The organism is Aeromonas sp. MTB, from assembly GCF_056632455.1.
The window spans coordinates 1,048,186-1,278,871 of sequence record NZ_CP147026.1 but is presented as its reverse complement, the minus strand read 5'-3'; the positions used below and the strand labels follow the sequence as shown (position 1 = coordinate 1,278,871).

Below are 230,686 nucleotides of genomic sequence, written 5' to 3'. Positions count from 1 at the left end.
TGCTGTAACGCCAGCCATTCATCCAGCCCTCAGCACCCTGTGGTACACTCGCTGCCATCGTCTGTCTGAAGTGTGTATCCGATGAAATCTCCCCGCTCCCGTCTCTCTGTCAACCGTACGCCGCGCGATAACGCCCCGCGCACGACTACCAAACCAGCCGCACCCCGCCATGTTTCCCCCCGCAAACCGGAGCTGGCCCCAGAGGATCGCAAATTGCTCCTGCTGAACAAGCCCTATATGGTGCTCTGCCAGTTCACCGACGAGGCGGGCCGGGAGACCCTCAAGGATTACATCAAAGAGCCCGGCATCTACGCCGCAGGGCGGCTCGATCGCGACAGCGAGGGGCTGCTGCTGCTCACCAACGATGGCAAGCTGCAGGCGCGCCTCACCCAACCGGGGGAGAAGACCCCCAAGACCTACTGGGTGCAGGTGGAAGGGATCCCGAGCGAAGAGAAACTGGCCGCCCTGCGCGCCGGCGTGGAGCTCAACGACGGCATGACCCTGCCCGCCGGAGCGCGCATCATGGATGAACCTGCGGTGTGGCCGCGCAATCCGCCCATTCGCGAGCGCAAGGAGATCCCCACCAGCTGGCTGGAGATCAAGATCATCGAGGGGCGCAACCGGCAGGTGCGGCGAATGACCGCCCATATCGGCCACCCCACCCTGCGCCTTATTCGCTACGCCATCGGTGACTGGACCCTCGATGGTCTGGCACCCGGCGAGAGCCGCAGCCTGCCCGCCCCCGAGCTGGTGCCGAGCTCCAGCAGCCGCCCGCGTCCCTCCTCATCCCGTTCAGGCGCTCATACCGCCAAACCGGCCAAACCGGCAGGGGAGGCGCCACGGCGGGCCAGCCAGCCGAGACGGGACGAGCGCCCCCGCAGCACTCACCCAACCGAGCGCGCAGCCACGAACCCGACCGGCGGCAAACCCCGCAGCAGCGGGCGAGGAACGGCACGCCGACCCGCCCGTGCGGGCAATCCCAATAGCAGCGACAAGGAGTCATGATGAACAATCAGGCAGAGCAATCGGCCACCAGCCACGCCCGCATGGAGGCGCGCCTGACTGTCGCCGCCCTGGTGCAGTGGCAGGGGCGCTTTCTGGTGGTGGAAGAGGAGATAAAAGGCCAGCGCCGTTTCAACCAACCCGCCGGCCATGTGGAGCCGGGGGAAAACCTGCTTGAAGCGGCCTGTCGTGAGCTGAAAGAGGAGACGGGGCTGACCGCCATGCCGACCGCCTGGCTTGGTACCTATCTGTTCAAACCGGCCGACAGCGAGGCCACCTATGTGCGTACCGCCATCATCTTCGACCTTGAAAAAGCGCCGGGTCAGCACCATCCAGAGGATCCTGACGGCGATGTGCTGGCTTGCCACTGGCTCACTCTGGAAGAAATAGCGGAATGCAAACCGGCCCTGCGCAGCCCCTTGGTGTGGCAGTGCATTCAGGATTATCTGGCGGGGACACGGCTGCCACTGTCGGCACTCAAGGCCTTTATCTGAGGCCATTTGACACTCTTTTTCGGTGACAAAGACCAACAACAGAAAAACGATTTCCTGCTATCAGGCTCCTGATGGGAACTGCGGCATGGATATGTGACCGGGGGCGCAAAACTCTGGTAGAATACGCCCCGTTTAAACGAACTGGTAACTTCGACTAATGACAGACAACAGCCAAATCAAGGTGATCGTCGGCATGTCCGGCGGCGTGGATTCTTCCGTCTCGGCCTACCTGCTCCAGCAGCAGGGCTATCAGGTCGAAGGCTTGTTCATGAAGAACTGGGAAGAAGACGACACGGACGAGTACTGCTCTGCCGCCCAGGATTTGGCTGATGCCAAGGCCGTCTGCGACAAGCTGGGGATGAAACTCCACACTATCAACTTCGCGGCCGAGTACTGGGACAATGTGTTCGAGCACTTCCTCGAAGAGTACAAGGCTGGCCGCACGCCAAACCCCGATATCCTGTGCAACAAGGAGATCAAGTTCAAGGCGTTCCTCGAATTTGCCGCCGAAGAGCTGGGTGCCACCTACATCGCCACCGGCCACTATGTGCGCCGTGACGACAGCACCGGCCGCCCGCGCCTGCTGCGCGGTCTCGATACCAACAAGGATCAGAGCTACTTCCTCTATACCCTGAGCGAGAAGCAAGTGGGTCAGAGCCTGTTCCCGGTTGGCGACCTGGAAAAGCCCGAGGTGCGCCGCATCGCCGAGCAGCTCGATCTCATCACCGCCAAGAAGAAAGACTCCACCGGCATCTGCTTTATCGGTGAGCGCAAGTTCAAGGACTTCCTGGCCAAGTTCCTGCCCGCCCAGCCCGGTAAAATCGAGACCGTGGATGGCAAGGTGATCGGCGAGCATCAGGGTCTGATGTATCACACCCTGGGCCAGCGCAAGGGGCTCGGCATCGGTGGTCGCAAAGATGCCACCGAAGAGGCCTGGTATGTGGTCGACAAAGAGGTCGAGCGCAACGTGCTGGTGGTGGCGCAGGGCGAACATCCCCGCCTCTACTCCGATGGCCTGATTGCCAGCCAGTTGCACTGGGTGGATCGCACCCCCATTCGCGAGCCGCATCGCTGCACCGTCAAGACCCGCTACCGCCAGCAGGATATCCCCTGCCTGATCCAGCCCATCGACGATCTGACCATCCGGGTCATCTTCGACGAGAAACAGGCTGCGGTAACCCCGGGCCAGTCCGCCGTCTTCTACGACGGGGAAGTGTGTCTGGGCGGCGGCATCATCGAACAGCGTTTCAGCCATCCGGTTTGAATCCTTAACAGAAGGCAGCAGACGTGAGCGATAAATTCCAAGACAGAACAATGGCCTTTGCCGGCATCTGCCAGGCCGCGTATCTGGTGCAAAAGGTGGCCCGAGACGGCAGCTGTGACGAGGCCGCCCTGCGCGAGAGCCTCTCCAGCATTCTGGTGACCAACCCGAGCCACCCGCTCGAGGTGTTCAACAACACCCATCTGGCCATTCGCGACGGCTACCGCGCGCTGGTCGAGCAGCTGGGAGCCGATGGCAGCCAGAAGAATGCCGAGTTGACCCGCTACGTGGTGAGCCTGATTGCGCTGGAGCGCAAGCTGGCCAAGCGCAAGGACATTCTCAATATGCTGGGTGAGCGGATCAGCCAGATCGGTCGCCAGCAACAGCATTTCGACCTGCTCGACGAGCAGATCCTGGCCAACATGGCGAGCATCTACAGCGATCTTATCAGCCCCATCGGGCCGCGCATTCAGGTGGCAGGCACCCCGCTGTTCCTGCAGCAGCCGCTGGTGCAGCACAAGGTGCGCGCCCTGCTGCTGGCAGGCATCCGCGCCGTGGTGCTGTGGCGCCAGCTCGGTGGCAGCCGCACCCAGATCATCTTCGCTCGCAAGAAGATGGTGGAACTGGCCAAGCGTTACTAATCATTGGCTTGCGCGCAGGGAGAGGGAGACAAGGTGAACAGCCGCACATCAGCCTTGATACACCCCGACCGGCGCGCAAGTGAATACGGATCCCCCACACCAATCATCAGGAGTTCACCCCATGGAGCTGTCCGCGCTGACTGCTGTTTCCCCGATTGACGGTCGTTATGGCGACAAGGCCGATGCCCTGCGCCCTATCTTCTCCGAATTCGGCCTGCTGCGTTTTCGCGTTGAAGTCGAGGTTCGCTGGTTGCAGAAACTGGCCAGCCACGCCGGGATCCCGGAAGTCCCTGCCCTGAGCGCGGCCGCCAACGCCCTGCTCGACGGCATCGTCAGCAACTTCAACGAGAGTGACGCCGCCCGTATCAAACAGATCGAGCGCACCACCAACCATGATGTGAAAGCGGTGGAGTACTTCCTCAAAGAGAAAGTCGAAGTGAACCCGGAGCTGGCGGCTGTCAGCGAGTTCATCCACTTCGCCTGCACCTCGGAAGACATCAACAACAACTCCCACGGTCTGATGCTGAAAACCGCCCGCGAAGAGGTCATCAAGCCTTATTGCGAGAAGCTGATCGGCGAGCTCAAGCGTCTGGCTCACGAGTACCGTGACATGCCGCTGCTCTCCCGCACCCACGGCCAGCCGGCGACCCCGAGCACCATGGGCAAGGAGATGGCCAACGTCGCCTACCGTCTGGAGCGCCAGTTCAAGCAGATCATGGCGGTGGAGATCCTCGGCAAGATCAACGGTGCGGTCGGCAACTACAACGCCCACCTCAGCGCCTACCCGGATGTGGACTGGCACCAGTTCTCCGAGGAGTTTGTTACCTCCTTGGGCCTGACCTGGAACCCCTACACCACCCAGATCGAGCCGCACGACTATATCGCCGAGCTGTTCGACGCCATGGCCCGCTTCAACACTATCCTGATCGACTTCGACCGCGATGTGTGGGGTTACATCTCCCTGGGCCACTTCAAGCAGCGCACCATCGCCGGTGAAATCGGCTCCTCCACCATGCCGCACAAGGTCAACCCCATCGACTTCGAGAACTCCGAAGGCAATCTGGGTCTGGCCAACGCCGTGTTCCAGCATCTGGCGAGCAAGCTGCCTATCTCCCGCTGGCAGCGTGATCTGACCGACTCTACCGTGCTGCGCAACCTGGGTGTGGCAGTGGGTTACTCCCTGATTGCCTATCAGGCGACCCTCAAGGGCATCTCCAAGCTGGAAGCCAACGACGCCGCCATGGCTGCCGATCTGGATGCCAACTGGGAAGTGCTGGCCGAGCCGATCCAGACCGTGATGCGCCGCTACGGTATCGAGAAGCCTTACGAGAAGCTCAAGGAGCTGACCCGTGGTCGCCGCGTCGATGCTGAAGGGATGCGCACCTTTATCGACACCCTGGAGTTGCCGGAAGCGGTCAAGGTCGAGCTGAAGAAGCTGACCCCGGCCAACTACATCGGTGACGCCCAGCGTCTGGTTGATCTGCTGAAGTAAGCCAACCGGCAGTGACGAAGGGGCCCTGTGCACGATACGCCACAGGGCCCCTGTTATTTTCCCTGCCACGGCAGGATCCCGAGTGGCTTTTCCCAAGCCCGCCTTGGGCAAAACCTCTTTGCGAGACACGAGAAACAGCATGTACGAACTCAATCTGGATATCGCTCACTTCCTTGAGCACTACTGGCAGAAGCGCCCGCTCCTTATCAAGGGTGGCTTCAAGGACTTTCAGGATCCCATCAGCCCGGACGAGCTGGCGGGTCTGGCCATGGAAGAGGTGGTAGAGTCCCGCCTCGTCACCCGTTTCGACGGCAGGTGGGATGCTGCCCACGGCCCCTTCGAATCCTACGACCATCTGGGCGAAGAGAACTGGACCATTCTGGTACAGGCTTGCAACCACTGGGCTCCCGAGGTGAACGAGCTGGCGGTGCCGTTCCAGTTCATTCCGGGCTGGCGCTTTGACGATGTAATGGTGAGCTTCTCCACCCCCCATGCGGGTGTCGGCCCCCACATCGACAATTACGATGTGTTTATCACCCAGGGTCTGGGCAAACGCCACTGGCGGGTTGGCGATGCCAAGCCGCTCAACGAGTTCGCCGCCCACGCCGCCCTGCTGCACTGCGAGCCGTTCGAGGCGATCATCGACGTCATCATGGAGCCGGGCGACATCCTCTACATTCCGCCAGGATTCCCCCACGAAGGCTACGCCATCGAGCCCTCCATGAACTTCTCGGTGGGTTTCCGCGCACCAGATGCCAAGGCGCTTATCTCCTCCTTTGCCGATCATCTGATCGACAACGAGGTGCGTACCGAGCGTTACGGCGATGCCGATCTCAAGCCCCGCGCCCGTCACGGCGAGATCCAGCCCCACGAGCTGCACCGTCTGCGCGAGCTGATGCAGCAGGCCCTCGATGACGAGACCCTGTTCAAGGAGTGGTTCGGCACCATGATCTCCGAGGCCAAGCACGATCTGGACGTCAATCCGGTCGAGCCGGACTACAGCGCCGAGGAGGTAGCCGACCTGCTGACCCAGGGCGAACCTGCCATCAAGGTGCCGGGTCTGCGCACCGTCTGGTTCAGCGGCGAGAGCCAGCAGTGCTTCATCGACGGCGAAGCCTGGACTCTGCAAAGCGAAGACGCGGCAGCCATTTCGCTCTTGTGTGACAAAGACATCATCACTCAAGCCGACATGGTGGAGCTGGCCGATCAGGCTGGCTTCCTGCAACTGCTGACCCGTCTGGTCAACCGTGGTTACTGGTTCTTCAACTGATCCTGCAGTAGCGAAAGATTAAAGGGCGCCTTATGGCGCCTTTTTTGTCACTCAGAGGCGGTTCAATTAACAGTTGATGCGCGAAGCTGAACCTATTCTTGATGAACCGACAAGCGGTCATTTATTGAACTAAAATGGATCAGTATCATGCGCCCGTCCCTGTTCAAAAGAGAAGCACCACCATGCAAATCACCTCCCGGCCCATGCCGCTGCCCGATTACGGCAAATACCCCTCCTCTCCGGCTGTCACGCCCGAACAGGTCAATCAGGCCCGTAACGAAGCGCTGATCAAGAAGGATGAATTACAGGCACAGAGCGAAGAGAAAGCAACGGCTCGCAGAACCCTGGCGGTCTCTTATACGGCTAACCAGCAGGAGAAAGCCGTGGTGGAGCGCTACCTGGAAGCCAGCGGTCAGGAGAGCGACAGCAAATCGGGCCCGAACACGGCTGATATGTATCAGGCTGCGAATCGCTACCAGCGCCAGCAGAATCTGAGCGACTATATTCAGTTCCAGCAGAGCCCGCTCGCCCAGCAGATGGGTGACATGGTGGGCGAAGATAATCGCAAGGGCACCCAGCTCGACATCATTGCCTGAGCCTATTTGCTCGAATAAGCCCGGCAGGGACTGATATAAACTGAAAAAGCCCTCGATGAGGGCTTTTTCGTTATAGCTTGTCGCTGCAACTTCTCGCTAGAAATGGGGCTCTTCTGCCTGCGCGTCCGGCAGCTCGTCGGGAAGTTCATCAAACAGGGGGTGATAGAGCACCTCACCCTGCACACCCGCAAAACCGCGCTCCTGCAACTCCATCGCCATAAAGCAGTCGGCAGGCACCTCATAGATGCAGTGCAGGCCAAACTCGCTGGCCGGGCGGAAACCGAAACGGCTGTAATAGGCCGGATCCCCGAGTACCACCACCCCTTTCCAGTCCATCTCGAGCGCCGTGTCAAGCCCTTCACGGATAAGATCAGAGCCAATACCCTGACCTTGCCAGTCGGGATGAACCGCGACCGGCGCCAGACCGAGCCAGGGCCCTTCCATGCCATTAATGGTGATCGGGCTTAGCATCAGGTGCCCCATGAACTCGTACTCTTCCTCTTCGACCATGGTCACCACGGCAGCACCACATTCGCGCAGGCGGTTGACCAGTTCGGCCTCATCGGAACGACCGAAGGCGGCACTCAGCAGCTCATAAACCGGCAGCATGTCACCGGGGCGCTCGGTTCTCAACATCAGGTATTACTCCTCGTACAGCAGAGCGGGCATTATTCCACACAACGGCTGGTCATTCTGAGTACCTTTGTCCAAAAATGGGAGGGTGCACTCAGGAAAACGAGCGGCAAACTGCTGCTGCAAGGCGGTTAGCGTAGCCGGGGTGACCCTGTTCATCGCCTCACGGTAGGCAAACCAGAGGGCAGGAGCCTCCCGCGCCAACCGATCAAAGGTCAGTTCGGGCGTTTGATGCCAACAGCCATCCAGCTCATCGACCAGCTCCGGCAGCTCCACCAGCAGCCGTAACTGCTGATAGCGTATCTGCGAAGAGTCACCCTGATCACCCAGCGCCTGCGCCATCAATTGGTTGAACCAGTGGCGCCGTGATGCGCGCTCCTCGCGGCTGAGCAGCTCGGGCCCCTGACGCTGCAGCGCGGCCAGTTGCAGCAACCACGCCAGCCCCTGTTCATCCCTGTCTTTCAGCAAGACGCCGCCAAGATGGGACAACTGCTCCGGTTCGGCCTGCTCCAGCAGTTCGACGGGGTAACAGTGCAGCTCCAGAGACCTCTCAAGATGCGGCGGGCAGCGCAGAAAACAGGGCTTCTCCCCCGCGCCCCTCTCATCCACAAAGAGCGAGATGGCCAGCTTGCCGTTGGCACTCTGCCGATCCAACGTTACAGGATCCCACAGGATCACCACGGCGATCCGCTCATCAGCAAGCCAGCAGGCAATCTCCTCGGCCAAGGGATTGGGTAAGGAGGGAGCGCGATCCAGCCGCCAGTAACTCACCTCACACGGCTGGCGACCACTGATATGGCGCCGCCCGCGATAGTGCATGCCCACTTTTGCCATCACCCGGCCGGAGGCTAAATTGTCTGGCATATGGCGAGCCGTCAGCGCAGGCAGTTGCAGTTGGTCAAAGGCGAACCCCTTGACCAAACCAGCGGCCCGGGTCGCCAGACCGCGATTTTGCCAGGGCACGCCCACCCACCAGGCGAGCTCGCCATTCCATTGCAGGGAGATCACCCCAAGCAACGCCGCACCGTGCTCCTCTGGCAAGGTGATGGCCCAGCTCCAGCCAAGGCCAAGCGCCGCTTTGCGCCAGCTGAGCGCCAACCAGTCGCGGGCCCCCTCCGGCGGATAGGGGTGAGGAATATTGAGGGTGTAGCGCGCCAGCGCCTCGTCGCTGCAGTAGCGCACTATCTCACGCTCATCGTCGGCCTGCAGTGGTCGCAATACGACACCTGATAGCGAATGCCCCTCAGCCAGGGTCGACACCGTCACGCGGCACGCCAGCAGGCGATTGAGCACGGCGCCCAAATCGGCCTCAGGGGTGAGCGGCAGATCGGCCCCCACAGGGCCAAGGGTGAGCAGTCCCTGCTCCCTGGCGAGGGTCAATAGGGAGGTAGAGGCACTGATCAGGATCTGGCGGCTGGGATCAACATGAAAATCCGTCAGCAGATCCCCATCGAGCCAGGCAGCCAGCAGGGCCCCCGGGCAGAGCACCCCATCAGGAGGACTGCTCGCCCAGGGGGCATCGGTTTGATCGAGGGCAGCGGCCGCCTCTTTGCCCAGTAGCAGCTGCCAGCGATGCCCCTGCAGCTGCCAGACCTGCAACAGCGCAGTCCACTGCGGTTGCCACAGACTGGCCTCGATCAGCAGTTCCATCAGCTGGCCTGACAGGCCGCTGGCAGCGTCTGATGGCGGGGATGGGCTTCGATACGGGCGATCCAGCTACGGATAGCGGGCCACCCCTGCAGGGAGAAGATCCCCTCCTCTGCCACATGGGTGTAGGCATAAAGGGCGATATCGGCGATGGTCGGCGCATCACCGCACAGGTAGAGGCTCTGTTTCAGCTGCTGCTCCATTACCGCCAGCGCCTTCTCGCCACCGGCTTTCAGCCCGTCGAGCCGCGCCTCCTGCGACTCGGGTCGGCCGAGATAGTGAACGATAAAGCGGGCCACCGCGATGTAGGGCTCATGGCTGTACTGCTCAAAGAACATCCATTTGAGCACCTCGGCCTGCTGGCGCGGATCGGTTGGCCACAAAGACGAGCCCTGCGCCAGATAGAAGAGGATGGCGTTGGATTCCGCCAGCGTATCGCCCTGGCCAATCTCCAGCACCGGGATCTTGCCGTTGGGGTTCATGGCCAGAAATGCGGGGGTACGGGTATCCCCCGCCTGAATATCCATCTCAACCCACTCAAGGGGCAACTCCAGCCAGCGGGCCAACAGCCACACCTTGTAACAGTTGCCGGAACGCAGATCACCATACAGACGCATACACACTCCTTGTGAAAACAGATTTGAATAGCGCGCTCAGGGAGCCAGACGCTCGATATGCCAGCCATCCCCGTCGCGGGTGTAGTAGAAGCGGTCGTGCAGCCGGTGCTCGCCCCCCTGCCAGAACTCCACCGTCTCGATCACCACCCGGAATCCACCCCAGAAGCTCGGCAGCGGCACTTCGCCATTGGCAAACTTCTGCTTTAGCTCGAGGAACTTGGCCTCCAGCACGCCGCGGGCCGAGATGCGGGTCGACTGCTTGGAGACCCAGGCGGCGATCTGGCTATCCTTGGGACGGCTGTGGAAATACTTCATCACCTCGAAGGTGCTCATCTTCTCCACCCGACCGGTCACATGCACCTGACGGTCGAGCGTGTGCCAGGGGAAGAGCAGGCTGATACGGGGGTTGCCTTCCAGCTGCTGCGCCTTGCGGCTGCCCATGTTGGTGTAAAAGACCATCCCCTGGGCGTCGTAGTGCTTGAGCAGCACGGTACGCTGCCAGGGCTGACCATCGGCATCCACCGTCGCCACCACCATGGCGGTGGGATCGGTCAGTTTGGCCTCACAAGCCTGCGCCAACCACTTCTCGAACAGCGCCAGCGGCTCGGCCGGCAGATCGGCCCGGTGCAGCCCGCCACGGGAGTATTCACGGCGCAGATCAGCAACATCCATCATCTTGATTTTCCTTCAAATAAATAATGGTTCCACGACCATCAAGAGAGTGACGCAGGCATTGTGCGCTCGATAAAGCGACCTTGTAAACCATACAAAAAAAGCGAAGAGGCTAACGCCTCTTCGCTTGGTTTATCAATTTACCAAAGATGGGTAATCTCACCCTTGGGTTATCTGGTTTAGTAGCTCACGATCTCACGACGACGCAGCAGCGCAGCGATACCAAGGCCCAGCAGCGCGAACAGACCGGTCGAACCGCCACCACCGCCGCCATTGCTTTCAGGCTGGGGAGCCGGTGTATCACTGCTCTTGGTCGCCAGTTTTGGCGTAATGGCATAGAAGATATTGTCGCTACAGGCCAGCTTGAGGCGAACAGCGCTGCCAGCATTGGCCGGAATGGTCACCTCATGGGCGCCATTGTTGCTCACGCCATTGACCAGCGGCTGCCAACTCTTGCCTTCATCATTGCTATAACTGATATCGACCCGCTGACAGTTGACAGGATGACGGTCCGTGCCAGCTACTTGCCAGTTCACTGTGGTCGGGCTGCCAACCAGAATACGCTGGTCAGGGGCTGGCAATATCTTGAAGGTTTGTGAACCTGTATCGACCACTTCGACCGAGGTCTCACCATAGGCACCACCGCCTTTGCCATCACGGGCGACCAGACGGAAGTTAAGGGTGCGCGGCACATTGACCCAGACATCACCTTTCTCAGCTTCCCCTTTTAACTGGGTAGCCAGCGAAGGAAAGTGGCGAACCGGGGATGTTGTCGGCGCGGCGTAACGATACAGGGGGCCGGTTGCAAGGCGACCTGAACTCAATTGATCGCCACTCGTCGTTGCATCCCCCAGATCAACCTGCTCCCAGGTATAGGTAAGGGTATCGCCGTCAATATCATTACCCTTGCCACTCAGACTAAATGCCACCCCTTTAGGGATCACATGTTCTGCTGGCACATCGGTAATTTCTGGCGCCTGATTATCACCATTTTGGTTCGGGATAGCAGTGCCACAACGCGAGGAAAAAATAGGAGCAAGCACTAATGGCGCACCAACAAATAGGATCTCACTCTTCTTTGCTTGAGCTTCACGGTTGTTGATATGCTTGCGCATCATATCAATCGACTTGCTATGAAAATAGGCATCGCTGTTGAGCTGTACGTTTTGCTCCCCCATCAGCCCTGCATAAGCCATGATGGAGCTACCACTGCCAGGCTCCCATGCCATGGAGGACTCTCTCTGTCCCTGATCAGCGTTATAGGTATGGTCAGCGCCAAATTGATGACCAATCTCATGCGCCACAAAATCAATAAAAAATGCATCGCCAACAGGATTTTTGTTTCCTGTAACAGCGTTAGACCTATATGATGCATATGAATCTATTTTATCACACAATGACCCAAGGATTGCACTCCCTGCATTTTTTTCCGTTTGCGTTACTACATGACCAATATCGAAATAGCCAAGCTCATTACTATTCAGTTTCTCTCTCTGAACTACAGCATTTATAGTGCTGATGCTTTTAAACTTTGGATATTTACCGTTCACAAAAGGGTCGTCAACAGGATTTTCGAATATAACATTGTCATTCCCATCTGCCAATTCGAAACGAACCCCTAAATCCCTTTCATATACCTCGTTTAAACGGTTAACCAAGTTTGCCAGTGATGCCAATGCTTGCACCTTTCCGCCAAAGTGCGCGGTATATTGGCTAGTTGTAGAGAATGCAATTTTATACTTGGTAAGCTCTGGCTTGCTATAGCTAGTCTCGTTACGAGCCGCTTCAGTTTTGTGTGCTAACTTTTTTTTTAGCTCGGATTTTTCAATGATCTCCTTGATATTCTTGCCATTCATTGAATGTGCATCTTTTTTGTAATAGACAGCGTAGGTACCGTTACGCTGAATATCGACAAATATCTGCTCTCCGGCATGCATAAACATGCCGTTAAAACCACGCGAAGAAATATCAAAGCGACCGGTATTGCTGGGTGTGCCCACTTCATGTCCTTTATAGGTCATGATATCTGGGTATTTTGCTGCCAACGCAGGCGGCAATACGGAATAGGCTTCCAACTCATATTGCACCATCTTGCCATCAGGCAATGGTAGCGTAATCACGGTTTGGCCCAAGCGCAGATTTTCTAAAAAATCCGGTTCTACCTCGAAGATATTGTATGCACGAGCCCTTACAGGTTCATCGGCCTGCTTGCTGCGTTTTTCGACCATATGCCATGGGGATGCCAGCGCGATATTGGCTGACATTGCGATGACAACTGAGATTGCATTTATTGTGAACTTCATCATTATTAATCACCTGACTGAACAGCCGGCGAGAATAACGTGACACAAGTCACAATTCAACTTTTTCAATAAAAATTAAATGAATTTTATTTCATTTAAAATCATAAGGTTAGTGAGTTAAATTTTATAAGCAGCTCATTTTGTTAGCATTTTAAGCAGTTCTTTTAATAGAGTTAAAACTCCAAAAAAATTATATGGAGGCTCATATGTGAGTCATCGAATCATTCCCATGAGGCTATCACTATGTTTGGAATATTAGAGTTATAACTCCAATCATGCCGATTTACACGCCGTTGTTGAACAGCCACTACGGCCTTGAAATCGCCTCCGGCATGCACCTTTCCAGCATCTGTCGGTTATATCGGGTGGCATAGTCAATCCGCTGCTCAAACTCCGACTCCTTACCCATCTCAATCACATCACCGAACCCTTTCAGATAACGGACTCCGCACCGGGTTCTCGCTTCTGCTTGCAATGACTCCACAACCCCCGGAGCCATACCACCGCGTCCGCCACGCACGATGAGCCGATAATCCTGAGCAGCAAGACTTTCATCTATTGCCTCGGTCAGTGATGCGGCCACAACAGGCGCTGCGCAGATATATAGAAACAGCAAACTGACGGCTAACCGTAATACCTGCGCCATCCGGCTGCCCCTCCCATCAGGAGGATCACGATAAGATTCACTGCACCACCACCACCGCCGCCACCCGCATTGTTGTCGGTAATGACAGTTGCACTTTCCGTAGTGGCAGACGCATTACCTCTTATCCCATTGATAGAGAAAAAAATATTATTGCTGCATGCCAGCTTCAGCCTGGCCGTGCTGGTCAACGGTGCAGGCAACACCACACTGGCCGAACCGTTATTGGCAAGCCCGCTTGCCAGCGTAGTCCAAGTAGAACCACCATTCTGTGTCAGTGCCAAATCCACGCTGGGACAATTGATAGGAGGCTGATTGGTCCCGGCAACATTCCATGTCACTAGCTGAGTACTACCCGCCACCATGGCGCCGATCTGCGGAGCTGTGATGGCAAATGCCGCGCCGGTATTGATCACCTGAACCACCATTTCATCACTGCTCACCGCCCCCTGACCATCACGTACGGTAAGGCGGAACTGGAGATTGCGATTGGTCGCAGGCCACGCTTCTCCTTTGGCCAAGACACCCGATATCAGAGAGCTCATGGCAGGCAATGTTCTACGGGGATCCGATGTTGGTGAAACAAAGCGAAACAGCGGGCGGGTTCCATCATCCACCATGGTTGCCACGCTGTAGGATGCATTGCCAAGATCAACCTGCTCCCAGGTGTAACTGAGGGGATGACCATCCAGATCCAGCGCACTACCGACAAGAGTGAAAGGCGTATTGGCGGGGATCACCCTATCGCCCCCCGCATCCACAACCGGCGCGTTATTGGCAAGCGCCAGGTCGGTGCCGCAGGAGGGCAGAGAGGCCATCAGAGCCCGCATCTGCTCGATCGACTTGCTGTGAAAGAAAGGTGTGCTGTTAACCTGCAGATTCTCCTCACCACAGATCCCGGCATAGGCCATGATGGTCGAGCCACTGCCCGGTTCCCAAGCTGAGCTAGCCTTGCGACCCGTGGCACAACTGTCGGCCATGCCATTGAAGGAGTGCTCGGCCCCCAGCTGGTGCCCCAATTCGTGAGCCACATAATCAATAAAGAATGCATCGCCGATAGGCTGTGACCCTCCGGTCATGCCCCGTGAACGGCTAAACGGGTTACAGAGGGATCTCAGGGTCGCCACCCCGCCGCCTGATGTCGCCAGCAGATGGCCCAGATCAAAAGAAGGATTGAGCAACACCCCCTGTTGGGTCTGGTTGATTGCGATATCCTGAGTCGAGTTGGTGAAAGGATCCGTCGCAGGATCGGTGAAAATCACATTGTCCGTATCAGCTGCAAGCTGAAACTCGGCCCCCACATCACGGCGATAGACTTCATTGACCCGATTAAGCAGTGTTGCAATGGCCGAGAGTGCTGCAACCTTGGTACCACCGTGATACTGGGTATATTCCCCGGTTGCCGAGATGGCGATAGTGTAGCGCTTGCGCAAATTGCCATCGACCAGCACAGCTCGCTCACGCTCGATACCATGAGGATCAATCACCTGATCCACATCCTGTCGCCGCCAGGCATCTTGCTGTTCATAAACGGCATAAGAGAAACCGTCCTGAAGCGGATCGACATAAAAGGTACGCCCCTGATGGGTAAACATACCGTGAAAACCATGTATGGTGACATCAAATCGGCCTGTATCCGCCGCCCGATCAATAGCCTTCCCACTGTAAGTATTGATAGAAGGGTAGCGCTGGGCCAAAGGCTCCGGTAGCAAGGCATTGGGATGAACATCAAACTGCACCGTAGTGCCATCCGGCAATGGCAAGGTCAATACACTGGCTAGATGCCCGGGTTCAAAAGGCTTGTCAGGAACCACCACTCTGACCTTTTCAGCTCGCACATCATAGACCCCTCCCCTTTCCAAGTTTTCATCCATGAAGGTCCACTGTGGTTCTGCCGCAACCTGAACAGACAAACTGGTGATAATCACCGCAATGCCATGCTTCATAGAGCCTCCTTGCCCTACCTTGGTGACAACAAGTATGGTGCAGCGTCAATTGACGATCTGCGTGACAGACAGAAAAGAAAATTCGCACAAAACTTCTGTCACGCTGAAAAATCGTGCTACACCCGCGCTCCCCATCTCAGGCAATACAGATTGGCCCCATTCAACAACGGAAAAAAGTGAAGGCGCCATTGGCGCCTTCACGGATAGATAGGGGGATGAGTATCCCCTCCATTTGGATTGGTTCGTTGGTGTATTACTGCTTGCCAGCGCCCGATGCTATTGGGCAATGAATCACCATACGCTGGTTATACTCGCTGGCGTAAGCACTCAACTTGGCATGTATCTCTTGCTGACCGGGCCTTATCACATCGCCCAATCCATCCAGATAACGCTTGCCACAGCGCGCCTTGGCCTCTGCCTGCTGCTCGGCTGCAATACCGGGGGCGAACTCTCCCCGCCCGGCTATCACTATCAGGCGGTAATCCTGCCTGGCGAGGTTTGCACTCAGCTCCTGTTCCAGCGTGCTGGCATCGGCCTGACAACCGCCGAGCATGACAAGCAGCAACAGAGGGACTCCCTTCATGTGCGCCTCCGTTGCCAGCCGAGCAGCGCCAGAGCGAGCGTCCACAATCCGAGCGCCCCACCACCACCGCCGCCACCTGAAGTCGAGCCACCTTGCACCAGAGGCAATTTGAGGGGACTGATGGCAAAGAAGATATTGTCGCTGCATGCCACTTTCAGCCTGACGCTGCTGGTGAGATCGGCAGGCAACGTTACCGTTGCTGCGCCGTTATTGGGTTGTCCGGCGGCGAGCATTGTCCAGCTTGCGCCCTCATCCTGGGTCACCGAGATGTCCACCTTGCTGCAACTGATCGGCGCCACAGTTGTGCCCGCCACATCCCATGCTATGGCCTGACTGGCCCCCGGAGTGAGAGTCACCCCGTAAAACGGGTTGGTGATGCGAAATGCCGCACCGGTATTGATCACTTGCACTTTCATGTCATCACTGGCAACGCCACCCTGACCATCACGCACCGTCAGTCTGAAATTGAGATCCCGGTTGGTAGTCGGCCAGGCCTCTCCTTTGGCAAGCGTGCCGGAGAGCAGGGATGGCAAACTCGGCAGGATCCGCTCCGACGATGCCGTGGGAGAGACAAAACGAAACAGCGGCCGGGAGCCATCGTCAATCATGGTGGCGGCACTGCTCGATTCAGTGCCCAGATCGATCTGCTCCCAGTTGTAGAGCAGAGAGTCATTATCCAGATCTCCACCAGCCCCTTTTAACATAAAGGCCGTATTGGCAGGGATCACATAGTCCCCCCCTGCAGCTGCCTGCGGGGCATTATTGCTCAACGCGAGTGTGGTTCCACAAGTCGATACGGTCGCCATGTGCGCACGCATCTGCTCGATGGACTTGCTATGAAAATAGGGGTCGCTGTGAGTCTGGATATTCTCATCACCACAAATACCGGCATAGGCCATGATGGAGCTGCCACTACCTGGCTCATAGGCTTGATTGGCAACCCGGGTACCTGCACCGCAACTCCCGGTAGTGCCGTTGAAGGTATGATCGGCACCAAACTGGTGGCCAATTTCATGAGCCACATAGTCAACGAAGAAGGCATCTCCTACCGGTGTGGGTGAACCCGACATCCCGCCCGATTTATCGTTGGTACAAAGCACTGCCAAACCGGCCAGACCACCGCTACCGGTATTGAGTACATGGCCGATATCAAAGTTGCCAAGCTGCATATTGGTAAAGTAATAAGCCTGTACCCCGATATTGGTCTGCGCATCCGAATTATCATTGGCAAACAAGTCGCTGGCCGGATCGGTAAAGATCAGGTTGTCATTGCCACTGGCCAGCACGAATTCGGCGCCCACATCCCGTTGATAGACCTGATTGACGCGGTTGAGCAAGGTCGCAATCGCCGCCATGGTAAGCGCTTTGGAGCCACCGTGGTATTGGGTAAATTCTCCTGTCGCCGAAATGGCAATGACGTAGCGCTTGCGAACATTGCCATCCACTTGCACCTTGCGCACCAGTTTGCTGAGCTTGGGCCCTATCACCTCATCTGCAGCCTCTTCCAATCGACTATGGGCATCCTGCTGGTAATAGACGGCGTAGCCTTCGGCATTGCGCAGCGGATCGACAAATACCATCTTGCCCTGATGGCTGAACATGGCGTGGAAACCTTGCGGCCCCAGATCGAAACGCCCCGTCTCTATCGGATGCGCCGGGTTGTGACCCTTGAAGGTGCGGATCTGCGGATACTTGGCGGCAAGATCTGCAGGCAGCAAGTCGTAGGCTTCCAGAGCAAAGGTGACCTCCCCCCCATCGGGCAGCGGCAGGGTCAGCTCACTCGCCCCGGCTTGCAGCCCGGCAAAATAGTCGAGCGGCACCTTGGCCACCCGAAACTGATTGGCCCGCACCTCATAACCTTGCTCCGCAGTCGCTCTGGCGGCTACCGTACTCCACTCGCTGGCCATCAGGCTGGTTGACCCTAACAAACTGGCCACCAACAGGGCCAACGAACACTTACTGGTCACATGCATCTTTGTCATCCTTGTAGTCATGCACTTTTTTGAACCATTACCGGCATCATTATCCCGCCGAATCAAAAAGCCCGGCGCCACTGTTTCAGCCACTCACCCATGGGGAGTGTTGCGCCAACCCCGTCTAACCCCTATCATTGCGCGGATTTGTCAATTTTAGAACTGCCCCTCTTCACAAAGGTGCGGTTCATCTTTATCTGGCCAAGGTTAATCTCATGCTCAAATCCCCACTGTTGCCCCGTTTCGGGGATCTGGTCGTTGCCATTGTTGACGATGTGCTCGGTCAGGGTCTTACCCTCGACCGCGCTTATGCCCGTCACTTCTCCGGCATCGAACTCAAACCGCAAGAACAGGCAAGGATTGCCCTGGTCACCGGCGACCTGCTGCGCCGTCTCAGCCTCTATTGCTTCCTCACCGGCATTCAGGTGCGTCAGGCCGAAAAGAATGTCTGGCCGCTGCTGCACAGCTGGCATGCCTTCCACAAAATTGCCCAGCCCAACCACCCGACCCTGGATCGCTTCAATGAAGAGGCATTCCGCCGCCGTCTGACCGAGGCGAAGAAGAACCCGGTATTGATGGATGGTTGCCCGAGCTGGCTGGAGAAACTGGGTAGCGAGCAGTTGGGTGAAGCCTGGCCTGCCGAGCGTGCAGCCCTAGCCTGGATGCCCAAGCGTTACCTGCGGGTCAACACCCTCAAGTGCACCCGTGATGAGCTGCAAGCCATGCTGGCCAAAGAGCAGGTCACCACCATTCCGGTTGAAGGTGTGGAGACTGCACTGCAGGTCACCTCCGACGCCGCCCTGTTCCGCACCAAGGCCTTTGCCGATGGTTGCTTCGAACAGCAGGACGCAGGCTCCCAGCTGGTTGCTGCCGCTTTGGAAGTTGCCCCAGGCATGCGCGTTATCGACGCCTGTGCCGGTGCTGGTGGCAAGACCCTGCATATCGCCGCCATGATGCAGGGCAAAGGCCGTCTGCTGGCAATGGATGTGGAAGAGTGGAAGCTGGAGAACCTCAAGCAACGCGCTCGTCGCGCCGGTGCCCACAACGTGGAGACCCGGGTCATCACCAGCAGCAAGACCGTCAAGCGCCTCAAAGAGAGCGCCGACCGCGTACTGCTGGACGTGCCCTGCTCCGGTCTGGGCGTACTCAAGCGCAATCCGGATGCCAAGTGGCGTGATACCGCCGAGCGTCTGCCGGTGCTGGTCGCGCTGCAAGAAGAGATCCTGCAGCGTTACAGCCAGATGGTGAAAGTGGGCGGCCTGCTGGTCTATGCAACCTGCTCCATCCTGCCCGAGGAGAACCGCCAGCAGGTGGACAAGTTCCTCGCCGCCAACGAAAACTTCCGTCTGCGTGACGATCACACCGTGAGCCCGTCCGAGACCGGCTTCGACGGCTTCTACATGGCTCGTATCGAACGGATCGCCTGATCTGCCCGATGACCATATAGACAAAAGCGGCTGCCATTGGCAGCCGCTTTGTTTTGGCTTGCTGACACACTCCCGATGGGGTTACAGCGCAGCAATCGCCTCTATCTCGATCTTCACATCCTTCGGTAACCGAGCCACTTCTACGCAGGAGCGAGCCGGATACATGGCATCGTGCTCGGTGAAGAAGTCGTTGTAGACCTGATTCACCGCAGCAAAGTCGTTCAAATCCGAGACAAACACCGTGGTCTTGAAGATGTTGCGCACCTCGCCGCCTGCCGCCTCGACAATCGCCTGTACGTTTTGCAGGGAGCGCAGGGTCTGCGCTTCGATCCCCTCCGCAACGTCGCCGCTCACCGGGTCCAGCGGGATCTGACCGGAGGTGTATAGGATGTTGCCAATCCGGGTGGCCTGCACATAGGGGCCGATGGCGCTCGGCGCCGCCTTGGTAGTGATAACCTGTCGCATCTGTTACTTCCTCGTGCTGACAAACAAAAAGTAGGCCCGGAGCAAGCCTGCTCACCCCGGGCATGAGAGTTACATCATGTTGGTGAAGGTTCTGGAGATGACGTCCTGCTGCTGCTCGCGGGTCAGGGCGTTGAAGCGCACCGCATAACCGGAGACCCGGATGGTCAGGCTGGGGTACTTGTCCGGATTGTCGATGGCATCCAGCAGCATCTCGCGATTCATCACATTGACGTTGAGGTGCTGACCCCCTTCCACATCCCGCTCATGATGGAAGTAGCCATCCATCAGCCCCACCAGATTGCTCTCGCGATTGGCCGGCTCCTTGCCGAGCGCCCCCGGCACGATGGAGAAGGTGTAGGAGATCCCGTCCTTGGCGTATTTGAACGGCAGCTTGGCCACCGAGGCCAGCGAAGCGACCGCTCCCTTGCGATCCCGACCGTGCATCGGGTTTGCCCCCGGTGCAAACGGCGCACCGGCACGGCGGCCATCCGGGGTGTTGCCGGTCTTCTGGCCATAGACCACGTTGGAGGTGATGGTCAGGATCGACTGGGTCGGTACCGCATTGCGGTAGGTCGGCAGCGCCTGGATCTTCTTCATGAAGCGCTCGACCAGATCGCAGGCGATGGAGTCGGCCCGCTCGTCATTGTTGCCGTACTGGGGATACTCCCCCTCAATCACGAAATCGACCGCCAGCCCGTCGGCATCGCGCACCGGCTTGACCCTGGCGTACTTGATGGCCGCCAGCGAATCGACCGCCACCGACAGACCGGCAATGCCGCAGGCCATGGTGCGATAGACGTCGCGATCGTGCAGCGCCATCAGCGAGGCTTCGTAGCTGTACTTGTCGTGCATGTAGTGAATAAGGTTGAGCGCGCTGATGTACTGCACCGCCAGCCAATCCATAAAGCTGTCGAGGCTCGCCATGACGGTCTCGTAATCCAGCACCTCGTCCATGATGGGCGCCACTTTCGGGCCAACCTGGATCTTAAGCTTCTCGTCCACCCCGCCGTTGATGCAGTAGAGCAGGGTCTTGGCCAGGTTGGCACGGGCACCGAAGAACTGCATCTGCTTGCCGATCACCATGGGGCTCACACAGCAGGCGATGGCATAGTCATCGCTCTCGAAGTCGGTGCGCATCAGGTCATCGTTTTCATACTGCAGGGATGAGGTATCGATGGAGACGCGGGCCGCATAGGTCTTGAAGGCCCGCGGCAGCCCTTCCGCCCAAAGGATGGTGAGGTTGGGCTCGGGCGCCGGCCCCATGGTCTTGAGGGTGTGGAGGTAACGGAAAGAGTTCTTGGTCACCAGAGTACGACCATCCAGCCCCATGCCACCAATCACCTCGGTGGCCCAAATGGGGTCGCCGGAGAAGAGGGAGTCAAACTCGGGGGTACGCAGGAAACGTACCATGCGGATCTTCATGATGAAGTGATCAACCAGCTCCTGGGCATCCTGCTCGCTGATAAGCCCCGCCTTAAGATCCCGCTCGATATAGATGTCGAGGAAGGTGGCAGTACGACCGAGGGACATGGCCCCGCCATTTTGCGACTTCACCGCAGCCAGATAGGCAAAGTAGAGCCACTGCACCGCCTGCTGCGCCGTGCGTGCTGGCCCGGAGATGTCAAAGCCGTAGTTGGCCGCCATCTGCTTGATCTGCACCAGTGCCCGCTTGTGCTCGGCCAGCTCCTCGCGCTGGCGGATCACCTGCTCCAGCTGCTCTCCCCGCTCAAGCGCCGGTTGCAGATCGGCAAACTGCAGCTCCCGCTCACGGATTAGATAATCTATGCCATAGAGCGCGACCCGACGATAATCTCCGATAATGCGACCACGGCCGTAACCATCCGGCAAACCGGTCAAAATCCCCGACTTTCGGCAGCGCAACATCTCGGGAGAGTAGACGTCGAACACTCCCTGGTTATGGGTTTTGCGCAATTCGCTGAAGGTATATTCAAATTCGGGATCCATCTCCCGGCCATATGCTTCAAAAGAGCTGCGGATCATATTTACACCGCCAAACGGGTGCAGCGCTCTTTTAAGGGGCTTGTCGGTTTGCAGGCCAACAATCTTTTCCAGCCCCTGCTCGATATAGCCCGGCCCGTGGGCGGTGATTGTGGTGGCAATATTGGTATCAAAATCGACCGGTGCGTGGGTGGCGTTCTCGATACGGATCCCCTCCATCACCTTGTTCCACAAAGTGGTGGTCGCTTCTGTGGCATCCGCTAAAAACTGTTCGTCACCTTCATAGGGGGTGTAGTTCTGCTGGATAAAATCACGGACGTTGATCTCGTGCTTCCAGTTTTCACCGGCAAACCCTTGCCATGCCTGACGGAATTTATCCTGATCCAATTGCATATCAACTTTCATCAAATAAACCTCATTCACTACTCATGACACTACAGTGGAAAATGTCAGACGCCCTCGGCCTGACGAACCTGCTGCCCCAGACGAATGGCATCCAGCGCGATCATTTTCTCTTCATTGGTGGGAATAACCGCCGCCAGCACCATGGACTCTGCCGCCGAAATAACCCGACAACCCTCGCTATTGGGACGCTGGTTAAACGGCTCGCTGATCGCTACGCCAAATACCTGAAGCCGTTCGCATACCAGCTTTCTGATAAAGGCCGAGTTCTCGCCGATCCCGCCGGTGAAAATAACGGCATCCAGCCGGCGCAATGAGGTGGCATGGCCGCCGATATGGCGGGCAATTCGATGGACAAAAGCGTGAATAGCCAATTTTGCCCCGGGATGTCCTTCGTGGTAGGCTGCTTCCAATACCCGCATATCGGAGGAGAGCCCCGAAATACCCAGCAGGCCGGACTGCTTGTTCAATATCCGCTCGATATCCTCGATGGATTGCCCGGTCTTGCTGGCGATATAGGCCAGCGCACCAAAGTCGATATCACCGCTGCGACTGCCCATAATCAGCCCCTCCAGCGGGGTCATCCCCATCGAGGTATCGACACTCTTGCCATCCTGCACCGCGCAAATAGAGGCACCATTACCCAGATGAGCAATGACGAGACCGGCATCTTTGCCATTCAACTCAAGGAAGGAGACCGCCTGCTCGGCGACATAGCGATGAGAGGTGCCATGGAAGCCATAACGGCGCACACCGTAATCCTGCAAATATTGATAAGGCAGCCCATAGATATAGGCTTCCGGCTTCAGGGTCTGGTGAAAACCGGTATCAAATACCGCAATTTGTGGCCGGTTGGGAAATAGCTGGCGGGCGGCCATCACGCCGCTTAAATTGGCGTGATTGTGCAGGGGAGCCAAGGGTGACACCTGCTTTATTTTGGCCAAGACATGTTCATCAATGATCACGGCTTCGCTAAATTCACTACCACCATGCGCAATCCGATGACCAATCAGCACAATGGCATCCAGAAGATCCCGTTTTTTCAATTCAGCTGCAATGGCAGCCAATGCACAGGTGTGGTTATTTTCAGCTAATGACATTGCGGGCTCTTTACCCACTTGCAATTGTGGATGGGCCGTCTCAATACCATCCGCCATACCGGATATCACCACCTCACAGGATTGACTCTCCAGTACCGAGAATTTGACCGATGAGGAGCCGCAATTGATAACCAGAAACAACGAATCAAACTTCATTACATCGCCTCGAGATTAATAGTGTCGAGTCACTGCAGTCAGGGCATTTCGCCATAAACAGAAAGTCAAAAAACGGCAAGCCTTACCCGGGGCCCACATAATTGTGGCCAACGAAGAACCGGTTATTGCTCATGTCTGACTGCACCATCCAGACCCCACCAGGGGGGCCTGAATGGTTGATGACTTGCAGAAAAGGTTTTCAGAACAGCTTGGAAACTATATTCAGGATGGTCAGCACACCGATGATGGTGACAAACAGGTTGCTGGCCTGACCTTTATATTTTGCCAGTGCCGGTGTCTTGCTCACCGCATACATCGGCAGCAGACAGAGCAGGGAAGCGATGATTGGCGCCCCCATTGCCTCAATCAGGTCGAGGATGTTGGGGTTCACATAAGCGACCAGCCAGGTGGATCCCATGATGAACAACATACTGACCATATTGAGTTTTTTACTGGAAACCTTGCTCTTGTCGCCCTGGTAGCCAAAGCGGAGGATAAGGCCATTCAACCCTTCCAACGTCCCCAGATAGTGACCGAAGAAGGATTTGAAGATAGCAACCAGCGCGATAATGGACGCCGCATACTCCAGGGTGGTGGCAAACGCAGACTTGCTGCCCGTCATTGAGGAGAAGTGGTTGGCCAGATAGGAGAGCACCGGAATATTCTGGGCTTTGGCTTCCGCCATATTTTGCGGTGACAGGGTAAAGAGGCAGCTGAAGGCAAAGAACATCACCACGGCCACCATCAGCATGCTGGCACCGGAGATAATCTTCGAGCAGCGCTTCTCGGTAAAATCACGACCGAACTCCTGCTCATACTCTTCCCGTTTGGAGACGATGAAAGAGGAGACAATCGGCGAGAAGTTAAAGGAGAAGACCATGATGGAGATCCCCAGCCAGACGGTAACCAGAATACCATCGTGACCAAACATCGATATCTCGCTCAGATTGACCTGATCAAAGACGGCACTGTTCCAGTACGGGACGAGGGAGAGAGAGATAACGATCAGACTGGCAATAAAGGGAAAGACCAGATAGCTCATCACCTTGACCATCAGATCTTTACCGAAGTAGATCACGAATGCCATCAACATCAACAATGCCAGTGCAACCACACCTCGATTAAGCGGAACCAACTGTAGTTGATGCTCCCAAAATGCCATAAAGGTATTGGTGATCGTCACACCATATATCCACAGCAGTGGGCAGATGGCAAAGAAATAGAGGAAGGTAATTACTACTCCACCCATTTTGCCAAAATGCTCTTCAACGGTCTCGGTAATATTTGCCGATGGATTACTGCCAGAAAGACATAATCTGGCTAACGCTCTGTGGCAATAAAATGCAATGGGATAAGCCAGCACCAGCATGATTAATATCGGGATCAGGCCACCATATCCGGCCCGGATTGGAAAGAACAAGACACCCGCCCCGATAGCAGTACCGAACAGACCTAATCCCCATGTGGTATCCGATTTACGCCATGCACGCGTATTCTCTTTACTGCCGGTGACAACACTGTCTAATATCATGACTGCATTCCTTACAGGCTAAATTGACGAATATTGTTCTGTTCGATAATTTCGGCGATCCGGGTCAGATCAATATTGCCACCCGAAATAATGCTGACGGTCTTTTTACCTTCGACATAATGTTTCAGCTTGCCACTGAGCAGCGCTGCCGAGGCCAGAGCTCCCGCCCCTTCGGTAATCACCTTGTTGCGCTGAATAAGGTCAACCATGCTATGACGAATATCATCCTCGGTGACCAGTACAATATCATCCACCAATTGTTTGACGATTTCGAAGGTCAGTGAACCGGGTCTTGCCACATCACAGCCATCGGCCAGCGTGCTGCTGGTTCTGTGATTGGTCATGGTACCGGCATAGAAAGAAGCCGCCATACCGTGCACATTCTCGGATTGCACACCAATCACCTTGATGGTCGGATTAATAGATTTGATAGCCATGGCAACACCGGCAATCAAACCACCACCACCGATCGGCACTATGATGTTATCGACATCATACAAATCTTCGATAATTTCCAGGCCGATGGTGCCCTGGCCGGCAATCACTTTTGCATCGTCGAAGGGGGGAATAAATACGCGATCTTCCATCTCCACGATTTCGCTGACTTTGGCAATGGTGTCATTGAAGCTATTTCCATGGAGGATCACTTTGGCTGAATAGTCACTGGTTGCAGCAATTTTGGATTTGGGGGCACAGCAAGGCATGACCACCTTGGCATCAATTCCCAGCATAGCACTGGAGAGTGATACACCTTGGGCATGATTGCCCGCCGAGCAGGCGACAACTCCTTTTTGTCGGTCTTCCAGACTTAATGAACTGAGTTTGTTGAAGGCACCACGAATTTTAAAAGAGCCTGTACGTTGCATGTTTTCAAGCTTGAGATAAACCTCGCCATGGCAACGTTCGCTGATGTAGTTAGAGGGTAGTTGCGCGGTCTTGTATATATGATTGGTCAGTCTTTTTTTGGCTTCAGTAATATCATGAAGACCAATGGGCAGATTGCTATACATCTTCATCGCAAATCTCTTTTTATTTATTAATTTGTAGGGTTTTATTTCACAGGGCGAAGCGATACTAGGTTCTATCACTTGCAATTAATGTGAGCATAAACACAAAAAAATCTACAAAGAGACTGCGTTACGGTGAAATTATCAAAAAATGTGATGGCAGCAACACTTGAATCCAAATGGATTAAAAAAAGTAATCAGATATTGGCAAGCAATATAATTAACAACTCCAAAACAAAGCCGTAAAGATTAGATTTTTCAGGGCAATTGCGTTGCTTTTTGCAACCGGCAATCAGTTGCTTTCCTGCCAGAACCGGGACAATAAAAAAGGGAGCCTATAAGGCTCCCTCTCGACAACACAGAACCGATTACTCGGCTGCAGCATCATCTTTCTTGTACTTGGCAGCAGTCTCTTTGATCAGAGCCTGCAACTCGCCAGCCTGGAACATCTCGATCATGATGTCACAGCCACCGATCAGCTCACCCTCAACCCACAGTTGGGGGAAGGTCGGCCAGTTGGCGAATTTTGGCAATTCGGCGCGGATATCCGGATTTTGCAGGATATCAACGTAGGCAAACGGCTCGCCGCAGGACATCAGAGCCTGGGAGGCCTGGGCAGAGAAGCCACAGCTGGGTAGCTTGGGGGAGCCCTTCATGTAGATGATGATGGGGTTGTCAGCCAGCTGCTGCTTAATCTTTTCAATAGTTTCCATAGGTGCCTCACTAGAGCGATTTCGGCGGCCATTCTACTGCAATCTTGCCCGAGCACAAACTGACAAAGGGGTGACCCGGCTCGAATTGTGCAAAGAACCCACACAGGATTGATCGCGATCATGGCGCCAATCAAGAGTTGTTAGGCCATCTTTGATACTGCTACAATCCCTTGGCTTTGGGCTACCCAGCCCCATCATTTTAAAAACAACTCTTTTCACATATAGAAAAGAGTACGCAATGTCTTGCAACCGTCGCCTTCGCACGGTCCAGCCAATGGAGAGTAGAAAATGGCATTCGAACTTCCCGCTCTGCCCTATGCAATCAACGCTCTGGAACCGCACATCTCCCAGGAAACTCTGGAATATCACCACGGCAAGCACCACAACACCTACGTGGTCAACCTGAACAATCTGGTGCCGGGTACCGAGTTTGAAGGCAAGTCTCTGGAAGAGATCATCAAGACCTCCAACGGCGGCATCTTCAACAACGCCGCCCAGATCTGGAACCACACCTTCTACTGGCACTGCCTCTCCCCGAATGGCGGTGGCGAGCCGACTGGCGCCCTGGCTGAGGCCATCAACAAGGCATTCGGCTCCTTCGCCGAGTTCAAAGATGCCTTCACCAAATCAGCCATCGGCAACTTCGGTTCCAGCTGGACTTGGCTGGTGAAGAAAGCTGACGGCTCTCTGGCTATCGTCAACACCTCCAACGCCGGTTGCCCGCTGACTGAAGCCGGTACCACCCCGCTGCTGACCGTTGACCTGTGGGAGCACGCCTACTACATCGACTTCCGCAACCTGCGTCCGAAGTACATGGAAACCTTCTGGGCTCTGGTTAACTGGGAATTCGTGGCCAAGAATCTGGCTGCCTAATCAGCCTCGCTTGCCAAAACGCCCCGCACTGCGGGGCGTTTTTTTATCTCGAGATGGCTGCGTAAATGAATAAGGCGCCCGCGGGCGCCTTTTACATATCGAGATGACCCGCTTACTGGTCCAGCTCGTCCATGTATTCATCCAGATTGGCGTCGTCAGCCTGCTCTTGCTGAGACGCTTTCAGCTCGGTCTGCTTGCCCGTCACCTTGCCCTGGTTATATTGCAGGTAGAAGTCCTTGGTCAGCGCATAAGGATCGAGGGAGTTGTCGATGATCCGCTCCTGATCGATCAGCTTGGCACGTGTGCCCAAGCCATCCAGTGCCCAGTGTGCAACCTTCATCGGGAAGGTTAACAGGGCATAGGGGAAGTAGAAGCTGTCAATCGCATCACCAACCAGCTCCCGGGTGGTAGTCGGGCCGTAGACAGGCACCATGATGTAGGCACCATTACCGATATCGGCCCTGCCCAGCACGGTATCCATCTCCAGCTTGTTGCGCTCGAGGCCGGCATGTTTGGCCACATCGAAGATACCCAGCAGACCGACCGTGGTGTTGAGGGTAAAGCGCCCCAGGTTGGTGCCTGCCCCTTTCAAATCACCGGTGATCAGATGGTTCACCATGCTGCTTGGCTCATCAAAGTTGGCAACAAAGTTGGCAATGCCATCCTTCACCCCTACCGGAATGTAGCGGGCATAGGCATGTACCACAGGACGTGCCACATAGGGCTCCAGCACATCATAGTTGACCGCCCACATGGCCCGGTTGGCCCCTTGGAAGGGATCGCGCGGATCGGCCGCCGTACTGGTGGCTCCCGGATTATTCATGCCGGGATTGAGATCCAGACTCTCTGGGCCAGGCTTGGGTGGGCCACCGGCACAGCCAGCCAGCAAGAGGGCTGCCAGTATGGCCCCTGAACGAAGATACATATGATTGTCCTGACGTTTTATTTTGATTTATCAGAAGTATAGATAACCCGGCTCCTATCCAGGAGCCGGGTTATCCAAAGGCATATTAGAGGGCGTGATCGATGCGGATGTCAATCGGAGCAGCAGGGATCTCGGCCGTCTTGACCGGCACGGATACCCCTTCGAAGGCTCCTTCCTTGTTCATCACATTGCCACCGCGCGAGAGACGTGCCTTGAACTGCAGCTCCGGATAGGCCGCCAGTTTGCTACCTTCCATCATGGCATCGCCATCCCCGAGTGACAGGGTAACAGGCAAGGTTGGCCCTGCGATACGCTTCACGGCGATGGGCATGGGCGGCCCGTTGGGCACCACGGCAAAGACGAAGAGATGGGCATCTTCCGGCATCTGAATGCCCGCCGCCAACGTGACGTGGATGGGGAATTCCCCCTCCTTCACCGCGAGCGGTTTTCCCTCAGCTTCGCCCGCGTTGGCTGCGCCTGAATTCGTCACCTCGATGCCGCGCTGTTTAAGCTGCGCGCGGGCATACTCCATGGAGCGCTCGACCATCACGTAACGGGGAGTGCCTTTCTCCATCAGTGGCAACATCGCCTGCCAGCGAGACAGCGCGGTCTGGAAGTCCTCTTTTTGCAGCGCCATAAAGGCATAGACGGAACGCGCCTCGATATTGTCCGGATCCTGCGCGATAGCAGCCTGCAACAGGGCATCCGCTTGCGCCTCATCCCCCGTCATCATCAGCGCCTGCGCATAGGGCACCGCCACCAGCGATTTCTGGGGAGCCAGCGTGTAGGCCCGCTCCAGCGCCTCGCTGGCCATTTCAGGATCATTGCCATCCAGCGCCAAACGTCCCAGCAACAGCCAACCGCGGTAGTCGTTCGGTTCATCCTTGAGGCGGGTACGCAGTGCCAGCGTGAAATCCAGCAGATCCTGCTCGGTCACCTGAGCATCCCGCTCCACCAAAATACGGTTACTAAACTCGCCAAGACGGCTGCTGGCATCTTGCCAGCGACTCACCTCTTGCCAGGAGCCCAACTTGTAGTAGAGCCCCAGACTCACCACCAACAGCACCAGTACACCCGGGATCCAGATCAGACTCTTGCCACTGCGGGCAGTCTGCTCCACATCGGGGATATCATCCAAGAGGCTTCGTTGCAGCTCGACCAGCGAGTCGGACTCCTCAGCCAGGACACCCTGCTCGCGCTCTTCGCCAATCTCCAGCAGCCGCTGGCGATAGAGCTGTTTGTTGAGTGCCGAGCGACTGATGCTCTGTTTGCCTTCACCACGCCACAGCGGCACGACGAGCGCCAGACTCACCAGCACCAGCAAGCCCGCAATAACTATCCAAAAAGCGGTCATTGTTTCTCTTCCTCTTTGAGCAGCTCGGCCAGTCGGCGCTGCTCCTCCTCGCTCAAGGCGTTATCCAGTTGTTTTTTCACCGCAGGTGGCCGGCGGCTGCGCATCACGACCACGGCGCCACCGATCAGGATCACCAGCAGCGGGCCGAGCCAGAGGATCAGGGTGGAGGCCATCAGGGGCGGGTTATAGAGGATAAAGTTGCCGTAGCGGGCCACCATGTAATCCACGATCTCCTCTTTATCCTTACCCTCGCGCACCATCTGGTAGGTCTTGTCGCGCAAGTCCTTGGCCAGCCCAGCATTGGAGTCGGCGATATCCTGGTTCTGACACTTGGGGCAACGCAGCTCCTTGGTCAGTTCACGGAAGACCTGCTCCTGATTGTCGTTGTCGAAGGTGTAGACATCGATAGCGGCCATGGCGGGCGCTTGCACCACCCATCCCAGCAACAGCAGCAGGGAAGCAATAAATACTCTCATCAGGACTCCCCTCACTTCATGGCATCAAAGATGGGTTTGAGGGTCGACGCCCAGTTCTCGGGGTTGATATCCCCCACATGGCGATACCGGATGATCCCCTTGCTGTCGATAAAGAAGGTCTCCGGTGCGCCATATACCCCGAGATCCAGCCCCAGCATGCCGTCCGGATCATAGAGGTTGACCTGATAGGGGTTGCCCAGCTCCGCCAGCCATTTGATCGCCTTGTCACGCTCATCCTTGTAGTTCATGCCGATGATGGGAATGCCCTGCCCTGCCAGCTGTTTGAGGTAGGTGTGCTCGCCATAGCAGGTGGGGCACCAGGTAGCCCAGACGTTGAGCAGCATGGGGCGACCAGTCAGGATACTGCGATCGTGCTGCTTTTTCAGATCGTAAATGTCCTGCAGAGTGAACACCGGCACCTCTTTACCCACCATCACGGACTCAAGCTTGGTGGGATCGGAGTAGAGCCCTTTGAACAGGAACACCGCCCCCAGCAAAAAGACGATAAAGGGGATTAAAAACAACCAGGTCTTTTTGTTCATGCCTTGGCCTCCTCCTCACGACGGCCGAAACGGTAACGCTTGTCCAGCATCGCCAGCACGCCACCAATGGCCATAAAGACGCCGCCGAACCAGATCCAGCGCACGAACGGCTTGTAGTAGATCCGCACCGCCCAGGCGCCGTTGTCGAGCTGTTCCCCCAGCGCCGCATAGAGATCGCGGGTGATACCGGCATCGATGGCCGCTTCGGTCATCGGCATCCGGCTCACCTTGTACATCCGCTTCTCGGGCTTGAGCAGGGCGACCTGCTTGCCATTCTTGTGCACTTCCAGCACGCCCTTGAAACCATCGTAGTTGGGGCCGTTCTTCTCTTTTATCCCGGCAAAGACGAACTCGTAATCGGCAAAGTGCACTCGATCACCCGCCTGCATTCGCAGATCCTTTTCGATGCTGTAGTTCTGGGTGCAGGCGATACCTATGATGCTGACTGCCAGCCCCACATGGCCAAGAATCATGGCCCAGTGGCTGTTGCCAAGCTTGCGCACACCGACTGCAAAGCTGTGCTTGTGGGTAGCACGCGCCCAGGTCTCCTGCACGCTGGTGACGATGATCCAGGCGCCCAGACCAATCCCTACCGCCGCCCACGGCTTGAAGGTTTCAGCAAAGAGCAGCGGCAACAGCAAGGCTGCGGCCAGACTCAGCACCAGTGCCACGACCACCTTGCTTTTGAGTTCCCCCAGCTCCTGACGACGCCAGCGAAACAGCGGGCCAACCCCCAGCAGCAGGGCAAACGGGATGATCAGCCAGCTGTAGATGTGGTTGAAGAAGGGAGTACCGATAGAGATGCTCCCCAGCCCCAGCTCCTTGTGCACCAGCGGCAGCAAGGTACCGAGCAGCACGGTCAGCAGACCCGCCACCAGCATGATGTTGTTGCAAAGCAGCAGGGTCTCGCGGCTCCACAGCTCGTGTTTGCCGTGGCTCTTCACCTGCGAGCCTTTGAAGGCAAACAGCAGCAAGGATGAACCGATCACCGCCAGCAGGAAGCCGAGAATAAACAGGCCGCGGGTCGGATCGGAGGCAAACGCATGGACCGACACCAGCACGCCGGAGCGCACCAGGAAGGTACCCAGCAGGCTCAACGAGAAGGCGGAGAGGGCCAGCAGCACGGTCCACGCCTTGAAGGTGGCGCGCTTCTCGCTCACCGCCAGCGAGTGCAGCAGAGCGGTACCCGCCAGCCAGGGCATAAACGAGGCGTTTTCTACCGGATCCCAGAACCACCAGCCGCCCCAACCGAGTTCGTAATAGGCCCACCAGGAGCCGAGCACTATGCCGAGGGTCAGGAATACCCAGGCAGCCATGGTCCAGGGACGAGACCAGCGGGCCCAAGTCGCATCGAGACGACCGGTCATCAGCGAAGCAATGGCAAAGGCAAACGCTACCGAGAAGCCCACATAACCCATGTAGAGCATCGGCGGATGGAAGATAAGACCCGGATCCTGCAGCAGCGGATTGAGGTCACGACCATCTACCGGGAAATAGGGCAAGGTGCGGGTGAAGGGATCGGAGGTGAACAACACGAAGGCAGTGAAGCCGACCGAGATCAGCCCCAACACGCCGAGTACCCGCGCGACAGCATCGAGCGGCAGACGGCGGCTGAACATGGCTACCGCCGCGGTCCAGCCACCCAGGGTCAGTACCCACAGCAGCAGGGAGCCTTCGTGGGCGCCCCATACGGCGGAAATGCGATATGCTAGCGGCAGCAGGCTGTTGGAGTTAGTGGCCACATACTGCACGGTGAAGTCGTTATCGATAAAGGCCCAGGTCAGGCAGAGAAACGACAGCAGCAGCAGCAAGAACTGGGCATAGGCGAGCGGACGGGCCGCCGACATCATGCCAAGACGCCCCCAACTGGCGCCCAGCAGCGGGTAGCTACCCAGCAGCAGGGCGGTGGCAAAGGCCAGGATCAGCGCAAACTGACCTAATTCCGGGATCATGAAGGCATTCCTTTCAATTGAACGGTGACAACAGCCGCACCACGCACGGCAGGCAAAGCGGAAAAGGCAAACACCACAGGGATCACTGCTTGGCTCCCTTCAACTGCGCCTCGGTATACTCCGGCTTGAAGTGCATGCCGTTGGTGGCATCGGCCACTTCCGGCGGCATGTAGTTCTCATCGTGCTTGGCCAGCACCTCGAACGCCTCTACGGTCGTGGCATCCTTGAGAGTGCCCTGGGCAACAATCCCCTGCCCTTCACGGAACAGATCCGGCAGGATGCCGTCAAACTCGACCTTCACCAGATGACCGCCGTTATCCACCAGCTTGAAGGCAACCTTGAGGCTCTGGGGATCCCGCTGCACCGACCCCGGCACGACCAACCCACCGATGCGCAGGCGCTGCCCCTCTTCCGGCTTGATCTTGTCCGGCCCCTTCCCCTCCACCAGCTCGCTCGGGGTATAGAAGAGGTCGATATTCTGACTGAGGGCGTAGAGCACCAGCCCGCTGACGGTCGCCAGACCCAGGGTAATGGCCAGAATGATGGTGAGGCGTTTTTTGCGTCTCGGGTTCATAGGGTGTTCTCCATCTGCTGGGCCGCCTTGCGACGGGCCTCACGCGCCTGTTTGCTGCGCAACTCGGCGAGCAGGCTGCGGGTTTTCATGCGGGTAGAAATGATGATGCCGACCAGACACACCAGCGTCAGGCCAAATGAGAGCCAGACATAGAAGGCGTAACCGCCCATCGCCATAAAATCACTGAAAGAGGCAAAGTGCATGCTTACTTCTCCTGCTCTGCAATCTCTTTGACCCAGGGGCGATGCCACTCCCGCATCAGGAGTTCATTGCGAAAACGCATCAGGGTCAGAGCCCCGAGAAATGCGGCAAACGCCAGGATCATGATCAGCAGCGGCCAGAGCATCTCGGGTGAAATGGAGGGTTTGTCAAATTTGGTGATGGTGGCCCCTTGATGCAGGGTGTTCCACCACTCCACCGAGTAGTGAATGATGGGCAGGTTGATCACCCCGACCAGCGCCAGAATGCCGGCCGCACGGCCAGCGACCACCTTGTCGCTGAAGGCGTTGTAGAGAGCAATCACGCCGAGGTAGAGAAACAGCAGGATCAGTTCAGAGGTGAGCCGCGCATCCCACACCCACCAGGTACCCCACATGGGTTTGCCCCAGGCGGCACCGGTAAAGAGGGCAATAAAGGTAAATACGGCGCCGACCGGCGCAATGGCTGCAACCGTCATGTCCGCCATCCGCAGTTGCCACACCAGGCCGATAAAGGCGGCCACCGCCATGGTGGAGTAGGCTCCCATGGAGAGAATGGCGGAAGGCACGTGGATATAGATGATCCGGAACGAATCTCCCTGCTGGTAATCCGCTGGCGCAAACGCGAGGCCCCAGACAGTACCGATCACAAACGAGAGCAGACTAATCACCGCAAACCAGGGCAACAGCGTGCCTGCCAGCTGATAGGCACGCTCCGGTTTGGCATAAGGGTGCAACCATTTCCACATAGCTCACAAAACCTTTTTGTTATTAATCGTTTGGCGAGGCCTACCATACCGACCACGGGGCAGCATCAAATACCCCGAAAGCAATAAGCGGCACTCTCCTTGATCCATCGCAACATTATTTTTTGCAGAAAGACCCCATTCGGAGCCAAATTCGGTTCAACTCACAGCCATCAGTTGAGACTGACCCGCAACGCCGCCGACACAGCCAGCGGCGTCAGTGTCAAAGCCCCCACCAGCATGGCGGCCAGAATGGCAAGCTGCCCGCCATAGGGCAAGCTCATCCCCGCGGCATCGATGGCTGAGGTGGCAAAAATCAGTACCGGAATATAGAGCGGCAGGATCAGCAGACTGAGCAGCACCCCGCCTTTGCGCAATCCCACCGTCAACGCGACCCCGACCGCGCCGAGCAGGCTCAATACAGGAGTGCCCAGTGCCAGCGTCGCGACGACGGCTAGATAGGTGTTCATATCCAGCGACAGCAAAATCGCCAGCAAGGGAGAGATAAGCAGCAGCGGCAAGCCGGTCAGCAGCCAGTGAGCAACCACTTTCGCCAGCGCCAGCAAGCCCAGCGGGTGCGGCATCAGCATCATCTGCTCCAGCGCGCCATCGGCAAAGTCGTCGCGAAACAGTCGCTCCAGCGACAGCATGGCCGCCAATAGCGCCGCTACCCAGATGATCCCCGGGGCAATACGGGCCAGCAGTTTGGGCTCCGGGCCAATGCCTAACGGAAACAGGGTGATGACGATGAGGAAAAACCAGAGCGGATTGAGAATATCGGAACGCTGGCGCAGAGCCATCAGCAGTTCACGGTGAATAAGGTGCATAACAGCGCGCAACATGGCGTTACTCCTGCAATGTCGATGCGAAGGGGGTCAACGAGATAGTCTTCAGCCGTCCCTGCATCAGGGTCAGATCCTGATGAGTGGTGAGGATCACCATGCCGCCCCGCTCGGCGTGGGCCAGAAAGAGCTGCTCGAGCACCTTGACCCCTTGCTTGTCGATGGCGGTAAAGGGTTCATCGAGGATCCAGAGTGCCGGTTTCTGTGACAGCCAGAGTCTGGCCAGAGCCACCCGGCGTTGCTGGCCGGCAGAGAGTTGCCCGGTCGGGTTCTCTTCAAACCCGGCCAGCCCTACCCGGGCCAATATCTGCCACAAGTCGATCTCTGTTTGCTGCGGGTGATGTAACTGCTGGTAGAACTTCAGGTTTTCAAAAGGGGTCAGCGCCGCTTTGACACCGGGCTGGTGACCGAGATAGAGCAGATTGGCATGATACTCATCGCGACAGTGACGAATATTCTCCCCATTCCAGCACACTTCACCGGCAAACGGCTGCGACAGCCCGGTCAACAATCGCAACAGGCTGGTCTTGCCGACCCCGTTGGGCCCTTCAATTTGCACCAGATCGCCGGGCGCAACAGAGAAAGAGAGGTGTTCAAACAGAGTGCGATCTTCGCGCACGCAGCTCAGATTGTTAACTTGAAGCAGCATGGGGATTTTTTCAGAGAAAATGAAGCGGTCTGCATCTTAACACAGTATTGGAATACGTCTTTTCAAAGATGCAACAATTGAACTGACTGGCGACCGGGATCACAAAGAAAATACGGTAGAAACCGCCTGCTCAACGCAGCTGGGGGACAAGCGGCTGCACGCCATAAAATTCAGGAAGGCAATTGCCTTCCTGAATCATCAAGAGCGACCTTTTCGCAACGATATCAAGAGCTCGGCCTCTGCCTTTGGCAACTCGCACTCACTCATGACTTCATCAAGATCGGCGCCCAGTTCGACCATCTTTGCCGCTCGGCTGTAGAGCCTGCGTTCGGGATCCTGCATGGTCAGCTCTTGCTGGCGCTCGTTGACCTGCTGCATAGCCCCTTCCACCGACTGCAGACGCTGCCCCATGCCAATGGCGCCGGTATGGAGTTCCATCATCTGCTTGCGCAAGCTTTCCAACTGACCTTGCAGGGTTGCCACACTGGCCTCGGACTCCTGCTTGCTGCGCTTGCTCTTGAACCAGATATAAGAGGCAAACGCCAAGGCAATCAGGGACACCCCCAAGGCAACCATCTCGATTATCAAAACATCACCTTACTTATCAGAGGGAACCGATATCTTCCCACTCTTCATCGGAGAGCAGCTTGTTCAAGTCAACCAGGATCAGCAGTTGCCCATCGCGGTTGCTCACCCCCTGAATAAACTTGGCGCTCTCTTCAGTACCGACCGCAGGTGCCGCATCGATTTCAGAAGAACGCAGATAAACCACTTCCGCCACGCTGTCGACCATGATGCCGATCACCTGCTTCTCTGCCTCGATGATCACGATCCGGGAGTTTTCACTCACATCACCGGAAGGCAGACCGAAACGGGAACGGGTATCGATGACAGTCACCACATTGCCACGCAGGTTGATGATCCCCAGTACGTACTCAGGCGCACCCGGCACCGGTGCAATTTCGGTGTAGCGCAACACCTCCTGAACCTGCATCACATTGATGCCGTAGGTTTCGTTTTCCAGTTGGAAGGTTACCCATTGCAGCACTTCATCTTCGGCCAGATTCTGTGCAATATTGCGCTTTTCTGTCATGTTTTTATTCCTTTTATGAAAACGTCTACTGCTAAAACTAGCAATAAAACAGCTCGATTGCAGAAGTTATCAGCGACCTTCTATGTTAACCCCACGCTCCAGCAACAGGAGCAGTTCGCGGACATGTAACAGGGCACACATTTTTTCTTTGACCATGCCCGCCAACCAGGGGCGCTTGCCCTCCTGATGGCGCCATTTCACCTGGTCACGGTGTAACAATTCAGTCCCTTTGAGATGATGGCAGGCTAATCCCCACGGCGATTCACCAAGCATAATCAGATACTTGTAATCATCCATCTCGAGATGCTGACCCGGCATGACCCACTGGGCAGTATCGACCACATTCATCTTCTGCTCGCGAGAGGTCATGATCCCCTTGTACCAGCCAGGCTGGCCAAACAGGGAGGTGATCTCGCCCAGTTGATGAATACCACCCAGCTCGGTCAACGGCACCGCAAACGTCACGCCCGCGACTTCAAAGAAAAGGGCCTGAAACTCTTTACCGGTATCGATATTTTCCCAGGCGACCGGTTCACTGGCCTCTACCGGAGCAACCTCCAGCGCCGTTTCGGTCAGGATAGTAGTATGGGGTTCCGCAACCTCGGGAAGCAGCACCTCCGCAGGCCACTCAGGCTCCACCGGCAACAGTGACTCCTCCGCCACAATCTCCAGCGGTGCGGTGAGTGTTATCTCCTGGGTGAAGGCATCATTTTCGAACTGGACTTGTCCCACCTGAGCCAATAGCTCACCGAGCTGGGCAAGCCGTGGATCGCTTTCGAGGTATGGTGCGGCGACTACCTCGGGGACGCTTTGGGGCTGACGTTGCAACTGTAAAACAGGGGCAGATTGAACCTCTTCCACTTCATCCAGCACCAGTGGCTCATCGAGCAACAGGGAGTGGAAATAGTCATCCATCGCCCGAACTTGAATGGTATCTCTCATGCCGTCACCTCATGAACCCGTTGCCGCTCAAGGGCATCAAGATGGTTGAGCAGCGTTTCATATGCATAGGTTCCACGACTCCCGGGAGAATAGATAGACGGGGGAATATGCAGCAAGCTGGCATCCCGAAACTTGGTATCAATAGGGATCACCGCATTCCACACTGAATCTCCATATTGATCCTTGATCGACTTCAAGGTCATCAGAGAGGCACGGGTGCGCTTGTCGAACATGGTCGGGATCACGGTATAACGGAACTTGTCACGCTTGGAACGCTGCATGATCTCGAATGTTTTCATCATCCGCTCCAACCCCTTGAGGGCCAGAAATTCGGTCTGGACAGGCACCAGAATGCGATCGCAGGCAGCCAGCGCGTTGACCATCATCACCCCCAGTACTGGCGGGCAATCGATCAGCACGTAATCATATTGATCCTGAATGCGCAGCAGTGCCCGCTTCAGTACCAGTCCCATCCCCTCACGATTGCCCATCACCCTATCAAGGGTCGCCAAGGTAATAGATGCTGGCAGTAAGTTGATATTTTCGAACTTGGTCTTGAGTGTCAGTTTATTGACAAGCTCGGCTGTCGGTTTGACAGCTTGAAACAACTCATAGAGGGTTCCATCCAGGCGATCTGAATCAAAATCAAGATATGCAGTCAGCGAAGCATGGGGGTCGGTATCAATCAACAGCACCCGCTGGCCACGCTGGGCCAGGATCCCCGCAAGCGAGACCACTGTGGTGGTTTTACCCACACCACCTTTCTGGTTGGCAACCGTCCAAACAATCACTGTATCAATCCTGCCTTGTTGTTATGCGTATGCCACCACCGGGCAAGGTGATCACCTTTATCTCTCCTGCATCCACCGCCTGTTGTACAGCAGGAACCGGTTCAGCAACTACAGTAGGCGTTGCAACCACAGGTGCCGGCGGCACCCAGGCAAATTTGGAGATAGCGACCACAACCTTGCGATTCTGCAGTCTGCCCTGCTCGCTGCCGTTGTCAGCAAAGGGGGAAAACTCGCCATATGCCTCGAACGCCAGACGCTGAGGGGCGATCCCATCGGCAATCAAGCCATTGAGTACCGCCTCGGCCCGAGCAGCAGAAAGCGCCCAGTTAGAACGATAAATTTCATTATTTATCTGTTGGTTATCGGTATAACCCCGAACCCTTACATAGTTATCGACCGGTTTGAGAATACTTGAAAGAGTATTAATGACCGGTGCAGCGTTTGGTCCCAAAAAGGCACTGCCGCTGCCAAACAACAAGCCGGAACTGAGTTCAACCGTCAGCCAGTTCTCATCTTGCGTCAGTTTGACGATACCGGCATCCACCAGCGAACCCATGCTCTGTTGCAACTGCATATCGAGTTTTGCAAGTGTCGCGCCATCTTGCAGCACTGGCACACCAGAAATAGGAGCAAGTGAAGGAGAGGGGGATGCAGGGCTTTCCAGCAACGATGGAGAGGCAGATACCGCGTTATCCAGCAGGGAATTCCCCTGCCCTTCAAGCAAGCCATTGCCGCCAGACTGCATGACACTGAACGCCTGGCTCATACCATCAATCACCGCGCGATACTTGTCCTTGTTCACCAGCGCAACAGAGTAGAGCACCACGAACAAGGCAAAGATCAGCGTCATATAATCGGCATAGGAGACCAGCCAACGGTCAAGATGCTCGCGCCCCTGCAAGTGCAACCGATAGCGCTTGCGCATGGCTACTCTCCTTTCAAATAGGCTCTGAGCCGGCGTTCAACCTGCAAGCCGTTTTCACCATGGGCAATAGCCAGCAGCCCTTCCAGAGTCATCTCCTGAAAGAGTGCATAGTGATAGTGAAACGCGCGTAGCCGGTTAGCGATAGGCAGGTAGATGAGGTTGGCAAACCCCACTCCATAGATGGTTGCCACAAATGCCACTGCGATCCCCGCCCCAAGTGCTGACGGGTCTTCGAGATGAAACATGGCCTGGATCAGGCCCAGCACGGCACCGATGATCCCGATGGTCGGACTGTATCCCCCCATGGCTTCAAATACTCTGGCGGCATGTTCATTACGCTCCTGCTCGATATCGATGTCCGCTTCCAGCAGCATACGGATATCCTCTGTGGAGACCCCATCGACAATCATACCAAGCCCTTGGCGGGTAAAGTTGTCTTCCTCCTGCTCGGCCTGATTTTCAAGGGCAAGCAGCCCTTGCTGGCGCGCAAAGACTGCCCATGACTGCAACAGTTCGGCCTGCGTCGCAAGATCTTGGCGGGGAGGGATAAAAATCCATAACAGCTGGCGCAACGCCAGCAGGATGTACTTGGCTGGAGTCTGCAACGTGACGGCGCCGACGGTACCACCCAGCACGATCAAAAAAGCGGGGCCGTCCACCAGCGTCAACAGGGAGCCGCCATGCCACAGTTGGGCAATGGCAATAGCCCCCAATGCCAGGAGCAGACCGAGCAAGCCCATGATTAGCGCCCCAACTCAACCAGAATACGCTGGGCCACCTTGTCCAGAGGGAGTGATTCGCTGGCAATCCCCGCTTTGGCTACTGCTTGGGGCATACCATATACCACGCAGGAAGCCTCATCCTGAGCCCAGATGGTTGATCCCTGCTCTTTCAGCAGTCTGGCGCCATCACGGCCATCTGCGCCCATACCTGTCAGCACAATCGCCAATACCTTGTCGGCATAGGTCTTGGCCGCAGAGGCAAAGGTAATATCCACACAAGGCTTGTAATTGACCTTGTCGTTGCCATCCACGATGCGAATGCGAGCCCCTGCACCACGACCTTCCAGCAGCATCTGTTTGCCACCGGGAGCAAGATAGGCATGCCCTGGTTTAAGCACATCGCCATCTTCCGCTTCCTTGACGCCAATCTGACATAACCCGTTGAGACGGGCAGCAAACGCGGCAGTAAAAGTGGCTGGCATATGCTGGATAAGCAAGATGGGATGGGGAAAATCCCCCGGCAACTTGGTCAGCACATTTTGCAAAGCAACTGGTCCGCCGGTAGAAGTGCCGATCGCCACCAACTGATAACTCTTGCCACTGCGCTTGAATGAGGCACTTGGCACCGTACGTTGCAGGTCAAGCTGACGATCAGGAGTTCTGGGCGCTGTGCTGCCCAGAGGAGCACGAGCAACCGGTTCAGGTGCTTTGGGACGAACAGCGGATGTCATCAGGAAGCGCTTGCGGGAGATCTCCTTCACCCGTTGTTGCAACAGTCTGACCGCTTCATCTTTGTCTCTGGCAATGTCCTCAAACTTCTTGGGCAAGAAGTCGAGTGCACCGGCGTCCAGCGCATCAAGCGTAGCCTTGGCCCCTTCATGGGTCAGGGAGGAGAACATCAGAATGGGGGTTGGGCACTTGGCCATGATCTCCCGCACCGCACTGATACCATCCATCACGGGCATTTCGATGTCCATGGTGATCACATCAGGGCGCAGCGACATCGCCTTGTCCACCGCCTCACGTCCATTCTGGGCCGTATCAATCACCGTCAGCATGGGATCCTGATTGATGATCTCGCTCACCCGACGGCGAAAGAAGCTCGAATCGTCGACAACTAATACCTTGACTGCCATTGTTGTTTTTCTAACTCCTTGGGCCTGAGCTATTAATGTCTACGCGCATATGCTTTGAGCAGACTCGGCACATCCAAAATAAGAGCAATTCCGCCATCACTGGTAATCGTCGCCCCGGCCATGCCAGGGGTGCCTTGCAGCAGATTATCGAGTGGCTTGATCACCACCTCTTCCTGACCAATCAGGCTGTCTACCACAAACCCGATTTGCTGAGTGCCAATCTGCACAATCACCACATGTCCGGTATCCTGACGTGAACGCTTGTTGGCGCCACGAATCAACCACTTGTGCAGATAGAAGAGCGGTATCGCCTTCTCGCGCACAATGATGGTGAGCTGGCCATCAACCATGTTGGCCTTTTTCAGATCCAGATGGAAAATCTCATTCACACAACCAAGGGGAAGTGCGAAAGTCTGCTCACCCACTTCCACCATCAGAGTTGGCAGAATGGCCAGCGTCAACGGAACCTTGATTTCGAGACGGGTACCTTTCCCCCAGGTGGAATCGATGTGCACCGATCCATTGAGGCTGACAATGCTGGTTTTAACCACATCCATTCCGACACCACGGCCAGAGATATCGGAGATCTCGGCCTTGGTTGAAAAGCCCGGAGCAAAGATCAGGTTATAGGCATCGTTGTCGCTCATGCGAGCGGCAGTATCTGCATCCAGAACACCGCGACTGATTGCGATGGACTTGAGTTTCTCAGGATCCATCCCTGCCCCATCATCCTCGATGCAAAGCAGAATATGGTCACCTTGCTGGGAGGCGCTAAGGGTAATTGTCCCTTGCCGCGGCTTGCCCGCTTTCTCCCGCACATCCGGCATTTCGACCCCGTGATCGCAGGAGTTGCGAACGAGGTGAACCAGAGGATCTGCGAGCGCCTCTACCAGGTTTTTATCAAGATCGGTCTCTTCCCCCACCATCACCAGCTCAATCTCTTTTTTGAGGGTTCTGGCCAGATCACGCACCACGCGCGGGAAACGACCAAATACCTTCTTGATTGGCTGCATGCGGGTTTTCATCACCGCCCCTTGCAGGTCAGCCGTTACCACATCCAGATTGGCAACCGCCTTTGACATCTCTTCATCATTGCTGGCAATACCCAAGCTCACCAGCCGGTTACGAACCAGTACCAACTCACCTACCATGTTCATGATGACATCGAGGGTCTTGGTATCCACCCGCACCGTCGTATCGCTTTGCACGGCACTATTTTCTGCTGGCGCAGGCGCCGCCTTGGCGGCAGGCGCTGGTGCCTTGACCGCTTCAGCGGGTTTTGCGGTAGCTGCCGGTGCTGGTTTGGCAACAGGAGTGGCCGGTTTGGGCGGAGTCACCGCAGCAGGTGCGGCAGGTGCGGCAGGTGCGGCAGGTGCGGCAGGTGCGGCAGGTGCCAGAGTACTCTGAGGCCCTTGGCCACGGCCATGCAATTCATCAAGCAGACGCTCAAACTCATCATCATCGATAAGCTCGTCCACCTCTTTTTGCACCGACTTCAGAGGATTCACCTCTGGCGCCCCCATGTGCTGTCCCTGGCCATGGAGCTGGTCCAGCAAGGCCTCAAACTCATCATCGGTGATATCGCCAGAGCCACCCGCTATCGGGGCTGCTGCTGCAGTCTTGGTAGGAGCCCCACCCACGCCGTGGAGCTCGTCCAGCAGACGTTCAAATTCGTCTGCAGAAATTTCATCGATCGAGCCGCCGCCATTGACAGGTGCAGGCTCGCTGCTGATGGCTGCGGGTTCAACAACTTCTGGAGCAACTTCTTCAACAACTACCGGTGCTGCAGGTTCAGATTCTACAGCCGCAGCCGCACTGGTAGCAGTGCGCAGTTGCTCTTCCCCTTCTGGCTTGCACAACTCATGGAGGTCATGAAGCAAATCATCTGACGCAGGGCTGGGTGCTTCGCGATTTTGAACCTGGGCGAACATGACATTGATGGCATCCAGCGCTTGCAGGATCACATCCATCAGCTCCGCAGTAACGGTTCGCTTGCCATTACGCAAGATATCGAACACGTTTTCCGCACCATGGCATACATCAACCAGTTCACCGAGCGACAGAAAACCTGCCCCCCCTTTCACGGTATGGAAACCGCGAAAGATGGCATTCAACAGGTTCTTGTCATCGGGCCGCTTTTCCAAGTCGACCAGTTGTTCAGACAACTGTTCCAATATTTCGGATGCTTCGACCAGAAAGTCTTGCAGTATGTCTTCATCAACTTCGAAGGCCATGCGTCACTCCATTAGAATCCCAAGCTAGACAGCAGATCGTCCACATCATCCTGACCATTGACCACATCGGCACGAGCCTCGGGGTTCATGATAGGGCCCTCTGCTTCAATCCCGTTGACAGGAATACTACGAGTTGAATGCTCAGCAGAAGCCTCACCAAACATGGTCAGCATTTCTATTAATTTTGTTTCAACTTCCTGAACAAGCTTGATGACCTTGCGGATCATCTGACCTGTCAAATCCTGAAAATCTTGTGCCATCAGGATTTCTGTCAGCAGTTGCCGTAATTTATCGGCATCAGACTCTGAAGCCTTAATAAAATCATCAAGTTGGTGACATAAGGATTTGAACTGCCCCACGCTCATGTCACGAGACATCAGGGCATTCCAGTTCGGCATCACCAGCTGGATATTGTCATTCAGGCGATCCGCTATCGGCAAACTGGCTTCCACCGCATCCATTGTGCGATTGGCCGCTTTGTCGGTCATATCGATAACGTAGCTCAAACGCTCCCGAGCATCGGGAATGTCATGGGTAGCCAAATCGGGAATACGGGGATCAAGGCGAAATTCTTGAAGTGAATCATGCAGTTGTCGGGTCAGCTGACCTACTTTTTCAAACAGATCGGCTGCGTTGGGGGCACATACTTCGGCAAGCAGTTCATCGGCCAGCTCAAATTCGCCTTGCTCCAGATGAGCAACAAGCATCCTTGCCTGGTCGAGCGAAATCATTGCTCTCGTTTTGGCCATCATCCCTGCAGCTCCTTAGCCAATTCGTTCGAAAATTTTGTCGAGTTTTTCTTTGAGCGTTGCTGCGGTGAAGGGCTTGACGATGTAACCGTTGACGCCAGCTTGGGCGGCTTCAATGATCTGCTCACGTTTGGCTTCAGCGGTTACCATCAGTACCGGCAGATGCTTGAGCTTCTCATCGACACGGATGGCTTTAAGCAGGTCAATACCTTGCATGCCAGGCATGTTCCAGTCGGTAACTACAAACTGAAAATCACCATTTTTCAGCATCGGCAGCGCTGTATTGCCGTCATCCGCCTCATGGGTATTGTTGAATCCCAAGTCGCGCAGCAAGTTCTTGATAATCCGGCGCATCGTTGAAAAATCGTCAACAATGAGGATTTTCATGTTCTTGTCCAAAATTCCCTCCTAAATAGCCACTAGAGTGGCTCACTTACATGATGCTAAAAACGGGTTGTGTCGTGCGGATTATGCCTTAGAGTTTCATCTCAGTGTAGCCAGTACAAACACTTATAGATGCCAATCTCTCAAACGAGCACGCAATCTGTGCATTGCTTGACTGTGGATCTGGCTCACACGCGACTCGCTGACATTCAAAACCTCGCCAATTTCACGCAAATTCAGCTCTTCATCGTAGTAAAGAGAGAGAACCAAAGCTTCTCTCTCTGGTAGACGACCAATTTGCTCGGATAATTGAATCTGAAATCGCTCGGCAGCCAATTCATCGAATCCCGAGCCGGAAGGGGCGTCATCGGGGTTGCCGATCACATCCTCGCTGACTCCCAAATCTTCGATGCCGATAATTTTGCCGCAGGAGACGTCTTGCAGCATCGCATGGTAATCAGCGATGGAGACCCCCATCTCGGCAGCAACCTCGGTATCTCGCGCGTCACGCCCGTGAGTCTGCTCGACATTCTCGATCGCTTCTGCGATAGCGCGACTGTTGCGATGCACTGAACGGGGCACCCAGTCACCACGCCGGATCTCATCCAGCATGGCGCCACGGATGCGGATCCCGGCATACGTCTCGAAGCTTGCTCCCTTGCTACCGTCAAAGTTGCGGGAAGCTTCAAGCAGCCCAATCATACCTGCCTGGATCAGGTCATCCAGCAAGACACTGCTGGGCAGGCGAGCCAACAAATGCTGGGCAATTCGCTTGACCAGGGGAGCATGACGCTCCACCAGCACATAGGAATCCTGATGACGCAAGTACGCTTGGGCTTTATTCACGGGAACCTTCCTGTGTTGTGGCCGGTTTCTGCAACAAATTTTCCAGGAAAAACTCCAGATGGCCGCCCGGCTGGTTGGGAACCGGCCAGCTCGCAGCCTTGTTGGCAAGGGCCCGGAACGCCAGTGCGGCCGGCGACTTGGGAAACGCCTCGACAATCAGCTTCTGCTTGCGCACAGCGGCACGCAGATTGGTGTCATAGGGTACACAGGCGACCAGTTCCAGCGAGGTATCGAGGAAACGATCCGTTACCCGGGTCAGTTTGGCAAAGAGCTCCTGCCCTTCGCGCAGACTGCGCACCATATTGGCCACAACCTTGAAACGAAACACACCGTGATCCTTGGAGAGGATCTTGATGAGGGCGTAGGCATCGGTGATGGAGGTCGGCTCATCACAGACCACCACCATGATGTCCTGAGCTGCGCGGGTGAAGCTCAGCACCATGTCGGAGATCCCCGCAGCCGTATCCACCAGCAGGATGTCGACCTGGGTCTTCATCTCGCTGAAGGCACGGATAAGCTCGGCATGCTGCACCGGAGAAAGCTCGACCATGGACTGGGTGCCCGAGGTCGCAGGTACGATCATCATGCCGTAGGGGCCTTCGACGATGATATCGTCGATGGTGCATTCACCCGCCAGGACATGAGATAGGTTGCGATGAACCCGCAGCCCCAGCATGACGTCGACGTTGGCCAGACCCAGGTCGGCATCCAGCACCATCACCCGCTTGCCTTGGGCGGCCATGGCTCCGGCCACGTTCAGGGTCACGTTGGTCTTGCCCACGCCACCTTTACCACCGGAAACGGCGATTACTTTTACTCGATTGTTTTGACGCATTTTGCGCAGACCACTCGCCTGATCCATATACATGTTACTCATAAAACTCCGAATCTTCGGCCTCGCCAAAGCCTGCGCCCCAGAAATAGGGCTCCTCTGTTTCTCGCTCCAGCGAGCCCATGGCAGCCCCGACGAGCTGCGCCGCATTGGCAACCTGAATATCTTCCGGAACCCTTTGTCCGTCAGTGATATAGCTGATGGGCAATGAATTCTGGATACACACGTTAATCACTTCGCCAAGATTCAGACTTTCATCCAATTTGGTAAGTATGCAGCCGCTTAATGGAATACGCCGGAAATGGTCAACCGCTTCCTGCATCACCCGACGCTGGGAAGTTGCCGACATCACCAGATAACTGCGGATCCGCACCTTGGCATTCTTGACCAAGGTATCGAGCTGCTCGGTCAACCGGATATCCCGTTGGCCAACCCCGGCCGTATCGATAAGTACCAGCCGACGATGGCGGAACTGATAAAGGGCATTGGCCAACTCTTCGGCATCACGCACCTGACGTACCGGGCAACCCATGATGCGGCCATAGGTCTGCAGCTGTTCATGGGCACCGATCCGGTAGTTATCGGTGGTGATCAGCGCCACCTGTTCGGCGCCATACTTCATGGCGAAACGGGCCGCCAGCTTGGCGATGGTGGTGGTTTTGCCCACCCCGGTCGGACCAAGCAGCGCCACCGCGCCGCCCTGACGCATGATCTCGTCCTCACTGATCTTGAGCTGGGCCGTCAGCACTTCGGCCAACTGGGCCATCGCCTGATGGATGGACATATCTTCGGGGATCAGTCCCGCCAATTGATCGGCAAAGGCATCATCAAAGCCCAGTTTCTTGAGCTCCTTGATCAACAGGGCCCGCATCGGTTCGCGGCGCTCCACCTCTTGCCACATCAGCCCGGAGATCTGGTGCTCCAACAATTTGCGGATGCTGGCCATCTCCTTGCGCATCCCTTCCATCTCCTGATCCCGCTGGGCAGGTTGAGGGGGGCGCTGGCCGGACGCAACCCGAGCTTTGGGCTTGGCAGGTTCGGGAGCTGCTCCCCACTGCCCCTGCTCGGCCAATGTTCTGGGCGCTGCATTGGCAGCGGCCAGACCGGCTGATTGGGTATTACCCAGTGGCGCCCCATTGCCCGGCTTGAGCTTCTGCTGGCGCGCCAGCAAGGCGGCCAGGGTATCGGCATAATGTTCGTTCTGCTCCTTCGCCGGCGCCGGCTCGGGGCGGATCATCTGCCGTGCAGCAGACGAAATATTGACGCTCTCATCGTTCAGCTGACGGCGAACCGGCGCATCTTTGGGCCCCGGGACCTGGGATTGATAATCGACTGCGGCGACTATCTCTACCCCTCCGGTAACCTTCTTGTTGGACATGATGACGGCGTCAGGCCCGAGAGTCTCCTTGACCTCGGCCAGAGCCGTTCGCATATCCTTGGCAAAAAACCGCTTAATCTTCACCCGTCGTCTCCGCTAACTAGTTCTGCCCTACCGCACTGACGATGCGGATCTGCTTGTCGTCGGGCACTTCCTGATAAGACAGAACGCGCAATCCAGGAATGGCATTCTTGACAAATTTTGCCAGGGTATTGCGCAAGATCCCCGATGTCAGAAGCACGGCCGGTTGGCCTTCCAATTCTTGTCGTTGAGTGGCTTCCACCAGCGAACGCTGCATCCGCTCTGCCAGACCCGGTTCAATACCGGCACCATCACCACCACCTGCCTGCAGGGATTGATGCAATATACGTTCCAATTCCGGCGCCAAGGTAATCACCGGCAGCTCGGGATCGGGGCCTGCAATCTCCTGCACAATCAGGCGACGCAGGGCAATCCGGCAAGCGGCCGTGAGCACTTCCGGATCCGGACTGCGCGGCGCGTATTCAACCAGGGTCTGCAGGATAGTGCGCATATCGCGGATTGGCACGCCTTCATTGAGCAAATTCTGCAATACCTTCACAAGGTTACCCATGCTGATTACTTCCGGCACCAGCCCTTCGACCAGCTTGCTCTGATGTTTGCCAATCATGTCGAGCAGTTGTTGTACCTCGTCATGGCCCAGCAGCAGAGCCGCATGGTTGGTCAGGATCTGGCTCAGATGGGTAGCCACCACGGTCGCGGTATCCACCACCGTATACCCCAGTGTCTGTGCCTGAGAGACCATCTCCTTGGCAACCCAGACCGCTTCAAGTCCGAAGGCGGGATCCCGGGTCGCTATCCCCTGGATCTGGCCGAACACCTGCCCCGGATTGATGGCCATCTCCTTATCATTGTAGACATTGGCCTCGCCGGTACTGACCCCCATCAAGGTGATGCGGTATTGGTTTGGCGCCAGATCCAGGTTGTCGCGAATGTGGACGGCCGGGACCAGAAAACCCAGCTCTTGCGAGAGTTTCTTGCGCACCCCTTTGATCCGGTTGAGCAGTTCGCCACCCTGATTGCGATCCACCAGCGGGATCAGTTGATAACCCACTTCCAGCCCGATGATGTCCACCGGCATCACATCGTCCCAGCTCAGCTCTTTCTGCTCATGGGGTTGTTCGGCAGTGGCAGGCAGCAGCTCACCCTTGGCCGCTTTGGCGGCCGCCAGTTTCTCTCGGCGCAGCAACCACCAGGCGCCAGCGGCGGCAAGAGCCCCCAGACTCAGGAAGGCGAAATGCGGCATCCCCGGCACCAGTCCCATCATCAGCAGAATACCGGCAGAGATGATCAGAGCTTTGGGATTGTCAAACAGCTGACCCAGCACCGCGGTTCCCATATCCTGATCGGTATTCTGACGGGTCACTATGATGGCGGCTGCAATTGAGAGCAGCAGGGAGGGGATCTGCGCCACCAGACCGTCACCGATGGCCAACAGTGTATAGATCTCGGCAGATTCGCTGAAGGTCAGCTGGTGCTGCATCATCCCGATGATGAAGCCGCCGATGATGTTGATAAAGAGGATCATGATGCCCGCAATGGCATCCCCTTTGACAAACTTGGAGGCACCATCCATGGAGCCGTAGAAGTCAGCTTCCTGGGTTACATCCTGACGACGCTTCTTCGCCTCTTCCTGATTGATGAGACCGGCGTTCAAATCGGCATCGATGGCCATCTGTTTGCCCGGCATCGCATCAAGGGTAAAACGGGCACTCACTTCCGCGATCCGCCCGGCACCCTTGGTAATGACCACAAAGTTGATGATCATCAGGATGGTGAAAACGATGATGCCGACCGCATAGTTGCCGCCGATCACCACGTTACCGAACGCCTCGATCACATGGCCGGCCGCCGCACTACCATTATGACCTTCCAGCAACACCACCCGGGTCGAGGCGACGTTCAACGCCAACCGCAGCAGGGTAGCGAGCAGCAGTACGGTCGGGAAGGCAGCAAATTCGAGGGGGCGGCGGGTATAGACGGATACCAGCAGCACCACGATGGAGAGGGCAATGTTGAAGGAGAAGAGCACATCCAGCATCAACGGCGGGATGGGCAACACCACCATGCCGAGCGCGGCCAATACCAGCAGAGGGGTGCCAAGGCCTTTGCCCAAAACCCCCCGGTACTCTTTGAACTGGCCCAATACTGCCTTGAATTCCATCGCGCTTCTCAATTTCAACCTGCTGGTGCCAGATTAAAGCAAACATCAAGCCAACAATACAAGGTATTGAAATGCAATGGATTTATTTTGACTACGTCAGAACTTTGTCATTTTCGATATTCGGTCGGAATGGGCAGATCTTTAGCCAGCGGCTGGGGACGGCGACCCTGACCACGACGGAATTTCTTGAGCTGGAAGACATAGGCGAGCACCTGGGCAACCGCAGCAAACAGCCCTTCCGGGATCTCGTGGCCCAGCTCGGTTGAGTGGTAAATCGCACGGGTCAAGGCTGGTGACGGCATGATGGGGATCTCGTACTCTCTGGCGATCTCCCTGATCTTCATTGCAATTTCATCAGTGCCCTTGGCCACGACCTTGGGCGCGGCACCGGGTTTGCCCGCATCATACTTGAGCGCTACCGAGTAGTGGGTCGGGTTGGTGATCACCACATCAGCCTTGGGTACATCCCCCATCATTCGACGCATCGCCATCTGCATCTGCAACTGGCGGATCTTGCCCTTTACCTCGGGCTTGCCTTCGCTGTCCTTGAACTCGTCCTTGACCTCCTGCTTGGTCATCTTGAGCTGACGCATGTGGTTCCACTGCTGGAACGGCACGTCGATGGCAACGATGGGAAGCAGGGCGCAGCAGAGGATGATCAACATCCAGAGAAACAACTCCAGCGCATCGATAATACCGCCGGGGAAACCCTCCATGGAGAGATTGAGCAGATGATTAAACTGACTGGATAGCATCCACCAGGCAAACAGGGTGATGAACACCACTTTGGCGATGGATTTGACCAGCTCGATCAGCGACTGCACCCCGAACATTCGCTTGAGGCCACTGAGCGGACTCAACTTGCTCATCTTGGGCATCATGGCTTCGGTGGAGAAGTTCATCCCCCCCATCAGGGTGTTGCCGATAAAGGCGGCAATCGCCACCAGCGCGAACAACAGCCCCAGCGGAAGAACCAGTTCCCCCAGCAGCGCCGGCAGCATGGCGATCATGGCGTTGGGATCGAAAGCCTGCTCCCTGTCCAGAGTAAAGCCCATGGTGACGACCTTGATCATGGCGGTCGCCAGCGAGCCCTTTAGCATCAGCAGGCCAAATACCGCCGAGAGCAAAACGCTGGCGGTTCCCAACTCTTTTGAACGTGCAATCTGCCCTTTTTCACGGGCCTGTTGCAGTCGTTTGCCCGTGGGTTGTTCGGTACGTTCCTGGTCGGTATCAGCCATGAGCGCCCCCGAAGCACTGGGTGTTGATCAGCTCGCAGCTGACCTCCTGCACCCGCTCCCACATGATGTCGAAGTGGCCGAGGAACCCGCCGATAGTGAGCCAGAGGATCAGCAGACCCGACATCATGCTGACCGCAAAACCGATACTGAAAATGTTGAGTTGCGGCGCCGCCCGGGTCATGACACCAAAGGCGAAGTTGATTAAGAGCAAGGCGACGATGGCTGAGAGCGACATCACCAAAGCAGCCTGATACATCACACCCAGAAACGCACTCAGGGTTTTCATGGATGAAACCGAGAGGCCGTGCTCGGAGACAGGCAGTGTCTCGAAACTAAGAATGACCAGCCGCAGCATCACCAGATGACCATCCAATGCCAGAAACACCAGGGTCGCCAGCATCAGATAAAACTGACCCACCACTGGGGCCGACTGGCCATTCATCGGGTCCACCAAGGTGGCAAAGCCGAGGCTGGTCTGCATGGCGATGACCTGGCCGGCCATCACGAAGCTCTCCATCAGAAACTGGGTCATCAGGCCGAGAGCAATACCGATCAGCAGTTGCTGGCCCAATACCAGAAAACTGCCGGCAGAGAATAGCTCGATAGGAGGCATTTTCGGGAGCAGCGGGGCAATGAGAAAGGTGATGGCAAGCGCCAGCCCCATCCGTACCCGCGCAGGAGCAAGACGGCTGCCAAACACCGCCATCACCATCAGCAGACTGCTCACCCGCGCCAGCGGCCAGAGGATCGAAGACAACCACTCCATGATCAGAGCGGTTGTGTAGGTCATCCCACCACCTCGGGGATTTGATTGACCATCAGTATGAAGAAGTCCATCAGACTCTGCATTCCCCAGTGAGCACCAATTCCCAAGGCTAGCAGGGTCACGATAAGACGGGGCAGAAAGCTCAGGGTCTGTTCGTTGATGGAGGTGGCCGCCTGAAAAATGGCTACCACCAGGCCGATAGCGAGGCTGGGCAGGATCACGGCGCTGACCATGATATTGACCAGCCAGAGCGCCTCGCGAAAGACGTCGACAAAGGTTTCAGGACTCATGTTCGGGCTCCTTGCGCTCGACCGGCTAACCGGCACCCAGTCCGAAACTGTTGGCCAGTGACCCCAGAATGAGGTTCCAGCCATCCACCATCACGAACAGCATCAACTTGAAGGGCAGCGAGACGATCATCGGCGAGAGCATCATCATCCCCATCGCCATCAGAATACTGGCGACCACCAGATCGATGACCAGGAACGGTAGGAACAGCATAAAACCAATCTGGAAGGCGGTTTTCAGCTCGCTGGTGACAAATGCAGGAATCAGCACTCGTAGCGGCACATCGGCAGGTTTCTCCACCTGCACGTTGGCGATCTCCATAAAGGTGTTGAGATCCTTGATCCGGGTCTGGGCCAGCATGAACTGATGGATGGGCAACTCGGCCCGCTCCAGCGCCTCCTTTGCCTGAATGGTCTCGGCCAGATAGGGCTGCAACGCCTCATCATTGATGCGATCCAGCACCGGCGACATGATGAAGAACGACATAAACAGGGCGATGCCGATCAACACCTGGTTGGAGGGACTCTGTTGCAGACCGATCGCTTGGCGCAAGATACCCAACACCACAATGATGCGGGTAAACGAGGTCATCATGATCACCATGGCCGGCAAGAAGGAGAGCGCGGTCATCAGCGCCAGTACTTGCAGGGTCAGGCTGTACTCCTGAGAGCCATCCCCCATGGTCTTGACGGTCACCGCCGACATGGCATCCTGTGCCAACGCAGGCCAAGAGCAAAACAGTGGTATCAGCAGGCTGACCAGCAGCCCCGTTTTCAGCCACAAGCCGTTAGCTTTTTTCATGCTTGCCCATCAATTTGCCAAGCTGCTGGGAAAACGCCTGAGGCTGGTTTTCGTCCAGCGGCTCCTCCAGCCGGTAGAGAAAGTTGACCTGCTGCGGTGTTACGCCGACCAGCAGTTGCTGTTCGCCCACCTTGACCACCAGCAGCTTCTCTTTGTAACCCACCGGCAACGAGGCGATGACCCGCATCTGGCCGCCCCCCATGGCGGTCGCCAGCTTGCTCTTCTTGAGCAGAAAGCCCAGCACCAGAATGAGACCAATCACCATCAGACTGGAGAGCAACCAGGAGCTCAGACTAGGCACGTTGGCAGATGCCGCTGTCTCGGCAAAGGCCGGAACAGGCAGCAATAACAACAGGAGGCGCATCATTTGAGCTTCTTGATCCGTTCAATCTGGCTGATGACGTCAGTCAGGCGGATACCGAACTTGTCGTTCACCACCACCACCTCGCCATGAGCGATCAGGGTACCGTTGACCAATACATCCAGCGGCTCGCCTGCAACCCGATCCAGCTCCACCACCGAGCCCTGGTTCAGCTGCAACAGGTTGCGGATGCTGATCTGGCTGCGGCCCACCTCCATGGCGATAGTGACCGGAATATCGAGAATGGTGTCGAGCTTGCGACGCTCCTCGGCACTGATGGGGGCATCATCTTTCAACTCTTCCAGCGGGGCTGGCTTGGCTTCCGCCGTCACCTGCTCCTCCAGAGCCGCAGCCCAGGCATCAGCCATCAGATCCTCTTCCTCAGTTCCGCTCATCTTGTTTCCTTATGCTACTTCGTGACCGTTTACCGTAATAAACCGTCAATTATCGCTGTTGATCTTCGATACTGCGTTCGAGCTCTTCCAGCTCGGCCTCGCCATCAATTCGTACCCCGCCCCGGGTCACCAGATGCATCTCCGTCTTGACCCCTTCCGGACGTTTGAGCTTGTCGGTGATCTTGAGCGCCACATTATCCTTGGTGCGGCCCATCTTGGCGTGGAAAGTGGGCAAGTCCTCCACAAAAACCAGCAAATTTTCCGGCATATCGACCGGAATGATATCGCCGGGTCGCAGCTCCATCAGTTCACGCAGGGTGAGTTCGGTCTCCAGCAGCTTGGCCCGCAGCTCCACCTTGACGTCCATGATCTCGTCACGCAGCGCCTTGCTCCAACGTACGTCGGTATCCCCCTTGTCACTCTGCACACCGGCATCCAGCAGCTCGCGGATCGGTTCCAGCATGGAATAAGGCATCGCCACGTGGAAGTCGCCGCCGCCACCATCGAGCTCGATGTGGAACGAGCTGACCACGATCACTTCGGTCGGGCTGACGATGTTGGCCATTGCCGGGTTCACTTCGGAGTCGAGATACTCGAACCCCACATCCATCACCGGCGCCCAGGCATCCTTGTAATCCTCAAACACCAGTTTGAGCAGCATCTGGATAATACGCCGTTCGGTCGGGGTAAATTCGCGCCCTTCAATTTTGGCGTGATAACGGCCATCGCCACCGAAGAAGTTCTCCACCAGAATGAAGACCAGTCGAGCCTCCATGGTGATGAGCGCCGTCCCCTTGAGCGGGCGGAAGCGCACCATGTTGAGACTGGTCGGCACAAACAGGGTATGAACATACTCGCCAAACTTGAGCATCTGCACGCCGTTGATGGAGACCTCGGCGGTACGACGCATCATGTTGAACAGGCTGATCCGCATATGGCGGGCGAAACGTTCATTCACCAGCTCCAGCGTCGGCATGCGACCACGGACGATGCGGTCTTGGGAGGAGAAGTCAAACTGGGCTACGCCGGGGTCTCCAGCGCCGCCTATCTCTTCCTCTTCGACATCATCGACACCGTGCAAGAGGGCATCAATTTCGTCCTGACTTAACAGATCGCTCACGCTTCACCTACTGCATTACAAAGCCGGTAAACAGCACTTGTTCGATAACGGGGGAAGAGACTAGGTCCTTGAGCACCCGACGGCACTCTTCCAGTGAATCCTTGCGCAGCTTCTCCTTGCCTTCAAAGGTCATCAGCTGTTCGGCACTGGCTGCACTGAATACCCGCAGCAAGGTGCCTTCAATCAGGGGAATATTCTGTTTGGCCAGCGTCTCGTCGGCGGTACCGCGCACCATCAGCTGGATCTTGATCTGCACCAGTCGATCTCGCTGGGCACCTGCGACGTTGAAAACAAAGGGACGCGGCATACCGACATAGAGGGAAGGTTTAGGCGCTTCCTCCTTGGGTGTGGCCTCGGCTCCTTCCGCCGCTTCAGCGGGCGGTTTATCGGAGCCGGAGAGCATCAGGAAGGCGCCAGCACCACCACCGCCCAGCAAAATTACCGCCAGGGCAATGATAATGATCAGCTTCTTTTTCTTGCCCGCAGCCGGGTCTTTTAGCGTCAACTCGTTATCGTCAGCCATCCCTTGTCCACCCTAGTCTCAAACTTGTTCGATATCATAAACTTACTCGGGATTGCATCAAGCATAGAAATCAATTCCGGAACCGTTTGTCGATTCCACCAGCAAACTGGGGTTGGATGTGGTGAGTTCCCCTTCAACCAGCCCGTTACCGGACCTCGGCTGACCACTACTCTGCCCCTGCTGACCCTGCCCGTTAAAGGTGGGCTGGCCCTGTTGCTGCTGTTGTTGCGACTGCTGCTGCACCTGCGTCTGACCAAGCTGGATCCCCTGCCCTGCCAGCATGTCACGCAGCCGGGGCATCGCCTGCTCCAGCATCTCGCGGGTCTGTCCATGTTGTACCACAAAATGGACGTTGGCCTGGCTGTCGGCTCCCATCTGGATCTGGATCTTCATCTTGCCAAGGCCGAGGGGGTCGAGCTGAATTTCCGCCTGTTGCAGTTTTTCGGCCAGCATCACATTGACCTTCTGGTGCAATTCGGCAGGCGCCTCCTGACTGGCCAGTTTCAAATGGGGTAAATTCTGCGGCTCACGGCGCAGCGTCGTCTCAGCGGCGGGCGCCCGGCTATCGGCCACCTGTGGCTGAGTCTGGCTGTTCTGGCCATGCTGAACAGTCTGGTTCTGGCTGCTCTCACCGCTCGATGTCGCCGCAACCAGGCTCTTCTCCGCCTCACCGGCCTTCGGTTTTACCTCAAGCGAAACCGCTTTGCGTACCTCGTCGGTGCCCGTCACTTCCATCTGTTTGATGCCGGCTGAAATGGTCGACAACGGCGCTTGCGGCCCCTGAGATTCAGCCTGTGCCAACACCTGCTGCGGCGCCACCATCACGGGAGCGGCAGCGCTATCGCTCTGAGTCGTCGCATTTGTCGTTACGCTGCTCTGGGCTGCGGCACTTTGCGCCGTCGTCACGGGCGCCGAACTTTGATTGGCGGCGGTGGCTGGCTGCTGGCTTCCCTCGGCGGCCCCCTTTTCTGCCCCCTTGCTAGTTGCACCACTGCCCTCAGCAGTGGCTGTAGCTGTGCCAGCCTCAGGCGGCTTGAGCCCCTCGCTGAACGCCTTGAGCGCAGCCCCCTGAGTCGCGGCTTGCGTCGCCTGCCCCTTGTTAGTCAAAGCATTGCTGACGGCGAGATCGGATTTGCTGTCGCCAGCCTCTTTTGCAGCGAGTGACTCAGCGGATTTGGCGGTGTTTGCCGACTCATCGACCGGCAGCACCTTGGCCAGCTGGGCCATTCGCTCTGCCCCTGTGAGGGGCTTGGTGTGCTTGCCATCAGCCCCGAGGGTTTCGCCCTTGGCAGAGGCTTTCTCCCCGGCCTGCCCATCCGCAGTAGTGGCGGCATCTTCACCTTCAGAGGAGAGAACGGCAGAAGAGGCATCGCCCTTCGCCACCACTCGCGCCACTGAGGAGGATACGGTGGTTTCTGAAGTCGAATTGGCGGTCGTCGCCAGCGGCGACTGCGCCCCGGTCTGACCGGCAAGCTGGCTGGCAATTCTGGCAGCGGCAGGAGTCTGCTCGCCTTCATCAAGTGCAATCCCCTCCTGCTCACCCTCTTGCGGCAACGGATTGCCGTCTACCGCAGTGGCGCTCTGTTGGGCCGCCACCGCCAGCTGGGGAGTCACTAGCGAGGTATCAAGCTTGAGGGAGTCTTGCAGGCGCAGCAGAAAGTCGGTAGCAGGGACCTCCTCCACCTTGTTGTCGGCGTCTGGATCCTCCTCCTTGCCGGTCTCCTCTTTGAGAGAGGCGCTCTCGGTCGCCAAAGATTTGGCTGATCGGACATGGTTACCGCCCTGAGTGGCCTCGGCGGCGCCCTGTTCGCTGTTCCGGGCCTTGGCAATCAGGGTGGCGAAATCACCCTTGCTGTCGCTGCCGGTTCCCCCATCGATACTTTTGCTCTCGACGGAACCGCTCAGAGGCGCTTTGTCCAACCCGTTGGCCGGAGCCGAAGGCGTTTGTGTCAACAGTGTCTGCATCATGATGGGATCCCTGAATTCTGGTGGCCCCCAAAGAGATGGCCGCCGACAATGTCCATATCAAAGCAAGTTACAGGCCAGATTGATGAAAGCGTCGCAACATGGCGTACTCATCCAGCATCTTCTGCTCCTGACGCTGGGCTTTCTGCTGCTCGCGGCTCGCCTGCTTCTCCAGCAACAGCTCCACCGCCTTGCGCCGCTGCTGGGCCGCCAGCCACTCTTCACGGCGCTGTTCCAGCGCCTGACGCACCTGCAACACCCCTTCGTACTGCTGGGTCGCTGCCTGTTCGAGCTTGTTGATAAAGGCGTGATACTGGGTATTTTGCTGGGGCGAAATCCCCTGCAGGCCGCGATCGGTCCACTGCTGGTGATAGATCTGGCGGTACTGGTTGAGGGCATTTTGCTGATCCATGAACAGCTTGAGATCCTGCTGCGCCTTCACCAGCGCCAGCGCACACTGCTGCTCCGCCTCCACCAGCCGATCGGCCAACAGTACCAACCCTTTACTCATCGTCGACCTCTCTGTTACCGACCATCATCAGCGCATCAATGGCATCGCCACCATCTGCAAGGCTTGCAGGCCATCATCGTAGTGAATGACCTCACGCATCCCCTGCTGCAAGAACTGATCCAGATAGGGTTTTTGAATGATGGCGCGGTCGATGCGCGGATCGGAACCCTGACTGTAGGCGCCGATGGTAATGAGATCCCGGTTCTGCTGATAGAGGGAGTAGAACTGCTTGAGGGTGCGCGCCAGATCCATATGTTCCGGCGAAGTCACCATGGGCATGACCCGGCTGATGGACTTCTCGATATCGATAGCCGGATAGTGGCCCGCATCGGCCAGCTCGCGCGACAGAACTATGTGGCCATCGAGGATCGCCCGCGCCGCATCGGCAATGGGATCTTGCAGGTCATCCCCCTCGGTCAGGACAGTGAAGAAGGCGGTGATGGAGCCCTGGCCGTCACTGCCGTTGCCCGCCCGCTCCACCAGCGCCGGTAATTTGGCAAATACCGAGGGCGGATAACCCTTGGTCGCCGGCGGCTCGCCCACCGCCAGCGCGATTTCACGCTGGGCCTGGGCATAACGGGTGAGGGAGTCCATCAAGAGCAGCACATTAAGCCCCTGATCGCGAAAATACTCGGCGATGGCCAGCGCCGTTTCACACCCCTTTAGCCGCATCAGCGGCGAGGCATCGGCGGGAGCCGCCACCACCACGGAGCGGGCTCTCCCCTCCTCTCCCAGAATGTCTTCGATAAACTCTTTCACTTCCCGGCCCCGTTCACCGATGAGGCCGACCACCACCACATCCGCCACCGAGCCGCGAGTCATCATGCCCAGCAGCACCGATTTACCGACACCGGAACCGGCAAACAGCCCCATCCGCTGGCCCTGACCCACCGTCAGCACGGCGTTGATGGCGCGCACCCCCACGTCCATCGGCTGATGGATCGGGCGGCGAGAGAGCGGGTTGATGCGGTGCTGGGCAAACTGCACGGTCTGGGAGGAGAGAATGGGGCCGAGGCCATCGAGTGGCTGACCAATGCCGTCGATGACCCGACCAAGCAGGTTCATCCCAACCGGAATGCCGTGCTCTTCGGTGATGGGCACCACCCGGGCACCGGGGATCACCCCCTTGAGCTGCTCGCTCGGCATCAGATAGAGGCGATCGCCAGAAAAACCGACCACTTCAGCCTCCAGCGTCCCATCAAGGGTATCGATGCGGCAGAGGGCACCGATGGCGGCGCGGCAGCCGATGGCTTCGAGGGTCAGCCCCACCACCCGGGTCAATTTGCCGGCGACCGGCGGTTTGGGGGCGCTGTCGCGTACCTTGTACCCTTGCAACCGGTTCAGTAGCGAGCCGCTCATCTGGCCTCCTGAGAGCTAAAAAGTGCAGCCGGACGGCAACGTCCGGCATCGGTTATGGGCGTGAGTCCTGCGAAGCCGGTTTCTGCGACGCATTGTCCCGCAAGAAGTTGCGCAGCAACTGATCGATGCGCCCGGAGAGGGTCAAATCGATGCTGGAGAGCTCGGTCGCCAGTTGCAGATCGCCGGGGAGAGGGTGGGATCGCTCTGCAATCGCCAGTGGCGCTTGGCGCACTCGTCGGCGCCAAATGCCTGCTCGATTCGCGCTATATCGTCGGGATGCAACATCAGAGTCACCCCCTGTTCGGCGGCAGGCAGCAAGGCCAGCCCCTCTTTAAGCGCCTCCAGCAGAATGCGGGGGAGGTCTCCGCTTCGTGACGAATGAGCGCGCGGCCAGTTGCATCACCAGCGAGACCAACTGCTGCTCCACCGCCTGATCCAGCTCGTTAAGCGGATTGGCAAGGCGGGCGGCGAGCCCCTGCCAGTGGGCGATCTCCTGCTCCACCAGCTCGCGCCCCATAGCCAGCCCCTCCTCACGCCCCTGTTCGAGACCGGCAGAGTGGCCCTGTTGCAATCCTTCCAGCTTGCCCTCTTCCATCCCCTTGGCATAACCGGACTCGCGTCCCTCGGCCATCCCCTCTTCCCAGGCGGCTTGACGGATCGCTTCAAGCTCTTCGGCGGTGATGCTGGGGGTCGGCTCCTGTTCGGGCTCCGGCTCCACCACCTCCTCTTCCTGCTGATACCAGTCAGGGGCCAGGCCAAGAGCATTGGTAGGCGCCCCCGCCTCTACCTCGACCTCCATCTCGGGCCAGCCCCAGGTCTCAACCCGGGCATCATCGCCCTCGGGGCGCACATACCCACGCAGTTTGTTGTTCATGCTTTGCGCGGCTCCTCACCACTGCCTGATGCGGGTTTGGCATCGCAATTCGGTTTATGGGCCATGGCTTAGAGGAACTCCTCGCCGCCACCGGCACCCAGCATGATTTCGCCAGCATCCGCCAGACGACGGGCGATGGAGAGGATCTCTTTCTGGGCCGCTTCCACTTCGGAGACCCGGATCGGCCCCATGGCCTCCAGATCGTCTGCCAGCATTTCGGCCGCCCGTTTGGACATGTTCTTGAAGATCTTCTCGCGCATCTGATCGTCGGAGCCCTTGAGGGCGCGTTGCAGCAGATCCCCCGGCACTTCCCGCAGCATGGTCTGGATGCCGCGATCGTCCACATCGATGAGGTTCTCGAACACGAACATCAAATCCTGGATCTGCTGGCTCATCTCTTCGTCCGACTCGCGGATGGAGTCCATCAGCTGGCCTTCGATATTGGTATCCAGATAGTTCATGATGTTGGCGGCTGCCTTCAGGCCGCCCATCTTGGCTGCCTGGGCACCGGCCGCACCGGCGAACTGTTTCTCCATGATGTCGTTCAGCTCTTGCAATGCCGCCGGTTGTACCTCTTCGAGGTTAGCGATACGCATCACCAGATCGAGGCGCACCTGCTCCGGGAACTGGCTCAGGATCTCGGCGGATTGCTCCGGCTCCAGATAGGAGAGCACGATAGTCTGGATCTGCGGGTGTTCGTTCTGGATGATGCTGGCCACCTGACGGGCATCCATCCACTTGAGCGAATCGAGGCCACGGGCGCCGGAACCGAGAATGATCTGGTCCACCAGATTGCTCGCCTTGTCCTCGCCAAGGGCCGCCACCAACGCCTTGCGCACGAAGTCTTCGCTGCCGATACCGATGTTGGTGTACTTCTGGATATCGTCGATGAATTGACGGTGCACCGCCGCCACCCGATCGTGACTGAAGTCAGACATGGAGGCCATCGACATACCGAGCCGCTGCACCTGCTTGGGCTCGAGATGACGGAAGATCTGGGCGGCATCCTCTTCATTGAGGCTCAGCATCAGCACCGCAGCCATCTCCATCCCCGACATCTGGTCGAGGATCTGGCGCTGACTGTCGGTGATGTCATTGCCGGTGACTTGACTCTTCTTTTCTTCAGGCATCTTTGTTCGTTACCCATTCTTTAATGACCTGAGCGGCCAGATCCGGCTCGTTCGCCACCAGCGCACGTACCGCCTTGAGCAAGTCTTCATCACGGTGCAGATCCGGCAGTTTCAGCTGGCCATCGCGTACACCAAATACCTGATCGTTCTCGACTTGTGCTGACAGCAGGCTCAACTCGTCGTCGCCACCCAGTACGGTGTGGTTGTCGAAATCCACTTCCCCTTCCGGTTTGGCATCCGGATAGAGCAGTCGCTTGAGCATGGGGCGAACCACGGTGACGATCAAGACGATGATCACCAGTACCGAGGCGGCAATCCGCACCGCACGCCAGAACCAGGGCTGATCGTAGAGCGGCACTTCAGCCACGGTATCCAGCTCTGGGCGATTGAACGGAATCGCGACCACCTCAAGGGTATCACCACGGGTCACATCAAAGCCAAGGCCACCACTCAGCAAACGACGCAATGTATCGAGTTCTGCCTGGGTGCGCGCCTCACGAGTCACGGCCCCGTCGGCACCGGGTACCGCTTTGTAATCCACGGCAACCGAGACGGTCATGCGGCGAATGCCACCCATCTGGCGACGGGTATGGCTGACGGTGGTATCCAGCTCGAAGTTGCGGGTCGCCTCTTTGCGGGAACGGCCCGAAGCAGCAGCGCTGGCACCATCACCACCGGTCGCCTCCTCGGGAATATTGGAGGCGGCAGGGGGCTGGTTGGAGAGGGCGCCGGGCACACCACCGTTGCTGCCGCTGGCGCTATTCTCTTCCATGGTCATCTCGGAGCGCACTGCAGGCAGATCCGGGTTGTAAGTCTTGCGGGTCTGCTCCTGCTGGGAGAAGTCGAGGGAGAGATCCACTTCCGCCGTATAGTTGTCGGCCCCCAGCACCGGGATCAGGATGGCGTCAATTTTTTGTTTGTACTCCAGCTCCTGCTTCTGCTGCATGGCAAACTCTTTGCGAGTCTGGGCCGAGATCGGGTCTTGCGAGCCGGAGTTGAGCAGACGGCCATTCTGGTCAGTGACGGTGACGCGGGTCGGCTCAAGGCCATGTACGGCGGAGGCCACCATATCGACGATGGAGTCCACCTCCCCCTGCCCCAGCGCAGCCCCTTTCAGGTTGAGCACCACTGTGGCACTGGGTTTGCGTTCGTTGCGGGCAAACACGTTGTCTTTCGGGATAGCCAGCAGCACCTGGGCCTTGGCCACATTCTGGAACTGCTCGATGGCGCTCGCCAGCTGGCGCTCGCGGCTCAGCTTCAGACGTTCACTCTCCATCCGCTGGCTGACGCCGAAACTGGAATCTTTGAGCAGGATATCTTCACCACCGATGCTGCTATCGGTGGCATTGGCAAGACCGGCACGGGTCAGGGCCAGCTGGATAGTGGGGTAGCTTTCGGCGTTGACCAGCACGCTCTTGCCATCCACCTCGTAGGGGATCTTCTGCTGATCGAGGAAGTCGAGAGTCTTCACCAGCTCCTGGGTGGTGTAGGTGCCGAGGGGACGCATGTCCGGCTCCTTGCCCCACAGCAGGATAAACACCGCAATGGCCAGACAGATGGCAAGCCCCAGGATCAGGGTGATTTGCCGCAGCACATCGGTGTTGGACAGGAAGCCCAGCGCCGAACTCTTCTGCTCATTTTCATCGAGGGCGGCGGTGCCCTCATCGTTTATCAGCAGATCGCCGTTTTGGTCAGTAGCCACGATTTATGTCCTTATTGCTGACATGTTCATGATGTTCAGTCGTCATGGTTTATTGGCGTCGCTTATACCGGCATGTTCATGATGGTCTTGTAGGCATCGACCATCTTGTTGCGCACCTGTACCGTGGCTTCAAAGGCGATGGAGGATTTTTGGCCCGCGATCATCACTTCGGCCAGATCCACCGACTTGTCGCCCATATCGAAACGGGTGCGCAGATCATTGGCGGCGCCTTGCAGTTCGTTGACGTTGCCAAGCGCCTGTTGCAGCAGCTGACCAAAGTCGGAGGTTACCTGACGACCGGGTTGTGCCAGCGGCGTTGCGCCTGCTTCGATCTTGAGCGCCTGCATCTCTTGCATCAGGCTGCTTGCACTAATTTCCATTTTCCATCCCCAGACAAATCATTGACGCTGGCATGCAACAAGCAATTAGAGTGCCAATGCGTTAAAAGCGCGATGCGGATGAGTGGCCTGACCAGGCCGGACGGGTTCGACAACGGCAGGTGGCTCTGATTAAATCCGACTCTGACGCCCACTTTTGCTGGCTGGCAAGGAGTCCGCTCTGGATTATCGCAAACCCGTGTTCAAGGCGATGGACTACATCAGCCACCATCTGGATGACAATCCGAGCCTGGATGAGGTCGCAGCGGCGGCAGCCATCTCCACCTTCCACTTCCACCGTATTTTCAAGACGATGGTCGGCGAGACCATTGCCGGATTTACCCGGCGCCTGCGTATGGAGCGCGCTGCCCGTCGCTTGCTCGCCTCCCCCCAGAGCGACATCACCACCCTCGCACTGGCCGCCGGGTTCTCCAGCTCGCAGAATTTCGCCAAAGCCTTTCGCCTGCACTTCGCCATGAGCCCCTCGGAATACCGCCTGCAGCAGGGGGGAAACTGGAAAAGCAAGATTGGAAACGATCCCCTTCCCTTTGACACCTATGATGGCCTGGTCATGCACCCGGTCACCGAACACCCGGGTCTGTTGCAGGGGGCTAGCATCAGGCAGATGCCCGCCCGGCGCGTGGCGTACATGCGCCGCCTGGGCCCCTATGGCAAAGAGACCTGCGAGCAAGCCCATCGGGATTTGCTCGCGCTGTTCGCCTCAGACGAGGCGATGACACCGGCGGGTACCCTGAGTCTCTATTGGGATATCCCCGATATCACCGATGAGACCCGTTGCCGTACTGACGTCTGCATCGAGCTGGGGCCAGAGATCCCCGCTGGGCGCCAGTTAACCACCCAGACCATCGCCGCGGGACCCTATGCGGTTTGTCAGTTTATCGCTCGCGGCGATCAACTGGTCGCTTGCTGGGAGACGGCGTTTCGCTGGGTAGTGGGCCAAGGGCTGAACTGCGACGATCGCCCGTGTTACGAGCAATACCACGCAGGCACGGACTCCGACCGGGATCATTACGTGTTTGATATCTGTATCCCGCTGATCAACCGATAAGCCGATACCTCATTTCCTTTACCCACTTCGGTGCCTTCGGGCACCGAAGCGACGGAGTCATGCCCATGAATATCAAAACGCTGTTTCTAGCCAGCCTGCTGGTAACGCTTCCCGCAGCCGCCAATGCCCAGTCACAGAGCCAGACGCTGATCTTTGGCGGCACCATCTACAGTGGTGATCCGGCGAACCCTCACCCGGAAGCGGTCGGCATTGAAGGTAAAAAGATAGTGGCAGTCGGCAGCTATCAGGAGGTCAGCGCCCGCCTTGGCAGCCATGCCAAGCGTCTTGATCTGAAAGGAAAGTACCTGATGCCAGGCCTCATCGACAGCCATGTTCATGCGGCATTTGCCGGTTTTCAGGGGATGACGGTTAACTTTCCCGATGCCATGAATGAGGTTGAGCAGGTGCAGCAATTTCTGACCCGCAGCAAGGATGATCCCCGCCTGACACTGGGCGATGTAGAGCTATACAGCAATGTCTCCCTCGACTACTGGCATCAGCTTCCCCTGCTCGATCAGGTGTTCAATGGCCCGCAATACCGGCAGATCCCAGTAGTGCTTGCCGGTTCGGATGCCCACACCGGTTGGGCAAATCAGGCCATGCTGCGCAAGGCTGGCATTGATGCCGACACCCTTGCCGGTCGTTATGCTCCGCTGAAAGGCAATTTTGGCCTCACCCCATCCGGCATGCTCAATGGCTTTGCCTCGGAAGGCGGCTGGGATGCCATCCTCAAGGCGCTGCCCCCCGTCAGCGACGAGACGATTGCCAGTGCCATCATGACTGCCGCCAAACAACTCAATCAGGTGGGCATTACCGCCTGGATGGACCCTATCAGCAACATTCGCCCCCTCGCCCCCATCTTCAACGCCGAGCCGGATCGCCGCGATACCGGCCTGCTGCCGGCGTACCGCATGCTCTCCCGGGAAGGCAAGCTGACCGGACATGTGTCCGCACTGGCACTGGTGGGGATCCACGCCTCGCCCGCCATCATTGATGACGTATTGGCGCTGCAACAGCAGTTTCAAGATGCCCCGGACGTGAAACTGGTGGGGATAAAGATCCTGCAAGATGGTGTCATCGAGTATCCATCCCAGACCGCCAAGTTGAGCGAGCCCTACCTCAACCGTCCCAGTTACAGCGGCAAGGACGATCTGGACAAGCAGCGCTTCAACGAGCTGATCCGCACCGCGGATGCCCATCAACTTATCGCTCACTTTCATGCTATCGGCGATCGGGCCGTCCGTGAATCCCTCGATGCCATCGCCTATGCCCGGGCCCACAATCGGGATCACCGCTTGCTGCACAGCATCACCCATCTGGAGGTGGTGAGCCCGGCCAGCATTGCCCGTTTCAAACCACTCAATGTGGCCGCATCGATGCAACTGTTGTGGGCCGGGAAAAACGTGGCGACCACCCTGCTGCTTGAAGGAAAAGTGCCCCCGGCACTGCTAGCCCGCCTCTATCCGGCAGGCAGCTTACTGCAAAGCGGCGCCATTATCGCCGGCGCCAGTGACTGGCCGGTCTCCAGCCCCAACCCTTTCCTCGCCATGTATACCGCGATCACCCGCCAAGGGGAGCTTGGCTTGCTGCCCCCCGCCAGCGAGCAGATCAGCCGTCAGGCCATCTTGCAGGCCTATACCCTCAACGCCGCCAAGGTAATTGGACGGGAGAAAGAGATTGGCTCCATCAGCGCGGGCAAGAGTGCTGACCTGATCTTGCTGGATCGCAATCTGGAACAGATAGCAAGCGAAGAGCTCAAGGAGACCAAGGTGCTCTGGACCATGTTCAAGGGCAAGCAGGTCTATTCAGCCCACTGACACCGAGAGAACAAACAGGCCCGCATTGCGGGCCTGTTTGCGAGATCACGACAAGCGCATGGCGTGCAGTGAGCAACCGATAACGGCGGGATTAGCGGCTCGTTTCAGTCAAGTCCTTGTCAATCCAGTACTTGGAGCCGGAGATATTGGCATCGAGCAGCAGGCCCTTCTCACCAATCTGGTAGATGGCCATGCCGCCATTGTATTTGGCGGTAAGCTCGGCGCTCTCCTTGCCGGCCACCACGCCCACTTCGGAGGTAGCCTCCCACCCCTGGGTCACGAAGGCATCGAATCTGGCCTTGTCTTCAAACAGGATCACCTGCTGATAGAACTTGCCGCCAATCCCGGCCGCCAGACCCGCACCAAACATCTTCATATAGGTGTGCTTGCCGGTTTTGCGATTGACTGCCACCCCGGCCCCCTGATTGGTATGCAGCATCAGGGAGAACTTGCGCGAATCGAACACCGCATAACCATAAGCCTTGTCAAACAACAACTTGGCTGATGGTTGCTCGTTGAACAACCGGATCAGCGCAGTGTCGGCCATGGTATTGAGCGCGATCCTCGCCTCTTTAGCCGTCTTGGGGTTGAGCATCTCGTTGAGCTCCTTGTCGGCCGCCTTCAGCCACTCCTTGCCGGTGGCGATGCTCTTGTCGGTCCAGACCCCGGCGGTATTGAAGGCATCCTCTCCCCAGGCCGAGATAGAAGCCCAGCTCTTTTTGGAAAAATCACTGACATCCTGCCACACCTCCTTGCTGGTCTCGCTCACTGCCGCTCCCAGATCGGACGCTGCGGCCTTGAGCTTGGCCCAGTCGGCATAACAGGGTGAGAAGGCCAGACTCAGTGACAGGGCCAGCAACCAGTTACGCTTGTTCATTTTTTCACTCCCGTATTGTCGAGTGTCTGGGTTACCTGGGGCGATCACCTACAACAGGCTACCCGCTGAAAATCACTCCCGCATTATCGGAAGGGGAATCCGGTTAAGCAATCATTGAGTCCTGTTTATCTCGCCACAGCCCGACAGCGGTTAACAAAAAGGCTGCTCATCAAAGAGGAGCAGCCTTGTTAAGCACAGTAAAACCGGACGGGCTTATTCGACCATCATCACCTTGCAGGTGTTGGTACTACCCACGGTTTCCATCTTGTCACCGTGAGTCAGCAGCACCATGTCACCGCTTTGCAGCAGCCCCTTCTCCTTGAGCACGGCCAGCGCGTCGCGGCACACTTCGTAGACCGGTTTGGTCTCGTCACCGTCAAACATCACCGGAGTGACGCCACGATAGAGATTGGTCCAGGCCAGGGTCTTGTTGTGGGGAGACATGGCGAAGATCGGCAGACCGGAGCTGATACGGGACATCAGCAGCGGAGTGGTGCCGGACTCGGTCAGTGCAACGATCGCCTTCACCCCTTCCAGGTGGTTGGCCGCATACATGGTGGACATGGCTACAGCTTCTTCAACGGAAGTGAAGGTGTAGCTCATGCGGTGGTTGGAGACGTTCAGGCTCGGGTGCTTCTCGGCACCGACACAAACGCTCGCCATGGAGGTCACGGTCTCGATGGGGAACTGACCGGCGGCAGTCTCGGCGGATAGCATCACCGCATCGGTACCATCCAGCACAGCGTTAGCCACGTCCATGACCTCTGCACGAGTCGGCAGCGGCGCGTTGATCATCGACTCCATCATCTGGGTCGCGGTGATCACCACACGGTTCAGACGACGGGAGTGGCGGATCAACTTCTTCTGTACACCAACCAGCTCGGGGTCACCGATCTCGACACCCAGATCGCCACGAGCGACCATCACAGCATCGGAACCAAGGATGATGTCTTCCATCGCCTCATCGGTGGCGACTGTTTCGGCGCGCTCAACCTTGGCCACGATCTTGGCATTGGAACCGGCTTCGCGGGCCAGCTCGCGGGCGTAGCGCAGATCATCGCCACAGCGCGGGAAGGAGACAGCCAGATAGTCCACATTCATGCGGGCAGCGGTCTTGATGTCTTCCTTGTCTTTCTCGGTAAGGGCCGGAGCGGAGAGACCGCCCCCTTTCTTGTTGATGCCCTTGTTGTTGGAGAGCGGCCCGGCCACGGTCACCGTGGTGTGAATGCGAGTGCCTTCAACCTGCTCGACCTTCAGCTGTACACGGCCATCGTCCAGCAGCAGGATGTCGCCCTGTACCACATCGTCTGGCAAGCTCTTGTAGTCGATACCGACCTGCTCCTGGCACCCTTCACCCTTGCCGAGTGCAGCGTCGAGAATAAACTTGTCACCGATGGCCAGATAGATTTTGCCATCCTTGAAAGTGGAAACACGGATTTTCGGGCCTTGCAGATCACCCATGATGGCGACGTGACGACCGAGCTTGGCAGCAATGTCACGCACCTGATTGGCGCGCAGGATATGGTCTTCAGCAGTGCCGTGAGAGAAGTTCATCCGCACCATGTCGGCCCCGGCGCGGATGATCCCTTCGAGGATCCCTTCGCGGTCGGTAGCCGGACCGAGTGTGGTTACAATCTTTGTACGTCTAGGCATGAAAGACTCCAATATGAAGTTGATATGACTTGAGATTCTGCCCCATCAAGCCCATGGCTCGATGCACCCGTTTACAAACCATCTGGGTGGTTTTTGTTATTAAATTACAATACTACACCAAGGCGGGTGGCATAGACAGTCGGGGGCCGGAGCCCCCGACGGTTCAGGAAGAGTGCGGGGTTTCGAAGCGGGATTCGCGCAATCCCTCTTTTACTTTCTTCAGATTTTCGCGAAATTTCATCCCCCGGCGCAGGGTAAAACCGGTCGCCAGCACATCCACCAGCGCCAGCTGGGCGATGCGGGATGCCATCGGCATATAGACATCGGTATCTTCCGGCACATCCATGGAGAGCACCAGATTGCACTCGCGGGCCAGCGGGGAGTCCTTGGCGGTCATGCCGATCACGGTGGCGTCGTTCTCGCGGGCCAGCGCAGCGATTTCTACCAGCGCCTTGGTGCGACCGGTGTGGGAGATCAGCACCACTACATCCCCTTCGCTGCTGTTGATGCAGCTCATGCGCATCATGACGATATCGTCAAAGCTCACTACCGGAATGTTGAAGCGAAAGAATTTGTTCTGGGCATCGCGGGCAACGGCGGAGGAGGCGCCAAGGCCGAAGAAGCTGATCTTCTTGGACTGGGTCAGGATATCGACGCAGCGGTTGATGGCAGAGATATCCAGGCTGTTTTTGGCGGCATCCAGACAAGCCATGGTGGATTCGAAAATCTTGGCGGTGTAGGTATCCGGCCCATCTTCCGCTTCCACATGACGATTAACGTAAGGGGTGCCATTGGCCAGGCTCTGGGCCAGATGGAGTTTGAAATCAGGAAAGCCCTTGGTATCGAGACGGCGGCAAAAGCGGTTGACGGTCGGTTCACTGACATCGGCCATCTTGGCCAGAGCGGCGATGCTGGAGTGGATGGCGGTCTGGGGAGACGCCAGGATCACCTCGGCAACCTTGCGTTCTGATTTACTGAAACTTTCCAAGTTGTTCGTAATTTTATCAAGGGTATTCATCATCACCACCAGGCGTTTTTGTAATTTAGCTTCAGTGTCTTTGCACTCAATCTACGGCTAAGCAAGTTTCCATTCAAGCTAAGGACTATACAAGACAAGCGGTTATCGCAACTAATGCCTGCCATACAAAGTATGACTCATCTCTAATTATTTCGTACTTTTCGTTACAAAACGTCACCTTGCCATGAAAGCGCTTACAAATGTTGCAAAGCAACAACACTGTGAGCAGGCGCACGTTTGTATCGATCCGGCGGGTGAGCAAGCCTGAGCTCGGATAGAATGGGCCGTCATAATCCAACAATAATCTCGGGACACCAGAGTCGTCCCCATCCTGTAACGAAGGAGTTGTTATGCAGCATACCCATGCGCTGGTCGGCGATGTCGGCGGCACCAATGCGCGTCTGGCCCTGTGTGAGCTGGCCACCGGTACTATCTCTCAGGCAAAGACCTACTCAGGTCTGGCTCATCCCAGCCTTGAAGCCGTGGTACGCCTCTATCTGGAAGAACACAAGGTACAGGTGGCTGAAGCCTGCATCGCCATCGCCTGCCCCATCAACGGTGACTGGGTTGCCATGACCAACCACAGCTGGGAGTTCTCCATCAGCGAGATGCAGAGCAATCTCGGGCTGGCACGCCTGCAAGTGATCAACGACTTTACTGCGGTCTCGATGGCTGTGCCGGTATTGGCTGAATCGGATCGCATCCAGCTTGGCGGCGCCGCGCCGGTAGCGGGTAAGCCCATCGCCATCTATGGTGCAGGCACCGGCCTTGGGGTCGCCCATCTGGTCAAGGCGGGTGAGCAGTGGCTGAGCCTGCCGGGTGAAGGTGGTCATGTGGATTTTGCTGCCAACACCGAAGAGGAAGATGCAGTGCTGCAAGTAATGCGAGGCGAATTGGGCCATGTCTCGGCAGAGCGTTTCCTCTCCGGCCCGGGTCTGGTCAATCTCTATCGCGGGCTGGTGAAATCCGATGGCCGTGAGCCTGAGCCATTCGCCCCCAAAGACATTACCGAGCGCGCACTGGTCGGGGAATGCCTCGATTGCCGCCGCACCCTGAGCCTGTTTTGCGTGCTGATGGGCCGCTTTGCCGGCAATCTGGCCCTCAATATGGGCACCTTTGGCGGCGTCTATATCGCAGGTGGCATAGTGCCGCGCTTCCAGGAGTTCTTTACCGGTTCCGGTTTCCGGGTCGCCTTTGAAGACAAGGGGCGCTTCAAGTCCTACCTCAAGGAGATCCCCGTGTTCCTGATCACCCATGAAGGGCCGGGGCTGCTCGGTGCGGGCGCTTACTTGCGCCAGTCGATGGGGATCACTATCTGATGAAGAGGGGAACGAGGCGGGATCATCCATGGTTCAGCCTCGATTCAGTGTGAATGGCATAAAGTAGCCGCACGTAACCAAGAGTGTTGTGCTTCACAAGGAGTGGAAAGCGACTCTCATCCGCTGGATACGTTTGTCACCTGACAAGCCTGAACTGTTTCAACCGGCCTTTTGGCCGGTTTTTTTTATGTCTGATATCCGGGATTACTGAGCCAGCGCCTTCAACTGCACCTTGTCTGGCGGATTGTTCCAGTCGATGGGACCGTGGGTAAAACGGTACTGCAACCGTGGCAGGCTGGTCTCCAGCCACTCTTCCCGAAAATAGGCATAACCCTGATCCCAATCCGGATCATTGGCCCAACCGCTCTGCAGGAAGTAGAGGCGAGTGCCCTGCCCTTCCGGCACAAAGCGCAGGCAAACCTGGGTCTTTTGCTGGCGGATATGGGGCAGGCTGGGCGGGAAATTCCAGCTGAAACTGAGCAAGTCATAGGGCATGACGGCCATGACCCGGCACCCTTCGCTGCCACGTTCACCCAGCGGGGCATCAGGCCTGAAGTAGATCTCGAAAGGACCATTCGGTTCGGCCACCATCAAACATTCGGGAGCCAGAAAACTGCGCAGACCGCTTTCGGTAGTCCAGGCGTGCCAGACATCGTCTATGTGCGCCGGAACAAAAATGTTGCCTTCAATCAGTTTATTGTCCATAAATCAGCGATCCTCAAGCCATCCATACAAGGGACTCCGGCAGTATAGCCCCATGGCAAATACAATGGACAGAGCTTAATCACACCCTTGTCATTTGCATCAGATTAAGCTGCCGCCACGCGGTTGCCTCAGCGAACAGTGACTTGACCCGGGAGGTCATCATGATCCGGCTCATGGAAGAGAAAGACATTCCCCAACTGGCCCGGCTGTTTTTAAAGAGCCGCCGCCACACCTTTCACTGGGTCGATCCCGCCCGCTTCCAGCTCGAAGATTTCGAGGAGCAGACCAAAGGTGAACAGGTGTGGGTGGCCGAGCAGGGGGGCAATATTTGCGGCTTTATCGCCATCTGGCAGCCCGATCACTTCGTCCATCACCTCTATGTGTCAAGCGACTGGCATGGTCAGGGGATCGGGCGCGCCCTGCTGGAGCGGGGCCTCGCTGATTCGCCGCACGGCTCGCTCAAGGTTGCGACCCGCAACACGGCGGCAGTAGCCTTCTACCATCGGCTGGGCTGGCAAAACAGTGATGAGACAGGCCACTGCGAAGTCACCGGCCCCTGGTGCAAGTTGCTTAGAAGCTAGCGGGACGCCCGGCACCTGCGCTTTGCGGCTGAACAGGCACCAGCGGTGCTGGGGGGAAGAACCAGCGGTAGAGATCGAACCAGCCATCTCGCTGGGCAATCACAACCTCATGCACCGGATCGCGCTGGAAGATCGCCACCTTGTTTTCGGTCAGCGGCACCCAGGCATAGTTGACCAGCGCATATTGCGACTGGATCAGGTTGTACTCATTGAGATAGGAGTCATCGTTACCCGATTCGTGCAGTTGGGTACGACTGTCGATGAGGTAAACAAGCTGGTTGAAGAAGGTCAGTTGAAAACCGGTCACTCGCCACTTCTCCCTGGTCGCCTCCTCCTCTTCGATCACGGTGATTTTGCCCCAGCGGCACACACCGTGATAGTTGACTCCATTGGCCGACATTTTCAGGTCGTAATGGCAGCCCAGACTGTTGATAAACATCCCGACCACAAACAGCAGCACGACAAGCAGTGGCAACAGCAGCAAGGTATTTTTCAGCGTTCGTTTCATCAGAGATCCCTTACAGCGTTTTTTCGAGCTCTTTATAGGAAAGCACGCGAACCTGGTGGCCGGAGACCAGCACCAGCGATGCCGGCTTGACTGGTGGCACATCGCTCCGTGCCTCCATCTGGCAAACAACGCCGGTCGGCGAGTCGGTGCAGTGCACATGGAGCCACTCGAAATGGAGATAGCTGGCGACAAACGCCACCAGCACAACCAGTAGCAGATTGACGTATATCAGGACCCTTGCCAGCATTGGCCGCCCGATACCGCTGAGAAAGGCAAGTTTGGCGCGCTCACCAAAAGAACGGGGAGCAGCAGGCTCTTTGATGACCTCGTGGTCGGAGCTTGGTGATGTCGACGGTGGCTGCGCAGCCGCTGCAGGCGTGGGTTCGCTCATCGGCTCGGGCAAGGGCTCACTCTCTGTTGGCAGTGCCTTGCCGTAATAGCTCTTCATCTTGCAGTTCAGATGCAGAGAGTACCCTTTTTTCGGGGTACTTCTGATATCCAGCGTCTGGGGGGATGAGGCGAAGTGGCGACGAATATTGGCGATGGCCACGTTCAGTGAGTTGGGGCTGATGGGGCGACCCAACCAGCCGATATCAAGCAACAGATCCTTGTCGCACACCTCGTCATGGTGATCGAGCAGATAGCTGAAAATGAGGCTCTCTGCCGATGACAAGCGCACCACCCGGGCGCTTTGCAAGTTGTCCTTGTCGGCACAGAAGATCAGCTCTCGCCTTTTGACATCAAAGACATAATCACCGAAGTGATAGGCTGATATGTTATTGCCTGGCGCAACCCCCGTCATACCAACCACCTGTTATTTGCATTCATCATGAAGAAGATGGGATTCCACACCTGATAAAGCCAGATGGCGGCTCAGGACTCGCTGTAATTAAACGAAATTCTAAAGGGTCGGGATCAGCGGCACAATAGATGCAGGCAGGCACGAGCGGGGAAAATGAAAATATGCGTCCAGCGCTGTCGGACTGCGTATCGGGCAGAGCATGATGCTGCGAGTTTCGCCTATCGCGGCAACGCCAATCTCAGCTGAACAGTGACATGGGCATGACGAAAAGCTCTGCTGGACAAGGCCCCTTGCCCCTCACAACATCTCGCCGCACTTCACAATAAAGGGAACCTTACCTGCCCCGCAGGATGATCCAACGGGGCGAAGTGAACTGACTAGACCCGAAACTGCTTGAGCAGGGTGTCGAGCTGGGCCGACAGCTGCCGCAGATCACTGCTGGCCTCGGCAACCTGTGCCACTCTGGCTGCACTCTCGCTGTTGAGCGTCGCAATCCGGTTGACGCTGTGGCTGACCGCCTCCGCCACCGAGTGTTGTTCTTCCGATGCCTGGGCGATATACATGTTCATCTCGCGGATCAGGCTGACCTGATTTTTAATCTTCTCCACCGATGTCTGCACATCTGCCGCCTCGATTCCGGCGCGGGATGCCTTCTCCTGACTCTGTTGCATGCCGGCCCCGACATTCTGGGTCGCTTGCTGCAACCGCTTGATACTGGCGCTGATCTCCTCCGTCGACTGGCGAGTACGGCCCGACAAGGTGCGCACCTCATCCGCCACCACCGCAAAACCGCGCCCCTGATCACCCGCCCGCGCCGCCTCGATGGCCGCGTTGAGGGCAAGCAAATTGGTCTGCTCGGCAATGCCGTTGATCACCTCAATGATGGTGCCAATGCTGCTGCTTTCGGTCGAAAGGGTGCGCATCAGGGTGGCGACTCGCTCCACCTCCCCCACCAGTTGATGGATGGCCTCATTGGCATGGCCCGCCAGATTGTAACCCTGCTCCACATAGAGGTTGGCCTCATCGGTGGCGCCAGAGGTTTTCACCGCGTTACCAGCCACTTCCTGCACAGCCTGACTCATTTCGGTGATGGCGGTGGCGACTTGATCCAGCTCGGATTGCTGGGCGTCACTGCCTACCCGGGTATCTGCCGAGAGGGAGTCACAGAGTTCGGCGGTTTGCAACACACCGGCAGAGAGCTCGTTGATCTCCGCCACCATCTCCTGCAACTTGGCAATAAAGTGGTTGATGTTGGTGGCCAGCGCGCCCATCTCATCCTGGCGGCTGATCTTCAGACGCCGGGTCAGATCCCCCTCTCCTTTGGCCAGATCGAACACCGCCTGATTCATCTGGTGAAGCGGCCTGAGCACATTGCGATGAATCAGCACCATCAGCAGCGCGATGATGCAGAGATCGAGCACCAGGATCTGCCAGACGGTGGTGATCAACTGCTGGCGCAGTTGGGCCTGAATGGCGGCATCACTGGTTTGCACCAGCAATCGGGCCACGGTGTTTTTCTGGCCGCTGTCGTCATAGACCAGATCATACCCCCCGTAGGCAGACACATCGGCAGGCATGGCTGTCACGGGGGCAATGCTCCCCGCCGTGTCACGGGCAAACCCGGCCACCAGCTTGTCCTTGTTGACCACCAGCAAAGCACTCAGGATATCGGCCGCCAGCTCGGACTTGAGCGATGCCTCGATGAAGGCCGATTCATAATTCCACAGCGGGCCGGGCAGAGAGAGCTGCAGCCGGCCGATGGCCTGTTCGACCAGCGCACTCTGTTTGCTGTAGCTCTCCGCCTTGACGGCGTGGTAGTTGTAACCGCCAAACAACACCAGTAGCAGACTCACCGACAGGGAGGTCAACACGGCAATCCTGAACGTCAGACTTTTCCAATCCATGGTTTCCTCCCGGTTTTACGGCAGCCGGCGCAGTGCCATTGAGCGGCACTTGCTATTGGTACTGTTACTGGTACTTGGCATTGATCTTGTCGATGGTGCCATCCGCCTTCATGGCAGCGAGGATCTCGTTAAGCTTGGTGATGAGCTCATCGGGCGTGTCCTTGTTAAACGCCAAGCTCATCTGGGTTTCCTTGAACACGAAGACCGGCTTGGGTGAAGCTACTTTCTCCTTGCTGGCCAGATAAGGTGCCAGATACTGGCCGGTTGCCCAAAGATCGATGCGGCCCGCCTCCAGTTTTTTCACGTTGGCGGTATCGTTGGCAGCAAGCTGCAACTTGGCAAATCCCTGGGCCTTGAGATATTCGGCGGCTGCATCGCCGTTATAGCCACCCACCGAATACTGCTTGGCATCTTCCAGCGACTTGACCGTGATATTGGTGGTCGAGCTGGAGAAAAACACCCAGTTGTTATTGACCAGCGGCCCTACCCACTTGAACAGTGCTTCCCGCTCCGGAGTGCGGGTCGTGGAGTAGAGGGCGGTATTGGGAGTACCGAGGGTATCTTCGTACGCCCGTTTCCAGGGCATCAGGGTCAGCTTGTATTCGACCCCTGCACGCTTGAACAGCTCTTCGACCACCTCGGTCGACAGCCCGACAATCTTGCCCCCCTCTCCCTGCATGTTGAATGGCGGGTAATCCTCGGTCATCACGTTCAGTGGCGCAGCCTGAACAGCGTTTATCGCCATCATGGAAGAGACTGAAAAAATTGCACTTTTCCACAGCAGTTGATAGTTCATTGCAACCTCGCTTTGCTTGCCATTCATCCCTGAACATCCGCCGTTACCGATGGCGGTGCACGTCTGACCCGCTGGGGTCATGCCGGCTTTCACGGCTCGCCGCCCACTCATGTGCAGCAGCAAACAGATCCGGATTTTGCCTGTGCGCAACGAAACGCAACCGGCGAGGCAGGCTCACAACAAATCGAGGTGGAAAAATGCCAGGGCAGCATAAGGGGAGTGCGGAGTGGGGCGGATAAGCCTCTGCCATACAACAGCGCCGTGGCAAAGAAAAAGCGCATCGTTTTATGACAGGGGTCTGGGAGAGAAATGATAGAAAACGCCAACATCCATTTTCCCATACTGCTCGAGGAGACCTCAGAGCCAAACCTGTCCTTTAGCTAAGGTCACGAAAAGAGATACGTCAAATGAGAATGCTAACCCCCTCATCTGCTTCCAAATTAGATTCCAGATGAGCTCCGCCGAGCCACAAAGTGGCGCGAGATACCCGAAAAACAGAAGGCCACCGCGAGGTGGCCTTCTCCAAATCAACAATGAACGTCTGGTGAAACTCAGTCCTTGGCCGCCTCCATCACACCTTCTTCGGAGTGCGCAGGCAGGATCAGGTTGAGCAGGATGGCGGCAACAGAGGCCAGGCCAACGCCGGCCAGCGCGAAGTCGCCAATCTTCATCTCCAGCGCACCGACACCGACGGTCAGCGTCACGGCGACGATGGCGATATTGCGTGACAGCCCCAGATCCACCTTGGATTCCACCAGCGTCTTGAGACCGATGGCAGCGATGGATCCGAACAGCAGCAGCATGATACCGCCCATCACCGGCATCGGGATGGAGGTGAGCAGTGCATTGAACTTGCCGAAGAAGGCCAGAATGATGGCAAACACGGCTGCCCAGGTCATGGTGACCGGATTGAAGTTGCGAGTGATCATCACGGCACCGGTCACTTCGGCGTAGGTGGTCACGGGAGGGCCACCGATGAAACCGGCGAAGCAGACGCCGATGCCGTCACCGGCCAGCGTACGGTGCAAACCCGGCTCCTTGGTGTAATCCTTACCAGTCACGCCACCAATCGCCAACACGCCACCGATATGCTCGATACAGGGGGCGATGGCTACCGGCAACATGAACAACGCAGCAGCCCAGTTGATCTCCGGGGTTTCGAAGTGGGGCAGCGCCAGCCAGGGGGCGTTCACCATGCCATCGAAACTCACCTGGCCCATGAAGACCGCCGAGACATAACCGGCAATCACGCCGCACAGGATGGGGATCAGCTTGATCCACCCCTTGCAAAACACAGCTGCAATCAGGGTGACAGCCAGCGAGATACCGGCCAGTGTCAGCGCAGTTCCCGCAGGAACCACCTGCTCACTACCGGCGCGGCCCATCGCCATGTTGCAGGCAACCTGCGCCACAGAAAGACCGATCACCATGATCACCGGGCCAATCACCACGGGCGGCAGCAATTTGTGCACAAAGCCCATCCCTTTTGCCCGGATCAGCGCAGCCAGAATGAAATACATGAAACCGGCGGCAAACAGGCCAAACATGGTGGATGGCAATCCCCAGGTCTGGGTGGCGTAGATGATGGGAGCGATGAAGGCAAAGCTGGAACCGAGGAAAATTGGGACCTGGCGGCGGGTGCAGAGCTGGAACAACAGGGTGCCCACACCGGCGCCAAGCAGGGCCATGGAGGGGTTCAATCCGGTGAGCAGAGGCACCAGAACCATGGCACCGAAGGCGACAAACAGGATTTGCAGCCCGGCGACACTTTGCTTGACTAAGGAAAACATGGATGTCCTTAATTTTTTGATAACTGATGGGGATATTTATCACTTTTCAGTTATCACAAGACTTTTTCAAGGCGCAAAATGAACACAAATGCGTCACTTGTTACCTTTTACTGCTTGGGAAGGGCATGAAACTGGCTTTTTAGGCGGGATTCGTTGCTACAAGCATCGAGTATGCGATTTTACGCATTATTGTGACGAACGCCAATCGTTTTTCTGACCGGTTTATTGAAACGCCATTCAACAGGGTGATGTTTTGTACGCTAAATGAAGAAAACGGCGGGTACTTGACCCATATGCTAACACGCTCACTATCTGGCTACCCACTCTAGCAACCAAAACCAGAACACTGCGATAAAAAAGGGGGGATAGCCATGCCATCCCCCTCTGCGGTCAATGTGTTAGTTAAACCCGTGCGTAACCTATACCCGACGATAGGGCAGGTAAACCGGCTCCCACATGTGGTTGAGGATATGCTGCTGCAGATCCTGACCGATCAGCGGGTGGGAGGGATCCCGGCGCACTATATCCTTGAGCACGGCGGTCGCCACATGCACCGAGATGCTGCGAAGCTCGCGAATGCGGGGATAAACGGCCCCTTTCGCCAGATCCACCTCACTCACGCACTCGGCCAGCGCAAAGGCGGCGGTAGTGAATACATCGGGCGTAATCTCGCGGAGCTGGCTGACGATGGCCGCCAGACCTACACCGGGGAAGATAAAGACGTTATTGCCCTGCCCGACCCGAAACTCCTGCCCCTCGTAGCTCACATCCTTGAACGGGCTGCCTGTCGCGACAATGGCTTTGCCCTTGCTCCAGCGGTAGATATCCTCCGGCAGCGCTTCACAGTTGGCGGTCGGGTTGGAGAGCGGGAACACCATGGGGCGCTCGCAATGCTGCAGCATCAGCTGGATATGCTCTTCCTGGAAGGCACCGCCCGAGCCGCTGGTACCCAACAACACGGTAATGGGCACATGACGCAGCACATCGGCCAGATTGGCCTTGCCGGGCACCTCGGTATCCCAACCCGCCAGCAGCAGCCCCGGCTTGGCGTAGCGACGCTTGTACTCGTCGAGCCCGTCCCGGTTGTCGCACACCAGCCCCTGGGTATCCAGAATGTAGATGCGATCGCGGGCCGCCTGCGGATCCATCCCCTCGCGGATCATTCCCGCGCAGATCTGATCCGCGACGCCAACCCCGCCGGCGCCAGCGCCATAGACCAGATAGTTCTGCTGGCCCAGGGTCTCCCCCTTGACCTTGACCGCGCCTATGATACCGGCCAGCACCACGGCACCGGTGCCCTGAATGTCATCGTTGAATGACGGCAGTGCCTGCTGGTAGCGGGCCAGATTGTTGAAGGCGTTGGATTTGCTGAAGTCTTCCCACTGCAGCACGGCATTGGGGAAGTGGCGCTTGACCCCCTGCACAAACTTGTCGATGAACTCTTCATACTCCTTGCCGCGAATGCGCTTGTGGGGGCGGCCCAGATACATGGGGTCATCGAGCAGTTTCTGGTTGTCGGTGCCCACATCCAGCGCGATGGGCATGCAGCAGGCGGGGTGAATACCGGCACCCAGGGTATAAAGCGCCAGCTTGCCGATGGGGATGCCCATGCCGCCAACACCCTGGTCGCCGATCCCCAGAATGCCCTGGCTGTCGGTGACGACTATGATGCGGATCGATTTGGCATCGAAGTGACGGGCCTGACTGCCCATGTCATCCACGTTGTCCGGAGTGATGTAGAGGCCGCGCGGCTTCTGGAAGCGGTGGCTGAACTCCTGGCACGCCTTGCCCACAGTCGGGGTATAGATGTAGGGAGTCATCTCCTCCACATGGCGTGACAACAGGGCATAGAAGAGAGTCTCGTTGCGATCCTGCAGGGCACGCAGGTTCTGGTACTTCTCGATATCGCTGCAAGCGCTTTTGAACCCCTCATACACTCGCTCGAGCTGGGCTTCAAAAGTTTGCACCTGAGGCGGCAGCAAACCATCGAGATCAAAATCGGTCCGCTCCTGTTCGGTAAAGGCCGTGCCCTTGTTGAGGTATCGATTGTTAAGCAGATCAGTGCCGGTCAGTGCAACGGGGCGAAAATCTTGTCCCTGTGCATCTTTCCACAGCAGATATTGTCCGGTAGCCATAGTCATTCTCTTTGATTTACGTGAAATTGCCGTTCGGCAGGAGAGCAAGACTCATAATGAAATCAATCATATGACGTTTACTCGATCGGTTTTGTGAGCTTGGGCATACCCTGCGGCCAAAATAGGCGCCCGGCGACCCCGGCGAGACAAATATCCACGGCAAGGAATGAGACTCATGTTAGCATTGCGGGCAACCCAGCCCCTTTCACCGCATCACAGCCGGGAGTGATCTGATGCCCTCGCCTCTGCCAGCCTGCGTCCCCTTCTTTCAGCCATGCGCCTGATCCCGCTGCTTGCTCTGTGGTTGTTTCTGACCTGCCAGTCGGCTCTCGCCGCACCGGGCCGGGTACTCAACATCATCGTGGGTGAATGGCCCCCTTTCGTCTCCGAGCAGTCAAAACAGCACGGGCCAGTGGCCCACCTCATCAGCGATCTTTTCAAGGAGGCGGGCTATGAGGTGAAGTTCCACTTCGCCCCCTGGGGTCGGGTCTATTCGCTGGCGGCTAACAGCCAACTCTACGATGCCACCGCCGTCTGGATGCACAAACCGGAGCGGGAGCTGGATTTTCTGTTCAGCGAAGCGGTGCTGCAGGAGCAGTTTGTCTTCTTCTCCCTCAAATCACGGCAGCTGCAAGCCGAGCGCCTTGAGCAGATCATCGGCATGCGGTTGGGGGGCGATATCGCCTATAGCTACGGGCCCGAGCTGGACAAGATGGTGGCCGATGGCAAGGTAACCCAACAGAAAGTCACCGACGTGAAGCAGAATTTCGGCAAGCTGCTGCGCGGGCGGATCGACCTCTATCCACAAGAGCTGCGAGTCGGTCTGGCCCAGTTGCAGAGCCAGCTCGACCCCGCCAGCGCGGCACTCATCACCCACAGTCAGACCCCTTTTCTGCGCAACGACAGCTTCGTGATGTTCCCGCGCAAAATGCCGGATTCAGCCAAACTGCGGGATCAGTTCAATCAGCAGTTGCAGCAGGCCATCGCCAGCGGACGTTATAAGCGCTACTTCGAACAGCTTTCCCGGGGGGAATATTGACCTTGGCGAGGCAAAAACAGAGAGGATAAAACAACGGTGGCGGCCCTTTGTGGCCGCCACCTCTGTGATGCTTGTCAGCGGCTGGCATTAGCCGCTGATGCCCACCTCCAGCTTGAACGGCGTCTTGGCCTTGCTGCTCTCGGCCGCCCCCATCTGGTAGACCCGAATGGTATAAGTGCCCTTGGCGGGCAGGGTCGCCTCAAAGTTGTTCCCTTCCGTAGAGCCGATAAACATCGCCTCCCCCTTGCTGCCTGGCGGCAAAATATTGAAGTAGGGCTTGCCGGTCAGGATCACTACCATGCTCTGGCCCTTGTTGGCCGTCAGCTTGTAATCGAGGGTCTGGCGACCCTGAATGGTGCCGTTGATGGTTGCCCCTGACTCCCCCTTCTTGAACTGCACCTGCTGGGTCTTGATCCCGTCAGCCGCCTGCGCCACGCCCGCAATACCACCGAAGAGCGCAGATGCACATACCGCTGCCAGCCATGCTTTTCTCATCATTTGTCATCCCTTGTGTGAATGGAACCCCTGTTACTGTTGCTCAAGGTGGCCCAAAAAACCATCGCCGTTCGCGGCATCGCTCAATCAATTTGCCATCACGATAGACCCGCCATCAAAAGGGGCGCCGTAGCGCCCCTTCTCTTTACTCTTTGTCGACCATCAGCTTGATTTGCCCGCCTTGGGCTCATCGAGAGTGTGCTTCACCTCTTCATACCAGAGGTCGTGGTGCTCCTTGGCCCAGGTCTCGTCCACCTCGCCGGTCACCATCCCCTCCAGCGCCCCTTCCAGCTGGAACAGGCCCATGTAGATATGGAAGATAAAACCGCAGATAAGGATCAAGGCGCCTACGATATGGATAAAGCTGGCCCACTCCATCTGACGGCGCAGCTGGCCGAAGATGGGGAAGTCGAGGAACAGCCCGGTCGCCACCACAATGCCGCCAAACCAGATCAGCAGCCAGAAGATCGCCTTCTCGCCACCGTTGGAGAAGCCCGCCGAGGGGTGACTTCCCTTGTGCTTGCCGAGCATGCCACCAAACTTCATGAACCACTGCACATCCACCATGTTGACGATGTTGTGGCGGAACCACTTGATGAGCACCCCCATCAGGCAGAGGAAGAAGAGCGGCCCCACGTAGTTGTGGAACACCTTGGCGAACCAGATCCAGTTCTCCCACACCCCGAGGCTCACCACCGGCTTGATGAAGTACTTGCCGTAGATGATGGCCAGGCCCGACCCGGAGAGGGTCAGGAACATGGCCGCCGTGGTCCAGTGCAGTGCCCGATCCAGCCTGCTCCAGCGCTTGAGCTTGCGCCCGGTGCGCGGTTTGGAGAGCTTGGTCTGCCCCACCACCAGGTACATCAGGCCACACATGGCGAGCGATCCGAAGATGGCGATGGCGCCGAGCGGCGACACCCACTTGGTCTTCACCTCGAACCAGAGCTGGCCCGGCACCGAGATCAGCACCCCGTGCTCCGGCGAGCGGGAGGTGGTCACCCCCTCCTGCCCATCCTTCACCGCCCGCCAGTAATCGGCGCCGGCAAAGCCGACCGCCTCTTTCTGCGCATCAGCGAAGCCGGGCGCGCTGAACAGCAGCAAGGCCGTCAGCAGCGCTGTCAGCCAGTGTCTCATTGGCCATCCTCCTGCTTGCCAAGCTTGAGCCCCTTGCCTCTGCCATCGTGAGGTTTGCTGGCGTCACGATAGAGCGCCTGTTCATCAGCCCCCCAAGCTGCATGAGGGGCGCCGCGATAGGCAACCCGCTCGCGGAAGATATCGGAGATCACCTGCGCATCCCCTGCCAGCAGCGCCTTGGTGGAGCAGAGCTCGGCACACATGGGCAGCTTGCCCTCGGCAATGCGGTTGGCGCCGTACTTCTGGCGCTCCGCTTCGCTGTGATCCTCTTCCGGGCCACCGGCGCAGAAGGTGCACTTGTCCATCTTGCCCCGATCGCCAAAGGCAGCGGTCTTCGGGAACTGGGGCGCCCCGAACGGGCAGGCAAACAGGCAGTAGCCGCAACCGATGCAGAGATCCTTGTTGTGCAGCACTATGCCGTCGTCAGTGTGATAGAAGCAGTCGGCCGGGCAGACCGCCATGCAGGGGGCGTCGGTGCAGTGCATGCAGGCGACCGAGATGGAGGTCTCACCCGGCAGGCCGTCGTTGAGAGTCACCACCCGGCGGCGCTGGATGCCCCACTCCAGGGCATCGTCGTTCTCGTTCTTGCACGCCGTCACACAGCCGTTGCACTCGATGCAGCGCTTGGTGTCACACATGAATTTCATTCTGGCCATGGGATCAGGCTCCTACTTTGCGAAAACGGCACAGGGTGACCTTGGTCTCCTGCATCTGGGTGACCGGGTCATAACCATAGGTGGTGACTATGTTGACCGACTCCCCCAGCACATAGGGGTCAGACCCTTCCGGATATTTGGATCGCAGATCCTTGCCCTCGAAGTGGCCGCCGAAGTGGAACGGCATAAAGGCGAGCCCCGGTTTGACCCGCGGGGTCACCAGTGCCTTCACCTTGACCCGGCCCCCTTCCGGCCCCTCGACCCACACATCCTGACCGTCGCGCACGCCGACGTCGTTGGCATCCGCCGGGTTCATCTCGACGAACATCTCCTGCTGCAATTCAGCCAGCCAGGGGTTGGAGCGGGTCTCGTCGCCGCCCCCCTCATACTCCACCAGACGGCCCGAGGTGAGGATGATGGGGAACTCCTTGCTGACATCCTTCTCCTGCACCGAGGCGTACTGGGTCGGCAGGCGCCACAGGCTCTTCGAATCAGGCCAGGTGGCGTAGTCGGCCAGCAAGTCGCGGCGCGGGGTGTAGAGCGGCTCGCGGTGCTTGGGCACCTGATCCGGGAAAGTCCACACCACGCAGCGCGCCTTGGCGTTGCCGTAGGGCACGAAGCCGTGCTTGATGGCCACCCGCTGGATACCGCCGGAGAGATCGGTCTTCCAGTTCTTGCCCTCGGCCTCTTTCTTCTCGGCCTCGGTCAGCTCATCCCACCAGCCAAGCTGTTTCATCAGGTCGGCAGTGATCTCGGGATAACCGTCTTCCACCTCGCTCCCTTTCGGCCAGGAGTCTTCAGCGAGCAGCGAGACGCCCTGATACTCGATGCCGAAACGGGCGCGGAAACCGCCACCCCCCTCCGAGACCGGAATGCTGGTGTCGTAGAGGATATGGCTGCCGGGATGCTTCATCTCTGGGGTGCCCCAGCAGGGCCACGGCAGACCGTACACTTCGCCACTGACCGGGCCGCCCTCGGCCTTGAGGTTGGTCTTGTGGAAGGTGTGCCAGTTCTGCTGGTGCGCCTTGAGCCGCTCCGGGCTCTGGCCGGTGTAGCCCACGCTCCACATGCCGCGGTTATATTCGCGGGTGATGTCTTCCAAGAGCGGCTGGTTGTTCTCCACCTTGATGTGCTTGAACAGCTGATCGGCAAAGCCGAGCTTCTTGCTCAGCAGATACATGATCTCGTGGTCGACCTTGGATTCGAACAGGGGCTCGATCACCTTGTCGCGCCACTGCATGGAGCGGTTGGTGGCAGTGACGGAACCATAGGTCTCGAACTGGGTGGTGGCCGGCAGCAGGTAGACGCCGTCGGTGCGATCGTTCATCACAGAGGCGACGGTGGGATACGGGTCGACAATCACCATCATGTCGAGCTTTTGCATCGCCTTCTTCATCTCGGGGCCGCGAGTCTGGGAGTTGACCGCATGGCCCCAGTAGAACATGGCGCGGATGTTGGAGCCCTGCTCGATGAGATCTGCGTTCTCCAACACACCATCCACCCAGCGGGAGACCGGAATGCCATTGTTGTTCATCGGCAGCTTGCCGTTGTAGGCCTTGTTGTCAAAACGCGCCTTGATCCACTCGTAATCCACATCCCACACCCGGGCCCAGTGCTTCCAGGAGCCCTCTTCCAGCCCGTAGTAACCGGGCAGGGAATCGGAGGTGACGCCAAAGTCAGTGGCGCCCTGCACGTTGTCGTGACCGCGGAAGATGTTGGTGCCCGCTCCGCTCTTGCCCACGTTGCCGAGGGCCAGTTCGAGGATGCAGTAGGCACGGGTATTGTTGTTGCCTGTGGTGTGCTGGGTACCGCCCATGCACCAGACCACGCAGCCGGGGCGGTTGTCGGCCAGCAGCTTGGCGGCGCCATAGACCTGCTGTTCATTGAGGCCGGTCACCCGCTCCACTTCGGCCGGAGTCCAGCGCGCCACCTCTTTTTGCACCTCATCCATGCCGTAGACGCGGGTGCGGATGAACTCCTTGTCTTCCCAGCCGTTCTTGAAGATGTGCCAGAGCATGCCCCAGATAAAGGCGACGTCGGTGCCCGGACGCAGGGAAAGGTACATGTCCGCCTTGGCGGCGGTGCGGGTGCGGCGCGGGTCGACCACCAGGATCTTGCAGCCGTTGCGCTCTTTCGCCAGCAGGATGTGCTGCATGGCGACCGGGTGGGCCTCCGCCGGGTTGGAGCCGATAAACATGATCGACTTGCTGTTGTGCATGTCGTTCAGGCTGTTGGTCATGGCGCCGTAGCCCCAGGTGTTGGCTACGCCAGCGACCGTGGTGGAGTGGCAGATCCGCGCCTGGTGATCCACGTTGTTGGTGCCCCACAGGGACGCCATCTTGCGAAACAGGTAGGCCTGCTCGTTGGAGTGCTTGGCGGAGCCGAGCCAGTAGACGCTGTCGGGGCCGGACTCCTTGCGCAGGCGCAGCACTTCGTTGCCCACTTCTTCGATGGCCTGATCCCAGCTGATGCGCTGCCACTTGCCGCCCACCAGCTTCATCGGGTACTTGAGGCGACGCTCACCGTGGCCGTGCTCGCGCAAGGCCGCCCCCTTGGCGCAGTGACCGCCAAGGTTGAAGGGGTGATCAAAGGCCGGCTCCTGACCGGTCCAGACGCCGTTTTGCACCTCGGCATAGACGCCGCAGCCCACCGAGCAGTGGGAACAGATAGTGCGCTTCACCTCGACCGGCACCTCGGCCGCCACGGTTTTGGCCTCGGCCCGCTGCATCATGGCGGGGGCCAGCCAACCTGCGGCCACGGCGCCACCGGCCACCAGACCGGAGTTGACCATAAAGGCGCGGCGGGTCAGCCCCTGGCCGCGAATGGCCTCATTGCCCTGCTCACCCGCCTGGGGCTGCTCGGCACGTTTTGTCAGTTTCATGAGTTCTCCTTCACTGATCCGGCTCAGTCGGTGCCGCGCAGGGTGCGATAAAAGTCGTGAACATGGGGGGTCTCCCGATAGCCCTGATCAGGCTTGGTATCGTGGGTCAGCGCCTCTTTGCTCACCACCCGACCGGCAGCACCGGCCAGCACGCCTATGGTGGCGACCACGCCAACTCCCTTGATCAGATTGCGGCGGGACGGGTCTTTCAGCTGTTCATCGCTCATTCTTGTGACCTCTGTTTTTGTAATGTCCGGCGCCTGCGCGCCAGCTTCGCGTCCAATGGGATATCTCGTCTGCTCGTTTGTTGTGGGTGGATAAGGGCATTCAGCCCGTCACCACGCAGGCGCCAAACGGCAGGCGCAATTCGTTTTCCAGCTTGAAGAAATCTTCGGCAAGAGCCCCGACCGCCCGGTAGAAGCTGCCCCCCTTCGCCTGTTGCTGATCGCGGCAGCAGGCGAGTACCCAAGGGGCAAGGTGGCGCTCATAGAAGCGGTTGCGATCCGGGTGCTGCTCGCCAATCAGTACCGCCATCACCTCACAGAGGGCGGCGAGATGATCTTCCGGCTCGCACACTCCGCTCTGGCGCTCGAAACCGAGCGACTGGAGATCTGCACGCAGCACCGCCAGCGGCAGCTCCATCAGAGAGCCGGTGAGATACCAGGAGGCAAACGGCACGATTTCTCCGCGCCCCAGCCCGATAAAGAGATCCTGATACTCCTCGGCGAGCTCGTTTTCGTGGTGGCTGCTGGCAGCCAGCTGCACCAGCCCCACCCCTCTAGCAAAGGGGCCCGGCATAGCCTGCAACCCTTGCAGCCAGGCGAGCTGTTCACCACGGGGGGCGGCGCGCCAGAGACTTGCCAGCAGGGCGTAGAGATCGGCGCTGCTCTGTTCCAGTTCGGTCATGGTCAGTTCGCCAGCCTTTTCGTTATGTTGTTCACTCATCACTGGCCCCTCACACCTTGAGCTGGGAGACGGGATCCGCCGCCAGCGCTGCAAACACGTCCTTGACCCGGCACTCCTCGCACATCAGCAGCCGCTGGGCGGCCTCGTTCTGGAAGTGGGAGTGACCGGCCAGTTTTTGCTGGATGCGGCGGATCATCGAGGCGGGCGCGAACGGCTTGGCGCAGCGAATGCAGCAGGCAGCCTCTTCGGCTTTCAGGCTCTGCACGGCACGGCGCGCTTCGGGCACGGGTTGCAGACGGGGCACCAGCACGATGGCCTGCTCGGGGCACGCCTTTTCGCACATACCGCACTGGATGCAATCCTGCTCGATAAAGTTGAGGCCGGGCGCATGCCCTACCGCATGCAGGGCACGGCTCGGGCAGACCGCCACGCAGCCCATGCAGAGGGTGCAGTCAGACTCTTTGAGTTCAACACTGCCGTAAGGGGCGCCGTGGGGCACCGCCAGCGGCTCGCGGCTCCCCTCGTTGGCCTGCCAGAGGACATCGAAGGCGGCAAACAGGTTTTCCCGTTTGTCCCCCTTCAGCGGCTTGTCCAGCAGGGCAAGGGCCGGCTCACAGGAGAGCGGCTTATCTTGTTCGGCATCAACGTTAAACAGGGCGATGCGATCGGCAGCAAGGCCGGCGCTCGCCAGCAGCACGGCGGCGCTCGCCAGCTCCCGCTCAACCAGCGCACGGACGCTCTCGGGGGCATCGTCACCGAGCGCAATGCTCACCGCGCTGGCGCCATAGGCAAGGGCGGCGAACCAGCTCTCGATGCCTAAACTCGCACTCTCCTCCACCCAGACCGGCAGCCAGTTGGCGGGCAGGCGGGTGAGTTCGGCCTCCACCCATTCGAGCTCGCTTTCGCCGGCGATCAACAGCTGGGGGGCTTCGCCGCCCGCCTCCCGATAATGCTTGAGCAATCGGAACAGGTAGTCGCCGCTGGTGTTGGCATCGGGCTGATGATAGGCAATCGCCCCGGTCGGACAGGCCGAGGCACAGCTGCCGAAGCCCTGACAGAGATGGGGATCGATCTGGATGCGACCATTGATGGGCGTGAGGGCATCGGTCGGACAGACATCGAGACAGCGGCTGCAACCGGGCACGCCGCGGGCAGTAAAGGCGCAGGCCTCGGGGTCGAGGCGAAAATAGCGCGGCTTGTCGAAGATACCGGTCAGCGCACAAAGCTCGGCAAGCTGTTCGGCCAGCCCTTGGTCATCAAAGAGATGCAGATAACCGACCGGCGGGCGCTCCAGCGCAAAGAGCGGGGCGCGGCCCAGATCGGCCACCAGATCGAAGCGCGGTTCGCCATTTGCAGCGGCCTGCTGAGTAAAACAGAGCGCCGCCAGATTAACCCGCTCACCCTGACCATTGAGGCCGGTGAGCTGAAACTGGCCAAGATACCCTGTCAGGCTCGGCTCGCGCAGGGTCAGGGCAGCGAGGGATGCGGTGGCATCAAAAATGGTTTCGAGATCGGCCGCCTCGGCATCATGGACCGCTTCGGTCACCAGCAGGGTGGGCTTCACCCCGGCAGGCAGCAGGCTGGCGGCGCGGCGAATGCGATCCTCCGGGCCGACCAGCAGCAGACGCCCCTGACTCTGGTAAGAGACAGTGGCCGGGATCAGATTGTCGGTCTTGACCGTATGCTGCAGGGCATAGGCGCGAGCGCGCGCATTATGCTCGGCCGCCCCCGCCCCATGGGCAAGATTGGAGGCCAGATTTGGGCTCAGATTTGGCAATGTTTGTTCAGTGCTCACATACACTCCTGCGCGCGCCACCTCATGGGATGGGCGCTTGTTGGTAAGCCGAGAGAGCAAGAGGCGAGCCAACTCCCCCGGAAAAAAAGTGACTGACAGGGAGTCAGGATCCTGAGGGTTCCATTTCCCCACCTTTGGTTGGGACATTTTGTCCACCAGAGGAAACCAAAATGTCCCGATCATCGGTGGGGGTTTGAGAATGGTTATCAGCCAGCTCGGGCGGCTCGGCGGCAGGTTCGCTGGCAAGCGCAACCGGTTCAGCGGATCCGGTTGGCGGATTGGCCGATTCGCTGTCAGAGGCGGTCACCTGATCCACCAGCCAGTTGCGCAGCCCGGCGGTCAGGGCTGCGGGCAGCAATTCGGGCTGGCTGAAATCCTGGGTGTAGTCGTCGAGTCCATCCGGCTTGTGGCTGCGAAACATGGCCCGCAGCGTCTCCTTGTCGGGGAGTTTGGCCTTGCCCGGCTGGGCTGTTGTTAGCGGCGGTTCGCCACTCTCGGCCCCCTCAAAGGCAAGGGAGTCACAGCTCCCCTTGTCAGTGCTGACTAAGGTGCTATCCAGCGGGGTATCTGGATTTTCAGCTTCGCCACTGCCTTCGATGGGGGCGACAACTGCCTCGGGGGTGGCCTTTTCCCTCGGCTGCAATGCCTGATGCTTGCGAGACGACCAGCGCTTGAGGAACTCACTCATGGGCGCTGTTTCCGGCCTTGTTTACGGCACTGGTTCCGGCGTCGCTGCCACGCTCACGACCATCGGGGCCGGTGGCTTTGACGGCGCCGCAGCTGGCTTGATCTACCGTATCGACACCGAGTTGATCCTGCGCCCGACCCTTGCCCTTCTTGCCCTTGCGGCGGGCCTCCAGCAGCTCGCCGTGGCGGCCGATAAAGGCCTCCACCCAGGCTTGCAGCGCTTCGGGCAGCGGGCAGGAGAGCACCTGCCGCTCGCCATCCATATAGGCAGCGGCCACGGTCTGGCTCAGGGTGAGGCCATCGGCCACAAAGCCACTGTCCACGCGGCTTCCGGTGACAAACAGGCGGGGCGAGCCGGAGCTCAGATTGAAGCGATAATCCCCCCGCTCATCGCGAAACAGGGTCAGGGGCAAGGCACCGGCAGCCTCGGGCTCGGCGGGGTGGAGCGCCGCAATCTCGAAACGGCGGCTCTGCCAGCGGCCAACCTGGCTGTCGATGGCCTTTAACTCCAGTTGCAGCCAGCGCTGCGGGGAGAGGGGTTTGGTTGTCTCTTGCACTGTCACGGCTCCCATCAGAAGGTCTCTGCCGGGCCGCCCTCCCCCTTTAACCACCCCGTTCGGGGCGGATCACAGCAGGAGATTCATGGCGGCCACGGCCATCAATGGGATAAGACATAGCAAGAGTGGGGCCAAAGCCGGTCTAGTGGTTGATGGGGGCTTTGATGTGGGTTGGGGCGTCGTGCGGGATATGGGTTGGCGCGGGCGTAGGTTGGTGCAGAGCGCAGCGAAGCCCAACATGCGGCGTAAAACCAATCCGCCAGAGTCTAATCAAGAGGGATGGTAATAACCGAATAACACTGAATTATCCGATTATTGCTTTTGAAATATTCCACGGTAAACGTTGGGCTTCACTTCGTTCAGCACCAACCTACGATTTAGCCAAATGTACAAAATTTGACCGTCGCATCTTCGATAGTTTGACTATATGATTTTTCCTGCGTTGATACTTTTTATACCACATGACACTATATTTAGATGGTTCGGGGTATTTTAATCGTATGGCCAGCTCAATTGATAATTTTGAACTATCTCGAAAGACATCTAACTCAAGAGCTTTGGCCAATTCAAAAACCCCAGAAATCTTAGTCCCTAGATATGCGATTTGAATATATGCAGATATGGTTTGTTCTTTATTAAACTTTCTAGCAACGGATATGGCTAATAGTTGTTCGATGAACTTTCTTTTCAACGTAGGCTCATAATGACCAATAATAGTTCTAACTAATTGCTGTTCAATTGTGCTCCCGCCCTGCTTTATACCTTTAAAAACATATTGAGCAATAATTCTAAAAAAAGATATCTGATCGATACCGTAGTGATAATCTCCTCGATGGTCTTCTGCTATCTGTAGGTAATACTTATAATCTGGTGGAAACTCATAATAAAGCTCGCCAATTGAGTTGACTACTTTACGCTGTAACTCACGAAAATATGGGCTAGCCGCGTACACAAAATAGTAAGCTAAAACATAGGGTAAAGATAATATTATATATATGTACCTCAAATTTTCTCCCGACTCCAAGTTGTATATCCATCTTGATCCGCAACCATTGTAGAAAAAACACCTTCTAGCGTATTTGTTTTATTGTGAACTTTAAGTTCATACGAATAAGTAGACTCCCTGCCAAAACCCTCTTCTACAACATGCAATACAATCCTGTCTTTTGATAGATAGTTTTTTTGGATATATCCATCAACAACACCACGACATCTATTTTTACCAACAAACTCTCTCTCTCCATTCACGGAATCTTCATAAACTTTTTCTGTAGTTCCTGAAACTCTGTTTCCCTCACACCAAAGAATTGCCGTATAACCTAGCGTCATCCCTTTATATGGATTATAAACACTGTTTGCTGTAATATTTTTCAAATGCCACATGCCATTGATATTTGGGAGGGGTGATATTTTCTCCCTAATCAAAAAGAACAGAAATGTTAAAATACAACCACCAATAACTGTTGCTGATACATTAGCCCACAGGCTGTCCATTCTCTCTACCTCTTACATGGTTGCTTATCAACCAAAACATTATTGTGGATGAGCTTAATTTGAGCCCAAGTCTAACTATATGAGCGTTCAAAGAAAAGCCGGTATTTTTATTTATTGCTCAAAATGAAGTCAAACTAGTTCAGAAAATGATTGCTTAGCACACATGCAGCCTTTCATTAATCTGGAACAAAACTTGCTGTGTTCCTCCCCTTAGATCCCAGCAACCGGTCGCGAGGGGCCCATGACACCGACCTTTATCAAAAGCAATGCTGCCGCCCAGCTCACCATGGCCGTCGAGGTGATGGATGAGCAGGGCACGCTGCAAACCCGCCAAATCGCCTGTGAGCGGCCACTGACGGTCTACCTCAACTGGAAGGAGATAGTAACCCTGATGACGCTGGGGGCCCGCCCCGAGGCGCTGGTGCTGGGTTATCTGAAAAATCAGGGCTTTATCGAGGACATTGCAGCCATCGAGTCAGTGATCGTCGACTGGGAGAGCGAGGCCGCCGCCGTGGTGAGCAGTCAGCAGGCCGAAGATCTCGACCAAGCACTGGAGAAGAAGACGGTCACCTCCGGCTGCGGTCAGGGCACCATGTATGGCAGCGTGATGAAGAAGCTCGAAGGGGTGGTTTTGGCGGCGCCCACGCTTAAACAGAGCACCCTCTACGCCCTGCTCAAGGCGCTGTCGGCCCATAACGAAACCTACAAGATGGCCGGTGCTGTCCATGGCTGCGCCATCTGTCGCGGCAGCGAAATCCTCTCCTTTGTCGAGGATGTGGGACGCCACAATGCGGTGGATACCCTGGCGGGCGAGCTATGGATGCGCGGCGAGAGTGGCCACGACAAGATCTTCTACACCACGGGGCGGCTCACCTCGGAGATGGTGATCAAGGTGGCGCAGATGGGCATTCCGGTGCTGCTGTCGCGCTCCGGCGTCACCCAGATGGGGCTGGATCTCGCCCGCCAGCTCGGCATCACCATGATTGCCCGCGCCAAGGGGCGCCATTTCGAGGTATTCAGCGGCCACGACCATATGGTGCTGGACGAGAAGCCACCGGTGCTGGCGCCCGGTTCGGCTGGTCGCGGGATGCGAGATTAACTCATGAACGAGTTTATGAACGTGAAGCAGGTGGCGGAATACCTCGATCTCAACGAGAAGAAGGTCTACCAGCTCGCCAACGAGGCGCGCATCCCCGCCACCAAGGCGACCGGCAAGTGGCTGTTTCCCCGCTCCCTGCTCGACCGCTGGCTGCTCGGCAGCTGCCACGAGGGGGTGATGAACGACCGGCTGCTGCTGGCGGGCTCCGACGATGTGCTGCTGCACTACGCCAGCAGCCGCTTGGCACAGCAGCTCGGCACCCAGGCACTGGTAGGCTACACCCCGTGCGGCACCCGTCAGGGGCTGGCGATGCTGGCGCGCGGCCATGTGGATCTGTGCGCCATCCACTGGGGGCAGGCCGAAGAGGCCCACCTGCGCCATCCGGCGCTGGTGCAGCAGTATCAGGGCCACCGGCAATGGGTGATCGTTCATGGATTTCGCCGGGTGCAGGGACTGGTGCTGCGCCAGGGGCTACAACCAAAGGAGGCGAAAGAGGCGCTCGACTGGCGCTGGGCCATGCGCCAAGAGGGGGCTGGCAGCCAGCGTGCCCTGCAGGAGTGGCTGCAAACCCAGGGGGAGTCGCTGACCCGACTGGAGCGCACCCTCGAGGTCAACAGCGAGCGGGAGCTGGCCGCCGCCATCAGCCGCGGCGATGCGGATGTCGGGCCCGGCGCCCAGAGCACAGCCACCGAGTTTGGCCTCGGCTTTATGCCCTTGTCGCAGGAGTGCTTCGATCTGGTGATGCCGCAAGGGGTCTTCTTTCGCACCCTGCTGCAACAGCTGATCGGCTGGCTGCAATCCCCCGAGGGGCGCGAGCTGGCGGCCCGCCTCGGCGGCTATGACCTGACCCAAAGCGGCAAGCTGGTGTGGAGCCCGCAGTAAATAACCACTCACCCACCGACAAAACAGCCCATCAACCATGTTGACGGGCTGTTTTTATCACGGGCCTTTTTATAACAGCATCAATCGCTTGTCTCACGCCCCTCGGCATTGAGGGCGATGCGCCACCCTTCCAGTTTCGCAGGCTCGCCGCCGCTTGGCAGCAGGGCGTGGCTGCGCAGCCGTACGGTAAAGCAGCTCCCCTGCCCCGGGGTGGAGTCCACCAGCAGCTCGCCGCCCCAGCGGCTGATGATGCGGTGGCTCAGGGCCAGCCCCAGACCGGTGCCGGTGGCGCGGGTGGTGAAAAAGGGATCGAAGATCTTGTCGATAATGGCCGCCTCGATGCCGCTACCGTTGTCGATCACCCGCACCTCGGCCCCGCGCAGCTGACCCAGTTCATCGACCCAGTCGCGGCTCTCGACCCGGATCTCCCCCTGCTCCCCCAGCGCGTGGCTGGCGTTGACCAGGAGGTTTATCAGCACCTGTAGCAGCTGTTGACGATCCGCCTCGATGGGCTGCTGGGCCCTGAGATCGGCCACCAGCTCCACCTGCTGCTGACGCAGGGCAGAGCGCACCAGGGTCAGGCTCTCCTCAATGATGGGGTTAAGGTGCTGCCACACAGGCGCTGTCTCGTAGTCGCCGGGGCGAGAGTATTGCAGCAGGCTGCGGGTGATGGCACGAATGCGCTCGATCTGGGCCAGCACCAGCGCCAGCTCCTCGCTGACCGGCTCGGCCGCCTCCCCCAGCTCCAGTTTCATCAACTCCACATTGCCGAGGATCACCGCCAGCGGGTTGTTGATCTCGTGGGCCACCCCGGCCGAGAGCTCGCCAAGGGCCGCCAGCTTCTCGCTGATGAGCAGCTGCTGGCGCGCCTCGGTCAGCATATGGATATGATCTTCCAGCTCCGCAGTCTTGAGCTCGAGGCTTTGGGTGCGCTCGGCCACCTTCTGCTCCAGCTCATCGGCGCTGCGGGCCATCTGCTGCTGATGCGCTTCTTGCCTGTCCAGCATGGCGTCAAACTGGCGACCGAGCTGGGCCAGCTCGTGGTCGGGATCGAGCGCCAGCGGGCCGATTCGAGCGGACTCCCCGGCCTGCACCTGCCGCACCACCTTGTGCATCCGCTCGATGGGGGAGAAGAGATCCCGCGCGCCGCGATAGACCAGCAGGCCGGAGAGCAGCAACAGCAGCACTACGCCGGAGCCCAGCTCCACCAGATTGGTGAGGTAGGTGCGGATGATGGGCCACTCGAGAAAGCCCACATAGAGCATGCCGAGCCGCTCGCCCCTGGCTCCCAGCAGCGGCTCGTAGCCAGAGACATACCAGGCGTCGTGAACGAAGGCGCGGTCAACCCACATCTCCCCCCGCCCCAACACCTGCTCGCGCACCGGCGGCGAGACCCGGGTACCCACCGCCCGCCCCACCTGACGGCTGCTGCTGACCGGTACGTTGGTGCTCACCCGCAGATCGTCGAGAAACAGGGTGACAGTGCCGACGCTGCCATCCGGCAGGGTGTTTTTGGCAAACACCTGACCCTTGAGCTCATCCACCAGCCGGGTGCTGCCGTTGACAAGCTCGCCCCCCTCCAGCACGGCCCAAAGGGAGCCGTCGCGGCCCATCACAGGGGTCAGTGACAGACTGATCAGCCCCCTGTCCTCCACCACCCTGGTGCCATCCCGTTGCCACAACACAGCCCGCTTGGCCAGTTGCGGGGAGAGGGCGAGCATCTCCTGCTGCGACCAGACCACAAAGTGACTGACGCTGCGTCCGGCCGTGAGGGCGGCACGCTCCTGCGCCGTCAGCTGATCCAGCTCGGGGCCACGGCGCAAGCGCAGAAAATCGAGACCATAGTTGGCCGCCAGCGGCATCACCCAGTCATGGAGCTGATCCGGCGATTCCCGCAGCCGAAGCTGAAAGGCCCAGGCATCGCGCAGATGCTCCAGATGCTCGGTCTGGCGCTGCTGCTGCACCGTGATGGCGTGATGGGCCACCCCAAGATCGCTGCGCACCGTGGTGAGCAGGTTCTGCCAGCTGTAGGTGAGAGTCCAGTAGAGGGTGAGCGCGATCATGCCCACCAGGGTGAGCATGATGGGCACCGAAGTAAGCAGCAGCAGGCGCCAGCGCACCTTGGTGCGGACGCAACGGGGCAACAGGGCGCGCATGCAGCGGGAGAGCAGGGTCAGTTTCATCGCCACCCCATCCAGTCAGCCTTCCTCATTCGATGGCCCACTCCTTGAATTTGCGATCCAGCGTCTTGCGCGCCACCCCGAGCACCCGAGAGGCGGCCGACTTGTTGCCATCATGGCTGGCCACCACTTGCAGGATGTGGGCTTTTTCTACCTCCGCCAGCGGCCATGCCAGCGGGTAGCCCTCCTCGCTCGCGCCCTGTTCGGCAAGCTTGCTGCTCTGCCAGTAATCCGCCGGGGGCTTGCCCAGCAGCAGGCAGCGCTCGATGAGGTTGCGCAGCTCCCGCACGTTGCCGGGCCAGGGGTAGGCCTGCATCGCCACCACATCCTCGTGGGTCCAGCTCAAGGAACCCATTCCCATCTCGGCGGTGAGCTGGCGGGTGAAGTGGTGTACCAGCGCGGGGATATCGTCTATCCGCTCCCGCAGCGGGGCCACCGGCAGCGCCACCACGTTGAGGCGATAGAAGAGATCTTCGCGAAAGCGGCCCGCCTCCACCTCAGCCTTGAGGTTGCGGTTGGTGGCGGCGACGATGCGCACATCCACCGCCAATTCGCGCTCGGCCCCGACCGGGCGGATGGCCTTCTGCTCCAGCGCCCGCAGCAACGAGGCCTGCATGGCAAGGGGCATTTCGCCGATCTCGTCGAGAAACAGGGTGCCCTGATGGGCGACCCGGAACAGGCCGTCACGCCCCTTGCGGGCGCCGGTAAAGGCACCCTGCACATGGCCGAACAGCTCGCTTTCCAAAAGCTCCGGCGCGATGGAGGCGCAGTTGAGGGGCACAAAGGCCCCCATCCGGCCAGAGAGTTGATGCAGGGCGCGGGCCACCAGCTCCTTGCCGGTGCCGGACTCCCCCTCCACCAGCACGGCGGCGTTGGAGGGGGCCACTCTGGCGATGAGCGTCTTGAGCTCGCGGGTCTTGGCACTGTCGCCAATCAGGGTGGGCGGGAACAGCTTGCTCACCTCCCGGCGCAGCAGCAGGTTCTCCCGCTCCATCTGGCGGCGCTCGATGACTCTGTCCACCGCCTGCACCATCTGATCGAGGTTGAAGGGCTTGAGGATAAAGTCGCTGGCGCCGAGGCGCAGCGCCTTGAGGGCGGTCTCCATATCGCCAAAACCGGTCATGAAGATGATGTCGCTGCGACGGGTAGCGGGGTCGATGGCCTCGTGCCACTCAATGCCGGAGCGCCCAGGTAGCCGGATGTCGGCGATGATAAGGTCAAAGTGAAGGCGGCAGCGCAGGGCTTCCGCCTCCTCCACGCTGGCGGCAGTCTCAATCTGGGCAAAACGCTTGGCCAGCGCCTTGGCCAGAAAGCTGCGCATGCCGGGCTCATCGTCAACGATAAGCAGGGAGAGGGCAGACCAGCGGCTGGGAGGGAGTGTCATGGAAAAAAGTACCTCGGATGCACGTACGGTCGGTGAATGTCCCGATAACCGGAACCTTAGTGGGACATTTTGTCCTTACCGTATCAAAAGCACCAACACCAATTATTAAAAGCGATAACAAGCTCACCTAATTGATTTTAATAAGCTTCTGTTTTTAAACGGCAAACCGTGAATGCAGCGGCAAAGGAACAGTTTGGCACCCTGCTTGCTTACTCTTGCCCTCTCCTCAGCCACCCTGAAAAAAGTTGCATCACGATGACGATAAAAACCAACCTCAAACGTTTTGCCCTCTCCCTCGCCGCCAGCCTGCTGATCGCCGGTGCGGCCCACGCCGAAGCGGATACTAACGCCACAAAAGCGCCGATCCGCCTCGCCACCACCACCAGCACCGAGCAGTCCGGTCTGCTGGGCTGGCTGCTGCCCCAGTTCACCAAAGAGACCGGTTATCCGGTGCAGGTAATGGCGGCCGGTACCGGCCAGAGCCTGAAGATGGGCGAGAACGGCGATGCGGATCTGGTGATGACCCACGCCCCCTCTGCCGAGAAGAAGTTCGTCGATGCGGGCTTTGGCATCGAGCCGGTACACCTGATGTACAACGACTTCGTCATCGTCGGCCCGGCAAAAGATCCGGCGGGTCTCGGCAAACTGCACGACGCGGCCAAGGGGCTGCAGGCCATCAAGGAGCAGGGCCAGACCTTTATCTCCCGCGGTGACGAGTCCGGCACCCACATCAAGGAGAAGACCCTGTGGCAAGCCGCAGACGTCAAACCCGAGTTTGCCGGTTACAAATCCATCGGCCAGGGGATGGGCCCGACCCTGACCATGGCTTCGGAGCTCGGTGCCTACACCCTGACCGACCGCGGCACCTGGCTCGCCTACCAGAGCAAGCTGGATCTCGCCGTGCTGCTGGAGGGTGACAAGCGCTTGTTCAACCCCTATCAGGTGATCCTGGTCAACCCCAAGCGCTACCCGGATCTCAACACCGAAGGGGCCCGCACCCTGAAGAACTGGCTGGTCTCCGAGCATGGCCAGAAGTTGATCGGCGACTTCAAGGTAGCCGGTCAGGCGTTGTTTGTGGCGGATGCCAACGGGAAATAATGGCAACCCTGACCCCTGCGATGACCTTGATGGCCCTCCCCCGGTTCGCTGAGGGAGGCGCCTGATGCCAACGCTGCTCGACACGACATTAGCAGCCCTCGCCCTGCTGTTCAGTGGTGACACCGAACTGTGGCAGGTGGTGGGGGTCTCCTTCTCCGTCTCCTGCATCGCCCTGCTGTTGGTGCTGCTGCCCGCCTTGCTGCTGGGCTTTGCCCTGGCCTATCTGCCGCTGCCCGGCCGCTGGCTCTGGCTCTCCTGCATCAATACCCTGCAATCGGTGCCGACCGTGGTGATTGGCCTCTTGCTTTACATGCTGCTGTCGCGGGCCGGCCCCTTTGGCGACTGGAAGCTGCTCTTTACCCAGCAGGCGATGGTGGTGGGGCAGATGCTGATCGCCTTTCCGGTGATCGCCACCATGGCCCACGCGGCGTTTGTCCAGAGCGACCGGCGCGCCTGGGAGACCGCCCTGACCCTGGGGGTCTCCTGGCCCAAGGCGCTGATCGGCCTGATGCACGAGTGCCGCTTTGGCTTGCTGGCCGCCATCATCGGTGCCTTTAGCCGCATCGTCACCGAGGTGGGCTGCTCCATGATGGTGGGGGGCAATATCCTGCATTTCACCCGCAATATCCCCACCGCCATCGCGCTGGAAACCCAGAAAGGGGCCTTCACTCAGGGGGTGGCGCTCGGCATAGTGCTGCTCACCCTCGCCCTCTTGCTCAACCTGCTGCTGACGGCCTGTCGCGGCCACAGCTATCTGAAGAACTGACCATGCCCCCACTGTGTATCAACAGGAGTACCCCATGGCCCTGACCGCCCACCAGCTGACGATGCGCTTTGGCGAGCGCCAGCTGTTCGAGATTGACCGGCTCGCCATCGCACCGGGGGATGCCATCTGGCTGCATGGAGCCAACGGGGTGGGCAAGACCACCTTGCTCAAAATCCTGGCAGGGCTGCTGGCCCCCACCCGCGGCCACACCAATCTGCCGGGGCGCTGGCAACAGCGGCTAAACCGGCTCCTCAAGCGGGAGCTGGGACCAGGCAGGGTTACCTATCTGCACCAGACCCCCTATCTGTTCGATCGCACGGTGCACGACAACGTCGCCTGGGCGCTCGATAAACAGCTCGGCAGCGAGATCCGGGTGTTCGAGGCGCTGCGCCGGGTCGAGCTGGAGGGGCTGGCGCGGGAGCACATCAGCATTTTGTCCGGTGGCGAACGGCAACGGCTGGCGATGGCCCGTGCCTGGGCACTGCAACCGGCCTTTCTGCTGATGGATGAGCCCACCGCCAATCTGGACACACATTCGGTTGCCCTGATGGCCGCATTGGCGCAAGATCTGCGGGAACATGGCAGCGGCCTGGTCGTCATCAGCCACCAGAGCAACGCATTGACCTCCCTGTGCGAGCGGCAATGGACCCTCGCCCGTGGCCAGCTGCAAGAGACAACCCCTTTAAAAATCATCGAGCGACATGACTTCAAGAAGCGAATCCCCCTCTAGCCCTTTTCCCGTGTCGGCAGTGATCCTCGCCGGCGGCCGCGCCACCCGGATGGGGGGCGAAGACAAGGGATGGGTAACACTGGCGGGACGCCCTCTTATCGACCATGTTTTGGCGCGCCTGCGCCCCCAGGTGGATGAGGTGCTGATCAACGCCAACCGCAGTCAGGCCCGCTATCAGGCGCTGGCCCCGGTCATCAGCGATGACAACAACGACTATCTCGGCCCGCTGGCGGGCATGCAGGCAGGTCTTGCCGCCGCCCGTCACGACTGGGTGCTGTTCGTTCCCTGCGATGGCCCCGCCCTACCGCTGGATCTGATGAGCCGCTTTCGCGCCGCCCTGACCCCGGATACCGAGCTGGTGGTAGCCCATGATGGCGACTGGCTGCAACCCGTGGTGGCCCTGCTGCACAAATCCCTGCTCCCCTCCCTCACCGCCGCACTGGCAGAGGGTGAGCGCAAAATCGATATCTGGTTTGCCCGCCACAATATGGCGGTGGTGAACTTTGCCGATCAGCCGGATGCCTTTATCAATCTCAACAGCCCTGCCGAGCTGGCCGCCTACGAGGCCCGTCTGCTCGCCCCGGCTATCGACCCCCAACAAGGAGTCACCTCATGACCCCGGCCCCCACTCTTCCCCTGCTCGGCTTCGCCGCCTGGAGCGGCACCGGCAAGACCACCTTGCTGGAGCAGTTGATCCCCCTGCTGGTGGATCGCGGCCTGCGCATCGGGGTGCTCAAACATGCCCACCACGACTTTGATATCGACCAGCCGGGCAAGGACAGTTACCGCCTGCGCAAGGCGGGTGCCCAGCAGATGATGGTGGCCTCCCGCCGCCGCCATGCGCGCATTACTGAAACAACGCACGGCGAAACGGAACTGGCCGAAGCCGATTTTCGCCAGCTGCTGGCCAGCTTCGATCAGACAGAGCTCGATCTGCTGCTGGTAGAGGGGTTCAAGCACGAACACTTCCCGAAAATCGAGCTGCACCGCGCCGAAATTGGCAAGCCGCTGCTCTTCCCCGAAGACAGCGACATCATCGCACTGGCCAGCGATCAGCCCCAACAGAGTGGCGAACAACTGCAGACAAGCCTGCCCTGCCTCGATATCAACGATCTGGCGGCCATTGCCGACTTCGTCTGCCGCTGGCTTGACGGCTGCCAGAGCAAGGAGCCTGAGGCGGGCAAGGGCTTTCTCTCGGTCGAAGCGGCCCGCAACGCCATTCTGGCGGCCCTCACCCCGAGCACGGCCTGCAGCGACAAACCGTTGGCCCAATGCCACGGCGCCGTGCTGGCCGCCGATTTGATAAGCCCCATCAATGTGCCGCCCCATGCCAACTCGGCGATGGATGGTATTGGCCTTCGCAGCGACGATCTCGCCGCCGGTCGCTGGCAGCTGGTGGGGGAAGTGCTGGCGGGCCAGCAGCGCCACGAGCCTGTGCTGGCCGGTCAGGCGGTGCAGATCATGACCGGCGCCCCGCTGCCCCCCAGTGTCGATACCGTGGTGATGCGAGAAGAGACGCAGATTGAAGGTGAGTGGGTCACCGTCACCGCACCGATCCGCGCAGGACAGAATGTGCGCCTCGCCGGCGAAGATCTCGCCAAGGGCGCGGTCGCCATCCCGGCCGGTACCTTGCTTGGTGCCCCCCAGCTGGGGCTGGCCGCATCACTCGGTCAAGCCAGTCTCACTGTGCGCACCCCGCTGAAAGTGGCGCTGTTCAGTACCGGTGACGAGGTGCAGGCGCCGGGCGAGCAGCTCGCCCCTGGCCATATCTTCGACAGCAACCGCTTCACCCTGATGGCCCTTATCCGCGCCGCCGGTTGCGAGGTGATGGACCTTGGCATCATTCCCGATGACAAGACCATTCTGCGCCAGCAGCTGGAGCAGGCCGCCGCCAGCGCCGATCTGGTGTTGAGCTCGGGCGGAGTCTCGGTGGGCAATGCCGACTTTATCAAGCTGGTGCTGGCGGAGCTGGGCCAGATCGATTTCTGGCGCATCCAGATGCGGCCGGGCCGCCCGCTCGCCTTTGGCAAGCTGGGGCAGACCCCCTTCTTCGGCCTGCCGGGTAATCCGGTAGCGGCGATGATCTGCGTGCTGCAGTTTGTCGAGCCTGCCATCGCCCGCTTGCAAGGCAAGCGGTGGCAGCCGCTGCGCCTCTCGGCACTGGCAGACGAGAAGATGAAGAGCCGCCCGGGGCGCACCGAGTTTCTGCGCGGCATCTTCCATCAGGACCGTAACGGCCAGCTGCGGGTGCGCACCACAGGGCCACAGGGCTCCGGCATTCTCAGCTCCATGGCCGATGCCAACTGCCTGATCGAAATCGTACCGGACCAACCCGGGATCGCCGTTGGCGAGCGGGTCTGGATCCATCCCCTGCAGGGACGACTGGCCTAAATCCCGACGGGGCGTCGGCCGGATGCACGGCGCCCCGTCACCCACCTGACAGGAGGCAGACCGTGCGTCTTGATGCCCCCCTCTCCCGACTCGATCTGCTGGTCTATGGCCGCTACCGGATCGTCCATGGCCTGCGCATTGCGCTCGCCTTCATGCTCACCTTTCTGCTGACCCGCGAGCTGAAACTGCCGGAGAGCACCTGGCCGCTGATCACCCTGGTGGTGGTGATGGGCCCCATCTCGTTTTGGGGCAATGTGCTCTCCCGCGCCCTGCAGCGGGTGGTGGGCACCATCTTCGGTGCCAGTTGCGGGGTGGTAGCGCTCTATCTCGAGATCTACTCCCTGCCACTCACCCTGATCTGGTGCGGGTGCATCATGTTCCTCTGCGGCTATCTGGCCCTCGGCAAGCGCCCTTATGTGGGGCTGCTGATCGGCATCACCCTGGGAGTCACCATGGGGGCCATGCCGGGGGATATAGAGACGGCGCTGTGGCGCAGTGCCGACGTGATACTGGGCTCCCTGCTGGCGCTGCTCTTTTGCAGCATCTATCCCCAGCGGGCTTACAGCCACTGGCGGCTGCAACTGCACCAGATCCTGCAGCAGTCGGGGCGGCTCTATCACACCCACCTCTCCCCCAATGTGCTGGAGCGCCCGCGCCTCAAGCACAATCTCTCCCAGTTGCTGGCCCAGACCGGCAAACTGCGGGCCCTGCTGGCCCCCGCGGCCAAGGAGACACGCCACAGCGTCGCCCTGTTTGATGCGGTGCAGGTCACCATGCGCAACACCCTCTGCACTCTTGAGATGCTGGCCAACACCTACTGGAACGATCGGGAGAGCCACTTCCTGATGCAGAGCACGGCTGCGCTGCAAGCCTGCCATCTGGCCACCGAGGAGGCGATCAACCAGCTTGCCCTGATGATGCAAACCGGCGATGGTCGCGGGGCCGATGCCGCCATCGCCCGCCTGCACGAGGTGGCGACCCAGGTATCGCTGCCGCCCAACGCAGAGGCGGCCATCAATGGTTACCTCTGGCTCAACGTCCAGCTGACCGAGCAGCTCACCCACCTGCGCCGCCTGCTGGGGCTGATCCTCACCCCACCCCATCGCAAGCAGCCCGATTAGGCCCAATGCAAAACGCCCCGCAGTTGCGGGGCGTTCTTGTCGGCATAGGCACTGATGATCAGGCCGCCGTGCGGGCGTTCTCGCTCATCTGCTCCAGCTCTGCGCGGCTCAGGGTAGAGACAAAGCGGCCATCGAAGTAGATATCCATCAACTCGCCACGCTTCTCGCCACGCATCATGCTGCGGCGACCATCCAGATAGTGCACCTCCATCTGGGCGGTATGCTCGTCCGGGTAGCTGATCTCCACCTCGCGCACCCCTTGTGGCAGCATGGCCAGCGGCACCGTCTTGAGGGCCGGATCCAGATGCTGGTTCACCTTGATCACCGGATTGGCCTTCATGTCCACCACAGCCGGAGATTTGCCGGTGATGGGGTTCTTGCCAGACCAGAACTCGATGGTATTGAAGACGAACAGGTCAGCGGTCGCGGCCAGACCGTAGACAGGGGAGAGCAGCATAAAGACCCCGGCACGAGCGTAGCGGTTATCCACCACGCTCAGGTTGCCCTTGGTGACCATGCCGGAAAGCCCCATCTGCCCCATACAGCCGCCCAGACCCATGCTCGCGACCATAACCAGCAGGGCCATTGCCCGCCCCTTCTGTTGTAATGCCATCGTGTTCTGTTCCTACTCTGAAATAAATGAGGCGGCAAGCCTAATCAAGGGGCCAGAAGAGGACAATTCACAATGGCGGGACGATACAGGAGGGGTTCAGATTGGCATATCAAGTGCGCAATAAATAAGCACCGATGGAATAATCATCCATTCGGTGCCTCGTTCAACAACCAATAACCGTCAGGAGCCGATGGCCAGATTGGAGACTGTCTCGGTCACATTGATGGCGCCCTGCTCGATCTGTGACATCACGCCACTCACCTCGCCGATCTGCTCCTTGCCACGCTGGGCACTGGTGGCCACCTCATTGATGTTGCCGGTGATCTGGGCCGTCAGTTCGCGGTTTTTCTGAACCACGCTGGCGATCTCGCCGGTCGAGAGGGAGGTGCGCGCAGCCAGCTGACGTACTTCGTCGGCCACCACCGCAAAACCGCGCCCCTGATCGCCGGCCCGGGCTGCCTCAATGGCGGCGTTAAGGGCCAGCAGATTGGTCTGCTCGGCAATACTGCTGATGGTCGATACGATGGCTTCAATGCTTTTCGACTGCTCATTGAGCTGGCCAATCAGACCGGAAGTGCGGCTCACCTGTTCGGAAATGGCGCTGGAAATGGCAACCGATGCCGCCAGCAGTTCAGACCCGGTTTCGGCAAAGCGGGTGGTCTCCTGCGAAATGGTCTGGGCTATGTTGGCCGCCTCGCTCACTGCCTGGGCGCGCTTGATCCGCTCTGTCACCTCACTGGCAAACTTGATCACCTTGACCACCTTGCCGCTCTCATCCTTGATGGGGTTGTAGGTAGCCTCCAGCCAGATCTCGTTGCCGTGGCTGTCACGACGACTGAACAGCCCCGACTTGAGCTGGCCGTGGGCCAGATCGTCCCAGAAGTGAGGTTGCTCGTGATAGAAGCTTTCATCGCAAAACAGCCTGTGATGCTGCCCCTTGAGCTGCGAAAGGGAGTAACCGACGCAGGAGAGGAAATTCTGATTGGCCGTCACAATCTCCCCCTTGGGGGTGAACTCGATAATGGCGAGTGCCCGATCGAGTGCCGAGATGATCGCTTTCTGACGACTCAACTGCTGATAACTCTCGGTGATATCGGAGGCTATCTTGACGACCCTGACCACCTTGCCCTCAACCTTGACCGGGAAGTAGGTCGCCTCCAGCCACAACTCCCTGCCATGTTTGTCAATGCGCTGGTAGATGCCACTGTGGGAATGCCCCTGACGCAACTGCTCCCAAAACTGGGCATAGGAGGATGATTGGGCGTAGTGGGCATCACAAAAGATCCGGTGGTGTTTACCAATCACCTCCTGCTCGCTATAGCCCACCACACTCAGAAACAGCGGGTTCGCCTCGAGGATCTCGCCGCTTGGAGTGAAACTGATGGTAGCGACACCGACTTTTACTGCATCAATAAATGCCTGGGCCTGGGCCAACTGCATTTGACACGCTTGTAATTCCGCTTTGAGTTTGAAGTTGAACATCTGCCCTGCCCCTCTATTACCTGGTTACAACTACGTCACATCTGCATGAACTTTAGACGAGAAACCATAGAGATAACGGGGGCCCATCGATTAAGGTGCCAGATCCCACTCCAGATAGGCCGGATTGGCGACAAAGCCGATCCTCTCATAGAGAGGACGCCCCTGCTCGCTGGCATGGAGCCACACCTTGCCCAGCTGACGCGCGCTGGCGAAGGCCGTTATGGCATCGAGCAGCGCCGTGGCGATCCCCTGCTGGCGCCATTGTGGCCGCGTATACATATTGAGCAGATACCCCTCCATCCCCGCCAGATTGCCGGGATAGGGTGGCCGTACAAATAGTGCCAGCGTCCCGGCCGCCACGATCTGTTTGCCGCCCTCCTGCGTATCGGCCTCAGCCAGCCAGGATAAAGCACTCTCTTCACTCATCGCCCGGGTGAAATAGTCAAGGGTGGCTTGCCACAAGGTCGGGTCTGCCTGCGGCGTCACCAGCTCACCGACCTCACAAAACAGCTCCATGCGCAGCGCCACCAGTGCGGGAATATCTGCGGCCCTTGCCTGACGAATGATCATTGGCTGCTCCTTTTCTCTCATGGGAATTTTCACCGGCCGTCATTATGACAAAGAGCGCCTTGTGGCGCTCTTTGTCATTGGGTAAATCACTGATAAATCAATGGCTGCGACGAGTCAGCCAATAATCCAGGCTCAGCACACCGCCGCCCCAGATGATCAGGGTCAGCAGCATCCATCCCCACAGCTGGTGATCGTAAAAGCCACCCGCCCAGAGGGTCGGGTAGGAGATCACCGCCATGATATTGAAGCCAAACAGCAGCAAGGCGGCCGGGCGAGTAAAAAGCCCCGCCAGCAGGAAGAGCGGCAACAGCAGCTCGGTCGCCGTACCCAGATAAGCAGCCCACAACCAGGGCAGCAGGGGCACCTGATACTCGGATTCAAACAGATAGAGGGTGGAATCCCACGCCGTCAGCTTGAGCCAGCCTGAAGTGAAAAAAACCGAGGCGACCCAAAGCCGCGCCAGCAACAGCACACCAGCGACGCTCCAGCGCGGCAAATCACCACTCGAGCTGGCCAGCGCCAGCCATTTGTTTGCCATCATGGCATTACCTCCATGTCCACCAGTAGACCAAGGGTTATCAGGCGAGTGAGATGTTCACTGGCCGCAGGGTCGGCCGCAAGCAGCTCAACCAGCGCCGTACCAGCGAGACATCCCTGTAGCAGCGCCCACTCACCCGCCGTCAGGGGCAAGGGGGCAACCCGGCAATCCGGCTGTTTCTTCAATGCCAGCCAGACAGGGGCATCAAGCACCTCCACAGCTTCACCACAGTGCAGTGCCATCTGCCACAGGGCCAGTACCGGATAATCGCTGGCAACCAGCAGCAGATCCGTGGCTGGCAAGAGTCGCAGCCGCTCCCATTGTTGCGGCGATAATGCGGCCAGACGCTCGGCTGGCCAGCAGCGGGATTCCAGCGGCAGCAGACTGGCACGCTCAAGCAGCCATTCGAACTGCGCCAACTCCTCCAGCCAGGGCAGTCCGGTTGTAGTCGGCAAGCGGGCCAACCATTGGCCAAATCCGGCGCCATAGTGCATGACGCTCCCTTCCCTGAGCGGCTCGGCCAATACGAAGCCACGGGCCGCCGCTGCAAAAAAGTCATCCCCGACCATGGCCTTGACGGCGGGATAACTGCTCGCCAGCACCTCGCCAAGGCTCAGGATGAAGTGGTTGCGATAGACCTGCAGCACAGACTCGGCAGAAAAGAGCCGGGAGCTGATGTGAGGGGAAATGGCGTCAGGCGCCCCCAGCAGACCATCGGCAAAATGCTGTTGCAGCTGTGCCAGTTCAGCCATGGGCCACCTCCCGTGGCGCACTCATGGCGCACGCCTCATCCAGAATGGCGCTGGCCTGCGCCGCCTCTGCCAGCAAGACCGGCAGCGGCGGGATCTCGAGGTCCCACTCAATCAGGGTGGGAATGGCCTGCTTGCGGCAGATCTGGCGATAGAGTTCCCAGACCGGTGCCACCACAGGGGCACTGTGGGTGTCGATATAGAGAGAGCCTTCCGGCAGCTGTTTCTCGGTATAACCGGCCAGATGGATCTCCCCGACGGTGGCGAGATCGATCGCCGCCAGATACTCATCGCAAGAGAAACCGTGATTGAAAGCACTGACATAGAGATTGTTGAGGTCGAGCAGAATGCCGCACTCGCTGCGCTGCTGCAGCTCGGCCAGAAATTCCCACTCGCTCATCTCCCCGGGCAGTTGCAGATAGGAGGAGGGATTTTCAATCAGCATGCGGCAACCCAAGGTCTGTTGTACCTGCTGGATCTTGTCGCTCATGTTGCGCAGGGAGGCTCGGGTATAGGGCACCGGCAGCAGATCGTTGAAGTAACGCCCGCCAATGCTGCCCCAGCTGAGATGTTCGGAGATCCGTACCGGTTTTATCGCCGCGGCCAGTGTCGACAACTGCAGCAGATGGTGCGGATCGAGCGGGTCGGCAGAACCGAGGGACATGCCAACGCCGTGAAGACTGACGGGGTAGTGTTGCGCCAGTTCGGCGAGCACCTGAAAACAGTGGCTGTGCCGTTCGAAGTAATTTTCACTATGCACCTCCAGCCAACCGACTGCCGGCAGGGTTTGCCGGATCTCGTCGTAATGGGGAGAGCGTAATCCGATACCAATCAAAGGGTTCATCGCAAGACTCACTTTCACCAATCAGAGAAGATGCAGGGGGCGGCCCGTTGGCCATCCCCTGCCCGATGTCTCTTACTTGGGTTGCAGCGAACCGCCGACCAGCTTCTCGCACAGCCCTTTGGGCATCACCACAAAGGCATCACCCTGAGCATCTTCCTTGGCAGTACCGGCGCAGGAGCTGCTCTTGGTCGCACAGTCATTTTTGCTGGCCTTGACCACGCCGTAGCACTTCTCCTTTTCATCGGCAGCCATGGCTGGCGCCGCGATAAATTGGGCGCCCAGCGCCAGCAGACCGGTCATGGCGGAAGCGATAGCAGTACTTTTTTTAACATTCATGTTCATGTTCCTTTTGATGTCGTTGGATGTCGCTGATATCCCCGATTTGTCGCAACCGGGTACCTGCAATAGAACCGGCAAACGGGATATTCCCTTTCAAAAAAAACACAAAAAGAGTTAAAAAAACCCAAAGAAAGACACTCAATCAATTGATTTTAAACAGCTATTTCATCATTGAAAATTTCTCGACGACCACCCATTAATGAACGAGGAAAGTGCCATATGGTGCTTTCATCCCGTTAATCTTCTTCACTGCTTCCATCAAAAGAGATGCATCAGACATAACAAAGCCCCGCCAACAGGCAGGGCTGGATGCAACTTTAAAGAAACAAGAAATAAACAATCTGAGTGGTGTTGGGAGCCAGGAGTTGCAGCAAGCAGATAAAAAAAGAGACAGCTTTGGCTGTCTCTTTTTGCACATGGTGCGAATGGGGTTTAGTAGAAGATCCGCTCGCCACGTTCGCTCATCTTGAGCCAGACCGGCTTGGTACTGGTCTTGTTCCAGATGCGGTGCAGATAGCTGTAGAAGCGGGCACGATCGCTGCGAAACAGCATCACGGGGAAAGCCAGAATGCCCACCAGCAATACATAAATGCGACGAAGAATAATCTGAGTCAGGGAAAAGGGATGAAACATGATGTAACTCCTTACTGGTAAGACCACTGAGCAAAGATTACCCCACTCCATGTAGGATTACTACATCACCAACGCATTTTTTTATAAAAAAATGGTGAAAAACGGGAAATACTGAAAACGGGTTACGTTATTAACCAACAGTTAACAAACTTGCGAAAATCGTGCGCTTTGCCACAGTTATCAGGGGAAAAACATGCAGTAGGGAGACACGCATGAAACTGCCGGAAGTGGCACTGCTGGTGCTGATGGTTGCCCTGACACGGGCACAACTGGAGGAGTGGCAACTGAATCGGGAAGATGCCATCGTGCTGGCCGAACGGGGCGTGCCCACCGTCAGTCTGTGGCAATGCGGCACGCTGAAGCAACGGATTGCGGATCTCAACCAGCACAGTGCCGAGGTGCAGTTTCAATATCGGGGGCAAAACATGGCGGATGTGAGCCACTATCTCGAGCGGGAGTGGAAACAGGCTGGCTGCGAACAGTTACTGGTACAGCAAGGATACTGACCAAGGCTCAGACTCGAAGAGTGATGATTGAGATAAACAGAGAAAATATGGAGGCACGTTCCGGAGTCGAACCGGACTAAACGGATTTGCAATCCGCTGCATAACCGCTTTGCTAACGCGCCATGCTGACAAGACTGATTGTCTTGAAAGTGAGTTCCATCGTTGGTGCGATGGAAAATTGGAGCGGGAAACGAGACTCGAACTCGCGACCCCGACCTTGGCAAGGTCGTGCTCTACCAACTGAGCTATTCCCGCGTTACTGCTTTCGTGCCAGTTGCCTGACAACGAGGCGCATTATACGTACCACGAGCGCCAGCACAACCCCTTTTTCGCAATTTAAGCCCTGATGCAGACTGTTTGCTCAGGGTTTAAACGCCTTGCTGCATTTTTCTCCAGTCAGCTGTGACCCACCAAGCGAATTTGGGATAAAGTCGTTGAAATGATTACGCTTTCGTTCGAGACTTGAGCGGCTTAATAACCGGATTCTCAATTGAAAATCACAAGATGAAATGGATCTTCACGCTTCGTGGGCTCAGGCCGCAGTTAATGCTGGCTTTTTTCATGTTGGGCATGGTGCCCTTTTTGGTCATCACCCTCTTCTTCCTATACAGCCACGGCAAGGATCTCACCACCCAGACCTCCAACCATCTGGTCTCCGTTCGTAATATCAAGAAGAGTCAGCTCGAGGATTACTTCAACAACCTCAAAGAGCAGATCATCAACTTCTCCCAGCAGGATTTTGCCGGCAACAGTATCGGCCGTTTCTATGGCTTTACCGGCGCCTTCGAGAAGTTGGGCACCACACCGCAGGAGGCCCGCAGCCGTGCCCAGGCCCGCTATCTGCCCGGCTCCTGGGATCAACTGCGCAAACCGGACAGTCAGGTGGAGATCGAACCCTCCATCACCGCGCTGATCCTCGCCGACGAGATGTATGACCGGGTGCACCAGCGCTTTCATCGCGGCTATGCCGACATGGTGCGCAAGTCCAACTACAGCGACATCTTTCTTGTGGACCTCAACGGTGATGTGGTCTATTCGGTCACCAAGCACCCTAACTTTGCCACCAATCTGCTCTCAGGACCTTATCAGGGCAGTGGCTTGGGCCAGACCTTCGCCAAGATCAAACGCCGCCTCGATGGTGGCCAGAAGCCGCAGCAGATCTTCGAGTTCACCGATTTTGGCCGCAACGAGCTGACCGGGCAGGTGGTTGCCTACATGGCGGCCCCCGTGATGCAGTACGACTATGTGCGCGGTGTGGTAATTTTCGAGCTGCTGCCGGACAAGCTCAACCAGATCATGGCGGAGCGGGAGGGGCTGGGCGAGACCGGCGAGACCATCCTGATCGGCCCCGACAAGCGGATGCGCGCCGATGCCTGGCTGGCACCGGAGTTCAGCGTCGAGAACAGCTTCAGCCCCAACTTCCGTCCACTGCAAACGCCCCTCATCACCAAGACGCTCTCCGGCGAGCAGGGGGTCGGGCTGTTCCACTCCTATCAGGATGACGAGGTGCTGGCCGCCTACACCCAGGTGAAGGTGTTCGACACCGAGTGGGCCTTTATCGCCGAGATTTCCACCCGGGAAGCCTATGCCCCGATCCGCCAGCTGGAAACTCTGGTGATTGTGCTGGGGGCGGGCTCGGTACTGCTGCTGATCCTCTTCTCCCGCTGGCTATCCCACTCCATCACGGCGCCGCTGCGCTCCCTGACCGAAGCGGCCGAGCAGGTGGCCGACGGCGCGCTGGATCACCCCATCGCCATCGAGCGCACCGGCGATGATATCGACCGGCTGGCCGAAGCGTTTCGCCATATGCAGCGCTCGGTGAAAGACAAGATCGAACTGATCGAGCAGCAGACCCAGGAGCTGCAGCAGCAGGTCAAGCTGACCCACAAGCAGAACCTCAGCCTGCAGCAAGCGGACAAGCTCAAGGATGAACTGCTGGCCAACACCTCCCACGAGCTGCGCACTCCCATTCACGGTATCAAGGGGATGGCCGAGTCGATGCTCGCCAGCCAGCAGGATTTGACCGAAGGGCAGCAAAAACAGCTCGGCCTCATCATCAAGAGCGCCGACGGCCTGGCCCGTCTGGTTGACGATCTGCTGGACTACCACCAGATGCGCTACGGCCAGCTGGAGATCCACTCACAACCCGTCTCATCAAAAGGGGTTATCCGGCTGGTGCTGGATCTCTGCCAGCATCTGGTGCAGGCCAAACCCCTCACTCTGGTGGATATCAGCCCGGCCGAACTGCCGCCGGTGCTGGCCGACGAGCAGCGGCTCGAACAGGTGCTCTACAACCTGGTGGGTAACGCCATCAAGTACACGCCGCAGGGCAAGGTGGTGCTCAGTGCTATCGTCGAGAACAACTTCCTGCGCATCAAGGTCACGGATACCGGCATCGGCATCGCCCCCGATCATCTGGAACATATCTTCGAGCCGCTGGTGCAGATGAGCCCGGAGGTAAGCAAGCAGGGGGCCGGCCTTGGTCTCTCCATCACCCGTCAGCTGGTGCACCTGATGGGGGGCGAGCTGTTTGTCGAGAGCGAGCCGAGCGTTGGCTCTACCTTCGCCTTTACCCTGCCCCTTGCCACCGGCAAAGCGGCCAATCTGACTCTCGACAGCCGCCAGATCGAGCATCAGCTGGTGCGCCAGCAACCGCTGATCCTGCCGGACTGGGAGAGCGACGATCTGCCCCCTCCCCCCGAGGGTGCGCCGCTCATTCTGGTGGTGGATGACGAGCCCATCAACCTGCACATCCTGCGCCATCTGCTGCAGCCCTGCGGCTACCGCATCCTGCCCAGCAGTGACGGCCACGATGCGCTGGTCAAGCTGGCTGAGGAGCCGGTGGACCTCATCCTGCTCGATGTGATGATGCCGACCCTTTCCGGTTTTGACGTCTGCCGTCGCCTGCGCCAGCAACACCCGAAAGATATGCTGCCGGTGCTGCTGCTCACCGCCCTCAACCAGCCCAAGGATATCGAGGAGGGCTTCGGGGCCGGTGCCAACGACTATCTGGTCAAACCCTTCTGCAAAGAAGAGCTGTTTGCCCGGGTCAAGGCGCTGCTCGAGGCCAAGGCCGGACGCGCCTCGCTGGTAGAGAACCGGCTATTGAAGCAGGAGATCGAACATCGCCTCACCCTGCAGGAGCGGCTGCATCAGGATCAGCAGCGCCTGCTGGCCCTGCTCGGTGAAGGGGCCGACCCCATGATCTTTATCGACGAGCAGGGCATAGTGCTGTTTGCCTCCCGGGTACTGGCGCGCCTGCTGGGACAGGAGCCGGAAGCCATGGAGGGGCAGCCCCTCAATGAGTGGCTCGCCACCCCGCTGCAACAGCAGTGGCCCGATCTTGCCAGCGAGCGGGAACACAATCTGGAGTTTCTGGTGGCCGGGCAGAAGGACGTGCTCAACGCCCGTGCCCTGCCCATCGCGCTCGGAGGACAGGCCGCTTTCGCCCTCACTCTGAGTACCGAGCTGCGTCAGGATGAGAACCGGGTAATGGCGCTGGAGAACGCCCTCAAGAACCTCTCGCGGCAAGCCATCATCGAAGATGAACAGCTGCTGGGCGAGCTGAGCCGCCTGGGTGGCGAGTTCCGTTCGCTGGCCGACGACCTCATTCGCCAGCAGGATGACGAGCCGCTGCGCCGGGCGCTGGTAGAGACCATGCAGCTCACCCTGGATGCCTGGCAGCAGGGGACCGGCAAGGGCAAAATCGTGCTGGCAGAGAAGAGCAAGCTGTGGCGGGTCTATATGGACAGATCCAGCCCGCAGACCCGTACCCTCGACAAATACCTGAGTCTGGACACCCTGCCCAAGTCGCCACGCTGGAAGACGGTAGTGGCCACCACCGAGTATGTGCTGGGCCACTGCCCGCTCAATGACCACCAGCGCCAGCAGTTGCAGCACAGCGCCCAGACCCTGCGTCAACTCGCCAACCGCAAGCCGTGACACGGCGCCCTAAACGGGCGCCGGATCACAATTGGCAATCTGGTTTCTTTTTATGCAAAACAAAGCCCCGCCCGACCCCGAAACCGAGAGCAGATCCAATTCACAAATTTGTCATATACGCCATTTTCACAACCACTTCCTACGCGAGAGCAAATAACGCAAACCAATGATTCTAAACAGATAAAAAAGCATTTTGACGAGATTGACGTAACACCGTCAATTTTTACGAAAACAACGAAATCAATAGTTGTTGTTTTCCTGTTAATTCTGGTTTGCTTAGGGCGTTGGAAAACAGAACGACAAAGGTTAGACACCTGACCAACACAGAGGGCCGATTTCATCAGCATGCGAAACCGGTGCTCACACAAAACAAGGCGAACCCTCGGGAATGCCAAAAAATAAGAAAGGAAAACATATGCTTGCCAAAGTATCCAAAATCTCTACCGCTGTAATGCTGGGAACCATGATGCTTGCCGGTGCCGCCGGTAACGCCATGGCCGCAGAAAACAAAACCGTGCTGACCATGGTCGCACAGCAGGAAACCGCCTGGGTCAAGAACTTCAACCCCTTCCTGCAAGCGGGCTTGCTGCACACCACCCGTCACTTCATCTATGAACCGCTGGTGATCTTCAACGATATGCAAGGGGGCAAACCCGTCTATCGTCTGGCCACCAACTATGCGTTCAGCGATGACCTGAAATCCGTCACCTTCGATCTGCGTGACGGCGTGAAGTGGTCTGACGGCGAAGCCTTTGATGCCGATGACATCATCTTCTCCTTCAATCTGGTCAAGGCCAACAAAGCGTTGGATGAGCGCTCAATCTGGACCCAGATCAAGAGCGTCGAGAAGCTGGCCCCCAACAAGGTCAAATTCGACCTGACCGAGGTCAACACCAACGTGGTGAATGATCTGGTGCTGGTACCCATAGTGCCGGAGCATCAGTGGAAATCGGTGAAAGATCCGGTTGCCTTCACCAACGACAAGCCGGTTGGTACTGGCCCCTTCACCGAAGTGGACAACTTCTCCGCCCAGCTCTATACCCAGTGCCGCAACCCGCACTACTGGGATAACGCCAACCTCGCCATCGACTGTCTGCGTATGCCGCAGATGGCCACCAACGACCAGGTGCTGGCAGCTGTCATGAAGGGTGACATCGACTGGTTCGGCTCCTTCGTACCGGATATCGAGCGCCTCTACGTCGGCAACGATCCGAAGAACAACAAATACTGGTTCCCGGCCTCCGGTACCGTGGCGTTCAACGTCAACTTCCAGACCAAGAACCTGGGCAATAACGAAGCCTTCAACGACATCAACTTCCGCCGCGCCTTCTCCATGGCGATGGACCGCCAGTCCATGGTGGATATCGCAGGCTACGGCTACCCTACCGTCAACGAGTACCCGTCAGGTCTGGGCAAAGCCTTTGACTCCTGGAACAACCCGGAAGTGGACAAGAAGTACGGCAAGTACAACAAGTTCGACTTGGAAGGGGCCAAGGCCCTGCTGAAAGAGGCAGGCTACAAGGATTGTGACGGCGACAAGTTCCTCGACACCCCGAGCTGCAAAAAGATCGAGTTCAAGGTACTGGTACCGAACGGCTGGACCGACTGGGTCAACACAGTTCAGATTGGTGTAGAAGGACTGCAGGCGCTGGGCCTGAACGCCAAGACCGCCACCCCGGAAGCGACCGTCTGGACCGAGAACCTGATCACCGGTGACTTCGACGTCGCTCTGCAGGGTTACTTTGCCGGTGCCAACCCGCACAAGTACTTCGAGACTGCGTTCCACTCCCGCAACATGGGCGACCGTGGCAACCGCTTCGCCGCGCCTCGTTACAAGGATCCCGAGCTCGACAAGCTGATCGATGACTTCACCCAGACCGCCGATGCGGCCAAGCAGAAGGAGATCATGTTCGCCATCCAGGATCGTGTTGGTGCCAACCAGACCATCATTCCGGTCTTCAACAACCCGACCTGGTACGAGTACAGCACCAAGCGCTTCAACGGCTGGTTCAGTGCTGATAACCCGGTAGCCAAACCTCAGCTCCACCCGGACACCCCTGAGCGTCTGCTGCACGTGTTGTCCCTCAAGCCAAACAGCTAAACAATCCCGGCCCCCTGCGGGGGGCCATCTTCCCCGTTAACCCCTTTCTTGCCCGGCACCGCCGGGGTTGGGCTCGCTATACCCGACGCGGGGCAGACTTGCAGTAAAAGGTACTATCATGGGATTCATACTGAGACGCTTTTCCTTCTATCTGGTTGCCTTTCTGGTAGCCGCCACCATCAACTTCCTGTTACCCCGTGCCATGCCAGGGGATCCTGTCTCCGTGATGTTTGCCCGCGCTGGCGCCATGATGGAACCCGCCGCCCTGGAAGCCCTCAAAGCCACCTTCGGCTTTGTCGACGGCCCCATCGGCACCCAGTTTCTCACCTATGTGAAGAGTGTCTTCACCTGGGATCTCGGCACCTCGGTGCGCTTCTACCCGCAGCAGGTCTCTGACGTGCTGGGCCGTGCCATCGGCTGGACCCTGTTTCTGGTCGGCACCTCCACCATCCTGAGCTTCTCCCTCGGTTCCATCGTCGGCATCTTCGCCGCCTGGTATCGCGGCGGCCGGATGGACAGCATTCTCTCCCCGCTCACCCTGGTGATGCAGGCCATTCCGCCGGTGGTGGTCTCCCTGCTCGCCCTGTTCCTGTTCGGGGTCAGCCTCGAATGGCTGCCCATCGGCTACGCCTACAGCCCGGAGATCAAGGCTGACTGGGGCTGGGAGCACATCAAGAGCATCATGACCCACGCCATCATGCCGGTGCTGACTCTGGCCGTGGTACAGGTGGGGGGCTTTCTCATCACCATGCGCAACAACATGATCAACCTGCTGGGCGAGGATTACATCACCATGGCCAAGGCCAAGGGGCTCTCCAGCAACCGGGTGATCTTCAACTACGGCGCCCGTAACGCCATTCTGCCCAGCGTCACCGCCCTCTCCATGGCGCTCGGCTTCGTCATCGGTGGCTCCCTCATCACCGAAGTGATCTTCAACTATCCCGGCCTGGGCCTGACCCTCTATCAGGGCATTCTGGCCCGCGACTACCCGCTCATTCAGGGGCAGCTGCTCATCATGACCATCACCATGCTCAGCTTCAACTTCCTGGCCGACGTGCTCTACGTCTTCCTGGATCCCCGTCTGCGTACAGGAGGCAAATAAGATGCGTATGCCGACCATTCTCAAAATCCTGCTGGGCAACAAGAAGGCTGCCTGTGGCCTCGCCATCGTGGTTGCCTTCGTACTGATGGCCATATTTGCCCCCATTCTGGCCAGCAACGAGCCGACCAAACGGGTGGCTCGCCCGCACCAGCCGCCCAGTGCCGAGTTCGTGATGGGTTCAACCCGCATGGGCCACGACATCTGGGCCCAGTTCACCAACGGCGCCCGTATCTCGCTGCTGGTGGGCTTCAGTGCAGGCCTGCTGGTCTGCACCCTGGCCGTCGCCATCGGCATCACCGCCGGTTACTTCGGGGGTCTGGTGGATGAGTGCCTCACCTTCCTGATGAACGTGGTGCTGGTGATCCCCAACCTCCCCTTGCTACTGGTGCTGGCAAGCTTTATCGGGGAGGCGTCACCGGCGGTAATTGCCGTGATAATAGGGTTGACCTCCTGGGCCTATGGCGCGCGGGTCATCCGCGCACAGACCCTGGCCCTGCGCGAGAAGGAGTTCGTCATCGCCGCAGAAGTGCTGGGCGAGCCGGCCTGGCGCATCATTCTGGTGGAGATCCTGCCCAACCTTATCTCCATCATCGGGGTGAGCTTCATCGGCTCCATCATCTACGCCATCGTCACCGAAGCGACCCTGGAGTTCCTGGGGCTTGGCGACCCGACCGTGGTGAGCTGGGGCATCATGCTCTACAACGCCCAGACCTCCAGCGCCATTCTGGTCGGCGCCTGGTGGGAGATCCTGGCCCCCTGCTTTGCCATCGCCACCCTGGGTGCCGGTCTGGCCCTGCTCAACTTCGCCATCGACGAGATTGCCAACCCGCAGCTGCGCTCCCACAAAGGGTTGAGCCGCTGGAAGAAACTCGCGGCGCCGGTCACAACTCCGATTGCCACAGCACAGGAGAAGACAGCATGAACAAGCATCCCCTGCTGTCAGTACGCAATCTTTGCGTTGACTACATCACCGAAAATGGCGACGTGCGCGCCGTCAACTCGGTGAGCTTCGATATCAGACAGGGCGAGATCTTCGGTCTCGCCGGTGAGTCGGGCTGCGGCAAATCCACCGTCGCCTTCTCGGTGGCCCGGCTGCACAAGCCGCCCGCCTACATCAGCGGTGGCGAGATCCTGTTCAAGGGGGAGAACATCCTCCACTACAACGACGAGCGGCTGCGCTCCTACCGCTGGCAACAGGTGTCGGTGGTGTTCCAGTCCGCCATGAACGCCCTGAACCCAGTGCTGCGGATGGAGGAGCAGTTCTGCGACGTGCTGCTGGCCCACAACCCCGGCATGACCCGTTACGAGGCGATCAAGCGCGCCCAGGAGCTGCTCACCATCGTCGATATCCACCCGAGCCGGCTCAAGGACTACCCGCACCAGTTCTCCGGCGGCATGCGCCAGCGGCTGGTGATTGCCATCGCCATGGCGCTCAACCCCGAGCTGCTCATCATGGATGAGCCAACCACGGCGCTCGATGTGGTGGTACAGCGGGAGATCCTGCAGAAGGTCTATGCCCTGAAAGAGAAGTTCAACTTCTCCATTCTGTTCATCACCCACGACCTCTCCCTGATGGTGGAGTTCTGCGATCGCATCGGCATCATGTATGCCGGTGAACTGGTGGAAGTCGCCCCCTCCAAGGCGATCCTGACCGCGCCGCTGCACCCCTATACCAGAGGGCTGGGCAACTCCTTCCCGCCCCTGCACGGGCCGAAGAAGGTGCTGGAGGGGATCCCGGGCACCCCGCTCAACCTGCTGGAGGTGCCGGTCGGCTGCCGCTTTCAGGCACGCTGCGGCAAGGTGCACGATCGCTGCCGTCAGGAGTACACCAGATTGGCCGAGATCCGCCCCGGGCAACAGACCGCCTGCCACCTCTATGAGGAGCAGGGACTGCAACAAGATTCCGTGATCTATCTGGACAAGGCCGCTGGCTGTTAAGGATGTCTGTCATGCAAATCGCCAAAACCGATGCACCCATCATCGAAGTCCAGCACCTCTACAAGGACTTCCCCATCAACTCCAATGCCATCAAGAGTGGCAAGATGCGGGCGCTCTCCGACATCACCTTCAACCTGCACCGGGGCCGCGCCCTGGCGGTGGTCGGGGAGTCGGGCTCCGGCAAGAGCACCATCGCCAAAATCATCGCCAAGATGTACAAGCTCAGTGCCGGGCGCATTCTCTATCGCGGCCACGATCTGGAGGAGTTCAACAAGGGCACCGCCCTGCTGGACTATCGCCAGAGCGTGCAGATGGTGTGGCAAGATCCGTTCGGTTCGCTCAACCCGACCCACACCATCTATCACCACATCGCCCGTCCCCTGCTGCTGCACAGCAAGGTGATCGACAAAAAAGAGCTGCCCGACATGGTCTACGCCCTGCTGGAAAAGGTCGGCCTGACCCCCGCCAAAGCAACGGCGGCCAAGTATCCGCACCAGCTCTCCGGCGGCCAGCGCCAGCGGGTCAACATCGCCCGCAATCTGGCGGTGGAGGCGGAAGTGGTGCTGGCGGACGAGCCGACTTCCATGCTCGACGTCTCCATTCGCATCGGCATCCTCAACCTGATGGAGCAGATGAAGAACGAGCTCGGCGTCTCCATGCTCTACATCACCCACGACATCGCCACCGCCCGCTATGTGGCGGAAGATCTGGCGGTGATGTATGTGGGGCACATGGTGGAGTGGGGCGAGGTGGACGAGATCCTGCACCACCCGCAGCACCCCTACACCCAGCTGCTCATCTCGGCGGTGCCCGACCCGGAGAAGAGTATCCACGCCGAGCTGGAGGGGGGCCGCAAGGGGGAGATCCCGCTCTGGACACCGGAGTCCTGCGGTTGCCCCTTTGCCGGGCGCTGCAATCAGGCAATGCCCCGCTGCAAGGAGGCGCTGCCACCCATCACCAAGCTTGCCGACAACCACTTCGTGCGCTGCTACCTCTACGAGTGAAGGTGAACCCGATACCGGCCGGACAACCCTGTCCGGCCATGCCTCGATACGGGGCGGCCACAGCCCCGTGATGTGCCTCACCGCCCGGCGGTGAACCACAGGAGTAATACCTTGATGGAACTCTTGATCAATCAGGTGGGCTACGAGTGCGACGGACACAAGGTCGCCCTGTTGCAAACCTCCCCCGCCCCTGATCTAGGCGGCTATGTCAGGCTGCAACGCCTCGATGATGGCCAGACCCTGTTTGAAACCCCGCTGCAACCGGCTGGCAGCGTCCCCGGCTGGCAGGGCCGCGCTTACTGGCGTGCCGACTTCTCCGCCTTCAAGGAGCCCGGCCACTATCGGCTGGAGGCGATCACTGCCCAAGGCATAGTCCGCTCCACCCGTTTTGCCATCGGCCAGGATCTGCTGGCCAGCCGCTGTCTCTCCGATGTCATCCACTACTTCAAGGGCCAGCGCGCCAGCGGCACCTTTGATCGGGCCGACCGCAGCGCCCGCCTGTTTGGCACCGACCAGCACAGAGATGTGCACGGCGGCTGGTTCGATGCCAGCGGCGACATGAGCAAGTACCTGAGCCACCTCTCCTACGCCAACTACCTCAACCCCCAGCAGACCCCCATGGTGGTGTGGGCCCTGCTCAAGTGCCGCGAACTGCTGGCCCCGCGCCGCGATATCGACGGGGTGAACCTCTGCAAGCGGCTCAATGACGAGGCGCTGCACGGCGCCGATTTCCTCTGCCGGATGCAGGATAAGTCGGGCTTCTTCTACATGACCCTGTTCGATAAGTGGAGCAAGGATCCCGCCCAGCGCGAGCTGTGCGCCTATGCCACCCAGCAGGGTGTCAAATCCGCCAACTGGCAGGCGGGTTTTCGCCAAGGGGGTGGCATGGCTATCGCCGCGCTGGCCCGCGCCGCCCGCGAGAGCGTCAGTGGCGACTTCGATGCCAGCCGCTACGCCGAGGCAGCCAAACGCGGCTACCTGCATCTGCGTGAGCACAGCTTTGCCTACCTCGATGACGGGGTCGAAAACATCATCGACGACTACTGCGCCCTGCTGGCAGCGGTGGAGCTGACCCGCACTTTCGGCAACGAGTGGCTGAATGAGGCGAGAGCCCGCGCCAGCAAGCTCTGTGCCCGCCAGCGCCCTCATCCTGAGCTGGGTCACTACTGGTCGGCCAACGAGGATGGCTCGCGCCCCTACTACCACGCCGCTGAGGCGGGTCTGCCGGTGCTGGCGCTACTGGAATATCTGGGCGTAGAGCCGGATCAGGAATACAAGGCTAGGGTACAAACCGTGGTGGAGCAGGCGCTGGCCGCCGAGCTGGCACTGTGCGCACGGGCGGGCAACCCCTTCTCCCTCGCCCGCCAATATGTGAAAGGGGTGGATGAAGCGTCGCGCGTCAGCTTCTTTATGCCCCACAACAACGAGTCCGGTTACTGGTGGCAGGGGGAGAATGCTCGCCTCGCATCGCTGGCGGCCATGGCCTTTGCTGGCGCCCGCCACTTCCCCCGCCAGAGCCAGCCACTGCTCACTTATGGCCAGCGCCAACTCGACTGGATCCTCGGGCAAAACCCCTTCAACGCCTGCATGCTGGCGGGCCACGGCATCAACAACCCCACCTATACCGCCGGGTATCCCAATGCGCAGGGGGGTATCTGCAACGGCATCACCTCAGGGTTTGATGACGAAAATGAGGTGGCCTTTATTCCGGAGGAGTACAAGGATCGGCTAGATCAGAACTGGCGCTGGGGCGAGCAGTGGATCCCCCACGCAGCCTGGTTTGCCCTGGCCATCAGCTGGCAAAATGCCGCAGGAGGTCGCCATGATTGAGTTCTGGGTCGGCGTCGATGGCGGGGGCACCCACACCCGCGCCCGCATTCGGGATCGGGCGGGCAAGCTGCTCGGAGAGGGGCGCGCGGCAGGATCCAATCTGGAGCTGGGCATCCCCCATGCCCACGCCAATGTGCTGGCCGCCATCGCCAGCGCCCGCCTTGCCGCCGGGATCGCTATCGAGAGTGAACAGCAGATGGGGGTCGGACTGGCGCTCGCCTCCGCCGAGCTGGCCGACTGCTATCACGCCCTGCTCGAGATGCCCTTCCCCTTTGCCAGCGTCAGGCTCACCTCCGATGCCTTCGGTGCCTGCCTCGGCGCCTTTGGCGGCCGTGAGGGGGCCATTCTGATCGCCGGTACCGGCTCGGTGGGGCTGGTCTATCAGGAGGGGCAGATCCGCACCTGCTCCGGCCGCGGCTTCCCCATTTCAGACATAGGCAGCGGCGCCTGGCTGGGGCTGCGCGCCATCCAGCAATCCCTGCTCTGCCACGACGGCATTCTGCCCCCCAGCACCCTCGCCATCCGCCTGATGGACCGCTTCAAGCGAGATCAGGCCGAGGTGGTACGCTGGGCCGCCCGCGCTATTCCGGCGGACTATGGCCACTTTGCCCCCTGGGTATTCGATGCCGCCAGCGATGGCGACGAGCTCGCCAATCAGCTGCTGGACGAAACCTGCGAACAGCTGCGGATCCTGCTGGAGGGAATGACCCAGCTCGGTGCCAGACAGATCGCCCTGCTGGGGGGGATTGGCACCCGCCTCGCTCCCCGTCTCGGCCAGCTCAACCTGCTCCCCCCCCAGGCAGATGCGCTCGATGGCGCCATCCTGTTTGCCCAATCAGAGGATTTTCCATGTCTACACCCCTGATCCACACCCAGGTAGCCCGACGTGACGGCGAGGATGTCTGGTTCACTTTCACCCTCTCCCGCATGCCTGATACCAAGTGGAAGCTGCACTTCTGTCTGGCTCGCCATATCGACCCCGACTCCTTGCAAGGGGGGGAGCTGGAGCGCCAGAGCGGCAGCTACAAGGTGATTATCCCGAACGCTGGCAGCTGCGAGCTGCGCTTTTGCTGCCGCCAGACCCCCATCAAGAAGCTCTCCGACATGCCGCAGGGCTTTTTCCTCAGCTTGCCGGAGGCGACCACGGGTGCCCAGCTGCTACCGGTGACGCTGGCGGCGCAGGATCTCGGACTGGAGAACCCGCCGGTAACCCGCCCCGACCTGCCGGATGTCGAGCCCCAGCCCGGCATAGTGCCGCAACCGGCCCATCTGGTACTGCTGGAGGGGAACTTCCGGCTGGCCGAGCGGGCTCATGTCAGCGCCCCCCGCGATGTGCCGAAATTGCTGGCCCACTTCAACGAGCTGACGTCGCTGGCGCTGGAGCAGGATCACGACGCTGAAATCCGGCTGACCGAGGCCAAACTGGCCCCTGAAGCCTACCAACTGACCATCACGCCGCAGGAGGTGGTGATTGCCGCTGCCGACGAAGCGGGCTGGCGTCATGGGCTGGTCACGCTGGCCCAGTGGTATCTGCAACATGGCGAGAGCCTGCCCTGCGTCACGCTGGAGGATGCCCCGCGCTTTGGCTTTCGCGGCATTTTTCTCGACTGCGCCCGCCACTTCCACACTCCGGCCACCATCAAGCGTCTGCTCAAACTGATGAGCCTCTACAAGTTCAACCGCTTCCACTGGCATCTGACCGATGACGAGGGGTGGCGACTCGAGATAAAAGCCTTCCCGGAGCTGACCGACGTGGGAGCCTGGCGCGGCCATAATCTGGCGATCGGCCCCCAGCTCAGCGGCGGCGCCGAACCCTATGGTGGCTACTACACCCAGAGCGAGGTGAAGGAGCTGGTGAGCTATGCCGGTGAGCTCGGCATCACCGTCATTCCCGAGATCGACATCCCGGGCCACTGCCACGCCGCCATCAAGGCGCTGCCCGAGCTGCTGATCGAAACGGCGGATCACTCCCGCTACCGCTCGGTTCAGCATTTCGATGACAACGTGCTCAACCCCGCCCTGCCCGGCACCTACCGCTTTCTGGAGGCGGTGCTGGACGAGGTGTGCGAGCTCTTTCCCGGCCCGCAGATCCACATGGGGGGTGACGAGGTGCCGACCGGGGTCTGGACCGACAGCCCCGCCTGCCAGCAGCTGATGGTCGAGCAGGGCTACGCCGACTGCCGCGAGCTGCAGGGCCATCTGCTGCGCCACTGCCAGCGCTATCTGGCCGCCAGAGGCAAACAGATGATCGGCTGGGAGGAGATCCTGCATGGCGACAAGGTGAGCCGCAAAGCGGCCATCTGTGCCTGGACCAGCTTTCAGGCGGGGCTGGATGCTGCCGCGGCCGGTTATCCGGTGGTGATGGCGCCCGCCCAGTTCCTCTATCTGGATCTGGCCTGGAGCGCCAATATTCATGAACCCGGCCTCTACTGGGCGGGGACCCTCAATCTGGAGCAGATCTACTCGTGTGACCCTGCCCCAGCCGATTTCCATGCCAACGATAACATCCTCGGGGTGCTGAGCCCCTTGTGGTCAGAATTGATCACCAGCCGTGATCGTCTCGACTACATGTTGTTCCCGCGTATGCTGGCCACGGCCGAGGTTGCCTGGAGCGATCCCGCCCACAAGGGCTGGGAGCACTTCGCAGCCCGCCTGCCGGGTCAGCTGCAGATCCTCGATCAGTTGCAGGTGCGCTACCGGATGCCACAGAGGTAATGTTGTCTCTACTTTGGCGGCCAATCGGCCGCCTTTTTTACGATTAGCCAACAAAACATCAACTTCCCCCTACCATTCATCCGCCATTATTGGCAAAATCCAGCCCCCAATGAAGCTGGTCTGCCTCCTGCTGGCGCGAGCCTGCGGCCACCTCCAGATCTGCCACAATAACAACGACAACATTATCAACAAGAACATCGGAGCGTATTCCTATGGCCCGCAGAGATGTCCATACCCTGGATAGCGAAGTGGAGTTTCCTGCCGACGTACAACTGGTCTCCACCACTGACCTGCGCGGGGTGATCACCTACGCCAACCCGGCCTTTTGCGAAATCGCAGGCTACACGGTCGATGAACTGGTGGGACACAACCACAATCTGGTACGCCACCCCGACATGCCCAAGGCCGCCTTCGCCGATCTCTGGGCCCGCCTCAAGGAGGGCAAACCCTGGCGCGGCATCGTCAAAAATCGCTGCAAGGATGGTCGTTACTACTGGGTAGATGCCTACGTCACCCCCATCTACGAAGGCAACAGGATCAGCGGCTACCAGTCGGTACGCTGCAAGCCCGAGCCCCAATTCAAGCGCATCGCCGCTCAGACCTACCAAGCCCTGCTCAAGGCCGAGCGCGGCAACAGCAGCAACCTTCCCTCTCTTGTCAGAGTGCGCACCCCGGCCATTACCCTGCTGCTGCTCGGCCTGATGGGCTGGACCTTCGCCAGCCAAGGGGCCATGACCGTCCTGCTGATGCTGCTGCCTCTGTTGCTTATTGGCGGAGCCTACTGGCGCGAGCTCTTTGCCCTGCCCCACTATCTACAGAAGCTGGGCCGCGAATATGACAGTCTGACCCGGCTGGTCTACTCCGGTGATAACCCCGGCGCCATTGCCGATTTTCATATCAAGATGCTGCAGGCCCGCATCCGAACCGTGTTGGGGCGGATCAACGATGCCACGGCATCTCTGCAAACCCTGGCCATCAATCTGAAGCAGGCCTCTCATCAGGCCTGTCTCGATATCAACGAGCAAGATGCCCAGACCCAGCAGATGGCTACGGCTATGACTCAAATGGCCAACACAGCTCACGAGATCGCCCGCAACATTCAGGACTCCAACGGTCAGGTCAACGAAGCTCGCAATCGTTGTGAACAAACCAACCAGCAGTTGAACCAGACCGAGCAACAGATCGAACAGCTCGCCAAACAGGCAGAGCTGGCGTTCAACTCGGCGGTAGAGCTCGCCAGCGAATCCGAACGGATTGGCAGTGTCATGGGCGAGATCCAGGGCATCGCCGAGCAGACTAACCTGCTGGCCCTCAACGCGGCCATCGAAGCCGCTCGCGCCGGGGAGCAGGGCCGTGGTTTTGCGGTGGTGGCTGACGAGGTGCGTACTCTATCGACCCGCACCCACAAGGCGACCGAGCAGATCCAGGGCAGCATCAAGCAGATCCAGCACACGCTGGGACGCTGGAAGGGGATGATGCAGGAGAACCTGCAACAGACCCGCGCATGTGCCGAGATGACCCGCCAGGGCGCCAGCAGCCTCCATACCGTGCTGACAGAGATAGAGCTGGTCACCGAACACTCCACCCAGATCGCCACCGCTGCAGAGCAGCAACAAGCGGTCGTGGAGGAGATCAGCCGCAGTATCCACCAGATCTCCGAGTACTCCCATGCCAACAGTCAGAAGATGCTGGATGTCGATCACTCCAGTCAGGCTCTGCTGGAACGGGCCAAGCAACTGAAGGGGCTTAGCCAGACCTTCGGCTGAATCATTGCCAGCCCCATGACAGAAGCGCCACAATGGCGCTTCTGTTGTTTTTGACGAATCGGGTCTATGAGCATTGAACCAAGTCCATCCCCATTGAACAAAACTGCCCGTATCGAAGCGATCATCGCCCTGATCCCGGCAGGCCGGGTGGTCAGTTACGGTCAGGTGGCCGATCTGGCGGGGTTGCCCGGACGGGCAAGACTGGTGGGCAAGGTGCTGCGGGAAACCGACAAGGTACTGCCGTGGCATCGGGTGCTGGGCGCAGCGGGCACTATCTCGTTACCGAAAGGATCGCCAGGCTTTGCCGAACAGACGGGACGCCTGCAGCAGGAGGGGGTCGTGGTGATCGGTGGGCGGGTCAGAATGAAGGAGTGGCAATGGCAGCCCGATCTGGCCGAGCTGCTTTTTCTACTGCCGTTTTGAGGGGGTCACAGCCGGATCACTCCAGCGGCGCCAGGATCTCGTCGCTGCGCACCTGCACCGGTATGGTCTCATCCGCGCGCTGCAGCAGCACCAGCAAGCTCTGTCGGTCCACCTCCAGCACATAGGCCGCCCCTTCCCTAGTCATGCAGCTCATGCCTGGCCGGATCTCGTTAATCTCCATCTCAACCTCCTTGTCTACTTCGCGATTGACGACAGCTGCACTCCTTGCAGTTGTCTCAGTATACCGCTATCCATAAGCAAAGAGGCCCCTTGTCGGGGCCTCTTTTCATCAGGCTTTTTTAGCCTTTGGCAAACTCTCTTGCCAGGTACCGTTGTCGTAGTGAGCGGTCCAACCGGTCGCCTTGCCGTTGACCTCGCTCATCACGTACTGCTCCTTGGTCTTGCGACTGAAGCGCACGATGGCGGGGTTGCCGTCCGGATCAGTGAGCGGGGCACCGGCCAGATACTTGTGCTTGGCGGAGATGCGATCTTTGAAGCGCTTGAGCTCTTCCACCAGCGGCGCGCGGGTCTCGCGGGATTTGGGGAAGTTGCTGGCCGCCAGGAACAGACCGGCAGCCCCGTCACGCAGCACAAAGTGAGCATCGGACTGGGTGCACTTGAGCTCCGGCAGCGGCACCGGCTCCTCCTTCGGCGGCGCGATGTCGCCGTTTTTCAGGATCTTGCGGGTGTTCTTGCAGGTCTCGTTGGTGCAGCCCATGTACTTGCCGAAACGGCCGTTCTTGAGCTGCATCTCGGCTCCGCAACGGTCACACTCGATGCTCGGCCCTTCGTAGCCCTTGAGCTTGAACTGGCCCTTCTCGATCTCGTAGCCATCGCAATCCGGGTTTCGACCACAGACGTGCAGCTTGCGGCTGTCGTCGATGATATAGGCATCCATCGCTGTACCACAGACGCCGCAGCGGTGCTTGGCGCGCAGCGCTTCGGTTTCCGCCTCTTCACCGTCAGTGGCGGAGACAAACTCGTCGGCAGAGACCAGGTTGATGGTCTTCTTGCAGCGCTCTTTCGGCGGCAGGGCATAGCCGGAGCAGCCGAGGAACACGCCGGTGGTGGCGGTACGAATACCCATCTTGCGGCCGCAATCCGGGCAGTCGATGTCGGTCATCACCATCTGGTTGGCACGCATGCCGCCCTCTTCGGGCGCCTTGTCAGCCTTCTCCAGCTCCTGGGTAAACTCGGCGTAGAAGGCGTCCAGCACCTTCTTCCACTCCAGGCTCCCTTCGGCGATGCCATCGAGCTTGTCTTCCATCTTGGCGGTGAACTCGTAGTTCATCAGCTCAACGAAGTTCTCCACCAAACGATCGGTGACGATTTCGCCCATCTTCTCGGCGAAGAAACGGCGGCTCTCGACCCGCACATATCCGCGATCAACGATGGTGGAGATGATGGAGGCGTAGGTAGACGGACGGCCGATGCCGCGTTTTTCCAGCTCGCGCACCAGCGCTGCTTCGGTGAAACGGGCAGGCGGCTTGGTGAAGTGCTGGCGCGGATCCAGCTTGACCAGTTTCAGCACCTCACCCACGGTCACCGCCGGCAGCTGGCTATCTTCGCCCTTGCGACCCATCGGCGGCAGTGCCTTGGTCCAACCGGCGAAGCGCAGGGTACGACCACGGGCCTTGAGCTCGAACTCACCCGCCTTGACGGTCAGGGTAGAAGAGTCGTACTGAGCCGGGGTCATCTGGCAAGCAACGAACTGACGCCAGATGAGATCGTACAGACGCATGGCATCCGGCTCCATCCCTTCCAGCATCTCGGCAGTCACCTGTACGTTGGAGGGACGGATCGCCTCGTGCGCTTCCTGAGCATTGGCCTTGGCGCCATACAGATTCGGTTCGGCTGGCAGATAGGCCGCGCCATACTGCTCGCCGATATATTCACGCACCGCCTCAACCGCCTCTTTGCTGAGGTTGGTGGAGTCGGTACGCATATAGGTGATGTAACCCGCTTCATAGAGACGCTGGGCCATCATCATGGTCTTCTTGACCCCGAAGCTCAGACGGGTAGAAGCCGCCTGCTGCAGGGTGGAGGTGATAAACGGCGCGGACGGTTTGGAGCCGGTCGGCTTGTCTTCCCGGTTCACCACCTTGTAATCGACCCCTTCCAGGGCTGCGACAGCGGCAAAGGTCTCGGCCTGGGTCACCGGCTTGAAGTCGGCCCCGTTGCGGCTGACCACTTCCATCCGCAGATCGCTCTTGTCTGCGGTCAGCAGGTCGGCATTGAGATCCCAGAATTCGACCGGAACGAACGCCTTGATTTCGCGCTCTTTATCGACGATAAGACGCACCGCAACGGACTGTACCCGACCAGCGGAGAGACCGCGGGCCAGCTTTTTCCACAGCAGCGGGGATACCATGTAACCCACCACGCGATCGAGGAAACGACGGGCCTGCTGTGCATTGACGCGGTCAATATTAAGTTCGGACGGCTGGGCAAACGCCTCCTTGATGGCGCTCTTGGTGATCTCGTTGAACACCACACGCTTGTAGCGGCTGTCGTCGCCACCGATGATCTCGCGCAGGTGCCAGGCGATCGCTTCTCCTTCTCTATCCAAGTCGGTTGCGAGATAGATGGTGTCGGCTTTCTCGGCCAGACTCTGCAACTCGCTGACCACCTTCTCCTTGCCGGGCAAAATCTGGTAGTTAGCCTGCCAGCCAGCGGTCGGATTGATACCCATCCGGGCAAACAGGGCCTTGCGATCCTTGGCAGCCTTCTCGGATTCGCTCAACTTGATGCCGCGAATGACAGGTTTCTTGGGCTCGGTGCTGGCGCTGCCGCTGGTGGGCAGATCGCGAACATGACCAACGCTGGATTTCACCACGTAGTCCTTGCCCAGATATTTGTTGATCGTCTTGGCCTTGGCCGGAGACTCCACTATGACCAGTGATTTGCCCATGCTGTAACTATTATCCTCATTGCACCCGACAGGGTTGGTGTGCGGTTTTGTGGGGCTGTATAAGAGATTTGGCGCGAAAAAGCAATCTTGTGAGCAAATTTGCCTGACCAGCCCGAACCACACGGCTTCTTTTATTGCTTCTTTATTTATTAATGCGAAGGCAACAGGCCGGACGCAACCGCTTTTTCAATTTTCTGCCATACCACCCCTCTTTTTATATCTGAAACGACATAAAAACGTCTGCTGGTTACCGGCTTGTTACAAAAACATAAAATCTCTTTATAATGGCCCCACCCCGACGCATTGCGCGCGGAAGGAACCGCTACCCATCATAAAAATCGAAAGGATGTACTCAATGAAGCACTTCGAGGTAAATTTCGACGGTCTGGTCGGCCCGACTCATAACTATGCTGGCCTCTCCTACGGCAACGTTGCCTCCCAGAGCAATGCCCAGGAGGCTTCCAATCCGAAAGAGGCCGCCAAACAGGGGCTGCGCAAGATGAAGGCGCTGACCGAGCTTGGCATGACCCAGGGGCTACTGGCGCCACAAGAGCGTCCCGATCTCGCCACCCTGCGCCGCCTAGGCTTCACCGGCAACGATGCCCGGGTGCTGGAGCAGGCCGCCAAGCAGGCTCCTGCCGTACTGGCTGCCTGCTATTCGGCCTCCAGCATGTGGACCGCCAACGCCGCCACCGTCTCTCCCAGTGCTGATACCCAGGATGGCCGCATTCACTTCACCCCCGCCAACCTGACCAACAAGTTTCACCGCTCCCTGGAGCCGGACGTCACGGGCCGTATCCTGCGAGCCGTGTTCAACAATGATCGCTACTTCAGCCACCACCTCCATCTGCCGGAGAATGACCACTTCGGCGACGAGGGGGCAGCTAACCACACCCGGCTCTGCCGCGCCTATGGCGAGGCGGGGGTCGAGCTGTTCGTCTATGGCCGCAGCGCTTTTGACTACTCCCGCCCGGCGCCGAAGCGCTACCCGGCCCGCCAGACTCTGGAGGCAAGCCAGGCCATCGCCCGCCTGCATGGCCTTGGCGAGGAGAGCGTGGTCTTTATCCAGCAAAACCCGGAGGTGATCGATCAGGGAGTGTTCCACAACGACGTGATCGCGGTGGGTAACCAGAACGTGCTTTTCTTCCACCAGCAAGCGTTCCTCAACACCGAAGCGGTGCTGGCCGAGATCAGCGGCAAGTTTGGCGAGGGAGATTTGCACTTTATCGAAGTGCCGACTGCCGAGGTATCCGTGCTGGATGCGGTGAAATCCTACCTGTTCAACACCCAGATCCTCACCCTGCCGAGCGGCGAGATGGCCATCATCGCCCCCACCGAGTGCCGCGACAATCCGGCGGTGTCGGCCTATCTTGGCAAGCTGCTGACGCAGGAGACTCCGATCAAGGCGGTCCACTATATGGATGTGAAACAGAGCATGCGCAATGGTGGCGGCCCGGCCTGTCTGCGACTGCGGGTTGCCATGAACGATCAGGAACTCGCCGCGGTCAATCCGGCCTGCCTGATCAACGACAGCCAGTTTGCCCGCCTCGATGGCTGGGTCGATCGCCACTACCGCGACCGCCTGACCCTCGATGACCTGCGGGATCCGGCACTGGTGCAGGAGTCCCGCAGCGCACTGGACGAGCTGACCCAGATCCTGAAACTGGGTTCGGTCTACCCGTTCCAGCGCTAGATGTGATGCCCGGCAAGACCGCCGACACTGGCGGTCTTCTGCTATCTGCCTTCTCTTCAGCGCGATCGCCAAATTGCACAGATGCTGTTTTGTGCAGAAAAGCAGCGCACAACTTGCTGATAAGCTTGAATTTTGAGCTGGATGTATCAAAAAATCGACGAACAGTCATTTTTTACTGCCAGATGCCTCATCAAGGGGTTCACAAAGCCTCTGGATCTGATAGTATGCGCCTCGCACTTGGGGAGGGGTTCCCGAGCGGCCAAAGGGATCAGACTGTAAATCTGACGGCTCTGCCTTCGAAGGTTCGAATCCTTCTCCCTCCACCATTCAAGTGCAAAGTAGTGACAATCAGGAAATACCCTGTGGAGGGGTTCCCGAGCGGCCAAAGGGATCAGACTGTAAATCTGACGGCTCTGCCTTCGAAGGTTCGAATCCTTCTCCCTCCACCATTTCCCTGATTGCAATGGCTGAATACAATTTGCTTTGCCCCTGTGGAGGGGTTCCCGAGCGGCCAAAGGGATCAGACTGTAAATCTGACGGCTCTGCCTTCGAAGGTTCGAATCCTTCTCCCTCCACCATCATTCAAGAAAACCCGGCCTCGCGCCGGGTTTTCGCTTTCTGCCATTCCCCTCACACTTTTTCGGCCTTGTCAGATCTGACAGTTGCAATTGCATCCCATCTTGCTCATCGTGGCATCATCAACATTAGAGTGTTCATATCATGTTTGAAGTCTGGGACGAGCATGGTCACGCCACCGGTCTGACACTGCAGGCGCTCAAAGTCAGAATCAGCAACGACTATCAGGGTGATCTAATGGTGCGCTACAGCAACAAGCTGGGACTCCCCACGACCCTCTTTCTGACCATTCATCAGGGCGTTGCCTATCAACGCTTCAAAGCGGGTTCGCCAAGACTGGATTGGGAATGGCTAGCCAGCGCAGGCAATGGCAACTGCCCCAGTAATTTTATGAACGAACAGTTTCCCGATTTTCAACTCGCAATGGATAATTGAACATCAACAACTATCGCTAACCCACCACCACAGATTACCCAAAAACTGATTTTCCATTCGCATGATATTCCTGCCAAATTGCATGATGACGTGGGGGCGAGTACAATCCTGCACCCCGAATATCCGGCGCATCGTCTGTAGATAGGCCCCGGATATGCCGTCATCGGGTCGCGCTGCATTGAGCCTCCTCTCGGAGGGCATCTTGCACCGCAACTCAACCACTACGATGCCATCAGGTGGCATCGTCCTGATTTGCAATCAGATATAAAGAGTCCGCCATGTTTAAACCAGAATTGCTCTCCCCCGCAGGTTCCCTCAAGAACATGCGTTACGCCTATGCCTATGGCGCTGATGCCGTCTATGCTGGTCAGCCCCGCTACAGCCTGCGGGTGCGCAACAACGAATTCGATCATGAAAACCTGCAGCTGGGCATCAACGAAGCCCATGCACTGGGCAAGCAGTTCTATGTGGTGGCCAACATCCAGCCCCACAACTCCAAGCTCAAGACCTTTATCCGCGACATGCGCCCTGTGGTTGAGATGAAGCCGGATGCACTGATCATGTCCGACCCAGGTCTCATCATGATGATGCGTGAAGCCTTCCCGGATATGCCCATTCACCTCTCGGTGCAGGCCAACGCGGTCAACTGGGCCACGGTGAAGTTCTGGCATCAAATGGGCCTGACCCGCGCCATCCTCTCCCGTGAGCTGTCGCTGGACGAGATTGAGGAGATCCGCATGCAGGTACCGGAGATGGAGCTGGAAGTGTTCGTTCACGGCGCGCTGTGCATGGCCTACTCCGGCCGCTGCCTGCTCTCCGGCTATATCAACAAGCGTGACCCCAACCAGGGCACCTGCACCAACTCCTGCCGCTGGGAGTACAAGGTGCACGAAGGTAAAGAAGATGACGTGGGCCAGATCGTCCACCGTCAGGAGCCCATCGCAGTGCGTCCGGACAACACCCTGGGCCTTGGCAAACCGACCGATGCGCTGGTGCTGCTGGAAGAGTCCAACCGCCCGGGCGAGTACATGAGCGCGTTCGAGGACGAACACGGCACCTACATCATGAACTCCAAGGACTTGCGCGCCGTCGAGCACGTCGAGCGACTGACCAAGATGGGCGTTCACTCCCTGAAAATCGAAGGGCGCACCAAATCCTTCTACTACTGCGCCCGTACGGCTCAGGTTTACCGCAAGGCCATCGACGATGCGGTAGCGGGTCGTCCGTTCGACCGCAGCCTGATGGGCACCCTCGAAAATCTGGCCCACCGCGGCTATACCGAGGGCTTCCTGCGCCGTCACAACCACAGCGAATACCAGAACTACGACTACGGCTACTCCGTCTCCGACACCCAGCAGTTTGTCGGCGAGATCACCGGTCGCAAAGGTGACATGGTCGAGGTCGAGGTGAAGAACAAGTTCCTGGTAGGCAACAACCTGGAGCTGATGACCCCGCAGGGCAACGTCCGTTTCAATCTGGAGCAGATGGAGAACCGCAAGGGCGAGCTTATCGATACCGCGCCGGGCAACGGTCACGTGGTCTATGTGCCGGTCCCGAAAGATCTGGATGTGAACTACGGCATTTTGCTGCGCAATCTGGGCGACAGCCAGGATACCCGCAACCCGCACACGGCGGCCTGAGATGGCGCTGCTCATCACCGACAAGTGCATCAACTGTGACATGTGCGATCCCGAGTGCCCCAACCAGGCTATCAGCCTGGGTGAGGAGATCTACGAGATCGACCCCAGTCGCTGCACCGAGTGCGTCGGTCACTATGAGAAGCCGACCTGCATCAGTGTCTGCCCTATCGACTGCATCATCTGGGATCCCGCTCATGTGGAGACCGAAGATCAGCTGATGGAGAAATTTGTGCGGATGCACAGGCAATAAAACGAAAAAAGGCCGAGCAATCGGCCTTTTTTGCTCCTGAGTTCAGCGGCTGGCCATCACTTGCCGACCAGCCGGATCAGTTTGTCCAGCTCACGCTGGGCCTCCAGCATCCGGGTCTGGGACTCCTCCAACCTGGCCTGCCGCTTGGCAATCTTCTCCGGTTTGCCACTGACCCTCGCCTCCTGCAGTTCAAGCAGACGCTCATCCACCTCGCCACGCAGTTTGTTAACCCGCTCTTTCTGCTCCTTGAGCAGACCTTCATCAGTACAGTTGGCCTTGATATTGCGCGCTGCCTGTTCGAGCCCGGCAATCTGCCCGGCATTGTTGTGTGCTTTGGCAAACACCAGCTGGTCGTTGACGGCCTGCAGACGGGCCTTGCAACCGACCGCCTCACTGCCAAAGGCCTGACCCGCCAACAGCAGCAAGCCGGCTCCCAATACTTTCCACATCTCGATTCATCCGGTCTTGTTTGCGAGCTGACCATAAAAACCTCGATCGGCAGCAGGGTCAAGCAAGCGGGAAAAAGGTGCGACAGAAGTTGTGCAACATCACGCAATTGCCACCCTGTTGGTTCTACAATGACGCTCTTTCCAATCGGGAGTCTGTTATGAATCAACAAATTGTGGTCATTGCCAACGGTGCCCCCTATGGCAGCGAATCCCTGTTCAACGCCCTGCGTCTCGCTATCGCCATCAACGAACAGGGTGGTGCCAGCCTGAAGCTGTTCCTGATGTCAGATGCGGTGAGTGCAGCACTGGCCGGTCAGGCTCCGGCCGAAGGGTACAACCTGCGCCAGATGCTGGAGATCCTGCTGGCACAAGGCGTCACCATTCGCCTGTGCAAGACCTGCACCGATGCCCGTGGCATCACCGCCCTGCCGCTGATCGAGGGCATTGAGGTCGGCACCCTGCCGATGCTGGCCCAATGGACCCTGGCTGCCGACAAGGTGCTGACCTTCTGAACCATAAGGGGCTGGCCAGCGGCGAAGTCAGCCCGGTTAGCCTATCACCGACTCCTGCCGGGCACTTCGCCGACCATGATGTCGGGCGCCAGCTTCATAAAGCGCAAAAATCGCCACACAAAGCAGCGCCATCAGCACATAGAGCCACTGACCGCTCCACTGCTCGAGGATCCAGCCTCCCAGCAGGGCGCCGGCGGCTCCTCCCAACCCGGCCAGTGCACTGGCACCAAAGTAGCTCCCCTTGAGATGAGCGGGGGCCATCTGATCGATCAGCACGTTGAGCAGGGGGAAGAGGATAGTCTCGCCGATGCTGAGCAGCAGCACGGCGCCAAACCAGTGGCTGGGCACCATCGGGTCCCCCAGTGCGAAGAGCAGCTGGGCCGCCAGAAAGAGCGCCATGCCGATATGAAGCCGTACCCGCACCGGCCAGCGTGACAACAACCGCAGCAGCGGAAATTGCAGCAGCACCACGGTCAGGGCATTGGTCGCCACCAGCAGGGCAACCAGCTCGGCCACCTGCGGCATACCGGCCCTGGTCAGGTATTGCACCAGCGGCGAGTGAAACTGGGAGTAGACCAGCACCATCAGGAGATTGGCCATCACCAGCAGCAGGAAGGCGCGATCCGCCAGCAACACCTTGATGGCATCCCGCAGTCCGGGGCCAGCAGCACCCGGCTTGCCTGTGCTGCCAGCCCGGCGAAATCCCCAGCCAAAGGCCAGCGCCAGCAGCAGATAGCTCACCACCAGAAACAGGAAGGTCTCCTGCTGGGCGTTGATCCCGAGGGTCACCCCCAGTAGCGGCCCCAGCGCGGCCCCCAGGTTGAGCAGAAAATAACGCAGGTGCAGTGCCAACTCCCGCGCCTTGGCCGAGGCCAGACTGTCGGCCATCAACGCCTTGCCGGGGGCATCGATGAGCCCCGACGAGAGGCCGCTGCCCATCACCCCGACCCCGAGCCAGAATACCTCGTGCGAAAAACCGAGCAGGCCGAAACAGATCATCGCCACCAGACAACCGGCCAGCAGTATGCTGCGCCGCCCGAAGCGATCAGAGAGCCAGCCGCCGTAAAAACTGACCAGGGTAGAGAGGGCCATCGAGCCACCCAGCAACAGGCCAATCAAAGTGGCCGAAAGGTCATACTCCCGATAGAGCAGAATGGAGAGGAAGGGCCACACCATGTAGTAGCTGGTGCGCACCATGAAGGTACCCAGAATGACGATCCAGACCAGTGGGGTAAATTGCCTGAAGGTACTCCATGGCATTGGCATGCTCCCTGGCCCGTGGGGCCAGCAATGAAAGGGGAAAGCCTTCAGTTGTAACAGAGGAGTTGAATGGAGACAACCTTCCTCGCCACAGCGTTGCCTCATCGCTAACACGGCCTGCAACGTGGCCAAAAATCGAGGCCAGCCGGATTGCCCCGACTAGCCTCGCTCACCACTTGTCACGCTCGTTGCGGGTCGCGACTCAGCGCCAGGGGCTCTGCTGCCACAAGCGGCCAAACCCGGCCTCCAGCGCCTGTGCGCCCTGCTGCCCCAACTTCTGGGTCAGGCTTTTTGGCTTGCGATAGCTGATGCCGATCACCTTGTGGTGGCTGGCCTGCGCCAGCAGGTAGTCATCGCTAGTGCAGAGGGTATCCACCAGCCCCAGCCCCTTGGCCTGACTCGCCAGCCAGTGTTCACCGGTCGTGACCTGATCGATATCGAGTTGCGGGCGGTGTTCGGCCACAAAGGCCTTGAAGCGCTCGTGGATCGCCGCCAGCTCCTCGCGAAACTTCTCGCGCCCCAGATCGTCGTTCTCGCCAAACATGGTGATGGTGCGCTTATACTGACCGGCGGTGTGCATCTCGAACTCGATGTCATGCTTTTTCAACAACTTGTTGAAGTTCGGCATCTGGGCGATCACCCCGATGGAGCCGACGATGGCAAAGGGGGCAGCCAGGATCTTGTCTGCCACACAGGCCATCATGTAGCCACCGCTCGCCGCCACCTTATCGATAGCCACGGTGAGCTTGATGTCACGATCGCGCAGTCGCTGCAACTGGGAAGCGGCCAAACCATAGCCATGCACTACGCCGCCACCGGATTCGAGTCGCAGCAGCACCTCGTCGCCGGGCTGGGCGACGCCAATCACCGCGCTCACCTCCTCGCGCAGGGAGGTCACCTCTTTGGCATCCATGCTGCCGTTGAAATCGAGCACGAACAGGCGACTGCGCTCATCCCCCGCCTTGGCACGCTTCTTCTGCTCCTCTTTTTGCTGCTTTTCCATCACCTTGCGCTCGGCCTTGCTGGCGAGCGCGCTCTTGAGCGCAAATTGCCCCTGCTCCAGCTCGCTCGAGAGATCGGTCACCACCAGCTCACCCTTGCGCGCTTTCGGCTGGCGAGTGCTCACAATCATCAGGATGATGGCGCCGATGGCCAGCAGGAAGGTCACTGTCTTGGCCAGAAACAGGCCATATTCGGTCAGAAATGTCACGATGGACTCCAGAATGGATCGGTTTTCGTCACATTCTAGGGAGTTTGATGGAGGCGCGCAAAAAATCGCAGCCAGTGCCCGGAAAAACCAACCCGAGCATCACAACCTCTCTATTTTCTTCACATTTTTCTTGCCGCTGGCTGGTCAAACAGGCGCGCAGATCAGTACACTTGGCGCCGATTGCCATGCACTTATGGCCGGAATTTGTTAACAGGAGTTGTCATGCTCGATTATCAGGCACCCCGCGATCTGCTCAAGGATAAAGTCATTCTGGTCACCGGTGCCGGCGACGGGATCGGCCGCGAAGCCGCCCTCACCTACGCCGCTCACGGTGCCACCGTGATCCTGCTCGGCCGCACCAGCGCCAAACTCGAAGCCGTGTATGACCAGATTGAAGCGGCCGGTTATCCGCTGCCCGCCATCGTGCCGGTGGATCTGAAAGGGGCCACCGCCGCCCACTACCGCGGCATGGCCGAAACCTTCGCCCAGCAGTTTGGCCGCCTCGACGGCGTGCTGTTCAACGCCGGTCTGCTCGGCACCCTCTCCCCGTTTGAACATATTCAGGAGAAGGAGTGGGACGAGGTGATGCAGGTCAACGTCAAATCGGAATTCCTGCTGACCCAGGCGCTGCTGCCGCTGCTGCGCCAGACCGCCAAGGCGCAGGGCGATGCCTCCATCGTCTACACCTCCTCCAGCGTGGGACGCAAGGGGCGCGCCTACTGGGGCACCTATGCCATATCCAAATTTGCCATCGAGGGGATGATGGAAGTGCTGGCCGACGAGCTTGAGAACACCGGTGTGCGGGTCAATACCCTCAATCCGGGCGGTACCCGTACCAAGATGCGCGCCAGCGCCTTCCCGGCGGAAGATCCCATGAACCTCAAGACCCCGGCCGACCTGATGCCGCTCTACCTTTACCTGATGGGGTCGGACAGCCGCAGCAAAACCGGCCAGACCTTTGTGGCTCAGCCAAAATAAACAAGTTGCGTGGCCCAGCCCAAATAAATCAATAAAATACCCAGAGTGTTGTGCGGCAGGGGTTAAATTGAATAGGGGGCACAGGCTCCCTGTTCGAACCACTGACCATCCTATCTCCAATCAGGTTGAACTATGTTTCGTCCCAAGAGCACGTTTGAGCAATGGCGGATCTTTCAGGCGGTGGTCGACTGCGGCGGCTACGCCCAGGCGGCCGAGGCGCTGAACAAGAGCCAGTCCTCCCTCAATCATGCGGTTGCAAAGTTGCAGCAGAGTCTGGGGGTGCCCTTGCTGGAGGTGCGCGGCCGCAAGGCAGTGCTGACCCCGGCGGGCGAGATCTTCCTCAAGCGGGCCCGTCAGTTGAGCCAACAGGTGGAAGAGCTGGAAAATCTGGCCAACAACCTGGAGCGGCAGTGGGAGCCGCAGATCAACCTCTATGTCTCGGCGCTGCAGCCAAGGGATCGCCTCTATCGGGCGCTGGCCAGCTTCTATCCTCGCAGTCGGGGTTGCCGGGTCAACCTGCACGAACGTATTCACTGCCACTTCAACGCCCTGCAACCGGGGGATCTGATGCTCTCCGAGCACCTGCCCGGCGATCGCACCGGTCTGCTGCTGGACGAGGTGTGCCTGCTGCCCCTCTGCGCCGCCAGCCATCCGCTGGCACAGGAGGAGGGGCCCATCCGCAGCGACGTGCTGACCAGCCACAACCAGATCAGCCTCCATCCCCCCATTCACCGCTCGGTGGACTGGAACGATGCGGATGACACCGGCTGGAAGGCAACCCACTACCACGAAGTGCTCGCCATGCTGCGCCTTGGCCTCGGCTATGCCTGGCTGCCGCGTCATCTGGTGGAGCGGGAGCTGGCGGAAGGTTCGCTCATACAGCTGGATCTGGAGAGCGGCAACGAGCGCCACCTCTACACCTACCTGCTGACCCTCTCCCCCGAATCCCTCGGCCCCGCGACCGAGCTGCTGCTGCGCTGCCTGCGTAACGAATATCAGGGCGAATCATCGCCGCTTCCGCACGCCCAGCCCCGGCACGACAAATAACAGCCAGCCCCCGTCAGACGTTGGGCACCCGCCAGCTGGCGGCCAGTGCCACCAGTGCCAATCCCAGCGCCACCATAAAGACCCCGTGGAAACTCCACACCTCCGCCACCACACCGGCGATGGCCCCTGCCATGATGGAACCGGTGCGGATGCTGTTGGCAAACAGGGTAGTCGCCACCCCGGCCCGGCCCGGCATCAGATCCTGAAAGTAAGACATGCCGATCCCCGCCACGATACCGATGAAGATGGCGTTGAACAGCTGCAAGGCGATCAGGGCGTATTGGTCGGTGAGGGTCACCAGACCTGTGTAAAAGGCCGCGCCAGCCAGCACCGCCAGCAACATCATGGGGCGCTTGCCAAAGCGCGCCGTGTAGTAACCCGCCAGCAGCATGAAGGGGATCTCCAGCGCAGCTGCCGTGCCCATCAGGATACCGGCAAGCTTCTCATCCAACCCCAGCTCGCGGGTGATGTAGAGCGGCATATTGATGAGGTACATGCTGTTGCAGGTCCACATCAGGGTGGAGGCGATAAAGAGTGCCCGCACCGCCGGATCCCGCCAGCTGCTGACCCGCTCGCTCTCTTCAGCCAGCTTGGGCAGTGGCAGCGAGGGCAACCAGCGCCACACCACCAGGGCACAGAGCAGATAGGCCAGTGCCGAGGCCAGGTACATCAGCTCGAAACCGTAGCCGATGGCCAGCGCGAAGGCGATGGGCGGGCCTATGACCCAGGCCAGCGAAAACTGGGCCCGCATCACCGAGCTGAACATGTCCGCCCGCCGGTTGCGGCTGTCAGAATACTCCCGCGCCAGCGCAAACAGCTGGGGACTGGCCGTGGCCGCCAGCGCCGCCAGCATCACCCCCAGACTCGCCAGCAACCAGTAGTTGCGGTTCCAGGCAAACAGCAAGGAGAGCGCCACCCCGGCAAAGCAGCAGCGCAGGATCAGTCGCTTGCGATCCCCCTTGTTATCGGAGCGATGGCCCAGCCACTGGCTGACCAGAATGCCCACCACCGCATTGATGGTATAGAAGAGCCCGACCAGAAAGGGGCGCACCTGCACCTCCTCGGCCAGAAACAGACTTAAGGTAGGCACCTGCAGTGCCACCGCGACGCCGGTCATAAAGGTCACGGCAAGAAATGAAAGAGAGACGGGGTCAGGGCGTTTGACCGCCGCTATCGACAAGCTCATAGAGTTACCACTGATTGGAGGGACGATACGGGCTAGCGGGCGGCAGCCGTATGAAAATTCGGCGCCTATCTTATGTCACTATCAAGAGCGGGCTCAAGGATGGCATAAGCGGGTGTGCGCCTTGCGAGGGAGGCCGCGACCCCGTAGAGTGAAAGCCCATCCTGCCAGCACAAGGAGTTCGCATGTTTGATTTTGATCAGGAAGTAGACCGCAGTGGCACCATGAGCCTGAAATGGGACAAGTACAAGGGTCAGGATGTGCTGCCCATGTGGGTTGCCGATACCGACTTTGTCTCCCCCCCGTCCGTGATTGAGGCGTTGACCAAACGGGTCGCCCACGGCATTTTCGGCTATTCACGCCCCTCGCCGCGCCTGATCGAACTCATTATCGAACGGATGGCGACCCGCTATGGCTGGGCCATCGAGCCCGAATGGCTGGTATTCCTGCCCGGCGTGGTGCCGGGGCTCAACCTCGCCTGCAAGGCGTGGAGCCAGCATGGCCGCGGCATCATCACCCCCAAGCCGGTCTACTACCCCTTCCTGCAGGCGCCGGGCTTCAATGATCGTCCCCTGCTCACCGTGCCGATGGTTGAAGAGGCGGGTCGCTGGGTGCTGGATCTGGCAGAGCTGGAGCGTCAGGCCCCCGCCGCAGATCTGCTGCTGCTCTGCAACCCCCACAACCCGGGCGGCACCATCTTCACCCGTGACGAGCTGCTGGCCATCGATGCCATTGCTGCGCGCCACAATCTGGTGATCTGTTCCGATGAAATCCACTGCGATCTGCTGCTGGATAAAAACGCCCGCCACATTCCCTACGGCGCCATCAGTGCGCAAGCGGCCGAGCGCTGTGCGGTGATGATGGCCCCGAGCAAGACCTTCAATATCGCCGGTCTCTGCTGCTCCTTCGCTATTATCCCCAACGCCCGTCTGCGCTTCAGGCTACAGCAGGCGATGCGCGGCATCAGCGCCGACGTCAATCTGCTGGGCTTTGTCGCCGCCGAAGCGGCCTATGAGGGTGGCGAACAGTGGCTGACCGAGCAACTCGACTATCTGGCAGCCAATCTGGCCCTGATCCAGCAAGCGGTTGCCCGCTGGCCCGGCGTCAAGCTGGCCAGTCATCAGGCGACGTATCTGGCCTGGATCGATGTGAGCGCCCTTGGCCTTGCCGATCCCATCGCCTTCTTCGAGCAAGCCGGCGTTGGTCTCTCCCCCGGCGCCCAGTTTGGCGATGGTCAGTTTGTGCGGCTCAACTTCGGCTGCACCAGGGCACGACTGACCGACGCGCTGGTGCGGATGGAGCGGGCAATCCTCAACAACAAGCCCTGATCAGCCAGCAACGGGATGGGCAAGCCCCATCCCTTTTTCCCCTGTGTCATCAGCCAGCGGTCAACTCAGTCAACGGTCAATTATGTCTCTACGGATCTTGCATCACCTTCTGCTTCCCCTCTGTGCACTCTCTGCGCTGCTCCCCTTTGGCAGCCAGGCGCTGACTATCGGAACGGGCCCGCTCAACGGGGTCTACTACCCGACCGGTGGCGCCATCTGTCGGGTGCTCAATGCCGGCCATGCCCTGCATGGGGACAGCTGCACCGTGCAGAGCACCCGTGGCTCGATGGCCAACCTCAAGGCACTCGACAAGGGGGACGTACAGCTGGCGCTGGTGCAGTCCGATGTGTTGCACCACGCCCTGCACGGCTCCGGCCCCTTCAGCGGGCAGGGGGCCAACAATGAGCTGCGCAGCCTGTTTCGCCTCTATCAGGAGTCGTTAACCCTGCTGGCCGCCCCCAATAGCGGCATCACCACCCTGGCAGATATCGAAGGGAAGCGGATCTATCCGGGCAACAAAGGCGCCGGTGAGCAGATCACCAGCCAGGCCCTGATGGCGGCCATGGGATGGCAACCCGGGCAGTTTGCTGCCTATCAGCTCAAATCGGACAGCGAACCGCTGGAAGGACTCTGCGATGGCTCGCTGGATGCCGCGTTTGTGGTTGCCGGTCACCCCAGTCTGGCGGTCGGCGATCTGATCAGCCGCTGCAAGGTGCGCCTCATCCCCATCGAAGGGGAGCAGATCGACACGCTGCTCAAGCAACACCCCTATTACCAGCGCAGCCGTATCGCCGCCAACCTCTATCCGGGACAGACTACTGCCATCAACAACATCGGAATGAGTGCCGAACTGGTGGCGCTGGCCAGCCTGCCGGACCCCATCGTCCGAACCGTGCGCGATACCCTGCTGGCCCGGGTCAAACAGTTCAGTCGGCTGCATCCCGCCCTTAGCAAAGTGACCCCCGAGCAGTTGCAGGCGCAAACCGAGCTGCCCCTCCATGCTGGGATGTCGGATCAACCGCCAGCTCCCTTGTCACTGACTCCCGAGCAGTTAACAGCGGAACAGCTGACACCGGAGCCGTTAACACCAGCGCCATCGGCCTCGGAGGCGGTGCCCACGACAGGGCCGGTGAGCGCCGCCAACGGGACGACTGCGCCCTCTGACGCGACCGCCACCAGCAGTGCCGCAGTGGCAACAGAAGCCACAGAGGTTAATCCCTTGCCCGAAGAGGCACTTGAGGTCGCCTCCGAGCTCACTGCTACGCCGACCACCGAGGGTGGGAGCGTGGCCCCCTCTGCCGCAGCGTCAACGGTTCCACCACCATCGGCTGCCGTGTCGACTCAGTTGCCACAGAGCGTCTCTGCGGCCACTACGCCGCAAGAGCAGGCAACCCAGCCTGCCAGCAGCGCGGTTGCTGACGAAACCCCACCGCAGGATAAGGCCGACATGTCACCCTCCCCTGCCACCAGCGCAGCCACACCGCAGCAACCCTGAGTGGTCAGCGCCCACAAATGCATCAGGGCAGCCTCGGCTGCCCTGATTGTTTACGCGCGTTCGATAGTGGTGAAGTCGATTGGCCTGCTCACCTTGCCGTACCGCTACGGCTCCATCACCCGGGTCAGATAGGGGTTGGGCTTCTGGATCTCCTCCTCCACCCAGTGCAGCAACTGCTTGATGGCCCGCGACAACACCTGATTCTGGCGCACCACGTAGCCCAGACTGGTACCGGGAAAGTCGCCGAGGCTGGTGACAGGCGCGGTGAGGTTGAGGCGCGGATGCAGGGAGAAGTCCGGCACGATGGCGACACCAAAGCCCGCCTCGGCCCAATCCAGCTGGGCGTCCACGCTGCCCACCTCCATGATGCGACAGGGGGGCAAGGCCAGCAGCGGCAGGGACGGGTCGATCAGCGCCCGGGTGCGGGTGTCGTGACCGAGCAGGATCAGGGTCGGCTCATCGAGGGGATCGCTCTCCCCCGCCACCGCCCGCGCCTGCCAGCGGGCCAGGCCGTGGCCCAGCGCGCACCAGGTCACCTGTTGCAGCTCGGTATAGAAGAGCGGCTCGCTGCGCTTTTGCGCCATGACAAAACCCAGATCCGCCTTGCCCGCCTTGACCAGCTCGGCCGCCTGATCCGAAGTGGTGTTGAACAGAGTGAGGTCGATGCCGGGGAACTCCCGCTTGAAGCGCTGGAACGGCTGGATCAGCAGCAGGCGGGAGATGATGTCGCTGGCGGCGATGGCCAGCGTCCCCTGACTCAGCTGGTTGAGGGCATTGAGATCGGACTGGCAGAGCTGCAACTCGGCGATGGTGCGCTCGGCGCTTTGCAGCAGCCGCTCCCCCGCCTGCGTCAGGCGAAACGGGCTGCGCTCGATCAGCCGCACCCGGGTCGCCTGCTCCAGCCGCTTGATATGCAGGCTGACATTGGGCTGGGTCATGTGCAGCTCGGTGGCGGTCTGGCCAAAATGTTGCAATCGGGCCAGGGTGACAAAGGTTTGCAGCCAGTGAATATCCAGCATAAGAGTCCCTCAACCCGCGAGGTGCGGGGCTTGCCAGGCAAAATCGAGCAGTTTGCCGCTTAATTGGCCATAATTATATGGTTCTCTTATCGGAATTATAAAGATAATTAATTTTTCTAATCCGCATCAGGCTCCTAGGATGGACGCCTAACGTCTTAGGAGAAAGAGTCATGTCGTCTATCGTAGTCGTAGGTGCTAACTGGGGTGATGAAGGCAAAGGCCGCATCGTGGATTATCTGGCAGGTCAAGCTGGCGCCAGCATTCGCTTCCAGGGCGGCAACAACGCTGGCCACACCGTGGTCAACGACCTTGGCACCTTCAAGCTGCACCAGGTTCCGAGTGGCGTATTCAACCCGGATTGCCTGGTTGTCCTCGGCCCGGGCATGGTGATCAGCCCCGAGAAACTGACCGTCGAGCTCGAGGAAGTCAAAGCCTCCGGCGTGACTCCGAAGCTGGCCATCTCTGACCGCGCAACCCTGTGCCTGCCGCTGCACGCACTGGAAGATACCCTTGAAGAGCAACGCCTGGGTGACGGCGCCTATGGCTCCACCCGTCAGGGCATCGCCCCTGCCTACGGCGATCGCGTCATGAAAAAAGCGATCCTGGTTGGTTGGCTGAAACAGCCGGACGTACTGGTCGAGCGCATCCAGTTCATGCTGGACTGGAAACTGCCGCAGATGAAGGCTATCTACCCCTCCTTCGAATTCACCCAGACTGCCCAGGAGATGGCTGACTGGCTGCTGGAAGTCTCTGCACCCTGGATCGACGCCGTCTGCAACGTCAGCATGCCGCTCAAAGCGCTGCAGGCCGAAGGCAAGACCCTGCTGTTCGAAGCGCAGCTGGGCGCTGGCCGTGACCTGATCTACGGCGAATACCCCTGGGTGACCTCCTCCCACGTATCTGGCGCCTACGCCGGTATCGGTGGCGGTCTGCCGGGTCTGCGCCCGGAGCGCGTCATCGCTGTGGCCAAGGCATTCAGCTCCTCTGTCGGTACCGGCACCCTGTTGACCGCCATGGAGAACCAGGACGAGTTCCGCAAGATCACCAACGAGTTCGGCGCTACCACTGGCCGTCCCCGTGATGTCGGTTACTTCGACGCCGTCGCCACCAAGAACGGTGTCGAGCTGCAAGCCGCCACCGAAGTGGCCCTGACCAAGCTGGACTGCCTGACCGGTCTGCCGGATCTGAAGATCTGCGTGGCTTACGAAGGTGCCCACACCGAGAACCCGATTTGGCCGCAAACCGCTGCCCTGAAGCCGGTTTACGAGCAGATGGAAAGCTGGAGCGAAGACATCACCGGTTGCCGCACTTTCGAAGAGCTGCCGCGCGCTGCCCAGCAGTACGTGCTGCGTATCGAAGAGCTGCTCGGCGTACCGGTTCCGATGGTTTCCGTCGGCCCGGGCCGTGACGAGATGATCCTGCGCTAAGCCGCACTTCTCATCGTCAAACAAAAAACCGGCATCCCTGATGCCGGTTTTTTTATGGCTGCCGTTTACCTTCTTGCCATAAAACCACCAAAAGGCTCAATTAACTCACCAATCGACCTAACATTGAGCCGTTCTGCAATAACATTCTACCCTGACCTCGTTAAAGTGAACCCGTTACCACACGAGGAGTCACCCGATGAAATTGCTCAAACAGAGTGCCCTGTTGCCACTGCTCTGCCTGACGGCCATGCCAGCCTTTGCCATGACCCTGAAGAGCACGGACATTCACGAAGGCCAGTTGATGGACAAACAGTTCAGCTTCAACGGCTTTGGCTGCAGCGGCGACAACCACTCGCCCCAGCTGAGTTGGCAGGATCTGCCGGCAGGCACTAAGAGTGTTGCCATCACCGCCTATGACCCCGATGCCCCTACCGGCAGCGGTTGGTGGCACTGGCTGGTGGTTAACCTGCCTGCCACCCAGAGCGAGCTGGCCAGCAATGCCTCAGGCAAGCTCAAGCAGGGATTGGAGATCCGCACCGACTTTGGCAACCAGGGTTATGGCGGCCCCTGCCCGCCCGCTGGTCACGGCATGCACCGCTATCAGTTCACCGCCTGGGCCCTGCCCCATGATCTCGAGGTAAAGGCTGATACCCCGCCGGCTATGGTAGGCTACATGCTCAACAGCATGGCGCTCGGCAAAGCCACCCTGACCGCCACCTTCGTCACCCCCTAGGAGCCAACCGGATGAGCACTCCCCTGCTGCAACAGAGCCACTATCTCGGGATCCGCCAGCAGCCCCTGCATCGGGTGCTCATCTACGCCCCGACCCTCATCTGGGTCACCCAGGGGAGCAAACAACTGTGGTGGCGCGAGCGACGTCTGTCGTTTAACAGGGAGCGGTGGCTGCTGATCCCGGCAGGCCACCAGCTCACCTTCGTCAATCAACCTGATCAGGGCAAGTTTCGCTCCCACGCCATCACGCTGCTCATTCCGCCACCACCAGAATGGCTGGCCGAGTCAGCCCCTTCCCACGCCGATCTGGAAGAACCCGCCGTCAAGGTCACCCCCGGGCTCGCCTTCTGCTTTGAGCTCATCAGCACCATGGCCGAACGGGGACTGAGCGAGGCGACCCAGGCCGAACTGCTGCGCGGCTTCTATGCCGAGCTGCGGGCAGCCAACGCCCTCGGGTTACTTTTTCCCGCCAGCACCATGACCCTCGCAGAGCGGTTGGCACGCTACCTGGCGGTGGAACCCGGCATCGACCACACCCTGGAGGCGGTGGCCCCCCACTTCTCCATGAGTCGCGCCTCCATGGTGCGCAAGCTGGCCGCCGAAGGTCGCAGCTTTCGCCAGTTGCTGGCTCAGGTACGCATGAGCCACGCCCTCAACCTGTTGCAACAGGGCATGACCCCGCTGGAGGTCGCCCTCGCCTGCGGTTATGACTCCCCAAGCCGCTTTGCCGCCCGCTTCAAACAGGAGTTCGGCCTGACGCCCCACCAATACCTGCACACCTGCCCTGCCAGATTGGCGAGCAACGAAAAGTAAAATATTACTTAAAGATCATTCTATGTAACCTGATGTAACCCGGTGATCCCGCTCACATTGCCGCCTCTTCAGAGTGTGATCTCGCGCCAACGCTCCCTTTCTCCTTGCCATACAATGGCTACCGAACACCTTTTCACTAAAAATAAGCGTAAAAAATCTTCCTTTTAACCTACATAAACGGAATTGGAGCGAGAAATGTTTCGTAAAACTTTACTCTCGGTAGCCCTCGGCACCGCCCTGTTCGGACTGACCGCCTGCAACGATAACCAGACCGAGAGCAGCACAGTCGCCAAACCGGAGCAGGCCATCCAGTACAAGGACGTGATCGACCGTCGGGGAACACCGACCCAATTCCGCGACTTTGACAGCTACTCCAACCTCAAATACAACCCGCTGCTCGATCTGGGGGCATGGCACGGTTTCCTGCTGCCTGCCAGCGACAAGGAGTGGGGGGGCTTTACCGGCCCCATGGTCATCTCCGAGGAGTACAGCCTCTTCTTTGCCAGCGAGCTGGACAAGCTCACCCTGAGCGATGCGAGCGGCCGCCCGTTCCCGCTCACCAGTGCCCGCAAGCAGGAGGTGTACGCGATTCCGGGCGCACTGGTGCAACGCTTCGAGTTCGAGCCCTTCACGCTGGAGCTGGAGCTGCGTTATGGCGATGCCCGCACCGCTCTTATCCGCACCCGACTCATCAATCAGACCGATGCACCGCTCACCCTCAACCTCAACTGGCAGGGCGAGTTGCTCAATCAATGGGATGCCAAGGATACGATTGCCAGCAAATATCCAGGCTGGACTCGCACCATCAGCGAGAGCGACAAAGGAATCGAATTCCAGTTCGGCAAACTGCGCAGCACCTGGAACATCATGCAGAGCGGCAGCGCCCGCTATCGCATCGACCGCACCCTGCCAAGCCGCACCACCCTCGACCAGAAGATACTGGGCTACCAAAGCGACGCCAGCATTACCCTGGCCGCCAAGGGGAGCGAGGATATCTACACCCTGCAGAGCTATCTCCACTCCGCAGATGACGCCAGCCGCCATCAGCAGAGCCGTCAGGCCCTGCTGGCCAACCCGGCCAGCTATTTTGCCGACTCCATCCGCCGCTGGGAGGACTACCTTGCCAAGGGTCTCTCCAATCAGGGTATCCCCGAGTCGGAGCGTCGCATCGCCGTCAAGGCGATGGAGACCCTCAATGGCAACTGGCGCTCCCCGGCTGGCGCCATCCTCCACGACGGGGTAACCCCCTCCAATACCGCCCGCTGGTTCGACGGCGTCTGGGCCTGGGACAGCTGGAAGCACGCCTATGCCATGGCACACTTCAACCCTGAGGTGGCCAAGAGCAACGTGCGCGCCATGTATGACTATCAAGTACAGCCGGATGATCCGGTGCGACCACAGGATGCGGGCATGGTGATCGACGCCGTCTTCTACAACAAGCTGGCGGATCGCGGTGGCGATGGCGGCAACTGGAACGAGCGCGACACCAAGCCGCCCCTCTCCGCCTGGGCCATCTGGGAAATCTACAGCGCCACCAAGGACAAGGCCTTTATCGCCGAGATGTATCCCAAGCTGCAGGCCTACCACGACTGGTGGTACCGCGCGCGGGACAACAACCGCAACGGCATCATCGAATATGGCGCCACCAAGCATGTGGAGCACAACGACGAGTACGGCAATATTACCTTCAAGGTGCAGTACTCCAACGGTATTCCCGCCGGGCTGGATCTCTCAAGCTGTACCAGTGAGGGGGATGGCTGGTATGCCTGCGCCGGAATGCCGCTCTATCAACAGGTGTTGAACGTGGGCGGTTACAGCGACATGGATATCGGTGCCCAGCACGGCGCCGGTTGGGAGTCAGGCATGGACAACGCCGCCCGCTTCGGCTTTATCGAGCCGGGCCAGCTGCAACGCTATGCCGACAAGACTTATGGCGGAGATTTGGCCAAGGCACGTCAGGACTGGAACGTCGCCTTCTTTGAAAACCATCAGGACAATGGCGATTTGATCGGTTTCTCCATCGATCAGGAGTCAGTGGAGCTCAACGCCTTCCTCGCCAAAGAGAAACGCATTCTGGCAGACATGGCCGACCTGCTTGGCAAGCCGAACGACGCGAGCCGCTACCGCGATGGCGCGACCCAGCTGGCTGGTTACATCAACAGTTGCATGTTCGATGAGGCATCAGGCTTCTATTACGATCGTCAGATTGCTCAGGGGGATGTTGCTGACGGCAACGGCTGCGTCGGCAAATTGCTGACCGCCCGCGGCCGTGGCCCGGAAGGGTGGAGCCCGCTCTGGGCAGAGGTCGCCGACAAGGAGAAAGCAGCGCGGGTGCGCGAGGTGATGCTCAACGCCCAGGAGTTCAACACAAAGATTCCGCTGGGCACAGCCGCGCTGACCAACCCGGCCTACGACCCCAATATCTACTGGCGCGGCCGGGTATGGCTCGATCAGTTCTACTTCGGGGTGAAGGGGCTCGAAAACTACGGCTACCGCAGCGATGCCGAAGCACTGGTCAACAAACTGTTCAACAACGCAGAAGGCTTGGCGGGCAGCGGCCCCATCCGCGAAAACTACAATCCGGAGACCGGCGCCATGCAGGGGGCCAGCAACTTCAGCTGGAGCTCGGCCCACCTCTATATGCTCTATCGCAACTTCCTGAAACCACAGGCGTAAGCTTGCTCCACCATGCAAAAGGCCTCCAGATGGAGGCCTTTCTGTTTTCACTCAAGTTGCACTCACACAATACCCACCACACGGCAGGTACGGGCTCGTCTTAGCCGTTCGTGAGCGGCAAAGAGAGGCGTTTGGCCAGTGCCTGGAAGTGCTGGCTCACCTCGGCCCCGAACAGGGGGTCGCCAATGGCGCGGTTCTGCCAGTTTTGCTCCAGATGACGCCAGTCATCCTCGGTCAGGGAGTCACGCAGATGGGGGAAGATCACCCCCTCTTCATAGTTCATGTGTGCCTCTTGCAGCTCCACGAAGCGCTCCAGCTTGGTGGTGAACTGATCGAGGGGGATCACCGCATCCATCAGGATCATCTCCACCATCTCCTTGAGATCGGCCCCGGCCTCCAGCAGCTTGACGTGCTCCTCCTGCAGGCGGTTGGCGACCTCCCCCTCCACCACCCGATATTTCAGGTAGTAGTCATAGATGAGGTCTTCCTTGGGATGGTGGTACTTGTCAGAGACCTCCCGCAGGTAGTCGATGACATCGCGCACCAGAAAATAACTGATGGGCTCTTCGGCACGAATGGCTGCCAGCTTGTGCTTGAGCAGCTCCAAAAGTCGGGCGATGTTGAGATGATCCTTGTGCAGACTGGATAACATGGGCACTCCTTGGCTCTGAATTAATCTTATGTCCCTGAGTATACGGTCATTTGTCGCCCGAACTTTGCACTCAATCAAGTGGGATGCAGACAGATTTCCACTCTATCGGACTCTTGCCCTGTTGTTCCAGCAAGCGATTGGTCTCGCTAAAGTGACCGCAACCGATGAAACCGCGGTGGGCAGAGAGTGGGCTCGGGTGCGGCGCGGTCAGCACATAGTGGCGCTGGCGGTCGATGAAACGTCCCTTCTTCTGGGCGTGGGCACCCCACAGCAGGAACACCACCCCCTGACAACTGGCATTGATCTGCTCGATGACCCGATCGGTAAAAGTCTCCCATCCCAGATGGGCGTGGGAATGGGCCTGACCGGCCTGCACCGTCAGCACAGTGTTGAGCAGCAAGACACCCTGTTTGGCCCAGGATTCGAGAAAGCCGTGATTGGGTGTGACGAAACCAGGCAGGTCACGCTGCATCTCTTTATAGATGTTGACCAGTGAGGGAGGCGTACGCACGCCGGGCAGAACGGAGAAACAGAGACCGTGCGCCTGATTGGGGCCGTGGTAGGGGTCCTGGCCCAGGATCACCACCTTGACCTGATCCAGCTCGGTCAGCTTGAAGGCATTGAACACATCGGTAGCTGGCGGGTAGATCACTTTGCCCGCTTCCCGCTCGGCTCTGACAGTTGCCAGCGTACTCTTGAAATAGTCCTGCTCTTTCTCAGAGCCAATCACATCACTCCAGGTCAGCACCCCGGCCTCCTCACTTGATACGGCGAAGGGCTCAGGATAGGGGGCCAGCCCGCAAGACGCAACCGTGGCTCACGCTTTCCAGAGCCTGGCGAGGCGCCCCGAGCGCTCCAGCTTGCGCAGGCCGCTATTGAACAGCAGCATCAGACGGCGCGCCTCGGGATCGGCTTTGCGCATCAGCAGGTATCCCGGTTGCGACCAGATGGGGTCGGCGGCACCGGTCAGTGACAGCGATTGGGGATGACGAACGAGCGCCTGCTGGAACAGAGTCTGTGCCACCTGCTCATCCATCACCAGATAGTGGATCCGCCCGTCAAGCAGCTTGCCCATGCTCTCCTCATCGGAATCTGACCACTCGAGGGTAAGCCCGGCTTGGCGAGCGGCAAAACCATCGCCATAGAAATAGCCACGGGTCACCCCGACCGGCTCGTGTTTCAGCTCACCCAGATTGACCACGGGCGTACCGGTCAGCGTCATCAGGCGAGTGGTGAAATGGCCGAGCGAGGCGGAGAGATAGAAAAGCTGCTCCCGCTCACGGGAGCGAAACCAGGGCATGGTGACCACATAGCGCCCCTCCAGAGTCAGTCGGTAAGCCTCGGCCCAGGAATAGAAGTGAAAGCTGACATCGAGCCCCTCTTCGGCAAAGGCCTGACGCACCACCTCACAGAGAAAGCCCTGATTGGGCAGCGCCTCACTGATATAAGGTGGCCACTCGCCCACAGCAATACGCACCGTCTCGGCCCGCACCGCAACACTGCTTGCCCAGCAACAGAACAGGGCCAGCCATGCCCACTTTCGCCACCCATTATTCACCCGACACTCTCCTCGCTTTTTTTTGCTGAGTGTAGCCAACCCCTCAATTAACCTCAGAAAAAGCCGAAAAGATGTAGTTAAATTACTAGATTAACGAGATAAAAGATGCATAATTTGGATATCTTACAAAATCAGAAAAATGACCTATTTTTGATTCAACTCAAGAATTTAATCCCATTGAAATGGTGCTTTGTCGGATTTTCTTGATCTAGATCAATTTTGGTAATATTACCACCGTGGTATATATGACCCCATCAAAGAAAAGGTGTAAGGCAAGGGCCCTTTAAGTCATCGCCATCGACGGTAGCTTAAATACATCAGGGTAATTTCCTTACAGTTGGATTCGCGTTCCCATTGAGGAGTCATACCATGATCAAAGGCATTCAAATCACCCAGGCCGCCAACACCGCTCTGCTGAACTCTTTCTGGCTGCTGGACGAAGAGAAGCAACAAGCTCGCTGCATCTGCGTCAAAGGCGATGCTTTCGCTGCCGATCAAGAAGTGCAACTGGCTGACCTGGGTCAGTTCGAATACCGCGAACTGCCGGTTCAGGCTGAACCTGCTGTTGAAGGTGGCCAGCACCTGAACGTCAACGTGCTGCGTCGCGAAACTCTGGAAGATGCTATCGAAAACCCGGAGAAGTACCCGCAGCTGACCATCCGTGTATCTGGCTACGCAGTGCGTTTCAACGCCCTGACCCCGGAACAGCAGCGTGACGTGGTTACCCGTACTTTCACCCAGAGCCTGTAATCAGCGCCCTACAGTGAACAGCTGATACTCGCAGTATCAGCACAAAAAAACGGCCAATCGGCCGTTTTTTTTATGCGTGCTTGTCGCCGCATCCTTATCAAAAAATACCCCGCATTGCGGGGCATTTTCATCAGGCATGACAGCGTCGGGATCAGGCCGAGGTATCGAGGGGTTCGAAGCCCTTGATCAGGTCATCGATGGCCTTCATCTGTTTGAGGAAGCCTTCCAGCTTCTCCAGCGGCAGGGCACTCGGGCCATCGCAGCGAGCAATTCTCGGATCCGGGTGGGATTCGATAAAGAGACCGGCCAGACCGACCGCCATGCCGGCACGTGCCAGCTCGGTCACCTGTTCGCGACGACCACCGGAGGCGGCACCCAGCGGATCACGGCACTGCAGGGAGTGGGTCACGTCAAAGATCACCGGATAGCCACCGGTGCTCTTCTTCATCACGCCCAGGCCCAGCATGTCCACCACCAGGTTGTCGTAGCCGAAATTGGCACCGCGCTCGCACAGGATCAGCTGATCGTTGCCGCACTCCTCGAACTTGTCGGTGATGTTCTTCATCTGACTTGGGCTGAGGAACTGCGGCTTCTTGATGTTGATAACGTTGCCGGTGCGGGCCATGGCTTCCACCAGATCAGTCTGGCGCGCCAGGAAGGCGGGCAGCTGGATAACGTCAACCACCTCGGCGACCGGCTTGGCCTGATGGGGTTCGTGCAGATCGGAGATGACCGGCATGCCGAAGGTCGCTTTCAGCTCCTGGAAAATCTTCATCCCCTCTTCCAGACCCGGACCGCGGTAGGAGTGGATGGAGGAGCGGTTGGCCTTGTCCCAGCTCGCCTTGAAGACAAACGGGATGCCCAGCTTGCTGGTCACTTCCACGTACTTCTCGCACACCGCCATCGCCATGTCGCGGGATTCCAGCACGTTCATGCCGCCAAACAGCACGAACGGTTTATCGTTGGCAACGTCGATCTGGTTGATCTTAATATTCTTCTGTTCCATCTAAGACATCCTTAATAAAAGGGCCTGAAGCCTAGTTACTCCGTTGCGACCGGACGCAGCGGCCTTGATATTCTTCTGTTTCAGTTTCAAGCCGCCCTTAATGGAGGGGCTTGGGGCTCAGATCCAGCGCGGCCAGTTGCACTTTCAGCACATCGGCCACCGGATCGTCCGGGCATTGTTCAATAAAATATTCAAAATCGTCTGCGGCCTGGCGCGGGCAATCGAGCTGCTCGTAGATAAAGCCGCGATCCCGCGTCTCCAGCGGATCGCCGGGCTTCATCCGCAACAACAGCTCGCTGCAACGCAGCGCCTCGGGCATGCGATCTTCCCGCAGCAGGGCCCCCTTGCTGACGTTGAGCAGCCGTTCAATGATCTCCCACTGGCCGGAGGGCTGCAGGTAGTCGGGAGTGAGGGTCGCCAAGTCCCCCAACGCACCGCGCAGCAGCAGCTCGATGCGGGCCAGACTCAGCTCGTCGCCGGTAAAGGGGTCGACATAGACCTCCCCCTCACCACCGGCAAAGCTCACCAGGAAGTGGCCGGGGAAGCAGATCCCCTCCACATCGAGCCCAAGCTTGCGTCCCAGCTGGATGATGAGAATACCGAGGCTGACCGGGATCCCCTTGCGCTGAACCAGCACCTGATTGAGATCGCAGTTGTTGGCAGAGAAATAATCCTGCCAGTCGCCATGAAAACCGAGGCTGTGGTAGAAGCCCTGCAGCAACTGCTGGCGCACCTCGTCGCAGGTGCCCTCTTCAATCTGCTCATCCAGCCACTCGTCCAGCAGGTTCAACTCGCGGATCCCCTCCTCGACCGAGCCATAAATCTCGTCGCTGACTGACAACGCCAGCTCGGTGATGTCGTGGGCTTCAAAATCGGTCCATTCGTCTATGTGTAACATTCTCTTCATGCCTTAGCCGAACACACTCGTCTGTTTGAGCACTGCCAACTTGGCAATAAAGTAGATCCAGCCGAGCGCCCCCAGAAAGGAGCACCAGCGCACCAGATTGCTTTTGGCCAGCCGCAGCGCCATCGCCGCCAGAAATACCAGCACCAGAATGGCCATCAGCTTCTCGCTGAGCCAGGGCGTTCCGTTATTGAGCGGGTTGAGATCCAGCACCATGCAGAGCAATACGCCGGAGAGCACCACCAGACCGTTGAGCCAGCCGCTGACCTTCATCACCGGCGCGCTATAGGCTCGGCCAGTGGCGGTCTGTACCCAGTAGAAGCGGAGCATAAACATCAGCACGGCCCCGGCAATCAGGGTGAGGTGCAGGTGTTTGAGCACAAAAACCATATTCAATCCTTGCATGGGGGCGCACAGGCAACCCGCCGTGTAACAGTGAGGAACCGTCAGCGCAGCGGGCAGAGGCCCAGCGTCACCCTGTCGTTATCCCCGTAATCGCGCACCGTGGCTACCTCGCGGTAGCCGCTATCACGCAGCAACTGACGCACCGCCTCCCCCTGATCCCAGCCATGTTCCAGCAGCAACCAGCCGTCAGGCAACAGATAAGCGGGAGCATGGGCCACGATGTGGCGGATATCAGCCAGCCCGGCGTCATCGGCAACCAGCGCCGAGCGGGGTTCAAAGCGCACGTCACCCTGCTCGAGATGGGGATCGGCGCCATCAATATAGGGGGGATTGGAGACAATCACCGCAAAACGTGGCGTATTGTCGCGATCCGGCTCGCCAAGGGGCTCGAACCAGCTACCGTCGCGCACCTCGATGGGCAACCCCAGCGCGGCGCTGTTCTCGCGGGCCAGCGCCGCGGCATCCGCCATCCGATCCACCGCCCACACATCGACCTCGGGCCGCTCGGACTTGAGCGCCAGCGCGATGGCGCCGGTGCCGGTGCCGAGATCCAGCACGGCGTACGGCCCCTGCGGGATTCTGGTCAGCGCCTGCTCCACCAGCACCTCGGTATCGGGGCGCGGGATCAGGGTCGCCGGGCTCACTTTCAGCGGCAGCGACCAGAACTCCCGCTCGCCCACCAGATGGGCGATGGGTTCGCCGTTGAGACGACGAGCCAGCCACCCCTGCAGGATGGCCTGCTGGGCGGCATCCAGCTCACGCTCGGGCCAGGTCATCAGATAGCTGCGACGACACCCGAGCAGATGGCAGAGCAGTACATCGGCATCGGCGCGGGGGGACTCCCCCTCAGCCAACACAGTCATGATATGGGCGCGGGCCTGCTGGATCTGCATCAGTGCCACTCCACCTTATGGGCACGACACTTAATGCGAGCTTGCCGGATCACCATTTGCATCAGTTGTTCTCGGCCAGCGAGGCGAGCTGATCGGCCTGATACTCCTGCACCAGCGGTGTGATGACGCAGTCCAGATCCCCTTCCAAAATTTCGGAGAGGCGATAGAGGGTCAGGTTGATGCGGTGCTCGGAGAGGCGACCCTGCGGGTAGTTGTAGGTACGAATGCGCTCGGAGCGATCGCCGGAGCCCACCAGATTGCGGCGGGTGCTCTGCTCGGCGGCGCGGTGGCGCTCATCCTCGGCCGCTTGCAGGCGGGCGGAGAGCACCGACATCGCCTTGGCGCGGTTCTTGTGCTGGGAGCGCTCGTCCTGACACTCCACCACCAGACCGGTCGGCAGGTGGGTGATGCGGATGGCCGAGTCGGTCTTGTTGACATGCTGACCACCGGCACCGGAGGCACGGAAGGTGTCGATCTTCAGATCTGAAGGGTTGATCTCGATCTGCTCGGCTTCCGGCACTTCCGGCAGCACGGCGACGGTACAGGCGGAGGTGTGCACCCGCCCCTGAGATTCGGTCTCCGGTACCCGCTGTACCCGGTGACCACCGGATTCAAACTTGAGGCGGCCATAGACGCGCTCGCCGTCGATCTTGGCGATCACCTCCTTGTAGCCACCGTATTCACCGTCATTGCAGCTGACGATGGAGACGCGCCAGCCCTGACGCTCGGCAAACCGTGAATACATGCGGAACAGGTCACCGGCAAAGATGGCCGCCTCGTCGCCACCGGCACCGGCGCGGATCTCCAGATAGCAGTTATTGTCATCCTTGGGATCCTTGGGCAGCAACATCAGTTGCAGCTCCTGCTCCAGCGCCTCCAGATTGGCCTTGGCCAGCGGCAGCTCCTCCTGCGCCATCTCGCGCAGGTCAGCATCGTCCTCCTCCAGCATCATCTGGGTGGTCTCCAGATCATCCTGAGCCTGACGGTAACGCTGGAAGGCGTGAACGATATCTTCCAGCTGGGCATATTCGCGGGTCAGGGCGCGGTAGCGATCCTGATCCGAGACCACATCCGGCTCGCCGAGCATGGCCTGTACTTCTTCGTGGCGCTCGATGAGGCCTTCCAGCTTTCTGATCAGTGACGGATTCATAACTCTTGCATTCTCAATGGAGGACGGGACAACCGGCAGGTTGCCCGAAAATTATGGCTCTTGTGACAACCCCAGCGCCTGCCGCAAGCGGGAGAGCTCGCTCTGATCCCCCTGGGAGGCAGCCTGGCGCAACGCCTGGGTCGGCGCGTGGATCAATTTGTTGGTGAGGCGATGGGCCATCGCCTTGAGCGCCTGTTCGGCACTCTCGCCCTGCGCCAATGCCAGCAGGGCCCGTTGCAACTCTTCATCAGCCACTTGCTGTGACTGATGGCGGTAATCGCGAATGAGATCGACCGAGCTCTGGCCGCGATACCAGCCCATAAACTCGTCGCGCTCTTCCTGCACGATCACTTCCGCCTGTGCGGCAGCCCGTTTACGGGTTTCGAGGTTCTGCTCGATGATCCCCTGCAAATCATCCACCGTGTAGAGATAGGCATCGGAGAGCTCATCGACTTCGGCTTCGATGTCGCGCGGCACGGCAATATCCACCAGAAACATGGGTTTGAAGCGGCGGGCCTTCAGCGCGCGCTCCACCATCCCCTTGCCGATGATGGGCAGTGGGCTGGCGGTCGAGCTGATGACAATATCCGCCTCGTGCAGATAGTCGGGGATCTCTTCGAGCGTCATCACCTGGGCACCGAATTCGGCCGCCAGGGTCTGGGCGCGCTGCAGGGTGCGGTTGGCCACCATCATCTTGGTCACGTTCTGCTCGCGCAGGTGACGGGCAACCAGTTCAATGGTCTCCCCCGCCCCGACCAGCAGCACCTTGGTCTGGGAGAGATCGGAGAAGATCCGCCGACCCAGACTGACGGCGGCAAACGCCACCGACACGGCACTGGCGCCAATCTCGGTATCGGTACGCACCCGTTTGGCCACCGAGAAGGATTTCTGGAACAGCCGCTCCAGCGCTCCCTTCACCGACTCCGCCTGCTGGGCATGGGCGTAGGATTGCTTGATCTGCCCCAGGATCTGCGGCTCCCCCAACACCAGCGAGTCGAGCCCGCACGCCACCCGCATCAGGTGGCGCACCGCCTCTTCATCGTGATGCTGATAGATGGCAGTGACCAGTTCGGCCGCGTCCAGCCCGTGGAACTGCTGCAGCCAGCGCAGCACTTGCTCCTGCCGCTCCTCCTCCAGATTGCAATAGAGTTCGGTCCGGTTGCAGGTGGAGACGATCACCGCCTCGCTGACACCGGGTTGGCTCACCAGCTCACGCAAGGCGCGATCGATGCAGTCCGGGCCAAAGGCGACCCGTTCCCGCAAGGCGACACTGGCGGTGTTGTGGTTGATTCCGAGGGCAAGCAAACTCATGAGTGGGCGACGATCATTTCATACGCTGGGTGCAAAGGCTGCCAATTGTACGAGAAAGGGTAAGTCTTTAAAAGCAATACGGCCGCCCCGTATACTGTGGCAAATTCCTCTCTCTGGAGCCGTCTCTTGCTGCTACGTATTTTTACCCTCACCTGCCTGCTGTTGCTGGCCGGTTGTGCCACCACCCAGCCCCAGCGTGACCAGGTGAACTGGAACCAGGAGCGGACCCGTCTCGAGCAACTGACCCACTGGCAGCTATCCGGCAAGATGGCCATCATCACGCCACAGCAAAAGGGCAGCGCCCGTCTCAACTGGCAGCAGGATGGGGAGGATTATCGCCTCAACCTCACCAGCCTGATCGGCACCAGCATTCTGGAGCTCTCCCGCAGCAAGGGGGAGATCACCCTGCTCGACAGCGACGGCAATCGCCACCAGAGCCAGGATGCCGAAGCACTCATCTATCAACTGACCGGCTGGAATATTCCGGTTGCGGGATTGCCAGAGTGGATTAAGGGGCTGCCGGGTCAGGCGGAGTTTGAACTCAACCCCGACAGCAGTCTGGCCAGCGTGCGTGACGGCCAGTGGCAGATCGTCTATGGCGATTATCGGGATCAGGATGGCTACCGCCTGCCGCACCAGCTGACCATGACCGGCCAGAACAGCCGCCTCAAGCTTCAGATCAACCAATGGACTCTTGCACGTTAATGGCTTCCACACGCTGGCCGGCACCGGCCAAACTCAACCTGTTTCTACACGTCAATGGCCGTCGTCCCGATGGCTATCACGAGCTGCAGACCCTGTTTATCTTCCTCAACCACAGCGACTGGCTCGAGTTCGAGGTGATACCGAATAGCGACACTCTCACCCTGACGCCGGCCATTCCCGGGGTGCCGGATGAGCAGAATCTGATTATCCGGGCGGCGCGCCTGCTGCAAGCAACCCTGCCGAGCCCGCAAGGTGCCCATATCCGGCTGGAGAAAGTGCTACCCATGGGGGGCGGCATTGGCGGCGGTTCATCCGATGCAGCGACCACGCTGGTGGCGCTTAACCACCTCTGGCAAGCGGGTTTGAGTGAAGATGAACTGGCGGCGCTCGGCGTCCAGTTGGGGGCTGATGTACCGGTGTTTGTTCGTGGCAAGGCGGCCTTTGCCGAAGGAGTGGGCGAGCGGCTGCAACCGGTCGAACTGCCCGATGCCTGGTATCTGGTGCTCAAGCCCGATTGCCATGTGGCGACCGCGGCCGTATTCCAGGATCCGGACCTGCCGAGAGCCACGCCGAAAATGGCGCTGGACAACCTGCTGGAAGGCGAGTGGAAAAACGATTGCGAATCACTGGTGAAAAAGCGCCACCCCGAGGTTGCCAATGCGCTCGGCTGGTTGCTAGAATACGCGCCGTCAAGAATGACGGGCACAGGAGCCTGCGTCTTTGCTCAATTTGAAGACGAAGTGACTGCTCGGGAAGTGTTGGCCTGCGTGCCGAAGGGACTTGATGGGTTTGTCGCCAAGGGCGAGAACATATCACCTCTCTTCTCCACATTGCAACAGTTCAAATGATTGGGGTATCGCCAAGCGGTAAGGCAGCGGGTTTTGATCTCGCCATTCCTAGGTTCGAATCCTAGTACCCCAGCCAATTTTACCGAACGGTATTGATGATGATTAACGTGGCCGGTTTTGCACTCGGCCACGGATTCGGGTTACCGGTATCATCACATTCATTGGGCAGCAGACACCTTGTACGTTATCTTGATAAATCGTTTGCCCCAAAACGATAGGGTCTGATTTCAGACTCCCCCACATACTGGATGCAACCCCGAGGTTTCAAACCGTGCCTGACATGAAGCTGTTTGCTGGTAACGCAACGCCGGAACTAGCCCAGAAGATCGCAGATCGCCTGTTTATCAAACTCGGCAATGCTGCCGTAGGTCGCTTTAGCGACGGCGAGATCAGCGTACAGATCAATGAGAATGTACGTGGTGGCGATATCTTCATCATTCAATCCACCTGTGCCCCGACCAACGACAATTTGATGGAATTGATCGTCATGGTGGATGCTCTGCGTCGTGCTTCAGCTGGCCGTATCACTGCCGTTATCCCCTACTTTGGTTATGCCCGTCAGGATCGCCGCGTCCGCTCCGCCCGTGTACCCATCACCGCCAAGGTTGTCGCTGACTTCCTCTCCAGCGTGGGTGTGGATCGCGTGCTGACCGTTGACCTGCATGCCGAACAAATTCAAGGTTTCTTCGACGTTCCGGTAGACAACGTGTTCGGTAGCCCGGTGCTGCTGGAAGACATGAAGTCCAAGAACCTCGAGTCTCCTGTCGTTGTCTCCCCGGACATCGGTGGCGTCGTGCGTGCCCGCGCCATCGCCAAGCTGCTGGATGACACCGACATCGCCATCATCGACAAGCGCCGTCCCCGCCCGAACGTCTCCCAGGTCATGCACCTGATCGGTGACGTTGCCGGCCGCGATTGCATCATCGTTGATGACATGATCGACACCGGCGGCACCCTGTGCAAAGCCGCAGAGGCCCTGAAAGAGCGCGGTGCCAAGCGTGTATTCGCCTACGCTACCCACCCGGTCTTCTCCGGTTCCGCCGTCGAGAACATCAAGAACTCCGTGATCGATGAACTGATCATCACCGACTCCATCCCGCTCACTGCGGAGATGAAAGCGGTCGGCAAGGTCAAGCAGCTGACTCTGTCAACTGTACTGGCCGAAGCCATTCGTCGCATCAGCAACGAAGAGTCCATCTCTGCCATGTTTGAGCATTGATAGATTCAGCAATAACGAAAACCGCCATCAGGCGGTTTTCGTCTTTCTGGACCTTCTCTTTCCAACTTTCTGCTATCTGGTACGACCCTGCCCCCGGCAGGCTTAAGGATTTTCCCATGAATTGCTTGCGTCCCCTCCTGCTCGCGACCCTCACCTCCGCCCTGTTCGCCTGTCAGCCCGTCAAAGAGAACCCGCCCTTCGTGCTGACCCTGGCTCACATGAACGACACCCACTCCCAGTTTGATCCGGTCAATGCCGAGATCAAAGGGCAGATCTTTGCCCAGCAGGGGGAGACGGACACCCTCTATACCCGCTTTGGCGGTTATCCGCGGCTGCTGACCATGGCGAAAGCCTATCAGGCCGAGGCGCTGGCCAAGAACCAGCCCTTGCTGCTGCTGCACGGCGGCGATGCCTGGCAGGGCAGTGGCTACTTCAAGCTCAACGAGGGGATGGCCAACGCCGAGTTGCTGAGCCAGTTCGGCCTCGATGCCATGGCGCTGGGCAACCACGAGTTCGATCTGGATAACCAGAAGCTGGCCCGCTTCATCGAGGGGGTCAACTTCCCGGTGCTGGCCGCCAACCTCGACACCAAGGCCGATCCGGCCCTTAGCAAGGCTGACAACCTCAAGCCCTTCGTGGTCTACGCCTTTGACGGCAACCAGAAGAGCCCGGTCACCGATCTCGACAACCTGCCACAAGGCAAACAGCTGGTCGCCGTCATCGGTCTGGTACTGGAAGACATGGGCAATATCGCCCCCAACGTCGGCAAGCTGCGCTTTGGCAAGGAGGTCGCCTCGGCTCAGGCCACGGTCGACATGCTGCAAGCCAAGGGGATCCATCAGATCGTGGCGCTGACCCACATCGGCAACGAGCGGGATCTGGCGCTGGCCGCCAAGGTAAACGGCCTCGATGCCATCGTCGGCGGCCACTCCCACAGCCTGCTCGGCGATTTTCGCAATATTGGCTGGGGCAAGACCGGCGATTACGCCAAGCTGGTGACCAATCCGGATGGCATCGGCAAAACCTGCGTGGTGCAGGCGGGCTCCTACGCCCAGGCCATCGGTCTGGCACAGGTGACCTTTGACAGCCAGGGTCAGGTGACTGACTGCCAGGGCCACAACAGCCTGCTGGCCAGCCGCGACTTCTTCGCCGATGCGGCGCGCAAGCAAGTGCTCGACGATGCCCGGAGCAAAGAGGCAAGCCAGTTTGTCGACAACCAGCCCAATCTGGTGGCCGTGGATGAAGATCCGCGCCTGCGCGGCATCATCGACAGCCACTACAAACCGGCGCTGGAGAAAGCCTACGGCCCGGTGATCGGCACCATCCCCGAGCAGCTGCAAAATGCCCGTCGCCCCGGCGACAACGGCAGCGACAGCCACGGCTCCGACGTGGCGCCGCTGGTTGCCGAAGGGGAGTTCTACTGGGCCAATACCCCAGCAGTGCAAGCCCTGACTGGCGGCCCGGTCGATTTTTCTCTGGTGGCGGTGGGGGGCGTGCGCGCCGACCTGCCTGCTGGCGAATGGCGTGAGGGGGATAGCGCCCTCACCCTGCTGCCGTTCAAGAACCAGCTCGCGGTGCTGACCCTGACTGGCGCCGAGGTGCGTGCCCTGCTGACCGAGACCATCACCGCCACCCTGCCCGCCAGCGCCCATGCCGGCAAGTTCCCCTATGGCGGCCACCTGCGTTACACCTTCCAGGAGACCGACGCAGGCAAAGCGGGCACCCTGACCCAATTGCAGCGCAAGACCGCAAGCGGCGAGTGGCAGGATCTGGTGGATAGCCAGCGCTATCGGGTGGTGATGAACGCCTACAGCGCCAACGGCAACGATGGCTGGCAGGCACTGGCCAATGCCCAGCGCCAGAAGAGCGAGCGGGTCGATATCGCCAGCGTCAATGGCAAGCTGACCGCCTTCCCGGTGCTGAAGGTGGCACAAAACGGCGAGCTGCTGAGCGCCGTCTATGCCCCGGGCCAGCCCCTCGATTGCAAAGCCAGCGGCGTGGATTGCGGCACCGATGCAGCCTCTTTCGTGGAGTATGTGCGCGATGCCCGTCCCACCCTGACCGCACTGGATGAAGAGACCGTCACCCTGCTGCGTGCCAAATAACGACGGTAGTCAACCGGGCACAATCCATCGGTCAACTGAAACGGGCCTCATGCAAGAGGCCCGTTTGCCCACCGTTAGCCACCCATTGGCCGCAATAATGCTGCAAATCCCGCCATAACATGCGCATTGGTTGAGTGATCGCCACTCGGCGGCTAGAATATTGCGTCCTATTGCCCTGGGTAGTGTGCCCACGGCAGCTGCGAGTGAAGACATCAAGCGTGACAAGCGAAATCAAACTGATCGTCGGACTGGGCAACCCCGGCCCGGAATATGCCAAGACCCGCCACAACGCGGGCGCCTGGTATGTGGAGCAACTGGCCCGCTGGCACAATGTCAGCCTGCGTGAAGAACCCAAGTTCTTCGGTCATACTGCCCGCATCCTGGTCGAGGGGCAGGATGTACGGCTGCTCATCCCGAACACCTATATGAACCTCTCTGGCAAGGCGGTGGCCGCACTGGCGCGTTTTTATCAGATTGAGCCGGAAGCGATTCTGGTGGCCCATGACGAACTGGATCTGCCGCCTGGCATCGCCAAGTTCAAGCAGGGTGGTGGTCACGGTGGCCATAACGGCCTCAAGGACATCATCGCCAAGATGGGCAACAACAATAACTTCTTCCGGCTGCGTCTCGGGATCGGCCATCCCGGCAGCAAAGAGCAGGTGGCTGGCTTCGTCCTGACCAAGGCCCCCAGCAGTGAACAGAACCTGATCGACGCCGCGCTGGACGAGTCCCTGCGCGCCACCGATATCCTGTTCAAACAAGATATGACCAAGGCCATGAATCGCTTGCACAGCTTCAAGGCTGAAAAGGGTTAGGTCGGTTTGACCCTGTACGGGCATTGTGCCGGTACATGAGCAACGACCAGAACAAGCATGACATGGGCCGCCTGCGGGCGACCCCCAACAGCATCCATCAAGTAAGGTAACAATCCATGGGTTTTAAATGCGGTATCGTGGGCCTGCCCAATGTAGGCAAATCCACCCTGTTCAACGCGCTGACCAAGGCCGGTATCGAAGCCGCCAACTTCCCGTTCTGCACCATCGAGCCGAACACCGGTGTGGTGCCGATGCCGGATCCCCGCCTCGATCAGCTGGCTGCCATCATCAATCCGCAGCGCGTTGTGCCGACCACCATGGAATTCGTCGACATCGCCGGTCTGGTTGCCGGTGCCTCCAAGGGTGAAGGCCTGGGTAACCAGTTCCTGGCCAATATCCGTGAAACCGAAGCGATCGGCCACGTAGTGCGCTGCTTCGACGACGAAAACATCATTCACGTTGCCGGCAAGGTCTCCCCTGCCGACGACATCGAAGTGATCAACACCGAGCTGGCCCTGTCGGATCTGGACGCCTGCGAGCGCGCCATTCACCGCCAGTCCAAGCGCGCCAAAGGCGGCGACAAGGATGCCAAGCTGGAAGTGGAAGTGCTTGAGAAGATCAAGGTCGCACTGGAAAACGGCCAGATGATCCGCGGCATGAAGCTGGATAAAGAAGAGCTGGCCGCCGTCAGCCACCTCAACTTCCTGACCCTGAAACCCACCATGTATATCGCCAACGTGGCGGAAGATGGCTTCGAGAACAATCCCTATCTGGACAAGGTGCGTGAAATCGCCGCCGCCGAGAACGCGGTCGTGGTCGTGGTCTGCTGCGCCATCGAAGCCGACATCGCCGAACTGGACGATGAAGATCGCGCCGAGTTCATGGCTGACCTGGGCATCGAAGAGCCGGGCCTGAACCGCGTTATCCGCTCCGGCTACCAGCTGCTCAACCTACAGACCTACTTCACCGCCGGTGTGAAAGAGGTGCGCGCCTGGACTATTCCGGTCGGTGCCACCGCCCCGCAAGCGGCAGGCAAAATCCACACTGACTTTGAAAAAGGCTTTATTCGCGCCCAAACCATCGCCTTTGAAGACTTTATCAACTACAAGGGTGAGCAAGGCGCCAAGGAAGCGGGCAAGATGCGCGCTGAAGGGAAAGATTACATCGTCAAAGATGGCGATATCATGAACTTCCTGTTCAACGTCTAATCCCATGACAGGCCAGCATTTGCTGGCCTGTTTTTTATCTGCCATTGCCCGGGCAATCATGGCAATGTCTTAAAAAAAAGCAGATTGTTGGGCTTTTGCGCAACAGAGACCAATAACTGGTCAAACGCACTCAAATTGCGTTTTTCTGGCAAAAAAAGGGTTGACGCCCCAGAGCCAGATACGCATAATTCGGCCCGCACGGTGACGAGGTAACGACTCACCGGAAGCAAGGTTGGCTATGTAGCTCAGTTGGTTAGAGCATCGCACTCATAATGCGGGGGTCACAGGTTCGAATCCCGTCATAGCCACCATCTCTAGTTGGGGTATCGCCAAGCGGTAAGGCAGCGGGTTTTGATCTCGCCATCCCTAGGTTCGAATCCTAGTACCCCAGCCATTTTTAAAAGTTCTTTGCCAGTCTCATGACTGTTGAGGAGCGCTGTTGGGGTATCGCCAAGCGGTAAGGCAGCGGGTTTTGATCTCGCCATCCCTAGGTTCGAATCCTAGTACCCCAGCCATTTTTGAAAGGTGTTTGATAGTTTCTGTCAGGCATCACTGTTGGGGTATCGCCAAGCGGTAAGGCAGCGGGTTTTGATCTCGCCATCCCTAGGTTCGAATCCTAGTACCCCAGCCATATTTCTGTTCTCTTCCACATCAGTGGTCGATAACAAACGGCTATGTAGCTCAGTTGGTTAGAGCATCGCACTCATAATGCGGGGGTCACAGGTTCGAATCCCGTCATAGCCACCATTATTTCTGTTGGGGTATCGCCAAGCGGTAAGGCAGCGGGTTTTGATCTCGCCATCCCTAGGTTCGAATCCTAGTACCCCAGCCATTTTTCTGTTCTCTTCCACATCAGTGGTTGATAACAAACGGCTATGTAGCTCAGTTGGTTAGAGCATCGCACTCATAATGCGGGGGTCACAGGTTCGAATCCCGTCATAGCCACCATTAATATTGCGGAAGTGGCGAAATTGGTAGACGCACCAGATTTAGGTTCTGGCGCCCTAGGCGTGAGAGTTCGAGTCTCTCCTTCCGCACCATTAATTGCAGTACCAAACAGACCAGCTCACGCTGGTTTTTTTGTATCTGAAATTTGCCTCTCCCCAGTTTTTCTCTCGCTCCTCTATTAACCCATCTCCACGTTAATTCCCGTTCACGTCACTCTTCACTGATTCCGATCACGCCTTGCCACTCTTGTCTCCCGGCCATAAAAAAGCGGCCCGCAGGCCGCTGGTGCACACATTCATCATCCCGGTTATCAGAACGGGAAGAACCAGGGGATCGCTACCACGCTGACCGCCATCACCAACAGGGTGAATGGCACCCCGATACGGATAAAATCGGCAAACTTGTAGTTGCCCGGCCCCAGTACCAGGGTATTCACCGGTGACGAGACCGGAGTCATAAAAGCGGCCGAGGCGGCAATGGCAATGGTCATGGCAAACGGATAGGGCGATACCCCCATCTGTTGCGCCGTACCCAGCGCAATGGGCGCCATCAGCACAGCTGTCGCGGTGTTGGAGATAAAGAGCCCGATCACCGCGCAGAGGGCAAACAGGCTGGCCAGCATGACCCGCGGCCCCATCTCCCCCACCGCATTGATCAGGCCACCGACGATCAGATCCACCCCGCCGGTTTTTTGCAGCGCTAGCGCGAAGGGGAGCATGCCGACGATGAGGATCAGGGTCGGCCAGTGGATCGACTTGTAGGCACTCTCCATATCGATGCAGCGAAACTTGCCCATCAGCAGACAGGCGATCAGCGCGGCAATCACGTTGGGCACCGGATCGGTCACCATCAGCAGGATCATCACTCCAAGACAGAAGAGGGCATGGATCGCCTGACTGCGGGCGGGGGCCATCTCGTCCACTTCGGCGGGCAGCCCCATCAGCAGAAAGTCGCGGCTATGGGTCTGCAACTGTCTGATGTGGCTCCAGTTCCCTACCACCAGCAGGGTGTCGCCCATCTGCAGCGGCTCATCCACCAGCTTGCCTGCCAGTGCCTCACCATCGCGGCGCAGCCCCACCACGCTCAGGCCATAGCTGGAGCGGAAGGTCACCTCACGCACGCTTTTACCCAGCAGCTTGGACTCGGGGATCAGCGACACCTCGGCCATCCCCACCTCCCGCGCCTGATCGGAGAAGTACTCCCCGCGCAGGATCATGGGTTCGAGCCGTGCCTCGGTGCAAAACGCCCGCACATCCACCTCGGGGTCTGACATGTCGATCAGCAGCACATCCTTGGCCTGGAACTCACTGATCCCCGACACCGGCACCATCACCCGGCGAAACTTGCGCCAGCGCTCCACCCCGATGACGTGGGCACCATAACGGGCGCGCAGTTGCAGCTCATCCAGGGTATGGCCAATCAGCGGGGAGTCCGGCCGCAGCGCCAGACGACGGGCCCGACCGGCCAGTCGGTAGTCTCGGATCAGATCGCGCAGGGTGCGGCGCCCGGTCGGCTTGCCTTTGCCCTCTTCCCCCTCGCCCACCAGGGAGCCGCGCACCAGCAGCATGTAGAGGATGCCCAGCCCCAGGATCAGCACTCCCATGGGGGTGAAATCGAAGAACCCGAAGCCGTGAATGCCGTGACGCATCAGTTCACTGTTGACCACCATGTTGGGGGGGGTGGCCACCAGCGTCATCATGCCGCTGATCAACCCGGCAAAGCCGAGCGGCATCATCAGGCGACCGGCCGGGATCCCCATCCGGTTCGCCACGCTCAGCACCACCGGGATAAAGATGGCCACCACCCCGGTGCTGCTCATCACAGCCCCCAGACTCGCCACCGCCACCATCAGCAACACCAGCAGCTTGGTCTCGCTGCTGCCCGCCACCTTCACCAATGCATCCCCCACCTGATAGGCGATACCGGTGCGCACCAGCCCCTCACCCACCACAAACAGGGCGGCAATCAGAATGACGTTGGGATCGCTAAAGCCCGCCAGCGCCTCCGACAGGGTGAGGGTGCCGCTCAGCACGAAGAGGATAATGATCAACAGGGCGACCACATCCATCCGCACCTTGTTGGTCATAAAGAGATAGATGGCGCCAGCCAGCAGACAGAGCACCCAGACAAGCTCAGAATTCAATACAACCTCCTTTTATCACGTGATTCTCCTCCCGGAGAGTGGACTCTATCAGACCACAGCCACGGCGCTATCATCTTGCTAAATATCAATAAAGTCCGGCCCGCCGGGGCCCCATAACCCATCACTGCTGGAATAACCGGGCACCAGCGGCGATTTCTTTGATATGGGCCAAGCCCGGGGCGGACAAAAGTCCTGCCCCTCCTCCCCCTCACCCCTTAGAATGGCGCCCTCGCATACTTACCCTCATGCCCAAGGATCAGAAAATGAGCATATTCGAGCTGTTCAGCATCAATAACACGCTGGTGACCATACCGCTGGGTGGCGGCTATGCCATGTCATGGATTGAAGCCATCGGCACCCTGTTCGGGCTGGCCTGTATCTGGTTCGCCAGTCAGGAGAAGACCATCAACTACCTGTTCGGTCTGATCAACGTCAGCCTGTTTGCCATCATCTTCTTCCAGATCCAGCTCTACGGACTGTTGATGCTGCAGCTGTTCTTCTTCTGCGCCAACGTCTACGGCTGGTACGCCTGGACCCGCCCGGCCAACGATCAGGGGGATACCCTGCAGATCCGCTGGCTCAGCAAATCCAAACTGATGGTGACCGCCGCCGTGAGCGCGCTGGCCATCGCTCTGCTGACACGCTATATCGACCCGGTCTTCGCCACCCTGGCGCGCACCTCGGTCGCTTTGCTCAACCTGTTTGGTGCCGGACTTGCCACTCCCGAGCCCTCCCCTGATGCCTTCCCGTTCTGGGATGCCACCATGACGGTGCTCTCGGTGGTCGCCCAGATCCTGATGACCCGCAAATACGTGGAGAACTGGATCCTCTGGGTCGTCATCAACATCATCAGCATCGGTGTCTATGCCGCGCAGGGCGTTTACGCCATGTCGCTCGAATACCTGATCCTGCTGTTTATCGCCGCCAACGGCACTCGCCTCTGGGTGATTGCCGCCAAGCGCCAGCCACAAGGTCTGTAAGCCATGAGTCTGTTACCCCATCTCCAGTGCCGCCCCGACCAGATTGCCGAGCGGGTGGTACTGTGCGGCGACCCGGCCCGGGTCGATCGCATCGCCAGCCAGCTCGAACAGTGTGAAGTGCTGGGGCAAAACCGGGAGTTTCGCCTCATCAACGGCCACTATCAGGGGCTGCCCATCACGGTCTGCAGCACCGGCATCGGCGGCACCTCGACCGTCATAGCGCTGGAGGAGCTGGTGCAAGCCGGTGCCCGCTCGCTCATTCGGGTCGGCTCCGCCGGTGCCCTGCAGCACGACATCGGGCTGGGCGACCTTATCGTGGTGGAAGGGGCGGTACGCAATGAGGGGGCCTCGCAGGCCTATCTGCCCGCCGAGTACCCCGCCTGCGCCGATATCTGGCTGCAGGCCGCCTTGCTCAACCATTTAGCGACCGGCAGCCAGCCTCATTGGCACGGGCTGGTACGCTCCCACGACAGCTTCTATCGGGATGACGAGCAGGAGGTGTGCCGCTACTGGCATGCCCGTGGCGTACTGGGCGCCGACATGGAAACTGCCTCCCTGCTGACCGTGGGTCGCCTGCGCAAGGTGCGGGTCGCCGCCGTGCTCTGCAACGTGGTGCTGTTCGAGCAGGATGTGCAACAAGGAGTAGCGGATTACGCCAGCGCCGAACAGGCGATGATGGCAGGTGAGCAGCAAGCCATCGCCGCCGCCCTCCACGCGTTGGCACAATAAACCGCAAACCGTTAACTACGGCACATCCGCTACCGTGCGGGCTGGTATCCGGCCCGCACTCTTGCTAGCCTCATGGCCCTCGTCATCCGGTGCGACAGGCAAGTCATGCAGCAACAGCCCTACCCCCTCGGCCGTTTTCACGCCGAACTCCAGCAGCTTGAACCCCGCTTTGCCGCGGCGCTCGACGCCTGCACCCTGTTTCTGCGCCGCTACCTGCCGGGCGAATTGATCATGCGGCAGGGGGAGCAGAGCGAGCAGCTCTATCTGGTCGAACATGGCCGGGTCTCCCTCAACAGCACGGTACACTCTGGCCGCTGCTTCCAGCTCGGCGAGATTGAGTGTCACAGCCAGATTTTCGGAGAAATGGAGTTCTTCAGCGCCACTCCGGTGCAGTGGAACGTGGTGGCCGAGACCGAGCTGGACGCCTGGGTCATCTGTGCCGACAAGCTGGCCCAGCGGCTGCTGGCCGAGCCCGAACTGACCCTGTTCTTTGCCGCCGCGCTTGCCAGCGACTATCTCGATACCCTGGAGATCACCACCAGCCGGCTGCTCCACCCCATCGCCTACAACATCGCCTATGAGTTGTGGCGAGAACGCCAGCGCACCCCCATGCTGGGGTCACGCAAGCGCGCCCATGAGGCAGCGCGCTTCGACACCACCGAGCGGGTTTACCGCCGCGCCCTCAAGGAGCTGGTCGAGCAGGGCATAGTCGCCGACAGCAGCGACGGCCCCGTCATCGCCGATCTGGCCAGGCTGCGCGCCTATCTCGATCTTTGATTTCCATTCACCTCATTTCGATTCACCCTGTCAGGAGTCACCATGTCTGCCCATCCCTATCCCGAATTCACCTTCTTCAGCCGCTTCGTTGCCGACATTCAGGCGGGCCGCAAGACCATCACCATCCGCGACGAGAGCGAGGCCAACTGGCAACCCGGCCAGCGGCTGGCGCTGTTCACCAACCCGGAGCACCAGCCCTTCGGCACCATAGAGGTGATCTCCGTCAATGCTGTAGCCTTCGATGAACTGAACGACGAGCATGCCCGTCAGGAGAACATGACCCTCCCCGAGCTCAAACAGGTGATCCGCGAGATCTACCCCGATCTGCCGCCGCTCTATGTGATTGAATTCCAGCTGCTTGAAGCCTGATTTTGTGAGCTGCCTCAGCTAACGCCGGTTGCGCTCTCTGGCTAAAGGCGCAAAATAACTGTTTTTATATACAGTTATTGGTGCGTTATGGATATACAACTTGAACCGGCCATTGCGGCCATGGTGGCGGAGTTCATTGCTGCAGGCCGCCCCAAGGCGAGCAGCCTGAGCTGGCAGGAGCGGCGTGAAGGCTATCTTGCTTCTGCCATATTGGGTGGTGAACGGGAAGAGGTTGGCGCTGTCGAAGAGTGGCAAAACGGCCATTATTCCGTTCGCCTCTATCAGCCAGCGCCAACCTCAAACGCAAGCCGTCCGGCCCTGATCTACTTTCATGGCGGCTGTTTTGTCAGCGGCGAGTTCGACACCCACGACCGCCAGATGCGCATGCTGTGCAATCGCGCCGAAGCACTGGTGTTCGCGGTACATACCCGCCTTGCCCCTGAACACACCTATCCTGCAGCACACGATGACGCACTGGCTGCTACGCTCGCCATCATGGCCGATGTGGAGAAATGGCATGGGGATCCGGCAAGGATTGTCCTTGCGGGAGACAGTGCCGGCGGCCACCTAGCCCTGATCACCACCTTGCGACTCAAGGAGCAAGGCGCCCCTTTGCCGGCCGCCCAACTGCTCATCTATCCGATGCTCGATGCTGCGGGCGACAGTGACAGCTATCGGCATCTAGGGGATGACTACCTCATCACCCGCGACATGCTGTTAAGCGGTTTTCACGCCTATCTGGGCGAGCTACCCGCCACTCATCCCGAAGCCAGCCCGCTTCACTATTCCGACCTGTCAGGATTACCACCGACCCATATCGTAACGGCGGAATATGATCCGCTGCGCGATGAAGGGGAAGCCCTCTATCGCAAACTGCTGCAAGCCGGTGTCACAACCACCTGTCAGCGGCAACTGGGTGTTATACACGGCTTCTTCCAACTGGCCGGAGTCAGCCCCGCTGCGCGTCAGCTCATTGAACAGCTCTCACTGATTATCAGGAGACTCTGATTTGGCCTTTGCCGAGCGATGTGTTAATAGTGTCCTCTTTTGAATCAGGGAGGTGACCCGAGTGTTTGAGATAGCGAGCCTGAAAGAGGGGATGATGCACGGAGTCGAGCTGTTCCAGCTGCTGTTGGAGATCATCTCCATCGCCTGTGTGGTCATTGGCCTTGGCAAGACCCTCTGGCTGGCGGCACGGGTGCGGGATCACCAACCCGGCTTTCCGCGCATTCGCCTCTGTTTCGGCAGTTGGCTCATCTTGGCGCTGGAGTTCCAGCTCGCCGCCGACATCCTGGCCACTACGGTCGCACCGAGCAAGGAGGAGCTGATCCGCCTCGCCATCATCGCGGTGATCCGCACCTTCCTGAACTACTTCCTCGGCAAGGAGCTGGAAGCACAGACCGAACGCCAGCAGGAGCAGCGCAGCGAGCAGGCCAAGGCTGCTCAATAATCAGTATTCCTGCATAGCATCAACGCTAAGTGCAGTGCCATCCCGACCACAGCCGTGGCCCGGGATGGCACCTTTGTGACCCTTCCCGCACTTTTGGCAATCAGCCAACTATGGAACCCTTTTCAAGGTTTCCCCTGCCCTGTCGAGTACCCGTTCATCTGCGTAAGATGGAAAGCCTCCTCCCCAACCGGCCACGCTGATGAATACGCACTCCCTTCACACACCCGACATCGACCTCGATAGCTGCGTCATCTACCAGATCTACCCCATGAGTTTTCAGGACAGCGATGGCGACGGCATGGGCGATATCAACGGCATTCGTCAGCGCCTCGACTATCTGGCCACCCTAGGGGTCGATATGCTCTGGCTCACCCCCATCTATCGCTCCCCCAAGCGGGACAACGGCTACGATGTGGCGGACTACCGTGCCATCGACCCCGCCTTCGGCACCCTGACCGAGATGGAGCAGCTGATAGCCGAAGCGGCCGCCCACGGCATCGGCATCATGATGGATATCGTCGCCAACCACACCTCCACCGAGCACGAGTGGTTTATGCAGGCCCTGGCCGGCGCTCCCCGTTATCAGGGTTATTACGTATTCCGGGATCAAGCCTTTGTCGATGCTCACCCCATTACCTCGATTTTTGGCGGCAGCGGCTGGCAGTACGTGCCAGCGCTTGATCGCTACTACCTGCACAACTTCGATCCCAGTCAGGCCGATCTGGACTGGGACAACCCGGCGGTGCGTGCCGAAATGGCAGAGGTGATCAACTTCTGGCTGGGCAAAGGGATCAAGGGATTTCGCTTCGATGTGATCGATATGGTGAGCAAGGAGTGGGACCGGCTTGCCATGAGCAACGGCCCGCGCCTGCACGACTATATCCGCGAGCTCAATGCCGCGAGCTTCGGCGGCAAGGGGATCATTACTGTGGGGGAGACCTGGGGGGCCGATCTCGCCCATATGCAGAACTATTCGAACCACGATGGCAGCGAGTTCAGCATGGTGTTCAACTTCGAGCATCTGGGGCTCGGCAGTGACAAGTGGTCATCCCGCGCCGTCTCCCGCTTTGGCGATGACAGGCCTGAGTGGCGGGAAACCAGCGCCAGGCTGTGGGCCATGGTGCTACACATGATGCAGGGTACTCCCTTCATCTATCAGGGGGAGGAGCTCGCCATGACCAACCGCCACTGGCAGCCGGGCGAGCTGCGCGATGTGGAGGCGCTCAACTACCGCGCCAGCCAGTCAGGGCTGGATCCTGCCGAGCTGAGTCGGCGGCTCGATGCCATCGGCCGCGACAATGCCCGCACCCCGATGCAGTGGGACGCTGGCCCCCACGCCGGTTTCAGCACCACCACGCCCTGGATTGCCATCAATGCCAACCACGTCGAGATAAATGCTGACGAGCAGCTGACCCGCCCCGACTCGCCGTTTCACTGCTATCGCCAGCTCATCGCCCTGCGCAAGGCTCACCCTGTCGTTCGCCACGGCAATTTCGAGCTGCTGGATGGGGATGATCCCGAGCGCATCAGCTATCGCCGCCACTGGCAGGATCCGGCCAGCGGCGAGCAACACACCCTGCTGCTGCTCGCCAATCTCACGGCGAACCCCTTGCCGATGCTCCACTTCGACAAGGTGGCAGACGGAATGCGGTTGCTGCTGGCCAATTACCCAAGCGAACCGATGCAGCTCTTCGCCCCTTATCAGTGCGCCATCTGGCTGCGAGTGGAGCAGGGTTAACCCCGTGCTAACGGGCCATGTCAATGGCCCGTCAATCGCCATCCCACCGGCTACTAGCAGAAAATCACGTCCCCACGTAACAGGATTAAATTAACCACTATTACTGACTTATTAATTGATTATTTATCCCGTTTGATACGCTCTCATTGCCCCTCTTACTATGCCTGCGACCTATCCATTGCCGATGCAACTATCGGCCTTCAAACTGGCATAGCAAAGTGGAAAACAGATGATCACCACAGACGGGAATAACGCAGTCGCCTCGGTGGCGTACCGCACCAGCGAAGTCATCGCCATCTACCCCATCACCCCCAGCTCGGCCATGGCTGAGCAGTCGTCGGCCTGGTCGAGCGAGCGGGGCAAGAACCTCTGGGGGGATGTGCCCCGGGTTGTCGAGATGCAGTCGGAAGGGGGCGCCATTGCCGCCGTCCACGGCGCCCTGCAGACCGGCGCGCTGGCGACCTCGTTTACCTCGTCGCAGGGGTTGCTGCTGATGATCCCCAACCTCTACAAGCTGGCGGGTCAGCTCATTCCCTTCGTACTGCATGTGGCGGCGCGTACCGTGGCGACCCACGCGCTATCGATCTTTGGCGATCACTCGGACGTGATGGCGGTGCGCCAGACCGGCTGTGCCATGCTCTGTGCCAGCAATGTGCAGGAGGCGCAGGACTTTGCCCTGATCTCCCAGATAGCGAGCCTCAACAGCCGCCTCCCCTTTATCCACTTCTTCGACGGCTTTCGTACCTCTCACGAGATCGCCAAGATAGCGCCGCTCGCTGATGACACCCTGCGCACCCTGCTGCCCGCAGATGCCATCCGTGCTCATCGTGACCGGGCGCTCACCCCCGACAAACCGGTCATTCGCGGCACCGCGGCCAACCCGGACACCTACTTCCAGTGTCGGGAGGCGAGCAACCCCTGGTATGACGCTGCCTATGGTCATGTGAGCGAGGCGATGCAGGCTTTTGGCAAGCAGACCGGCCGCCACTACCGGCCGTTTGAATATGTCGGCCACCCGCAGGCGGAGCGGATTGTGGTGCTGATGGGCTCGGCCATCGGTACCTGTGAAGAGGTGATCGAGCGCCTGCTGGCCCAAGGGGAGAAGGTAGGTCTGGTGAAGGTGCGGCTGTTCCGTCCCTTCTCGGCCGGGCACCTGTTAGCCGCGATTCCCGAGAGTGCCCGCGCCATTGCCGTGCTGGATCGCACCAAGGAGCCGGGCGCACAGGCCGAGCCCCTCTATCTCGACGTGATGACGGCGCTGGCCGAAGCGGTCAGCCGGGGCGAGCGGGCAAGCCTGCCGCGGGTGATCGGCGGTCGCTATGGCCTCTCCTCCAAAGAGTTCGGCCCCGCTTGCGCACTGGCGGTGTTTGCTGAACTGGCGCAGGAGAACCCGCGTCCGCGCTTTACCGTCGGCATCTTCGATGACATCACAGGCCTCTCGCTACCGCTGCCCACGCTGGATTCGCAAAGCCCCATCCACAGCCAGCAACACAAGCTGGAAGCGCTCTTCTACGGCCTTGGCAGCGATGGCACCGTCTCGGCGGCCAAGAACAGCATCAAGATCCTCGGCAACCACACCGACCTCTATCCGCAGGGCTATTTCGTCTACGACTCCAAGAAGGCGGGGGGACTTACCGTCTCTCACCTGCGGGTGGGCGAGCGGCCGCTGCAATCGCCCTATCTGGTGGAAGAGGCGGACTTTATCGGCTGCCATCAGTGGCAGTTTGTCGACAAGTACCGGATGGCTGAGCGCTTGAAAGCGGGCGGCATCTTCCTGCTCAACACCCCCTACAGCGAAGCGGAGATCTGGCAACGACTACCCAGCGAGGTACAGCATGCCCTGCGCGAGAAAGAGGCGCGCTTCTACATCATCAACGCCGCCAAGATTGCCCGCGACTGCCAGCTCGGCAACCGCATCAATACCGTGATGCAGATGGCCTTCTTCCAGCTCAGCGCCATCATTCCCCCCGCAGAGGCGACCAGCCTGCTGAAGCAGGCCATCGCCACCAGCTATGGCAGCAAGGGGCAGACACTGGTCGAGCGCAACTGTATGGCACTGGAGGCAACCTGCGCCGCCCTGACCAGGGTGCCACTTGGCGAGCTGGATCCCGCCAGCCGCCCCCGCCCGCCGGTGGTTTCGGCCAAGGCCCCCGATTTTGTCCAGACCGTCACCGCCGCCATGCTGGCTGGGCTGGGTGACAGCCTGCCGGTCTCCGCCTTCCCGCCGGATGGCACCTGGCCGGTTGGTACCACCCGCTGGGAGAAGCGCAATATCGCCAAGGAGATCCCCATCTGGGAGGCGGCGCTCTGCACCCAGTGCAACTACTGTGTCGCCGCCTGTCCCCACTCGGCCATTCGCGCCAAGGTGGTGGAACCGGATGCGCTGGCCGCTGCCCCCGCCACCCTGGATGCGCTGGATGTGAAATCCCGCGACATGCGCGGCCAGCAGTATGTGCTGCAGGTGGCGCCGGAGGATTGCACCGGCTGCAATCTCTGCGTCGAGGTGTGCCCGGCCAAGGATCGCAGCAACCCGGCTCGCAAGGCGATCAATATGGCTTCACGCCTCGATCACCTCGATGAGCAGAAGGCCAACTACGACTTCTTCCTCGACCTGCCAGAGCGCAGCGCCGAGCAGCTGGAACGCATCGACATCCGCACCTCCCAGCTCATCTCGCCGCTGTTTGAATACTCCGGCGCCTGCTCCGGCTGTGGCGAGACTCCCTACATCAAGCTGCTGACCCAGCTCTATGGCGATCGGCTGCTGATTGCCAACGCCACCGGCTGCTCGTCCATTTATGGCGGCAACCTGCCTACCACCCCCTACACCACCAACGCCGACGGGCGCGGGCCGGCCTGGGCCAACTCGCTGTTTGAAGACAACGCCGAGTTCGGACTGGGCTTCCGTCTTACCGTCGATCAACACAGGGAGCGGGTGCGCCGTCTGCTGGCGAGCCTGGGCGACACCATACCGGCAGCGCAGCGCGAGGCGCTCGGCGATGCCACTCTGCCGGTTTCCGAGCAGCGGGCCCATATCCAGCAGTTGCGAGCGCTGCTGCAGGAGAGCCAGATCCCGGCAGCCCAAGAGCTGGTTCGCGATGCGGACTATCTGGTGGACAAATCGGTCTGGCTCATCGGCGGCGATGGCTGGGCCTACGACATCGGTTTTGGCGGGCTCGACCATGTGCTGAGTCTGGGGGAGAACATCAATGTGCTGGTGCTCGATACCCAGTGCTACTCCAACACCGGCGGCCAGCAGTCGAAGGCGACGCCACTCGGGGCCATCACCAAGTTTGGCGAGCAGGGCAAACGCAAGGCGCGCAAGGATCTCGGGGCCAGCATGATGATGTATGGCCACGTCTATGTGGCGCAGATCTCCCTCGGCGCCCAGATGAACCAGACGGTAAAAGCGATTCAGGAGGCGGAAGCCTATCCGGGGCCGTCGCTCATCATCGCCTACAGCCCCTGCGAGGAGCATGGTTACGACATGGCCGAGAGCCATGAGCAGATGAAACAGCTGACCGCCACCGGCTTCTGGCCGCTCTACCGCTTCGACCCGCGCCGCGCTGACGAGGGCAAACTGCCGCTGGCGCTCGACTCGCGGGCCCCCAATGCCTCGCTGGCCGAGACCTTGCGCCATGAGCCCCGCTTCCAGCGGCTGGAGCGCCAGCTGCCGGAGGTGGCCAGCCAGCTCTATGAAGAGGCGGAGCAGGAGGCCAACCGCCGCTTCGCCTGGCTGAGCCAGCTGGCGGGCAAGGAGAGTCCGGCGCAGGAGTAACTCGCGCATGGCTTGATGGCAACAGCCACGCTATTCGCCAAATAACAATCAGGGCTCCCCGCGGGGAGCCCTGATGCTATCTATGGTGAGCCTATGTCGGCACAGGCCGGATCAGGCGCTGATGGAGGCCAGCTCGTGGCGCTTCAACGCCAGCAAGGTGATGAGCAGCGCCAGCGTGGCGATCAGTGCCATGCCGATATAGGTCGCGCTGAAGCCCGGGGCCAGCAGATCGGGGGCAAGCCGGCTCAGATCGCCATCGCTGCCGGCTGGCAGGCGGAAGTGAAACAGCATGGAGCAGATAGCCACGCCGACGGCACCGCCAAGCTCCCGCCCGAAGTTGAACAGCGACATGCCGATGCCGCGATCCTGCCGCGGCAGGGCATTCTGTACCACCACCGAGAGGGCGGGCAGCACCAGACCGAGACCAATACCGGCAAACCCGAGCGCCAGTCTGACCCAGGCATCGAAGTGGATCTGCCACAGCGCCACCGCCGCGAGGCCAAAGCCCACCGCAACAAAGCTCTTGTAGTGACCGGTACGGCCAATCAGCTTGCCACCGACAAAGGCGCCGGCGGTGATGCAGATCATGAAGATCACCATACTCATCCCGCTCTCGCTGGCGCTCAACCCCTTCTGCCACTGCATCTGCAACGGCAGATAGACCAGCACGGCAAACATCAGCAACTGGGAGAGCATCACCAGCAGCACGCTCACCAGATAGCCGGGCAGCCGGGCCAGATGGGCGGGCAATATGGGGTCGTGGGCACGCCGCTCAATCAGAATGAGCAGCAGCAGCGCAACGCCCAGCGCCGCCGAAAGCCAGACTGCGGGCAGCGCCGCCTCCGGCGAGAGCAGCAACAGGGTGAGCGTAGTGACAGTAATCAGCAGACCCGCCCCCTTCCAGTCGAAGCGACTATGGCGACGCACGTTGAGCTGCTTGAGGTTGCGGTTGATGAGAAAGACCGCCAGCGCCCCGAGCGGCAGATTGATCCAGAAGATCCAGCGCCAGCTGAGCTGCTCGGTGAAATAACCGCCGAGCAAGGGGCCAGCGATACTGGAGACCGCATAGACCGCCGAGATGTAGCCCTGATATTTGCCCACCTCCCGCGGTGGAATGGTGTCGGCAATCACGGTAAACGCGAGGGCAATCAGGCCGCCGCCCCCCAGCCCTTGCAGCACCCGCGCAGCCAGCAAGGTCGGCAGATCCTGGGAGAGCGCGCAGGCCACCGAGCCCGCCAGAAACAGGCCGATGCCGATATTGAGCATCCGCACCCGACCAAAGAGATCGCTCAGCTTGCCATAGAGGGGCAGCACGGCGGTGGCCGCCAGCAGGTAGGCAGTGACCACCCAGGTGAGGGCGGCCCCAGCGTGCAGCTCGGCGCCAATCATGGGCAGCGGGGTGGTGACTATGCTCTTTTCCAGTGAACCAAGCGCGATCACCAGCGCCACGCTAGAGAAAATGGTTTTGGGGGATATTTTCGAGGTCATAAGCGGACTCGCTGATCTGATATGCCAAAGTATCCGGCAATGAACGGATTATTGTCTCACAAATCAGCAAGAGATAGAAAAAACGGCGGCCACAATCTGCCCAACCATGAGGCCGATCCCACAAAACGCCGACCGTTTCTGCTAGCCTGCTCTATTTGATTCGAGGAGCCCCCATGAGCGAGCGTGAGCAGTACGGGTTTGATCACTATGATGCCCTGATTTTCGATATGGATGGCACTTTGGTAGATTCCATGCCCCTTCATCTGGATGCGTGGGAGCTTACCTGCGCCGAATTCGGCATCCCCTTCGAGCGGGATCAGCTCTATCAGTATGGCGGCATTCCCACCCGCAAGATCATCGCCATGCTGGCCGAGCAGCAGGGGCTGACGGTAGATGTCGAGGCCTTTACCCGTCGCAAGATTGCCCTCTATATGGAACATATCGACAAGGTCAGCGTCTTTCCCAAGATGTGGGAGCTGGTCAGGCACTATCACGGCAAGGTGAAGATGGGGATTGGCACCGGCTCACCGCGCAATCAGGCGGACTCCATCCTCAAAAGCACCGGGCTCGATGCCTATATCTCTGTGGTGGTCAGTGCCGATGATGTCACCAACCACAAACCGCACCCCGACACCTTCTTGCAGGTGGCCGAACTGCTCGGCGCCAATCCCGCCAACTGTCTGGTGTTTGAAGATACCCGGATCGGGCTTGAGGCAGGCAAGGCAGCAGGGATGGATACCGTGCTGGTTATCGAAGGTGACCTGCACCAGCGGTAAAGTACTCAGGGCAAGCAGGCAAACCGATAAAATGGTGTCATGACAGTGGCACCATTTTTTATTCATGTGAGCTTGGCGGCAGCGTCAGTGCCCGGACAGAGTTGCGATCGCAGCCGGAATAGTGGCAACCGTCAAACAAAGGGCGTTGGCCTCATCCTGTAGTGCCTGATGAGTGCGAAGCAGCTCAAGGGCTTCGGCAGGGGTATCTGCAAAGGTGGGGGCGGCGATGGCGGCAAATCCCTGTTCGACCAGTTGACGACGCTCATCGCTATAGTTGGGTGCATTGGCATCTAGATAGGTAAGCGCCTGACCCTGCTTGAAAAAGTGATAGTTAGGCATCGATTGGCCCCGCAAAAATAAAGCGCCATTCTACTCCTTTTTGCTCCGCCGCCCGCGTCAATCTGTGACGTATCAAGTGATCTAGTTCACATTTTTATCAACAAACCTTTACCGGTTGAGCTCCGTCCAAATCCCCTCTTCACGCGGCGTCAGACAACACTCGCCACCGTCACTCGGCGCCAAACAAAACGCCTCCACGAGGAGGCGTTGCGACTGAAACAGGGTGGCTCCCGTTACATGGCATTCGTCGATTCGAAGATCTTGTCCGCCGAGGCCTCGACAAAGCCCGGATAGAGCACACCATCGGCCTGCGGATAGCGCAGGGCAAACTCGTAGAAGCAGCTCGGGATGGTACGCACCCCATCGCTGAACGGCACCTCGGCTTTGTCTGCCATGGTGGAGGATTGCTCCAGCATCACCTGCGGATCCCCCTTCACCTCGCCACCCACACTGTTGAGGACAAAACCCGCCGCCTTGAGCGCCGCATTGACCTGATGGATGGTGTCGAAATCCTTCAACTTGTTGATATTGACCGTGAAGTGGTTGGCACGATAACCCCAGGCTGCCATCCATGCCGCGTACTCGCTCTCCGCCAGCAGAGTCTGATAATCGGCATAGGAGACCTGCCAGGGGGCACCGGTGTAGAGAAATGCCGGGGTATCGGTCAGATGATCGGGCACCTGATCCGCCAGCTTGTGGATGATGGCCTGCGCCGCTGGGGAGAGTTCTTCCACCTTCAGCTCGCTGATAAACACCTTGGGAGCGTCCGGATCCTGATGCTCGAAGTGCTTGGCGTAGAGCTTCTTGGCCTTGAAAACGTACTCGCCCTTCTGCTCGTAACCGAGCGCCAGGAAGTGGGCGGCCAGCTTCTCCAGCCCCAGCTTGGGCAGGTTGTAGGTACGAAACGCCACGTGATCGTTGACGATGGGCTCGCCGCCACCCAGCAGGGTGTGCACCTTGAGGGCGCTCGGGGTCACCTTGATGTAGTTGTCCCACAGATGGCTGAACAGGGTGTCGATATCCTTTTGCATCTCTCTTTCCTTTGATTGCGGGTACAGATGGGGGCACCGCTGGATGCCCCGTGTCGTTATTAGAAGCGCAGGCCGGGCGACAGTTGATCCGGCATGGCGGCTTTGCTGTCTTCGACAGAGGCAACCGGATACGCACAGTAGTCAGCAGCGTAGTAGGCGCTTGCCCTGTGGTTGCCGGAGGCACCGATACCACCAAACGGCGCGGCACTGGAGGCGCCGGTAATGGGCTTGTTCCAGTTGACGATGCCGGCGCGGATCCGCTTGAAGAAGTGATTCCAGTCCGCCTCCTTGTCACCCAGCAGACCGGCCGAGAGACCATAACGGGTAGCATTGCCTTGATCGATGGCGGCATCGAAATCGTCATAGCGAATGAGTTGCAGCAGCGGGCCGAAGTACTCTTCGTCCGGCAGCGCGCTCACTGAGGTCACGTCGATAATGCCCGGGGAGACAAAGCCGGTACCCGCTTCCAGGTGCTTGAGGGGAAGCAGGCTCTCGCCACCGAGGCGCTGCAGGTTGGCTTGTGCTTCGACCATGCCCTGTGCTGCCTTCTCGCTTATCATCGACCCCATGAAAGGCTGCTCGGCGGCGTCATAGAGGCCGACCTTGATCTGGCTGACCACCTCGACCAGTCGCTTGACCAGGGCATCGCCACGCTCACCGCGCTCGACAAACAGACGGCGAGAGCAAGTACAGCGCTGACCGGAAGTGATGAACGCCGACTGGACGATGGCATGCACAGCGCCGTCGATGTCGCTCACATCTTTCACGATCAGCGGGTTGTTGCCGCCCATCTCCAGCGCCAGAATTTTGCCCGGCTGACCGGCAAACTGCTGATGGAGGAAATGACCGGTGCGGGAAGAACCAGTAAAGAAGAGGCCGTCGATGTCGGGATTGCCCGCCAGCGCCTTGCCAGTCTCGACCTCCCCTTGCACCAGATTGAGCACCCCCTTGGGCAATCCGGCCTCCTGCCACACCTTGACCATGGCCTCGGCCACCATGGGGGTCAGCTCGGAGGGTTTGAACACCACGGCGTTACCCGCGATCAGCGCCGGGACTATATGGCCGTTGGGCAGATGACCCGGGAAGTTGTAAGGGCCGAACACCGCCACCACACCGTGGGGCTTGTGACGGACAAACGCCTTGGCGCCCGGCATGGCATTTTCAACGGTGCCGGTACGCTCGTCATGGGCACGGATGGAGATGGCAATCTTGCCCTGCATGGCGGCTACTTCGGTACGGGTCTCCCACAGCGGTTTGCCGGTTTCGCGGGCGATGGTCAGGGCCAGCGCCTCTTTCTGCTCGCCAAGCAGGTCGGCATAACGACGCACTATGGCCAGACGATCCTCAAGGCGCATGTCCGCCCAGTGGTAGAAGGCGGCACGGGCGGCCTTGACGGCGGCATCCACCTGCGCCGCACTGGCGGCAGCCCCCTGCCAGATCACCTCGTTCTTGGCCGGATCGGTTGACTCGAACGGCTTGCCTTCACCGGCAAGCCACTGACCGTCGATAAATTGCACTAACTGGCTCATCCATTCACTCCCTGTCGCTGGCAGGCAGCCTCGGCTGCCTGTCTGATAATCGGTTTGCTTGTCCTGTTTGCCTCAGTCGAGGTCAACCACCCGCACCATGTCGCCATCCTGCACCTTGAGTGCCGCCGCCATCTTGGGCGGAATGATGGCTTCGTGCTTGTCGAGATCGACGCGGATATTGCCGTAGCAGGCGCGGTAATGTTCGAAACGGCTGTTGCAGATAAGGTGGGTCTTGCCACCGATGGGCTCGCCCACCAGCACCCGCAGCTTCTTGCTGCGGCGCACGCTGCGGATATTCTTCACGTCGCACTCGACGGTGGGGCCCGCATCGAAAATATCGACGTAGCCACGGTTCACAAAGCCCTCGTCCTGCAGCATCTTGATGGCGGGGCGGGTCTTCTCGTGGGTCTGACCGATAACGGCCCGCGCCTCTTTGCTCAGCAAATTGACGTAGATGGGGTACTTGGGCATCAACTCGGCGATGAAACGCTTCTTGCCGATGCCGGTCAGATAGTCGACGGTTGGAAAATCCATCGAGAAGAAGTGGGTTTGCAGCCACTCGTAGAAGGGGCTGTGACCGTTGGCATCGGAGACGCCGCGCATCTCGGCGAAGACGGTCTCGTCAAACAGCTCGGGGTGCTCGGCCATAAACAGAAAGCGGTGCTTGGAGAGCAGGCGGCCGTTGAGCCCCTCGCGGGCACATTCGCGCAAAAACAGGGTGCAGAGCTCGGAGTTGCCGGTGTAGTCGTTGGAGAGGGTCAGGGTTTCAACGACGTTGTAGATGCCGAGCTTGGGAGAAGAGTGCACCACCTTGCCGATGTGGTAGTTGTAAAACGGCTGGGAGAGGCCAACCGCGGCATCGATGGCACAGGTGCCCACCATCTCGCCGGTCTCCAGATCCTCGGCCACGAAGAAGTAGAGGCAGTCCCCCTTGCCGGCGGGCTTGTCGGAAAAAGTCTGGGTAGAGGCGTCAATCTTGCGCTGCAGCAGCTCATCGTTGACGGGCAACGAGGTCATGCCGGTGCCGGACTCGATGGCGCAGGTCTTGAGCCCGGCAAAATCTTTTTGCTCGATGGGACGGATAACCAACATAAATGACAACTCCCTTTCATTGACGACAGGTGGGGTCCCGGCTCCTGCCGGGAGAGCTCCCCACCTCAATTTGGAATCAGGCGTTAACCACCTGGGCAACCGCCTTCTCGAAGCGGGCCAACCCTTCCTTGATGTCCGCTTCCGGGATCACCAGTGAAGGGGCAAAACGAACCACGTTGGTACCAGCCACCAGTGCCATCAGCCCCTGATCGATGGAGGCCAGCAGGAAGTCGCGGGAGCGCCCTTTGTAGGCATCGCTCAGGGCCGCGCCCAGCAGCAGACCCTTGCCGCGGATCTCGCTAAAGCAGTGGTATTTGGCGTTGATGGCTTCAAGACCATCGCGGAACAGCTGCTCGCGTTGCTTGATGCCAGCCAGCACCTCCGGAGTATTGATCACGTCGATCACCGCCTCGGCGACCGCACAGGCCAGCGGGTTGCCGCCGTAAGTAGAGCCGTGAGTGCCCACTTTCAAGTAAGAGGCGATTTCGTTGGTTGTCAGCATGGCGCCGATGGGGAAACCGCCACCCAGCGCCTTGGCGCTGGTGAGGATGTCCGGCGTGACGCCCAAACCCATATAGGCATAGAGATCACCGGTCCGGCCGACGCCGGACTGCACTTCGTCATACACCAGCAGGGCATTGTGTTTGTCGCACAGCTCGCGCACCCCTTTGGCAAACTCGTCGGTAGGACGAATGATGCCCCCCTCCCCCTGCAGCGGCTCCATCACCACGGCGCAGGTGTTGTCGGAGATCACCTCGGCCAGCGCAGCCAGATCGTTGTAGGGTACGTGGGTAATGTCACCGGGCTTGGGACCGAAGCCATCGGAGTAGGCTGCCTGGCCACCGACGCTGACGGTAAAGAAGGTGCGGCCATGGAAGCCCTGATTGAAGGCGATGATCTGGGTCTTCTGCTCGCCAAACTTCTCGATGGCATAGCGGCGTGCCAGCTTGAGGGCCGCTTCATTTGCCTCGGCGCCTGAGTTGCAGAAGTAGACCTTGTCGGCGAAGGTGGCGGCGACCAGCTTCTTGGCCAGACGCAGGGCTGGCTCGTTGGTCATGACGTTGGAGAGGTGCCACAGCTTCTCGCCCTGGGTTTTCAGGGCCTCGACCAGCTTGGGATGACAGTGACCCAAACCGTTGACGGCGATGCCACCGGCGAAGTCGACATACTCGCGCCCTTCCTGATCCCAGACACGTGACCCTTCACCACGCACCGGGATGATCTTGGCGGGCGCATAGTTGGGAACCATCACTTCATCAAACACTTCACGTGTCACTGCCAACAACTCTGACATATAGCTCTCCTTCGATTCGGCGACAGAATAATCCACCGCCCAAAAGTTAAATCCGTGTAAACGTGACGGGATTATCACAGAAATAAAGTAAAAAGTCTGTAACAAGACGGCCTATAAGGAACAATGTTCGATTGCTCTTGAGATTTTAGGCAACCGCATTGCATAACGACTCAGGGGGGCTTGGCAAGAGATAATTTGGGCAGGAGAGGGGGTGAATAAAGTGTCAGGGAAATTTTTTTTGCCTTCTCTCGAACTTGAGAAGGCGATCACAACTTTTTATGAACGCGCCAGAAAGTTGGCCAGCAACTGATGGCCCTGCTCGCTCAAAATACTCTCCGGATGGAACTGAACACCCTCGATGGGGAGCGTCTTGTGGCGCAGCCCCATGATCTCGTCAAACGAGCCATCGGCATGCTCGCTCCAGGCGGTGATGTCGAAGCAGTCGGGCAGCGTGTCGCGCTCCACCACCAGCGAGTGGTAACGGGTCACCCGCAGCGGGTTGTTGAGCCCCTTGAACACCCCCTCATTGCGATGGCGGATGAGCGAGGTTTTGCCGTGCATTACCTGACGGGCACGCACTACGCGGGCGCCGAAGGCCTGCGCCAGCGACTGATGACCGAGACAGACGCCGAGAATGGGCAGCTTGCCAGCAAAGTGGCTGATGGCATCGAGAGAGATCCCCGCCTCATTGGGCGTACAGGGACCGGGAGAGATCACCAGAAAACGGGGGGAGAGCTGCGCTATGGTATCAAGCGTCAGTTCATCATTGCGCTTGACCACAACCTCTTGTCCCAGGGCGCCGAAATATTGCACCAGGTTCCAGGTAAAAGAGTCGTAGTTATCGATCAACAACAGCATGAGATAACCAACAGCGGAGAATTAACGATCGAGATAACGACCCTGTTCCATTTCCCGTTCACGCTGACACTCGGCCAGATAGATGGCGGCAGCAACGGCAGGGGTTTTATGGTGCTTGTCGATGGCATTGGAGACCATCAACTGCAGGGTATTGAGGTTTTTCGCCTTGCGAAATTTACGTAGCCAGTGACCTTTGTCACTCAGCTCTTCAGCAGAAATAGTTGGTTGAACAGGCATGCTTTCTCTTGGGGATATTACCCAGGTTGAAATAAAGAAATTAAACAAAATAGCCGGGCAGAAAATAAAGAAAGCCAGGCAAATACCCAGCTCTCTTCTACTACACCTTCCCAGTATGTCAGGCTCGAGGAACGAAGCCGACTACATCATATACGCTGGTCAGGGTTTTTTCAGCTCTTTCGCGCGCCTTTTGTGCGCCTTCTGCCAGAATCGCGATCAGATGGGCCTCATCCTGACGCAACTCGTGGAAACGGGCCTGGATCGGTTCCAGCAGCGCCACCACGGCTTCGGCGGTTTCGGTCTTGAGGTGACCGTACATCTTGCCTTCGAAGTGCTGCTCCAGCTCGGGGATGGAGCGGCTGGTCACACCAGACATCAGGGTCAGCAGGTTGGAGACACCCGGTTTGTTTTCCGGATCGAAACGCACCACCGCCGGCTCGTCGGAGTCGGTCACCGCACGCTTGATCTTCTTGACGATCTGCTTGGGATCTTCCAGCAGGCCGATGAAGTTAGCCTCGTTGTCATCAGACTTGGACATCTTCTTGGTCGGATCCTGCAGGCTCATCACCCGTGCCCCTTCGGTCGGAATGAAGGGCTCCGGCATGGTGAACACCTCACCATAGAGGTTGTTGAAACGGGTGCAGATGTCGCGGGTCAGCTCAAGGTGCTGCTTCTGGTCGTTGCCGACCGGCACCTGATTGGCCTGATAGAGCAGAATATCAGCAGCCATCAGCACCGGATAACCGAACAGGCCGACGTTGACGTTGTTCTCGAAACGGGCGGACTTGTCCTTGAACTGGGTCATGCGCGACAGCTCACCCATCTGGGTATAGCAGTTGAGGATCCAGCCCAGCTCAGCGTGCTGCGGCACGTGAGACTGGATGAAGACGGTGCTCTTGTTGGGATCGATACCGACCGCCAGATAGAGGGCGGCTGCGTCCAGACAAGCCTTGCGCAGGGCAGCCGGGTCCTGACGAGTGGTGATGGCGTGCAGATCGACTATGCAGTAGAGGCAGTCGAACTCATCCTGCATGTTGACCCACTGACGCAGGGCCCCCATGTAGTTGCCGATGGTCAGTTGACCGGAGGGTTGCGCTCCGCTCAATACGATTGGTTTAGTCATGAGAGTGTTAATCCTTGTTCTTCAGCCAGCCCAGCTGCGCTATTAGACCAAAAGTGCATCGAGCTGGGCAAACTGCTCGAATACCCAGTCTGGATGGGAGTCGGCGATGGGACGACCATAGTTGTAGCCGTATGTAAGACCCACCACCTTCATGCCAGCCGCCTTCGCCGCCAGCACGTCATTTTCTGAGTCGCCCACCATCAGGGTGCGAGCCGGGCTCACCCCCAACTCCTGGCAAGCGTGCAGCAAGGGCTCCGGGCTCGGCTTCTTGACCGGCACGCAGTTGCCACCTAGCCAGAGCGCGAAGCAATCGCTGATACCGAGGGCATCCAGAATAGGGGCGACAAAGTCGCTCGGCTTGTTGGTGACGATCGCCTGCTTGTAGCCCAGGCTTTGCAAGCGACGCAGACTCTGGGCAACCCCGTCATACATAGCCAGCCCTTGCAGCAGGCAGGCGTTGTAGTGCTGGAAAAAGATCGGTCTGGCCTTGGTAAACAGCTCGGGATCGGCCTCGCGATAGGCGAGCGCCCGCTGGATCAGCTTGTCGGCCCCGTTGCCGACCCAAGTACGGATCACCGCTTCATCAGCCTGCGCCAGACCGAGGTCTGCCAGAGTCAGATTGACCGCCAGCGCCAGCTGGGCGGCGCTGTCAATGAGGGTGCCGTCCAGATCGAACAGCACCAAATCAAATGCGCGCTCAGCGTGTGACATGAGCCAGCTCCGCACGCATCTTGTCGATCACCGCCTTGTAGTCAGGCTGGCTGAAAATGGCCGAGCCGGCGACAAACATGTCGGCGCCCGCTTCGGCGATCTCGCGAATGTTGTCGACCTTCACCCCGCCATCGATCTCGAGGCGGATATCGCGGCCGCTCTCGTCGATCAGACGACGCACCTGACGCAGCTTGTCGAGGGTGCCGGGGATAAAGCTCTGGCCACCGAAGCCCGGGTTGACCGACATCAGCAGGATCACATCCAGCTTGTCCATCACATACTCGAGGCAGGAGAGCGAGGTAGCAGGATTCAGCACCAGACCGGCCTGGCAGCCCATCTCCTTGATGAGGCCCAGAGAGCGATCAACGTGATCGGACGCTTCCGGATGGAAGGTGATAAGGGAAGCACCGGCCTTGGCAAAATCGGGAATGATGCGATCCACCGGCTTGACCATCAGGTGCACGTCGATGGGGGCCTCGATACCGTAGTCACGCAGCGCCTGACAGACCATGGGGCCAATGGTCAGGTTGGGGACATAGTGGTTGTCCATCACGTCGAAGTGAACCACGTCGGCACCGGCAGCCAGTACCTTGGCTACATCGTCACCCAGACGGGCAAAATCGGCAGAGAGGATCGAGGGGGCAATCAGAAAGTCTTTCATCAGCATCATCCATTGGCAGCCAGGGAGAAAAAGCGGCGCAATTTTAACGTAAAAGGCAGGCGAAAACGACTCGAATGCGGGGTAAATGGGGCAATCGCCTCCCCTCCCCCAGCCACCCGGGTTTTGCGGCATCGGCACGGGCCCAGGGGCGCCCATAAAAAACGGCGCCCTGGGCGCCGCATGGTCTGTTACGTCAGTGGCAGCAGTTCACTGTCGCTGGGATAGTAGCCCTGCTCAGGTTCGATTCCGGGGGGATAGAGCGCCAACAACTCGGCCACCTTGTTGCGGGTGCCGCCGTTGCGACTGATGGTGCGCTTGACCAGGATCTCGTCGAGGCGGGCACCGCGATAAAGCTCACGAGTCAGCTCGATATCGTGGTTGCTGATCAGCACCGGCACTCCTTTGTGAGCGGCTGTGTGGCGGGCCAGCCGCGCCAGGATCGCCTGATCATCCAGGGTAAAACCACCGGAGGCATAGGTAGTGAAGCTCGCCGTAGTGGAGAGCGGCGCATAGGGTGGATCACAATAGATAACCCAATCCTCTTCGGCACGCTTGATGGCGTCGGCGTAGCTCTCGCAGATAAAGGTCGCCTTCTGCGCCTTTTCGGCAAAGGCCCAAAGCTCTTTTTCCGGGAAATAGGGCTTCTTGTAGGAACCGAACGGCACGTTGAAGCCGCCCTTCTTGTTGTAGCGGCACAGTCCGTTGAAACCGTGACGGTTGAGAAACAGGAACAAGAGTGCCCGCTCGAAGGTGGTCTCGGTCTGATTGAACTGGGTACGCAGCCGGTAATAGGCCGCCTTGTGGTTGTGTTCTGCCACAAACAGCTTGCGCGCCTCGGCAATGAAACTGTCCGGCGTCAGCTTGAGGTGGTTGTACAGGCAGATCAGATCCGGATTGATGTCGTTGAGCACATACGCGTCGTAGTCGGTGTTGAGAAACACAGACCCGGCCCCGACGAAGGGCTCCAGCAACACACGCCCGGCCGGCAGGCGCTCGGCGATCTCTTCAACCAGGGAGTATTTTCCCCCGGCCCATTTTAAAAAAGCGCGTGTTTTTTTCATGGAAATCCGGTGTGTAAGAAGGCAAGACCCAAAAAGGGGGACGATTCTACCCCCTTATCCGGTATCAAGGCTATTGCTTCAGCTCTTTTTGTACCTGTGCAAACGACTTGGGCCAGGGCTGACCTTTCAGCAAGGCTGGCGGAAGCTTGCGAATGGCACTCTTGGCCTGGGTCAGACCGGCATAATCCCCTTGCAGCACCACATACCAGGGGCTGCCACGGAATTTGGTCTGATAGACCCATACCTTGCCCGCCAGACCATGCTCGGCGACAAATTGATCCACCGCCTTGGTGTTGCTCGCCCCCATCAGCTGAACACTGTAGTGGTTGCGCGGCTTCTTGTTCAAGGTGGCGACCGGTGTCAGGGCCACTTTGGGTGCTGGCGCGGCAACCGGCTCGTTGCTGGCTGTTTTGGTGGTAGAAGCAGGCGTTGCGGTTGTCGCCGGATTCAGTGCTTTGGAGGTACTGGCTGGCGCCGTGGTTGCGATTGCACCACTGGGGGCTGTGCCACTCGGGTTCTTGCCGGTCAGCTCGTCCACCACGTCAGTAGGCAGAGCGCCGCTCACCTTGGGTTCGGTCATCAGCTTTTGCACGACCTCGTCAGAGATCACCACCCGACGCCCTTCGTAATTGGTTGATTCGGTGGTCACGGTTTCGCTCTCCACCGATTTGGGCAGCACTTTCGCCTCCGGCTGCCAATCCTTCACAACCCCGTTGGGATTGCTGGCTGCATCGCTGTTTTGCGTGCCTTGTGCAGCGGCATCGGTATTCGAACCGCCAGCGGTGAGGGGATCGCCTCCCGCTACCGGGATCGGCAATGCCGTGTTCTGCGCCGGATCCTGCAGCGCCGGTTTGCTTTCATTGTCAAACAGCGCAGGCAGCAGGTAGCTCAACGCCAACAGGCCGCCAGCGACCAGCGCGATAACAGTGGCAATCTTCTTGACAGGCAACTCCGCCTGACGCTTCTTGGGCCTTCTGTCGGTCATGATATCCTCCAGTAACTGCATGATGGTGGACGGATGTCCCTTCGCCGTTTTCAGAATCTCCTCCACTTGCGGCTTGGGCAAGAGGGTCGCCGGGATCTTGAGCTCTTTGGCTTTCTCATACAAGAAGATGCGCTGCTCGGGCGGGCTCAGTGGCGGCACTTCCAGCTCAAGGGCTGGCATGGCACGCCCTTTGAGCTGCGGCCGTTGGGTACGACACCAGACGTCACTGCCCGAGACAATAATTGCCAGCTGATGGGGCGCCGCCAGGGTATCGTTATGACGGATGATCGCCCACAACTCTCCCAGCAATTCGGCTGGCAACTGGTCGGCCCGCTCTATCAGCAGCAACAGGGTGGCTGGCTTGCTCCCCTCCAACATGCGAAAGAAGCTCTCCGCCAGCGCATCCTGTGGATTGAACAGCGGGCGCGCCACCACCTGTGGCAGCAACAGCTGGCGCACATCGACCATCTTCATGGCAGGCGTACCAATCAGGCTTACCACCCGCACTTTTTCCGGCAACACGCCGAGCAGAGATTCGCACAGGGTACCGCGACCACAACCGGGTTTACCGGAGAGAAAAATGAAAGGGTGATTGAATTCAATCAGATGCAGCAGCCGGTCAACCAGCTGCCGCTGGGAAGGAAGTTTTAGCAGTTTATTCGTCACGACCAGACTCGATCACCGCCAGCAACTCGGCATCGGACACATCCCCCACCACCTGCGCATGGCCGATGCCAACCGGCAACACCAGACGCAGCTTGCCTTCCAGCACCTTCTTGTCACGGCGCATATGGCGAATAAAGGCGGCGAAATCCATCTCGGCAGGCGCATGAATGGGCAGATTGGCGGCCAGCAGCAGGGCGCGCACTCGCGCAACGTCCTCTTCGCTCATATCGCCACGGGCCTGCGCAGTCCAGGCTGCCAGCATGGTGCCGGCGGATACTGCTTCACCGTGCAGCCAGTTGCCATACCCCTGCTCGGCCTCGATAGCATGACCAAAGGTGTGACCCAGATTGAGCAGCGCACGGACGCCGTGCTCGGTCTCATCCTGACCGACCACATCGGCTTTGATCTCGCAGCAGCGTTTGATGGCGTAGGCCAGCGCGGCAGGTTCCAGCTGTTGCAGACGCACCATGTTCTGCTCCAGCCATCTGAAGAAATCAGCATCCCAAATGATGCCGTACTTGATCACCTCGGCCATCCCTGCGGCAAATTCGCGGGCTGGCAAGGTACTCAGACATTCGGTATCGATAACAACTTGTTTAGGCTGATAAAAAGCCCCAATCATGTTCTTGCCGAGGGGGTGGTTGACAGCGGTTTTACCGCCAACAGAGGAGTCAACCTGGGAGAGCAGGGTGGTCGGGATCTGGATAAAAGGAATGCCACGTTGATAGCTTGCTGCCGCAAAGCCCACCACATCCCCGATCACGCCGCCCCCCAGAGCGATCAGTGTCGTATCGCGCCCATGGTTGGTTTCAAGCAGAGCAGACATGATCTGCTCAAAGGTCGCCAGGTTCTTGTACGCCTCGCCGTCAGGCAGGATCAGGTGTTCAACCTGAAAGCCCGACAGCAGAGCGGTTACCTGTTCAAGATAAAGCGGAGCAACGACCGTGTTGGTCACTATCATCACCCGCTTGCCCTTGATGGTCGATACCAGCGCCTCGGGGCGCTGCAACAACCCGGCAGCTATCTCGATGGGATAGCTGCGTTCACCCAGTTCGACCTTCAACCGTTCCATGGACGTCCTCTAGATTACATACCGATCAGCTTTACAATTTGATTGGCAACGATTTTTGCGCTCTGGTCATCGGTGTGCACAACAAAGTCGGCAACCTCTTCATACAGGGCATTGCGCTCTTGTGCCAGACGTTCCAGCACTTCGCGTGCAGGTTCTTCGGTCTGTAGCAGAGGGCGGCGTTTGTCTCGCTGTGTGCGCGCCAGCTGCTTTTCAATAGTGGTTTCGAGGTAGACCACGATGCCACGAGCAGACAACTTGTTGCGGGTTTCGCGACTCTTGATGGCACCGCCACCCGTCGCCAGCACGATACCCTGCTGCTCTGACAATTCGCCGATCACCTTCTCTTCGCGAATCCGGAAACCTTCTTCGCCTTCAACATCGAACACCCAGCCGATATCAGCACCACTGCGGCGCTCAATCTCATGATCTGAGTCGAAAAACTCCATATGCAGTTGTTCTGCCAGATGTCTACCTATGGTGCTCTTGCCCGCACCCATGGGACCTATCAGGAAAATATTGCGTTTCTCAGCCATGTCTTTTCGTTAGTAATTACAAACTGTACGACCCCGATGAATACTGGATCGGGGTACCTATGAACCTTATCTTGCGATGGATCAGGAGGGGGATTATCTCAATAGATATCGGGACTGGCAACCGCAGCCCTTACGCCCCAGCCTCATTGGGGCGTAAGGTTATATGTGTTTTACCTTCACATGTAAAGCATTCAGAAGGCATCGGTGACTATCTTGGGCGTCACGAAAATCAGCAACTCCCGCTTTTTGTTCTCGCTGGTGGTCTTGCGGAACAAGGCCCCCAATCCGGGGATATCGCCCAACAAAGGCACCTTGGTTACATCGCTCTTGATGGTCTGCTGATAGATGCCGCCCAGCACCAGCGTCTCGCCATTGTTCACCAACACCTGAGTGGTGATGGACTGGGCGTTGATGGAAACCGCATCACCGGTACCGGTCGGTACCGTTTCCCCCTTGGTATCTTGGGTCACGGTCAGGTCGAGAATCACCCGATTGTCAGGGGTGATCTGCGGGGTAACCTTCAGGCTCAAGACCGCCTTCTTGAAGGTAACCGAGGTAGCACCACTGGAAGAGGACTCCACATAGGGGATCTCGGTACCCTGCTCGATCAATGCCGGTTTCTGGTTCGCCGTGGTCACGCGCGGACTGGCGATAATCTCGGCCTTGCTCTCTTTTTCCAGCGCCGACAACTCGAGATCCAGCAAGGTGCCATCAGCCAAACGGGCAACCTGGAAGGCCAAAGTACCGGCCGCATTGGTCACCGGCAGGTTGACATTCATCCGCTGCTTCTCGGAAGGTCTGGTAATCGTTGAACTACCGTCGTTATTACCGGACGAATCATTCCCTTCAATAGAGCCTGAAGTGCTGTTGCCGTGACCATCGTTTTTGGTCACTCCCCAACGCACCCCGAGCGCTTCATCAAAACCGTCATCAATGGTCACCATCCGCGCCTCGATAACCACCTGCTTGACCGGAATATCGAGGATATCGAGCATCCGTTTGATGCTGCTGATGACATCGGCAGTATCCTTGACCACCAGCACGTTGGTTCGCTCGTCCACGCTCACCGCACCACGGGGTGACAGCAACTTGGTACTTTCGGAAGAGAGCAGGGCCGCCACTTCCGAGGCCTTGGCATAGTTTATCTGCAGATATTCGGTATAGAGCGGGGCCAAATCAGCAACCTGATTGCGGCTCTCAAGTTGCTGCTTCTCGCGCGTTGCGATCTCTTCCGCCGGAGCCACCAACAGAATGTTGTTATCCAACCGCTTATCCAGACCCCGTACCTTCAAAATAATGTCGAGCGCCTGCTCCCACGGCACCCCATCCAGACGCAGGGTAATATTGCCTGCTACCGAATCTGTGGTTACCAAGTTAAGGTTGTTGAAATCAGCGATCAGCTGCAACACGGTACGGACTGGAATATCCTGAAAGTTCAATGAGATGGGCTTTCCCTGATACTGCTTGGATGCCGTGGCCGTCGTCCGCTTTTTCACCTCGATAATGAAGAGCTTGTCTGCCTGATCGTAACGGTAATCAAACTGACCATTGATCGACAGTTCAAACAGGGTATCGCTCCCCTGCCGGGAGACTTCAACCTGAGAGACCGGCGTTGCAAAATCCTGCACGTTGATCAGATTAAGCAAGCCATCCGGCACCCGAGTGCCATGAAACTTGGCCAGTACGGTCTGGCCTCGGCTGCTCACATCGACGGCGGCCGAGCTGTTATCGAGCGTGACCAGAAACTCCCCCTGGCCATCTTTACCACGACGAAAATCCACACCGGTAACCGAGTTGAAATAGGCGCCGCCCCCACTGCTCTGATAGTTGTTAAGCACCGGCTTGCTGGCAGGCTGTGTGGCTACCGGCGTAGTCACGGGCGCAACAGGCATCGACCGGGCGACGACCTGAGGATTGAGCAGTGCCGAGGGAGAGGGTGTGGCCACCATCGCAGAGGGTGCTGTCACAGGAGTAGCCGAGGTTGCGGGTGCAATCAGCGCGCTCTCACCATTGATGAGCCCGGAAGAGGCCCCCTCGCCCAATGACACCAGTAATTTGTTCCCCTGTTGCTGAACCTGATAGGGGGCCAGCTGATCGAGTGCGATCTTGATATCCAGACCTGCGCCCTTACCCTCAACCTTGATATTATCAACCCCCAGGCGCTGGATCGGCAGCGGGTTCACTTTCAGCGCCCCTGCCGCACCGGGAACATGCAACAACAGCTGATTGGGTTGGTAAGAGAGACGATCGGTAAAGCCCGTGACCGGCTCACTGAAACTGAGCTCCACCAGCAATTGATCGGCCAGCAGCGGATTGACCTTGATCTCCTGCAGGGTTGCCACTGCCCACGCCTGACTGAGGGCGCTGGCGCAAAACAGCAAAGCCACTTTGGATACACTCTCTATTGTTGTTCTCATTGCTGTTCGTCCCTGATTATTGTTTTTCTTGCACATTGGCCATCGCCAACTGGGTTTCTCTTGTTACCCAGCACCCCTTCCCGTCCGGAATGGTTTCCAACAAATCCACGGCAGTGTCAGTGATCTTGATGACCCGGCCCTGATCAAGCCCCATATACTGGTTGAGCCCGACCCGCATCGATTTGCCATCCGGGGTGCTGATCAAGGCCCACAACTGACCCGCCTTACCTAAAGAACCATGCATCGACAGACTGGCCAGCGAATAATTTTCCAGCACCTCTTTCTCACGATCCATCAGGGTCTGTGCACAATCCGGCTGGGCCTTGGCAGTACTTGTACTTCCGACCGTCGCCTCAGGCTGGGGAACCATGAAGGGGCTGCGCAACTCGCGTTGCTGGTAGTGCATAGGGGCAAAAGGCTTCAGCTCGGGCAAGGGCTCGATAGGTATGGGTGGCCTTGCTTTGGTCTGGGCGACATAGCTATCCATGTCCTCCTGACCACCACAGGCCGCCAGCAAGAGGGCAGGCAATAACCAGCAGATGCGTCTCATTGTTTCGGCTCCACTGTTTTACCGTTGTACTTGTAGGTCTTGGCCAGCATCGACATCGAAATCAGCTCCCCTTCATCCTTGCTCTGACCCAGAGTGAAGGAGTCAAGGATGACGATACGGGGCAAAGCGGCCATGTCAGCGGTAAACTTGCCAATTTCATGGTAAGTGCCCACGACTTCGATACGCATTGGTAGCTCGGTTGAAAACTCGTGCTTTACCTCGGGTTCCCAGTTGATCCGGTTCAATTTCAAGCCGTTGTCGGTAGCAATAAAGCTGATATCGTCCAGCAGACCGGCGACCTCATGGGTATTGGGCAACTGCTTGAGCTGGGTATCAACCAGTTGCTCAAGCTGAACCATTTGCGCCTTGTATGCCCCCAGGTTGGCAGCCAGCATCGCCTTGCTTTCAAACTGGGCTTTCAGTTCGGTCTCTTTCCCCGCTTCCTGAGTCAAACTGGTCAGTGAGTTGGCAATCACGTAGTAGTAGATGGCGCCGCCGGTCAACACGCAGCAGAAAAAGATGAAGACCCCTTTTGCCCATTTTGGCCAGCTTGCTATGTCATTGATATCCAACTCGTTGAGTTGCTGAAGGTTCATTGTTGCTCCTTGGCCACATTCCCTGCAGCCGCAGCATTGTTGGCGATCAGGAACATCATGGAAAACTGGCTCAATGACACTGGCGCAACGTCAGCCGCAAAAATAGTGCTTATCTTTGCCTGACCCAGCCAGCCGGAACCATCAATCCGCCGCATCATGCTGGCCACCCGACCATAGGCTTCGGTCTTGCCATTTACATCAATAATATTGTTCTGCATCGAGAGGGTGTTGAGGTAAACCCCGTTGGGCACCAATGAAGGCAGCTGATTGAAGAGGCGGACGGGCACATTGCGGCGCATCTGCAACTGCTCGATGAGCTGCATCCGATCGATCAGTTCCTTGCGACGCTCTTTGAGCAGACGGATCTCCCCCAGCTGGGCATCCAGAATAGTCATCTCCTGAACCAGCCTCTGGTTGCGCTGCTGCTGGGCGACGATCTGGCGATCAACCAGCCAGTTGGCAAAAAATCCCAACGCGACCGTGGCCAGCACAAAAATCCCCAGCAAGGCCCCGAACTGTTTCTTTTGGCGCTGGGCCCGGGCTTCACGCCAGGGTAGAAGGTTTATATTTGACATGGTGTGAAACTCCTCAGAGCCAACCCGAATGCCGTCATATATTTAGCACCATGTACCAGCTCGGCCTCCCCTTTCGGTTTGCCAAACAGGGCGAACAGATCCGGGTGCAACACCTCGCAATTGACCTCTTCTTTTACCTGCACCAACAAACCGGGTAGCAGACTGCCTCCCCCTGTCAGCACCAGTTTTGCGATGTCGCGATAACCGGATGAACTGCAAAAGAGCTGGATATTGCGCCGCACTTGCTGCAACAGCGAGTTGATGTGGGGCATCAGCACATCCAGCTCATGGTCAACAGGCAAGGTACCGTTGGTTTTAGCCTGCTCAGCCTCATCCAGCGTCATGCCATAAAAGGAGGAGAGCGCCTGGCTGTACTGATCGCCGCCGAAGTTTTGCAAGCGGGAGTAGATCACCTCTCCCTTGACCAGCGCCGCAAAGGTCATGGCACTGGCACCGATATCTATCACCCCGATCGGCCGTTCACTCTCCTGCAATTCGGGCAGACATGCCACCACGGCACGGCCCAGCGCATGGGCGCCCACATCCACCACCTTGACGGCAATACCGGCTTCGGCAAGGGCGCTGACCCGGCCGTTGACACTCTCGGTGCGGGCTGCGCTCAGCAGCACATCTTGACGATCTTCGCTATTGTTGGTGCTCAGCACCTCAAAATCGAGACTCACTTCATCAAGGGGGAAGGGAATGATCTGCTCGGCCTCCAGCTGCACCTGACTCTCCAGCTCCTTGTCGCTGAGGCGGGCATCAATCTGGATCACCTTGGTTATCACGTTGGAGCCGGTCACCGCAGTGGCGGCATAGTCGCTGTGAGCAGGGATCAGGCGCTTGAGGCTCTTGAGAGATTGGCTGACACGCTCGATATCCTGCAATTGATAGTCAACCAGCGTCCCTTTCGGGGTGGCAATATCGGCGACAGATTCGAGATGAAGCTTGCCGGGTCGGCCACTGAGGGTAACGGCCTTGATGGTCTGGCTGCCAAAATCAATGCCCACCAGAGGGAGGAGGGATCCCTTGTTAAAAAGCCCAAACATATACACATCCATGCGTTATTTGGTTTTATTCCTGAACAGAGTGTAGGACACCCGATCAGAGGAGTGCTTCACTCATCCTAAATGCTCTAACTATCAATGTCATAAAGTTTATGCCGAAAAGTGACCCATCTCGCTTTCTTCATGGCAAGTGGCCCTCCTTGGTTATTGCTCCCTGTAGTGCTAACCTCTCGCATCCTTTTGAGGTGGGTGGCTCGCCACAGGAAAACCTCGAATTCCCGATGGCAAAAGGGCTATACTCTGCGCCCGTTGGCTAATTTTAAGACGATTGGTAGTTCTTCCATGCTGAAATGGCTCGTTCGCCTGTTTATTGTCATGATGCTGGGTGCAGTGCTGGGTGTTGCCAGCCTCATCGGTATCTACTTCTATATCAAACCCCAACTGCCCGATGTCACCGCACTGCGTGACGTCAAGCTGGCAACCCCGATGCGGGTTTACAGCCGGGATGGGGAGTTGATCGCCCAATATGGCGAAATTCGTCGCATTCCATTGCGTCTGGACGAAATTCCGCAACCCATGATCGATGCCGTACTGGCGACCGAAGATGCACGTTTCTATGAGCACCCGGGCATTGACCCGATTGGTATCATTCGAGCCGCATCCGTCTGGGCTGTTTCCGGCCATGCCCGTCAGGGTGCCAGTACCATCACCCAGCAGGTTGCCCGTAACTTCTTCCTGAGCAATGAGAAGACCATCATCCGCAAGATCAAGGAGGTCTTCCTGGCCTGGCGGATCGAGCAGAATCTCTCAAAAGACGAGATCCTCGAACTCTACCTCAACAAGATCCCCCTCGGTTATCGCTCCTTCGGGATCGGTGCTGCGGCACAGGTTTACTTTGGTAAAGAGGTCAAGGATCTGGGACTGGACGAGATCGCCATCATTGCCGGTCTGCCGAAAGCCCCCTCCATGCTCAACCCCATCCGCTCCCCCGAGCGCGCTTTTGCTCGCCGCAACGTCGTGCTGGGCCGGATGCTGGAAACCGGCAAGATCACCCAAGCCCAGTTTGACGAAGCGTCCAAAATGCCGATCAAGGCCCGTTTTCACGGCGCCGAAGTGACCCTGCACGCCCCTTATCTCGGTGAAATGGCGCGCCAGAAGATGGTCGAGCAGTTCGGTGAAGATGCCTACACCATGGGCCTGCACGTCTACACGACCGTCTCTGCCGAACGTCAGCGGGCAGCCAGACAGGCGCTGCTGGATGGCGTCTTTGCCTATGATATGCGCCACGGCTATCGCGGCCCGACGGCTCAGTTGTGGAAAGCTGGCGAGACAGCCTGGGATTACGAGCAGATCGTCGCTCACCTTGGCAAGCAGCCCACTTATGATCCGCTGATGGCGGCAGTCGTGACCAAGCTCGGTGATCGCAGCGCCACGCTGGTACTGAAAAATGGCAAAGAAGCAGAGCTCGGCTGGAATGGCATCAAATGGGCTCGCTCCTTTATTACCGACGACCGCCAGAGCTATGCCCCAAAATCGGCGCGCGATGTGCTGAAAGTCGGCGCCCAGATCTGGGTACGGGAAGAAGGCGAAGAGTTGCTGCTGGCCCAAATCCCGGACGTCAACGCCGCGCTGGTTGCCATGAACCCGAAAAATGGCGCGCTGGAAGCACTGGTCGGTGGTTTCAGCTTCGAACTCTCCAAATTCAACCGGGTCGATCAGGCTCGTCGTCAGATCGGCTCCAATATCAAGCCTTTCCTCTATGCGACCGCGCTGGAGCACGGCTATACCCTGGCATCGCTCATCAACGATGCGCCGATCAACCAGTGGGATCCGTCAAAAGGGCCCATGTGGCAGCCCAAGAACTCCCCGGCCGTTTATGATGGCCCCACCCCGCTGCGTCTGGGACTGGCCAAGTCCAAGAACGTGATGTCGGTTCGACTGATGCGCGCCATCGGTCTGGATACCTATATCGACGGTCTGACCCGCTTTGGCTTCCCCCGCGACTTTATCTCTCCCCATGAGTCGCTGGCGCTGGGTGCTGCCGAATTCACCCCCCTCGAGGTAGTGCGTGGTTACTCGGTTCTGGCCAACGGTGGCTTCCTGGTGACCCCATACTTCATCGACAAAGTGACCGACAGTCTGGAGAACACCCTCTATCAGGCCAATCCTGCTATTGCTTGCACCACCTGCGAACAGCAGGCCGCGCCCGAGCAGAGCACACTGCCAGAGCCAACTGTTGATGGTGCCGCACAAGATGGCACGCAGACCCCTCTCGCGCCAACCATCGCACCGCATACCATCAGTGCCCAGAGTGCGTTCCTGATCACCGACACCCTGAGCACAGCCATCTGGGGTGGCAACGGCTGGCGTGGTACCGGCTGGCGTGCAGCCCGCGACCTGAAACGTCACGACATCTCCGGCAAAACCGGTACCACCAACGAATCGCGGGATGCCTGGTTCTCCGGCTACACCCCGGACATCGTTGCTACCTCATGGATCGGTTTTGACAACCACCAGCGTGGCCTTGGCCGTGCCGAGTTTGGTGGTGGCGCCGCGCAGCCTATCTGGATCGACTTCATGAAAGTCGCCCTCAAAAAGCTGCCTGAGCACAAGATGCCGGTTCCCGAGGGGATCATGACGGTGAAGATTGATAGCGAAACCGGCCTGCTGGCGACCAGTGGCGGCACCGACGAATACTTCAAGGAAGGGACCGAACCGACCCGCTACGCAGCACCGAGCTCGGATGGCAATCAGGTCTACGGCGGTGACAACCCCGATGTGGAAGGGCCTGTCTCAACCGACGATATCTTCTAAGCTGCTCTCGCGGCAAAAGCAAAACCGGCAGCCTTGGCTGCCGGTTTTTTATTGGGCCAACTGCTTGCTCATCAGCGTAGCGATCGAGGCGGCCAGCTCGTTGAAACAGGGGCGACGCACCGAGTAGTGGCGATAGAGCAGCGAGATGGTACGCCCCGGCACAGGGTCAACCACCGGCCGATAGCTCACCCCTCCCTCATCATGATCGGCAGGTACGGCCAGCTTTGGTACCAAAGTCATGCCGCTACCGGCGGCCACCATGTTGCGCAGCGTCTCCAGACTGGTCCCCTTGAAGCGTTGATCCTCACCTATCCCGCCGGCGAAACAGAATCCCATCGCCTGATCCCGCAAACAGTGGCCATCGGCCAGCATCAGCAATTTCTTGCCCTTGAGATTACCGAGCGGCACCTGTCTGGCCTGTGCTTCGGGGTGATGGCAAGGCACCGCCAACCACATCGGCTCGTGGTAGAGCTGGATTGAACCAAACCCTTCCATCCCCGGCATCTCGGCCAGAATGACGCAATCCAGCTCCCCCTCTTCCAGCCGTTTGAGCAGGGTTTGGGTCTGCTCCTCATAGAGGTAAAACTCCAGCTGGGGAAAACGCTCACGCAAGGTCTGAATAATGCGGGGCAACAGGTAGGGGCCCACTGTCGGAATAAAACCGATATGGATCTCCCCGGACATCGGCTCGGAGAAGTGCTGACCGATGCTCTTGAGCTCGCGCACCTCCTTGAGCACCCGACGCGCCTGATGGGCCATGGCATCGCCAGCCGGAGTAAACAGCACCTTGCGCGAGGTACGTTCGATCAGAATGACCCCGAGTTCATCTTCCAGCTTGCGCAGCTGGCCGCTCAGGGTGGGTTGACTGACAAAGCAGCGCTCAGCGGCTTTGCGAAAATGTTTTTCCTCATCCAGCGCCACCAGATATTCGAGATCGCGAAGATTCATACAGCAAGAGTCCTGCCTGGAAAATGGGCCATCAGCATGCACAATATCGTCCGGCGGGACAAGTCATCCGCTCGCGGTGAACCTCTCTGGCTGCCCCTCCAAAACAGAAAAGCCCGATCACCTTGCGGTAATCGGGCTGTTTGGCTCGCCGAGGGATTAGACCCTGAAACGGCGCACCATATCCTGCAGTTGGGTAGCCAAATGGTTCAGCTCGTTGCACGCCTGAGCCATCTGGGTGGCACCGGCGGCGACCTCTTCGGAAGCATGGCTGATATTGACCACGTTACGGTTGAGCTCCTCACTCACAGCTCCCTGCTCTTCGGTGGCTGTCGCAATCTGGATGTTCATGTGGGAGATGCTGCTGACCGAGCCACTGATCTGGGAGATAGACTCGCCCGCTTCCCGCGCGGTAGCAACCGTGGTATTCATCAGCTCCTGACTCTGTTGCATAGTACTGCCCGCCTGTTCGGCACGCTGCTGCAACTCGGCAATGATGGTGTTGATCTGGGAGGTGGAGTCCTGAGTGCGCTTGGCCAGAGTACGCACCTCATCGGCCACCACCGCAAACCCCCGCCCCTGCTCACCGGCACGGGCCGCTTCAATGGCTGCGTTCAATGCCAGCAGGTTGGTCTGTTCGGCAATGCCGCGGATCACCTCCAGCACCATGCCGATATTGCGACTGTCATCGCCCAGTTGGCGGATCACCACCGCGGTACTCTCGATGGCACCGGCGACCCGTTCAATACGTTGAATGGAGTCATTCACCGTTTGCGCACCAAGTTCGGCCGTCTCACTGGCCGAGGTGGCGGCACTGGCCGCATCGCTGGTATTGCGAGAGACCTCCTGCACCGTGGCTTGCATCTCGTTCATCGCCGTCGCCAGCTGGTTCAGCTCATGTTGCTGAGCATTCATATTGTTGGCTGACTGCCTTGCTACGGCACTGATCTCTTCTACCGCAGAGCTCATCTGTACAACAGAACCGGATACCTCCCCAACCAGTTTGCGCAAGTTTTCTTGCATCTGCGCAAAGCCTTTCGCCAGTTGTCCTAATTCATCCTGATTAAACGCATTCAACTCCACACGATGAGTCAAATCACCAGCCGCGACGCTACCAACAAGTTCCAGCAAGCGATTAACGGGTCGTTTGATTTGCTGACTCAAATACCATGCAATCAACACCACGAAAATGAGAGTCGCTGCGCCAGTCAAGATACTGAGGAATTTGGAGCTGGTGTATGCCTCTTCACCTTGGGCATCCATCTCCTTGCCAATACGCTCATTTATCTCACGCAAATCCATCGTTAATTTTGTTGCCTGCTCCAGCGTGGTTCTGAGATTCCCTTGCAAAATCTCTCTTGTCTTGTCACTACTCTGTTTCACAGCCTGATATAGCGGGTCATGCGCTGTAAAAAAGGCATTTCCGGCAGTCTTCAACGCGTTAAAGGTTTGCTCTTCATCAGCAGCATTAAAAGCCAATCCGCCGTAATTAGCCGCAGCCTGCTCAAAACGTGCCTTTGAATCCATCACACCTTGTTGGGTTCGTTCAATATCCGCACTGTCGTTGTAGCCCATCGCGATCACCATAGATAATTGGAAACGCCGAGCATCAAGCAGTGCGATATGCATCTGACTTGCATAGCGAACAGAAGGGATAAGGTTCTCTGCCAATACAGTGTTTTGTTGATTGAGATACGACAGTCGTGAGACGCCATACCCGGCAAGCAGGCATACGCAAAGTGCCAGCACCGCAAAGCCAGTACTCAACTTCTGACCTATGGACATATTCTGGAGCATAGATTCATCCTTAACTGCGTGTCATCGTTTAATGTCGGTTTTGATAGGAGCTATGTGTTCATGTTTTTGTAATTGAGCATAGCCGTAGAGCTGTGCTTTTGTAGTTTGCATAAGCACCATATATCGCTATCGACACGCAGAGAGGGCCACTTTAACTACCGCAGACTATTAACGGTTTACTCTATTGCACGCAACAGTCGTGGGATCAGCAACTCCGGCTCCCCCAGATACTGGTTGACCTCTATCCTTTCGAGTTTTCCCCCTCGCTCTATACCCAAAGTAGGATAACCCTGACCGCCCAGCCGTTTCATCCAGCCCTGGCTATCTGCCAGATGTTGCAGCAAGGGGGCCTGCAGATAGGATTGCTGGAATGCCTCGGCTGCAATTCCCTGCTCTGCTGCCAGCGTGGCGAGAAATGCCGGCTCACCAATCCAGATCCCGTCCCGATAGTGGGATTGCTGGATCCGGTGCAACATGACCAGCCCATCGCCCCCCAACGCCGTGACGGCCAAAACCGCACGGATCGGCGGCTCGGAGTCCAGCAGACAGCCTTCCCGCAGCAGCAGTTCGTTAAAGTAGCGTTCGCCAAAATGCTGGCCGGTCAGCGCTTCGATCCGCTGATCATGGGGGCGCACATAATCACGCAATGCCTCGCCCATCGGCTGACGGCGACTACCCATCCAGAGACCGCCCGCATGCAGCTCGATCTTGAGTCCGGCAATGGTGGCTGCCGCCTGCAACAGGGGGGCGGCACCGTAGCACCAGCCACAGAGCGGGTCATAGACATAATGGAGGGTGGTTTGTTGTTCGATCATCTTTATTCTCGCTTCGATCTCGGATAAAAAACCGGGCCCTTAGGCCCGGTAAAAAACACAGGGAAAGCAGGCTCTGTGGCTTACCACTTCATCTCGCCGGTATTGACCTTGGCACCGATGGCCAGACCATCGTCAACCGGCAGTGCCGGATAGGCCTTCTTCAGAGCCTCAATCAGCTCACCGGAGTTTTTCGCCTTGGCCAGCTCCTGTTCGAAACGCTCTACATAGTCACGGGTAAAGCTCACAGCAGCAGTGCCCTTGGGAGCCGTGCCCAGGAAGTGGCCCGGCACCACGCGCTCGGGTTTCAGAGCCAGCAGGTTATCCAGCGCCTTGACCCAGTTGCTGCGAGCCGCCTTGGTCTGGCTGTCCGCCATCCAGACATGCACCCCGTGGTAGACCGGCACACCACCAAAAGCAGTCTTGATGGAAGGGGCCCAGAGGTAGGCATTCGGGGTATTCATCTCTTTGATTTCAATCTTCTCGCCATCCAGCGTCAGGTGGCTGGCGGTCATCACTTGCGGCACGGTCAAGCTCTTCGGTGCGCCCTTGCCGAGGATCGGGCTCCAGTAGCTCAGCTTGGCATCCTTGGTCTGGTTGATATGGTCAACCACATGCTGGTCGGCCAGCACTTTGACATCCGGGAACGCCGCCATGACCGGCTCCAGACCGAAGTAGAAGTCGGGGTCACCGGCACTGATATAGACAGTGGTCAGCTTCTTGCCGCTCTTCTTGATCATGTCGACCAGCGCCTGACCATTTTGCACATCGAATTGGGCATCGATCAGGATGGCCTCTTTGTCACCGGTCACCAGTGAGGAGGAGACCGGGAAGATCGCCTTCTCGCCAGGGTTGTAGACGGTCACGCTCAGGGGGGCGGCCAGTGCGGCGCCACTCAGCAGGGTGGTCGCCAGAGTCAGGTTGCGGATCAGGGTGTTGTTCATCATCTATTCCTCATTAAGTATTCGGGGGTTCATTTGATGGACACAGTGTATTGGATCACTTAAGGTGCAAATACAGCATAAAAAGCGCATCACTGTTGCACATATCGAACATATAGAGAGCCGTACATGGATCGACTGACCGCCTTGCGGGTCTTTGTCAGCGTAGTCGAACAAGGGAGCCTGAGCGGCGCCGGAGAGAAACTGGATATGTCGCGCGCCATGGTGTCGCGCTATCTGGCCGAGCTGGAGAGCTGGATGGGCGCCCGCCTGCTGCACCGCACCACCCGTCGTCTGAGCCTGACAGGGCCGGGAGAGGAGGCGCTGAACCGGGCCCGCGCAATGCTGGCACTCGGCGAGGAGATGGAGCAGATCGCCGTGAAGGGGGATGACGCCCCCAAGGGGCAACTGCGGATCACCAGCAGCTACTCCCTGTCAGAAGCACTGCTGGTCGGGGCTGCCAACGACTATCTGGCGCAATACCCGGGGACGGCCATCGACATTCTGCTGCTCGACAGAACCGTCAATCTGGTGGAGGAGCGGATCGATCTGGCGGTGCGCATCACCAACGACCTCGACCCCAATCTGGTGGCGCGCCGTCTCGGCACCTGCCACTCGGTAGTCTGTGCCAGCCCGGCCTATCTGGCCCGTCATCCGATGCCACACAAGGTGCAGGATTTGGCGCTGCACAACTGCCTCACCTACACCTACTTCGGCAAGAGCCTGTGGGAGTTCAATGGACCGGAGGGTCCCGAGTCAGTGCCGGTCAGCGGTAACCTGAGCGCCAATATCTCCAACCTGCTGCTGGAAGCAACGTTGGAAGGCGCAGGGATCAGCCTGCAGCCACGCTACTCGGCACAACCCTATCTGGAGCGCGGGGAACTGGTGCCCCTGCTGACCGACTGGCAGCCCAAGCGCCTCGGGGTATACGGGGTGTATGCCACCCGCAAACAGATGTCGCCACTGCTGCGCAGCTTCCTCGATTTTCTGCTGGCCCGCATGGCGGCGGATCCCATCTGGCAGGAGTAAGCACTCCGCACACCCAAACATAACGAAGGGGCCGCTGCGGGCCCCTTCTCACTCTGATCCCTTGATCAGGCTTCAAATCCGAATGGTTCTGAGTGCGGCGCTTCCGGCTGCGCACTCTCGTCCAGGAAAATATCCCGATAAGCCACATAGATGGAGTAGTTGAGCGCCGGGATCACCACCAGCAGACCTACCAGCAACAGCACAGCGCCAAACAGCAACAAAATGGCTGAGAGCAGCCCCCACCAGAAGAAGGGAAAAATATTGCGCCAGCAGCCGAAGAAGCTCAGCCGTACCGCCTGAATGATGCCGATATCGTGGTGGTAGATCAGCGCAGGAGCAAAGATGACCCCCATCAGCACGGGAATGATAAGCAGCATACCCACCAGCAACACCAGCAGCAGTTGTTGCAACTGGCTGGCAGAGACCACCATGCTCTCGGGATCCTGCGTCAGCAGCGGGAGCAGCCCCCACATGGAGAGCAGACCGAGACAGACGAGGCCCACCAGGCTGAACAGCAGCAACACCAGCAGACCGCCTAGCATCAGCGGGGTCAGCTTGTGGCGAAAACCGGCGAAGAGATCGGCAAACTGCAGCGGCTCCCCCCGATAACCCCGAGCGGCGACCGCCACCCAACCCGCGCCCCACACCATGTAGAGCAGCTGGGAGATAAGGCCACCCGCCGGCAGTTGCTCCAGCAGCATACCCACCATAAACCAGACCAGCACCATGGCCACGCTGATCCCCATCCCCTTGTTGAAGATATCGAACCCGCTGCGAACCCAGAGCCAGCCACGACCTGTCGTGTACCGGGCCGGAATGGTGCGCAAAGGGGGTAATCCGTTCATATCGTCTCCTCGGAGTGTCGGTGGCATCAGTGCCGGAAGCCGATTCTAGAGCCAGGGCGGGGGCGACTCAATGGCGAAGCGGCCCGACCACGACATAAAACCTGACGCAGCTACGCACAAAAGGGGCATCAGCCACGCCCCGCCACTGGCTGCCCCGACCATAACGAGGCACAATCTGCCCCCTTCCCCAGCCGCGCCTGTCGTGGCCTACGTGTCGTGATCACCCTTTAGTGATCGACGAATACCGGACAGGGGGTTGTCATCCCGCCATCCCGGGCGTTTTAACATCGAGTGATATCGTCATGAGAGTTGTGTGTTGTCTGTTGTTGTTACTGGCCAGCCATTCAGTTCTGGCCGAGGGTTTTATCAGTCGCCTGCTCAACCATCCGGTGCCAGGTGGCGTTGCGGTGATCCCTCTTGGCGCGTCACCCACTGCCCCCACGGCCCGCTATCACGACAAACCCGTGCTGGTAGTGCGCGAAGACAACCAGTGGATCGCCATCGTCGGCATCTCTCTGAAAAGCAAGCCCGGCGCCCAACAACTGACCACAGGTGATGGCCGCACTCTCGGCTTCACCGTCACCCCCAAGCACTACCGCGAGCAGCACATCAAGCTCAAGAACAGCCGTCAGGTCAATCCGCTCGCCGAGGATATGACACGTATCAACCGCGAGCTGGCGGAGCAGACCCGGGCTTACCAGACCTTCAGCCCCAACCAGCCGAGCAACCTGCTGTTCGACAAGCCGGTCAACGGCCCCCTCTCCAGCCCGTTTGGCCTGCGTCGTTTCTTCAATGGCGAGGAGCGCAATCCCCACTCCGGCCTCGACTTCGCAGTGGGTGCCGGCACCCCGATCAAGTCCCCCGCCGCAGGCAAGGTGATCCTGATCGGCAACTACTTCTTCAATGGCAATACCGTCTTTGTCGACCACGGTCAGGGGCTCATCAGCATGTTCTGCCACATGTCGAAGATCGATGTGAAGCTCGGCCAGAGCCTGCCGCGGGGCGGCATCGTCGGGCGAGTCGGTTCGACCGGCCGCGCTACCGGCCCCCATATGCACTGGAACGTCAGCCTCAACGACACCCGGGTCGATCCCGCCATCTTTATCGGCGCCTTCAAGCCCTGAATCGGCAGAGCCCGTTAACAAAACATCCTCTAACAAAACAGGCAGCCCATGGCTGCCTGTCTGCTATCTGCACGTCGAACCTGATTACCTATCCGGCCAGCGCATGGGCGCCGGACTCCCGACGCATCGCCCGCCACATCACCAACACCAGCAATGAGCTGCACGTTGGCAATGCCAGCCAGACCCCGGGCACGCCCCACAGGGTCGAGAATCCCCACAAGAAACAGCCGATCAGCACCAGCTTGCCACCGGTGAGCAGGGAGGCGATGCGGGCCCGATTGATGGCCTGAAAGTAGGTGGCCCCCACCAGCAGCAAGCCCTCCATCGGCAGCCCCCAGAAGTAGAGCCAGATCCCGAGGCTCGCCACCGGCAGCAGGGTGGCGTTGTCGCCGGCAAACAGATAGACCGCCGTCTCCGGCCACAGATAGAGCGGGAACATGGCGCACAGGGCGATCCCCAACGTCACTCCGAGTGCCAGATTGCGGATCCGCAACACCCGCCGCCAGTGACCGGCGCCCGCGTTGAAGCTGGCGATGGGCTGGATACCCATGGCGATCCCCTCGAACACCAGATAGAAGAAGGCCTCGGTGTAACTGATCACCCCGTAGGCTGCCACATGCAGCGAAGTGCCCACCGCCAGCAACGCCTTGTTGTGCAGCGCCAGCACTACCGAGAGATAGAGGTACATCAGAAAACTGGATATCCCGAGGCGCACCGTCTCGCCCATCAGCCGCAGATCGGGGCGCAAGGTGTTCCAGCTTATCCGCAGTTGGCTGCGCGGCGTGAAGAAGTGCCACAGGCAGGCGAGGCCCGTCACCGCCTGGGAGAGCATGGTGGCCGTCGCCACCCCGGCCAGTCCGAACGGAAACACCACCATCAGCAGATAGTCGAGCAGCACGTTGAGCAGCCCCCCGACCACCATGATGAGGGTGACAAATCCGGGGCGGCCATCGTTGCGCAGCAGCGAGCTGAACGCCATCGACAGCACCGCAAAGACGCCAAGCCAGGCGTAGGCCTGCAGGTAGGAGAGCCCGGCGGTGAAGATCTCCCCCTCCGCTCCCATCCAGGCCAACATGGGCTCGCCATAACGGATCCCGATAAAACTGAGCAGTGCCGAGGCCAGCAACACCATCACCAGCGCATTGCCGACGATATGGCGGGCTTTGGCCGGGTTGCCCTGCCCCAGATAGAAGGAGACCAGCGACGAGGCCCCCATACCGATCAGCGCCCCTACCGCATAGAGCACGGCGCAGATGGGATAAGCCAGCATCAGACCGGCCATGCCATCTTGACCCAGCACATGGCCAACGAAGATGCCATCGATGGTGACATAGATGCCGGTGATCAGCATGGCCGCAACGGTCGGGGTTACGTAACGCCAGAAAAGGCGAGATAGCGGGGCTGTGCCCAGATCAACAGCTGACATATTCGACTCGGTGGAGAGAAAGCGGCCGGGATCATAGCGAAACGGCAGCACGACTTCCTGTTATTTGTGTTATGAATCATTAATATAGACTGCTTTACCCGCCTCCCTGCCCTGTTTTAGGCTAGGGCCACCTCTTCTGAACGGAAACGAGCCTCATGTTGCAACGCCTGCTCACCCTCTTGCTGCTCTCCCTTCTCTTGTTGCCGCCAACCGTGCGCGCCGACGATGCCATTGCCCAGGCCGAATCCCTGTTGCAGAGCGTGCCCAAGAGCGATACCCCGGAAAACCAGAAGCTGCGGGAGAGCTACCAGCAGGCGCTGCAATTTGCCAGAGAGGCCGAGCGTTACCGGGAGCAGAGCAAAGCCTATCAGCAGATCCTCATCGATTACCCCAAGGAGTCGGCGCGCCTCAAGGAGAGCCTGCACAACTATCAGCCCGCAGCTCGCCCGCAGCTGGCGAGCCTCAAGGAGGAGGCGCTGCGCCAGGCCATAGGTCTGAGCAGCAACCGTCAGCTCAACCTGCGCAAGGAGCGGCAGGGGGTGATGGATAGCCTCAACCAGCTGGAGAGCACCGGGCAGGAGTATCACCTGCGGGTGGACGATCTGCGCAAACAGCTGCAACTGACCCGCAGCCAGCTGGAGCGACTGAGCTTCAGCAGCGAATCGGATCGCCAGCAGGAGGCACAGCTGCTGCTGACCAGAATGAAGGAGCAGAGCCTCTCCGACCGGATCCAGATGCTGGAGCTGGAGCAGCTCTCGGCCCAGCAGCGCAACGATCTCGGCAAGCTGAAACTGCAGGAGCTCAATCTGGCTATCGCCGACGAGGATGAGTGGCAAGCCAGCCTGCTGACCCAGCAGAACCAGCTGCGGCGGGAGAAGACCGAGCAGGCGCTGGAGGAGAGCGAGCGGCTGCGCAAGCAGCTCACCACCGACATGCCGCTGCTGCTAGAGCAGCAACAGCAGAATCAGGCACTCTCCATCCAGCTCGGCACACTGGAAGATCAGATTGATCGGGTGCAGGACGAACAGCGCAGTGTCGACAAAAATCTGTTTGAGCTGAATGAGCTGGTCAACTCGGTTCGCGAACAGCTGGAGTGGCTGCAGATCAGCAATGCCTACGGCGAGAACCTGCGCAGCAAACTCTCCGATCTGCCACCCCAGTTTCCCCTCGACAAGCTGGAGTCCGCCATCGTCAGCGCCCGCATGGCCAAGTACCAGTACGAGAGCGAACAGGATGGGCTCAAGGATACCCGCCAGCTGCGCGACAAGCTGATGGCCGAAGAGGAGGTAACGCTCGATCGGCCACAGCAAGCGGTGCTCGACAACCTGCTCAAGGCCCGGCGCCAGCTGCTGACCCGGCTCAACGACACCTCCGACACCCTCATTCAGGAGCAGACCCGCCTCAAACTGCTCTACAGCCGCCAGAACAGCAAGATCGACGAGATCCGCGAAATAAGCGCCAGCCACCTGTTCTGGATGCCGGATGTGCGCCCCTTTACCCCACAGGTGATGCTCGGCATTCCCGCCGCGCTGACGCTGGCCTTCAACCCGGACAACTGGTTGCAACTGCCCTATGCCATCGCCGAAAACAGCCCGCTGAGCCTCACGCTGGCCGGTATTGGTCTGCTGGTGCTGGCCTGGAGCTGGTTCAAACTGGCCCGTCATCTGAGCCTCTATTGCGACCATATTGCGCCGCGGATCGGCAAGGTAACCCAGGACAAATTCAGCCTCACCAGCCGCTTGCTGCTGCGCTCCCTGCTTGCCGCCCTCCCCTTGCCCGCCATGGTGCTGATGGTGCGCGGCCTGCTCGAAGGGGCCTGGCAATACCCGTTTGCGGTGGCGGTGGCGCGCGGTCTTGGCGAGATCTGGTTTCTGCTGCTGGCGCTGGTGATGGCCCGCCATCTGACGCTGGAGCGGGGGATTTTGATCCACCACTTCCGCTGGCCCCGGGAACAGGTGCAAAAGGTGTGGGGGCAGTTTCGCACCCTGCTGCTGGTGCTGATCCCGAGTTTCTTTGTGCAGGGGATGGCCAACAGCTATCAGGAGCACGCCTTCTACGACTCCCTCGGCCGGATGGCATTCATGATCGGCGCACTCTGGCTACTGCTCTTTTTTGCCCGTCTCAACCGGGAGCGATTGCCGCTCACCTGGGGCCAGACCGACATGACCAAGCCCCATCTGCTGCACCACTTCATCTGGAACAGCCTGATGCTGGCGCCGCTGCTGGCGGTGATTGGCGCCCTGTTTGGCTACTTCTATACCTCGCGCACCCTGCTGCGCCAGCTGGAGCTTAGCCTGCTGATGGGGCTGGGTTGCCTGCTGGTCTACTATCTGGCCAGACGCTGGATGCTGATCCAGCGCCGCCGCCTAGCCTTCGAGCGCGCCAAGAGCAAGCGGGCCGAGATCCTGGCCCAGCGCGGCCGGGAAGAGGGGCATGACGAGCTCAGCTCCGAGACCCCGGACGTGGTGGAAGAGACTGAGCTGGATCTCGATACCATCAGCGCCCAGTCGCTGGGACTGGTGCGCACCCTGCTGATGCTGGGCTTTACCATGCTGGTGGTAGTGCAATGGTCGGATCTCAACTCCGCCTTCAGTTTCCTCAGCAATATCGAGGTGTGGCAGGTGAGCAGCAAGATTGGCGGCATCGAGCAGCTCTCGGCCATCACCTTGCAGGATCTGATGCTGACCGCCTTCGTTTTCATTCTGACCGTGGTGACTGCCCGCAACCTGCCGGGGCTGATGGAGCTGACCCTGCTGCAACACCTCAGCCTCTCCCCGGGTACCGGCTTTGCCCTCACGACCACCAGCAAGTATCTGGTGATCCTGATCGGTGCCCTCACCGGCTTCTCCATGCTCGGCATCGACTGGTCGAAGACCCAGTGGCTGGTCGCCGCCCTCTCGGTGGGGCTGGGTTTCGGCCTGCAGGAGATCTTCGCCAACTTTGTCTCCGGCCTCATTATCCTGTTTGAGAAGCCAATCCGGCTCGGTGACACCGTCACCATTCGCGATCTCACCGGCACCGTCACCAAGATCAAGACCCGGGCCACCACCATAGTGGATTGGGATCGCAAGGAGATCATCGTGCCCAACAAGGCCTTCATCACCGAACAGTTCATCAACTGGTCGCTCTCCGATGCCATCACCCGGGTCAAACTGCGGATCCGGATCGGCCTGACCCGGGATCCGAAACTGGTGCAGCGCATTCTGGAAGAGTCCATCCAGGCATCGACCCTGGTATTGGAGACGCCGACGCCCGAGGTGTTCCTGATCGAATTCACCGACTCGGCACTGATCTACGAGATCCGCCTCTACGTCAACAACATGGATCACCGGATGCCCATCACCCACGAGGTTCACTCGCTGGTGCTGGAGAAGATGCAGCAGCAGGGACTTACCCTGCCCCATCAACAGATCGACATTCACCTGAGCCGCGGCTGATCCGCGAGGTAAAAGGAGCAGAACATGCAGATTATTGCCCACCGTGGCGCCAGCGGCCTGGCCCCCGAAAACACTCTCAAGGCGATGGCCAAAGCGCTGGAGCTGGGAGCATCAGCCATCGAGATCGACGTGCAGGCGGCCGATGGCGAGTTGTGGGTCTTCCACGACCGGCGGCTGGAGCGCTGCACCAATGGCAAGGGGGTGCTGACCGAGCAATCCCGCTCCTATCTGGAGCAGCTCGATGCCGGTGAGGGAGAGGTGATCCCGACCCTGTGGCAGGTAATGGAGATCATCGCCGGACGCTGCGAGTTGCACATCGAACTCAAAGGCACCCATACCGCCGATGCGGTGGCAGCCCTGACCCGACGGGCAGAGGCCGAGCTGGGCTTTACTCCCGGCCTGTGGGTGGTCTCCTCCTTCCATCACCCGGAGCTGGCCCGATTTGCCGCCTCGCGGCCCGATATCCGGCTCGGTGCCCTGACCGCCAACCTGCCGCTCAACCTGGCGCAGTTTGCCGACGAACTGGGGGCCTGGTCACTCAACTGCGACGTGGATTTTGTGGATCAATCTCTGGTTGCAGATGCACATCGCCGGGGGCTCAAAGTTCTGGTTTATACCGTTGATGATCCAGAAGATTATGAAACGCTCTCTAGCATGGGGGTCGATGGAATCTTCACCAATCGACCAGATCGTTTTCTGACGCAGTGAGGGGGCGATACGCGCATGGATAACCACTGATTTAGGCACTAACTTTAAATAGCTGACCGGGATACAAAGAGTTCAACTTCAGCCGATAAACAGAGGCTCATAACAATAACTAGATTCCACACACACTTCAGACTGACGCTCACAAGGATGTAACTATGAACTTATCCATTAAAAACAAGCTTGTTCTGGCTATCGGGGTCATCATTCTGGTGATCACCTGCCTGCAGGTCTGGTACAACACCTCGCAACTGCGCAGCGAGACCCAGCGACTGGTCTGGAACATCATCGACGAAAGCTCCATGGCCAACGTCAAGGGGATCTCCCGCTGGGTCGACTCCCGGATCAGCATGGTCAGCACCACCAAGGAAGCATTCGCCAAAGAAGACGAGCCCATCAGTCATCTGGCCCAGTCCATGAATGCCGGTGGCTTCGACCTGGTCTATGCCGGTACCGCAGACGGCAAAATGATCCAGAGCAAACCAACCGACTTGCCCGCCGGTTATGACCCACGTCAACGCCCCTGGTACAAGGACGCGGCCGCCGCAGGCAAGCTGGTCATTACAGCCCCCTATGCCGACATCTCCACCGGCCAGCTGATTGTCACCATTGCCGAGCCGTTCCAGCGCGGCAATACCCAGGGAGTCATCGCCGGTGACGTCTCCATCAGCTCACTGATCTCGGATATTCTGGCGGTCACCACCGAGGGCACCTACGCCATGCTGGTGGACAGCAATGGCACCATCATCGCGCACCCAGATGCCTCCCTGAGTCTGAAATCCGCCACCGCTCTGGCACCGGAACTGACTGCGGCCTACATCAATCAGGTCGCCCATGACGGCATGATCAACGAGCTGGTGATCAGCGGCAAGAAAGAGGTCTACGACTTTAATGCCATTCCCAATACCAACTGGTATTACGGCATGATGGTGGATGAAGAGATCGCCTACCAGTCGGTACGCCGCATGGTTACCTCCTCCTTCATTCAGGGGCTTATCACCATACTGATCGTGGCAGGCTTCTCCTATGTCGCCATCAACGGCTCGCTGGCCCCTCTGAAAACCCTGGGCGAAGCGATTGCCGATCTCTCCCGTGGCAATGGCGATCTGACCCGCCGGATCAAGATTGAACGTGAGGATGAAGTAGGCGCGGTTGCCAAACACGTCAACACCTTCATCGAGCGGATCCATGTGATGGTGCAGGATATCTCCAACTCCTCCGGCCAACTCAACCAGCAGGCCAAGTCCTCCCACAGCATGGCGGAGAAGGCCAATCAGGGGCTGGCACGCCAGCAAAACGAGATCTCCCAGATCGCCACTGCGGTACACGAGATGTCGGCCACCGCGGTCGAGGTTGCCAGCAACGCCGAGCAGACCGCCGAAGCGGCGCGCAGCTCCTCCAGCAGCTGCGAGCATGGCAAGCAGGTGATCGCCCGCAACCAGCGCTCCATCACCGATCTGGCCACCCAGGTGGAACAGGCCTCCAACATCATTCAGGAGCTGGAGAAAAACGCTCAGGAGATCAACACCATCCTCTCCACCATTCAGGGCATCGCCGAGCAGACCAACCTGCTGGCACTCAACGCCGCCATCGAAGCGGCACGTGCCGGTGAACAGGGCCGCGGCTTTGCGGTGGTAGCCGACGAGGTGCGCGTCCTGTCACAGCGTACCCACAGCTCCACCGTCGAGATCCGCAATATGATCGAAACCCTGCAACGCAATACCCAGGGAGCGGTCAGTACCATGCACGAAGGCCAGCTGCTGGCCCAGAACAGCGTGGATGACGCCAACAACGCCACCCATGCGCTGGAACAGATCACCACCTCGATCAACCAGATCTCCGACATGGCGACCCAGATCTCCAGCGCGGCTGAAGAGCAGCGGGCCGTCACCGACGAAGTAAGTCGCAACATTCAGGCAGTGAAAGATGTCTCGGACGAACTGGCAGTGGATGCAGACAGCTCACGCCATCTCTCTGAGCAACTTAAAAATATTTCGGGTGAACTGAGCAATCAGGTCGGCATGTTCCGCATTTGAGCATGAGCAAAAGGGGCCGTACAGGCCCCTTTTATTTTTCTAAATAGCGCTTAATTTTCAGTGAGTAATCTCACATTACCCGCCAAATACCCCGCCTTGAAATCCTTGTAATTCGTCTGGAATTATCAGATCTCCGCCGTGGCCACCACAGCATTTCGGATTACCTATTTCTATCCGAATAGATAAACGCCAATAATTCTCATTAAAAAATTACAATAAAAAACTTAAAATTTTTTTCGAGAGTACCTAAAAAGAGAGGTGATTCGCATTTTATTGAAAGAAAACTACGTACAATCCAGAAGTTAAAGTACTCGTAGCTAGGTGTTCAACTGCTCAGTAACACCAAAAAATGACGATAATAACGACATTTTCATCCAGGGATTTGGGTGTTTTATAGAAAAATAACCAATAAAAAGGGAATAAAACCTAGCAGTTTGACTTGCATCAAGCCTGAATTTTTTTCATAGAGCAAAATCGTGCCCAGCAAATCTATCCCTAAGGAGGCAGATGTGGATATTATCAAGACCGATGTGGCCATCATCGGTGCTGGCGGTACCGGCTTACGCGCCGCTATCGCTATAGCCGAATCACAGCCAGACCTGGACATCGCCCTGATTTCCAAGGTTTACCCGATGCGCAGCCACACGGTTGCTGCCGAAGGCGGCGCCGCCGGTGTCGTCCGTGATGACGACTCCCTCGAAAACCACTTCAACGACACCGTCTCCGGTGGTGACTGGCTGTGCGAGCAGGACGTTGTGGAATACTTCGTCAACAACGCAACCAAAGAGATGATCCAGCTGGAGCACTGGGGTTGCCCCTGGAGCCGCAAGCCGGATGGTAAAGCCAACGTGCGTCCGTTTGGTGGCATGAAGGTTCCGCGTACCTGGTTCGCAGCAGACAAGTCCGGTTTCCATATTCTGCACACCCTGTTCCAGACCTCCGTCAAATACCCGAGCATCAAGCGCTTCGACGAGCATTTCTGTCTTGATCTGATCGTGGACGACGGCCGCGTTCAGGGCGTACTGACCTTCGACATCCAGAACGGTATCACCCGCTTCATCCAGGCCAAATCCGTGATCGTGGCAACCGGCGGTGCTGGCCGTGTCTATCGCTACAACACCAACGGTGGCATCGTCACCGGCGACGGCATGGCACTGGCCTACCGTCACGGCGTACCGCTGCGTGATATGGAATTCGTCCAGTATCACCCGACCGGTCTGCCGGGCACCGGCATCCTGATGACCGAAGGTTGTCGTGGTGAGGGTGGCGTCCTGCTGAACAAGGATGGCTACCGCTACCTGCAAGACTACGGCTTGGGCCCGGAAACCCCGATCGGCCAGCCGAAGAGCAAATACATGGAACTGGGTCCGCGCGACCGCGTTTCCCAGGCATTCTGGCAAGAGCAGCAGAAAGGCCGCGTCATTCAGGGCCCGATGGGCGATGTGGTTCACCTCGACCTGCGTCACCTTGGCGAGAAGTACCTGAAAGAGCGTCTGCCGTTCATCTGCGAACTGGCCAAAGCCTACGTCAACGTGGATCCGGCCAAAGAGCCTATCCCGGTACGTCCGACTGCCCACTACACCATGGGTGGTATCGAGACTGACAACAAGTGTGCCACCCGTCTGCCCGGCCTCTACGCCGCGGGCGAATGTGCCTCCGTCGGTCTGCACGGTGCCAACCGTCTGGGTTCCAACTCCCTGTCCGAGATCGTGGTATTCGGCAAGCTGGCCGGTGAGCAGGCAGGTGAATTTGCCAAGACTCAGAAGCATGGCAACACCGAAGCGCTGGCCGCCAAGGCCGAGGCGCTCATCAAGCAGCACCTCTCCCTGATGGACATAGACGGTACCGAAAACCCGGCCGATATCCGCAACGAACTGGGCATGTCCATGGAAGCCGGCGTCGGTATCTACCGTACCGAAGAGCTGATGCAGGGCACCATCGACAAGATCAACGAGCTGAAAGCCCGTTACAAGAAGGTCAAGATCAACGACAAGTCCTCTGTCTTCAACACCGATCTGCTGTACGCCATCGAACTGGGTTACATGCTGGACGTGGCTGAAGCCATGGCGCACTCCGCCATCAATCGTAAAGAGTCCCGCGGTTCCCACCAGCGTCTGGATGGTTACGAAGAGCGCGATGACGTGAACTTCCTCAAGCACACGCTCTCGTTCTACAAAAATGGCGAAACGCCCTCCATCGATTACTCCGATGTGAAGATCACTAAGTCCCAGCCGGCAAAACGCGTGTACGGCTCCGAGGGTGAGAAACAAGACGAGGCTAAGAAGAATGGCTGAGATGATTGAAATTGAGATCCTGCGCTACCGTCCAGAACAGGATAACGAGCCCTGGATGCAAACCTTCCAGGTGCCATACCAGAGAGAGATGTCTCTGCTGGACGCCCTGCAGTACATCAAGGATCACCTGGACTCTACCCTGAGCTTCCGCTGGTCCTGCCGGATGGCGATCTGCGGCTCCTGCGGCATGATGGTCAACGGTGTGCCCAAGCTGGGTTGCAAGGCGTTCCTGCGCGACTACCTGCCGGGCAAGATGACCGTAGAGCCGCTCAACAACTTCCCGATCGAGCGCGATCTGGTAGTCGACATGTCCGACTTCATCGAGAAGCTGGAGAGCATCAAGCCGTACATCATCCCGAGCGAGCCGCGCAGCCTGTGTGATGGCGAGTACATCCAGACTCCGGCCCAGATGGCGCAGTACAAGCAGTTCTCCCAGTGCATCAACTGTGGTCTCTGCTACGCGGCCTGCCCGCAGTACGGCATCAACAAGAAGTTCACCGGCCCGGCGGCACTGGCTCTGGCCTATCGCTACAACGTCGACAACCGTGATGCCGGCGCCAAAGAGCGTATGCGCATCATCAGCCAGGACGAAGGCGTCTGGGGCTGTACCTTCGTGGGCTACTGCTCCGAAGTGTGCCCGAAAGGCGTCGATCCGGCAGCGGCCATCCAGCTTGGCAAGGTCGAGAGCGCCAAGGACTACATGATCGCCATGTTCAAGCCAGATTGAGAGCAGGATTGAGACCATGAACAACACTGATAGCAAACGTAAACCTTACGTCCGCGAAATGAAGAAAGACTGGTGGCTGAAGAACGCCTTCTACACCGGTTACATGATCCGTGAAGGCACCAGTATCTTCGTCTCCATCTACGCCGTTGTGCTGATGTGGGGCCTGATGCGCCTGGTTCAGGGTCAGGAAGCGTTCAACGGCTGGCTGGAATCCCTGCAAAGCCCGATCGCCATCCTGTTCCATGTCGTCGCTCTGGCGGCGTGCCTGTTCCATGCCAAAACCTGGTTCGCCCTGGCGCCGAAAGCCATGCGTATCTTCCGTGGTGAAGACCTGGTACCGGAGAAGCCGATCGTTCTCGCCCAGTATGTGGCGCTGGCGGTGGTGTCCCTGCTTGTCCTGATCATCGTGGCCTGAGGAGAAAACAATGAGACGTTCTGACGAACCAATTTACTGGGGTCTGTTTGGTGCGGGTGGCATGGTCGTTGCCATGCTGCTGCCGGTCATTGTCCTCATCACCGGTCTGCTGGTGCCCATGGGCATCATGGACGTGGAAACCATGAGCTATGACCGCGTGCACGCGTTCGCCAGCTCCTGGTGGGGTGCCTGCATCCTGCTGGTGATCATCGCTCTGCCAGTCTGGCACGGCATGCACCGTATCTACCACGGTCTGCACGATCTGGGGATCCACACCACCAAGCTGCACCACTATGTGTTCTATGGCTTTGCCTTCCTGGTATCTGCCATTAGTGTCGGCCTGCTGATGGTACTGGTACTCCAGTAATCACATCTGACTGATTGACCAAACCGGGCCTCGTGCCCGGTTTTTTTTGCCCCGCTATCCCGCCCCTGCTTTTTATTCACTCAAACAATTCGATAAAAACCAGATTATCGTCCAATCATATGGCGATCACAGTCACATAACCCCAATACATTCGTCATTTGTAGCAAACCATTTTGACCACCATCAATTTAGTGACATCCATATCAATTATAATTATTCAGATTAAATAATTATTCATATGGAGCTAGCTAATGACAGACAAAACACGCTCGGTGAGCATAGGCAGTTACCTGGCACTGGCCTTCGCCGTGGTCTTCTTCTCCGGACTGTTGCAATCCGGCGAGTGGTACGGGGTATTCGATTTCACCACGCTGAACGGCTCGTTCGGCACCATGGTCCAGAGCGTCAGCGAGAATGGTGACGGCATCAAGACCGCCATGACCGACATGCGCGGCAAGGGGGGCAACGGCGCTCGCGATGGCTTTTTGTTTGCCCTGACCCTGATCCCCACCGTGATGTTTGCCCTTGGCATGATCAATGTGCTGGAGCACTACGGCGCGCTGGAAGCGGCCCGCAAGTTGCTGACCCCGCTGCTGCGTCCGCTGATGGGGATCCCGGGCAATACAGGTCTGGCACTGATCGCCTCCCTGCAGAGTACCGATGCCGGTGCCGCCATGACTCGTCAGCTCAAGGATGAAGGGCTCATCACCAAGCGTGAAACCGACGTGTTCACCATGTTCCAGTTCTCCGCTGGCGCCACCATCGTCAACTTCTTCTCCTCCGGCGCCGTGCTGTTCACCCTGACGCTGGCGGATGGCAGCCCGGCGGTCAGCTCCTCCATCGGTCTGGCAGTCATCGTGATGTTCGCCTTCAAATTTGTCGGGGCCAACCTGTTCCGGGTCTACCTCAATATGAGCGAAGGCAAGCAGACCGATAACAACACCCAGCAGACTCTCAACACTCAGGAGCAAGCCAAATGAGCCAGGCCAACATCAAGAAACCCATCGTCACCGATATCTTCGTCGAAGGGGCCAAGAAGGGCTGGGTCATCGCCACCACCTCCACCGTACCCAACGTACTGATGGCCTTCGTCATCATCAAGGCGCTGCAGATCACCGGCGCGCTGGATGCCATGGGCGCCATCTTCTCCCCCGTCATGGCCATCTTCGGGTTGCCCGGTGAGGCGGCAGCCGTGCTGATCGGCGCCTGGATGTCGATGGGCGGTGCAGTCGGTGTGGTCATCACCCTGTTCGATCAGGGGATCCTCAACGGCACCCACATCGCCATTCTGGCGCCAGCCATCTACCTGATGGGCTCCCAGGTGCAGTACATGGGCCGCATCCTCGGCTGTATCGGCACCGAAGGGCGTTATATCCCCATCATGGTCGCCATCTCGGTACTCAACGCCTTCGGCGCCATGCTGGTGATGAACATCCTTCTCTGACCCGAACCTGATAGTGGAGCAAGCAATGACTTTTTCTCTGGATCAATACCTGACCGAACTGGCCCCGCTGATCAATCTGGATTGCGGATCCCTGCACCAGCCGGGCATTGCAGCAGTGGCCGACCTGATGGCCGCCAAATATGAGGCGATGGGCGGCTGGCAGATCAAGCGGGTCGACTGTGGCGCAGCCGGGGTGGGACTGGAGATCCGCAACCAGCCTGATGCGGCACAGATCGATGTAATGCTGATCGGCCATATGGATACCGTCTTCCCCCTCGGCACTGCCGCCGCCCGCCCGATGAGTATCGATGGCGAGCGCGCTTACGGCCCCGGTGTCTCCGACATGAAATCCGGCCTGCTCAACATCCTCTATGCCCTGCGTGAACTGCCCCGCGAGGTGCGCGATCGCCTGAGCATCTGCGTCTGCATGAACCCGGATGAGGAGATCGGCTCCCTGCACTCCAGCGACTGGCTGGCAACGGTGGCCAAACAGGCAAAACAGGTGCTGGTGGCCGAAGCGGCCCGCGCCGATGGCTCGCTGGTCAAGGCGCGCAAGGGGATGGCCCGTTATCGCATCGATTTCACCGGCAAGGCGGCTCACGCGGGCAACGAACCGCAGAAGGGGCGCAGCGCCATCACCGAGCTGGGCCACTGGATCCTGGCTATCAACGCCCTGACCAACTTCGAGAGCGGCACCACCCTCAACATCGGCACTGTCGAGGGGGGCAATGGCGCCAACATAGTGCCGGCCCATGCCAGCGCCGTGGTAGACGTCCGTTTCTGGGACAATCAGGAGTACCACCAGATCGACGATCATCTGCTGACCCTGGCCGAGCGGCCGCATCTGGACGGTGTCACCATCCAGCTGACCCGCGAGGCCCACAAACCGGCCATGGTGCCATCAGAAGGCACCCAGGCACTGATGCAGCTGGTGGAGGAGTGTGGCGCCGAACTGGGACTGCCGATCAGCTGGCAGGAGGTGGGGGGCGGCTCAGATGCCAACCTGACCGCCGCCCTCGGCATCCCCACTCTGGATGGTCTGGGCCCTATCGGCGCCGGTTTCCACAGTGACGAGGAGTATCTGGATCTGGCCAGCATTGCCCCGCGCATCGAGCTGCTGGTGAAGGTACTGACCCGTCTGGCGGCCTGACAGCCTCTCACGTAGAAAAGGGCCAGCCGGTTTGCACCGGCTGGCCCTCTGTTTATCTGCTCCTCCTGAATGACAGCCCCCCTTCGCTATTACTCCATCGGTGGCAAGAAGCGGCGCATCACCTCATCCGTATGCCCCCCTTCCTGAAATGCCACCAGCGACTGATTGAGGATGTTCACCAGCTGGTGACCGCGGGGGGAGCCCTTGCTCACCAGCAGATAGAATCCCTTGCGGCTGGGCAGGGCGAGATTGAGCAACCCGCTCTCGCTGCGGTAGATGCCAAGGCTGATGCCTGCCACCAGAGGTTCGATTTCGCTCGGCAGAAAATCGCAGCGATCCCGCTCCAGCATATCGAGCGCCTGCTGCAACTGCTTGACCCGGCGTGGCTCCTGCGCAAGCCCGTAAGGTGTGTAGTTGTAACCAATCACCCCGCACACCCGGGAGCGATTGACCGTCTGCAGATCCGGCGGTTCGGGGTAGCGGCGCTTGAGATAGAAGAAACCGAGGTGGGTGTAATAGAGGGGAACGCTGTAGAAGGCAAACTCGGCCCGCTCCGGCTTGTAGCTGGCATCCCAGGTCAGCTCGCACAGACCATTCTGGCGAAAATCCGCCAGCTCCTGCTGCACCCGCGCCCAGGGCAGATAGCGGATCTGGTGCGAGAGCCCGCTCTGTTGCAGGGCATCGAGCACCAGCGTCGTCGCCGAACCGGTCAGGCGGCTGGTATCGGGCACCCCGTCCTTGCGCTCCCAGTAGGTAAAGGGGGCCCACTCGTTGCCCTCCCCCAGACAGATCTTCACTGGCGGCTCTTGCCCCCATAGCGCGGGGGACAAGATGGCCATCGCCAATCCCGCCCACCATGTTGCCGCTCGCCTCATCTCCCGCTCCCGAACTGTTTATCCCTCTTGCAGCTTAGCCCAGAAGGGATAGAGCTCACTTTGCAGGGGCGCTTTCATGCCACAACGCCAGCAAATTGGCCGGAATGGCACCATAACGGAGCTGCGGGGTCTGGTGCCAGTCAGCCAGCTTTTGCAGGGCTTTCGCCAGATCCTGTGCAAGCGTACGGGTCACTCTCACCCCGGCTTCCAGATAGAGGCTCTTGATCTCGAAGATCCCCTGCTGACGATGAGCCTTGGCATCCATTCTGCCCACCAGCTTGCCGCGATGGAGCAAGGGCAACACGAAGTAGCCGTATTGACGCTTGGGGGCTGGGGTGTAGCACTCAATGCGATAGTCAAAATTGAACAGTTCACTGGCCCGTTTGCGATCCCACACCAGCGGGTCAAACGGCGACAAGACGGTGGTATGGGTTGCCTTGAGGGTGCCCGCCAGTGCCCTTGCCAGCTCATCGGCCAGCGAGGCGTGCACAAAAGCACCGTGCTGCCACCCCTCCACCCGTACCGGCAGCAGTTCCCCCTCGTCCGCCAGCTGATGGAGCAGGTCATCGTATTTGCCGCGCCGCAGCCGGTAGTAGTCCGCCACCCAACCGGTTTTGACCAGCCCCAGCGCCCGGCAGCTGGCGCGCACCATATCCCGCTGCGCCTGCTCGACGCTCGGCAGATCCCGCTGGTCGTTCCAATCGGGGATGACCCGTTCGGCCAGGTCATAGACCCGCTGAAAGTTGCGCCGCTCCCGCACCATCAGCTTACCGGTGGTAAACAATACCTCCAGATGGCGCTTCTCCGGCTTCCAATCCCACCAGCCATTCCCCTTGCCGGTTGTGCGTTCAAAGTCGGCCGCCCGCACCGGGCCATGCTGGCGAATGCGCTCGATAAGCAGGTCGATCTCCTGCTGATGGGTGGCAAGCCAGTTGGCCGAAAACTTCCAGCCCATAGCGACGGGGTCGAGCATCCGGTGGCGCAGCAATCGGTAATCTTCGCGGGGCACAAAGCAGGCCTCGTGGGCCCAATATTCGAAGATCTCGCCGTCAGCCAGCAGTTGCTCCAACCAACGCGGTTCATACTGGCCAAGGCGGCTAAAGAGCACCAGATAGGGGCTGCGTGCCACCACCGAGATGGTATCGATCTGCAGCAGCGCCATGCGGCGAATGGTGGCCAGCAGATCGGCCGGGGTCGCCTTGCTGCGACGGGGGGCAAGCAGCCCTTGCGCCGCCAGTTGCAGATGACGGGCATCCTGCAGTGAGAGGTGGGGTATGGACATGAAAACAGGGCATCCGTTCCAGAAGTCAGGCGATCAGCATGCCCAATCCATGATCAAATGAATACACCCTGTTCAGGTTTGGTGAACACCGCCACATCGGCGTGAGGGAAGCTGAGCTCGGCCTGCCAGCTGGCGGCCAACACCTGAAACGATGCCTCGGCAAAGAAGACGATGTGGGTCGGGTCGTGGCGATAGCGCCAGTTTTTAAACCGCTCGTCACTGAGCACCCGCTGGGTCTGCAGCACCAGCAGGCCACCGGGCTTGAGGCAATCCCACAACTGCGCCAGCACCGTGCGCGGCTCGGCGATATGCTCGATCACCTCGGTACTGGTGATGAAGTCATACTGACGCGTCAGCAACTCGGGAAAATCGGCGTAGAACTTGTCATACCCCGCCATCTGGTAACCCGCCTCGCGCCCCATCGCCACCAGCGCCGGCCCTGGGCCACAGCCAAAATCGAGGCCACTGGCAGGGGTTGGCACCCGCGCCAGCACCTCACCAAAAGCCCGCATCAGAAAGCTGCGATAACGGGGATCATCCACCCGGTTGTCGTGACCGTCATAGACCGCCTTCTCCGCCGCCTCATCCAGATGATCCGCCTCATCCAGCCAGACCAGCTCGCACACGAGGCAGCGATGATAGCGCTTGCCCGCCACCGGCAGGGGATAACTGCGATGGCTGGCACACAGGGGGCAGCTGACGGTGGATGACATGGCGGTTCCTCTTGGGGGCTTCCTGTTGGATAACAGCGGCGCAGATTGCCTGCCCGCTGCCTCGCTGACAACTTTTTTTGCTCCTTAAGGGTTTCTTAAGTTTGCCCTTTTACTCTCAAACCATCGCAAGAGAAGGAGTCACCCATGACCATCGAGATCCAGGCCCCCTACCGATTGCTGCTAGCCAAGTCCCCGCAGCAGGTCATTGCGCTGCAAACCTATATCCAGGCCGCCTACACCCTCGAGTTCAACGCCCGCATCCCCCATTTTCTCCCCTGCCTGCTGGGGCTCTATCGGGCGGACGGGACGCTGGTCGGCGCCTGTGGTCTCAATCATGCCAGTGAGGGGCCTCTCTATCTGGAACAGTATCTGGAGCAACCCATCGAGGCCGCCATCAACACCCGCCTCGGGGTCTATCCGGCACGCAACCGCATTATCGAAGTGGGCAATCTGGCCTGCAGCGAACCGGGCAATGCCCGCCTGATGTTTGCGGCCCTGTGTCGTCTGCTGTGTGAAAACGCCCTCGACTACGTGGTCTTTACCGGCACGGCCAAGCTGCGCAACAGCTTTGCCCGCCTGCAACTCAATCCGGTGGAGCTGGCCCCCGCCCAGGCCCATCAGGTGGGGGCCGACGCCGACGCCTGGGGTGAGTACTACCGTTGCCAACCCAAGGTGATGGTGGGCGACATCAATCAGGGGCGCGAGGTGCTGGCCCAGCGCAGCCTGCTGCTCAATCTGCTGGCCCCCATGCCGACCCTGTTTGACGATGCCGGCGAGAGCAGTGATAACCAGACCCATCAAAAAAGGTGCGCCCAATGAGCCTGTTCGACGCCATCGCCAAACATGCCCACGAGGATCCGCAATCCCCTGCGCTGCTGAGCAGCCAGCAGCGTCTCGATTACCAGACCCTGTGGCAACAGATCCAGCGTCTGGCCAGTCAGCTGCAACAGCTCGACATCAGCCGTCTGGCGCTGCAACTGGACAACGGCCTGCCCTGGGCGCTGCTGGATCTCGCCTGCACCCGCGCCGGTATCGTGGTGATCCCTGTGCCCCACTTCTTCAGTCAGGCCCAGCAGGCCTGGTTGCTGGAGAGCAGCGGCGCCGATGCGCTGGTCGGCCCATATCATCAGGGGTGGCATGCCGCCGAACCGATCTCGCTGATCACCGGCGAGCTACCGCTCTGGCGCCATACCCCGGCCAATCGACCGGCGCTGTCCAAGGGCACCGCCAAGATCACCTACACCTCCGGTACCACGGGCCAGCCCAAGGGCGTCTGCCTGTCACTGACCCAGATGATGGCGGTGAGCCATGCGCTGGCCGAGCGAGTCGCGCCAGCCAAGGTGGAAAAACACCTGACCCTGCTGCCGCTGGCCACCCTGCTTGAGAACATCACCGGCCTCTATGTGCCGCTGCTGACCGGTGCCTGCAGCCGCATTCCGTCCCTCGGTGAGCTCGGTTTCACCGGCTCCAGTTCGCTCAATCCAGCCATGCTGGGGGAAGCGCTGCTGCGCTGGTCGACCCACAGTCTGGTGCTGGTGCCCGAACTGCTGCGCCTGCTGCTGGCGCTCTGCACCAGCACCCCGACGCTGGCCCAGCAGCTCAAGAGCCTGCGCTTTATTGCCGTCGGTGGCGGCAAGGTGGCTCCCGACCTGATCAAACATGCCCGCCAGCTCGGCCTGCCGGTGTATGAGGGATATGGCCTCTCGGAATGTGGCTCTGTGGTGGCGCTAAACAGCCCGGATGCTGACAAGCCCGGCAGCGTCGGCCGCCCCCTGCCCCACTGTCAGGTCACTATCGCCAGCGACGGCGAAATTATGGTGAGCGGCAGTGCCATGCTGGGTTATCTCGGCAGCAACGAACCGACTCCCGAAAAGATCGCCACAGGCGATTTGGGTCATCTTGATGATGAGGGCTACCTCCATATCACCGGGCGCAAGAAGAATGTCCAGATCACCGCCTTTGGCCGCAACTTCTCGCCAGAGTGGGTGGAAGCCGAGGCCCAGCTCTGCCCCGCCATCGCACGCATCGTGGTGTTTGGCGATGGTCAGCCAGCCAACGTGGCGCTGATCCAGCCCTTGCCGGGCAAAGAGGCGGATCTGCCACGCCAGATCGCCGGTCTGAACCAGAGGCTGCCCGATTATGCCCGGCTGCACTACTGGTTGCCGGTGGTACTCGACCAGCATCCCGGCCTGCTGACCGCCAACGGGCGCCCCCGTCGCAACGAAATTTACCAACACTTTTCCCGGCAAATCAGCCAATGCCTTACAGGAGAATCGTCATGAGCTTCTACCAGACTCTGCAACAAGCTACAGCCAGTGAGCGCGAGCATCTGTTCAACGCCCCCATTATCGAAGCCTGCCGCCGTGGCGATATCAGCCGTGACACCTATCTCGCCTTTCTGGCGCAGGCCTACTACCACGTGCGCCACACAGTTCCGCTGCTGATGGCAACCGGCGGCAAGCTGGGTCAGGAGTACGAGTGGGTTCGCGGCGCCATTGCCGAGTACATCGACGAGGAGTACGGCCATCAGGAGTGGATCCTCAATGACATCCGCGCCTGTGGCGGCGATGCCGAGGCGGTGCGTCACGGCCAGCCCGGGCTGCCCATCGAGCTGATGGTCGCCTTCCTCTACGACCAGATCCAGCGCGGCAACCCCATGGGCTTCTTCGGCATGGTGCAGGTACTGGAAGGCACCAGCGTGGCCATCGCTCTCACCGTCGCCGACCAGCTGAAAAAGGGTCTCGGCCTGCCACCCCAGGCGATGAGCTACCTGAGTTCCCACGGCGCCCTGGATCAGGAGCACCTCAAGTTCTTTGAATCCTTGATGGATCGGGTCGAGAGTCCGGCGGATCAGGCCGCCATCATCCACGGGGCCAAGGTGGTCTACCGCCTCTATGGCGAGATGCTCTACAACCTCACCGCCACACCGTAAGTCGGCAGCAGACAGCAAAAAGGGAATCCATACCATGAACCTTGAAGGGAAACTCGTGCTGCTCACCGGCGCCAGCGGTGGCATAGGTGAAGAGCTGGCGCAGGAGCTGGCCGCCCAAGGGGCACACCTGCTGCTGCACGGACGTCGCGGCCCGGCACTGGAGCGGCTGTGCAAGTCACTGCCCCACCCCGAGCGCCATCAGGTGGTGCTCGCCGACCTCGGCTCAGCACAGGAGCGGGCCAAGCTGTTGCAACACCCTGCGCTGGAGGACGGGATCGACATCCTGATCAACAACGCTGGCTGCAACCAGTTTGCCTGGCTGGAAGATCAGAGCTTCGAGCAGGTGGAGCGCCAGCTGCTGCTCAATATCGAGGCGCCCATCCAGCTCACCCGTGCCCTGCTGCCAACCATGCGCAAGCCGGGGATCATCATGAACATGGGGTCGAGCCTGGGCAGCATCGGCTACCCCGGTTACAGCGTCTACTGCGCCAGCAAATTTGCCCTGCGCGGCTTTAGCGAAGCGCTGGGACGGGAGCTGGAGGGGAGCGGCATCAAGGTGCTGCACTTTGCCCCCCGCGCCACCCGCACCAAGCTCAATTCTGAGGCCGCTTACGAGATGAATGCAGCGCTCGGCACCCAGACCGACAGCCCGCAGGAGGTGGCCGAAGAGGCGGTCATCGCCCTGTGCAACGAAACCCGCCGCAGCTGGCTCGGCTGGCCGGAAAAACTGTTCGTGCGGCTCAATGCCCTGCTGCCCGGCATTGTCGACAAGGCGCTGGCCAGACAGCTGCCGATCATCAAACGTTATGCCCGTCATCTTCAGCCAGGGACGACTGATACCTGCGCCAACAGTGCGCCACAACCAGACTTGTCCCGCCCGATCCCGACCAAGAAGGAGCATTAATATGAATTTTTTCCGTCAATCCGTGACCTCTTGTGCCATCGCCATCCTGCTGGGGTCCTCCTCGGTCATGGCCGCGGGTGATGCCCTCGTCCCCATCCAGCAACAGTGGGCCGTCTGCCAGTATCAACAGACCGGCAAGGCGAAAGAGAGCTGCCTCGAAACCCTGAGCACCCAGGCCGAAGCGGCCAGCGCCAAGGAGCCTTTTCGCGCCGATCTGCTGATCTGGTCTGCCATCGTCAAGAGCACCTGGGCGGGGGCCAAAGGGGGGCTGGGGGCACTGGGTCTGGTGAAAGAGGCCAAGGCCAAGCTGGAGCTGGCGCTCAAGCA

At 58.9% G+C, this 230,686-nt stretch carries 210 protein-coding genes, 14 tRNA genes and 3 pseudogenes (1 of these 227 cut by a window edge); 94 read left to right on the top strand and 133 right to left on the bottom strand.

The window, feature by feature from the left end; all coding sequences use genetic code 11:
- The first annotated feature begins 81 nt into the window (after positions 1-81).
- The 7 genes from rluE (at position 82) to WBR25_RS06005 (ending at position 6,756) form a co-directional block, all read left to right on the top strand.
- Positions 82-1,005, top strand: coding sequence for a 23S rRNA pseudouridine(2457) synthase RluE (gene rluE, locus WBR25_RS06035; RefSeq protein ID WP_479749558.1), 924 nt, complete (start codon positions 82-84; stop codon positions 1,003-1,005).
- A complete protein-coding gene (locus WBR25_RS06030; protein ID WP_479749886.1) occupies positions 1,005-1,496 on the top strand; it encodes an NUDIX hydrolase in 492 nt (163 codons plus the stop codon). The genes rluE and WBR25_RS06030 overlap by 1 nt, the downstream gene beginning before the upstream one ends.
- A 157-nt stretch (positions 1,497-1,653) precedes the next feature.
- Positions 1,654-2,760 carry a tRNA 2-thiouridine(34) synthase MnmA gene (gene mnmA, locus WBR25_RS06025; RefSeq protein WP_129503562.1) on the top strand — a complete coding sequence of 369 codons (1,107 nt, stop codon included), beginning with the start codon at positions 1,654-1,656 and terminating at the stop codon, positions 2,758-2,760.
- A gap of 23 nt (positions 2,761-2,783) precedes the next feature.
- Entirely contained in the window at positions 2,784-3,398 is a 615-nt protein-coding gene (gene hflD / locus WBR25_RS06020) for a high frequency lysogenization protein HflD (protein ID WP_129503561.1), read from the top strand.
- 121 nt (positions 3,399-3,519) lie between these two features.
- Positions 3,520-4,890: an adenylosuccinate lyase gene (gene purB / locus WBR25_RS06015; RefSeq protein ID WP_064340945.1), complete on the top strand. Its 1,371-nt coding sequence runs from the start codon at positions 3,520-3,522 to the stop codon at positions 4,888-4,890.
- A gap of 139 nt (positions 4,891-5,029) precedes the next feature.
- Positions 5,030-6,160 (top strand): ribosomal protein uL16 3-hydroxylase, encoded by a 1,131-nt coding sequence (locus WBR25_RS06010; protein WP_479749557.1) that lies wholly within the window; start codon positions 5,030-5,032, stop codon positions 6,158-6,160.
- A gap of 182 nt (positions 6,161-6,342) precedes the next feature.
- Positions 6,343-6,756, top strand: coding sequence for a hypothetical protein (locus WBR25_RS06005; protein ID WP_374810106.1), 414 nt, complete (start codon positions 6,343-6,345; stop codon positions 6,754-6,756).
- A 96-nt stretch (positions 6,757-6,852) separates the two neighbouring features.
- On the opposite strand, the gene WBR25_RS06000 is transcribed toward WBR25_RS06005, so the two are convergent.
- The 9 genes from WBR25_RS06000 to WBR25_RS05960 all read right to left on the bottom strand — a co-directional run bounded on the left by WBR25_RS06000 (position 6,853) and on the right by WBR25_RS05960 (position 17,773).
- Positions 6,853-7,392, bottom strand: coding sequence for a GNAT family N-acetyltransferase (locus tag WBR25_RS06000; RefSeq protein ID WP_005334630.1), 540 nt, complete (start codon positions 7,390-7,392; stop codon positions 6,853-6,855).
- Positions 7,393-7,398: 6 nt separating this feature from the next.
- On the bottom strand, positions 7,399-9,039 hold the full coding sequence (locus tag WBR25_RS05995; protein ID WP_479749556.1) for a GNAT family N-acetyltransferase: 1,641 nt from the start codon (positions 9,037-9,039) through the stop codon (positions 7,399-7,401).
- Positions 9,039-9,653: a glutathione S-transferase family protein gene (locus WBR25_RS05990; RefSeq protein ID WP_479749555.1), complete on the bottom strand. Its 615-nt coding sequence runs from the start codon at positions 9,651-9,653 to the stop codon at positions 9,039-9,041. The genes WBR25_RS05995 and WBR25_RS05990 overlap by 1 nt, the downstream gene beginning before the upstream one ends.
- A 36-nt stretch (positions 9,654-9,689) precedes the next feature.
- On the bottom strand, positions 9,690-10,328 hold the full coding sequence (gene pdxH, locus WBR25_RS05985) for a pyridoxamine 5'-phosphate oxidase (RefSeq protein WP_005353629.1): 639 nt from the start codon (positions 10,326-10,328) through the stop codon (positions 9,690-9,692).
- A gap of 176 nt (positions 10,329-10,504) precedes the next feature.
- Complete coding sequence (locus tag WBR25_RS05980; protein ID WP_479749554.1) at positions 10,505-12,631, bottom strand: reprolysin-like metallopeptidase; 2,127 nt, start codon at positions 12,629-12,631, stop codon at positions 10,505-10,507.
- A 304-nt stretch (positions 12,632-12,935) separates the two neighbouring features.
- Positions 12,936-13,274: a hypothetical protein gene (locus WBR25_RS05975; RefSeq protein WP_080768659.1), complete on the bottom strand. Its 339-nt coding sequence runs from the start codon at positions 13,272-13,274 to the stop codon at positions 12,936-12,938.
- The gene (locus tag WBR25_RS05970) at positions 13,253-15,217 is read right to left on the bottom strand and encodes a reprolysin-like metallopeptidase (protein ID WP_479749553.1); all 1,965 of its coding nucleotides are present in this window, start codon (positions 15,215-15,217) and stop codon (positions 13,253-13,255) included. The genes WBR25_RS05975 and WBR25_RS05970 overlap by 22 nt, the downstream gene beginning before the upstream one ends.
- 253 nt (positions 15,218-15,470) lie before the next feature.
- The gene (locus WBR25_RS05965; protein WP_120415664.1) at positions 15,471-15,800 is read right to left on the bottom strand and encodes a hypothetical protein; all 330 of its coding nucleotides are present in this window, start codon (positions 15,798-15,800) and stop codon (positions 15,471-15,473) included.
- Positions 15,797-17,773, bottom strand: a complete 1,977-nt coding sequence (locus WBR25_RS05960; RefSeq protein ID WP_479749552.1) for a reprolysin-like metallopeptidase — start codon at positions 17,771-17,773, stop codon at positions 15,797-15,799. Before WBR25_RS05960 ends, WBR25_RS05965 begins: the two co-directional genes overlap by 4 nt.
- Before the next feature lie 215 nt (positions 17,774-17,988).
- Between WBR25_RS05960 and WBR25_RS05955 the strand changes: the two genes are divergently transcribed.
- Positions 17,989-19,200, top strand: coding sequence for an RsmB/NOP family class I SAM-dependent RNA methyltransferase (locus tag WBR25_RS05955; protein ID WP_047434271.1), 1,212 nt, complete (start codon positions 17,989-17,991; stop codon positions 19,198-19,200).
- Positions 19,201-19,281: 81 nt separating this feature from the next.
- Here the strand turns inward: WBR25_RS05955 and WBR25_RS05950 are convergent, their stop codons facing one another.
- The 6 genes from WBR25_RS05950 to WBR25_RS05925 form a co-directional block, all read right to left on the bottom strand.
- Positions 19,282-19,665, bottom strand: a complete 384-nt coding sequence (locus WBR25_RS05950; protein WP_005334653.1) for a RidA family protein — start codon at positions 19,663-19,665, stop codon at positions 19,282-19,284.
- Between the two features lie 69 nt (positions 19,666-19,734).
- Entirely contained in the window at positions 19,735-22,029 is a 2,295-nt protein-coding gene (gene pflB, locus WBR25_RS05945; protein ID WP_479749551.1) for a formate C-acetyltransferase, read from the bottom strand.
- Between the two features lie 44 nt (positions 22,030-22,073).
- On the bottom strand, positions 22,074-23,282 hold the full coding sequence (gene tdcD / locus WBR25_RS05940; RefSeq protein ID WP_479749550.1) for a propionate kinase: 1,209 nt from the start codon (positions 23,280-23,282) through the stop codon (positions 22,074-22,076).
- 199 nt (positions 23,283-23,481) lie between these two features.
- Positions 23,482-24,813 (bottom strand): threonine/serine transporter TdcC, encoded by a 1,332-nt coding sequence (gene tdcC, locus WBR25_RS05935; protein ID WP_019444738.1) that lies wholly within the window; start codon positions 24,811-24,813, stop codon positions 23,482-23,484.
- Between the two features lie 11 nt (positions 24,814-24,824).
- Positions 24,825-25,829, bottom strand: coding sequence for a bifunctional threonine ammonia-lyase/L-serine ammonia-lyase TdcB (gene tdcB / locus WBR25_RS05930; RefSeq protein ID WP_043820948.1), 1,005 nt, complete (start codon positions 25,827-25,829; stop codon positions 24,825-24,827).
- Between the two features lie 359 nt (positions 25,830-26,188).
- Positions 26,189-26,533, bottom strand: coding sequence for a Grx4 family monothiol glutaredoxin (locus tag WBR25_RS05925; protein ID WP_005353650.1), 345 nt, complete (start codon positions 26,531-26,533; stop codon positions 26,189-26,191).
- A 288-nt stretch (positions 26,534-26,821) separates the two neighbouring features.
- Here WBR25_RS05925 and sodB point away from each other — a divergent pair, with 288 nt between their 5' ends.
- The gene (gene sodB / locus WBR25_RS05920; RefSeq protein WP_019444736.1) at positions 26,822-27,406 is read left to right on the top strand and encodes a superoxide dismutase [Fe]; all 585 of its coding nucleotides are present in this window, start codon (positions 26,822-26,824) and stop codon (positions 27,404-27,406) included.
- Positions 27,407-27,518: 112 nt separating this feature from the next.
- Here sodB and WBR25_RS05915 read toward each other — a convergent pair whose 3' ends face one another.
- The 39 genes and pseudogenes from WBR25_RS05915 to fliE form a co-directional block, all read right to left on the bottom strand.
- The gene (locus WBR25_RS05915; protein ID WP_005334673.1) at positions 27,519-28,331 is read right to left on the bottom strand and encodes an MlaA family lipoprotein; all 813 of its coding nucleotides are present in this window, start codon (positions 28,329-28,331) and stop codon (positions 27,519-27,521) included.
- Between the two features lie 85 nt (positions 28,332-28,416).
- On the bottom strand, positions 28,417-29,685 hold the full coding sequence (ccmI, locus tag WBR25_RS05910) for a c-type cytochrome biogenesis protein CcmI (RefSeq protein ID WP_479749549.1): 1,269 nt from the start codon (positions 29,683-29,685) through the stop codon (positions 28,417-28,419).
- Positions 29,682-30,161: a cytochrome c-type biogenesis protein gene (locus WBR25_RS05905; protein ID WP_017788562.1), complete on the bottom strand. Its 480-nt coding sequence runs from the start codon at positions 30,159-30,161 to the stop codon at positions 29,682-29,684. Before WBR25_RS05905 ends, ccmI begins: the two co-directional genes overlap by 4 nt.
- A gap of 11 nt (positions 30,162-30,172) precedes the next feature.
- Positions 30,173-30,703, bottom strand: a complete 531-nt coding sequence (locus WBR25_RS05900; protein ID WP_064335794.1) for a DsbE family thiol:disulfide interchange protein — start codon at positions 30,701-30,703, stop codon at positions 30,173-30,175.
- Entirely contained in the window at positions 30,700-32,655 is a 1,956-nt protein-coding gene (locus WBR25_RS05895) for a heme lyase CcmF/NrfE family subunit (protein ID WP_113740467.1), read from the bottom strand. Before WBR25_RS05895 ends, WBR25_RS05900 begins: the two co-directional genes overlap by 4 nt.
- A gap of 82 nt (positions 32,656-32,737) precedes the next feature.
- Positions 32,738-33,229, bottom strand: coding sequence for a cytochrome c maturation protein CcmE (gene ccmE, locus WBR25_RS05890; protein WP_005334685.1), 492 nt, complete (start codon positions 33,227-33,229; stop codon positions 32,738-32,740).
- Positions 33,226-33,432: a heme exporter protein CcmD gene (ccmD, locus tag WBR25_RS05885; protein ID WP_005353657.1), complete on the bottom strand. Its 207-nt coding sequence runs from the start codon at positions 33,430-33,432 to the stop codon at positions 33,226-33,228. Before ccmD ends, ccmE begins: the two co-directional genes overlap by 4 nt.
- A 2-nt stretch (positions 33,433-33,434) precedes the next feature.
- A complete protein-coding gene (locus tag WBR25_RS05880; RefSeq protein WP_005334687.1) occupies positions 33,435-34,175 on the bottom strand; it encodes a heme ABC transporter permease in 741 nt (246 codons plus the stop codon).
- 170 nt (positions 34,176-34,345) lie between these two features.
- Entirely contained in the window at positions 34,346-35,014 is a 669-nt protein-coding gene (ccmB, locus tag WBR25_RS05875; RefSeq protein WP_005353658.1) for a heme exporter protein CcmB, read from the bottom strand.
- A gap of 4 nt (positions 35,015-35,018) precedes the next feature.
- On the bottom strand, positions 35,019-35,663 hold the full coding sequence (gene ccmA, locus WBR25_RS05870) for a cytochrome c biogenesis heme-transporting ATPase CcmA (RefSeq protein ID WP_005362034.1): 645 nt from the start codon (positions 35,661-35,663) through the stop codon (positions 35,019-35,021).
- 198 nt (positions 35,664-35,861) lie between these two features.
- A complete protein-coding gene (locus WBR25_RS05865; RefSeq protein WP_005353661.1) occupies positions 35,862-36,239 on the bottom strand; it encodes a DUF2802 domain-containing protein in 378 nt (125 codons plus the stop codon).
- Positions 36,240-36,267: 28 nt separating this feature from the next.
- Entirely contained in the window at positions 36,268-36,756 is a 489-nt protein-coding gene (locus WBR25_RS05860; protein WP_005298836.1) for a chemotaxis protein CheW, read from the bottom strand.
- A gap of 69 nt (positions 36,757-36,825) precedes the next feature.
- Positions 36,826-37,698: a chemotaxis protein CheW gene (locus WBR25_RS05855; RefSeq protein ID WP_042054452.1), complete on the bottom strand. Its 873-nt coding sequence runs from the start codon at positions 37,696-37,698 to the stop codon at positions 36,826-36,828.
- Positions 37,695-38,489, bottom strand: coding sequence for a ParA family protein (locus WBR25_RS05850; protein ID WP_005334696.1), 795 nt, complete (start codon positions 38,487-38,489; stop codon positions 37,695-37,697). Before WBR25_RS05850 ends, WBR25_RS05855 begins: the two co-directional genes overlap by 4 nt.
- Positions 38,490-38,493: 4 nt before the next feature.
- Positions 38,494-39,414 (bottom strand): flagellar motor protein MotB, encoded by a 921-nt coding sequence (locus tag WBR25_RS05845; RefSeq protein WP_021229886.1) that lies wholly within the window; start codon positions 39,412-39,414, stop codon positions 38,494-38,496.
- 2 nt (positions 39,415-39,416) lie between these two features.
- Positions 39,417-40,154: a flagellar motor protein gene (locus WBR25_RS05840; RefSeq protein WP_479749548.1), complete on the bottom strand. Its 738-nt coding sequence runs from the start codon at positions 40,152-40,154 to the stop codon at positions 39,417-39,419.
- Positions 40,155-40,156: 2 nt separating this feature from the next.
- The gene (locus WBR25_RS05835; RefSeq protein WP_204382720.1) at positions 40,157-41,272 is read right to left on the bottom strand and encodes a protein-glutamate methylesterase/protein-glutamine glutaminase; all 1,116 of its coding nucleotides are present in this window, start codon (positions 41,270-41,272) and stop codon (positions 40,157-40,159) included.
- Between the two features lie 32 nt (positions 41,273-41,304).
- Positions 41,305-43,506, bottom strand: a complete 2,202-nt coding sequence (locus WBR25_RS05830) for a chemotaxis protein CheA (protein WP_279463458.1) — start codon at positions 43,504-43,506, stop codon at positions 41,305-41,307.
- Between the two features lie 11 nt (positions 43,507-43,517).
- Complete coding sequence (locus WBR25_RS05825) at positions 43,518-44,258, bottom strand: protein phosphatase CheZ (protein WP_005353668.1); 741 nt, start codon at positions 44,256-44,258, stop codon at positions 43,518-43,520.
- 12 nt (positions 44,259-44,270) lie between these two features.
- Positions 44,271-44,642, bottom strand: coding sequence for a chemotaxis response regulator CheY (cheY, locus tag WBR25_RS05820; RefSeq protein ID WP_005334709.1), 372 nt, complete (start codon positions 44,640-44,642; stop codon positions 44,271-44,273).
- Positions 44,643-44,765: 123 nt separating this feature from the next.
- Positions 44,766-45,485, bottom strand: a complete 720-nt coding sequence (locus WBR25_RS05815; RefSeq protein ID WP_019444723.1) for an RNA polymerase sigma factor FliA — start codon at positions 45,483-45,485, stop codon at positions 44,766-44,768.
- Positions 45,478-46,353, bottom strand: a complete 876-nt coding sequence (locus WBR25_RS05810) for a MinD/ParA family protein (RefSeq protein ID WP_013723550.1) — start codon at positions 46,351-46,353, stop codon at positions 45,478-45,480. Before WBR25_RS05810 ends, WBR25_RS05815 begins: the two co-directional genes overlap by 8 nt.
- Before the next feature lies 1 nt (position 46,354).
- Positions 46,355-47,779, bottom strand: a complete 1,425-nt coding sequence (flhF, locus tag WBR25_RS05805; protein WP_129503542.1) for a flagellar biosynthesis GTPase FlhF — start codon at positions 47,777-47,779, stop codon at positions 46,355-46,357.
- 16 nt (positions 47,780-47,795) lie between these two features.
- Positions 47,796-49,898 (bottom strand): flagellar biosynthesis protein FlhA, encoded by a 2,103-nt coding sequence (gene flhA / locus WBR25_RS05800; protein ID WP_479749547.1) that lies wholly within the window; start codon positions 49,896-49,898, stop codon positions 47,796-47,798.
- A 107-nt stretch (positions 49,899-50,005) separates the two neighbouring features.
- Positions 50,006-51,136: a flagellar biosynthesis protein FlhB gene (flhB, locus tag WBR25_RS05795; RefSeq protein ID WP_150996454.1), complete on the bottom strand. Its 1,131-nt coding sequence runs from the start codon at positions 51,134-51,136 to the stop codon at positions 50,006-50,008.
- Complete coding sequence (gene fliR / locus WBR25_RS05790; protein ID WP_005353677.1) at positions 51,129-51,926, bottom strand: flagellar biosynthetic protein FliR; 798 nt, start codon at positions 51,924-51,926, stop codon at positions 51,129-51,131. Before fliR ends, flhB begins: the two co-directional genes overlap by 8 nt.
- Positions 51,923-52,192 carry a flagellar biosynthesis protein FliQ gene (fliQ, locus tag WBR25_RS05785; RefSeq protein ID WP_005334727.1) on the bottom strand — a complete coding sequence of 90 codons (270 nt, stop codon included), beginning with the start codon at positions 52,190-52,192 and terminating at the stop codon, positions 51,923-51,925. The genes fliR and fliQ overlap by 4 nt, the downstream gene beginning before the upstream one ends.
- A gap of 25 nt (positions 52,193-52,217) precedes the next feature.
- A complete protein-coding gene (fliP, locus tag WBR25_RS05780) occupies positions 52,218-52,991 on the bottom strand; it encodes a flagellar type III secretion system pore protein FliP (RefSeq protein WP_005334729.1) in 774 nt (257 codons plus the stop codon).
- Entirely contained in the window at positions 52,978-53,358 is a 381-nt protein-coding gene (gene fliO / locus WBR25_RS05775; RefSeq protein WP_005362049.1) for a flagellar biosynthetic protein FliO, read from the bottom strand. Before fliO ends, fliP begins: the two co-directional genes overlap by 14 nt.
- Positions 53,355-53,747 carry a flagellar motor switch protein FliN gene (gene fliN, locus WBR25_RS05770; RefSeq protein ID WP_005298791.1) on the bottom strand — a complete coding sequence of 131 codons (393 nt, stop codon included), beginning with the start codon at positions 53,745-53,747 and terminating at the stop codon, positions 53,355-53,357. The genes fliO and fliN overlap by 4 nt, the downstream gene beginning before the upstream one ends.
- A 49-nt stretch (positions 53,748-53,796) precedes the next feature.
- Entirely contained in the window at positions 53,797-54,867 is a 1,071-nt protein-coding gene (fliM, locus tag WBR25_RS05765; RefSeq protein WP_005334736.1) for a flagellar motor switch protein FliM, read from the bottom strand.
- A gap of 7 nt (positions 54,868-54,874) precedes the next feature.
- Complete coding sequence (fliL, locus tag WBR25_RS05760; RefSeq protein ID WP_043822474.1) at positions 54,875-55,390, bottom strand: flagellar basal body-associated protein FliL; 516 nt, start codon at positions 55,388-55,390, stop codon at positions 54,875-54,877.
- A 57-nt stretch (positions 55,391-55,447) separates the two neighbouring features.
- Positions 55,448-57,358 (bottom strand): flagellar hook-length control protein FliK, encoded by a 1,911-nt coding sequence (locus WBR25_RS05755; protein WP_479749546.1) that lies wholly within the window; start codon positions 57,356-57,358, stop codon positions 55,448-55,450.
- Between the two features lie 67 nt (positions 57,359-57,425).
- Positions 57,426-57,866, bottom strand: a complete 441-nt coding sequence (fliJ, locus tag WBR25_RS05750) for a flagellar export protein FliJ (protein ID WP_005334746.1) — start codon at positions 57,864-57,866, stop codon at positions 57,426-57,428.
- A 27-nt stretch (positions 57,867-57,893) separates the two neighbouring features.
- The gene (gene fliI, locus WBR25_RS05745; RefSeq protein ID WP_005334747.1) at positions 57,894-59,225 is read right to left on the bottom strand and encodes a flagellar protein export ATPase FliI; all 1,332 of its coding nucleotides are present in this window, start codon (positions 59,223-59,225) and stop codon (positions 57,894-57,896) included.
- 52 nt (positions 59,226-59,277) lie between these two features.
- Positions 59,278-60,099 (bottom strand): annotated as a pseudogene (fliH, locus tag WBR25_RS05740) (flagellar assembly protein FliH).
- Positions 60,100-60,167: 68 nt separating this feature from the next.
- Positions 60,168-61,229, bottom strand: a complete 1,062-nt coding sequence (gene fliG / locus WBR25_RS05735) for a flagellar motor switch protein FliG (RefSeq protein ID WP_005334749.1) — start codon at positions 61,227-61,229, stop codon at positions 60,168-60,170.
- Positions 61,222-62,931, bottom strand: a complete 1,710-nt coding sequence (fliF, locus tag WBR25_RS05730; RefSeq protein WP_042054467.1) for a flagellar basal-body MS-ring/collar protein FliF — start codon at positions 62,929-62,931, stop codon at positions 61,222-61,224. The genes fliG and fliF overlap by 8 nt, the downstream gene beginning before the upstream one ends.
- Positions 62,932-62,993: 62 nt before the next feature.
- A complete protein-coding gene (gene fliE, locus WBR25_RS05725; RefSeq protein ID WP_005362062.1) occupies positions 62,994-63,311 on the bottom strand; it encodes a flagellar hook-basal body complex protein FliE in 318 nt (105 codons plus the stop codon).
- Between the two features lie 154 nt (positions 63,312-63,465).
- Here fliE and WBR25_RS05720 point away from each other — a divergent pair, with 154 nt between their 5' ends.
- Positions 63,466-64,377: an AraC family transcriptional regulator gene (locus WBR25_RS05720; protein ID WP_445981018.1), complete on the top strand. Its 912-nt coding sequence runs from the start codon at positions 63,466-63,468 to the stop codon at positions 64,375-64,377.
- A 65-nt stretch (positions 64,378-64,442) separates the two neighbouring features.
- A complete protein-coding gene (locus WBR25_RS05715; RefSeq protein WP_479749545.1) occupies positions 64,443-66,194 on the top strand; it encodes an amidohydrolase in 1,752 nt (583 codons plus the stop codon).
- A gap of 91 nt (positions 66,195-66,285) precedes the next feature.
- On the opposite strand, the gene befA is transcribed toward WBR25_RS05715, so the two are convergent.
- The 3 genes from befA to WBR25_RS05700 all read right to left on the bottom strand — a co-directional run bounded on the left by befA (position 66,286) and on the right by WBR25_RS05700 (position 69,742).
- Positions 66,286-67,071 carry a beta cell expansion factor BefA gene (gene befA / locus WBR25_RS05710; RefSeq protein WP_005353696.1) on the bottom strand — a complete coding sequence of 262 codons (786 nt, stop codon included), beginning with the start codon at positions 67,069-67,071 and terminating at the stop codon, positions 66,286-66,288.
- A 213-nt stretch (positions 67,072-67,284) separates the two neighbouring features.
- On the bottom strand, positions 67,285-68,724 hold the full coding sequence (gene pyk, locus WBR25_RS05705; protein WP_005362071.1) for a pyruvate kinase: 1,440 nt from the start codon (positions 68,722-68,724) through the stop codon (positions 67,285-67,287).
- Positions 68,725-68,887: 163 nt separating this feature from the next.
- Positions 68,888-69,742: a MurR/RpiR family transcriptional regulator gene (locus tag WBR25_RS05700; RefSeq protein ID WP_005334759.1), complete on the bottom strand. Its 855-nt coding sequence runs from the start codon at positions 69,740-69,742 to the stop codon at positions 68,888-68,890.
- 347 nt (positions 69,743-70,089) lie between these two features.
- Between WBR25_RS05700 and glk the strand changes: the two are divergent.
- A pseudogene (glk, locus tag WBR25_RS05695) lies at positions 70,090-71,061 on the top strand (glucokinase); the annotation flags it as partial.
- Positions 71,062-71,265: 204 nt separating this feature from the next.
- On the opposite strand, the gene WBR25_RS05690 reads toward glk, so the two are convergent.
- Entirely contained in the window at positions 71,266-71,766 is a 501-nt protein-coding gene (locus WBR25_RS05690) for an SRPBCC family protein (protein ID WP_042054471.1), read from the bottom strand.
- 161 nt (positions 71,767-71,927) lie between these two features.
- Here WBR25_RS05690 and WBR25_RS05685 point away from each other — a divergent pair, with 161 nt between their 5' ends.
- Positions 71,928-72,347, top strand: a complete 420-nt coding sequence (locus WBR25_RS05685) for an N-acetyltransferase family protein (protein WP_479749544.1) — start codon at positions 71,928-71,930, stop codon at positions 72,345-72,347.
- On the opposite strand, the gene WBR25_RS05680 is transcribed toward WBR25_RS05685, so the two are convergent.
- From WBR25_RS05680 to WBR25_RS05655, 6 genes are all read right to left on the bottom strand, one after another.
- A complete protein-coding gene (locus tag WBR25_RS05680) occupies positions 72,337-72,855 on the bottom strand; it encodes a hypothetical protein (protein ID WP_005353702.1) in 519 nt (172 codons plus the stop codon). The genes WBR25_RS05685 and WBR25_RS05680 overlap by 11 nt on opposite strands.
- A 10-nt stretch (positions 72,856-72,865) precedes the next feature.
- Positions 72,866-73,657, bottom strand: a complete 792-nt coding sequence (locus WBR25_RS05675) for a winged helix-turn-helix domain-containing protein (RefSeq protein ID WP_335812856.1) — start codon at positions 73,655-73,657, stop codon at positions 72,866-72,868.
- A 377-nt stretch (positions 73,658-74,034) separates the two neighbouring features.
- Positions 74,035-75,561, bottom strand: a complete 1,527-nt coding sequence (locus tag WBR25_RS05670) for a methyl-accepting chemotaxis protein (RefSeq protein WP_005353720.1) — start codon at positions 75,559-75,561, stop codon at positions 74,035-74,037.
- A 64-nt stretch (positions 75,562-75,625) separates the two neighbouring features.
- A complete protein-coding gene (locus WBR25_RS05665; RefSeq protein ID WP_479749543.1) occupies positions 75,626-76,357 on the bottom strand; it encodes a substrate-binding periplasmic protein in 732 nt (243 codons plus the stop codon).
- 551 nt (positions 76,358-76,908) lie between these two features.
- Positions 76,909-78,147, bottom strand: a complete 1,239-nt coding sequence (locus WBR25_RS05660; protein WP_479749542.1) for a uracil-xanthine permease family protein — start codon at positions 78,145-78,147, stop codon at positions 76,909-76,911.
- Between the two features lie 419 nt (positions 78,148-78,566).
- The gene (locus tag WBR25_RS05655; protein WP_252655364.1) at positions 78,567-80,282 is read right to left on the bottom strand and encodes an NAD-dependent malic enzyme; all 1,716 of its coding nucleotides are present in this window, start codon (positions 80,280-80,282) and stop codon (positions 78,567-78,569) included.
- Positions 80,283-80,556: 274 nt separating this feature from the next.
- On the opposite strand from WBR25_RS05655, the gene WBR25_RS05650 reads away from it, so the two are divergent.
- On the top strand, positions 80,557-81,321 hold the full coding sequence (locus WBR25_RS05650; protein ID WP_479749541.1) for a substrate-binding periplasmic protein: 765 nt from the start codon (positions 80,557-80,559) through the stop codon (positions 81,319-81,321).
- Between the two features lie 87 nt (positions 81,322-81,408).
- On the opposite strand, the gene WBR25_RS05645 is transcribed toward WBR25_RS05650, so the two are convergent.
- The 11 genes from WBR25_RS05645 to WBR25_RS05595 form a co-directional block, all read right to left on the bottom strand.
- Positions 81,409-81,819 (bottom strand): DNA breaking-rejoining protein, encoded by a 411-nt coding sequence (locus WBR25_RS05645; RefSeq protein ID WP_223849326.1) that lies wholly within the window; start codon positions 81,817-81,819, stop codon positions 81,409-81,411.
- Positions 81,820-81,978: 159 nt separating this feature from the next.
- A complete protein-coding gene (locus WBR25_RS05640; RefSeq protein ID WP_005353740.1) occupies positions 81,979-82,950 on the bottom strand; it encodes a formate dehydrogenase subunit gamma in 972 nt (323 codons plus the stop codon).
- The gene (gene fdh3B, locus WBR25_RS05635; protein ID WP_005353752.1) at positions 82,947-83,606 is read right to left on the bottom strand and encodes a formate dehydrogenase FDH3 subunit beta; all 660 of its coding nucleotides are present in this window, start codon (positions 83,604-83,606) and stop codon (positions 82,947-82,949) included. The genes WBR25_RS05640 and fdh3B overlap by 4 nt, the downstream gene beginning before the upstream one ends.
- Before the next feature lie 4 nt (positions 83,607-83,610).
- The gene (locus tag WBR25_RS05630; RefSeq protein WP_042082515.1) at positions 83,611-86,487 is read right to left on the bottom strand and encodes a formate dehydrogenase subunit alpha; all 2,877 of its coding nucleotides are present in this window, start codon (positions 86,485-86,487) and stop codon (positions 83,611-83,613) included.
- A gap of 23 nt (positions 86,488-86,510) precedes the next feature.
- Positions 86,511-86,714 carry a transcriptional initiation protein Tat gene (locus WBR25_RS05625; protein ID WP_005347650.1) on the bottom strand — a complete coding sequence of 68 codons (204 nt, stop codon included), beginning with the start codon at positions 86,712-86,714 and terminating at the stop codon, positions 86,511-86,513.
- Positions 86,715-86,814: 100 nt separating this feature from the next.
- Positions 86,815-87,432, bottom strand: coding sequence for a TorD/DmsD family molecular chaperone (locus WBR25_RS05620; protein WP_479749540.1), 618 nt, complete (start codon positions 87,430-87,432; stop codon positions 86,815-86,817).
- Positions 87,433-87,442: 10 nt separating this feature from the next.
- On the bottom strand, positions 87,443-89,188 hold the full coding sequence (locus WBR25_RS05615; RefSeq protein ID WP_479749539.1) for a 4Fe-4S dicluster domain-containing protein: 1,746 nt from the start codon (positions 89,186-89,188) through the stop codon (positions 87,443-87,445).
- 103 nt (positions 89,189-89,291) lie between these two features.
- Positions 89,292-89,876: a DUF3306 domain-containing protein gene (locus WBR25_RS05610; protein ID WP_479749538.1), complete on the bottom strand. Its 585-nt coding sequence runs from the start codon at positions 89,874-89,876 to the stop codon at positions 89,292-89,294.
- The gene (locus WBR25_RS05605) at positions 89,869-90,447 is read right to left on the bottom strand and encodes a DUF3305 domain-containing protein (protein ID WP_479749537.1); all 579 of its coding nucleotides are present in this window, start codon (positions 90,445-90,447) and stop codon (positions 89,869-89,871) included. Before WBR25_RS05605 ends, WBR25_RS05610 begins: the two co-directional genes overlap by 8 nt.
- Positions 90,448-90,802: 355 nt before the next feature.
- A complete protein-coding gene (locus tag WBR25_RS05600; RefSeq protein WP_421325270.1) occupies positions 90,803-91,456 on the bottom strand; it encodes a transglycosylase domain-containing protein in 654 nt (217 codons plus the stop codon).
- Positions 91,435-91,926 carry a hypothetical protein gene (locus WBR25_RS05595; RefSeq protein WP_335837291.1) on the bottom strand — a complete coding sequence of 164 codons (492 nt, stop codon included), beginning with the start codon at positions 91,924-91,926 and terminating at the stop codon, positions 91,435-91,437. The genes WBR25_RS05600 and WBR25_RS05595 overlap by 22 nt, the downstream gene beginning before the upstream one ends.
- 241 nt (positions 91,927-92,167) lie before the next feature.
- Between WBR25_RS05595 and WBR25_RS05590 the strand changes: the two genes are divergently transcribed.
- A complete protein-coding gene (locus tag WBR25_RS05590; RefSeq protein ID WP_479749536.1) occupies positions 92,168-93,025 on the top strand; it encodes a formate dehydrogenase accessory sulfurtransferase FdhD in 858 nt (285 codons plus the stop codon).
- A 15-nt stretch (positions 93,026-93,040) separates the two neighbouring features.
- The gene (locus tag WBR25_RS05585; RefSeq protein WP_013723539.1) at positions 93,041-93,907 is read left to right on the top strand and encodes a helix-turn-helix transcriptional regulator; all 867 of its coding nucleotides are present in this window, start codon (positions 93,041-93,043) and stop codon (positions 93,905-93,907) included.
- An 80-nt stretch (positions 93,908-93,987) separates the two neighbouring features.
- Here WBR25_RS05585 and WBR25_RS05580 read toward each other — a convergent pair whose 3' ends face one another.
- Positions 93,988-96,090 (bottom strand): sensor histidine kinase, encoded by a 2,103-nt coding sequence (locus WBR25_RS05580; RefSeq protein ID WP_479749535.1) that lies wholly within the window; start codon positions 96,088-96,090, stop codon positions 93,988-93,990.
- 25 nt (positions 96,091-96,115) lie between these two features.
- A complete protein-coding gene (locus WBR25_RS05575; protein WP_005353777.1) occupies positions 96,116-97,471 on the bottom strand; it encodes a sigma-54-dependent transcriptional regulator in 1,356 nt (451 codons plus the stop codon).
- Positions 97,472-97,726: 255 nt separating this feature from the next.
- On the opposite strand from WBR25_RS05575, the gene WBR25_RS05570 reads away from it, so the two are divergent.
- The 6 genes from WBR25_RS05570 (at position 97,727) to WBR25_RS05545 (ending at position 103,577) form a co-directional block, all read left to right on the top strand.
- Entirely contained in the window at positions 97,727-98,569 is an 843-nt protein-coding gene (locus WBR25_RS05570) for an ABC transporter substrate-binding protein (protein ID WP_068976719.1), read from the top strand.
- 64 nt (positions 98,570-98,633) lie between these two features.
- The gene (locus WBR25_RS05565; RefSeq protein WP_005347674.1) at positions 98,634-99,335 is read left to right on the top strand and encodes an ABC transporter permease; all 702 of its coding nucleotides are present in this window, start codon (positions 98,634-98,636) and stop codon (positions 99,333-99,335) included.
- Between the two features lie 34 nt (positions 99,336-99,369).
- Positions 99,370-100,065, top strand: coding sequence for an energy-coupling factor ABC transporter ATP-binding protein (locus tag WBR25_RS05560; protein WP_129503522.1), 696 nt, complete (start codon positions 99,370-99,372; stop codon positions 100,063-100,065).
- A complete protein-coding gene (gene mobA, locus WBR25_RS05555; RefSeq protein WP_129503521.1) occupies positions 100,037-100,681 on the top strand; it encodes a molybdenum cofactor guanylyltransferase MobA in 645 nt (214 codons plus the stop codon). The genes WBR25_RS05560 and mobA overlap by 29 nt, the downstream gene beginning before the upstream one ends.
- Positions 100,678-102,456, top strand: a complete 1,779-nt coding sequence (locus tag WBR25_RS05550) for a bifunctional molybdopterin-guanine dinucleotide biosynthesis adaptor protein MobB/molybdopterin molybdotransferase MoeA (RefSeq protein WP_129503520.1) — start codon at positions 100,678-100,680, stop codon at positions 102,454-102,456. The genes mobA and WBR25_RS05550 overlap by 4 nt, the downstream gene beginning before the upstream one ends.
- Positions 102,457-102,518: 62 nt before the next feature.
- The gene (locus WBR25_RS05545) at positions 102,519-103,577 is read left to right on the top strand and encodes an FUSC family protein (RefSeq protein ID WP_042054492.1); all 1,059 of its coding nucleotides are present in this window, start codon (positions 102,519-102,521) and stop codon (positions 103,575-103,577) included.
- Positions 103,578-103,635: 58 nt separating this feature from the next.
- On the opposite strand, the gene WBR25_RS05540 is transcribed toward WBR25_RS05545, so the two are convergent.
- The 8 genes from WBR25_RS05540 to WBR25_RS05505 form a co-directional block, all read right to left on the bottom strand.
- Positions 103,636-104,190: a DUF3332 domain-containing protein gene (locus WBR25_RS05540; protein ID WP_088868723.1), complete on the bottom strand. Its 555-nt coding sequence runs from the start codon at positions 104,188-104,190 to the stop codon at positions 103,636-103,638.
- A gap of 180 nt (positions 104,191-104,370) precedes the next feature.
- On the bottom strand, positions 104,371-105,672 hold the full coding sequence (locus WBR25_RS05535; RefSeq protein ID WP_088868722.1) for a methyl-accepting chemotaxis protein: 1,302 nt from the start codon (positions 105,670-105,672) through the stop codon (positions 104,371-104,373).
- 90 nt (positions 105,673-105,762) lie between these two features.
- Positions 105,763-106,242 (bottom strand): GNAT family N-acetyltransferase, encoded by a 480-nt coding sequence (locus WBR25_RS05530; protein WP_129503519.1) that lies wholly within the window; start codon positions 106,240-106,242, stop codon positions 105,763-105,765.
- 97 nt (positions 106,243-106,339) lie between these two features.
- On the bottom strand, positions 106,340-106,783 hold the full coding sequence (locus WBR25_RS05525; RefSeq protein WP_129503518.1) for a DoxX family protein: 444 nt from the start codon (positions 106,781-106,783) through the stop codon (positions 106,340-106,342).
- Entirely contained in the window at positions 106,780-107,532 is a 753-nt protein-coding gene (locus WBR25_RS05520) for an HvfC/BufC N-terminal domain-containing protein (RefSeq protein ID WP_129503517.1), read from the bottom strand. Before WBR25_RS05520 ends, WBR25_RS05525 begins: the two co-directional genes overlap by 4 nt.
- Entirely contained in the window at positions 107,525-108,373 is an 849-nt protein-coding gene (bufB, locus tag WBR25_RS05515; RefSeq protein WP_129503516.1) for an MNIO family bufferin maturase, read from the bottom strand. Before bufB ends, WBR25_RS05520 begins: the two co-directional genes overlap by 8 nt.
- A 72-nt stretch (positions 108,374-108,445) precedes the next feature.
- Positions 108,446-108,709, bottom strand: coding sequence for a BufA1 family periplasmic bufferin-type metallophore (locus WBR25_RS05510; protein WP_005334862.1), 264 nt, complete (start codon positions 108,707-108,709; stop codon positions 108,446-108,448).
- 435 nt (positions 108,710-109,144) lie between these two features.
- Complete coding sequence (locus tag WBR25_RS05505) at positions 109,145-109,345, bottom strand: YbfA family protein (protein WP_005334863.1); 201 nt, start codon at positions 109,343-109,345, stop codon at positions 109,145-109,147.
- A 212-nt stretch (positions 109,346-109,557) separates the two neighbouring features.
- Here WBR25_RS05505 and WBR25_RS05500 point away from each other — a divergent pair, with 212 nt between their 5' ends.
- A complete protein-coding gene (locus tag WBR25_RS05500; protein WP_005347702.1) occupies positions 109,558-109,851 on the top strand; it encodes a hypothetical protein in 294 nt (97 codons plus the stop codon).
- Positions 109,852-109,899: 48 nt separating this feature from the next.
- Here WBR25_RS05500 and WBR25_RS05495 read toward each other — a convergent pair.
- Both WBR25_RS05495 and WBR25_RS05490 read right to left on the bottom strand, forming a co-directional pair.
- Positions 109,900-109,973: transfer RNA gene (locus tag WBR25_RS05495), tRNA-Cys, on the bottom strand.
- A 57-nt stretch (positions 109,974-110,030) separates the two neighbouring features.
- Positions 110,031-110,106 (bottom strand) — tRNA-Gly (locus WBR25_RS05490).
- Positions 110,107-110,355: 249 nt separating this feature from the next.
- Here WBR25_RS05490 and WBR25_RS05485 point away from each other — a divergent pair.
- From WBR25_RS05485 to WBR25_RS05435, 11 genes are all read left to right on the top strand, one after another.
- Positions 110,356-113,793, top strand: a complete 3,438-nt coding sequence (locus tag WBR25_RS05485) for an ATP-binding protein (protein WP_479749534.1) — start codon at positions 110,356-110,358, stop codon at positions 113,791-113,793.
- Between the two features lie 415 nt (positions 113,794-114,208).
- A complete protein-coding gene (locus WBR25_RS05480) occupies positions 114,209-115,894 on the top strand; it encodes an ABC transporter substrate-binding protein (protein ID WP_479749533.1) in 1,686 nt (561 codons plus the stop codon).
- Positions 115,895-116,012: 118 nt separating this feature from the next.
- Positions 116,013-116,996: an ABC transporter permease gene (locus WBR25_RS05475; protein WP_005334871.1), complete on the top strand. Its 984-nt coding sequence runs from the start codon at positions 116,013-116,015 to the stop codon at positions 116,994-116,996.
- 1 nt (position 116,997) lies between these two features.
- On the top strand, positions 116,998-117,918 hold the full coding sequence (locus WBR25_RS05470; protein WP_447836856.1) for an ABC transporter permease: 921 nt from the start codon (positions 116,998-117,000) through the stop codon (positions 117,916-117,918).
- Positions 117,915-118,934: an ABC transporter ATP-binding protein gene (locus WBR25_RS05465; protein WP_005334876.1), complete on the top strand. Its 1,020-nt coding sequence runs from the start codon at positions 117,915-117,917 to the stop codon at positions 118,932-118,934. Before WBR25_RS05470 ends, WBR25_RS05465 begins: the two co-directional genes overlap by 4 nt.
- Positions 118,935-118,945: 11 nt before the next feature.
- Positions 118,946-119,938: an ABC transporter ATP-binding protein gene (locus tag WBR25_RS05460; RefSeq protein WP_005353824.1), complete on the top strand. Its 993-nt coding sequence runs from the start codon at positions 118,946-118,948 to the stop codon at positions 119,936-119,938.
- A gap of 114 nt (positions 119,939-120,052) precedes the next feature.
- Positions 120,053-121,768 carry a glycoside hydrolase family 9 protein gene (locus tag WBR25_RS05455; protein ID WP_479749883.1) on the top strand — a complete coding sequence of 572 codons (1,716 nt, stop codon included), beginning with the start codon at positions 120,053-120,055 and terminating at the stop codon, positions 121,766-121,768.
- On the top strand, positions 121,761-122,633 hold the full coding sequence (locus WBR25_RS05450) for a glucosamine kinase nucleotide-binding domain-containing protein (protein ID WP_201903966.1): 873 nt from the start codon (positions 121,761-121,763) through the stop codon (positions 122,631-122,633). The genes WBR25_RS05455 and WBR25_RS05450 overlap by 8 nt, the downstream gene beginning before the upstream one ends.
- The gene (locus WBR25_RS05445) at positions 122,618-124,483 is read left to right on the top strand and encodes a beta-N-acetylhexosaminidase (RefSeq protein WP_479749532.1); all 1,866 of its coding nucleotides are present in this window, start codon (positions 122,618-122,620) and stop codon (positions 124,481-124,483) included. The genes WBR25_RS05450 and WBR25_RS05445 overlap by 16 nt, the downstream gene beginning before the upstream one ends.
- A 212-nt stretch (positions 124,484-124,695) precedes the next feature.
- Entirely contained in the window at positions 124,696-126,249 is a 1,554-nt protein-coding gene (locus tag WBR25_RS05440; RefSeq protein ID WP_479749531.1) for a methyl-accepting chemotaxis protein, read from the top strand.
- 66 nt (positions 126,250-126,315) lie between these two features.
- Complete coding sequence (locus WBR25_RS05435; RefSeq protein WP_019446729.1) at positions 126,316-126,672, top strand: MGMT family protein; 357 nt, start codon at positions 126,316-126,318, stop codon at positions 126,670-126,672.
- 16 nt (positions 126,673-126,688) lie between these two features.
- On the opposite strand, the gene WBR25_RS05430 is transcribed toward WBR25_RS05435, so the two are convergent.
- Positions 126,689-126,853, bottom strand: a complete 165-nt coding sequence (locus tag WBR25_RS05430) for a hypothetical protein (protein WP_005334891.1) — start codon at positions 126,851-126,853, stop codon at positions 126,689-126,691.
- Positions 126,854-126,961: 108 nt separating this feature from the next.
- Positions 126,962-129,583, bottom strand: a complete 2,622-nt coding sequence (topA, locus tag WBR25_RS05425) for a type I DNA topoisomerase (RefSeq protein ID WP_479749530.1) — start codon at positions 129,581-129,583, stop codon at positions 126,962-126,964.
- Positions 129,584-129,938: 355 nt separating this feature from the next.
- On the opposite strand from topA, the gene astB reads away from it, so the two are divergent.
- The 7 genes from astB to WBR25_RS05390 all read left to right on the top strand — a co-directional run bounded on the left by astB (position 129,939) and on the right by WBR25_RS05390 (position 134,177).
- Positions 129,939-131,276: an N-succinylarginine dihydrolase gene (astB, locus tag WBR25_RS05420; protein ID WP_479749529.1), complete on the top strand. Its 1,338-nt coding sequence runs from the start codon at positions 129,939-129,941 to the stop codon at positions 131,274-131,276.
- A 241-nt stretch (positions 131,277-131,517) separates the two neighbouring features.
- Positions 131,518-131,602, top strand: a tRNA-Tyr gene (locus WBR25_RS05415).
- Positions 131,603-131,640: 38 nt separating this feature from the next.
- Positions 131,641-131,725: transfer RNA gene (locus tag WBR25_RS05410), tRNA-Tyr, on the top strand.
- A gap of 44 nt (positions 131,726-131,769) precedes the next feature.
- A tRNA-Tyr gene (locus WBR25_RS05405) sits at positions 131,770-131,854 on the top strand.
- A gap of 142 nt (positions 131,855-131,996) precedes the next feature.
- On the top strand, positions 131,997-132,287 hold the full coding sequence (locus tag WBR25_RS05400) for a hypothetical protein (RefSeq protein ID WP_129503508.1): 291 nt from the start codon (positions 131,997-131,999) through the stop codon (positions 132,285-132,287).
- A 278-nt stretch (positions 132,288-132,565) separates the two neighbouring features.
- Positions 132,566-133,927 (top strand): prephenate-dependent tRNA uridine(34) hydroxylase TrhP, encoded by a 1,362-nt coding sequence (gene trhP, locus WBR25_RS05395; protein WP_005334895.1) that lies wholly within the window; start codon positions 132,566-132,568, stop codon positions 133,925-133,927.
- A gap of 1 nt (position 133,928) precedes the next feature.
- A complete protein-coding gene (locus WBR25_RS05390; protein WP_005334896.1) occupies positions 133,929-134,177 on the top strand; it encodes a YfhL family 4Fe-4S dicluster ferredoxin in 249 nt (82 codons plus the stop codon).
- Between the two features lie 56 nt (positions 134,178-134,233).
- Here WBR25_RS05390 and WBR25_RS05385 read toward each other — a convergent pair whose 3' ends face one another.
- Positions 134,234-134,626, bottom strand: a complete 393-nt coding sequence (locus WBR25_RS05385; protein ID WP_005334898.1) for a DUF1090 domain-containing protein — start codon at positions 134,624-134,626, stop codon at positions 134,234-134,236.
- A gap of 158 nt (positions 134,627-134,784) precedes the next feature.
- On the opposite strand from WBR25_RS05385, the gene WBR25_RS05380 reads away from it, so the two are divergent.
- On the top strand, positions 134,785-135,138 hold the full coding sequence (locus WBR25_RS05380; RefSeq protein ID WP_429112254.1) for a DsrE/DsrF/TusD sulfur relay family protein: 354 nt from the start codon (positions 134,785-134,787) through the stop codon (positions 135,136-135,138).
- A 36-nt stretch (positions 135,139-135,174) separates the two neighbouring features.
- Here WBR25_RS05380 and WBR25_RS05375 read toward each other — a convergent pair whose 3' ends face one another.
- Positions 135,175-136,398 (bottom strand): MFS transporter, encoded by a 1,224-nt coding sequence (locus tag WBR25_RS05375; protein ID WP_479749528.1) that lies wholly within the window; start codon positions 136,396-136,398, stop codon positions 135,175-135,177.
- Positions 136,399-136,600: 202 nt separating this feature from the next.
- Positions 136,601-137,608, bottom strand: a complete 1,008-nt coding sequence (sohB, locus tag WBR25_RS05370; protein ID WP_479749527.1) for a protease SohB — start codon at positions 137,606-137,608, stop codon at positions 136,601-136,603.
- A 13-nt stretch (positions 137,609-137,621) separates the two neighbouring features.
- Here sohB and WBR25_RS05365 point away from each other — a divergent pair, with 13 nt between their 5' ends.
- From WBR25_RS05365 to WBR25_RS05355, 3 genes are all read left to right on the top strand, one after another.
- The gene (locus WBR25_RS05365) at positions 137,622-137,819 is read left to right on the top strand and encodes a hypothetical protein (protein ID WP_129503504.1); all 198 of its coding nucleotides are present in this window, start codon (positions 137,622-137,624) and stop codon (positions 137,817-137,819) included.
- An 11-nt stretch (positions 137,820-137,830) separates the two neighbouring features.
- Positions 137,831-138,586, top strand: a complete 756-nt coding sequence (locus tag WBR25_RS05360; RefSeq protein ID WP_206901353.1) for a YciK family oxidoreductase — start codon at positions 137,831-137,833, stop codon at positions 138,584-138,586.
- A gap of 132 nt (positions 138,587-138,718) precedes the next feature.
- A complete protein-coding gene (locus WBR25_RS05355) occupies positions 138,719-139,633 on the top strand; it encodes a LysR family transcriptional regulator (protein ID WP_236293434.1) in 915 nt (304 codons plus the stop codon).
- A gap of 13 nt (positions 139,634-139,646) precedes the next feature.
- Here the strand turns inward: WBR25_RS05355 and WBR25_RS05350 are convergent, their stop codons facing one another.
- On the bottom strand, positions 139,647-140,819 hold the full coding sequence (locus tag WBR25_RS05350) for an MFS transporter (RefSeq protein ID WP_479749526.1): 1,173 nt from the start codon (positions 140,817-140,819) through the stop codon (positions 139,647-139,649).
- Between the two features lie 182 nt (positions 140,820-141,001).
- Here WBR25_RS05350 and WBR25_RS05345 point away from each other — a divergent pair, with 182 nt between their 5' ends.
- Positions 141,002-142,144: a MalY/PatB family protein gene (locus WBR25_RS05345; RefSeq protein ID WP_479749525.1), complete on the top strand. Its 1,143-nt coding sequence runs from the start codon at positions 141,002-141,004 to the stop codon at positions 142,142-142,144.
- An 82-nt stretch (positions 142,145-142,226) separates the two neighbouring features.
- A complete protein-coding gene (locus WBR25_RS05340; protein WP_479749524.1) occupies positions 142,227-143,639 on the top strand; it encodes a TAXI family TRAP transporter solute-binding subunit in 1,413 nt (470 codons plus the stop codon).
- A gap of 104 nt (positions 143,640-143,743) precedes the next feature.
- Here WBR25_RS05340 and WBR25_RS05335 read toward each other — a convergent pair whose 3' ends face one another.
- Positions 143,744-144,658 carry a LysR family transcriptional regulator gene (locus tag WBR25_RS05335; RefSeq protein WP_005353868.1) on the bottom strand — a complete coding sequence of 305 codons (915 nt, stop codon included), beginning with the start codon at positions 144,656-144,658 and terminating at the stop codon, positions 143,744-143,746.
- A 170-nt stretch (positions 144,659-144,828) separates the two neighbouring features.
- On the opposite strand from WBR25_RS05335, the gene WBR25_RS05330 reads away from it, so the two are divergent.
- From WBR25_RS05330 to ygjK, 4 genes are all read left to right on the top strand, one after another.
- Positions 144,829-146,085, top strand: coding sequence for an adenylosuccinate synthetase (locus WBR25_RS05330; protein ID WP_005347796.1), 1,257 nt, complete (start codon positions 144,829-144,831; stop codon positions 146,083-146,085).
- Between the two features lie 196 nt (positions 146,086-146,281).
- Positions 146,282-146,818, top strand: a complete 537-nt coding sequence (locus tag WBR25_RS05325) for a YbhB/YbcL family Raf kinase inhibitor-like protein (protein WP_005347798.1) — start codon at positions 146,282-146,284, stop codon at positions 146,816-146,818.
- An 11-nt stretch (positions 146,819-146,829) separates the two neighbouring features.
- Positions 146,830-147,630 (top strand): helix-turn-helix transcriptional regulator, encoded by an 801-nt coding sequence (locus tag WBR25_RS05320; protein ID WP_479749523.1) that lies wholly within the window; start codon positions 146,830-146,832, stop codon positions 147,628-147,630.
- 195 nt (positions 147,631-147,825) lie between these two features.
- Positions 147,826-150,306, top strand: a complete 2,481-nt coding sequence (ygjK, locus tag WBR25_RS05315; RefSeq protein WP_479749522.1) for an alpha-glucosidase — start codon at positions 147,826-147,828, stop codon at positions 150,304-150,306.
- A gap of 100 nt (positions 150,307-150,406) precedes the next feature.
- Here the strand turns inward: ygjK and WBR25_RS05310 are convergent, their stop codons facing one another.
- The 3 genes from WBR25_RS05310 to WBR25_RS05300 form a co-directional block, all read right to left on the bottom strand.
- Positions 150,407-150,958: a hemerythrin domain-containing protein gene (locus WBR25_RS05310; RefSeq protein ID WP_005362195.1), complete on the bottom strand. Its 552-nt coding sequence runs from the start codon at positions 150,956-150,958 to the stop codon at positions 150,407-150,409.
- 70 nt (positions 150,959-151,028) lie between these two features.
- Entirely contained in the window at positions 151,029-151,706 is a 678-nt protein-coding gene (gene ung, locus WBR25_RS05305) for a uracil-DNA glycosylase (protein ID WP_005353881.1), read from the bottom strand.
- 69 nt (positions 151,707-151,775) lie between these two features.
- Positions 151,776-152,516, bottom strand: a complete 741-nt coding sequence (locus tag WBR25_RS05300; RefSeq protein WP_479749521.1) for a substrate-binding periplasmic protein — start codon at positions 152,514-152,516, stop codon at positions 151,776-151,778.
- A gap of 369 nt (positions 152,517-152,885) precedes the next feature.
- On the opposite strand from WBR25_RS05300, the gene grcA reads away from it, so the two are divergent.
- Positions 152,886-153,266 carry an autonomous glycyl radical cofactor GrcA gene (gene grcA, locus WBR25_RS05295; protein ID WP_005334936.1) on the top strand — a complete coding sequence of 127 codons (381 nt, stop codon included), beginning with the start codon at positions 152,886-152,888 and terminating at the stop codon, positions 153,264-153,266.
- A gap of 151 nt (positions 153,267-153,417) precedes the next feature.
- Here grcA and kdsA read toward each other — a convergent pair whose 3' ends face one another.
- The 6 genes from kdsA to hemA form a co-directional block, all read right to left on the bottom strand.
- Positions 153,418-154,272, bottom strand: a complete 855-nt coding sequence (kdsA, locus tag WBR25_RS05290) for a 3-deoxy-8-phosphooctulonate synthase (RefSeq protein ID WP_158109807.1) — start codon at positions 154,270-154,272, stop codon at positions 153,418-153,420.
- Positions 154,273-154,369: 97 nt separating this feature from the next.
- Complete coding sequence (locus tag WBR25_RS05285) at positions 154,370-155,170, bottom strand: SirB1 family protein (RefSeq protein ID WP_005362204.1); 801 nt, start codon at positions 155,168-155,170, stop codon at positions 154,370-154,372.
- Positions 155,171-155,182: 12 nt separating this feature from the next.
- Positions 155,183-155,566 carry a SirB2 family protein gene (locus WBR25_RS05280; RefSeq protein WP_005334939.1) on the bottom strand — a complete coding sequence of 128 codons (384 nt, stop codon included), beginning with the start codon at positions 155,564-155,566 and terminating at the stop codon, positions 155,183-155,185.
- 56 nt (positions 155,567-155,622) lie between these two features.
- Positions 155,623-156,474, bottom strand: a complete 852-nt coding sequence (gene prmC / locus WBR25_RS05275) for a peptide chain release factor N(5)-glutamine methyltransferase (RefSeq protein ID WP_479749520.1) — start codon at positions 156,472-156,474, stop codon at positions 155,623-155,625.
- Positions 156,475-156,535: 61 nt separating this feature from the next.
- On the bottom strand, positions 156,536-157,624 hold the full coding sequence (gene prfA, locus WBR25_RS05270; RefSeq protein ID WP_005353897.1) for a peptide chain release factor 1: 1,089 nt from the start codon (positions 157,622-157,624) through the stop codon (positions 156,536-156,538).
- Positions 157,625-157,675: 51 nt separating this feature from the next.
- Positions 157,676-158,935 (bottom strand): glutamyl-tRNA reductase, encoded by a 1,260-nt coding sequence (hemA, locus tag WBR25_RS05265; RefSeq protein WP_005362209.1) that lies wholly within the window; start codon positions 158,933-158,935, stop codon positions 157,676-157,678.
- Positions 158,936-159,061: 126 nt separating this feature from the next.
- Between hemA and lolB the strand changes: the two genes are divergently transcribed.
- The 15 genes and pseudogenes from lolB to WBR25_RS05190 all read left to right on the top strand — a co-directional run bounded on the left by lolB (position 159,062) and on the right by WBR25_RS05190 (position 166,875).
- Positions 159,062-159,640 (top strand): lipoprotein insertase outer membrane protein LolB, encoded by a 579-nt coding sequence (gene lolB / locus WBR25_RS05260; RefSeq protein WP_005353907.1) that lies wholly within the window; start codon positions 159,062-159,064, stop codon positions 159,638-159,640.
- Positions 159,640-160,510 (top strand): annotated as a pseudogene (ispE, locus tag WBR25_RS05255) (4-(cytidine 5'-diphospho)-2-C-methyl-D-erythritol kinase). Before lolB ends, ispE begins: the two are co-directional and overlap by 1 nt.
- A tRNA-Gln gene (locus WBR25_RS05250) sits at positions 160,490-160,564 on the top strand. Before ispE ends, WBR25_RS05250 begins: the two are co-directional and overlap by 21 nt.
- Positions 160,565-160,759: 195 nt before the next feature.
- Positions 160,760-161,707: a ribose-phosphate pyrophosphokinase gene (locus WBR25_RS05245; RefSeq protein WP_005343846.1), complete on the top strand. Its 948-nt coding sequence runs from the start codon at positions 160,760-160,762 to the stop codon at positions 161,705-161,707.
- Between the two features lie 116 nt (positions 161,708-161,823).
- Entirely contained in the window at positions 161,824-163,812 is a 1,989-nt protein-coding gene (locus WBR25_RS05240) for a bifunctional metallophosphatase/5'-nucleotidase (RefSeq protein WP_479749519.1), read from the top strand.
- Positions 163,813-164,030: 218 nt separating this feature from the next.
- On the top strand, positions 164,031-164,627 hold the full coding sequence (gene pth / locus WBR25_RS05235) for an aminoacyl-tRNA hydrolase (protein WP_058059203.1): 597 nt from the start codon (positions 164,031-164,033) through the stop codon (positions 164,625-164,627).
- Positions 164,628-164,743: 116 nt separating this feature from the next.
- Positions 164,744-165,835 (top strand): redox-regulated ATPase YchF, encoded by a 1,092-nt coding sequence (gene ychF / locus WBR25_RS05230; RefSeq protein ID WP_005353921.1) that lies wholly within the window; start codon positions 164,744-164,746, stop codon positions 165,833-165,835.
- A 234-nt stretch (positions 165,836-166,069) separates the two neighbouring features.
- Positions 166,070-166,146 (top strand) — tRNA-Met (locus WBR25_RS05225).
- 8 nt (positions 166,147-166,154) lie between these two features.
- Positions 166,155-166,229 (top strand) — tRNA-Gln (locus WBR25_RS05220).
- A gap of 46 nt (positions 166,230-166,275) precedes the next feature.
- A tRNA-Gln gene (locus WBR25_RS05215) sits at positions 166,276-166,350 on the top strand.
- A gap of 41 nt (positions 166,351-166,391) precedes the next feature.
- A tRNA-Gln gene (locus WBR25_RS05210) sits at positions 166,392-166,466 on the top strand.
- Positions 166,467-166,505: 39 nt separating this feature from the next.
- Positions 166,506-166,582 (top strand) — tRNA-Met (locus WBR25_RS05205).
- 10 nt (positions 166,583-166,592) lie between these two features.
- A tRNA-Gln gene (locus WBR25_RS05200) sits at positions 166,593-166,667 on the top strand.
- A 39-nt stretch (positions 166,668-166,706) separates the two neighbouring features.
- Positions 166,707-166,783 (top strand) — tRNA-Met (locus WBR25_RS05195).
- A gap of 8 nt (positions 166,784-166,791) precedes the next feature.
- Positions 166,792-166,875 (top strand) — tRNA-Leu (locus tag WBR25_RS05190).
- 218 nt (positions 166,876-167,093) lie between these two features.
- Here the strand turns inward: WBR25_RS05190 and WBR25_RS05185 are convergent.
- A complete protein-coding gene (locus WBR25_RS05185) occupies positions 167,094-168,926 on the bottom strand; it encodes an SLC13 family permease (protein ID WP_479749518.1) in 1,833 nt (610 codons plus the stop codon).
- A gap of 263 nt (positions 168,927-169,189) precedes the next feature.
- Here WBR25_RS05185 and pnuC point away from each other — a divergent pair, with 263 nt between their 5' ends.
- The 8 genes from pnuC to nifJ all read left to right on the top strand — a co-directional run bounded on the left by pnuC (position 169,190) and on the right by nifJ (position 178,744).
- A complete protein-coding gene (gene pnuC / locus WBR25_RS05180) occupies positions 169,190-169,906 on the top strand; it encodes a nicotinamide riboside transporter PnuC (protein WP_479749517.1) in 717 nt (238 codons plus the stop codon).
- A 3-nt stretch (positions 169,907-169,909) separates the two neighbouring features.
- On the top strand, positions 169,910-170,635 hold the full coding sequence (locus WBR25_RS05175) for a nucleoside phosphorylase (RefSeq protein ID WP_479749516.1): 726 nt from the start codon (positions 169,910-169,912) through the stop codon (positions 170,633-170,635).
- A 105-nt stretch (positions 170,636-170,740) separates the two neighbouring features.
- The gene (locus WBR25_RS05170) at positions 170,741-171,412 is read left to right on the top strand and encodes a Crp/Fnr family transcriptional regulator (protein ID WP_479749515.1); all 672 of its coding nucleotides are present in this window, start codon (positions 170,741-170,743) and stop codon (positions 171,410-171,412) included.
- A gap of 42 nt (positions 171,413-171,454) precedes the next feature.
- A complete protein-coding gene (yqfB, locus tag WBR25_RS05165) occupies positions 171,455-171,781 on the top strand; it encodes a N(4)-acetylcytidine aminohydrolase (protein WP_335848262.1) in 327 nt (108 codons plus the stop codon).
- 87 nt (positions 171,782-171,868) lie between these two features.
- Positions 171,869-172,789, top strand: a complete 921-nt coding sequence (locus WBR25_RS05160) for an alpha/beta hydrolase (RefSeq protein WP_479749514.1) — start codon at positions 171,869-171,871, stop codon at positions 172,787-172,789.
- Positions 172,790-172,850: 61 nt separating this feature from the next.
- The gene (locus tag WBR25_RS05155) at positions 172,851-173,231 is read left to right on the top strand and encodes a DUF1622 domain-containing protein (protein WP_127005888.1); all 381 of its coding nucleotides are present in this window, start codon (positions 172,851-172,853) and stop codon (positions 173,229-173,231) included.
- Between the two features lie 199 nt (positions 173,232-173,430).
- The gene (locus WBR25_RS05150) at positions 173,431-174,969 is read left to right on the top strand and encodes an alpha-amylase family glycosyl hydrolase (RefSeq protein WP_479749513.1); all 1,539 of its coding nucleotides are present in this window, start codon (positions 173,431-173,433) and stop codon (positions 174,967-174,969) included.
- A 229-nt stretch (positions 174,970-175,198) separates the two neighbouring features.
- Positions 175,199-178,744, top strand: a complete 3,546-nt coding sequence (nifJ, locus tag WBR25_RS05145; RefSeq protein ID WP_479749512.1) for a pyruvate:ferredoxin (flavodoxin) oxidoreductase — start codon at positions 175,199-175,201, stop codon at positions 178,742-178,744.
- A gap of 111 nt (positions 178,745-178,855) precedes the next feature.
- On the opposite strand, the gene WBR25_RS05140 is transcribed toward nifJ, so the two are convergent.
- Positions 178,856-180,232, bottom strand: a complete 1,377-nt coding sequence (locus WBR25_RS05140; protein ID WP_201907159.1) for an MDR family MFS transporter — start codon at positions 180,230-180,232, stop codon at positions 178,856-178,858.
- A 173-nt stretch (positions 180,233-180,405) separates the two neighbouring features.
- Between WBR25_RS05140 and WBR25_RS05135 the strand changes: the two genes are divergently transcribed.
- Complete coding sequence (locus WBR25_RS05135) at positions 180,406-181,008, top strand: HAD family hydrolase (RefSeq protein WP_075114949.1); 603 nt, start codon at positions 180,406-180,408, stop codon at positions 181,006-181,008.
- An 84-nt stretch (positions 181,009-181,092) separates the two neighbouring features.
- Here the strand turns inward: WBR25_RS05135 and WBR25_RS05130 are convergent, their stop codons facing one another.
- From WBR25_RS05130 to tapM, 19 genes are all read right to left on the bottom strand, one after another.
- Positions 181,093-181,347, bottom strand: coding sequence for a hypothetical protein (locus WBR25_RS05130; RefSeq protein ID WP_479749511.1), 255 nt, complete (start codon positions 181,345-181,347; stop codon positions 181,093-181,095).
- A gap of 233 nt (positions 181,348-181,580) precedes the next feature.
- Entirely contained in the window at positions 181,581-182,378 is a 798-nt protein-coding gene (locus tag WBR25_RS05125) for a DUF1338 domain-containing protein (protein ID WP_021229798.1), read from the bottom strand.
- Positions 182,379-182,437: 59 nt separating this feature from the next.
- A complete protein-coding gene (astD, locus tag WBR25_RS05120; protein WP_479749510.1) occupies positions 182,438-183,907 on the bottom strand; it encodes a succinylglutamate-semialdehyde dehydrogenase in 1,470 nt (489 codons plus the stop codon).
- Positions 183,908-183,979: 72 nt separating this feature from the next.
- Positions 183,980-184,999, bottom strand: a complete 1,020-nt coding sequence (gene astA, locus WBR25_RS05115; RefSeq protein WP_005334994.1) for an arginine N-succinyltransferase — start codon at positions 184,997-184,999, stop codon at positions 183,980-183,982.
- Between the two features lie 76 nt (positions 185,000-185,075).
- The gene (locus tag WBR25_RS05110) at positions 185,076-186,293 is read right to left on the bottom strand and encodes an aspartate aminotransferase family protein (RefSeq protein WP_058055649.1); all 1,218 of its coding nucleotides are present in this window, start codon (positions 186,291-186,293) and stop codon (positions 185,076-185,078) included.
- A gap of 276 nt (positions 186,294-186,569) precedes the next feature.
- Complete coding sequence (locus WBR25_RS05105) at positions 186,570-187,151, bottom strand: aminodeoxychorismate synthase component II (RefSeq protein ID WP_058055648.1); 582 nt, start codon at positions 187,149-187,151, stop codon at positions 186,570-186,572.
- A 21-nt stretch (positions 187,152-187,172) separates the two neighbouring features.
- Complete coding sequence (locus WBR25_RS05100; protein WP_005334997.1) at positions 187,173-187,388, bottom strand: hypothetical protein; 216 nt, start codon at positions 187,386-187,388, stop codon at positions 187,173-187,175.
- Positions 187,389-187,506: 118 nt separating this feature from the next.
- The gene (gene trpS, locus WBR25_RS05095; protein WP_479749509.1) at positions 187,507-188,511 is read right to left on the bottom strand and encodes a tryptophan--tRNA ligase; all 1,005 of its coding nucleotides are present in this window, start codon (positions 188,509-188,511) and stop codon (positions 187,507-187,509) included.
- A gap of 42 nt (positions 188,512-188,553) precedes the next feature.
- Positions 188,554-189,222, bottom strand: coding sequence for a phosphoglycolate phosphatase (locus WBR25_RS05090; RefSeq protein ID WP_151286598.1), 669 nt, complete (start codon positions 189,220-189,222; stop codon positions 188,554-188,556).
- Positions 189,209-189,883, bottom strand: a complete 675-nt coding sequence (gene rpe / locus WBR25_RS05085) for a ribulose-phosphate 3-epimerase (protein WP_005335006.1) — start codon at positions 189,881-189,883, stop codon at positions 189,209-189,211. Before rpe ends, WBR25_RS05090 begins: the two co-directional genes overlap by 14 nt.
- A gap of 188 nt (positions 189,884-190,071) precedes the next feature.
- Positions 190,072-190,944, bottom strand: coding sequence for a Dam family site-specific DNA-(adenine-N6)-methyltransferase (locus WBR25_RS05080; RefSeq protein ID WP_005335008.1), 873 nt, complete (start codon positions 190,942-190,944; stop codon positions 190,072-190,074).
- Between the two features lie 70 nt (positions 190,945-191,014).
- Complete coding sequence (locus WBR25_RS05075) at positions 191,015-192,595, bottom strand: SPOR domain-containing protein (protein ID WP_479749508.1); 1,581 nt, start codon at positions 192,593-192,595, stop codon at positions 191,015-191,017.
- The gene (gene aroB / locus WBR25_RS05070; RefSeq protein WP_429219614.1) at positions 192,585-193,667 is read right to left on the bottom strand and encodes a 3-dehydroquinate synthase; all 1,083 of its coding nucleotides are present in this window, start codon (positions 193,665-193,667) and stop codon (positions 192,585-192,587) included. Before aroB ends, WBR25_RS05075 begins: the two co-directional genes overlap by 11 nt.
- Positions 193,668-193,681: 14 nt before the next feature.
- The gene (aroK, locus tag WBR25_RS05065; RefSeq protein WP_005335014.1) at positions 193,682-194,200 is read right to left on the bottom strand and encodes a shikimate kinase AroK; all 519 of its coding nucleotides are present in this window, start codon (positions 194,198-194,200) and stop codon (positions 193,682-193,684) included.
- 191 nt (positions 194,201-194,391) lie between these two features.
- Complete coding sequence (locus tag WBR25_RS05060; RefSeq protein ID WP_479749507.1) at positions 194,392-196,617, bottom strand: type IV pilus secretin PilQ; 2,226 nt, start codon at positions 196,615-196,617, stop codon at positions 194,392-194,394.
- Between the two features lie 16 nt (positions 196,618-196,633).
- Positions 196,634-197,167 carry a pilus assembly protein PilP gene (locus tag WBR25_RS05055; protein ID WP_005335020.1) on the bottom strand — a complete coding sequence of 178 codons (534 nt, stop codon included), beginning with the start codon at positions 197,165-197,167 and terminating at the stop codon, positions 196,634-196,636.
- Complete coding sequence (gene tapO / locus WBR25_RS05050) at positions 197,164-197,763, bottom strand: PilO family type IV pilus biogenesis protein TapO (RefSeq protein WP_019446350.1); 600 nt, start codon at positions 197,761-197,763, stop codon at positions 197,164-197,166. The genes WBR25_RS05055 and tapO overlap by 4 nt, the downstream gene beginning before the upstream one ends.
- Positions 197,760-198,338: a PilN family type IV pilus biogenesis protein TapN gene (gene tapN, locus WBR25_RS05045; RefSeq protein ID WP_005353997.1), complete on the bottom strand. Its 579-nt coding sequence runs from the start codon at positions 198,336-198,338 to the stop codon at positions 197,760-197,762. Before tapN ends, tapO begins: the two co-directional genes overlap by 4 nt.
- Complete coding sequence (tapM, locus tag WBR25_RS05040) at positions 198,326-199,387, bottom strand: PilM family type IVa pilus assembly protein TapM (RefSeq protein ID WP_279486673.1); 1,062 nt, start codon at positions 199,385-199,387, stop codon at positions 198,326-198,328. Before tapM ends, tapN begins: the two co-directional genes overlap by 13 nt.
- 300 nt (positions 199,388-199,687) lie before the next feature.
- On the opposite strand from tapM, the gene WBR25_RS05035 reads away from it, so the two are divergent.
- Positions 199,688-202,159 (top strand): penicillin-binding protein 1A, encoded by a 2,472-nt coding sequence (locus WBR25_RS05035; RefSeq protein ID WP_479749506.1) that lies wholly within the window; start codon positions 199,688-199,690, stop codon positions 202,157-202,159.
- Positions 202,160-202,207: 48 nt separating this feature from the next.
- On the opposite strand, the gene oxyR is transcribed toward WBR25_RS05035, so the two are convergent.
- From oxyR to WBR25_RS05015, 4 genes are all read right to left on the bottom strand, one after another.
- Positions 202,208-203,107 (bottom strand): DNA-binding transcriptional regulator OxyR, encoded by a 900-nt coding sequence (gene oxyR, locus WBR25_RS05030; RefSeq protein WP_005354003.1) that lies wholly within the window; start codon positions 203,105-203,107, stop codon positions 202,208-202,210.
- A gap of 156 nt (positions 203,108-203,263) precedes the next feature.
- The gene (locus WBR25_RS05025) at positions 203,264-204,901 is read right to left on the bottom strand and encodes a methyl-accepting chemotaxis protein (protein WP_021229786.1); all 1,638 of its coding nucleotides are present in this window, start codon (positions 204,899-204,901) and stop codon (positions 203,264-203,266) included.
- Between the two features lie 176 nt (positions 204,902-205,077).
- Positions 205,078-205,716: a DsbA family protein gene (locus tag WBR25_RS05020; protein ID WP_174218725.1), complete on the bottom strand. Its 639-nt coding sequence runs from the start codon at positions 205,714-205,716 to the stop codon at positions 205,078-205,080.
- A gap of 80 nt (positions 205,717-205,796) precedes the next feature.
- Positions 205,797-206,657: a Vmh family MBL fold metallo-hydrolase gene (locus tag WBR25_RS05015; RefSeq protein ID WP_058055949.1), complete on the bottom strand. Its 861-nt coding sequence runs from the start codon at positions 206,655-206,657 to the stop codon at positions 205,797-205,799.
- 126 nt (positions 206,658-206,783) lie between these two features.
- Between WBR25_RS05015 and WBR25_RS05010 the strand changes: the two genes are divergently transcribed.
- Complete coding sequence (locus WBR25_RS05010; protein ID WP_144714476.1) at positions 206,784-207,683, top strand: LysR family transcriptional regulator; 900 nt, start codon at positions 206,784-206,786, stop codon at positions 207,681-207,683.
- A gap of 65 nt (positions 207,684-207,748) precedes the next feature.
- On the opposite strand, the gene WBR25_RS05005 is transcribed toward WBR25_RS05010, so the two are convergent.
- Positions 207,749-208,528: a BPSS1780 family membrane protein gene (locus WBR25_RS05005; RefSeq protein ID WP_323970374.1), complete on the bottom strand. Its 780-nt coding sequence runs from the start codon at positions 208,526-208,528 to the stop codon at positions 207,749-207,751.
- Positions 208,529-208,830: 302 nt separating this feature from the next.
- Here WBR25_RS05005 and WBR25_RS05000 point away from each other — a divergent pair, with 302 nt between their 5' ends.
- The gene (locus WBR25_RS05000; protein ID WP_479749505.1) at positions 208,831-209,652 is read left to right on the top strand and encodes a peptidoglycan DD-metalloendopeptidase family protein; all 822 of its coding nucleotides are present in this window, start codon (positions 208,831-208,833) and stop codon (positions 209,650-209,652) included.
- An 88-nt stretch (positions 209,653-209,740) separates the two neighbouring features.
- On the opposite strand, the gene WBR25_RS04995 is transcribed toward WBR25_RS05000, so the two are convergent.
- Positions 209,741-211,078 (bottom strand): MATE family efflux transporter, encoded by a 1,338-nt coding sequence (locus WBR25_RS04995; RefSeq protein ID WP_479749504.1) that lies wholly within the window; start codon positions 211,076-211,078, stop codon positions 209,741-209,743.
- Between the two features lie 155 nt (positions 211,079-211,233).
- On the opposite strand from WBR25_RS04995, the gene mscM reads away from it, so the two are divergent.
- The 10 genes from mscM to WBR25_RS04945 all read left to right on the top strand — a co-directional run bounded on the left by mscM (position 211,234) and on the right by WBR25_RS04945 (position 223,653).
- The gene (mscM, locus tag WBR25_RS04990; protein ID WP_479749503.1) at positions 211,234-214,515 is read left to right on the top strand and encodes a miniconductance mechanosensitive channel MscM; all 3,282 of its coding nucleotides are present in this window, start codon (positions 211,234-211,236) and stop codon (positions 214,513-214,515) included.
- A gap of 24 nt (positions 214,516-214,539) precedes the next feature.
- Entirely contained in the window at positions 214,540-215,223 is a 684-nt protein-coding gene (locus WBR25_RS04985) for a glycerophosphodiester phosphodiesterase (RefSeq protein WP_479749502.1), read from the top strand.
- A 155-nt stretch (positions 215,224-215,378) separates the two neighbouring features.
- Positions 215,379-217,256 (top strand): methyl-accepting chemotaxis protein, encoded by a 1,878-nt coding sequence (locus WBR25_RS04980; protein WP_005335052.1) that lies wholly within the window; start codon positions 215,379-215,381, stop codon positions 217,254-217,256.
- A gap of 509 nt (positions 217,257-217,765) precedes the next feature.
- Positions 217,766-219,550 carry a fumarate reductase (quinol) flavoprotein subunit gene (gene frdA, locus WBR25_RS04975; protein WP_047437968.1) on the top strand — a complete coding sequence of 595 codons (1,785 nt, stop codon included), beginning with the start codon at positions 217,766-217,768 and terminating at the stop codon, positions 219,548-219,550.
- Positions 219,543-220,277, top strand: a complete 735-nt coding sequence (locus WBR25_RS04970) for a succinate dehydrogenase/fumarate reductase iron-sulfur subunit (protein ID WP_005335057.1) — start codon at positions 219,543-219,545, stop codon at positions 220,275-220,277. The genes frdA and WBR25_RS04970 overlap by 8 nt, the downstream gene beginning before the upstream one ends.
- Positions 220,278-220,293: 16 nt before the next feature.
- Complete coding sequence (locus WBR25_RS04965) at positions 220,294-220,692, top strand: fumarate reductase subunit C (RefSeq protein ID WP_005335058.1); 399 nt, start codon at positions 220,294-220,296, stop codon at positions 220,690-220,692.
- A gap of 10 nt (positions 220,693-220,702) precedes the next feature.
- Positions 220,703-221,059, top strand: coding sequence for a fumarate reductase subunit FrdD (gene frdD / locus WBR25_RS04960; RefSeq protein ID WP_005335059.1), 357 nt, complete (start codon positions 220,703-220,705; stop codon positions 221,057-221,059).
- A gap of 251 nt (positions 221,060-221,310) precedes the next feature.
- Complete coding sequence (locus WBR25_RS04955; protein WP_005335061.1) at positions 221,311-222,039, top strand: nucleoside recognition domain-containing protein; 729 nt, start codon at positions 221,311-221,313, stop codon at positions 222,037-222,039.
- Positions 222,036-222,503 carry a YjiG family protein gene (locus WBR25_RS04950; protein WP_005335063.1) on the top strand — a complete coding sequence of 156 codons (468 nt, stop codon included), beginning with the start codon at positions 222,036-222,038 and terminating at the stop codon, positions 222,501-222,503. Before WBR25_RS04955 ends, WBR25_RS04950 begins: the two co-directional genes overlap by 4 nt.
- Before the next feature lie 25 nt (positions 222,504-222,528).
- A complete protein-coding gene (locus tag WBR25_RS04945) occupies positions 222,529-223,653 on the top strand; it encodes a M20 family metallopeptidase (protein ID WP_479749501.1) in 1,125 nt (374 codons plus the stop codon).
- 89 nt (positions 223,654-223,742) lie between these two features.
- Here the strand turns inward: WBR25_RS04945 and WBR25_RS04940 are convergent, their stop codons facing one another.
- The 3 genes from WBR25_RS04940 to WBR25_RS04930 form a co-directional block, all read right to left on the bottom strand.
- The gene (locus tag WBR25_RS04940; protein ID WP_127006007.1) at positions 223,743-224,492 is read right to left on the bottom strand and encodes a substrate-binding periplasmic protein; all 750 of its coding nucleotides are present in this window, start codon (positions 224,490-224,492) and stop codon (positions 223,743-223,745) included.
- A 91-nt stretch (positions 224,493-224,583) separates the two neighbouring features.
- A complete protein-coding gene (locus WBR25_RS04935; RefSeq protein WP_479749500.1) occupies positions 224,584-225,810 on the bottom strand; it encodes a winged helix-turn-helix domain-containing protein in 1,227 nt (408 codons plus the stop codon).
- A 53-nt stretch (positions 225,811-225,863) separates the two neighbouring features.
- Complete coding sequence (locus WBR25_RS04930; RefSeq protein ID WP_479749499.1) at positions 225,864-226,523, bottom strand: class I SAM-dependent methyltransferase; 660 nt, start codon at positions 226,521-226,523, stop codon at positions 225,864-225,866.
- Positions 226,524-226,667: 144 nt separating this feature from the next.
- Between WBR25_RS04930 and WBR25_RS04925 the strand changes: the two genes are divergently transcribed.
- The 5 genes in view from WBR25_RS04925 to WBR25_RS04905 are tightly spaced (at most 34 nt apart) and all read left to right on the top strand, a layout consistent with a single transcriptional unit that may run on beyond the window.
- Positions 226,668-227,342: a thermostable hemolysin gene (locus WBR25_RS04925; RefSeq protein WP_479749498.1), complete on the top strand. Its 675-nt coding sequence runs from the start codon at positions 226,668-226,670 to the stop codon at positions 227,340-227,342.
- Entirely contained in the window at positions 227,339-228,805 is a 1,467-nt protein-coding gene (locus tag WBR25_RS04920) for an AMP-dependent synthetase/ligase (protein ID WP_479749497.1), read from the top strand. The genes WBR25_RS04925 and WBR25_RS04920 overlap by 4 nt, the downstream gene beginning before the upstream one ends.
- Complete coding sequence (locus tag WBR25_RS04915; protein ID WP_005362310.1) at positions 228,802-229,455, top strand: iron-containing redox enzyme family protein; 654 nt, start codon at positions 228,802-228,804, stop codon at positions 229,453-229,455. Before WBR25_RS04920 ends, WBR25_RS04915 begins: the two co-directional genes overlap by 4 nt.
- Positions 229,456-229,489: 34 nt before the next feature.
- Positions 229,490-230,359 carry an SDR family oxidoreductase gene (locus WBR25_RS04910; RefSeq protein ID WP_445981514.1) on the top strand — a complete coding sequence of 290 codons (870 nt, stop codon included), beginning with the start codon at positions 229,490-229,492 and terminating at the stop codon, positions 230,357-230,359.
- 1 nt (position 230,360) lies between these two features.
- Positions 230,361-230,686 carry the 5' portion of a tetratricopeptide repeat protein gene (locus WBR25_RS04905; protein WP_479749496.1) on the top strand. Its footprint extends 307 nt past the window's final position, so 326 of the gene's 633 nt are visible here — the first part of the coding sequence; it begins with the start codon at positions 230,361-230,363; its stop codon lies off the right edge, out of view.

What these genes read in the sequence shown, in the direction of transcription:
- rluE (WP_479749558.1), top strand. Translation starts at nt 82, where the DNA reads ATGAAATCTCCCCGCTCCCGTCTCTCTGTCAACCGTACGCCGCGCGAT.
- WBR25_RS06030 (WP_479749886.1), top strand. Translation starts at nt 1,005, where the DNA reads ATGAACAATCAGGCAGAGCAATCGGCCACCAGCCACGCCCGCATGGAG.
- mnmA (WP_129503562.1), top strand. Translation starts at nt 1,654, where the DNA reads ATGACAGACAACAGCCAAATCAAGGTGATCGTCGGCATGTCCGGCGGC.
- purB (WP_064340945.1), top strand. Translation starts at nt 3,520, where the DNA reads ATGGAGCTGTCCGCGCTGACTGCTGTTTCCCCGATTGACGGTCGTTAT.
- WBR25_RS06010 (WP_479749557.1), top strand. Translation starts at nt 5,030, where the DNA reads ATGTACGAACTCAATCTGGATATCGCTCACTTCCTTGAGCACTACTGG.
- WBR25_RS06005 (WP_374810106.1), top strand. Translation starts at nt 6,343, where the DNA reads ATGCAAATCACCTCCCGGCCCATGCCGCTGCCCGATTACGGCAAATAC.
- WBR25_RS06000 (WP_005334630.1), bottom strand. Translation starts at nt 7,392, where the DNA reads ATGTTGAGAACCGAGCGCCCCGGTGACATGCTGCCGGTTTATGAGCTG.
- WBR25_RS05995 (WP_479749556.1), bottom strand. Translation starts at nt 9,039, where the DNA reads ATGGAACTGCTGATCGAGGCCAGTCTGTGGCAACCGCAGTGGACTGCG.
- WBR25_RS05990 (WP_479749555.1), bottom strand. Translation starts at nt 9,653, where the DNA reads ATGCGTCTGTATGGTGATCTGCGTTCCGGCAACTGTTACAAGGTGTGG.
- pdxH (WP_005353629.1), bottom strand. Translation starts at nt 10,328, where the DNA reads ATGATGGATGTTGCTGATCTGCGCCGTGAATACTCCCGTGGCGGGCTG.
- WBR25_RS05980 (WP_479749554.1), bottom strand. Translation starts at nt 12,631, where the DNA reads ATGATGAAGTTCACAATAAATGCAATCTCAGTTGTCATCGCAATGTCA.
- WBR25_RS05975 (WP_080768659.1), bottom strand. Translation starts at nt 13,274, where the DNA reads ATGGCGCAGGTATTACGGTTAGCCGTCAGTTTGCTGTTTCTATATATC.
- WBR25_RS05970 (WP_479749553.1), bottom strand. Translation starts at nt 15,217, where the DNA reads ATGAAGCATGGCATTGCGGTGATTATCACCAGTTTGTCTGTTCAGGTT.
- WBR25_RS05965 (WP_120415664.1), bottom strand. Translation starts at nt 15,800, where the DNA reads ATGAAGGGAGTCCCTCTGTTGCTGCTTGTCATGCTCGGCGGTTGTCAG.
- WBR25_RS05960 (WP_479749552.1), bottom strand. Translation starts at nt 17,773, where the DNA reads ATGCATGTGACCAGTAAGTGTTCGTTGGCCCTGTTGGTGGCCAGTTTG.
- WBR25_RS05955 (WP_047434271.1), top strand. Translation starts at nt 17,989, where the DNA reads ATGCTCAAATCCCCACTGTTGCCCCGTTTCGGGGATCTGGTCGTTGCC.
- WBR25_RS05950 (WP_005334653.1), bottom strand. Translation starts at nt 19,665, where the DNA reads ATGCGACAGGTTATCACTACCAAGGCGGCGCCGAGCGCCATCGGCCCC.
- pflB (WP_479749551.1), bottom strand. Translation starts at nt 22,029, where the DNA reads ATGAAAGTTGATATGCAATTGGATCAGGATAAATTCCGTCAGGCATGG.
- tdcD (WP_479749550.1), bottom strand. Translation starts at nt 23,282, where the DNA reads ATGAAGTTTGATTCGTTGTTTCTGGTTATCAATTGCGGCTCCTCATCG.
- tdcC (WP_019444738.1), bottom strand. Translation starts at nt 24,813, where the DNA reads ATGATATTAGACAGTGTTGTCACCGGCAGTAAAGAGAATACGCGTGCA.
- tdcB (WP_043820948.1), bottom strand. Translation starts at nt 25,829, where the DNA reads ATGAAGATGTATAGCAATCTGCCCATTGGTCTTCATGATATTACTGAA.
- WBR25_RS05925 (WP_005353650.1), bottom strand. Translation starts at nt 26,533, where the DNA reads ATGGAAACTATTGAAAAGATTAAGCAGCAGCTGGCTGACAACCCCATC.
- sodB (WP_019444736.1), top strand. Translation starts at nt 26,822, where the DNA reads ATGGCATTCGAACTTCCCGCTCTGCCCTATGCAATCAACGCTCTGGAA.
- WBR25_RS05915 (WP_005334673.1), bottom strand. Translation starts at nt 28,331, where the DNA reads ATGTATCTTCGTTCAGGGGCCATACTGGCAGCCCTCTTGCTGGCTGGC.
- ccmI (WP_479749549.1), bottom strand. Translation starts at nt 29,685, where the DNA reads ATGACCGCTTTTTGGATAGTTATTGCGGGCTTGCTGGTGCTGGTGAGT.
- WBR25_RS05905 (WP_017788562.1), bottom strand. Translation starts at nt 30,161, where the DNA reads ATGAGAGTATTTATTGCTTCCCTGCTGCTGTTGCTGGGATGGGTGGTG.
- WBR25_RS05900 (WP_064335794.1), bottom strand. Translation starts at nt 30,703, where the DNA reads ATGAACAAAAAGACCTGGTTGTTTTTAATCCCCTTTATCGTCTTTTTG.
- WBR25_RS05895 (WP_113740467.1), bottom strand. Translation starts at nt 32,655, where the DNA reads ATGATCCCGGAATTAGGTCAGTTTGCGCTGATCCTGGCCTTTGCCACC.
- ccmE (WP_005334685.1), bottom strand. Translation starts at nt 33,229, where the DNA reads ATGAACCCGAGACGCAAAAAACGCCTCACCATCATTCTGGCCATTACC.
- ccmD (WP_005353657.1), bottom strand. Translation starts at nt 33,432, where the DNA reads ATGCACTTTGCCTCTTTCAGTGATTTTATGGCGATGGGCGGTTACGCC.
- WBR25_RS05880 (WP_005334687.1), bottom strand. Translation starts at nt 34,175, where the DNA reads ATGTGGAAATGGTTGCACCCTTATGCCAAACCGGAGCGTGCCTATCAG.
- ccmB (WP_005353658.1), bottom strand. Translation starts at nt 35,014, where the DNA reads ATGTTGCGCGCTGTTATGCACCTTATTCACCGTGAACTGCTGATGGCT.
- ccmA (WP_005362034.1), bottom strand. Translation starts at nt 35,663, where the DNA reads ATGCTGCTTCAAGTTAACAATCTGAGCTGCGTGCGCGAAGATCGCACT.
- WBR25_RS05865 (WP_005353661.1), bottom strand. Translation starts at nt 36,239, where the DNA reads ATGGTTGCCTTGGGGGTGTCCCTGATTGCCTTGGCGTTTGCCTCTTAT.
- WBR25_RS05860 (WP_005298836.1), bottom strand. Translation starts at nt 36,756, where the DNA reads ATGACAGAAAAGCGCAATATTGCACAGAATCTGGCCGAAGATGAAGTG.
- WBR25_RS05855 (WP_042054452.1), bottom strand. Translation starts at nt 37,698, where the DNA reads ATGAGAGATACCATTCAAGTTCGGGCGATGGATGACTATTTCCACTCC.
- WBR25_RS05845 (WP_021229886.1), bottom strand. Translation starts at nt 39,414, where the DNA reads ATGCGCAAGCGCTATCGGTTGCACTTGCAGGGGCGCGAGCATCTTGAC.
- WBR25_RS05840 (WP_479749548.1), bottom strand. Translation starts at nt 40,154, where the DNA reads ATGGGCTTGCTCGGTCTGCTCCTGGCATTGGGGGCTATTGCCATTGCC.
- WBR25_RS05835 (WP_204382720.1), bottom strand. Translation starts at nt 41,272, where the DNA reads ATGGCAGTCAAGGTATTAGTTGTCGACGATTCGAGCTTCTTTCGCCGT.
- WBR25_RS05830 (WP_279463458.1), bottom strand. Translation starts at nt 43,506, where the DNA reads ATGGCCTTCGAAGTTGATGAAGACATACTGCAAGACTTTCTGGTCGAA.
- WBR25_RS05825 (WP_005353668.1), bottom strand. Translation starts at nt 44,258, where the DNA reads ATGATGGCCAAAACGAGAGCAATGATTTCGCTCGACCAGGCAAGGATG.
- cheY (WP_005334709.1), bottom strand. Translation starts at nt 44,642, where the DNA reads ATGAAAATCCTCATTGTTGACGATTTTTCAACGATGCGCCGGATTATC.
- WBR25_RS05810 (WP_013723550.1), bottom strand. Translation starts at nt 46,353, where the DNA reads ATGTATATGGATCAGGCGAGTGGTCTGCGCAAAATGCGTCAAAACAAT.
- flhA (WP_479749547.1), bottom strand. Translation starts at nt 49,898, where the DNA reads ATGGAATTCAAGGCAGTATTGGGCCAGTTCAAAGAGTACCGGGGGGTT.
- flhB (WP_150996454.1), bottom strand. Translation starts at nt 51,136, where the DNA reads ATGGCTGATACCGACCAGGAACGTACCGAACAACCCACGGGCAAACGA.
- fliR (WP_005353677.1), bottom strand. Translation starts at nt 51,926, where the DNA reads ATGACCTACACAACCGCTCTGATCATGGAGTGGTTGTCTTCGATCCTC.
- fliQ (WP_005334727.1), bottom strand. Translation starts at nt 52,192, where the DNA reads ATGAGTCCTGAAACCTTTGTCGACGTCTTTCGCGAGGCGCTCTGGCTG.
- fliP (WP_005334729.1), bottom strand. Translation starts at nt 52,991, where the DNA reads ATGAAAAAAGCTAACGGCTTGTGGCTGAAAACGGGGCTGCTGGTCAGC.
- fliO (WP_005362049.1), bottom strand. Translation starts at nt 53,358, where the DNA reads ATGATGCGCCTCCTGTTGTTATTGCTGCCTGTTCCGGCCTTTGCCGAG.
- fliN (WP_005298791.1), bottom strand. Translation starts at nt 53,747, where the DNA reads ATGAGCGGAACTGAGGAAGAGGATCTGATGGCTGATGCCTGGGCTGCG.
- fliL (WP_043822474.1), bottom strand. Translation starts at nt 55,390, where the DNA reads ATGGCTGACGATAACGAGTTGACGCTAAAAGACCCGGCTGCGGGCAAG.
- WBR25_RS05755 (WP_479749546.1), bottom strand. Translation starts at nt 57,358, where the DNA reads ATGATGCAGACACTGTTGACACAAACGCCTTCGGCTCCGGCCAACGGG.
- fliJ (WP_005334746.1), bottom strand. Translation starts at nt 57,866, where the DNA reads ATGAGTAAAGGGTTGGTACTGTTGGCCGATCGGCTGGTGGAGGCGGAG.
- fliI (WP_005334747.1), bottom strand. Translation starts at nt 59,225, where the DNA reads ATGAGCGGCTCGCTACTGAACCGGTTGCAAGGGTACAAGGTACGCGAC.
- fliG (WP_005334749.1), bottom strand. Translation starts at nt 61,229, where the DNA reads ATGCCTGAAGAAAAGAAGAGTCAAGTCACCGGCAATGACATCACCGAC.
- fliE (WP_005362062.1), bottom strand. Translation starts at nt 63,311, where the DNA reads ATGGAAATTAGTGCAAGCAGCCTGATGCAAGAGATGCAGGCGCTCAAG.
- WBR25_RS05715 (WP_479749545.1), top strand. Translation starts at nt 64,443, where the DNA reads ATGAATATCAAAACGCTGTTTCTAGCCAGCCTGCTGGTAACGCTTCCC.
- befA (WP_005353696.1), bottom strand. Translation starts at nt 67,071, where the DNA reads ATGAACAAGCGTAACTGGTTGCTGGCCCTGTCACTGAGTCTGGCCTTC.
- pyk (WP_005362071.1), bottom strand. Translation starts at nt 68,724, where the DNA reads ATGCCTAGACGTACAAAGATTGTAACCACACTCGGTCCGGCTACCGAC.
- WBR25_RS05700 (WP_005334759.1), bottom strand. Translation starts at nt 69,742, where the DNA reads ATGAATACCCTTGATAAAATTACGAACAACTTGGAAAGTTTCAGTAAA.
- WBR25_RS05690 (WP_042054471.1), bottom strand. Translation starts at nt 71,766, where the DNA reads ATGGACAATAAACTGATTGAAGGCAACATTTTTGTTCCGGCGCACATA.
- WBR25_RS05685 (WP_479749544.1), top strand. Translation starts at nt 71,928, where the DNA reads ATGATCCGGCTCATGGAAGAGAAAGACATTCCCCAACTGGCCCGGCTG.
- WBR25_RS05680 (WP_005353702.1), bottom strand. Translation starts at nt 72,855, where the DNA reads ATGAAACGAACGCTGAAAAATACCTTGCTGCTGTTGCCACTGCTTGTC.
- WBR25_RS05675 (WP_335812856.1), bottom strand. Translation starts at nt 73,657, where the DNA reads ATGACGGGGGTTGCGCCAGGCAATAACATATCAGCCTATCACTTCGGT.
- WBR25_RS05670 (WP_005353720.1), bottom strand. Translation starts at nt 75,561, where the DNA reads ATGGATTGGAAAAGTCTGACGTTCAGGATTGCCGTGTTGACCTCCCTG.
- WBR25_RS05665 (WP_479749543.1), bottom strand. Translation starts at nt 76,357, where the DNA reads ATGAACTATCAACTGCTGTGGAAAAGTGCAATTTTTTCAGTCTCTTCC.
- WBR25_RS05660 (WP_479749542.1), bottom strand. Translation starts at nt 78,147, where the DNA reads ATGTTTTCCTTAGTCAAGCAAAGTGTCGCCGGGCTGCAAATCCTGTTT.
- WBR25_RS05655 (WP_252655364.1), bottom strand. Translation starts at nt 80,282, where the DNA reads ATGGCTACCGGACAATATCTGCTGTGGAAAGATGCACAGGGACAAGAT.
- WBR25_RS05650 (WP_479749541.1), top strand. Translation starts at nt 80,557, where the DNA reads ATGCGCCTGATCCCGCTGCTTGCTCTGTGGTTGTTTCTGACCTGCCAG.
- WBR25_RS05645 (WP_223849326.1), bottom strand. Translation starts at nt 81,819, where the DNA reads ATGATGAGAAAAGCATGGCTGGCAGCGGTATGTGCATCTGCGCTCTTC.
- WBR25_RS05640 (WP_005353740.1), bottom strand. Translation starts at nt 82,950, where the DNA reads ATGAGACACTGGCTGACAGCGCTGCTGACGGCCTTGCTGCTGTTCAGC.
- fdh3B (WP_005353752.1), bottom strand. Translation starts at nt 83,606, where the DNA reads ATGGCCAGAATGAAATTCATGTGTGACACCAAGCGCTGCATCGAGTGC.
- WBR25_RS05630 (WP_042082515.1), bottom strand. Translation starts at nt 86,487, where the DNA reads ATGAAACTGACAAAACGTGCCGAGCAGCCCCAGGCGGGTGAGCAGGGC.
- WBR25_RS05625 (WP_005347650.1), bottom strand. Translation starts at nt 86,714, where the DNA reads ATGAGCGATGAACAGCTGAAAGACCCGTCCCGCCGCAATCTGATCAAG.
- WBR25_RS05620 (WP_479749540.1), bottom strand. Translation starts at nt 87,432, where the DNA reads ATGAGTGAACAACATAACGAAAAGGCTGGCGAACTGACCATGACCGAA.
- WBR25_RS05610 (WP_479749538.1), bottom strand. Translation starts at nt 89,876, where the DNA reads ATGAGTGAGTTCCTCAAGCGCTGGTCGTCTCGCAAGCATCAGGCATTG.
- WBR25_RS05605 (WP_479749537.1), bottom strand. Translation starts at nt 90,447, where the DNA reads ATGGGAGCCGTGACAGTGCAAGAGACAACCAAACCCCTCTCCCCGCAG.
- WBR25_RS05595 (WP_335837291.1), bottom strand. Translation starts at nt 91,926, where the DNA reads ATGGACAGCCTGTGGGCTAATGTATCAGCAACAGTTATTGGTGGTTGT.
- WBR25_RS05590 (WP_479749536.1), top strand. Translation starts at nt 92,168, where the DNA reads ATGACACCGACCTTTATCAAAAGCAATGCTGCCGCCCAGCTCACCATG.
- WBR25_RS05585 (WP_013723539.1), top strand. Translation starts at nt 93,041, where the DNA reads ATGAACGTGAAGCAGGTGGCGGAATACCTCGATCTCAACGAGAAGAAG.
- WBR25_RS05580 (WP_479749535.1), bottom strand. Translation starts at nt 96,090, where the DNA reads ATGAAACTGACCCTGCTCTCCCGCTGCATGCGCGCCCTGTTGCCCCGT.
- WBR25_RS05575 (WP_005353777.1), bottom strand. Translation starts at nt 97,471, where the DNA reads ATGACACTCCCTCCCAGCCGCTGGTCTGCCCTCTCCCTGCTTATCGTT.
- WBR25_RS05570 (WP_068976719.1), top strand. Translation starts at nt 97,727, where the DNA reads ATGACGATAAAAACCAACCTCAAACGTTTTGCCCTCTCCCTCGCCGCC.
- WBR25_RS05565 (WP_005347674.1), top strand. Translation starts at nt 98,634, where the DNA reads ATGCCAACGCTGCTCGACACGACATTAGCAGCCCTCGCCCTGCTGTTC.
- WBR25_RS05560 (WP_129503522.1), top strand. Translation starts at nt 99,370, where the DNA reads ATGGCCCTGACCGCCCACCAGCTGACGATGCGCTTTGGCGAGCGCCAG.
- mobA (WP_129503521.1), top strand. Translation starts at nt 100,037, where the DNA reads ATGACTTCAAGAAGCGAATCCCCCTCTAGCCCTTTTCCCGTGTCGGCA.
- WBR25_RS05550 (WP_129503520.1), top strand. Translation starts at nt 100,678, where the DNA reads ATGACCCCGGCCCCCACTCTTCCCCTGCTCGGCTTCGCCGCCTGGAGC.
- WBR25_RS05540 (WP_088868723.1), bottom strand. Translation starts at nt 104,190, where the DNA reads ATGGCATTACAACAGAAGGGGCGGGCAATGGCCCTGCTGGTTATGGTC.
- WBR25_RS05535 (WP_088868722.1), bottom strand. Translation starts at nt 105,672, where the DNA reads ATGTTCAACTTCAAACTCAAAGCGGAATTACAAGCGTGTCAAATGCAG.
- WBR25_RS05530 (WP_129503519.1), bottom strand. Translation starts at nt 106,242, where the DNA reads ATGATCATTCGTCAGGCAAGGGCCGCAGATATTCCCGCACTGGTGGCG.
- WBR25_RS05525 (WP_129503518.1), bottom strand. Translation starts at nt 106,783, where the DNA reads ATGATGGCAAACAAATGGCTGGCGCTGGCCAGCTCGAGTGGTGATTTG.
- WBR25_RS05520 (WP_129503517.1), bottom strand. Translation starts at nt 107,532, where the DNA reads ATGGCTGAACTGGCACAGCTGCAACAGCATTTTGCCGATGGTCTGCTG.
- bufB (WP_129503516.1), bottom strand. Translation starts at nt 108,373, where the DNA reads ATGAACCCTTTGATTGGTATCGGATTACGCTCTCCCCATTACGACGAG.
- WBR25_RS05510 (WP_005334862.1), bottom strand. Translation starts at nt 108,709, where the DNA reads ATGAATGTTAAAAAAAGTACTGCTATCGCTTCCGCCATGACCGGTCTG.
- WBR25_RS05505 (WP_005334863.1), bottom strand. Translation starts at nt 109,345, where the DNA reads ATGTTTCATCCCTTTTCCCTGACTCAGATTATTCTTCGTCGCATTTAT.
- WBR25_RS05500 (WP_005347702.1), top strand. Translation starts at nt 109,558, where the DNA reads ATGAAACTGCCGGAAGTGGCACTGCTGGTGCTGATGGTTGCCCTGACA.
- WBR25_RS05485 (WP_479749534.1), top strand. Translation starts at nt 110,356, where the DNA reads ATGAAATGGATCTTCACGCTTCGTGGGCTCAGGCCGCAGTTAATGCTG.
- WBR25_RS05480 (WP_479749533.1), top strand. Translation starts at nt 114,209, where the DNA reads ATGCTTGCCAAAGTATCCAAAATCTCTACCGCTGTAATGCTGGGAACC.
- WBR25_RS05475 (WP_005334871.1), top strand. Translation starts at nt 116,013, where the DNA reads ATGGGATTCATACTGAGACGCTTTTCCTTCTATCTGGTTGCCTTTCTG.
- WBR25_RS05470 (WP_447836856.1), top strand. Translation starts at nt 116,998, where the DNA reads ATGCGTATGCCGACCATTCTCAAAATCCTGCTGGGCAACAAGAAGGCT.
- WBR25_RS05465 (WP_005334876.1), top strand. Translation starts at nt 117,915, where the DNA reads ATGAACAAGCATCCCCTGCTGTCAGTACGCAATCTTTGCGTTGACTAC.
- WBR25_RS05460 (WP_005353824.1), top strand. Translation starts at nt 118,946, where the DNA reads ATGCAAATCGCCAAAACCGATGCACCCATCATCGAAGTCCAGCACCTC.
- WBR25_RS05455 (WP_479749883.1), top strand. Translation starts at nt 120,053, where the DNA reads ATGGAACTCTTGATCAATCAGGTGGGCTACGAGTGCGACGGACACAAG.
- WBR25_RS05450 (WP_201903966.1), top strand. Translation starts at nt 121,761, where the DNA reads ATGATTGAGTTCTGGGTCGGCGTCGATGGCGGGGGCACCCACACCCGC.
- WBR25_RS05445 (WP_479749532.1), top strand. Translation starts at nt 122,618, where the DNA reads ATGTCTACACCCCTGATCCACACCCAGGTAGCCCGACGTGACGGCGAG.
- WBR25_RS05440 (WP_479749531.1), top strand. Translation starts at nt 124,696, where the DNA reads ATGGCCCGCAGAGATGTCCATACCCTGGATAGCGAAGTGGAGTTTCCT.
- WBR25_RS05435 (WP_019446729.1), top strand. Translation starts at nt 126,316, where the DNA reads ATGAGCATTGAACCAAGTCCATCCCCATTGAACAAAACTGCCCGTATC.
- WBR25_RS05430 (WP_005334891.1), bottom strand. Translation starts at nt 126,853, where the DNA reads ATGGAGATTAACGAGATCCGGCCAGGCATGAGCTGCATGACTAGGGAA.
- topA (WP_479749530.1), bottom strand. Translation starts at nt 129,583, where the DNA reads ATGGGCAAATCACTGGTCATAGTGGAGTCTCCGGCCAAGGCCAAGACG.
- astB (WP_479749529.1), top strand. Translation starts at nt 129,939, where the DNA reads ATGAAGCACTTCGAGGTAAATTTCGACGGTCTGGTCGGCCCGACTCAT.
- WBR25_RS05400 (WP_129503508.1), top strand. Translation starts at nt 131,997, where the DNA reads ATGTTTGAAGTCTGGGACGAGCATGGTCACGCCACCGGTCTGACACTG.
- trhP (WP_005334895.1), top strand. Translation starts at nt 132,566, where the DNA reads ATGTTTAAACCAGAATTGCTCTCCCCCGCAGGTTCCCTCAAGAACATG.
- WBR25_RS05390 (WP_005334896.1), top strand. Translation starts at nt 133,929, where the DNA reads ATGGCGCTGCTCATCACCGACAAGTGCATCAACTGTGACATGTGCGAT.
- WBR25_RS05385 (WP_005334898.1), bottom strand. Translation starts at nt 134,626, where the DNA reads ATGTGGAAAGTATTGGGAGCCGGCTTGCTGCTGTTGGCGGGTCAGGCC.
- WBR25_RS05380 (WP_429112254.1), top strand. Translation starts at nt 134,785, where the DNA reads ATGAATCAACAAATTGTGGTCATTGCCAACGGTGCCCCCTATGGCAGC.
- WBR25_RS05375 (WP_479749528.1), bottom strand. Translation starts at nt 136,398, where the DNA reads ATGCCATGGAGTACCTTCAGGCAATTTACCCCACTGGTCTGGATCGTC.
- WBR25_RS05365 (WP_129503504.1), top strand. Translation starts at nt 137,622, where the DNA reads ATGGATCGGTTTTCGTCACATTCTAGGGAGTTTGATGGAGGCGCGCAA.
- WBR25_RS05360 (WP_206901353.1), top strand. Translation starts at nt 137,831, where the DNA reads ATGCTCGATTATCAGGCACCCCGCGATCTGCTCAAGGATAAAGTCATT.
- WBR25_RS05355 (WP_236293434.1), top strand. Translation starts at nt 138,719, where the DNA reads ATGTTTCGTCCCAAGAGCACGTTTGAGCAATGGCGGATCTTTCAGGCG.
- WBR25_RS05350 (WP_479749526.1), bottom strand. Translation starts at nt 140,819, where the DNA reads ATGAGCTTGTCGATAGCGGCGGTCAAACGCCCTGACCCCGTCTCTCTT.
- WBR25_RS05345 (WP_479749525.1), top strand. Translation starts at nt 141,002, where the DNA reads ATGTTTGATTTTGATCAGGAAGTAGACCGCAGTGGCACCATGAGCCTG.
- WBR25_RS05340 (WP_479749524.1), top strand. Translation starts at nt 142,227, where the DNA reads ATGTCTCTACGGATCTTGCATCACCTTCTGCTTCCCCTCTGTGCACTC.
- WBR25_RS05335 (WP_005353868.1), bottom strand. Translation starts at nt 144,658, where the DNA reads ATGCTGGATATTCACTGGCTGCAAACCTTTGTCACCCTGGCCCGATTG.
- WBR25_RS05330 (WP_005347796.1), top strand. Translation starts at nt 144,829, where the DNA reads ATGTCGTCTATCGTAGTCGTAGGTGCTAACTGGGGTGATGAAGGCAAA.
- WBR25_RS05325 (WP_005347798.1), top strand. Translation starts at nt 146,282, where the DNA reads ATGAAATTGCTCAAACAGAGTGCCCTGTTGCCACTGCTCTGCCTGACG.
- WBR25_RS05320 (WP_479749523.1), top strand. Translation starts at nt 146,830, where the DNA reads ATGAGCACTCCCCTGCTGCAACAGAGCCACTATCTCGGGATCCGCCAG.
- ygjK (WP_479749522.1), top strand. Translation starts at nt 147,826, where the DNA reads ATGTTTCGTAAAACTTTACTCTCGGTAGCCCTCGGCACCGCCCTGTTC.
- WBR25_RS05310 (WP_005362195.1), bottom strand. Translation starts at nt 150,958, where the DNA reads ATGTTATCCAGTCTGCACAAGGATCATCTCAACATCGCCCGACTTTTG.
- grcA (WP_005334936.1), top strand. Translation starts at nt 152,886, where the DNA reads ATGATCAAAGGCATTCAAATCACCCAGGCCGCCAACACCGCTCTGCTG.
- kdsA (WP_158109807.1), bottom strand. Translation starts at nt 154,272, where the DNA reads ATGGAACAGAAGAATATTAAGATCAACCAGATCGACGTTGCCAACGAT.
- WBR25_RS05285 (WP_005362204.1), bottom strand. Translation starts at nt 155,170, where the DNA reads ATGTTACACATAGACGAATGGACCGATTTTGAAGCCCACGACATCACC.
- WBR25_RS05280 (WP_005334939.1), bottom strand. Translation starts at nt 155,566, where the DNA reads ATGGTTTTTGTGCTCAAACACCTGCACCTCACCCTGATTGCCGGGGCC.
- prmC (WP_479749520.1), bottom strand. Translation starts at nt 156,474, where the DNA reads ATGCAGATCCAGCAGGCCCGCGCCCATATCATGACTGTGTTGGCTGAG.
- prfA (WP_005353897.1), bottom strand. Translation starts at nt 157,624, where the DNA reads ATGAATCCGTCACTGATCAGAAAGCTGGAAGGCCTCATCGAGCGCCAC.
- hemA (WP_005362209.1), bottom strand. Translation starts at nt 158,935, where the DNA reads ATGAGTTTGCTTGCCCTCGGAATCAACCACAACACCGCCAGTGTCGCC.
- WBR25_RS05240 (WP_479749519.1), top strand. Translation starts at nt 161,824, where the DNA reads ATGAATTGCTTGCGTCCCCTCCTGCTCGCGACCCTCACCTCCGCCCTG.
- ychF (WP_005353921.1), top strand. Translation starts at nt 164,744, where the DNA reads ATGGGTTTTAAATGCGGTATCGTGGGCCTGCCCAATGTAGGCAAATCC.
- pnuC (WP_479749517.1), top strand. Translation starts at nt 169,190, where the DNA reads ATGAGCATATTCGAGCTGTTCAGCATCAATAACACGCTGGTGACCATA.
- WBR25_RS05175 (WP_479749516.1), top strand. Translation starts at nt 169,910, where the DNA reads ATGAGTCTGTTACCCCATCTCCAGTGCCGCCCCGACCAGATTGCCGAG.
- WBR25_RS05170 (WP_479749515.1), top strand. Translation starts at nt 170,741, where the DNA reads ATGCAGCAACAGCCCTACCCCCTCGGCCGTTTTCACGCCGAACTCCAG.
- yqfB (WP_335848262.1), top strand. Translation starts at nt 171,455, where the DNA reads ATGTCTGCCCATCCCTATCCCGAATTCACCTTCTTCAGCCGCTTCGTT.
- WBR25_RS05160 (WP_479749514.1), top strand. Translation starts at nt 171,869, where the DNA reads ATGGATATACAACTTGAACCGGCCATTGCGGCCATGGTGGCGGAGTTC.
- WBR25_RS05150 (WP_479749513.1), top strand. Translation starts at nt 173,431, where the DNA reads ATGAATACGCACTCCCTTCACACACCCGACATCGACCTCGATAGCTGC.
- nifJ (WP_479749512.1), top strand. Translation starts at nt 175,199, where the DNA reads ATGATCACCACAGACGGGAATAACGCAGTCGCCTCGGTGGCGTACCGC.
- WBR25_RS05140 (WP_201907159.1), bottom strand. Translation starts at nt 180,232, where the DNA reads ATGACCTCGAAAATATCCCCCAAAACCATTTTCTCTAGCGTGGCGCTG.
- WBR25_RS05135 (WP_075114949.1), top strand. Translation starts at nt 180,406, where the DNA reads ATGAGCGAGCGTGAGCAGTACGGGTTTGATCACTATGATGCCCTGATT.
- WBR25_RS05130 (WP_479749511.1), bottom strand. Translation starts at nt 181,347, where the DNA reads ATGCCTAACTATCACTTTTTCAAGCAGGGTCAGGCGCTTACCTATCTA.
- WBR25_RS05125 (WP_021229798.1), bottom strand. Translation starts at nt 182,378, where the DNA reads ATGCAAAAGGATATCGACACCCTGTTCAGCCATCTGTGGGACAACTAC.
- astD (WP_479749510.1), bottom strand. Translation starts at nt 183,907, where the DNA reads ATGAGCCAGTTAGTGCAATTTATCGACGGTCAGTGGCTTGCCGGTGAA.
- astA (WP_005334994.1), bottom strand. Translation starts at nt 184,999, where the DNA reads ATGTTGGTTATCCGTCCCATCGAGCAAAAAGATTTTGCCGGGCTCAAG.
- WBR25_RS05110 (WP_058055649.1), bottom strand. Translation starts at nt 186,293, where the DNA reads ATGTCAGAGTTGTTGGCAGTGACACGTGAAGTGTTTGATGAAGTGATG.
- WBR25_RS05105 (WP_058055648.1), bottom strand. Translation starts at nt 187,151, where the DNA reads ATGCTGTTGTTGATCGATAACTACGACTCTTTTACCTGGAACCTGGTG.
- WBR25_RS05100 (WP_005334997.1), bottom strand. Translation starts at nt 187,388, where the DNA reads ATGCCTGTTCAACCAACTATTTCTGCTGAAGAGCTGAGTGACAAAGGT.
- trpS (WP_479749509.1), bottom strand. Translation starts at nt 188,511, where the DNA reads ATGACTAAACCAATCGTATTGAGCGGAGCGCAACCCTCCGGTCAACTG.
- WBR25_RS05090 (WP_151286598.1), bottom strand. Translation starts at nt 189,222, where the DNA reads ATGTCACACGCTGAGCGCGCATTTGATTTGGTGCTGTTCGATCTGGAC.
- rpe (WP_005335006.1), bottom strand. Translation starts at nt 189,883, where the DNA reads ATGAAAGACTTTCTGATTGCCCCCTCGATCCTCTCTGCCGATTTTGCC.
- WBR25_RS05080 (WP_005335008.1), bottom strand. Translation starts at nt 190,944, where the DNA reads ATGAAAAAAACACGCGCTTTTTTAAAATGGGCCGGGGGAAAATACTCC.
- aroB (WP_429219614.1), bottom strand. Translation starts at nt 193,667, where the DNA reads ATGGAACGGTTGAAGGTCGAACTGGGTGAACGCAGCTATCCCATCGAG.
- aroK (WP_005335014.1), bottom strand. Translation starts at nt 194,200, where the DNA reads ATGGCTGAGAAACGCAATATTTTCCTGATAGGTCCCATGGGTGCGGGC.
- WBR25_RS05060 (WP_479749507.1), bottom strand. Translation starts at nt 196,617, where the DNA reads ATGAGAACAACAATAGAGAGTGTATCCAAAGTGGCTTTGCTGTTTTGC.
- WBR25_RS05055 (WP_005335020.1), bottom strand. Translation starts at nt 197,167, where the DNA reads ATGAGACGCATCTGCTGGTTATTGCCTGCCCTCTTGCTGGCGGCCTGT.
- tapO (WP_019446350.1), bottom strand. Translation starts at nt 197,763, where the DNA reads ATGAACCTTCAGCAACTCAACGAGTTGGATATCAATGACATAGCAAGC.
- tapN (WP_005353997.1), bottom strand. Translation starts at nt 198,338, where the DNA reads ATGTCAAATATAAACCTTCTACCCTGGCGTGAAGCCCGGGCCCAGCGC.
- tapM (WP_279486673.1), bottom strand. Translation starts at nt 199,387, where the DNA reads ATGTTTGGGCTTTTTAACAAGGGATCCCTCCTCCCTCTGGTGGGCATT.
- WBR25_RS05035 (WP_479749506.1), top strand. Translation starts at nt 199,688, where the DNA reads ATGCTGAAATGGCTCGTTCGCCTGTTTATTGTCATGATGCTGGGTGCA.
- oxyR (WP_005354003.1), bottom strand. Translation starts at nt 203,107, where the DNA reads ATGAATCTTCGCGATCTCGAATATCTGGTGGCGCTGGATGAGGAAAAA.
- WBR25_RS05025 (WP_021229786.1), bottom strand. Translation starts at nt 204,901, where the DNA reads ATGCTCCAGAATATGTCCATAGGTCAGAAGTTGAGTACTGGCTTTGCG.
- WBR25_RS05020 (WP_174218725.1), bottom strand. Translation starts at nt 205,716, where the DNA reads ATGATCGAACAACAAACCACCCTCCATTATGTCTATGACCCGCTCTGT.
- WBR25_RS05015 (WP_058055949.1), bottom strand. Translation starts at nt 206,657, where the DNA reads ATGAACAACACCCTGATCCGCAACCTGACTCTGGCGACCACCCTGCTG.
- WBR25_RS05010 (WP_144714476.1), top strand. Translation starts at nt 206,784, where the DNA reads ATGGATCGACTGACCGCCTTGCGGGTCTTTGTCAGCGTAGTCGAACAA.
- WBR25_RS05005 (WP_323970374.1), bottom strand. Translation starts at nt 208,528, where the DNA reads ATGAACGGATTACCCCCTTTGCGCACCATTCCGGCCCGGTACACGACA.
- WBR25_RS05000 (WP_479749505.1), top strand. Translation starts at nt 208,831, where the DNA reads ATGAGAGTTGTGTGTTGTCTGTTGTTGTTACTGGCCAGCCATTCAGTT.
- WBR25_RS04995 (WP_479749504.1), bottom strand. Translation starts at nt 211,078, where the DNA reads ATGTCAGCTGTTGATCTGGGCACAGCCCCGCTATCTCGCCTTTTCTGG.
- mscM (WP_479749503.1), top strand. Translation starts at nt 211,234, where the DNA reads ATGTTGCAACGCCTGCTCACCCTCTTGCTGCTCTCCCTTCTCTTGTTG.
- WBR25_RS04985 (WP_479749502.1), top strand. Translation starts at nt 214,540, where the DNA reads ATGCAGATTATTGCCCACCGTGGCGCCAGCGGCCTGGCCCCCGAAAAC.
- WBR25_RS04980 (WP_005335052.1), top strand. Translation starts at nt 215,379, where the DNA reads ATGAACTTATCCATTAAAAACAAGCTTGTTCTGGCTATCGGGGTCATC.
- WBR25_RS04970 (WP_005335057.1), top strand. Translation starts at nt 219,543, where the DNA reads ATGGCTGAGATGATTGAAATTGAGATCCTGCGCTACCGTCCAGAACAG.
- WBR25_RS04965 (WP_005335058.1), top strand. Translation starts at nt 220,294, where the DNA reads ATGAACAACACTGATAGCAAACGTAAACCTTACGTCCGCGAAATGAAG.
- frdD (WP_005335059.1), top strand. Translation starts at nt 220,703, where the DNA reads ATGAGACGTTCTGACGAACCAATTTACTGGGGTCTGTTTGGTGCGGGT.
- WBR25_RS04955 (WP_005335061.1), top strand. Translation starts at nt 221,311, where the DNA reads ATGACAGACAAAACACGCTCGGTGAGCATAGGCAGTTACCTGGCACTG.
- WBR25_RS04950 (WP_005335063.1), top strand. Translation starts at nt 222,036, where the DNA reads ATGAGCCAGGCCAACATCAAGAAACCCATCGTCACCGATATCTTCGTC.
- WBR25_RS04945 (WP_479749501.1), top strand. Translation starts at nt 222,529, where the DNA reads ATGACTTTTTCTCTGGATCAATACCTGACCGAACTGGCCCCGCTGATC.
- WBR25_RS04940 (WP_127006007.1), bottom strand. Translation starts at nt 224,492, where the DNA reads ATGGCCATCTTGTCCCCCGCGCTATGGGGGCAAGAGCCGCCAGTGAAG.
- WBR25_RS04935 (WP_479749500.1), bottom strand. Translation starts at nt 225,810, where the DNA reads ATGTCCATACCCCACCTCTCACTGCAGGATGCCCGTCATCTGCAACTG.
- WBR25_RS04930 (WP_479749499.1), bottom strand. Translation starts at nt 226,523, where the DNA reads ATGTCATCCACCGTCAGCTGCCCCCTGTGTGCCAGCCATCGCAGTTAT.
- WBR25_RS04925 (WP_479749498.1), top strand. Translation starts at nt 226,668, where the DNA reads ATGACCATCGAGATCCAGGCCCCCTACCGATTGCTGCTAGCCAAGTCC.
- WBR25_RS04920 (WP_479749497.1), top strand. Translation starts at nt 227,339, where the DNA reads ATGAGCCTGTTCGACGCCATCGCCAAACATGCCCACGAGGATCCGCAA.
- WBR25_RS04915 (WP_005362310.1), top strand. Translation starts at nt 228,802, where the DNA reads ATGAGCTTCTACCAGACTCTGCAACAAGCTACAGCCAGTGAGCGCGAG.
- WBR25_RS04910 (WP_445981514.1), top strand. Translation starts at nt 229,490, where the DNA reads ATGAACCTTGAAGGGAAACTCGTGCTGCTCACCGGCGCCAGCGGTGGC.